General features: G+C 40.9%; 179 protein-coding genes, 3 tRNA genes, 2 pseudogenes, 1 CRISPR repeat array and 1 other annotated feature. Of the genes and pseudogenes, 95 read left to right on the top strand and 89 right to left on the bottom strand.

What is annotated here, in order from left to right:
• Positions 1 to 364: 364 nt before the first annotated feature.
• The 5 genes from H6G79_RS10565 to H6G79_RS10545 form a co-directional block, all read right to left on the bottom strand.
• A complete protein-coding gene (locus tag H6G79_RS10565) occupies positions 365 to 691 on the bottom strand; it encodes a hypothetical protein (protein WP_190588950.1) in 327 nt (108 codons plus the stop codon).
• 127 nt (positions 692 to 818) lie between these two features.
• A complete protein-coding gene (locus H6G79_RS10560; protein WP_190588952.1) occupies positions 819 to 1,778 on the bottom strand; it encodes an orange carotenoid-binding protein in 960 nt (319 codons plus the stop codon).
• A gap of 779 nt (positions 1,779 to 2,557) precedes the next feature.
• A CRISPR array of direct repeats spans positions 2,558 to 3,243; the repeat unit is 37 nt; unit sequence ATTGAAATTTCACTTAATCCCTATCAGGGATTGAAAC.
• Between the two features lie 110 nt (positions 3,244 to 3,353).
• The gene (locus H6G79_RS10555) at positions 3,354 to 5,078 is read right to left on the bottom strand and encodes an ATP-binding protein (protein ID WP_190588954.1); all 1,725 of its coding nucleotides are present in this window, start codon (positions 5,076 to 5,078) and stop codon (positions 3,354 to 3,356) included.
• A 226-nt stretch (positions 5,079 to 5,304) separates the two neighbouring features.
• On the bottom strand, positions 5,305 to 5,754 hold the full coding sequence (locus H6G79_RS10550; protein ID WP_190588956.1) for a response regulator: 450 nt from the start codon (positions 5,752 to 5,754) through the stop codon (positions 5,305 to 5,307).
• A 44-nt stretch (positions 5,755 to 5,798) separates the two neighbouring features.
• The gene (locus H6G79_RS10545; RefSeq protein ID WP_190588958.1) at positions 5,799 to 8,054 is read right to left on the bottom strand and encodes an ATP-binding protein; all 2,256 of its coding nucleotides are present in this window, start codon (positions 8,052 to 8,054) and stop codon (positions 5,799 to 5,801) included.
• A 560-nt stretch (positions 8,055 to 8,614) separates the two neighbouring features.
• Here H6G79_RS10545 and H6G79_RS10540 point away from each other — a divergent pair.
• The gene (locus H6G79_RS10540) at positions 8,615 to 8,980 is read left to right on the top strand and encodes a DUF6636 domain-containing protein (protein WP_190588960.1); all 366 of its coding nucleotides are present in this window, start codon (positions 8,615 to 8,617) and stop codon (positions 8,978 to 8,980) included.
• 206 nt (positions 8,981 to 9,186) lie between these two features.
• On the opposite strand, the gene H6G79_RS10535 is transcribed toward H6G79_RS10540, so the two are convergent.
• A complete protein-coding gene (locus tag H6G79_RS10535) occupies positions 9,187 to 10,062 on the bottom strand; it encodes a DUF4231 domain-containing protein (RefSeq protein WP_190588962.1) in 876 nt (291 codons plus the stop codon).
• A gap of 254 nt (positions 10,063 to 10,316) precedes the next feature.
• On the opposite strand from H6G79_RS10535, the gene bamE reads away from it, so the two are divergent.
• The 4 genes from bamE to H6G79_RS10515 all read left to right on the top strand — a co-directional run bounded on the left by bamE (position 10,317) and on the right by H6G79_RS10515 (position 13,520).
• Positions 10,317 to 10,862, top strand: a complete 546-nt coding sequence (bamE, locus tag H6G79_RS10530) for an outer membrane protein assembly factor BamE (RefSeq protein ID WP_190588964.1) — start codon at positions 10,317 to 10,319, stop codon at positions 10,860 to 10,862.
• Positions 10,863 to 11,028: 166 nt separating this feature from the next.
• A complete protein-coding gene (locus H6G79_RS10525) occupies positions 11,029 to 11,568 on the top strand; it encodes an SH3 domain-containing protein (RefSeq protein ID WP_190588966.1) in 540 nt (179 codons plus the stop codon).
• Between the two features lie 204 nt (positions 11,569 to 11,772).
• Positions 11,773 to 12,594 (top strand): DUF4058 family protein, encoded by an 822-nt coding sequence (locus H6G79_RS10520; protein WP_190588968.1) that lies wholly within the window; start codon positions 11,773 to 11,775, stop codon positions 12,592 to 12,594.
• Positions 12,595 to 12,629: 35 nt separating this feature from the next.
• On the top strand, positions 12,630 to 13,520 hold the full coding sequence (locus tag H6G79_RS10515) for a M23 family metallopeptidase (RefSeq protein ID WP_190588971.1): 891 nt from the start codon (positions 12,630 to 12,632) through the stop codon (positions 13,518 to 13,520).
• Between the two features lie 10 nt (positions 13,521 to 13,530).
• Here H6G79_RS10515 and H6G79_RS10510 read toward each other — a convergent pair whose 3' ends face one another.
• The 3 genes from H6G79_RS10510 to H6G79_RS10500 all read right to left on the bottom strand — a co-directional run bounded on the left by H6G79_RS10510 (position 13,531) and on the right by H6G79_RS10500 (position 17,110).
• Positions 13,531 to 14,565 carry an isochorismatase gene (locus tag H6G79_RS10510; protein ID WP_190588973.1) on the bottom strand — a complete coding sequence of 345 codons (1,035 nt, stop codon included), beginning with the start codon at positions 14,563 to 14,565 and terminating at the stop codon, positions 13,531 to 13,533.
• Positions 14,566 to 14,721: 156 nt separating this feature from the next.
• Positions 14,722 to 16,782, bottom strand: a complete 2,061-nt coding sequence (locus H6G79_RS10505; RefSeq protein WP_190588974.1) for an ATP-binding protein — start codon at positions 16,780 to 16,782, stop codon at positions 14,722 to 14,724.
• Between the two features lie 163 nt (positions 16,783 to 16,945).
• On the bottom strand, positions 16,946 to 17,110 hold the full coding sequence (locus H6G79_RS10500; RefSeq protein WP_190588976.1) for a hypothetical protein: 165 nt from the start codon (positions 17,108 to 17,110) through the stop codon (positions 16,946 to 16,948).
• Between the two features lie 90 nt (positions 17,111 to 17,200).
• Between H6G79_RS10500 and H6G79_RS10495 the strand changes: the two genes are divergently transcribed.
• Entirely contained in the window at positions 17,201 to 18,028 is an 828-nt protein-coding gene (locus H6G79_RS10495; protein WP_190588978.1) for a hypothetical protein, read from the top strand.
• A gap of 106 nt (positions 18,029 to 18,134) precedes the next feature.
• Here H6G79_RS10495 and H6G79_RS10490 read toward each other — a convergent pair whose 3' ends face one another.
• The 4 genes from H6G79_RS10490 to H6G79_RS10475 all read right to left on the bottom strand — a co-directional run bounded on the left by H6G79_RS10490 (position 18,135) and on the right by H6G79_RS10475 (position 24,296).
• Positions 18,135 to 19,973, bottom strand: coding sequence for a bifunctional serine/threonine-protein kinase/formylglycine-generating enzyme family protein (locus tag H6G79_RS10490; protein WP_190588980.1), 1,839 nt, complete (start codon positions 19,971 to 19,973; stop codon positions 18,135 to 18,137).
• A gap of 562 nt (positions 19,974 to 20,535) precedes the next feature.
• On the bottom strand, positions 20,536 to 21,339 hold the full coding sequence (locus H6G79_RS10485; protein WP_190588982.1) for an ABC transporter permease: 804 nt from the start codon (positions 21,337 to 21,339) through the stop codon (positions 20,536 to 20,538).
• A gap of 224 nt (positions 21,340 to 21,563) precedes the next feature.
• Positions 21,564 to 22,706, bottom strand: a complete 1,143-nt coding sequence (locus tag H6G79_RS10480; RefSeq protein ID WP_190588984.1) for a beta-ketoacyl-ACP synthase — start codon at positions 22,704 to 22,706, stop codon at positions 21,564 to 21,566.
• 279 nt (positions 22,707 to 22,985) lie between these two features.
• Entirely contained in the window at positions 22,986 to 24,296 is a 1,311-nt protein-coding gene (locus H6G79_RS10475) for a hypothetical protein (RefSeq protein WP_190588985.1), read from the bottom strand.
• Positions 24,297 to 25,019: 723 nt separating this feature from the next.
• On the opposite strand from H6G79_RS10475, the gene H6G79_RS10470 reads away from it, so the two are divergent.
• Positions 25,020 to 26,591 (top strand): hypothetical protein, encoded by a 1,572-nt coding sequence (locus H6G79_RS10470; RefSeq protein ID WP_190588987.1) that lies wholly within the window; start codon positions 25,020 to 25,022, stop codon positions 26,589 to 26,591.
• A 201-nt stretch (positions 26,592 to 26,792) separates the two neighbouring features.
• Here the strand turns inward: H6G79_RS10470 and H6G79_RS10465 are convergent, their stop codons facing one another.
• Positions 26,793 to 28,880 (bottom strand): flavin-dependent dehydrogenase, encoded by a 2,088-nt coding sequence (locus H6G79_RS10465; RefSeq protein WP_190588989.1) that lies wholly within the window; start codon positions 28,878 to 28,880, stop codon positions 26,793 to 26,795.
• A gap of 160 nt (positions 28,881 to 29,040) precedes the next feature.
• Here H6G79_RS10465 and H6G79_RS10460 point away from each other — a divergent pair, with 160 nt between their 5' ends.
• Positions 29,041 to 29,274, top strand: a complete 234-nt coding sequence (locus H6G79_RS10460; RefSeq protein ID WP_190588991.1) for a hypothetical protein — start codon at positions 29,041 to 29,043, stop codon at positions 29,272 to 29,274.
• A gap of 231 nt (positions 29,275 to 29,505) precedes the next feature.
• On the opposite strand, the gene H6G79_RS10455 is transcribed toward H6G79_RS10460, so the two are convergent.
• The 5 genes from H6G79_RS10455 to H6G79_RS10435 all read right to left on the bottom strand — a co-directional run bounded on the left by H6G79_RS10455 (position 29,506) and on the right by H6G79_RS10435 (position 37,672).
• Entirely contained in the window at positions 29,506 to 32,463 is a 2,958-nt protein-coding gene (locus H6G79_RS10455; RefSeq protein WP_313933905.1) for a tetratricopeptide repeat protein, read from the bottom strand.
• Between the two features lie 468 nt (positions 32,464 to 32,931).
• Complete coding sequence (locus H6G79_RS10450) at positions 32,932 to 33,363, bottom strand: DUF6006 family protein (protein ID WP_190588993.1); 432 nt, start codon at positions 33,361 to 33,363, stop codon at positions 32,932 to 32,934.
• A 284-nt stretch (positions 33,364 to 33,647) separates the two neighbouring features.
• A complete protein-coding gene (gene tkt, locus H6G79_RS10445) occupies positions 33,648 to 35,660 on the bottom strand; it encodes a transketolase (RefSeq protein WP_190588996.1) in 2,013 nt (670 codons plus the stop codon).
• A gap of 365 nt (positions 35,661 to 36,025) precedes the next feature.
• A complete protein-coding gene (gene fabF, locus H6G79_RS10440) occupies positions 36,026 to 37,273 on the bottom strand; it encodes a beta-ketoacyl-ACP synthase II (protein WP_190588998.1) in 1,248 nt (415 codons plus the stop codon).
• 147 nt (positions 37,274 to 37,420) lie between these two features.
• Complete coding sequence (locus H6G79_RS10435) at positions 37,421 to 37,672, bottom strand: acyl carrier protein (protein ID WP_190589000.1); 252 nt, start codon at positions 37,670 to 37,672, stop codon at positions 37,421 to 37,423.
• A 316-nt stretch (positions 37,673 to 37,988) separates the two neighbouring features.
• Between H6G79_RS10435 and H6G79_RS10430 the strand changes: the two genes are divergently transcribed.
• Positions 37,989 to 38,894: a CoB--CoM heterodisulfide reductase iron-sulfur subunit B family protein gene (locus tag H6G79_RS10430; protein WP_190589002.1), complete on the top strand. Its 906-nt coding sequence runs from the start codon at positions 37,989 to 37,991 to the stop codon at positions 38,892 to 38,894.
• A 213-nt stretch (positions 38,895 to 39,107) separates the two neighbouring features.
• On the opposite strand, the gene lpxD is transcribed toward H6G79_RS10430, so the two are convergent.
• From lpxD to H6G79_RS10405, 5 genes are all read right to left on the bottom strand, one after another.
• Complete coding sequence (gene lpxD, locus H6G79_RS10425) at positions 39,108 to 40,154, bottom strand: UDP-3-O-(3-hydroxymyristoyl)glucosamine N-acyltransferase (protein ID WP_190589004.1); 1,047 nt, start codon at positions 40,152 to 40,154, stop codon at positions 39,108 to 39,110.
• Between the two features lie 143 nt (positions 40,155 to 40,297).
• Complete coding sequence (locus H6G79_RS10420; RefSeq protein WP_190589006.1) at positions 40,298 to 41,371, bottom strand: hypothetical protein; 1,074 nt, start codon at positions 41,369 to 41,371, stop codon at positions 40,298 to 40,300.
• Between the two features lie 203 nt (positions 41,372 to 41,574).
• A complete protein-coding gene (locus H6G79_RS10415) occupies positions 41,575 to 42,873 on the bottom strand; it encodes an NAD(P)/FAD-dependent oxidoreductase (RefSeq protein ID WP_190589332.1) in 1,299 nt (432 codons plus the stop codon).
• Between the two features lie 226 nt (positions 42,874 to 43,099).
• Positions 43,100 to 43,264 (bottom strand): rubredoxin, encoded by a 165-nt coding sequence (gene rd / locus H6G79_RS10410; protein WP_190589008.1) that lies wholly within the window; start codon positions 43,262 to 43,264, stop codon positions 43,100 to 43,102.
• Between the two features lie 204 nt (positions 43,265 to 43,468).
• The gene (locus H6G79_RS10405) at positions 43,469 to 43,663 is read right to left on the bottom strand and encodes a hypothetical protein (protein ID WP_190589010.1); all 195 of its coding nucleotides are present in this window, start codon (positions 43,661 to 43,663) and stop codon (positions 43,469 to 43,471) included.
• 391 nt (positions 43,664 to 44,054) lie between these two features.
• Here H6G79_RS10405 and H6G79_RS10400 point away from each other — a divergent pair, with 391 nt between their 5' ends.
• Both H6G79_RS10400 and H6G79_RS10395 read left to right on the top strand, forming a co-directional pair.
• Positions 44,055 to 44,609: an SRPBCC family protein gene (locus H6G79_RS10400; protein WP_190589012.1), complete on the top strand. Its 555-nt coding sequence runs from the start codon at positions 44,055 to 44,057 to the stop codon at positions 44,607 to 44,609.
• Positions 44,610 to 45,065: 456 nt separating this feature from the next.
• Complete coding sequence (locus H6G79_RS10395; protein ID WP_190589013.1) at positions 45,066 to 45,764, top strand: hypothetical protein; 699 nt, start codon at positions 45,066 to 45,068, stop codon at positions 45,762 to 45,764.
• Positions 45,765 to 46,007: 243 nt separating this feature from the next.
• On the opposite strand, the gene crtO is transcribed toward H6G79_RS10395, so the two are convergent.
• Both crtO and H6G79_RS10385 read right to left on the bottom strand, forming a co-directional pair.
• Positions 46,008 to 47,702 carry a beta-carotene ketolase CrtO gene (crtO, locus tag H6G79_RS10390; protein WP_190589015.1) on the bottom strand — a complete coding sequence of 565 codons (1,695 nt, stop codon included), beginning with the start codon at positions 47,700 to 47,702 and terminating at the stop codon, positions 46,008 to 46,010.
• A gap of 104 nt (positions 47,703 to 47,806) precedes the next feature.
• Positions 47,807 to 48,565 (bottom strand): DUF2993 domain-containing protein, encoded by a 759-nt coding sequence (locus tag H6G79_RS10385; RefSeq protein WP_190589017.1) that lies wholly within the window; start codon positions 48,563 to 48,565, stop codon positions 47,807 to 47,809.
• Between the two features lie 759 nt (positions 48,566 to 49,324).
• On the opposite strand from H6G79_RS10385, the gene H6G79_RS10380 reads away from it, so the two are divergent.
• From H6G79_RS10380 to H6G79_RS10360, 5 genes are all read left to right on the top strand, one after another.
• Positions 49,325 to 51,538, top strand: a complete 2,214-nt coding sequence (locus H6G79_RS10380; protein WP_190589019.1) for a phosphoketolase — start codon at positions 49,325 to 49,327, stop codon at positions 51,536 to 51,538.
• A 91-nt stretch (positions 51,539 to 51,629) separates the two neighbouring features.
• On the top strand, positions 51,630 to 52,514 hold the full coding sequence (locus H6G79_RS10375; RefSeq protein ID WP_190589021.1) for a protein kinase family protein: 885 nt from the start codon (positions 51,630 to 51,632) through the stop codon (positions 52,512 to 52,514).
• A gap of 261 nt (positions 52,515 to 52,775) precedes the next feature.
• Entirely contained in the window at positions 52,776 to 53,006 is a 231-nt protein-coding gene (locus tag H6G79_RS10370; protein ID WP_190589023.1) for a hypothetical protein, read from the top strand.
• Positions 52,996 to 53,136, top strand: a complete 141-nt coding sequence (locus H6G79_RS10365) for a hypothetical protein (protein WP_190589026.1) — start codon at positions 52,996 to 52,998, stop codon at positions 53,134 to 53,136. Before H6G79_RS10370 ends, H6G79_RS10365 begins: the two co-directional genes overlap by 11 nt.
• Positions 53,137 to 53,417: 281 nt before the next feature.
• Positions 53,418 to 53,969 carry a hypothetical protein gene (locus tag H6G79_RS10360; RefSeq protein WP_190589027.1) on the top strand — a complete coding sequence of 184 codons (552 nt, stop codon included), beginning with the start codon at positions 53,418 to 53,420 and terminating at the stop codon, positions 53,967 to 53,969.
• A gap of 470 nt (positions 53,970 to 54,439) precedes the next feature.
• Here the strand turns inward: H6G79_RS10360 and H6G79_RS10355 are convergent, their stop codons facing one another.
• A complete protein-coding gene (locus H6G79_RS10355) occupies positions 54,440 to 55,387 on the bottom strand; it encodes an NAD-dependent epimerase/dehydratase family protein (protein WP_190589029.1) in 948 nt (315 codons plus the stop codon).
• Positions 55,388 to 55,892: 505 nt separating this feature from the next.
• On the opposite strand from H6G79_RS10355, the gene purD reads away from it, so the two are divergent.
• The 3 genes from purD to nblS are packed head-to-tail and all read left to right on the top strand — an operon-like array spanning position 55,893 to position 59,231.
• The gene (purD, locus tag H6G79_RS10350; protein WP_190589031.1) at positions 55,893 to 57,173 is read left to right on the top strand and encodes a phosphoribosylamine--glycine ligase; all 1,281 of its coding nucleotides are present in this window, start codon (positions 55,893 to 55,895) and stop codon (positions 57,171 to 57,173) included.
• A 10-nt stretch (positions 57,174 to 57,183) separates the two neighbouring features.
• Entirely contained in the window at positions 57,184 to 57,324 is a 141-nt protein-coding gene (locus H6G79_RS10345; protein WP_190672794.1) for a hypothetical protein, read from the top strand.
• 14 nt (positions 57,325 to 57,338) lie between these two features.
• Positions 57,339 to 59,231: a two-component system sensor histidine kinase NblS gene (gene nblS, locus H6G79_RS10340; protein ID WP_190589033.1), complete on the top strand. Its 1,893-nt coding sequence runs from the start codon at positions 57,339 to 57,341 to the stop codon at positions 59,229 to 59,231.
• A 94-nt stretch (positions 59,232 to 59,325) separates the two neighbouring features.
• On the opposite strand, the gene H6G79_RS10335 is transcribed toward nblS, so the two are convergent.
• The 4 genes from H6G79_RS10335 to H6G79_RS10320 all read right to left on the bottom strand — a co-directional run bounded on the left by H6G79_RS10335 (position 59,326) and on the right by H6G79_RS10320 (position 61,869).
• Positions 59,326 to 59,712: a COG3650 family protein gene (locus H6G79_RS10335; protein WP_190589035.1), complete on the bottom strand. Its 387-nt coding sequence runs from the start codon at positions 59,710 to 59,712 to the stop codon at positions 59,326 to 59,328.
• 113 nt (positions 59,713 to 59,825) lie between these two features.
• On the bottom strand, positions 59,826 to 60,638 hold the full coding sequence (locus H6G79_RS10330; protein WP_190589037.1) for an inositol monophosphatase family protein: 813 nt from the start codon (positions 60,636 to 60,638) through the stop codon (positions 59,826 to 59,828).
• A gap of 104 nt (positions 60,639 to 60,742) precedes the next feature.
• The gene (locus H6G79_RS10325) at positions 60,743 to 61,303 is read right to left on the bottom strand and encodes a thermonuclease family protein (RefSeq protein ID WP_190589040.1); all 561 of its coding nucleotides are present in this window, start codon (positions 61,301 to 61,303) and stop codon (positions 60,743 to 60,745) included.
• Positions 61,304 to 61,500: 197 nt separating this feature from the next.
• Positions 61,501 to 61,869 carry a 2Fe-2S iron-sulfur cluster-binding protein gene (locus H6G79_RS10320; protein WP_190589042.1) on the bottom strand — a complete coding sequence of 123 codons (369 nt, stop codon included), beginning with the start codon at positions 61,867 to 61,869 and terminating at the stop codon, positions 61,501 to 61,503.
• Between the two features lie 96 nt (positions 61,870 to 61,965).
• Between H6G79_RS10320 and H6G79_RS10315 the strand changes: the two genes are divergently transcribed.
• Positions 61,966 to 62,052, top strand: a tRNA-Ser gene (locus H6G79_RS10315).
• 322 nt (positions 62,053 to 62,374) lie between these two features.
• Here H6G79_RS10315 and H6G79_RS10310 read toward each other — a convergent pair.
• The 6 genes from H6G79_RS10310 to H6G79_RS10285 form a co-directional block, all read right to left on the bottom strand.
• On the bottom strand, positions 62,375 to 63,010 hold the full coding sequence (locus H6G79_RS10310) for an SMI1/KNR4 family protein (RefSeq protein ID WP_190589044.1): 636 nt from the start codon (positions 63,008 to 63,010) through the stop codon (positions 62,375 to 62,377).
• 6 nt (positions 63,011 to 63,016) lie between these two features.
• Positions 63,017 to 63,928: an ABC transporter substrate-binding protein gene (locus H6G79_RS10305; protein WP_190589046.1), complete on the bottom strand. Its 912-nt coding sequence runs from the start codon at positions 63,926 to 63,928 to the stop codon at positions 63,017 to 63,019.
• Positions 63,929 to 64,203: 275 nt separating this feature from the next.
• Positions 64,204 to 64,812 carry a molybdenum cofactor guanylyltransferase gene (locus tag H6G79_RS10300; protein WP_190589047.1) on the bottom strand — a complete coding sequence of 203 codons (609 nt, stop codon included), beginning with the start codon at positions 64,810 to 64,812 and terminating at the stop codon, positions 64,204 to 64,206.
• Positions 64,813 to 65,144: 332 nt separating this feature from the next.
• Positions 65,145 to 65,369, bottom strand: a complete 225-nt coding sequence (locus H6G79_RS10295; protein ID WP_190589049.1) for a hypothetical protein — start codon at positions 65,367 to 65,369, stop codon at positions 65,145 to 65,147.
• 59 nt (positions 65,370 to 65,428) lie between these two features.
• Positions 65,429 to 67,486 (bottom strand): thioredoxin domain-containing protein, encoded by a 2,058-nt coding sequence (locus tag H6G79_RS10290; protein ID WP_190589051.1) that lies wholly within the window; start codon positions 67,484 to 67,486, stop codon positions 65,429 to 65,431.
• A gap of 185 nt (positions 67,487 to 67,671) precedes the next feature.
• Entirely contained in the window at positions 67,672 to 67,827 is a 156-nt protein-coding gene (locus H6G79_RS10285) for a hypothetical protein (RefSeq protein WP_190589053.1), read from the bottom strand.
• A gap of 375 nt (positions 67,828 to 68,202) precedes the next feature.
• Here H6G79_RS10285 and clpP point away from each other — a divergent pair, with 375 nt between their 5' ends.
• The 3 genes from clpP to H6G79_RS10270 all read left to right on the top strand — a co-directional run bounded on the left by clpP (position 68,203) and on the right by H6G79_RS10270 (position 72,372).
• A complete protein-coding gene (clpP, locus tag H6G79_RS10280; RefSeq protein ID WP_190589055.1) occupies positions 68,203 to 68,808 on the top strand; it encodes an ATP-dependent Clp endopeptidase proteolytic subunit ClpP in 606 nt (201 codons plus the stop codon).
• 76 nt (positions 68,809 to 68,884) lie between these two features.
• Positions 68,885 to 71,308, top strand: coding sequence for a tetratricopeptide repeat protein (locus H6G79_RS10275; RefSeq protein ID WP_191049353.1), 2,424 nt, complete (start codon positions 68,885 to 68,887; stop codon positions 71,306 to 71,308).
• 5 nt (positions 71,309 to 71,313) lie between these two features.
• Positions 71,314 to 72,372 (top strand): RNA-binding domain-containing protein, encoded by a 1,059-nt coding sequence (locus H6G79_RS10270; RefSeq protein ID WP_190589059.1) that lies wholly within the window; start codon positions 71,314 to 71,316, stop codon positions 72,370 to 72,372.
• A 296-nt stretch (positions 72,373 to 72,668) separates the two neighbouring features.
• Here H6G79_RS10270 and H6G79_RS10265 read toward each other — a convergent pair.
• The 4 genes and pseudogenes from H6G79_RS10265 to H6G79_RS10250 form a co-directional block, all read right to left on the bottom strand.
• Positions 72,669 to 72,854, bottom strand: a pseudogene (locus H6G79_RS10265) (hypothetical protein); the annotation flags it as partial.
• 12 nt (positions 72,855 to 72,866) lie between these two features.
• Positions 72,867 to 73,712 (bottom strand): uroporphyrinogen-III synthase, encoded by an 846-nt coding sequence (locus H6G79_RS10260; RefSeq protein WP_190589061.1) that lies wholly within the window; start codon positions 73,710 to 73,712, stop codon positions 72,867 to 72,869.
• Between the two features lie 131 nt (positions 73,713 to 73,843).
• Positions 73,844 to 75,775 (bottom strand): MFS transporter, encoded by a 1,932-nt coding sequence (locus H6G79_RS10255; protein ID WP_190589063.1) that lies wholly within the window; start codon positions 75,773 to 75,775, stop codon positions 73,844 to 73,846.
• Between the two features lie 51 nt (positions 75,776 to 75,826).
• On the bottom strand, positions 75,827 to 76,417 hold the full coding sequence (locus tag H6G79_RS10250; RefSeq protein ID WP_190589065.1) for a Crp/Fnr family transcriptional regulator: 591 nt from the start codon (positions 76,415 to 76,417) through the stop codon (positions 75,827 to 75,829).
• Between the two features lie 445 nt (positions 76,418 to 76,862).
• Here H6G79_RS10250 and H6G79_RS10245 point away from each other — a divergent pair, with 445 nt between their 5' ends.
• Positions 76,863 to 77,936, top strand: a complete 1,074-nt coding sequence (locus H6G79_RS10245) for a tetratricopeptide repeat protein (protein WP_190589067.1) — start codon at positions 76,863 to 76,865, stop codon at positions 77,934 to 77,936.
• A 292-nt stretch (positions 77,937 to 78,228) separates the two neighbouring features.
• On the opposite strand, the gene H6G79_RS10240 is transcribed toward H6G79_RS10245, so the two are convergent.
• Both H6G79_RS10240 and H6G79_RS10235 read right to left on the bottom strand, forming a co-directional pair.
• Positions 78,229 to 78,654: a hypothetical protein gene (locus H6G79_RS10240; protein WP_190589069.1), complete on the bottom strand. Its 426-nt coding sequence runs from the start codon at positions 78,652 to 78,654 to the stop codon at positions 78,229 to 78,231.
• A gap of 648 nt (positions 78,655 to 79,302) precedes the next feature.
• A complete protein-coding gene (locus H6G79_RS10235) occupies positions 79,303 to 80,265 on the bottom strand; it encodes a M48 family metallopeptidase (RefSeq protein WP_190589071.1) in 963 nt (320 codons plus the stop codon).
• Between the two features lie 125 nt (positions 80,266 to 80,390).
• On the opposite strand from H6G79_RS10235, the gene H6G79_RS10230 reads away from it, so the two are divergent.
• Together H6G79_RS10230 and H6G79_RS10225 are read left to right on the top strand one after the other, a co-directional pair.
• On the top strand, positions 80,391 to 81,947 hold the full coding sequence (locus H6G79_RS10230; RefSeq protein ID WP_190589072.1) for a helicase C-terminal domain-containing protein: 1,557 nt from the start codon (positions 80,391 to 80,393) through the stop codon (positions 81,945 to 81,947).
• 135 nt (positions 81,948 to 82,082) lie between these two features.
• A complete protein-coding gene (locus H6G79_RS10225) occupies positions 82,083 to 82,298 on the top strand; it encodes a DUF2839 domain-containing protein (RefSeq protein WP_190589074.1) in 216 nt (71 codons plus the stop codon).
• A 134-nt stretch (positions 82,299 to 82,432) separates the two neighbouring features.
• Here the strand turns inward: H6G79_RS10225 and H6G79_RS10220 are convergent, their stop codons facing one another.
• The 3 genes from H6G79_RS10220 to H6G79_RS10210 all read right to left on the bottom strand — a co-directional run bounded on the left by H6G79_RS10220 (position 82,433) and on the right by H6G79_RS10210 (position 84,357).
• A complete protein-coding gene (locus tag H6G79_RS10220; protein WP_190589334.1) occupies positions 82,433 to 82,885 on the bottom strand; it encodes a PIN domain-containing protein in 453 nt (150 codons plus the stop codon).
• Positions 82,886 to 82,892: 7 nt separating this feature from the next.
• Entirely contained in the window at positions 82,893 to 83,672 is a 780-nt protein-coding gene (locus H6G79_RS10215) for a hypothetical protein (protein WP_190589076.1), read from the bottom strand.
• A gap of 133 nt (positions 83,673 to 83,805) precedes the next feature.
• Positions 83,806 to 84,357 (bottom strand): phycobiliprotein lyase, encoded by a 552-nt coding sequence (locus H6G79_RS10210; RefSeq protein ID WP_190589078.1) that lies wholly within the window; start codon positions 84,355 to 84,357, stop codon positions 83,806 to 83,808.
• A 632-nt stretch (positions 84,358 to 84,989) separates the two neighbouring features.
• Between H6G79_RS10210 and H6G79_RS10205 the strand changes: the two genes are divergently transcribed.
• Together H6G79_RS10205 and H6G79_RS10200 are read left to right on the top strand one after the other, a co-directional pair.
• Positions 84,990 to 86,324, top strand: a complete 1,335-nt coding sequence (locus H6G79_RS10205) for an efflux RND transporter periplasmic adaptor subunit (protein ID WP_396019792.1) — start codon at positions 84,990 to 84,992, stop codon at positions 86,322 to 86,324.
• 27 nt (positions 86,325 to 86,351) lie between these two features.
• Entirely contained in the window at positions 86,352 to 89,585 is a 3,234-nt protein-coding gene (locus tag H6G79_RS10200) for an efflux RND transporter permease subunit (protein WP_190589082.1), read from the top strand.
• Between the two features lie 104 nt (positions 89,586 to 89,689).
• Here the strand turns inward: H6G79_RS10200 and H6G79_RS10195 are convergent, their stop codons facing one another.
• Complete coding sequence (locus tag H6G79_RS10195) at positions 89,690 to 90,631, bottom strand: glycosyltransferase family 2 protein (protein ID WP_190589084.1); 942 nt, start codon at positions 90,629 to 90,631, stop codon at positions 89,690 to 89,692.
• A gap of 151 nt (positions 90,632 to 90,782) precedes the next feature.
• Here H6G79_RS10195 and rplS point away from each other — a divergent pair, with 151 nt between their 5' ends.
• The 8 genes from rplS (at position 90,783) to rplL (ending at position 95,076) form a co-directional block, all read left to right on the top strand.
• The gene (gene rplS, locus H6G79_RS10190) at positions 90,783 to 91,145 is read left to right on the top strand and encodes a 50S ribosomal protein L19 (protein WP_190589086.1); all 363 of its coding nucleotides are present in this window, start codon (positions 90,783 to 90,785) and stop codon (positions 91,143 to 91,145) included.
• A gap of 150 nt (positions 91,146 to 91,295) precedes the next feature.
• Positions 91,296 to 91,368 (top strand) — tRNA-Trp (locus tag H6G79_RS10185).
• 193 nt (positions 91,369 to 91,561) lie between these two features.
• Positions 91,562 to 91,783 (top strand): preprotein translocase subunit SecE, encoded by a 222-nt coding sequence (gene secE / locus H6G79_RS10180; protein ID WP_190589088.1) that lies wholly within the window; start codon positions 91,562 to 91,564, stop codon positions 91,781 to 91,783.
• Entirely contained in the window at positions 91,783 to 92,415 is a 633-nt protein-coding gene (nusG, locus tag H6G79_RS10175) for a transcription termination/antitermination protein NusG (protein ID WP_190589090.1), read from the top strand. Before secE ends, nusG begins: the two co-directional genes overlap by 1 nt.
• 6 nt (positions 92,416 to 92,421) lie before the next feature.
• Entirely contained in the window at positions 92,422 to 92,847 is a 426-nt protein-coding gene (gene rplK, locus H6G79_RS10170) for a 50S ribosomal protein L11 (protein ID WP_190589092.1), read from the top strand.
• A 112-nt stretch (positions 92,848 to 92,959) separates the two neighbouring features.
• A complete protein-coding gene (gene rplA / locus H6G79_RS10165) occupies positions 92,960 to 93,676 on the top strand; it encodes a 50S ribosomal protein L1 (protein ID WP_190589094.1) in 717 nt (238 codons plus the stop codon).
• A gap of 70 nt (positions 93,677 to 93,746) precedes the next feature.
• Positions 93,747 to 93,913, top strand: a sequence feature (ribosomal protein L10 leader region).
• 62 nt (positions 93,914 to 93,975) lie between these two features.
• On the top strand, positions 93,976 to 94,515 hold the full coding sequence (gene rplJ, locus H6G79_RS10160) for a 50S ribosomal protein L10 (RefSeq protein WP_190589097.1): 540 nt from the start codon (positions 93,976 to 93,978) through the stop codon (positions 94,513 to 94,515).
• Between the two features lie 174 nt (positions 94,516 to 94,689).
• On the top strand, positions 94,690 to 95,076 hold the full coding sequence (rplL, locus tag H6G79_RS10155) for a 50S ribosomal protein L7/L12 (protein WP_190589099.1): 387 nt from the start codon (positions 94,690 to 94,692) through the stop codon (positions 95,074 to 95,076).
• Positions 95,077 to 95,256: 180 nt separating this feature from the next.
• Here rplL and H6G79_RS10150 read toward each other — a convergent pair whose 3' ends face one another.
• Positions 95,257 to 96,279, bottom strand: coding sequence for a PleD family two-component system response regulator (locus tag H6G79_RS10150; protein WP_190589101.1), 1,023 nt, complete (start codon positions 96,277 to 96,279; stop codon positions 95,257 to 95,259).
• A gap of 923 nt (positions 96,280 to 97,202) precedes the next feature.
• Between H6G79_RS10150 and H6G79_RS10145 the strand changes: the two genes are divergently transcribed.
• Positions 97,203 to 97,463 (top strand): chlororespiratory reduction protein 7, encoded by a 261-nt coding sequence (locus H6G79_RS10145; RefSeq protein ID WP_190589103.1) that lies wholly within the window; start codon positions 97,203 to 97,205, stop codon positions 97,461 to 97,463.
• An 81-nt stretch (positions 97,464 to 97,544) separates the two neighbouring features.
• On the opposite strand, the gene H6G79_RS10140 is transcribed toward H6G79_RS10145, so the two are convergent.
• Positions 97,545 to 98,090, bottom strand: coding sequence for a DUF2854 domain-containing protein (locus tag H6G79_RS10140; RefSeq protein ID WP_190589105.1), 546 nt, complete (start codon positions 98,088 to 98,090; stop codon positions 97,545 to 97,547).
• A gap of 157 nt (positions 98,091 to 98,247) precedes the next feature.
• On the opposite strand from H6G79_RS10140, the gene H6G79_RS10135 reads away from it, so the two are divergent.
• Positions 98,248 to 98,430, top strand: a complete 183-nt coding sequence (locus H6G79_RS10135; protein ID WP_190589107.1) for a hypothetical protein — start codon at positions 98,248 to 98,250, stop codon at positions 98,428 to 98,430.
• A gap of 130 nt (positions 98,431 to 98,560) precedes the next feature.
• Here H6G79_RS10135 and H6G79_RS10130 read toward each other — a convergent pair whose 3' ends face one another.
• From H6G79_RS10130 to H6G79_RS10105, 6 genes are all read right to left on the bottom strand, one after another.
• Positions 98,561 to 98,977 (bottom strand): response regulator transcription factor, encoded by a 417-nt coding sequence (locus H6G79_RS10130; RefSeq protein WP_190589109.1) that lies wholly within the window; start codon positions 98,975 to 98,977, stop codon positions 98,561 to 98,563.
• A 156-nt stretch (positions 98,978 to 99,133) separates the two neighbouring features.
• Positions 99,134 to 101,344 (bottom strand): polyphosphate kinase 1, encoded by a 2,211-nt coding sequence (gene ppk1 / locus H6G79_RS10125; RefSeq protein WP_190589111.1) that lies wholly within the window; start codon positions 101,342 to 101,344, stop codon positions 99,134 to 99,136.
• A gap of 162 nt (positions 101,345 to 101,506) precedes the next feature.
• The gene (locus H6G79_RS10120) at positions 101,507 to 105,997 is read right to left on the bottom strand and encodes a carboxypeptidase regulatory-like domain-containing protein (RefSeq protein ID WP_191049352.1); all 4,491 of its coding nucleotides are present in this window, start codon (positions 105,995 to 105,997) and stop codon (positions 101,507 to 101,509) included.
• A 186-nt stretch (positions 105,998 to 106,183) separates the two neighbouring features.
• Positions 106,184 to 107,074, bottom strand: a complete 891-nt coding sequence (locus H6G79_RS10115; protein WP_190589116.1) for a molecular chaperone — start codon at positions 107,072 to 107,074, stop codon at positions 106,184 to 106,186.
• Between the two features lie 19 nt (positions 107,075 to 107,093).
• Positions 107,094 to 107,558: a hypothetical protein gene (locus H6G79_RS10110; RefSeq protein WP_190589118.1), complete on the bottom strand. Its 465-nt coding sequence runs from the start codon at positions 107,556 to 107,558 to the stop codon at positions 107,094 to 107,096.
• A 196-nt stretch (positions 107,559 to 107,754) separates the two neighbouring features.
• Positions 107,755 to 108,351, bottom strand: coding sequence for a hypothetical protein (locus H6G79_RS10105; RefSeq protein WP_190589119.1), 597 nt, complete (start codon positions 108,349 to 108,351; stop codon positions 107,755 to 107,757).
• Between the two features lie 505 nt (positions 108,352 to 108,856).
• Here H6G79_RS10105 and H6G79_RS10100 point away from each other — a divergent pair.
• From H6G79_RS10100 to H6G79_RS10090, 3 genes are all read left to right on the top strand, one after another.
• A complete protein-coding gene (locus tag H6G79_RS10100) occupies positions 108,857 to 110,269 on the top strand; it encodes a cell wall metabolism sensor histidine kinase WalK (protein WP_190589121.1) in 1,413 nt (470 codons plus the stop codon).
• 196 nt (positions 110,270 to 110,465) lie between these two features.
• Positions 110,466 to 110,945, top strand: a complete 480-nt coding sequence (locus H6G79_RS10095; RefSeq protein WP_190589123.1) for a DUF2267 domain-containing protein — start codon at positions 110,466 to 110,468, stop codon at positions 110,943 to 110,945.
• Positions 110,946 to 111,089: 144 nt separating this feature from the next.
• Positions 111,090 to 111,944 carry a hypothetical protein gene (locus H6G79_RS10090; protein WP_190589125.1) on the top strand — a complete coding sequence of 285 codons (855 nt, stop codon included), beginning with the start codon at positions 111,090 to 111,092 and terminating at the stop codon, positions 111,942 to 111,944.
• 250 nt (positions 111,945 to 112,194) lie between these two features.
• Here H6G79_RS10090 and H6G79_RS10085 read toward each other — a convergent pair whose 3' ends face one another.
• On the bottom strand, positions 112,195 to 114,252 hold the full coding sequence (locus H6G79_RS10085; protein WP_190589127.1) for a chromosome segregation ATPase: 2,058 nt from the start codon (positions 114,250 to 114,252) through the stop codon (positions 112,195 to 112,197).
• A 312-nt stretch (positions 114,253 to 114,564) separates the two neighbouring features.
• Positions 114,565 to 115,464 carry an Hsp33 family molecular chaperone HslO gene (hslO, locus tag H6G79_RS10080; protein WP_190589129.1) on the bottom strand — a complete coding sequence of 300 codons (900 nt, stop codon included), beginning with the start codon at positions 115,462 to 115,464 and terminating at the stop codon, positions 114,565 to 114,567.
• A 213-nt stretch (positions 115,465 to 115,677) separates the two neighbouring features.
• Between hslO and H6G79_RS10075 the strand changes: the two genes are divergently transcribed.
• Both H6G79_RS10075 and H6G79_RS10070 read left to right on the top strand, forming a co-directional pair.
• Positions 115,678 to 116,067 (top strand): hypothetical protein, encoded by a 390-nt coding sequence (locus tag H6G79_RS10075; protein ID WP_190589131.1) that lies wholly within the window; start codon positions 115,678 to 115,680, stop codon positions 116,065 to 116,067.
• Positions 116,068 to 116,077: 10 nt separating this feature from the next.
• Entirely contained in the window at positions 116,078 to 116,611 is a 534-nt protein-coding gene (locus H6G79_RS10070) for a hypothetical protein (RefSeq protein ID WP_190589133.1), read from the top strand.
• 322 nt (positions 116,612 to 116,933) lie between these two features.
• Here the strand turns inward: H6G79_RS10070 and H6G79_RS10065 are convergent, their stop codons facing one another.
• The 3 genes from H6G79_RS10065 to hisD all read right to left on the bottom strand — a co-directional run bounded on the left by H6G79_RS10065 (position 116,934) and on the right by hisD (position 119,473).
• Complete coding sequence (locus H6G79_RS10065) at positions 116,934 to 117,521, bottom strand: Uma2 family endonuclease (protein ID WP_190589135.1); 588 nt, start codon at positions 117,519 to 117,521, stop codon at positions 116,934 to 116,936.
• A 19-nt stretch (positions 117,522 to 117,540) separates the two neighbouring features.
• A complete protein-coding gene (locus tag H6G79_RS10060; RefSeq protein ID WP_062290373.1) occupies positions 117,541 to 117,972 on the bottom strand; it encodes a universal stress protein in 432 nt (143 codons plus the stop codon).
• Positions 117,973 to 118,171: 199 nt separating this feature from the next.
• Complete coding sequence (gene hisD, locus H6G79_RS10055) at positions 118,172 to 119,473, bottom strand: histidinol dehydrogenase (RefSeq protein ID WP_190589137.1); 1,302 nt, start codon at positions 119,471 to 119,473, stop codon at positions 118,172 to 118,174.
• A gap of 632 nt (positions 119,474 to 120,105) precedes the next feature.
• Between hisD and rpsT the strand changes: the two genes are divergently transcribed.
• The 6 genes from rpsT to H6G79_RS10025 all read left to right on the top strand — a co-directional run bounded on the left by rpsT (position 120,106) and on the right by H6G79_RS10025 (position 132,224).
• Positions 120,106 to 120,399: a 30S ribosomal protein S20 gene (gene rpsT / locus H6G79_RS10050; protein WP_062297364.1), complete on the top strand. Its 294-nt coding sequence runs from the start codon at positions 120,106 to 120,108 to the stop codon at positions 120,397 to 120,399.
• A gap of 69 nt (positions 120,400 to 120,468) precedes the next feature.
• On the top strand, positions 120,469 to 121,254 hold the full coding sequence (locus H6G79_RS10045) for a TatD family hydrolase (RefSeq protein ID WP_190589336.1): 786 nt from the start codon (positions 120,469 to 120,471) through the stop codon (positions 121,252 to 121,254).
• 737 nt (positions 121,255 to 121,991) lie between these two features.
• Entirely contained in the window at positions 121,992 to 125,291 is a 3,300-nt protein-coding gene (rpoB, locus tag H6G79_RS10040; RefSeq protein ID WP_190589139.1) for a DNA-directed RNA polymerase subunit beta, read from the top strand.
• Positions 125,292 to 125,409: 118 nt separating this feature from the next.
• Positions 125,410 to 127,287 (top strand): DNA-directed RNA polymerase subunit gamma, encoded by a 1,878-nt coding sequence (locus H6G79_RS37300; RefSeq protein WP_190589141.1) that lies wholly within the window; start codon positions 125,410 to 125,412, stop codon positions 127,285 to 127,287.
• 100 nt (positions 127,288 to 127,387) lie between these two features.
• Positions 127,388 to 131,449 (top strand): DNA-directed RNA polymerase subunit beta'', encoded by a 4,062-nt coding sequence (locus H6G79_RS37295; protein ID WP_190589143.1) that lies wholly within the window; start codon positions 127,388 to 127,390, stop codon positions 131,447 to 131,449.
• Between the two features lie 226 nt (positions 131,450 to 131,675).
• Positions 131,676 to 132,224 carry a GIY-YIG nuclease family protein gene (locus H6G79_RS10025; RefSeq protein ID WP_190589145.1) on the top strand — a complete coding sequence of 183 codons (549 nt, stop codon included), beginning with the start codon at positions 131,676 to 131,678 and terminating at the stop codon, positions 132,222 to 132,224.
• 218 nt (positions 132,225 to 132,442) lie between these two features.
• On the opposite strand, the gene H6G79_RS10020 is transcribed toward H6G79_RS10025, so the two are convergent.
• Both H6G79_RS10020 and H6G79_RS10015 read right to left on the bottom strand, forming a co-directional pair.
• Positions 132,443 to 133,717: a hypothetical protein gene (locus H6G79_RS10020; RefSeq protein WP_190589147.1), complete on the bottom strand. Its 1,275-nt coding sequence runs from the start codon at positions 133,715 to 133,717 to the stop codon at positions 132,443 to 132,445.
• A gap of 272 nt (positions 133,718 to 133,989) precedes the next feature.
• Entirely contained in the window at positions 133,990 to 137,463 is a 3,474-nt protein-coding gene (locus H6G79_RS10015; RefSeq protein ID WP_190589149.1) for a CHAT domain-containing tetratricopeptide repeat protein, read from the bottom strand.
• Between the two features lie 978 nt (positions 137,464 to 138,441).
• Between H6G79_RS10015 and H6G79_RS10010 the strand changes: the two genes are divergently transcribed.
• Together H6G79_RS10010 and H6G79_RS10005 are read left to right on the top strand one after the other, a co-directional pair.
• Positions 138,442 to 138,645, top strand: coding sequence for a hypothetical protein (locus H6G79_RS10010; protein WP_190589151.1), 204 nt, complete (start codon positions 138,442 to 138,444; stop codon positions 138,643 to 138,645).
• Positions 138,646 to 138,762: 117 nt separating this feature from the next.
• Positions 138,763 to 139,188: a hypothetical protein gene (locus tag H6G79_RS10005; protein ID WP_190589153.1), complete on the top strand. Its 426-nt coding sequence runs from the start codon at positions 138,763 to 138,765 to the stop codon at positions 139,186 to 139,188.
• Positions 139,189 to 139,300: 112 nt separating this feature from the next.
• On the opposite strand, the gene H6G79_RS10000 is transcribed toward H6G79_RS10005, so the two are convergent.
• Both H6G79_RS10000 and H6G79_RS09995 read right to left on the bottom strand, forming a co-directional pair.
• Positions 139,301 to 139,648 (bottom strand): XisI protein, encoded by a 348-nt coding sequence (locus H6G79_RS10000; RefSeq protein WP_190589155.1) that lies wholly within the window; start codon positions 139,646 to 139,648, stop codon positions 139,301 to 139,303.
• Positions 139,639 to 140,049, bottom strand: a complete 411-nt coding sequence (locus H6G79_RS09995) for a XisH family protein (protein WP_190589157.1) — start codon at positions 140,047 to 140,049, stop codon at positions 139,639 to 139,641. The genes H6G79_RS10000 and H6G79_RS09995 overlap by 10 nt, the downstream gene beginning before the upstream one ends.
• A 175-nt stretch (positions 140,050 to 140,224) precedes the next feature.
• Here H6G79_RS09995 and H6G79_RS09990 point away from each other — a divergent pair, with 175 nt between their 5' ends.
• The gene (locus tag H6G79_RS09990) at positions 140,225 to 142,027 is read left to right on the top strand and encodes a serine/threonine-protein kinase (RefSeq protein WP_190589159.1); all 1,803 of its coding nucleotides are present in this window, start codon (positions 140,225 to 140,227) and stop codon (positions 142,025 to 142,027) included.
• Positions 142,028 to 142,168: 141 nt separating this feature from the next.
• On the opposite strand, the gene H6G79_RS09985 is transcribed toward H6G79_RS09990, so the two are convergent.
• Positions 142,169 to 143,374, bottom strand: coding sequence for a histidine kinase (locus H6G79_RS09985; RefSeq protein ID WP_190589161.1), 1,206 nt, complete (start codon positions 143,372 to 143,374; stop codon positions 142,169 to 142,171).
• A gap of 337 nt (positions 143,375 to 143,711) precedes the next feature.
• Between H6G79_RS09985 and H6G79_RS09980 the strand changes: the two genes are divergently transcribed.
• Positions 143,712 to 143,849, top strand: a complete 138-nt coding sequence (locus H6G79_RS09980; protein ID WP_190589163.1) for a hypothetical protein — start codon at positions 143,712 to 143,714, stop codon at positions 143,847 to 143,849.
• A 259-nt stretch (positions 143,850 to 144,108) separates the two neighbouring features.
• On the opposite strand, the gene H6G79_RS09975 is transcribed toward H6G79_RS09980, so the two are convergent.
• Positions 144,109 to 144,249, bottom strand: coding sequence for a hypothetical protein (locus H6G79_RS09975; RefSeq protein WP_190589165.1), 141 nt, complete (start codon positions 144,247 to 144,249; stop codon positions 144,109 to 144,111).
• A 342-nt stretch (positions 144,250 to 144,591) separates the two neighbouring features.
• Here H6G79_RS09975 and H6G79_RS09970 point away from each other — a divergent pair, with 342 nt between their 5' ends.
• Together H6G79_RS09970 and H6G79_RS09960 are read left to right on the top strand one after the other, a co-directional pair.
• Positions 144,592 to 146,268: a DUF1565 domain-containing protein gene (locus tag H6G79_RS09970; RefSeq protein WP_190589167.1), complete on the top strand. Its 1,677-nt coding sequence runs from the start codon at positions 144,592 to 144,594 to the stop codon at positions 146,266 to 146,268.
• Between the two features lie 955 nt (positions 146,269 to 147,223).
• Entirely contained in the window at positions 147,224 to 147,829 is a 606-nt protein-coding gene (locus H6G79_RS09960) for a DUF4360 domain-containing protein (protein WP_190589169.1), read from the top strand.
• A 607-nt stretch (positions 147,830 to 148,436) separates the two neighbouring features.
• On the opposite strand, the gene H6G79_RS09955 is transcribed toward H6G79_RS09960, so the two are convergent.
• Positions 148,437 to 148,736 carry a 30S ribosomal protein PSRP-3 gene (locus tag H6G79_RS09955; protein ID WP_015113334.1) on the bottom strand — a complete coding sequence of 100 codons (300 nt, stop codon included), beginning with the start codon at positions 148,734 to 148,736 and terminating at the stop codon, positions 148,437 to 148,439.
• A gap of 247 nt (positions 148,737 to 148,983) precedes the next feature.
• On the opposite strand from H6G79_RS09955, the gene H6G79_RS09950 reads away from it, so the two are divergent.
• Both H6G79_RS09950 and H6G79_RS09945 read left to right on the top strand, forming a co-directional pair.
• Complete coding sequence (locus H6G79_RS09950; protein ID WP_190589171.1) at positions 148,984 to 149,775, top strand: TIGR01548 family HAD-type hydrolase; 792 nt, start codon at positions 148,984 to 148,986, stop codon at positions 149,773 to 149,775.
• Positions 149,776 to 149,869: 94 nt separating this feature from the next.
• A complete protein-coding gene (locus H6G79_RS09945; RefSeq protein WP_190589173.1) occupies positions 149,870 to 151,174 on the top strand; it encodes a phthiocerol/phthiodiolone dimycocerosyl transferase family protein in 1,305 nt (434 codons plus the stop codon).
• A gap of 10 nt (positions 151,175 to 151,184) precedes the next feature.
• Here the strand turns inward: H6G79_RS09945 and H6G79_RS09940 are convergent, their stop codons facing one another.
• The 3 genes from H6G79_RS09940 to ruvB form a co-directional block, all read right to left on the bottom strand.
• Positions 151,185 to 151,991, bottom strand: a complete 807-nt coding sequence (locus H6G79_RS09940) for a tetratricopeptide repeat protein (RefSeq protein WP_190589175.1) — start codon at positions 151,989 to 151,991, stop codon at positions 151,185 to 151,187.
• 412 nt (positions 151,992 to 152,403) lie between these two features.
• The gene (locus H6G79_RS09935) at positions 152,404 to 153,258 is read right to left on the bottom strand and encodes an Rpn family recombination-promoting nuclease/putative transposase (RefSeq protein WP_190589176.1); all 855 of its coding nucleotides are present in this window, start codon (positions 153,256 to 153,258) and stop codon (positions 152,404 to 152,406) included.
• Between the two features lie 83 nt (positions 153,259 to 153,341).
• Positions 153,342 to 154,442 carry a Holliday junction branch migration DNA helicase RuvB gene (gene ruvB / locus H6G79_RS09930; RefSeq protein ID WP_190589178.1) on the bottom strand — a complete coding sequence of 367 codons (1,101 nt, stop codon included), beginning with the start codon at positions 154,440 to 154,442 and terminating at the stop codon, positions 153,342 to 153,344.
• Positions 154,443 to 154,599: 157 nt separating this feature from the next.
• On the opposite strand from ruvB, the gene hisF reads away from it, so the two are divergent.
• The 3 genes from hisF to H6G79_RS09915 all read left to right on the top strand — a co-directional run bounded on the left by hisF (position 154,600) and on the right by H6G79_RS09915 (position 155,847).
• On the top strand, positions 154,600 to 155,373 hold the full coding sequence (gene hisF, locus H6G79_RS09925) for an imidazole glycerol phosphate synthase subunit HisF (RefSeq protein ID WP_190589180.1): 774 nt from the start codon (positions 154,600 to 154,602) through the stop codon (positions 155,371 to 155,373).
• A 105-nt stretch (positions 155,374 to 155,478) separates the two neighbouring features.
• Complete coding sequence (locus H6G79_RS09920; RefSeq protein ID WP_015113328.1) at positions 155,479 to 155,670, top strand: hypothetical protein; 192 nt, start codon at positions 155,479 to 155,481, stop codon at positions 155,668 to 155,670.
• 104 nt (positions 155,671 to 155,774) lie between these two features.
• Positions 155,775 to 155,847 (top strand) — tRNA-Ala (locus H6G79_RS09915).
• On the opposite strand, the gene H6G79_RS09910 is transcribed toward H6G79_RS09915, so the two are convergent.
• Complete coding sequence (locus H6G79_RS09910; RefSeq protein ID WP_190589182.1) at positions 155,839 to 156,012, bottom strand: hypothetical protein; 174 nt, start codon at positions 156,010 to 156,012, stop codon at positions 155,839 to 155,841. The two genes, H6G79_RS09915 and H6G79_RS09910, sit on opposite strands and share 9 nt — an antisense overlap.
• 57 nt (positions 156,013 to 156,069) lie before the next feature.
• Between H6G79_RS09910 and H6G79_RS09905 the strand changes: the two genes are divergently transcribed.
• Positions 156,070 to 156,495, top strand: a complete 426-nt coding sequence (locus H6G79_RS09905) for a VOC family protein (protein ID WP_190589184.1) — start codon at positions 156,070 to 156,072, stop codon at positions 156,493 to 156,495.
• Positions 156,496 to 156,635: 140 nt separating this feature from the next.
• Here H6G79_RS09905 and H6G79_RS09900 read toward each other — a convergent pair whose 3' ends face one another.
• Positions 156,636 to 158,429, bottom strand: coding sequence for an ATP-binding protein (locus H6G79_RS09900; protein ID WP_313933904.1), 1,794 nt, complete (start codon positions 158,427 to 158,429; stop codon positions 156,636 to 156,638).
• A gap of 1,037 nt (positions 158,430 to 159,466) precedes the next feature.
• Here H6G79_RS09900 and H6G79_RS09895 point away from each other — a divergent pair.
• The 3 genes from H6G79_RS09895 (at position 159,467) to H6G79_RS09885 (ending at position 166,790) form a co-directional block, all read left to right on the top strand.
• Positions 159,467 to 162,022 carry a proteasome protein gene (locus H6G79_RS09895; RefSeq protein WP_190589185.1) on the top strand — a complete coding sequence of 852 codons (2,556 nt, stop codon included), beginning with the start codon at positions 159,467 to 159,469 and terminating at the stop codon, positions 162,020 to 162,022.
• 195 nt (positions 162,023 to 162,217) lie between these two features.
• Positions 162,218 to 165,601 carry a virulence factor SrfB gene (locus tag H6G79_RS09890; protein WP_190589187.1) on the top strand — a complete coding sequence of 1,128 codons (3,384 nt, stop codon included), beginning with the start codon at positions 162,218 to 162,220 and terminating at the stop codon, positions 165,599 to 165,601.
• A gap of 91 nt (positions 165,602 to 165,692) precedes the next feature.
• On the top strand, positions 165,693 to 166,790 hold the full coding sequence (locus H6G79_RS09885; protein WP_190589189.1) for a hypothetical protein: 1,098 nt from the start codon (positions 165,693 to 165,695) through the stop codon (positions 166,788 to 166,790).
• 312 nt (positions 166,791 to 167,102) lie between these two features.
• On the opposite strand, the gene H6G79_RS09880 is transcribed toward H6G79_RS09885, so the two are convergent.
• A complete protein-coding gene (locus tag H6G79_RS09880) occupies positions 167,103 to 167,822 on the bottom strand; it encodes a cytochrome b/b6 domain-containing protein (RefSeq protein ID WP_190589190.1) in 720 nt (239 codons plus the stop codon).
• Positions 167,823 to 168,020: 198 nt separating this feature from the next.
• On the opposite strand from H6G79_RS09880, the gene H6G79_RS09875 reads away from it, so the two are divergent.
• From H6G79_RS09875 to trpD, 3 genes are all read left to right on the top strand, one after another.
• A complete protein-coding gene (locus H6G79_RS09875) occupies positions 168,021 to 169,157 on the top strand; it encodes a hypothetical protein (RefSeq protein WP_190589192.1) in 1,137 nt (378 codons plus the stop codon).
• A gap of 13 nt (positions 169,158 to 169,170) precedes the next feature.
• On the top strand, positions 169,171 to 170,058 hold the full coding sequence (locus tag H6G79_RS09870) for a DNA adenine methylase (RefSeq protein WP_190589194.1): 888 nt from the start codon (positions 169,171 to 169,173) through the stop codon (positions 170,056 to 170,058).
• A 104-nt stretch (positions 170,059 to 170,162) separates the two neighbouring features.
• Positions 170,163 to 171,218 carry an anthranilate phosphoribosyltransferase gene (gene trpD, locus H6G79_RS09865; protein ID WP_190589196.1) on the top strand — a complete coding sequence of 352 codons (1,056 nt, stop codon included), beginning with the start codon at positions 170,163 to 170,165 and terminating at the stop codon, positions 171,216 to 171,218.
• Here trpD and H6G79_RS09860 read toward each other — a convergent pair.
• Positions 171,148 to 172,191, bottom strand: a complete 1,044-nt coding sequence (locus H6G79_RS09860) for a TIGR02281 family clan AA aspartic protease (RefSeq protein WP_190589198.1) — start codon at positions 172,189 to 172,191, stop codon at positions 171,148 to 171,150. The two genes, trpD and H6G79_RS09860, sit on opposite strands and share 71 nt — an antisense overlap.
• Positions 172,192 to 172,438: 247 nt before the next feature.
• Between H6G79_RS09860 and carA the strand changes: the two genes are divergently transcribed.
• From carA to H6G79_RS09835, 5 genes are all read left to right on the top strand, one after another.
• Positions 172,439 to 173,587, top strand: a complete 1,149-nt coding sequence (carA, locus tag H6G79_RS09855) for a glutamine-hydrolyzing carbamoyl-phosphate synthase small subunit (protein WP_190589200.1) — start codon at positions 172,439 to 172,441, stop codon at positions 173,585 to 173,587.
• Positions 173,588 to 173,740: 153 nt separating this feature from the next.
• On the top strand, positions 173,741 to 174,142 hold the full coding sequence (locus tag H6G79_RS09850) for an STAS domain-containing protein (protein ID WP_190589202.1): 402 nt from the start codon (positions 173,741 to 173,743) through the stop codon (positions 174,140 to 174,142).
• Between the two features lie 401 nt (positions 174,143 to 174,543).
• Positions 174,544 to 175,029: a ribonuclease III domain-containing protein gene (locus H6G79_RS09845; RefSeq protein WP_190589204.1), complete on the top strand. Its 486-nt coding sequence runs from the start codon at positions 174,544 to 174,546 to the stop codon at positions 175,027 to 175,029.
• Positions 175,030 to 175,125: 96 nt separating this feature from the next.
• Positions 175,126 to 176,103 carry a 23S rRNA (guanosine(2251)-2'-O)-methyltransferase RlmB gene (rlmB, locus tag H6G79_RS09840; RefSeq protein WP_190589206.1) on the top strand — a complete coding sequence of 326 codons (978 nt, stop codon included), beginning with the start codon at positions 175,126 to 175,128 and terminating at the stop codon, positions 176,101 to 176,103.
• A 96-nt stretch (positions 176,104 to 176,199) separates the two neighbouring features.
• Positions 176,200 to 176,502: a DUF1816 domain-containing protein gene (locus H6G79_RS09835; RefSeq protein WP_190589209.1), complete on the top strand. Its 303-nt coding sequence runs from the start codon at positions 176,200 to 176,202 to the stop codon at positions 176,500 to 176,502.
• Between the two features lie 60 nt (positions 176,503 to 176,562).
• On the opposite strand, the gene H6G79_RS09830 is transcribed toward H6G79_RS09835, so the two are convergent.
• The 4 genes from H6G79_RS09830 to sat all read right to left on the bottom strand — a co-directional run bounded on the left by H6G79_RS09830 (position 176,563) and on the right by sat (position 181,927).
• On the bottom strand, positions 176,563 to 177,402 hold the full coding sequence (locus H6G79_RS09830; RefSeq protein ID WP_190589211.1) for an alpha/beta fold hydrolase: 840 nt from the start codon (positions 177,400 to 177,402) through the stop codon (positions 176,563 to 176,565).
• Positions 177,403 to 177,593: 191 nt separating this feature from the next.
• The gene (locus H6G79_RS09825; RefSeq protein ID WP_190589213.1) at positions 177,594 to 178,109 is read right to left on the bottom strand and encodes a DUF2059 domain-containing protein; all 516 of its coding nucleotides are present in this window, start codon (positions 178,107 to 178,109) and stop codon (positions 177,594 to 177,596) included.
• A 199-nt stretch (positions 178,110 to 178,308) separates the two neighbouring features.
• Positions 178,309 to 180,417, bottom strand: coding sequence for a caspase family protein (locus tag H6G79_RS09820; protein WP_190589215.1), 2,109 nt, complete (start codon positions 180,415 to 180,417; stop codon positions 178,309 to 178,311).
• Between the two features lie 319 nt (positions 180,418 to 180,736).
• Positions 180,737 to 181,927, bottom strand: a complete 1,191-nt coding sequence (gene sat / locus H6G79_RS09815; RefSeq protein WP_190589217.1) for a sulfate adenylyltransferase — start codon at positions 181,925 to 181,927, stop codon at positions 180,737 to 180,739.
• A 140-nt stretch (positions 181,928 to 182,067) separates the two neighbouring features.
• On the opposite strand from sat, the gene H6G79_RS09810 reads away from it, so the two are divergent.
• Entirely contained in the window at positions 182,068 to 182,532 is a 465-nt protein-coding gene (locus H6G79_RS09810) for a hypothetical protein (protein WP_190589218.1), read from the top strand.
• Positions 182,533 to 182,589: 57 nt separating this feature from the next.
• Here the strand turns inward: H6G79_RS09810 and mnmA are convergent, their stop codons facing one another.
• A complete protein-coding gene (gene mnmA / locus H6G79_RS09805; RefSeq protein ID WP_190589219.1) occupies positions 182,590 to 183,645 on the bottom strand; it encodes a tRNA 2-thiouridine(34) synthase MnmA in 1,056 nt (351 codons plus the stop codon).
• A 299-nt stretch (positions 183,646 to 183,944) separates the two neighbouring features.
• On the opposite strand from mnmA, the pseudogene H6G79_RS36660 reads away from it, so the two are divergent.
• From H6G79_RS36660 to H6G79_RS09790, 3 genes and pseudogenes are all read left to right on the top strand, one after another.
• Positions 183,945 to 184,112: pseudogene (locus tag H6G79_RS36660) on the top strand (IS701 family transposase); the annotation flags it as partial.
• A 20-nt stretch (positions 184,113 to 184,132) separates the two neighbouring features.
• Entirely contained in the window at positions 184,133 to 184,675 is a 543-nt protein-coding gene (locus H6G79_RS09795) for an REP-associated tyrosine transposase (protein ID WP_190589221.1), read from the top strand.
• Positions 184,676 to 184,999: 324 nt separating this feature from the next.
• Positions 185,000 to 185,281 carry a hypothetical protein gene (locus H6G79_RS09790; RefSeq protein ID WP_190589222.1) on the top strand — a complete coding sequence of 94 codons (282 nt, stop codon included), beginning with the start codon at positions 185,000 to 185,002 and terminating at the stop codon, positions 185,279 to 185,281.
• A gap of 106 nt (positions 185,282 to 185,387) precedes the next feature.
• On the opposite strand, the gene H6G79_RS09785 is transcribed toward H6G79_RS09790, so the two are convergent.
• Entirely contained in the window at positions 185,388 to 185,663 is a 276-nt protein-coding gene (locus H6G79_RS09785; RefSeq protein WP_190589223.1) for a hypothetical protein, read from the bottom strand.
• Positions 185,664 to 185,732: 69 nt separating this feature from the next.
• On the opposite strand from H6G79_RS09785, the gene dnaB reads away from it, so the two are divergent.
• Entirely contained in the window at positions 185,733 to 187,109 is a 1,377-nt protein-coding gene (gene dnaB, locus H6G79_RS09780; protein WP_190589224.1) for a replicative DNA helicase, read from the top strand.
• 52 nt (positions 187,110 to 187,161) lie between these two features.
• Here the strand turns inward: dnaB and H6G79_RS09775 are convergent, their stop codons facing one another.
• A complete protein-coding gene (locus H6G79_RS09775; RefSeq protein ID WP_190589225.1) occupies positions 187,162 to 187,683 on the bottom strand; it encodes an FKBP-type peptidyl-prolyl cis-trans isomerase in 522 nt (173 codons plus the stop codon).
• Positions 187,684 to 187,763: 80 nt separating this feature from the next.
• Positions 187,764 to 188,087, bottom strand: coding sequence for a phasin family protein (locus tag H6G79_RS09770; protein ID WP_190589226.1), 324 nt, complete (start codon positions 188,085 to 188,087; stop codon positions 187,764 to 187,766).
• A gap of 135 nt (positions 188,088 to 188,222) precedes the next feature.
• Here H6G79_RS09770 and H6G79_RS09765 point away from each other — a divergent pair, with 135 nt between their 5' ends.
• Complete coding sequence (locus H6G79_RS09765) at positions 188,223 to 188,531, top strand: TIGR03792 family protein (protein ID WP_190589340.1); 309 nt, start codon at positions 188,223 to 188,225, stop codon at positions 188,529 to 188,531.
• 109 nt (positions 188,532 to 188,640) lie between these two features.
• Here the strand turns inward: H6G79_RS09765 and H6G79_RS09760 are convergent, their stop codons facing one another.
• The gene (locus tag H6G79_RS09760) at positions 188,641 to 189,537 is read right to left on the bottom strand and encodes a DUF4351 domain-containing protein (protein ID WP_190589227.1); all 897 of its coding nucleotides are present in this window, start codon (positions 189,535 to 189,537) and stop codon (positions 188,641 to 188,643) included.
• Positions 189,538 to 189,778: 241 nt separating this feature from the next.
• Between H6G79_RS09760 and H6G79_RS09755 the strand changes: the two genes are divergently transcribed.
• Both H6G79_RS09755 and H6G79_RS09750 read left to right on the top strand, forming a co-directional pair.
• Positions 189,779 to 189,976 carry a hypothetical protein gene (locus H6G79_RS09755; protein ID WP_190589236.1) on the top strand — a complete coding sequence of 66 codons (198 nt, stop codon included), beginning with the start codon at positions 189,779 to 189,781 and terminating at the stop codon, positions 189,974 to 189,976.
• Between the two features lie 142 nt (positions 189,977 to 190,118).
• A complete protein-coding gene (locus H6G79_RS09750; RefSeq protein ID WP_190589238.1) occupies positions 190,119 to 190,715 on the top strand; it encodes a hypothetical protein in 597 nt (198 codons plus the stop codon).
• Between the two features lie 183 nt (positions 190,716 to 190,898).
• Here H6G79_RS09750 and H6G79_RS09745 read toward each other — a convergent pair whose 3' ends face one another.
• From H6G79_RS09745 to H6G79_RS09735, 3 genes are all read right to left on the bottom strand, one after another.
• Entirely contained in the window at positions 190,899 to 192,302 is a 1,404-nt protein-coding gene (locus H6G79_RS09745; protein ID WP_190589240.1) for an NAD(P)(+) transhydrogenase (Re/Si-specific) subunit beta, read from the bottom strand.
• Positions 192,299 to 192,592 (bottom strand): NAD(P) transhydrogenase subunit alpha, encoded by a 294-nt coding sequence (locus tag H6G79_RS09740; RefSeq protein ID WP_190589243.1) that lies wholly within the window; start codon positions 192,590 to 192,592, stop codon positions 192,299 to 192,301. The genes H6G79_RS09745 and H6G79_RS09740 overlap by 4 nt, the downstream gene beginning before the upstream one ends.
• 70 nt (positions 192,593 to 192,662) lie before the next feature.
• Entirely contained in the window at positions 192,663 to 193,838 is a 1,176-nt protein-coding gene (locus tag H6G79_RS09735) for a Re/Si-specific NAD(P)(+) transhydrogenase subunit alpha (RefSeq protein WP_190589246.1), read from the bottom strand.
• 700 nt (positions 193,839 to 194,538) lie between these two features.
• Here H6G79_RS09735 and H6G79_RS09730 point away from each other — a divergent pair.
• The 10 genes from H6G79_RS09730 (at position 194,539) to H6G79_RS09685 (ending at position 201,809) form a co-directional block, all read left to right on the top strand.
• Positions 194,539 to 195,093 (top strand): DUF2808 domain-containing protein, encoded by a 555-nt coding sequence (locus tag H6G79_RS09730; protein ID WP_190589248.1) that lies wholly within the window; start codon positions 194,539 to 194,541, stop codon positions 195,091 to 195,093.
• Between the two features lie 200 nt (positions 195,094 to 195,293).
• The gene (rpmH, locus tag H6G79_RS09725; protein ID WP_190589250.1) at positions 195,294 to 195,428 is read left to right on the top strand and encodes a 50S ribosomal protein L34; all 135 of its coding nucleotides are present in this window, start codon (positions 195,294 to 195,296) and stop codon (positions 195,426 to 195,428) included.
• A 25-nt stretch (positions 195,429 to 195,453) separates the two neighbouring features.
• Entirely contained in the window at positions 195,454 to 195,876 is a 423-nt protein-coding gene (gene rnpA, locus H6G79_RS09720) for a ribonuclease P protein component (protein ID WP_190589252.1), read from the top strand.
• Positions 195,863 to 196,246 (top strand): PH domain-containing protein, encoded by a 384-nt coding sequence (locus H6G79_RS09715; RefSeq protein WP_190589254.1) that lies wholly within the window; start codon positions 195,863 to 195,865, stop codon positions 196,244 to 196,246. Before rnpA ends, H6G79_RS09715 begins: the two co-directional genes overlap by 14 nt.
• Positions 196,247 to 196,472: 226 nt before the next feature.
• Positions 196,473 to 197,618, top strand: coding sequence for a membrane protein insertase YidC (gene yidC / locus H6G79_RS09710; RefSeq protein ID WP_190589256.1), 1,146 nt, complete (start codon positions 196,473 to 196,475; stop codon positions 197,616 to 197,618).
• A gap of 3 nt (positions 197,619 to 197,621) precedes the next feature.
• Positions 197,622 to 198,137, top strand: coding sequence for a R3H domain-containing nucleic acid-binding protein (locus tag H6G79_RS09705; RefSeq protein ID WP_190589257.1), 516 nt, complete (start codon positions 197,622 to 197,624; stop codon positions 198,135 to 198,137).
• Positions 198,138 to 198,249: 112 nt separating this feature from the next.
• Positions 198,250 to 198,756, top strand: coding sequence for a DUF177 domain-containing protein (locus H6G79_RS09700; RefSeq protein WP_190589259.1), 507 nt, complete (start codon positions 198,250 to 198,252; stop codon positions 198,754 to 198,756).
• Between the two features lie 46 nt (positions 198,757 to 198,802).
• Positions 198,803 to 199,408 (top strand): Uma2 family endonuclease, encoded by a 606-nt coding sequence (locus tag H6G79_RS09695; RefSeq protein ID WP_190589261.1) that lies wholly within the window; start codon positions 198,803 to 198,805, stop codon positions 199,406 to 199,408.
• Between the two features lie 1,072 nt (positions 199,409 to 200,480).
• Complete coding sequence (locus H6G79_RS09690; RefSeq protein WP_190589263.1) at positions 200,481 to 200,825, top strand: DUF1815 family protein; 345 nt, start codon at positions 200,481 to 200,483, stop codon at positions 200,823 to 200,825.
• A gap of 486 nt (positions 200,826 to 201,311) precedes the next feature.
• Positions 201,312 to 201,809 carry a thioesterase family protein gene (locus H6G79_RS09685; RefSeq protein WP_062297527.1) on the top strand — a complete coding sequence of 166 codons (498 nt, stop codon included), beginning with the start codon at positions 201,312 to 201,314 and terminating at the stop codon, positions 201,807 to 201,809.
• A 149-nt stretch (positions 201,810 to 201,958) separates the two neighbouring features.
• Here the strand turns inward: H6G79_RS09685 and H6G79_RS09680 are convergent, their stop codons facing one another.
• On the bottom strand, positions 201,959 to 202,156 hold the full coding sequence (locus tag H6G79_RS09680) for a hypothetical protein (RefSeq protein ID WP_190589265.1): 198 nt from the start codon (positions 202,154 to 202,156) through the stop codon (positions 201,959 to 201,961).
• Positions 202,157 to 202,368: 212 nt separating this feature from the next.
• The gene (dxr, locus tag H6G79_RS09675; protein WP_190589267.1) at positions 202,369 to 203,565 is read right to left on the bottom strand and encodes a 1-deoxy-D-xylulose-5-phosphate reductoisomerase; all 1,197 of its coding nucleotides are present in this window, start codon (positions 203,563 to 203,565) and stop codon (positions 202,369 to 202,371) included.
• Between the two features lie 166 nt (positions 203,566 to 203,731).
• Between dxr and H6G79_RS09670 the strand changes: the two genes are divergently transcribed.
• Both H6G79_RS09670 and H6G79_RS09665 read left to right on the top strand, forming a co-directional pair.
• The gene (locus H6G79_RS09670; protein ID WP_190589269.1) at positions 203,732 to 204,469 is read left to right on the top strand and encodes a bifunctional 2-polyprenyl-6-hydroxyphenol methylase/3-demethylubiquinol 3-O-methyltransferase UbiG; all 738 of its coding nucleotides are present in this window, start codon (positions 203,732 to 203,734) and stop codon (positions 204,467 to 204,469) included.
• A 30-nt stretch (positions 204,470 to 204,499) separates the two neighbouring features.
• Positions 204,500 to 205,888 (top strand): DUF2079 domain-containing protein, encoded by a 1,389-nt coding sequence (locus H6G79_RS09665; protein WP_190589271.1) that lies wholly within the window; start codon positions 204,500 to 204,502, stop codon positions 205,886 to 205,888.
• 50 nt (positions 205,889 to 205,938) lie between these two features.
• Here H6G79_RS09665 and H6G79_RS09660 read toward each other — a convergent pair whose 3' ends face one another.
• Positions 205,939 to 207,489, bottom strand: coding sequence for a glycosyltransferase family 39 protein (locus tag H6G79_RS09660; protein ID WP_190589273.1), 1,551 nt, complete (start codon positions 207,487 to 207,489; stop codon positions 205,939 to 205,941).
• A 398-nt stretch (positions 207,490 to 207,887) separates the two neighbouring features.
• Here H6G79_RS09660 and H6G79_RS09655 point away from each other — a divergent pair, with 398 nt between their 5' ends.
• From H6G79_RS09655 to H6G79_RS09645, 3 genes are all read left to right on the top strand, one after another.
• Complete coding sequence (locus tag H6G79_RS09655) at positions 207,888 to 208,850, top strand: glycosyltransferase (protein WP_190589275.1); 963 nt, start codon at positions 207,888 to 207,890, stop codon at positions 208,848 to 208,850.
• Positions 208,851 to 208,985: 135 nt separating this feature from the next.
• Positions 208,986 to 209,354 carry an EamA family transporter gene (locus H6G79_RS09650; RefSeq protein ID WP_190589277.1) on the top strand — a complete coding sequence of 123 codons (369 nt, stop codon included), beginning with the start codon at positions 208,986 to 208,988 and terminating at the stop codon, positions 209,352 to 209,354.
• Positions 209,355 to 210,353: 999 nt separating this feature from the next.
• Entirely contained in the window at positions 210,354 to 211,265 is a 912-nt protein-coding gene (locus H6G79_RS09645) for a polysaccharide deacetylase family protein (protein ID WP_190589279.1), read from the top strand.
• Positions 211,266 to 211,308 lie beyond the last annotated feature (43 nt).

Here is a 211,308-nt window from a genome sequence, read left to right as displayed (position 1 = left end):
GATATAACCTAAAAGTCGCTCTACGCAATGCCACTAATTACCACCCCCTTACAGTAATTGAGACTCATGGTATAGTACCATTAGCAAAATTCAGTTTTCAAGATGAAGACTCATCTGCCCACCATACCTGTTTCACCTGCTGTAAAAATTGGTATGATGGGCGTTGACGCTCGAAGACTCGCTACCGCTTCGCTAACGTTTTTGACCCGCTTACATCCCCTCCCTGCTTCGCTGAGGAAGGGGAATTACGCGAAACTTGTTAAAAGCTGCGGTGAGGATGTCAACAAAGTGTTGTTACAAAAGAAATGCAGCAGAAAACATCTCTGTCTATCTGCTGCTATCAAGTGTGAAGCTGGTTCACTTTTTACATACGAGTCATAACGGCTACTTTGGTCAACTTATCTTTTTCCAGTCCCTGTAGTTCATCAAGATGTAGCCAGCCCTCTTTGATCAACCTAGCAAAGACAAAGATCAGAACTGAATATCTGTAGTCATATTTACCATCTATTTCATGCCTTCTAGCACTTAAGAAATCATGTAACTGCCACATCTCATCAGCCTGTGTCATCATACTGGATCTTTGCTGAACTTCTTGGATCACAGCCTCAATTTCGCGTTTATATGCTTTTTCAAAAGCTTGTTTAGCTATTTCTTCCTCGGTCTTAGACCATTCAATCTCACTCACTTGCATTCCGAACCTTAAAGTTTATGCGTTAATTATTTTATCAATGGGTCATTTGCTGCCAAAAATATGAGCGCCCTTGACTAGAGAGCGCCCACACAATCATTCAAGGTATAGTTATTAGCTGGTAATTCTTCTAGCGAACTAAATTTAATAGTTCTTTAGGAGATGCCAGCAAATCAATTGCTACAAAGAAAATTTTACCTTTAGGATTAATTAAAAATCTCCAAGCCATATTCATCCCGACACTAGCACCAAACCAAGGAGTTTGGACTTTACCTGTAACTTTGATTTGGGTGTAACCTTCTTCTGCTGGTTCAGAAACGCCTCTTTCTGGAAGCAATCTGAGGTTTTGACATTCTTCGTTGAAAAATCGCAGAATCGCATCTCTACCAACAATTGGTCTTTGGAAAGGAGGTTGCAAAGCTGCATCAGGCGCGAACAAATCAATTAATGCCCCAAAATCATTGGCATTAAGATTGTCCATATAACTCAGCACTGTTTCATTTGTAATGCCTTCAATAGTGACTTTAGTACGTTGCGACACATCCTTTGGTGCAACAACAGGTTCAGAAACTCTTGTATAGTCACCCAACTTGTTGGGGTCAAATCCCATATCAACTACAGAGTTGCGTAAAACAGTAATTTGTTGTCCCTGATCTAGTTCTCTAACTGCTTGCAGTACTGCTGAAGCATTGGCAGAAAGCTGATAACCAGCAGGAATTGGCGCAACAATACCTTGATCCATCCATACCCCAAGTTGATACCAGAACCCTAGTTTGATGTTTGCTGACCAAGTAGCATAGGTACGACAAATAGGTGTATCAGCATTGTTGGCGAGATCGCACATTACCTGACTTTGCTCAGTAAAAGTCATTTTCCGAATTTGATCGAGAGTTGCTTCAGCAAACTGCATCCGAGCAGCGCCTGGAGCAGCAACCGTAATTGTTTTACCCATTTCTAAATAAGCAAACCAAGTCCAAGCCAGCTGATCTTCCGCACTGAGTTGCTTAAATCTAGCAATGGTCGCTGGTACTGCATCAGCAGATAAGGTTTCTGGGAAAATACCGCGAGCCGAGTCAATTGTAATTGCCATATTTACACACTTAACCTTAATCGTATTTACAACTAAAGGACGCAGGCAAGAGCGTTTGAACGTTCAAGTTTTAGCGACCTGTTACAAAAATATCACAAAAGTTAATAAATATTCACAAATTTTAATGGCATTGCAAAATACACCTCCAGTCTGGTGGAGAAAGGCAAAAGAGCTAAACCCGAATTTCTCACGGATGGGTGGGGAGTGTGGGGGAAAGATTTCTTCACTATCCTCCTACTCCTTGCACACCCCTGGATTTCTATCTTGTGAGAAATTCAGGTAAATCCCGCCTAGAATTAAAATCCCAGGCTCATAGCTATGGAATACATAGAAAAATTAACCGCAGATGGACGCAGATAAACGCTGATAAAATAGGTGTTTCTGAGGCAAGATTTAAAGCTATTAAAAATAAAAGTAGGTTGGGTGTAACGAAGTGAAACCCAACATGGATAAGCAATACAGCAATCCTACATAAATTACAAACATCGCGCTACCTTGTCTACCCTGTCCTCCTTGTCTACCTTGTCTCTGTTATGTTCCTAGCACCTAAAAATGCGCGGATGGGTGGGTGTAGAAAATCAAGCTTGAGACAAAATCCTTGTATGGTTTTCCACATAAGCTTTTCGAGAAAAATTAAATTAAAATCATCCGCGCACCTTACGCTGTCCAGGTTTCAGCGATTCACTATAAATCAACTGACATTTACTAGTGTTATAATCAACTCATCCGCGAAACTGAACATTGAAAACCAAATACAGACTGATTTTCCAGCCCCCGCCATTGAAATTTCACTTAATCCCTATCAGGGATTGAAACCTGTAATGTGGTGTTTTGCTCTGAGTATGATTATTGAAATTTCACTTAATCCCTATCAGGGATTGAAACATTTTTATTTATTACGAAATGACGAATGGATAAAATTATTGAAATTTCACTTAATCCCTATCAGGGATTGAAACTTTTTACCAATGATTCACCAACAATAGCAAATCCATATTGAAATTTCACTTAATCCCTATCAGGGATTGAAACTGGTTTCTACCGCAGGCTTGACCCTGCATTGCTTATTGAAATTTCACTTAATCCCTATCAGGGATTGAAACTTCCTTAATAGTTCTATTGTTGTATAAACAATGGATTGAAATTTCACTTAATCCCTATCAGGGATTGAAACGATTATTTGTGCAATTTTGGCATACACAAGCTATCATTGAAATTTCACTTAATCCCTATCAGGGATTGAAACTGGGTGTTTAGCAGTCACCCACCATTTTTTGTGCATTGAAATTTCACTTAATCCCTATCAGGGATTGAAACAGATTAAAACAAGAACCTGACGCTAAATACAATACTGTATTGAAATTTCACTTAATCCCTATCAGGGATTGAAACGTGTTGACTAAGCTTTTTTAGCCTTTGCCCGTTTAAGTTGAAATTTCACTTAATCCCTGTCCTAAATCATTGGTAAAATTTCTATATCTTTTTCTTCTTTCTTACCTTTGCGTCCTTTGCGTTCTTGGCGGTTCGTTTCCATATCTATGTTTTTCACGACTTATTTAGGATTGCTATAGGTGTTTAATGAGTGTATCTTTTTGGCAATCTAATTGTAACTTTAGTTCCCTTTTCTTCTTGACTAGATAAACTAATATTCCCACCATGTAACTCTACACAAGCTTTAGTAATTACTAAACCCAAACCTGTTCCTTGTATGGTGTCAACATTACTACCCCGACTAAAAGATTTAAACAGATTTTCTTGATCTACGAGAGGAATACCAATGCCTTCGTCTTGAATTTCGATAAATATTTCTGATTCTTTACCATTGAGATAAACGATAACATTACCACCATCAGGAGAATACTTGATGGCATTAGATAATAAGTTTAAAAATATTTGGCGCAAAAGTCCGCGATCGCCCCAAAAGTTTTGATAATTGCCTGTCACTTGTAAAATGATTTCATGGCGATTATCTAATATTTCTTGTTGTTCAGCAATTAACTCAGAAATAAACTGGAATATATCTAAAGGCTGTGGTTTAAATTTAGTTTTATCCAATTCTAATTGATGAACCAAAAGCATATCATCCACAAGTTTAGACATGTGTCTTGCTTTCTGCTCAATAATCTGCAAAAAGCGATTTTTTTTCGCATCACCTAACTGTTCGCCGTGCTGTTTAATTGTTGATGCAGCCGCCAAAATTGAAGCTAAAGGTGTGCGGTATTCGTGAGAAACTGTAGTGACAATTTGCGATTTAAAATTATTGAGTTCCTTTTCTTTGACAAGTGCAGATTGAGTCATTTCTAATAGTTCTGCTTGTTGAATTGCTATTGCCAACTGCACCGATACTTGGTTGAGAATTTCCACTTCATCAGCAGGCCATAGCTTATCTTCCGAACTGGGTTGAGCAATTAAAAAACCCCAAAGTTTCGGATTGGGGTGGCTATTATGACTAACATTAATTGGAACTACTAAATTAGCCTGAGTATTTAATTGCTCTTTTTTGTGAAAGCAAAAATGACTCAAACTTGCTTCATAAACACGAGAAATTCTGCGTCTGTGTCGCCATTGATGATTTTCACCGAGGTTACTGTAGGCAACAACTAAACTTTTTTGCCTGCGTACATTTGTACTATGTGCTTCTTGTGTGGTGACAAAGTGAGTTTCTGGTTGATGGTAAACATCGGAAATCTGATCATATACTTGTTCAATTTCCCCAGAAGAGGCAACTATCTTACCACCCATATCAGAGGTAAACTGATAAATAATCACGCGATCGCACTTCAAAAGTTGCTGTACTTCCACTACAGCCGTATGCAAAATTTCTTCGACATTTAAAGACTGACGAATCCTCAGTGCTGTCGTCGCAATTAAACGCTGTCTTTCTTGCGTTTGACTGAGTTTAACTTTCAGACAAGATTGCTTAATAGCATTACGCACTGCTAATTGTAAAACATCTAACTGGAGGTGCTTTTTCACTAAATAATCATCAGCACCACGCTTCATTGCCTGCACCGCAACCGCTTCATCACCACGCCCAGTCAACATAATAATAGAAGCAGGTGTTTCACTTCGACACTTTTGCAAGCGTTCTAACAAATCTAAGCCACTCATATCGGGCAAGCAAAAATCCAGCAAAATCACATCACAGTGAATTGCTTGGCATAACGCCAACCCTTCTTCCGCAGAGTCAGCCTCGAATATCTGATATGAATTTTGGGGATCTTTTAATAAGTACCGACGATAAACTTTCCGATCCTCGGCACAATCATCAATGATGAGTAGCGTCCAGGTGTCCGGCATATTAAGAATTAGGGAGAATATTTACACTCCTTGACTTAGCATCCCACAAATGACAGCAATATTAACTAACTATTACAAAAATATAAATTAAATCTTAAGTTTAAGGGGTTAGGGGCTAGAAATAAACTCCTGCCTTCTGCCCCAACCACGTAGCGGTAAGTCAAAAGGCAAAAGTAAAAGTCAAAAATCAAGAATACTTTTGACTTCTCCGGCTTTGCCGGAGCCTCTAATCCGCAGGCGGTACTGTATTCCTCTCCAACCAATACTCAACAAATGCTTGGACTGTCTTTTGCAGTTCTTGAGCATCCATCGGCTTGACTAGATAGCCATTGGCACCTTTTTGGTAGCAAAATTCAATGTCTTTGGGGTTAGATGACGTGGTGAATACCACAATGGGGATTTTCTTTAAACTGATATCTTGCTTGAGCCGTTCTAGGATGTCACGGCCATCAATCCCAGGTAAATTCAGGTCAAGCAAAATCACCGAAGGCTTCGGTATGGTGTTCGGGTTTTGGGAATCCTCTTCTTGATAAAGGAAGTCCAAAACCTCATCCCCGTTTGTACATCTATATATAGGGTTCTGGACAGCCAACCGCCGCATTAGGCGTTGCAACATTTTAAAGTCTTCATTGCTATCCTCAACAACCAACAGAGGTTTGTTAAGTTTTTTTGTCATCAGAGATTTTAAAAAATGTAACAAAATTTTTCAAATATCTTAAACTATTGCCGCAACGTGAAATAAAACGTGGAACCATTGCCCATACTAGATTCCACCCAAATCTGACCGCCGTGTAACTCAACAATTTTTTTAGAAATGGCGAGTCCTGCACCTGTACCGCCGCCATACTTTTCTTGCGAGTGCAGCCGCTTAAATAGACGAAAGATGGTTTGGTAATGATGGGGTTGAATACCAATTCCGTTATCTTTGACGTAAAAAACGGGAAATAAAGTGAATTTTTGGAGTTTATCTGATTCTTGCTGAGTAATAAAGCCAATTTCAATCAATGGTTCTGGTTTATCGTTATATTTCAAAGCATTAATTATTAAATTAGTAAAAACTTCATGGACTAATACCGGGTCACACTGAACTGCTGGTAAAGGTCGAGGAATGTCAATATTCAGTTGTGCTTCTTGACGGCTGGCTTGAATGACATCAATTACTTGGTTTAGCAGTTCATTAAAATCAGTTAGTTGGAGATGTAATTCTGTTTGCCCTAATTGCGAGAGGCGCAGCAGCGAATTAATCAGCGTTTCCATCCGCACAGACAAAGCAAGGACAGTCTGTAAGTAGTCAATGCCATCTGCATCTAAGATGTCGGCATAATCTTCGATTAAAATTGTCGAGAAATTATAAATCCCGCGCAAAGGTTCTTTCAAATCATGAGACGCTGCATAAGCAAAAGAAGCAAGTTCGCGGTTACTGCGTTCTAACTCTTGGTTGATTTTGGCTAATTCTTCCGCTTTAGAAAGAACAATACCAACAATTGCCCCCTTCAAAGCCCAAGCATTATCAATCTCACACTGTTTCCAAGGTAGAGATGTTAACTGGACGATTTCTTGCCACTTTTCAAAAGATGTGCGCGGACACAGAGTAATACTACCATCTGTATTTGTCTGGATTGATTCATTGGGATTGCCTGCCCAATTAATAGTCTGCACGACTTCGGGACGAAACCACAAAATATAGTAACGCTGGACTTGAGAAATACGTAACAACAGCAACCCACTGGCAGTATTTTTAAATTGAATCGCTTCTGGGTAAAGTTTCGGCAGAGAATTAGTAGCAAATATGCGTTCACTAACGTGATTATCTACCCAAGTAATTAATTTCCGTACCTTTTCTATTTCTGGCGTTGCACCCACCAGTGTAATTTCATTGTCTAAACATACAGCTGCTCCGGTGGCACTAACAAGGGCAAGTAAACTTGGTTGCGGTTTAATTAAAGCATCAATAAAATTATCGGCTTGGGAAATTAACTCAACAAATTCAGCTTGGAGGGATTTCAACTTCACTTCGTAGTCTAATTCAGAGTGAATAACTTTATGTCCTAACTCTGAGGAGACAATTTGACCGAGAAATTCGCAGATTTTCCGCACTTCGTAAGTGAGATATTTTGGTGTTTGATGATGACAGGAAATTAACCCCCACAACTGTTGATTTTTAATTAAAGCAATCACCAAAATAGTAGATACGCCCATATTTTGATGATAGGTAATACAGCATGGATCTACACTCCGCAATACCGACCAAGTTAAATCAAGGGGTGTAGCTGCATCTTGGGAAATTAACTGTACAGATTGGGCGGTAAAATCGGGGATAAATCGCTGTAGACATTGGGTGTATAGCTGTCTGACTGGTGTGGGAATATCTGTAGCGGGAAAGTGAAGTCCCAAATAAGGTGATAAATCTTCTCGTTTAGCTTCTGCAACTACTGAACCTGCGCCTTGTTCATCAAATTGATAGATCATCACGCGGTCAAAAGCGGTGATTTGGCGATATTCGGTGGCGACTAAATGCAGAAATTCTGCTAAATTTGTGGTGTGTTGCAAATGTGCGATCGCTTCACTCACCAAAGTATGAAAACCTAAAAAACTGATATCTTCATCACTGTTTTTTGGTTCTAGTTCCAAAATTACTGCATTGGTTGTTCGGTGAGCAATCCCATCAAAGTAGCGTACTTGATTACCAGTGGTAATTGGTATTTTCAAAATCGTAAAAGTCCCAATTTTTTTCTCTAAGCATTGTTTAATGGCTGTTATCTGGGGAGTCGCCAGTAAACAACTCAGTGGTTGACCGAGTAAATCTTGGGGTTGTTTGTCTAGATAAGTGGCGGTGTTGTTGCTGACTTGCCAAATTGCTAATTCAGTATTCAAAGCCAATAGTAAACCATGCGGCTGTATCGACCCAGAAAGATGAATCGGTTGGTCATGGCTGTTCTCAGAAGCAGGTTGAGTAGTGATGTCTTCAGGACTCATGGTGTGGATAGATAAAGTTTAACTGATGACAATGCACTAAATCGCAGATAGGAATTATTCTGCCTTGCTCTTGCTCCAGATTGATAGAAACTTATGAATTGCTAACATCTATAGGAATCCGGTTTGATTTCTGAATTTATTTGTGTAGGTAGGGAATGGGGAGTAGGAAAGAAGCCTGATCTGAGTGTACTGATTTTTTTCCCAAATCAAATATGAGTCCTATAGATGATTTTTAGTCACTAAAAATTTAGGACATAAAAGTTACACTTGTTTTTAATCTCGCTGGAACTTGAATTTTTGTCAAACCGTCAAAGCAAGTATTAGTAGTAATTATAAAGTTTATTTATTTTATTTGTACTGTAGTTGCTTAAGTAGTTGCTTGTATTAATATTGACGCTATAATTGATGCGGCAAATCAAAAAAAGGGATGTGTGCATTTAGAAAAAGTTGCACCAGCCTGAAAAAGACAAATTTGCTATCAAAAACTTTTTATTTCCGACAAGGTATTTTGTATGAAGTGCAAGAATTTTTTGACTATTTTGACAACCAGTTTAGTTTCTATGATATCTTTGCCGGCGATCGCCCAAGCAGAATCATCATTTCAAACACCTACTGGAAATATTCACTGTTATATTGCAGATCAAAACATTCGTTGCGATATTATAAAAATTACTGCAAAAATTCCACCTAGACCAAGAAACTGTGAATTAGACTGGGGTCATGCCTTTATTCTCGATGCACAGGGTCGTGGTTATCGGGGTTGTTATGGTGATACAACAGTAAATCCCCAAAACCCTGTTTTGCAATATGGTAAGACATTACGTTATGAAGGTATTGTCTGCACATCCAGAAGAACAGGCTTAACTTGCACTAACCGCGATCAAAGAGGCTGGGAACTGAGCCGAGAGAAACAAAGATTCTTTTAAAATATCAGCATTAAGTTGAGTGCGATCGCTTCATCATCAACTACTCTTAAAACAAGCCCCGACAACTAGAAGCCGGGGCTTAATGCTGAATAAATGCGATTCGCAACTTATTTCTAAAATCCATCTCCTCAAAGAAGATTGGCGATAATTCTTGTTAACCTTACCTTATATATAAGGTAAGGTTAACAAGTTAAACAAAATATGAATTAACCATCCTCCCGTGATTCAGAATTATTTGTATTATTTTGTTCGGTCTCTTTTTTCTCCTGCTGGACTTCACTAGCTTGTTGTACTTGTTGAAGATGAATATTATTCACCTGCACAATAAATTGTTCAATTGCTTGGCTGGCTTTTTGTTGCTGCTGACTGCTATCAGATGCGTCATAACAGCGATAAGCTGGGGTTACACCCAAAATAAATTTTTCTTGTTCAGCCTCTAATAATTCTAAGGTTGTGTTAGCTGCAACCCAATTTTTTTGAAAAGGAAATGAGGTGACAATACTAGCTACTATTGAGGCAACTGCTGGACAAATTACAGGGAGCCATTTCAGCCAATTTTGACCAACTTCGAGTTTATCCACCAAAACTAAAATTGGAGTCACACCTGATAAAATAACCGTAGATATTTGCAGAACATAGTAAAGATTTCTCGAAAGATTTCGAGCTTTTTTATAATCATCAATTAAATCCTGGCAATACTGTAAAGCTTTTTCTCTGGCCGGAACAATTGGATTATTTTCCAACAACAAATTATTGTTGTTTAGCATATAACTATAAATTTCGGCTTTTTTTGTCAAATAACTACGGTTGGCAACATTTTGTGAATCTTGAAATAACTGCCTGTTAAATAAAAATAAGAAAGTCAAAATTGTTAAAGCGATCGCTCCTACAATGACCAAATTTTCGTTATTGGCATAAACAGTTAGTAAAATACCACAGCAGACAAAAGCAGCAGCCAATAAATATTCCAAAAGTTTTAAGATAAATAAACTTTTCCTGTTGGCTGTGAGAGATAAATCTAAACTGCGGGAACTTTCTCTTTGTGGTTGCTGTTCAAAGCTAGAAATGTCGGAAGTAATCATGATTGTGTATGCGCTGGATTAACCTGTAAAATCAAATACTGTTATATCAGCTAGAGAAATCCTCGTACAGCCGAAAATACTTGTAAATTTTGACTTTCAGCGAAAATCTTTCTCTAGACTGGATACAAACAAAGTGCTTAAAAACACTTTCTGCGGCAGAATTTAGTATGTTATAACACAGCCGTTATCCCTGCTGACAAACAGTACAATTACACTTGTCAAATCTGGCTGAGAGATGTAAGTGGAATACTCAAATGAAAAAAATTATTTTAATCACCGCATTAACTGGCTTATTTTCGCTGGCGTTGACAGCTAACCAAGGCTTGATTTCGGCACAGTCTCCACAAATAGCACAATCTCAAGGTGTAATCATCCCTGTGGAGAAAGCTGGACTGGGAAAAATTCGTCCGGGAATGTCGGAACAACAAGTACGCCGCATTTTAGGAAAACCCACCAGCACTAAAACCGAATTTAGTCCTGGAGTTGGTGACAATATTCGCACCCTGCAATATCCTAATATTTCTTTATATTTAGTCCCCTATGTCAACAAACCGAAAAACTTATTCTTTGTTTATTACTTTGTTACCCGTAGTTCTAAATTTCTCACTCCTACGGGTGTAAAAGTTGGTGATACCCAATCTCAGGTAATCAAGGCTTACGGAAAGCCATATATATCGAAAGAAGGCAACGTCACTTTTTTAGTATATGGGGTTGGTAGTCCAGATAGCGCCGCCGCATTGACGTTTAGTATAGAAGCTGGCAAAGTCACAGAAATTCAGTATAGTGAACAGCTACTCTAACTTTTACCTGTGGAGATAGAGGTTTGCTATAAATAATGCAGGCTTTTGAGCCAATATCCAATCAGCTAATCACGGAAAAATCCCACAACCAAAAAAGAAATCAGGACTCTTGACTAGCTCATAGGATTTTTACTCAGCACTCAGCACTCAGCACTTTCAAGTCAGTATGAATAAAAATATCAATCACTCCCTCACAAAGCTAGTAATTACATTAGGACTCACAAGTATAAGTATATTGGTCAATACTGGTATATCCGAGCAAATTGTTCTCGCAAAATCACTTAATGTTAAAAAATGTGATATTTACGCTTATGTGACTGATCCAGATCCGCAAGGCTTAAATGTGCGGAGTGGTATAAGTCTGCGTCACAAAATTTTAGGACAAGTACCAATTAACGAAACAGTCCAGATTGTTGCAGCTACTAAAAACTGGGTACAGATTACAAATGCTAGTGCTGGTTTTACAGGTAAAGGTTGGGTATCTGTAGGAAAATTGGGTTTATCTACTCGTGGTTATGGTACTAGTGGGGTGAATATTTACGCTAATGCTAATCAACAAAGCCGAAAAATCGGCAAAATCCCGGCTGAGACGGCGGTGAAATTATTAGGCTGTCAAGGAGATTGGGCGCAAGTAGAATATCAAGGTATCAAGGGTTGGTTAACGAGAGAAGATCAGTGTGGTGCAGCCTTAACAACTTGTTCGTAATATTCAGGACTTACGTAAGTGTCACAATTGCTGGTTGGTGCGTGACGCTATAAATCTGATGACTACGTTCAAATCTTCTCGTTGCGTCACACACCCTACAGAAAAAATATGCCAGTTGCATAAGTCCTAATATTGTCGGGAGTGGAGCAGTTACCATAAAAGTTAGTACTCATAGTCTAATAAAATTGAGCTTGAGGTAAATAAATGCCTTCTCCATTCCCAGGAATGAACCCGTATTTAGAGCATCCGCGTATATGGCCTAGTGTACATCACTTATTAATTAGTGAAATTGCCAGGTTTTTATCTCCGCAACTGCGTCCTAAATATCGAGTTGTTGTAGAAGTCAGGATGTATGAATCTAGTATGGAGAACGCATCACTAGTTGGCATACCAGATGTGTCAATTCAAGGCTCGCCAGGGGTAATTAATCGTAATAATAGTAATGTTAATCTTGCAGTTGCAGAACCAGTTGCCAAACCCATAAAAGTTAAAATTCCTACACCAGAAATTATCAAAGAAGGTTATTTAGAAGTAAGAGAAGTTGGTACAGAAAATGTAGTGACTATCATAGAAATTTTATCGCCAACTAACAAACGTCGTGGTAAAGGTAGGCAAATCTATGAGGAAAAACGGCAAGAAATACTAGGAAGTCAAACTCATCTACTAGAAATAGATTTACTCCGAAATGGTGAAAAGATGCCATTTTTTGATACTGACATTGAAAGTCATTACCGAATTTTAATTTGTCGTGGCGATCGCCGCCCTTATGCTGATTTATATGCCTTTAATATCCAAGATGTCATTCCGTCTTTTTCCTTACCCCTACGTGCAGGAGATAACGAGCCAATTCTTAATTTGCAGACATTATTAAACGAGGTGTATGAAATATCAGCTTATGATTTAGTCATAGATTACAACCAAGCGCCCTTCCCAGCGTTGTCAGAAGCAGATGCAGCCTGGGCAAATGAAATGTTACAAACCAAAGGATTGCGCTCAATCGCCCACAGTCCAGAAATCCCCAATTAAAATTTAAAGTTAGGGTTTCTCTGAAATTAAGACTCATGACATTTTCTGCTCGTTTGCTTTTGCTTTGTAGCTTAGTTAGTACGTTGGGACTAGCATCAGCACTGCCAAACTTAGAAATAGCTAATGCACAAACCGCCAACTGTCCAACTCCGGCTTTAAATCGCTTTCAACGTCATAAAGTGGCGCGTGGCGAAACTTTAGAAAGCATCGCCCAAAGCTACAATCTCGCGCCTGAAACACTGATTGTCATGAACCCAAATGTGAACAATGGCCGTGTGAGTGTGGGTAGTGAACTGCAAATACCACCTTATAACGGAATTGTGGTGGAAGTTCCGACTGGACAAAGTTGGCGAGAGGTAGCAGCAAAATATAAAGTTCGGCCTGATGCGCTGTTTGAAATTAATGGTTGTCAAGCAAATCCAAAAATTGTTTTTGTTCCTGGGTTAAATTGGTTGCCAAATCCACCGCAAACTACATCGCTGATCCCAACAAATTCTAATACACCAACTCGTGCAGCTATTAGCGGCTATCCTTTAGAGCAGGCTACAACGCTGGGGTTGGGTTATGGTTGGCAAATTAATCCTCGCAACAAGGAAGTATTTTTTCACAGTGGTGTAGATTTGTTAGCGGCTGTGGGTACTCCGGTAGAGGCGATCGCTCCTGGTACTGTAGTATTTGCTCAAGAGCAAGGTAGTTATGGTCAATTGGTGATTATTAACCACAGTGGTGGATTGCAAAGCCGCTATGCTCATCTTGCTAGTATCAAGGTTAAGGTCAATCAGCAAGTTAAAACAGGTGATGTATTAGGTACGGTGGGAACGACTGGCGAACCGACAACTCAACAACCACACCTTCATTTTGAAATGCGTTCTAGTTCATCCCAAGGATGGGTGGCGCAAGATCCCAAAAGTTATTTGAAGAAGTGAAGATTCTGAGTTAGATGAAATTGGCAATCAGTTCGGTTGTTTTCACAATGTGCATTCCAGCCTCAGCAAATCTCGCAAAAGCTGCATCTGCTTGTTCGGTATAGTCTACAACACCAGGAACGACAACCGGAGAAGAGGAATCTTCTAAGAGATAAACTTTTTTCGCCAGGGTAGCATCTACCTGTTTAATTTCTGTTAATAAATCATCAATTGTCCAAGCCACACAATGGCTTTTGGCTTGACCACCAATAATCACAGCATCAAATTCTAAAAGTTGCTTGATGAGTTTAGTATTTTTGTGAGCAAGGGGAGATTGATCAAAGCCAATCAAAACTTCTGGACGTAATATAGAATAATTTTCTGTTAAAGCATTCTCACCTTTAAGTTCAAATTGAGTCTGACTTTGCCGCGCCATACAATGGAAAAATATTGCTTCTTCCACAGCCGAAACTAAAGCATGACCAATGCCACCCAAAATAGAATGGTAAGGCCAAACAATCAGGGGATATTTACCATCTTGACTGAGTTGTTTAACGTAGTGATAGGCTTGTTTTTCTAATAATTTATAGTTGCCATGAGTAATGCTATGGGCAACTGCGGGGTTAACTTGCCAAACACCTTGTTCAATATCTGCGGGAGTGATATTAGTGGCGGCTGGTATCGGGTGTTGCCCTTGAGAATTCACCCAAAAAATCGGGTGAAAAATTTGCATTGCTGTATGTGTATCGAGGGTAGGAATAATTGTGGTAATTGTGCCTAAATTACGATAAATAAATTCACATAATCTTTGATTATCTTCTACGGCTGCATTACCAGATTTACCACCGACAAATAATTCAAATCCGGGAATACAAAAGGTATTTTGAACATCAATTAATAGTAGGCAAATGCGAGTTTTGTCGTCAGTTGATGGTGGAATATTATATTGCTTTGCCCAAGTTTCGGCGGCGCTTGCACATTCTTGGTAAGGGACGCGCCAGACTTCGCCGACTTTATCAGGGTGGAAGTGCGGGGGAATTGGTAGTGTATGTGGAATTGTATTCATATTTGAGCCTGTGGTAGTTGCTGGCGATCGCATTTCTGCTGCTGTGATAGCCGAATCTTGTTAGAAAGTCAACCAAGACAAATGCTGATTGAGTATGTATCTAAAACCCTTACACCCCTACACCCAGTCTCCACAGAAAATCTTGGTGCGTAAGTTTTATGAATATGAAATAGGCAAGGTGAAATAAAACGTACTACCTTCACCAAGAACACTGCTTGCCCAAATACTACCACCATGTTGTTTGACAATACTTTGACAAATTGCCAAACCGAGGCCTGTTCCGCCTTTAGCACGCGCATCCGAGACATCAACTTGTTCAAAACGTTCAAATATTGTTTCTAGTTTATCGGCGGGAATACCTCTACCTTGGTCTTGGACTTGAAATAGTACCCAATCGGCTTGGGGTTGGGCTGATAAAGTAATGACTGAGTTGAGGGGAGAAAATTTGATGGCGTTACTCAATAAATTCGTCAGGGTTTGGATAATCAAATCAGGATCAGCCCAGACGCAAGCAGTGGTGGGTTGAACAGTAATTGTAACGGCTGCTGCTAGGGCGATAGGTTGTACTTCACCGACGGCGCGTTGCATCAAATCAGCCGCATTGCAGACTTGTTTGATTAGTTGGACTCGCCCAGAAGATAAACGCTCCAAGTCTAAAATATCATTGACCAAACGCACCAGGCGATCGCTATTTGTTGCAGCTTGCTGAATCATCCGTTTGGCTTTTTCTGGTTTATCATCATAAATCCCCGTATTCAACAGCCCTAAAAATCCTTGAATAGCTGTGAGTGGAGTCCGCAGTTCATGACTCACAACCGAAATGAACTCATTTTTTATCTGTTCAATAGCTTGCTGTTCAGTCACATCTTGAATTTGTAGAACATAGTAGAGTGGTTGATTTTGGAAATCTTGTACCAACGATAAACTCGTTAGCCCCCAAGCAATACGTCCGCCATAACACAAGTAACGTAACTGCGCTTGAAAACTGCGATTTTCATTACTCAAAACTTGCTCTATACCTTGTCTTAACTGATGTGCATCTTCTGGGTGAATTGAGTCAAACACACTCAAACTAAAAAACTCAAACTCAGCGTAGCCCAGCATTTCACCTAACATCGGATTAATTTGCAACCAGCGTTGATCTAATCCCAACAGCGCCATCCCAATGGGAGCATTATAAAATGCCAAACGAAATCGCTCTTCACTCTCACGCAAAGCCAACTCGGCTTGTTTGAGGTCAGTGATATCTAGTAACACTCCATACCAGCAAATTTCACCATTTTCCCGGCGTTCTGGGCGGGAGTTGGCACGTACCCATTTTATCTTGCCAGAAGGAGTAATAATCCGCCATTCATGGGCAAACGGTTCTAGGGTTTTAAGACTTTGAATAGTTAGCTGATTATAAAGTAGCAAATCATCAGGATGCACTTGCTGATATGTCAATAAAGCATCTGCTAAAACTGTTTGGGGTGCTAATTCCTGAATTTCTGCCACCCCGGAACTGATATATTCATAACGCATTTCATTCGTAGCTGGATAATAAGCCAAGATATAAATCTGTGCAGGTGAAGCAGCTGCAATTTTTTGAAACCTTGCTTCACTTTTGACTAAGGCTGCTTCTGCAAGTTTACGCTCATCAATTTCTTGTTGTAATTTTTGGTTAACTGTTACTAATTGGGCAGTTCTTTTTTGAACACGCTGTTCTAGTTCCTCTTGTAGTCGCCTGAGTTGATTTTCCACTTCTAAGCGTTCGGCAATTTGCGCTTGTAATGCCTTGTTTGCTTCGCTTAATTGCATCGGACTAGGTAGAGCCAGTGCTTTTGGTACTAACGGTACAAGTTCTATGGCGGTAAATAATGAAACCAAAGCCGTTGCTGCTTTGATAATACCTGATAGCCAATAGGTAGGATGCCACAATGTCCAAATTTCGGCGATATGAGTTGTACCGCAAAAAATAATAAAAGCCGCAAATAACAAGAATATCCAATAAAAAGGCAAATCTTGTCGCTTGCGAACAAAGTAGAACAAAGTCAAAGGAATCGAATAGTAAGCTAGGGCAATGATGGTATCAGAAATAATATGCAGCCAGACTAAACCCGGTTGCCATAAGTAACAGTGACCATGAGGAATAAATGAACCGTTGCTAAATAAATTTATGATCAAGTCGTGCATATCACACAAACATAATGCTCGTACTTGGAAAAAAGGTGATCCCATTGTCGAACCACAAGGTGTGTATTGACTAGCGAATGGGGATTTAGTGATGAGTCGTGAGTGTCGTTGAAGAAGGCAGTGGTTCGACTACGCGGTAATCGAGCGAAGCGATACACTGAGTTTATCGTTCGCGTAGCGTCTGCGGTAGGAGAAGTGTCGAGATTCACTAACCGGAGACAGGCTGGGGCTTTGCTGGAGTATAGTAGGCACTAGATGTAAGATGTGTGTTTAATTGCTTACCGATGTCTTCACTACCTTGACTACAGCTATGATGAGTGGGTGATTCCGAGCTTGCATCTGTACAATTCATCTCAGATTGATACAACGCCATAGTTCTTCAAGAAATCTTTGCAATTCCATAGGTAAAACCCCATAGTCAAGATGTATCCATAATTAATATCAACCTTTGCCACCAAGCCAAATGTATAACAATAATCTGCCTTTTTCTTCTACCCCTGGCTCACTGGAAATTCGCTATGGAAATTACTTTAACTATGCAATGCCGAGTGGCTGGCGAGTGGTTGAGGATGGTCAGTTTGCTGTTGTCTTGGTTTCTCCAGACAATGCAGCTTTGACAATTATGGTAGGAAATTCTGGATTGCCTGTAAACTACAATCCGGGGCAGTTTGTGTATGAGAAACTTATGGCAATGCAGCCTTATGACCTCAGAATCAGTCAACCCCGCCCAGCGCAACCAATTGCTGGCTGTTCCGTTGCTTATGAGTTTGACTGCACATACATACACAATGGTATTTTTTGCCAAGGTATAGCTAAGTGTAGTGTGGCTTATAGCTACAATATCTGTACAATGGTCATGACTTGTGCCGCCTCCCATCAACCACAGTGGCCTCATTATGCTTCATGGTTGCCCCAAGTCGCTTCTCAAGTTTCCGCCACCAACGGATCTGCGTTTGGAATGCAAGGAATTATGGCGCAGAATCTCCAAATTTCCCAAGTTGAAGGACAAAGATATCGAGAATACCGCGAATGGTCTCAAAATACCTGGGATGAAGTCACCCGTCAACGCCATGAGTCGATAGACCGTCAAAATTTCCAGTTCCGCGAGAACTTAGGTAATGTAACAACTTGGACAAATCCTTATGGTTATCCCATTGTGGAGTTACCCACAAACCACAATTACTATTGGATTAATCGTCAAGGACAGATATACGGTACGAATGACTATGGTGAAAATCCCAATGTTGGCTCAACGCAAGATTGGGTAAGGATGAATCGATATCAACCATGAAGAGGGTGCTGATACCGTTTCACTTTAAGTAGTCGCAGGTGAGCAGGGGAAAAGAATTAAAAACCAATGAATTTGTGTCAGCACTCAGGATTTTGGGATAACACGCTTATCCTAAAGACAAGACGACGCGAAAACCGCAAATTCTTAAACCACCGTCTGATTCATTCCAACTGCGGCTGGCGCTACGACACAGTTCTGCGCCAAAGTTCCAAGAACCACCACGCAACACCCGCCGATTGCTATCACCGCCATCTTCCCAAACTTTTCCGTCTGTGGGTGCGCCTTGGTAGTTGTTGTGCCAAGGATCAGCGCACCATTCCCAAACTAACCCGTGCATATCATACAATCCAAAGGCGTTGGCGACTTGAAAACTACCGACATCGGTGGTTTCTTTGCGATACCTGGTTTTGGTTTCCATGATGTAGGTATTGCTGTCGCTGTAGTTGACTAATTCGGTGGTAATTGTTTCGCCAAAGTGAAAGGATGTGGTAGTGCCGGCGCGACAAGCATATTCCCATTCGGCTTCGCTGGGGAGGCGGTATTCCCGTCCGGTTTTTTGTGAGAGTCTAACGCAAAATTCTACAGCTTCGTGCCATGAAACGTTTTCGACTGGGCGATATAGTCCTTTAAATTTGGAAGGGTAGGGGTTGAGGGTTTGTTTGACTTTGGGTAAGCCTGCAACAGCACGCCATTGTGCTTGGGTTATGGGATATTTACCCATAAAAAAGGGTGCGATCGCAACTCGATGTTGGGGGCGTTCGTCAGCATCGCCTTCAAAGTTGGGCGAACCCATGAGATATGTCCCACCGGGAATGGCTAACATTTCTAAGGTGATGCCTTTACTTAATTCTTCCACAAAAAACTCAGATGTAGCGCGATCGCGGTTAACTTCTCTACCGCCTGTGTCTATCGTGACTACCTCAAATTCACAGGTTTGTAACGGCGGTAATGGTCGAATTATTTTTGGTTCTGTGGGTAATTTGAGCAATGTTGGTTGCGTGATTGGTGATTCAATAATTACTGTTTTGGCAGATTTTAAATCATTGAGAACTTCGGCTGCTGATTGATATCTGTCACTTGCTAAATGTTGCAGTAATTTATTGAGAATTTGCCTTAAGTCTTCGCTAATATAAATACCTTGTTTGTCTATATATTCTTGCCATAACCACTGACCATTCATGGCATCATATAAAGGGTCTTTAATCTGCCCGTAAACATCTTGAATGGGTAAACATTGAGTTAGTAACCGCACACAAGTTACACCCAAAGCATATAAATCACTGGCAGGACAAGCAAAACCAGCCATCTGCTCACTTGGGGCATAACCCATTGTATAAATCACTGTTGCTTGTCTGGCTATACTGGTTTGTGTAACTTGTTTAGCACCACCAAAATCAATTAATACTAATTTGCTATCGTGATCACGGCGAATAATGTTTTCTGGTTTGATATCTCGATGAACAACATTACAATTATGAATAAATTCTAATACTGGCAATAAATCAGTTAAGATTTGCCGGATTTTTTCTTCGTTAAACTGCTGTTCTTTAACTTCTTCTACAAGTGTTCTACCTTGAATAAATTCTTGGACTAAATATAAACTGGAACCTTGGGCAAAGTAAGCCAATAATCGCGGAATTTGGCTGTGATTTTCTCCTAGTTCATACAGCCGGAATGCTTCTTCTTTGAAGAATTCTGCGGCTTTTGTACGTTGTCCGGTTCCTTGAATTTGCGGAAAGAACTGTTTAATGACGCAAGGTGCATCTAGTCTATCTGCATCTTCGGCTGCGTAGGTTTTGCTAAATCCGCCTTCGCCTAATAGTCTAATGACACGGTAACGGTTTCGCAGCAGTTTACCAAAACTGCTTTGTCCACAACTTATGCAAAATCTATTGCCGTCAGCATTGAATGGATTTGAACAATTGGGATTTTGGCAGATTTGCATAACGAGGAGGAGGTAGCATCTTGTCCAAAGTTAGCCCCAATATTATCGAATTCAGGACTTACGCACCAGGATTGTTTATGAAGATTGGGTGTAAGGGTGTAAGGGTTTTAGATATATACACACGCCACTTGGCTCAAGTCGGGAAACCCGCCCACTCCAGTCCCTGCACCCCTACACCCTCGCCAAAACCCTTGATTTTTCGTTTTTATGCGTAAGTCCTAGAATTGAAAACCGATTTCTAGACAAATAAATATTAACTCAATTTCATCTGCATATATACTTGCACCAAAAAATACAAATGAGAAGAGTTTATTTATTTGTCGCTTTGTGTTGGGTACTTTTGAATTTTGAGAATGAATGATAGCACTAATTCCCATTCCAAGAGGAATGATAATGCGGGAATATTGCGATTGTCAAGGGTATTTAATGTTAGATGTAAGTACAAATTGAACTTGTGGGGATTTTGTAATAATTGATATATTTGGCTGAATTTTTAAAGTTAACTTTGGATACATTTTGCTATACCTGATTTCTTAAAAGAATCGGGTATATTCTTGTACATTCACTGCTTTCTTTCTCCCAAAATCCGCATAAATTCAGCTATAAAAGCAACAATAGCTGATATGGTAATTAACAACATACTGAGAGCATTTATATCAGGTTTAACACCAGTTCTAATCCGGCTAAAAATTTCCATTGGTAAAGTGTTATAACCACTACCAGCCGTAAAACTGGCAATTAAAAAATCATCTAAACTCAGTACAAAAGCCAGCAAACAACCTGCGATAATTCCGGGCATTAATTGTGGGACTAAAACTTTAATAAATGCTTGTACTGGTGTAGCGCCTAAATCTAAGGCGGCTTCTTCTAAGTGGGGATCTAAGTTATTCAGCCGTGAACCCACAACTAACCCGATATATGCTAAACAAAAGACAATATGCGCGGCGACAATTGTCCATAAACTCAAAGGAATAGCAAAGGCAGCAAGAAATACGAGAGTGGCAACAGCGATCGCAATATCAGGAATAATTAAGGGTAAGTAAGCTACACCACGATACAAACTCTTCCCAGGAAATTTATACCGCGCTAATCCTACCGCCATCAAGGTTCCCAACACGGCGGAAATTCCCACCGCACAAAAGGCAACGATCAAGCTATTGTTCAAGGCTGATAAAATGCGATCGTCACTGAACAGTTTACGATACCAATCCAGAGTAAATCCTTGCCAGGTAGCACTATACGGTGACTGATTGAAACTATAAAAGCCTAATACTAGTATAGGCAAGTACATAAAAATATACATGATTACTGACAAAACCGCCTGCCATACGACACGCGGTTTTTTTTGTGTGGAAGAAATATTCATCTTCAGATTTTAGTGATTTTCTATATTTTCATAGTGTATTCGATTTAACCCAAAAGTCAAAAAATTAGGGTGTAAGAGGAGTAAGGCGTTCAATCTACCATATTCATTGGGAGGCCTCAAGCTTTGGTGTCGTTACCTTTATCTTGTGGTTTCCCCTTCTTTTTTTCTACCCCATCTCACATAAGACGTATAATATAACCTTTATATAATATTTTTTTCATCAATCAAATATTATTACTCAAGGCTATGACTGCATTTTGACCGCCGAAACCAAAGCTAAAACACAAGATATTTTGAATTGAGCTTTGTTGAGCAGTCATCACAAAATTTAAATCAAATTCTGGTTGCTGCAAGCCAACACAAGGTGGTAAAACTTTCTGCTGCAAAGCTTTGAAAGCAAAAGCAATTCCTAAAGCACCAGAAGCGCCGAGAGTGTGTCCTGTCGCACCTTTGGTGGAACTGATTGCTACTGTTTTAGGAAATAACTGTTGGATGATTTTGCTTTCAATTTTGTCGTTTAACTGCGTAGCTGTACCGTGGGCGTGAATGTAATTTATATCATTTGGTGTGAGATAACTGCGTTCTAGACATTGTTTAATTGCTGCGATCGCACTTGTTCCACTTGGTTCAGGTTGATTGGTATGATAAGCATCGGCTGTTAAACCAAAACCCAAAATTTCACCATAAACTCTCGCTTGGCGTTGCTTGGCTAACTCTGCTGATTCTAAAACCAACACCGCCCCACCTTCACCCAAAACTAAACCTTCGCGCTGCACATCAAAAGGATAAGCACCAGTTTTGGCTAAAGCATTCATCTGCTGAAACCCGCAAATAGTTAGCGGTGTAATTGGTGCTTCAACTGCGCCAGCAATTACTCGTTCACATTGGCCAGTTTGAATTAACAAAGCAGCTTGGGAAATCGACCAAATCCCCGTAGCACAAGCCGCCATTGGTGCAGCAACTATCCCAGTAGCCCCAATTTGTCTAGCAGATGCGATCGCATTCATCTGAGGTAAAATATCTAACCAATCTTCTAATGCGTAATTGCTATCTTTGCCATTCATACCCCTAGCTAGAGATTCCCACGCACCTTGATAACTGCGACTCGAACCAATCACTACAGCACAGTCAGGTAATGGAGGATTCAACCCAGCATCTCGTAACGCCGAAGCAACAATTATCTGAGTCAGGATTTTTAACTCAGATGGTTGTTTACCAATTAAGCCGAGAGGAACTGATTCAAGTTCTGCAAACGGTTGCTGATATTGAATTCCTGACTTACCTGCTAACAAATTTTGCCAGCTATCTTCCAAGTTTGTGCCTAAAGCAGAGACTAAACCAATACCAGTGACAACAACCTTAACCAATTTTCTGAGTCAGAAGCGGGATGATGAAAGTATAAAGTGTGTAGTCTGAAGTCTGAAGTGTGACGTAATACATTTTTGAACAAGATAACTCAGAGGTACAGCAGGGGACAGGTGAGAGGTGACAGGTGACAGGGTTAGAAGTCTTTTATTGTCTATAGTTTATCGCTTACCGATGCCCTAACTACCTTGGCTACAGCTATAAAAGTGCGACTAAATAATTGATAAACATATCTCTCCCTTGTCTTCCTTGTCTCCCTTGTCCCCCTAATCCCCATACTTCTATCGGCTAATATCTGGGTCTAAAACGATATACGAACCAGACTCATCAACGTGATAAGTCCAAGACTGACGACGCACTCGCACAATTACTTCCCAACCTTCGATGGGGTCAAATTGCTGGGTACAAACTTCGCCAAAGTTGAACACACAACGATTACTAAAGGTTCTGCGGGTGGCTTGAGTAATTCTTAAATCACTCACATCTTCACCAGAACGCCGCGCTGCATCTCGTAAAATTTTATCTGCGATCGCTCTTGGTAATTCATAGTTGTTATCTGAACCAGAATTGGTAATATCTGGATCTAAAACGATTTGAGAACCAGATTCATTACTGTGATAAGTCCAAGACTGACGACGCACTTGCACAATTACTTCCCAACCATTGATGGGGTTATATTCTTCGGTACAGACTTCGCCAAAGTTGAACACACAACGATTACTAAAGGTTTTGCGCGTGGCTTGAGTAATTCTTAAATCATCCACATCTTCACCAGAACGCCGCGCCGCATCTCTTAATATATTATTGGCGATCGCTCTGGGTAATTGATAACTGTTATCTGAATTTGAGTCGTCAATTTGCGGATCTAAAACAATCCGTGAACCCGATTCATCAACATGATAAGTCCAAGACTGTCTCTCAACTCTAACCACCACTTCCCATCCTTGAATCGGGTTATATTCTCTAGTACAAACTTCCCCAAAATTAAATATGCAAGGATTACTAAAAGTTTTACGGGTAGCTTGAGTAATTCGTAAATTGTTAATGCTGACACCAGAACGACGGGAAGCATCGCGTAAAATATTGTTAGCGATCGCTCTGGGTAATTGATAGCTGTTATCTGAACCTGAATCAGTACTATTGGGGTCTAAAACAATTTGAGAACCAGACTCATTGCTGTGGTAAATCCAAGACTGTCCCTCAACACTGACAATCACTTCCCAACCTTGAATCGGGTTGTATTCCCTAGTACAAACTTCCCCAAAATTAAATATGCAGGGATTTCCAAAAGTTTTGCGCGTAGCTTGAGTAATTCTCACCTGATTAGTTGCGACTCTAGCACGCCGAGCCGCATCACGAATGATGATATTAGCAACTCCCCTTGGTAAACGATTGGTACGATTGCGAAAATGGTCTGGTAAGCGTTGCGAAAGTTGTACCGACTCACCAAGTGGCGCAGCTTCCGCCAAATAATTACCCGTAAATCCCTGTCCAAAAGATAGCAAACTAGTTAAAGCCAAAGTCAAAGCAACACCTCTGGGAAACTGACTGGCGCTGCTGATTATGGCAAATAACTTTATATTTGATTTCATACCGTCATACCTGCATAAGTAAAAATACTTTTTTCAAAAGTCAAATTTTGCGACGTTTGACTTTTGTGTAGCTATTCTCAGTGGGTTGACGGATGACAAAGGTTGATTGTTGCTGATTCTTGGCAATCTTCCGGGGCGCTTTATTTTCTCAGATACGAAGATATTTTTTGTAGATAGATTCAAACCAAGTGATTTTCAGCCGAAAACATTATGATTCAGGTTTAGGAAAAATCCAGGGTTTGAAGAAGAATTTCGGGTTCTCAATCTTCCAAAACCTGGAAATTCCTACAACATAAGCCCTCACACCCCTAATTCCCCTGTAGTCTCACACCCCTGTTCCCTGATCACCAAGGTGTTTGGTAAATTATATACAGCGCAGATATTTATCTAGCGCCTGAATTTTTGCCAGGCAGCTGTTACTACCAAAAATTGTTCACCCAAACCAACCTAAATACCACCTTTGTCCAGCATCTATGCTGAAGTCCGTACACAGTAACATTTGGCATCAAAACCTCATCCAGTCTCAGGTTGACGGTTTATCGGGTCAAAATGTTATAACGTCTTCAATTCTAGATGCAAAATGGGAACACTAGCTCATAACTAGTGACTCATGCTTGGGAAAAATTCAACTTGGTTTCTAAATTCAAAGCCGAGCGAACAAAGTTGATAAGCAATGCTGAACTGAGCATCGCTGAGTATCTTTAGGTGGATGGGTCAAGAGTGATGAATGAAGCGGACACCTCAAACAACAGGGCTGTGATGGAATCTCTCAATTCTGCTAACTCGCTACAACCAGAGCCAACAAGCTGTCCTTTTTATGCAGTTGTGCCTTCTGAAAATCTGGCTATTAGGCAATTGCCACTCCTAAAACCAGCAGAAGAAACACCACAAGAGCAGCTAAATTCTGAATCTGTGGAAAATGTTACCCCAGCAGACTGGGTAGCAGAACCGAACAGTGAACAACAAGCAGTCATTGATGAGGAATTCCAGAAACTGCTGTTGTTAAATGAAGAACTGCGTACAGCTAATAATGAATTGTACGAACAAGTCGAGCATTTTAAAGATGAATTAGCTGAGTCAGAAAAAGCTTTGCAATGGCAAAAGAGGCGCTCTAGCGTCACTGAATCAATGCTGAATCAGCAAGCTCAAGAACTAATTGCAGCCCAAGAACAAATTCAGTCACTCTTTCAACAGTTAGACGCTACAGCACAAACCGTTCAACGCCAAGAAACTCTGATTGAAACTTACAAAGCACAGCTGCAAATTAGTCAGCAACGTCTCGCCCAGTTAGAACGAGAATGTGCTTTATTGCAAACTAACTATCATGACCAGTCTCAACAAGTGTTGCAGTCAGAAACTACCTGTCGAGAGTTGCGGACTCGCCTGATGCGCCAACAGCGCCAAACCCTGCAATTTAAAGCAGCTTTAGAAAAATGTCTCGAACCACCCACTCCTAACGACGACTCAGCCGACGAAACCACAAATCATACTTACAACAGCACTACTAAGCAAAGCCGATTTTCCAGAAAAGCTCGGTCTTTATTTCCTAACGTACAACCGATTAGACCTTGGTCAGCAGAACCAGAATCGCCGGCGGAAAATGTCGCTCATCCTTGGGGTGAATCTTCTGTACCACCCGCATCCAGCTATAGTCACCCCACTCCCCAACCTGCATCGCCTTGGAACTGGCCGACTAAGGAAGAAACACCTGCAACTACTGAACCTGATACTTCCACAGAACCCGATGATGAGCCAATTACCTCCGAAACTGTTTCATCAGGAGATTCATCAGCCAAGCTAGATGAGCAAATAGATAGTCTCATCCAAATGTTTTTTGCTTCCCAGACGGGAACAACACCACCTACTAGTAGTGAAACGAATGTTACTAGTAATCAAGCTGAAAAACCTCTGTGGGAAGGCTGGGCAACAGATGAAGTATCGCCAGAAACTACCCTAGAGCAGCAATTGGCAGCATTAGAAACAGAAAATCATCCACCGATTACTGTACCTAGTTCAGTAATTGAAGAGTCAACAATTTTACCAGATAAAAATTCACCAATTTCTTTCACTGTACCGTTGACGAAAAAGACAACAGAAGAAGCAGAAAATTTGTGGTCAGAAACTACACCACAAAATACTGAGGAACTATCAGAGACAGAATTACCGCCAGAAACTTTGGTTGATTACAGCAATGATGCTCAATCACCCTCACCTGTGGTGTATCCCCAGCGTCCACCCAAGGGACGTAAATCGTTAGCATCTGTAGAATTGCCAAATTTTCGTCCTAATAGCTAAATGTAGTAGGTGACAGGTTTTGTGGTGTCTTAGTTTGATTGTTTAGATGACAGTTAAGATATTAAGTAGGGTGTTGCGATCGCACACCCTACTTATTTTTCTTGAGGCTAAACACATTCTAGATTTGCCATCTCAAGTACAAATATCCCAAGAATTATTGAAACAATTACGATAAAACCATCCTGCGGCCTCCTGCCTTTGTTAAGAATTACGAATTGGAATTACCGCTTCTGGGTTGATGGTGGATGTTTGATTGGGCGATCGCGGTTTACTTGTAGTAATTACGTAGCGTAGTGCTAATAATTGTAACCACAATCCTGGGTTTCGAGGTTCGAGCCAAGGTTGAATTTGTTCCAGGAAGCGTGGAAACCAAGAACTCAACACCGCACTAACTAAAGCATATTTACTAAAGTTAAAATAACTACCCAGCCATCTGAATAAATCTTTAGGGCCAGCTAGTTCCCAAATCCACAACAGCAAGGCGGGGTTTTTACGGGCGGCTTTGAGTGCGAGGCGGTTAAAGGTGAACCAATCACATCTATCTTTGATGAAATTATCCGCAACCTCTGGCGGTTCACTGGCTAATAACCCAAAGAAAGTATTCAGCATCGAGTTAATGCGCTGGGGTGAAATGAATTTCCCTGTCGGAACCATCATCCCTTTAGAAAATAGCCAAGTAATTGAGACATTGCTTTGATAAGCGCGAATTTGGTTGAGGTGACGAAAACTTAATAAGTCATGCTTGAGGGCGGTATCTAATAAAGTTGTCAACCGTTCTAAGTTCCGCACCAAAGAACCAAAACCTGTAAATACCAAGGGAGATTGTAAAGAAGCTGCATCACCGATCGCAATTAATCTATCAAAGGCAACTTTGCGATCGCTACCACTCACACTAAAATGCCCTGGAATATAGCCAAATGTCGGCTTTTTCCACACCAATTTATCCAGATCGCAACGCCGATACTCTGGCAAAATTGTGAAAAAGTCCTCATACATCTCCAACAGAGAACCGGGATTGTCGGGGTTGACTTCGTGGTAGTGAAACAAATAAATGGTTAGTTCCTCACCCGCGCCAGGAAACAATTCCCAAATCAACTGTCTCCCCCGCGAAATATCGCCGTGACTGTACAGCACATCACCATATTGAGAATCCCAAACTTGTGGTTCAAATCCGCCATCAACCACTGCACCCACAGTTGGACAAACACTATCAAAAGCCCTACCACCATTTAATTGCCATGCAATTGGTGAAGCGGTTCCCATTGCATCAACTAACAACCGCCCAGTGGCTTGCTTTTCGGTTTGGCTGGGTAAATGCTGAACTGTAGCGACAACTTGAGAATTATCAATATCGGCGCGGAGAAATTCGGTTTCGTCCCAAATCTCACCGCCAGCCGCCCGTAGCTTCTGTCCGCACAGTTGCAGCCATTTTTCAGAATCTAGGGCAATATTCAAGACTGTGGGCGTGTGGAGAATTGGCGATCGCAATTTTGGCGGATTATTCCCATCAAAAAATTTATTAAATCCGTCTTTATATTCCCTGACAATAATGCTTTCTAACTCGCTGCTTGTCACCAAACCCAGATTTAATAAGCTTTGCAATTCATCACGCGAAATATTCCATTCGCGGTTCATCTTGCCAAAAGGCAAACGTTCCACCAACAGCACTTTATATCCCAATTTAGCCATCACTGCCGCATGGACAACCCCTAATGCGCCACCGATGTAAATCAAATCGTAATCTAATTTGGGATTTTGGCTTTGAGATTTTGGATTGGTAAACACTACCTGACGCGGCGCTTGGGGATGACGCACACCTTCACGCCAGCGTTGTTCCCACCAATAGGCGCGTGTGAGGTCGTATTCCCCATTCGGCATTTTCTGAAAATATTTAACCGTGAGTGGGTAATCAGATGCTAACGCTTCAAAAATTGATTGTTGGGATAAATCAATCACCGGTGGCTTGGGGTACTGATGGGGAAAACGCTGTCTAATTTCTTTCTTTAGGCGGAGTAAAATCTCCTTCTCTTGAGGGAAAGGCTGATCTGACCAACGGAAGACCTTTAAATAAGTAGTTCTCTGGACTGACCACACAAAAATTGATAGTTCTGTCGGTAATTTTTCGGAAATAGTCTGGTCAGATGCTGTATAGTCTGTAGGTAATTTCAGGCAAAAGCCATCTGGAGTCAGTGATTTTTCGCCAAATCCTGGTTGAAAATCCACTTGTAGCCATTGACGTACTGCTGTTGTGTCTGGAATTGGCACTTCTAAATAAAGGACTTCTTTCATGTTTCGTTGACATCTCCGCTTAAAATACTCATTTCGGCAGATTTATTAACTGCGAAAATTCCTGTAGACTCCGCCCTATTACTCAAATAAAGATTCTGTAAAGAACTTTTAATAATTTGTCAATTTTTTTTTCCATTTTGTAACTTTGTAAACCCACGCCATGAATTATCCCATTCCAGATAGCCCCCAAGATATTCTTGCGTTACAACAAAAGCCCATTGATGAAGAACTTGTAGCTTCCGCGATCGCAGGAGTAATTAAAATTGTCCGTTCTCAAGGTAAATCTTTAGAAGACTTAACCGCACAAGTCCTCGAAGATGATCCATTGCTAGATAGACAGCAACGCCGTTGGCTAAGTCAACTGCTCGCTCAAGCCTGGGAGAGTTTTACTTAAGGCGGTAGGCTACGCCCACCAACCAAGTCAGGGGGAAGATTTTTACTCAGCACTCTAACCTTGCACTCCTGATAACTAAATTAATACTATTTCGGCATAGGTTGGGGAAGCACTTACGTGGGCGGGTTCCCCAACTTGAGGCGACTGTCGTTAAAGTGGCGTTAAAGCGTAGCGAAACTCAATATTCTTGCCTAACTTGCTATTAACTGAACTGTATTGATTGAAAGCCCACTATTTGCCTAAAGCAGTCCAATTACCAGAAGGAACAAACGCCGCCCAAAATTGTGGTTCGCTATACTCTTGACTATTGAGCAAATCCAACTGTGCAGACCGTAAAGCCTCATGTCTCCCCTTTCCGGCTTGCAAATTTTGGTAATACTTCACCATCAATTCCTTTGTCGCCGTATCATCCACCAGCCACAGACTTAAAACTTGAGTTTGCGAACCCGCAATTACCAAAGCCCGACGCAAACCATAAACACCATCGCCAACTTTCACATCACCATTACCAGTGTCGCAAGCAGAAAGTACAACTAATTGATTAGAACGCAAATCTAAACCCGCCACCTCCAACGCCGTTAGCACACCATCATCATTGTTATTTGTCGCTTGCTTGCGTTGATTAAACCCAGCCAACGCCAACCCAGAACGCAACAGTGGATTTTCCACTTCTAAAATCTTCGGTTGACTTGGTGTTAATTCCAAATCTGCTGAGGCGTTGAGATTTTGTTCCACATCAGCAATAAAGAAACCGTGAGTTGCCAAGTGTAAAATGCTAGGGTTTTGTAATTGTTTAACAGCCGTTTCTGTGGCATCTTTACCTAACAGTAACTTGGCATTTGGTAAAATCTTTTTAATCGCTGCGGCTTCCTCCTTAGTTGCAGGTAATGATTCAAATTCTAGGTTAGCTAACTCACCAGAACGGCGATTTTGGGAACCGCGTACACCAGATGGTTTGGCTGAGGCGACAGTTTGGGTTTGGTTGTAGTCAATATCTGCCAATACCACAGGTGCAGAAGCATTTTTAACATTTGAGTTGAAACGCAACAAATCCCTTCCACTGGTGAGGTAAGAAAAAGCATAATTTTGAATTAAAAATTTATCTTGCTCATCTCTGAGAGCTTCAAAGGGAATTAATGTTAATTGCCCATCAGGCGAAATTAAAATATGACTGGCATCACCCAATAAAGGACGAATGGGTGCAATTAATTTTGCATCTAAAGTGCGGGCGAGTTTTTTAAATATTTTACCTGTGGCTAACGCTGCACGAAAATCTATGGCTAACTTATCAATTTCTGCGGCTTCACCTAAATCAACCCACTTCGGTTCACCAGAAGAACGCAACACCGCCGCCGCATAACGCGGTTTACCGTATCTTTGAGCATCTGTTTTAGCTTTGATATTATATGGTTGATATTGGACAATTTCTACCAAGGCTGCATCTTTAGGCATCTTGGCTTGAATTGCACTGAGTTCTACTGGTTGGGTTTGCTGGCGAAATTCGGCACTTTTAACACTGATAGCTGCTTCTAACTTTTCTTTTTCGGCTTCCAGTTTTTCTAGTTGAGTTTTTAGGTTAGCGGTTTGTTTTTCTGGCTGAGAGTAGATTAAGGCTGAGAGTTGCTGTTGTATTTGCAGCCATTGAGCGAATAACTTTTGAGTTTCGGGGTTTTTATCAAGTTTAGAGCGTAAGATTTGGATACTGTCAGCTACGGCATCTAACACCAGCCCTTTGCGACGGAGTACAGTAGTTAGGGCGAGAGATGCGGCTGTTGAATTATTGCGAAATTCTTGTACAGATAGGGAAACAGCAGAATCAGTTGTTCCTAGAAAATTCCGAATGTAATCCTGTTTGCTTTTTTCTGAGCCGACAGCAAAAATTAGATTGAGATTTTGTGTTTGAATTTCTAACCCACGCTGAAAGTAATCGGTAGCACGAGCAATATCACCATCTAAATAATATAGTGCTGCCAAATTAATCAAGATAGTAGCGACATTAGGATGTTTTTTACCCTGTACCTTCTCCACGAGAGCGAGGGAACGCAGGTACAAAGGTTTTGCTTGTTGATATTTTCCCTGGGAGGAATATATTAGAGCCAAACCATTCAAGCTATTAGCAATAGAAGGATTTTCCTTACCCAGCACCTTTTCCAAGAGAGTGAGGGAACGCAGGTACAAAGGTTCTGCTTGTTGATATTTCCCCTGGGAGTAATATATTAGAGCCAAACCATTCAAACTAGTGGCGACAGTGATATAACTCAAGTTATTGACAGAGCGATTTTCCCGACCAAGTACTTTCTCTAAGAGGGCGAGGGAACGCAGGTACAAAGGTTCTGCCTGTGAATATTTCTTCTGTGCTTGATACAATGCTGCCAAACTATTCAAGCTAGTAGCGACATCAGGATGCTCCTGACCCAATACCTTCTGTCTAATAGCTAGTGCGCGTTGTAGAAGAGGTTCTGCCTGTGCATAGTTCCCCTGTGCTTGATATACTGCTGCCAAATTATCCAAACTAGTGGCGATATCAGGATGTTCCTGACCCAATACCTTCTGTCTAATAGCTAGTGCGCGTTGTAGAAGAGGTTCCGCTTGTGCATAATTCCCCTGCAATTGATATAGTTGTGCAAAATTAATCAAGCTGGTGGCGACATTGGGATGTTCCTGACCTAGCACCTTTTCTTGGATAGCCAAAGCGCGGAGATACAGAGGTTCGGCTTGTGTATGTTTACCTTGTAAAACGTATAGTGCTGCTAAATTCATCACACTAGTAACGAGATCGGGATGTTCTTGACCCAGCACCTTCTCTTGCATAGCTAGAATACGGAGATATAGAGGTTCAGCTGGTTCATATTTTCCCTGGACAATATAAAGTCCTGCCAAAACATACAAGCTAGTAGCGACACTGGGATGTTCTTGACCTAACACCTTTTCTTGGATAGCCAATGCACGTTTTATTAGAGGAACGGCGGTACTGTATTTACCTTCTTGGTATAACTTTAATGTTCGTTTATAAAGTTCTTCCGCCTCCTTTAAAGCGGCTTGTTGCTCGGCTGAATATGTGGGGGTTTGTTGTTGTCCTATTCCTATGACGGGTGTACTCAAAACTAACCCTGTTGTTATTACACCTGCTACCATCCAAGGTGCAAGACAAATACCCGCAGTATTAATCGCACTGAATAACTTTTTCACGGTCAACCTACAAGCTTGTATAAGTCAGTTATCAGTTAACAGTTAACAGTTATCAGGGTTTTAGTTGGAGATTTGACTGTTGTTAACTACCACTTTTTAGAAGTAAGGGACTTCAAAATATATTGCTGATTACTGTTCACTGTTCACTGATGACTGTTAAGTAAATCATGCCGGACTCAGCAATTTTCGCAAAGCAATTGTCAAAAAAATCAAAAACTCTCCTATTCCTCTCTGCGCCTTTGCGCGGCAGTCGCTTCAAGTCGGCAGAGCCGCCCAACGCGCTGCCTTGCCTCTGCGTGAAAAAATCTCACATCTCAAAACACCCAACACAGAAAATTTCCTGACACTTCCACCTCAAAGCCTCAACGTTAACCCTCAGAACCTCAACGTTCGAGTCAAAAGGCTGAAACTTTGCCTTCAGAACTCGAACGTTCATTCTTTGAACAGCAAATGTTAGGTTACTACCACTTATCTGCGCTTACGACATTGTAATGGATAGCGATTACCGCGCCAGGTTGTCCAACCCTCTGCGCGTCGAGTTTGACTGTTGTATTTCAGATACCAATCATCTTGTTCTGCGCCTAAATAACGAATACCTAAATCTTGTCTGCGGTTGCTAGAAAAACGTTTTGCTAAAGGAACCCACGCGCTACCGTTATCACTGAACCGCCCAATTAAACGCACACCAGAAGTAGTAGAGCAAATATTCCCATTGCAACTAGTTTGGGGGTCATCTACTACTTTCCATTCCATTCGGGCTGATCTACCGTCAATGTTACAATCCCAAAAACCAAAGAACCACTCACCTGCAACTTGACTAGCTTGAGTGTGACTAGATAATAACAATAAACCAGCAGGTGCGATCGCCAAGCCTAAAAGCCACTTTGTAATGTTTTTCATGATGCTTCACCAATACGGAAATTTAATCTGTACTTTTCATTTAATCTATATGTATCGGTCTTAGCGTTTATGCAACATAATTAGGACTTACGCACAAAAATCTTCTGTGGAGGCTGGGTGCAAGGGTGAAAGGGCATGGGGTGTAAGGGTTTTAGATAAACACACCCCTAAACCCTCTCTCCAAACCTGGATTTTTCGTTTGTATACGAGTCCTATGAACAACAAAAAAAGGGCAGGTAAATTACCCACCCTGGCAAATTAAGAGAATATGTTGGCTGTTGCGATTAACCCAACAATTGTTTAGCTTTAGCTAATACGTTATCAACGCTAAAGCCAAATTTTTCTAAACAAACGCCACCAGGCGCAGAAGCACCAAAGCGGTCAATGGTAACAGTATCGCCGTCAGTACCAATGTACTTGTGCCAGCCAAAACTAGAAGCAGCTTCTACAGCTAAACGCTTGGTGACAGCTTTTGGCAGAACAGATTCTTTATAAGCTGCGTCTTGTGCTTCAAATAAATCCCAAGCTGGTAAGGAGACAACACGTACTTTCTTACCTTCGGCTGTGAGTTTCTCAGCAGCAGTAACAGCAAGATTCAATTCTGAACCAGTACCAATGATGATTAATTCTGGTGTACCTTCAGAATCAACAACAGTGTATCCACCCTTAGCTACACCTTCAATAGATGTACCTGCTAAGTTAGGAACGTTTTGCCGAGTTAACGCCAACAAAGTAGGATCATTTTGTTTTGCTCTTTCAATCGCTACTTTGTATGCACCAGAGGTTTCGTTACCATCGGCGGGACGAATCACTGTCAAGTTAGGAATAGCACGCAAGGAAGCGAGGGTTTCGATTGGTTGGTGGGTGGGGCCGTCTTCACCTTGACCGATGGAGTCATGAGTCATTACCCAAATCGATCCTGCTAAAGACAAGGCAGATAAGCGAATAGCCGCCCGCATATAGTCGGTGAAGATCAGGAAGGTAGCACCGTAAGGAATCAACCCTGAATCATGCAAGGCAATACCGTTACAAATTGCGCCCATTGCATGTTCCCGCACACCAAAGTGAATGTTGGGGTTTTGGTATTGTCCTTTTTGGAAGTCGCCTTTACCCTTGATTTCGGTCAAGTTGGAGTGGGTTAAGTCGGCGGAACCACCAATCAATTCAGGTAAAACCGCAGCCAATTTGTTGAGGCAGGTTTCGGAATGTTTACGTGTGGGTAAGCCTTTATCTTCAGGGGTGTAGGTGGGGAGTACTTTATCCCAACCATCAGCTAGTTTGCCACTGATATAACGCTCAAATTCAGCCGCTTCTTGAGGATACTTAGCTTTGTAGTCAGCAAATGCTTTGTTCCAGTCAGCTTCGTAACCTGCACCGCGTTCTACTGCTTTGCGGGTATGGTTGAGAACATCTTGCGGAATCACAAATGGCTCGTTTTCCCAACCCAGATTTTTCCGGGTTAATTCTACTTCATCTCCACCTAAAGCTGCACCGTGAATCCCAGCAGTGTTGGCTTTGTTAGGAGAACCATAACCAATGGTGGTTGTCACCTTAATCATTGATGGTTTGTCGGTGACAGCTTTTGCTGCTTCAATGGCTTTGTGGATGGCTGCTAAATCGGTGTTACCATCTTCCACATGAAGCACATGCCAGCCATAAGCTTCAAAACGCTTAGAAACATCCTCTGTAAATGCCACATCTGTAGAACCATCAATAGAGATGTGGTTGTCATCATAAAGGGCGATGAGTTTACCTAAGCCCAAGTGTCCAGCCAGGGAAGCTGCTTCACCAGAAACACCTTCCATGTTGCAACCATCACCGAGAATGACATAAGTATAATGGTCAACAATTTTGGCATCGGGTTTGTTGAATTTAGCTGCCAGATGTGCTTCAGCGATGGCTAAACCAACTCCGTTGGCAATACCTTGTCCTAAAGGGCCAGTGGTAACTTCTACCCCTGGGGTAACAAAGTTTTCTGGGTGTCCAGGGGTTTTAGATTCCCACTGACGAAATTGCTTGATATCTTCGATACTTACACTGTCATAACCTGCTAAGTACAGCAGTGCATACTGTAACATCGAGCCATGACCAGCCGACAAGACAAAGCGATCGCGGTTAAACCACTTGGGATTTTTGGGGTTATACCGCATGAAGCGATCCCATAGCACAAATGCCATTGGAGCAGCGCCCATCGGCAGCCCTGGGTGTCCCGATTTTGCCTTTTCTATAGCATCGACAGCCAAGAAGCGGATTGAGTTAATACACAGTTCTTCGAGGGATTGGGTTGCAACAGCCATAATAAGATTGTTTTTAACGACGGGTTAGCACTCTGCGATCTTCTCATTTACCGGGGTTGTTAGAACAGTTAACAGTTAACAGTTATCAAAATAGAATTTACTACTGCTCTGAACTGATTACTGATAACTGATAGGTATTCCCCTACCGTATCCTCATCATCCCATTCCCGATTGGCGATGGACAAGCGGGATCTCCTGAGTTTATGGTAATTAATCGACCTGAGAATATTGGTTATGCTGAACCCTTGGTTCAGCTGGGAATGATATCTATGATACTTTTGTCTGGCAAATCTGAGGAGAAGTACGAAGTGTGAAGTATTAATCCTACACTTATTACTCATTACTCATCACTCATTACTCATCACTCAGTACTTTTTGAAGACTAAGGTAACATTATGACCACCAAAGCCAAAGGAATTAGATAGCGCCACTTCAATGGTTTGGGCGCGGCTGGTGTGAGGCACATAATCCAAGTCACACTCAGCGTCAGGATTTTCGAGATTAATGGTTGGGGGAATTTTTTCGTTGGCGATCGCCAATACAGTTGCAACGGCTTCAATACCACCAGAACCACCCAACAAATGACCTGTCATTGATTTTGTAGAGCTAACCGCTATTTTATAAGCATGTTCGCCCAAGGCTTTTTTGATGGCTTTGGTTTCGTTGGCATCGTTGGCTGGAGTACTTGTGCCATGCGCGTTGATGTAGGTTACTTGTTCTGGGGTAATACCTGCATCTTTGAGTGCTAGTTGAATGGCTCTAGCTGCACCTTCACCACCGGGAACCGGGGAGGTCATGTGATAAGCATCACAAGTCATCGCATAACCAATCATTTCCCCATAAATGCGTGCGCCACGACTGAGAGCGTGTTGCAGTTCTTCTAAAATTAAAATTCCCGCACCTTCACCCATGACAAATCCATCGCGATCGCGATCAAAGGGACGGCAAGCATGAGTCGGATCATCATTGCGGAAAGACAAGGCTTTACAGGCAGCAAATCCAGCTAAAGATAAGGGTGTAATTGCTGCTTCACAGCCACCACAAATCATAGCTTGAGCGTATCCTCCTTGAATCAGGCGAAAAGCATCCCCGATGGCGTTGGAACCAGCAGCACAAGCAGTCACGGTACAGTTGTTTGGCCCTTTTGCACCAGTGTGAATGGCTGTCAATCCAGCTGCCATGTTAGCAATCATCATTGGGATCATGAAGGGACTACAGCGATCGGGGCCACGGTTCAGGTAGACTGTTTGCTGGTCTTCTAATACCTTAATCCCACCTACGCCAGAACCAATGACCACCCCTATCTGTTCTGCGTTTAGCTCGTTAATTACCAGATTTGCATCCGCTAATGCCTGTTTTGCTGCTGAAACCCCAAACTGTGAAAATCGATCCATCCGCTTGACTTCTTTGCGCTCTAGATAAGCATGTGGATCGAAGTTTTTGACTTCACCAGCAATGCGACAATCATGGCTGGACGCATCAAAATGGGTGATGTAGTCTATACCATTGCGTCCACTGACTAATCCTTCCCAATATTCAGTCGGTGTGTTGCCAATAGGTGTAATCGCGCCAACACCAGTTACCACAACACGTTTACGTATATAATCTGTCATGACTCAGTTAAAGGTAGCGAGAAAGCTGCAAATGAGAGTGCTGAGTGCTGAGTGCTGAGTTTTTAAGTAGGAAGACTAAGTGAGAAAGATAAAATAATTCTTAACTCTTGACTACTCAGCACTCAGCACTTTTGACTCAGCACTTTCTTAAGCGGATGTGGCAACTTGATTGTTAATGTAATCAACCGCATCTTGGACTGTCAAAATCTTTTCGGCGGCTTCATCAGGAATTTCAATCTCGAATTCTTCTTCAAAAGCCATAACTAGCTCGACGAGATCCAGGGAATCAGCACCTAGATCATCGATAAAATTAGATTTGGGAGTAATCTTTTCCTCGTCAACACTTAGTTGATCAGCGACGCTTTTCTTGACCTTTTCAAAAGTATCTTTTTGGCTCATACAATAAAATTCCTTGACCAGTTGCTATTAGCCGCTCTTGATGAGTGACATGGTTTTTGAGCATATACATCTTATCGGAAAGCGCGATCGCCCGTATACTACCGAAGTATTTTCTTCTCGAAAACTTTTTCCCTAGCCCCCCAGGGTTAGATAAGGTAGTATGACAATTTTGGCGATCGCCTACACTGTATAAATGCTTCTACTTACTAATTGTTACTATTTTTTTGACTAATGTCCAAATAAATTCCTAGTGCCGAGTGTTGTGTAACAAACAAGACTAGCCTCTAGTCCCTAACCCCTAGTCCCTTTTATTTTTATGATTACTTCAACGCTGAAATACGCTTACTTTCCAGGTTGTGTCGCCCAAGGTGCTTGTCGAGAACTGTATCAATCTACCCAAGCCCTCACGCAAGCTTTAGGAATTGAATTGATTGAACTCAAAAAAGCTGCTTGCTGTGGTTCCGGCACATTTAAAGAAGATTCTCAATTGTTGGAAGATACTGTCAACGCCAGAAATATTGCTTTAGCAGAATCCTTAAATCTTCCACTACTCACTCATTGTAGTACCTGTCAAGGTGTCATTGGTCATGTTAATGAACGCCTAAAAGATTGCCAAAATAGCAATCCGACTTATGTTGAGCAAGTAAATGGCTTACTCAAAAAAGAAGGTTGTTCGCCTTATCAGGGCAGTACAGAAGTAACACATTTGCTTTATGCTTTGGTCAAAGATTATGGCTTGGAGGAAATTAGCCAGCGCGTCACCCGCAAGTTAACCAATTTAAAATGTGCTGCTTTTTACGGTTGCTATCTGTTGCGTGGACAAAAAACCATGCTATTAGATGATCCTTTCCAACCAGAAGCAATGGAAAATGTGTTTCGGGCTGTGGGTGCAACACCAATTTATTATCGTGGTCGCACCCAATGTTGTGGCTGGCCATTGGCTAGTTACGCCACCAATGAATCTTTTAAAATGGCAGGAATGCACATTCAAGAAGCCATAGCAAATGGGGCTGATTGTTTAGTGACACCTTGTCCGTTGTGCCATTTAAATTTAGATTCCCGTCAACCAGAAGTAGAAAAAGTCATTGGCAAAAAGTTAGGTTTGCCAGTATTACATTTACCGCAGTTAATTGCTTTAGCACTAGGAGTTAAACCTGAAGAACTTGGGTTAGACAGACATATTGTTTCGACAAAACCAGTTTTAGAAAAATTGGGATATTGATCATTGATCAAGGTAAAAGTAAAAATTATTTTCTTTTTCTTTTTGACCTTTTACTTTTGCCTTGTTGTACTACCACACCTATTTTCTGGTACAAGAGTCAATGGTCAAAAATCAAGGTTTTTTTCGACTATTGACCATTGACTATTGACAGGCTCAACGAAAAAAATCTGACAATTGCGTCAGTCCTATTACTTTTGCCTTTCTAATTACCACTTATTTTTGCCCTAATTGACGTTGTAGTTGTCTAAAAAACTGATACATCTCTGGAAAACGGCTGTAAATACTAGCTACTTTAAGATATACCTTATGAGGAACCGCAGGAGTGCCAGAGACAATATCTCCTGGGTCAACATTGTGCAGAACGCCACTTTGAGCCGAGATGGTTGCTCTATCACCAATTTTAGCTTGATTGGCAACTCCCACTTGTCCTGCTAAAATCACGCGATTACCCAATGTTACACCGCCAGCCATCCCGGCTTGACCGGCGATCGCGCAAGCCACACCAATTTGGCAACCATGCCCGATTTGTACTAAGTTGTCAATTTTGGTATCTTTACCAATTCTCGTCTCACCGACTGCTGGACGGTCAACAGCACTGTTACAGCCAATTTCTACACCATCTTCTAGTACTGTGTAGCCTGATTGTTCCATTTTGAACCAACCAGTGCGGGTAGGTACAAAGCCAAAACCTTCTGCACCAATCACAGCGCCACTGTGAACTACGCAATCTGCACCGATTTGGCTGCGTTCGTGAATTGTACAGTTAGCGTGTAAGGTAGTGCGATCGCCAATTTTGACATCTGGATAAATTACAACATTCGGATGAATAATCGCATAATTGCCAATTTCCACCCGTTCTTGTACTACTGCGTGGGGGCCGATGTAAACATCATTACCAATCTTTGCGGTGGGATGAATCACCGCCGTCGGATGAATTTCTGGACTGGGGCGATATGGTTGATAAAACAGAGTCAAAACCTTGGCAAATAAGAGTCTTGGTTCTTTTGTACTTACCCAAGGAATCCCACGTTCTTGGGCTTGAGTTTGCAAAGTTGGATCTTCGGGCAGAATTAAGGCACTTGCGTTTGTCTTATTAATTAAAGACGCAAATTTACTGCCTTCGACATAACTAATAGTCCCAGTGATGGCTTCATCAATCGCTGCTATCCCGGTGATGTCTATATCTTGGTCTGGGTAAGTTATCAGACTGTTATTAGTGGTAATTTCCCTGAATTGGCTGATGATTTCGCTGAATTTCATTTTTTAGGTTGATTGAAAACTTGTCGCAAGCAAGATTATTGTCTCTACAGACTATCTTGGTGCGTAAGTCCTGTAAACAAGAAAATAGGGGATTTGCATCCCCCATTAATAAATTCTGAATTCTAATTCTAAATAGTGTATTTTTAATGGCATTCTTCGGCTGATGGCACTTTAGGTTGGAGATTCTGCCGCAACAGGACTTTTAATCGTTGATTATCTTCAGCCGTGATCGTTTCACCGTAGTGATGCAGCTGAAACAGTTGGCAATAACGGTTTTGTTTAGCACACATCAAACAACCGTAAGCATGATTACCATTTGTACCACAGAGTCGATGTCCCATGACTGGGCCAAGGGAAATATTGTGTTCACTGGCTACTGTGCTGAGAATAGAACGCAATTGCGACTCAAATTTTGCTGATAAAAGTTGTTTGCGCCCTGGTTGTGTACGATCCCATTGGGGTACTATCAAGCCTTGTTTTAATAAACTCTCTTCAATTTCTTCCGACATGACAATCCCAGACAAAATTACATGATGGGCGACGTAGGGTAAAAGTGTACGTGCTAATTGCCACATCAACGCTTCATCAAACCACTGTTCTACTAAAGGACGCAGATACCAGCAGCAAGGAATACCCAGTTGGACTAAATCTTGTAACAGCCTGACTCTTCCTGGAATCGAGGCTTGTTCATAACCAGGTTTCAAAGGTGGTAAACTCACAAAAACTGTGACTCGCAGCGCATTTGGCCTGGCTAAGGTAGCTTTTAAACGTTCGAGAAATGCTTGACCTGGATGAACTTTGGTGGTGATGTAGACCATGTTGGCGGCTTGACGGTCAATCAGTGCATCGAGGATTGACAATACACGTTCCCGATGGGCTGGAATGAACGGATCAGAATAGTCACATAAGGAAATGGGATAGCCTTTTTGTCCTTCTGGGGTGGCAAAAATCCGGTCTAATAAACGATCAATTAGGTCAGCCGGGGTGACATTATTCTCAAAGCTTTCTGGATGATGATGCCATTCCCGGTCTTGGTGACAGACACAATAAGCACATTCAACCGGACAACGATTCTGGGCATCTGGGAGAAATGGATTCAGACTGAAGTATTTAACGGCACGTTCTTGAGATGGCATTCCTAATACGGGAAAGCCATGCAGCATATATTGACTGCCCTGCAATGTAATTTCAGACAGAGTAGATTGGTAGTTTGACATACACCCTTCAACAAAAAATGCGAAAAATCGCTTACTCTAGGGTGGCTGCTGCAAATGTGGAGTGACAATGAGAGAAATGCTTGAAAACAAGTATTATTTGTTACGGTTGATGTAGCATTACTGAAGTATTATTCCCACTTCTTCACAGTAAAACAAAGGATACAGTACTTAGATAGCTCACATTCGGGATTCTGTAGTTTTTATTAATTTTCTGCCATTGCTAAACCTGCTAAATAAGCCGTTGTCCAGGCACTTTGGAAGTTAAATCCACCTGTAATCCCATCAATATCTAAAATCTCACCGGCAAAGTAAAGGTCAGTAGTTAATTTACTCTCCATTGTTTTAAAATTTACTTCTTTAAGGCTAACCCCACCACAGGTAACAAATTCTTCTTTGAAAGCACCTTTGCCATTAATTAAGTATTTACCCTGGGAAATTTCTTGCACTAATTGATTTAGGGTTTTGTTAGGGATTTCTGCCCAACGAAGTTCCGTATTAATATCGACTCGGTTGATCAAGTATTGCCAAAGACGATGGGGTAAATCAATTCCTCGATGTAAGGCGATCGCTTTTCTTCCCCATTCATTTTTAACTGCTACAATTTTCTCCCGGACTTCTTCTTGTGATAAATCAGGTAGCCAGTTAATTGTTAAAGTGGCTTGATAACGATTGTCATACAACATTCTCGCCCCCCAAGCCGAAAGTTTCAACACCGCCGGGCCACTCACACCCCAATGGGTAATCAGCAACGGGCCTATTTGTTCTAAGGCTGGTTGTTGGGGAACAGACAGCCGCAAACGCACTGGATTCATACTCACACCGCTTAAAGCCCGCAAACTAGGGTCAGGAATGTTAAAGGTAAATAATGAAGGCGCGGGTGGTTCAATTTGATGACCAAATTCTTGGGCGATTTTATAGCCGATGGGGTTACTACCAGTGGCTAATAGTAGGCGATCGCATTTTAAAGTTTCACCTGATTTCAAATAAACTTCAAACTGAGTGCTGAGTGCTGAGTTTTGAGTTTCAAGTGTTGTACACTGAGCGGAGTCGAAGTGTGAGTGCTGAGTGTTGGGTAATCGTTTCACTGAGACAACTGGTGTACCAGTCCGCAGTTCTACCCCATTGTCTTCAGCCGCATTCATCAAACACTGCACAATTGTTTCCGAACTGTCTGTCACCGGAAACATTCGTCCATCAGCTTCTTTTTTCAGTGGTACTCCGTGGTTAGCAAACCAAGAAATCGTATCTTTAGCTTGAAAGCGACTAAAAGCACCCCGCAAAGCTTTTCCACCTCTGGGGTAATTCGCCACTAAGGCGGCTGGTTCAAAACAAGCATGAGTGACATTGCAGCGTCCACCACCAGAAATTCTGACTTTGGCTAATGGTTGACGGCTGGCTTCGAGTAAAATAACACGGGCGTAAGGGTTGGCATTAGCACAAGCGATCGCACCAAAAAATCCCGCAGCCCCACCCCCAATAACGACAATTTGTAACGGTTGCAATTTTAAAGAATCTCGTTGATTAGTCAATGGTCAATAGTCATTTGTTCTTTTATCTTAGGGCTTACGCACAAATATTTTCTGTGGAGACTCGGTGTCAGGGTTTGAAATCACAACACAGTTCGGCTGAATTTCACCGCGTGATTTTTTGTTTTTATCCGTCATTTCTATACCTTGTCTCCCTTGTCCCCCTTGTCTCCCCTGTCTCTCCCACTCCCTACTCCCCAAATTACACTTCTACTGGTTCAAATTGGTCTTTTGTCGCCCCGCAAACGGGACACACCCAATCTTCCGGGATATCTTCAAATGGTGTTCCTGGGGCAATTCCCCCATCAGGATCACCCACTTCTGGATCATACACGTAGCCACAAACAGTGCATTCGTAAGTTTCCATTGTTTTCTCCCTGAATTTATTAAATGATTTTTGCAGGATGATTGAGGTTTTGCTTTAGCACTCAGTACTCAAACCTCCGCATTTTCTCTATATGGTGTTTATTTCTTAAAAAACTAAAATCAAATAAGTTGAAAAAGTTGTATTTCTACCAGCTTCGACAACCTTATTTCAGTAAAATCACATAATTTGCTGATTAGTTCTAGATTAGAAACGCCACCATGTTCTTTGGGCGAAATTGATGATTGCCACAGCGATCGCACCTAAAATAAACAACCAAATGATTCCACCTGGGAGAAAGGTCAGAAGCCCAAAACCCCTAAGAATCCAAATGGTAATGCCAATGCCTAGTAGCATTCCAAAAACTTGAGTTAGCCAACGATTTAAGGAAGATTGATTCATGGAATGTGCCTTTGATTCAAAATTTATTACACTTCTATAGTAATGCGGTTTGATTTTGGGAATTATCTTTATTAAGTAGCGAGTGGGGAGTGGGGAGTAGGAAATAAGCTTGATCTAGGTGTACTATATTTTTTCATAAATCAAATATGAATCCTATATATTTAAAAGTAGTGTTATTGTTATAGTTGCCGAAATTTAGATTTGATTAAATGTAATCAGCAATACGATTTTATAAGTGATTTCACAGAAAAATATCAGGAGATGATATTAGTTCCGGAAAATGGTGTTTGAAAAGTGGAACTAAATTTGAGTGGGTTGATCTTAAAGTCTAATAGACGTTGATTAACTTTAACTCTGGAAGTGTGGCAAAGTGAGGAGTGAGTAATTTAATATGGCTGCGTCTCATATTTCCGACCCAATTATTGCAGGTTTAGATATGCCTTGGAGCGATGACAAGCGAAGATTGTTAATGCAGGGCGAAATTTTGGTAGAAGCGCGATCGCATACGGCGTGGGGCGGTGCAGTTACTGCATGGATGTATTTACCGATGATGCGATCGCACGTATGGCAGCAACTCACTGACTACCCTCGTTGGGTGCAATATTTTCCTGATATCACCAGAAGCGAAGTTATGCACAGAGGTGAAGCAAAACGCCTGTACCAAGCAGCACAAAAAGCCTTTTTATTTTTCACAGCCCAAGTCGAAATTTATCTCAGCGTTGCGGAAGTCATTGGACAACAAATTCACTTCCGTATGGAAAAAGGCACTTTTGAAGACTTTAGCGCCTGCGTAGATTTAAAAGATTTTGGTAACGGCACTTTGCTGGCTTATAATGTCCAAGCCACACCCAATATTCCCATCCCTTCAATTTTTATTCAGCAAGCTATGAACTTTGAACTACCTGCAAATATGCGGAAAATGCGTCAGGTTATGTGTAAGCAGTAATCGCAATATTGACAACAGAATTAATTTAGGCTTCTGCATATAGCCCAGACCATATAAACGTCTGGGCTATATTTTTTATCAGTAGAATTTATTGCATAATAGCAAGCCTTAATTATTTTACAACAGAGACAGGGAATAGAGGTGTGTGAGTCATTGGAGATGAGTATATATGCTTTCTCTGTATTTCTCACATAGATTCATATATCTGATAATCCTTACGCTGCAAGACTTTAATCAATTTTCTGGATATACCTCAGCCAAGACAATTGTAAAGAAATATTAAAGAGTCAGAAGTTTTGCGTAAATACAAAGTTTAAGCCTGTGGAATAATTAGCGGACAAAAAAACATTCCTCAGTCTGCAATCCCACTCTAATTTTGTGATTTTGCCATTTATAAATCTGGCAATAATCATCACAAGCTTAGAGAAATAAACTAAATCACATGGAGAATTAATTATGCCATTAGTTTCAACTTTTGAATTACTTGTTAACCCCATTGCTCCTACAGATAATTTAGGTAATTTACCACCCGATGTTGTTCAAAAGCTAGGAAAAGTTGCTCGTAGAGTTGTGCAAGGTTACTTTTTAACTATTGCTAATACTACTGATGCACCTGCACGCTTGAGACTAGAATTTACAGCGACGACACCTGAATTAAATCTAGTAGATACAGTCACAATCCGTGATGTTTTAGGAAATAATGATTTTTCTGAATTAATTCCAGTTCCAGGTAATCCTAAACGCTTTACTTTTAATGTTGGTATTCCTGCGAATGATACCGCACTAGTTACTTTACTACCTGATCTGCAAAATGTAGACCTGTTTACAGGAGCTAAAAATTTAGAGATTCGTGGGTATGTGAGCATCTCTAGAGCGACAATCGGTGGGCCATCTTATGAACTGCTAGTAACTCCAGAACATCGCGGAACTTTCCTACCCAAAAATATCGATGATTCTGTTCCTGACTTTGATCAAATTGCCTACGCTCTGCCTACAGCAAGCGGTGGTAGCTTAGTCAGATTACCATCTCTAGTGCGTCCGCCTGTTGTGACATCTCAACCCGGCGAACCTAATGGGGTAGACGATAGCCAAGAAGTAATCAGCTTAATGGCTCAACGCCTGGAAGAGTTGGAACAACGCCTCGCAAATGTTTAGTTTTTGTAACATAAAATAACCTGAACTGAACAAATTTGATGTGTTTTAGATAACTAGAGTCACCGTAATTCACAAAATAACCCCACAAATTTCTGTGGGGTTTTTATTTTAGGACTTACGCATAAAAACGAAAAATCAAGGGTTTTGGCAAGGGTGTAGGGAAGGGTGTATGTATCTAAAACCCTTATGTCACACACCCTTACACCCAATCTCCACAGATAATCTTTGTGCGTAAGTTATAGGCTAAACAATCCCAAACACAGAACCGACAGTCGATTTAATCGAATCCCTAGCATCTTTCAAAGTCTGAGTAATGGGATGCTTCGATTGTAAAAATACCCGCGCACAATTGCGTCCTGGCATTCCCGAAATTGAACCACCGGGATGAGTACCCGCGCCAGTTAAGAATAAATTGTCAATGGGGGTTTTATAGTTGGCGATTTCTGGTAGAGGGCGGAAAAATACCATCTGATCTAAAGTCATATCGACGTGATAGTAGTTTCCTTTGTATGCGCCTAATCTTTCTCCTAACTCTGCGGGACTTTCTACCCGTCGGGCAATAGTCGCTGTTTTGACATTAGGTGCGTAAGTAGCTAACTTATCAACTACCTTGTCAGCAACTTGATTTTTCAATTCATCAGTCCAACCAGTACCTTTTAAGCCTGTACCTTCTGCACCTGCAATTTGATAGGGGGCGAAAAATTCAATCCAAACAGTATGTTTTCCTGGTGGTGCTAAGGTGGGGTCAAGGTAACTGGGCATCACTACATACATTGATGGATCAGAGTCTGGGATTTCGCCCAAGGTACACTTACTGTGAGCCTGTTCCACATGCGCCACAGAATCAGCAATTAAAATAGAACCCACAAGATACTCATCTTTGTGCGCGTGGAAAGGAAAACGCAGAGGTTCATCTAAAGCCAAATCGATTTTGAGGATGGTTTCGTTATTGTTAACAATGCGGCGTTCTAATCTTTCCCACAAATCAGGATCGGCTGAGTCAATATCGCTTTTATCGGTCATTTGCAAAAACAACCGCTTGGCATCAATATTAGAAATTACACCATATTTCGCTCGATATTCTGTACCACCAGCAACGCGTACACCAGCAGCTTTACCATCATCAATCAACACTTTTTCTACGTGCTGATCTGTGAGAATTGTGCCACCTTTACTAGTAACTAAATTCACCAAAGCTTTGACTAATGCACCAGTGCCACCACGCGGTCTAGCCATACCAGGATCATGACGCATTGCCATCATAATTGCACCAATACCAAGGGTTTTTTGTGATGGGGGCGCACCTAATTCTGATGCTAATCTGGCTAGTGGCGCTTTTAAAAATTCCGAATCAAACCACTCATTGAGTAAATCCTCCGCACTGGTTAGCATTGTGCGAATAAAATCCAGTGTTTTATTTGGTGAACCAATCACTGAGAATAAATCTTTGAGTTTTGTAATGTCGTAGTTACCAACAATATCTATAATTGACTTAGGTGGTGCATTAAACATGGGAATCATTGCGCCTAATGCCCGTTGCCAATAGTCAGTGAACTCGGCATATTTCTTAGCATCACGTTCACTATAACGAGCAATTTCTGTACAAGTTTTTTCTAAAGATTTATGTGCTAAGAAATATTTGCCATCGGGATGGGGACAGAAAACCACTGGGTCACATTCTAAATATTCTAAGCCATATTTTTTCAGTTCTAATTCTTCAACTACTGGCCCCAAGTGAATAAATTCATGGTCAATTGCACACAAATTAAATTTAAATCCTGGTGCTTCTTTGGGTAAACATTCTTCAGTTGTTGCGGCACCACCAGGAACAGAACGTTTTTCTAAAAGTAGGACACTATAGCCAGCTTTGAGCAAATATGCTGCACAAACTAGTCCGTTATGTCCTGCACCGATAATCACAACATCATATTCTTGCATATTTATAGTTTATAATAGAGTGGCTTGTTAATCTTACAAAGACTCAAAAAAAATTACAAGATTAAGTAGATTTAGTTAAATCAACTAATACTATAATGATTTTCCTAATTAGTCATTTCTGAGATAGAAGCTGGGATATGCTGCATTTGAGTTTCAACTAAGAGTATTAAATGCTGCTGCTTGACATCCAGATTGATAATTTTAAATTTTGTCCCTTCCCAGGTAAAATATTGCAGATTAAGTAGTTCTTTGACTTTCTGTATGATTGCTAAAACTAATTCAAAAGTTATCCCTTCACCCTGATGGCAATTAAAACTTTCTAAAATGATAGGATTAGTGTAAGTTTTGGGTTGGAATTGGGCAGTAAAACCAAGCGGGCGATTTTTACCTTTTTCTGTAATGCCTATTAATCCTTGGCATTGAATTTTATTATTACCAGGGAAAGCTAATTGTATATTTTGCATTTCCAACCTGACATTTTCACCCTCAACATTTAATTCATAATTTTTTTGCGAATTCTGTACAAATTCGGAATTTAAGGCTTGATTAATATCTGATTCTGTCATGATAATGCGAGCGATCGCATTTACTGGCGCATTTAATTCAATCTGTCCAAAAATCGCGCTTACAGGATTGACGGCAATTTTATCTGTTTGCAGTTTGATGTCTTGAACCCGGATATTTTCTTTAAAAACCAATCCTTTGGCACTCAAAGAAACACCATCCGCTTGTCCTTGAACTATCTTGAACAAATCAGTCTGCACATCGACATCAATTTGTTCAGCTTCATCCAGTTGGTTGGATAACTGGCGTTCGGCTTCCTGGGAGATGAATTTTTCTTCCAACCTGCGTTCTTCTGGCATGGATTTTTATCTCATAGCGTCCCATAATGCTTACTTTAGACCTTACATACCCAAAAAAGGATCTACAGGATGGTATATACAGATGGTTAGAAGGGAAAAGGTGACAGGTGACAGGTAAATTCTGATACTGAATGAAAGGTATTGGGAAGATGAGATGAAATTAATACCAATTCTGCATGAAGATGCACTGAATTAAAGAACGAACCACAAAGGGCGCAAAGAACACAAAGAAAGAAGAGATATGAAGATTAAATGCAGACTCACATAGAATTGGTATAAGAAAGCAAATATTAACTCCACTAAGGGAATTGCATGAAAATAAAGTACCAGTAAACCGAGTTTCGACTCCGCTCAACTCTCGATCTTTGAGGGTTGAGCGAAGCGATGCACTGAGCTTGTCGTTCGCGTAGCGTCTCCGGTAGGAGAAGTGTCGAAACCTGGCTGGTTGGGACACTATTAACCCGCAGATCCCTAAGCGAAAAATATAGGGTTTCTATTTGATTTTTGAATAAATATGGGCGGGTTGAAAAAAATCATCATTAGTAAGTGATGATTTTTGTGAGGTCTTCTCTACATCTTGCTTTACTGTTACCTATCACCTCTCACCTGTCCTATATAAGTTTTTCTCTAACAATCATTTAAACTGCTTATCCTTTGGTTGTAAAAATGCAATAAACTGTTACAGCCCTGAAGATGTAAAATTTTTGTTAAATTCCACGGGCATCTACAGTTTCCCTTCATTGTTATAAGGTACTCAGCATGACAGCAATTACACCAAAGGCAGCTTCCGCGCTTCCTGATTTTTGTGAAGGAATTCAATATTTTGGCGAAGCGTTACCAGATTTTGCCACTTATGGTGCTACACCTGCGATAGATTCAGATAAAGTAGCGATCGCATCTCCTTCAGATACCACAGCCGTATATCAAACTTTACTTGCTGCTGATGCCTTGCGTTACCTGACATTGCAAATCACTGGGAGTAAAGCATCAGGACACCCAGGCGGGTTTGCCAGCCAAGCGGAAGCGTATGCAGCGTTAGTCATGCTGGGCTACAAAAATATTATTACCGAAGTGGGACACCACGCCCCTGGATTTTATAGTGCCATGTTTTTGGATCGCTCTTTAGAAGACATGGGCATTTTTACAGTACAACAATTGCGCGATCGCTTCCGCGAAAAACACGGACTTTTAGGACACCTTTCCGGTTACATCCCCGGTATTCTCGCACCCGCCGGGCCTTTGGGACAAGGGCAACACTTTGCAATGGCGGCTGCACTCCTCCACCGTGACCAACTTTTCCCCTTCACCCTCGGCGACGGTGGACTAGGTGAACCCTACATCATGAGTTCAATGGCACACTTCAACACCGCCTATCCCAGCGTTACCAACTTCTTACCCGTGCTGGTGTGGAACGGTTACAGCCAAGAACATCACAGTATGGTTTCCCTCAAAACCAATGATGAGATGAAAGCCTACTGGCAAGGTAACGGTTTTGCAGAAGTCATTCTCGTTGATGCCAAAGAATTTGACGACCAAAATCAACCAGGCGACTACGTTGATAGTACCGCCTTTTCCTTCCAGCAACGCCTCGCCTTTACCCAAGCCGTATTAGTCGCCGTTGATAAAGCCGCCCGTTCTGCCCTCAGTGGTAAACTCACCGTATTTATTATCAAACAACTCAAAGGCGCAGGTGTTCACGCCAGAGGTGCAAAATCGCACAACTTATATCCCAAAGACACCCTAGATGCACCGCACATTATCAGCGCATTGCAAACACGCGCCTTATCACAAGAAGCTTGGCAAACAGTTAGAACTAACGCCGAACGCGCTGGTGGTGGCCCGGCTGCGAAAACTGTAGTGACAGAATTTGAATTACCATTGGCAGATTTAGGTGAATTGCCATTAGAAGAATATGCAGTTGGTGGCGAACCCAAAGTTTCCACAACCGCAATGGGACGGTTAGTTGGTATCGTCGGACAAAAGGATAAAAATTTCCTCGTTACCAACGCCGACGGTAACGAAGCATCAGGAATTGGCAACATCAACCAAGCATTAAAAATTATTCACCCCACAACTGACGACTTATATAACCAAGCACCAAACGGTCAAGTTTATGAACCATTAAGTGAAGATGCTTGTGCAGGTTTAGCTGTTGGTTTATCACTCATAGGTGCGAGAACTTTGTGGTGTTCTTACGAATCTTTTGCCATCAATGGTTTACCAATTTGGCAAACAGTCATCCAAGCAATGGCAGAATTACGCCGTCAAACACCCTCAACAATTACTCTATTCACAGCAGGCGCATTAGAACAAGGACGTAACGGTTGGACTCACCAACGTCCCGAAATTGAAGCTTACTTTGCATCAATGATGCGAAATGGAAATGTCTTCCCCTTATTCCCACCTGATGCTAATAGTATCCAAGCTTGTTATGACTGGGCATTGACAACAAAAAATAAAGGAATTGTCATCACTGCCAGTAAGTCACCCTTGCCAATTCATACAACATTAAAACAGACCCAGCAAGGCTTAGAAGATGGTGCAATAGTATTACATGAAATTGCTGGCGGAAAGCAAGTTGTCTTTGCAGTTATCGGTGATATGACATTAATTCCTGTATTTGAAGCCGCCGCTTTCTTAGAAACAGAAGGTATTGGGGTGAAGATAGTTTCTGTTATTAATCCTCGGCGTTTATATCGTCCTAGTGATGTGGCTTGGGATACTTGTTCTGAAGCCGATGGTGGTTTTATTGATGATGTAAAATTTACTGAATTATTTGGCGGTGATGCGTTAATTGGTGTAACTGGTGGTGCTGCGGCAATGCTAGAACCAATTATGTTGAGAAGTAACAGCAAGCGTGATACTTTTGCCTGGAAACGTGGCGAAACTACAGCTAGTGCTGGTGAGTTGATGGCGTTTAATGGTTTGACTGCTGAAGCGTTGACGAAGCGGGCTATTGAGTTAGTACATTAAGCTGAGTTTTAGTTTAATCTTATATCCTCATCTAAGTGTTATCTTGGATGAGGTTTACTATTATTAGCCTTTTAATAATCAAAAAAACTTAATGATTAATTTTCAAAATTTAAACAGACAAAAGCTTTTCTGCCCACCTATGTACGGTGAATTTATTACTAATGGACAAGGACGTTCATACTCTATTGGTAAAACTATTGGACAAGGGTACTTTGGCTGTGTTTATGAATGTACAGATGAATGGGGAAATGAACTTGTCGCTAAGATAATTGTTCCTAAAAATCGTACTTATGAGCAAGTTAGACAAGAGTGGATAGAAGAGTTAAATAAGTTAGAGTATCTTCGCCATCCCAATATTACTTATATCTATGATGCCTTTGAGTATCAAGATACTTTCTACCTAATTATTGAACGTTGTTATTGTACACTCAAAGATTTGCTTGTGCTGCCTGATGACCAAAGAGAAAGACTTTTGCCGTGTATTGCAAGAGATTTACTACAAGGAATTGATTTTATTCATAGTTGTGGCTACGTTCATAAAGATATTCATCATGGCAATGTATTTGTTTCATTGATAAACAATCCTATGCTACCAAATCAAGATCCAGTTCTAAAATTCAAGATTGGTGATTTAGGAATAAGCAGGCTAGAAAATGACATTAATACTTTTAATACAATACTTGCTAACTGGATGCTACCTCCAGAATTTCTTAACCCAACAATATATGGACAAATTGGAAGAAAAGTAGATATATATCATACAGGATTATTACTATTAAGCTTACTTGTTGGATATGTTACTGAATTCACTCAGGAGGAAATTTTAAATGGCACACCACGCCAAATGGCAGAGAAAATTCCTTCACCTTATAGTTATGCAATAGCAAAAGCATTACGCAGACACGTTGCTCATAGAACTGAAACAGCGTTAGATTTTTGGCGTGAAATATTAGAAGCCAGTAAGAGTTATGAGTAGTTGGGGTGGAGACGCAAGCTTGCATCTTCGCAGAAAAACAAATTAATATTTGCGCCGTAATCCAACACCAAATAACCTTGATTTCCAGCTAATAGATTTTTGTTATGAGCATTGATATCATTTGTTGGGTTACACTTCGTTCCACCCAATCTACATGGGAGTGTTTTTTATCTGAAAAAAGAGGAAGTGATGCTGTGAATTGCATAATTTATAATGGAATTATAGCTATACTCATCAATTTAGGATTTAAAGTTATTCATAATGCTGCAAATCATCAAAGCAACCTGTACCAACGGTGAACTTGTTTTAAGCGAAAAACTCAGTTCTGAATTAGAAGGTAAAACCCTACAAATTATGATTATTGAACCCAGTGAGCCTAATCAAGATCATCAAGTATCAAAAATTCAGCAATTTCTAGCACGAGTTAATAACTACTCTTTCCAACTCCCCGCAGATTATAAATTTAATCGAGACGAAATTTATGAAAGATAAAATTTTTCTCGATACTAACCTCTGGATTTATCTCTATGCTAAAAATCCGCCTGAAAAATCCCAACAAGTTGCAGAAATCATTAAACATAATTATTCATCTTTGCTAGTTAGCACTCAAGTATTAGGTTAATTATTTCATGTTTTAACTAGAAAAAATTCACATCTACAACAGATGCCACCACTATTATATCAGATATAGTTAATACCTTTCCAATTCTGGCAATTAACACAACAGAGGTTATACAAGCATTAGAAATCAACAATAAATATAGCTACTCTTATTGGGATAGTTTGATTATATCTACAGCTTTATTAAGTGAATGTTTCATCATTTACTCAGAAGATATGCAACATAATCAGTTAATAGAAAATAAATTAAGAATCATAAATCCATTTGTTTGAGATTTTTATATGACATTGGTATACATAATTACGGTAGGCAATAAAGATAAAGAAATTTTACAAAAATTACTGCCAAAAAATCTGACTCAAGATATTCAATTTATAGCGGGTGAAAGCTCTTATGGTGCGCGTTCTTTAGCTAGTTCATTGCTTGCGACTCGAAACACACCTGTTGCTCTTGTCTTAGATGCAGATACAGATAACGAATCTCAAATATGGGAAAGACATGATTTAATTAACTATGCACTAAATCAAGCATCACCAGGGATTCCCTATCAAATCTTTTTTGCAGTTCCCGAAATAGAAATTGTATTTTTACAAGATAAATCATTAATTGAAAAAATAGCACAACGCAAATTTAATGATTTAGAATGGCAATTAGCCCAAAGTAAACCTAAAGAGTTTTTAGAGATAGTATTTGGAAAAGGTGAACAAATAAATGCAAAAATATTTGACAACATCACAAATACAGAAATAAAAATATTACAACGACATCCATTAATAGAATCAATAATGGCTTTTATCGCATCTCTGCTTCCATCTTCTGTAGTAATTAATTAATCACCCGTTTTGAACAAAAAATATTCTGGAAAACCCAGATTTATGTGTTGGGTTTCACTTCGTTTCACCCAACCTACAGTGGAGTATTTTTTATCTGGAAAAAGAGGAAGTGATGCTTTGACTTTTACTAGAGGACGTGAAGCAGCATTTTGATGAAATTTGCAATTCGTGATTCTTCGACTTTGCTCAATCCCGCCTCGGAATCAATTCCGAGTCTCATAGCGCAAGTCCTCTCAAGAGGACTCAAGAATAAATTTATTCCAGTCCACTGAAGTGGACTTTGGCTATTAGCCTGGAACTTTAGTTCTCGGCGGGAATGGCTTCAATATAAAAATCATCGCAAAAGCTGTTTCGGCGACAGTAATGATTGCCTTTACGAATCTACACCAAAAAAGCGATCGCGGGAGTTTTCCGAAATTTGTGACTTTCACTCCTAAAATGCGATCGCATTACATCCAAATCTTACTCATTTAATATAATCCCTTCACCCACTGCCATTCTTGTGTTAACCCCTCCCGCAGCGACACTTGTGGCTGATACCCTAAAATTTTCTGCGCTTGGGATATATCCGCCGCCGTGTGGCGTGCATCTCCCATTGCTTTTTCTATGTAGTTTTTCTTAATTGGTTGACCAACAATTTCCGCCATTGTATCTAACACTTCAGTTAACACAACTCGGCTACCACCACCAATATTAAAAATTTTCCCTACAGCTTCTGCTGCACTCGCCGCCGCCAAATTTGCCGCCACAACATCACTCACAAATGTAAAGTCCCGTGTTTGCTGTCCATCCCCATAAATCGGAATTGCTTCATTTTGCAAAATAGCCTTGAAAAACTTATGAAATGCCATATCTGGGCGTTGTCTCGGCCCATAAACTGTAAAATAGCGCAATGCCACAATCGGCACATTAAAATTCTTCTGATATAGTCCACACAACCTTTCTGCGGCTAACTTGGTAATGCCATAAGGCGAAACCGGATGGGGACAGATACTTTCGTGGGTGGGTAAAGTTTCCGCATCACCGTAAACGCTAGATGTAGAAGCAAAAACTAATCTTTTCAGATGTTTTGCATCCTTAGCTGCTTCTAATAAAACTTGTGTCGAATTGATATTCCGTTCAGTATAAGCACGGAAACCATCACCCCAACTCGCCCTAACTCCGGCTTGGGCTGCTTGATGATAAATAATTTCTACATCTTGGAGTAAATTTTGCCAATCTAAAAACTGAATATTTCCTTCAATTAATTTAAAGTTAGACCAGCAGTTTAAAAGAGCAATGTTCTTACGTTTTAATATCGGATCGTAGTAATCATTAAACTCATCAATCCCAATTACTTCTTCTCCTTGTTTTAGCAGTACTTCTGCAACATGAGAACCAATAAAACCTGCTGCTCCCGTCACAATAATTTTAGCCATGTTCCCTCTTTAACCGTTTTTTGATATTTCCCTGATTGCAATATTCACAGGTTAATACTTATCTTGTATAAACGTCATCATTTAGCAGTAATGTTTAAATTAATCATGGAAATATCGCAGAATTACTTAGGTATATTTATTGAGATTTTCTGATAAAAATTTAATTTTCAACTTTGATTGGTGAAAATCAAGAAGCTCAGATCCCCGATTTCTTGAAGAAATCGGGGATCTTTTGGTTCACGAATGATTTAGGACTGCTATATGCCATATTTTTTTCAATATTTCTTGTGCGCCTGCACCCAACCTACTAGCCTCTAACCCCCAGCCTCTAGACTCTCAACCCAGGACTTGCATCAGTACCTAAATTAGTGAAAAATTGATCCGCGAGTAGTTTTAGTACAGCATGGTGGCAATCTGGCTACCACTGTCAATGGTGCAAGAGTTAAAAATTGACTTTTGACTGCCTAGACTGTTCTCGTGTCACAAGGCACGCAAGAGGAAATCAGTGAAAGTTTTAGTTGTAGGTAACGGCGGGCGTGAACATGCTCTAGCATGGAAATTATTGCAATCCCCGCAAGTTGAGCAAGTCGTCTGTGTGCCGGGAAATGGCGGTACAGCTAATCTGGCAGGTTGTCAGAATTTGCCCTTGGCTGTAGATGATTTTGCGGGAATTAGCCAATACGCCTTAGCAAATCATATTTCTTTGGTAGTAGTGGGGCCAGAAGTTCCACTGGCGAAGGGAATTACAGACTATTTGCAAGCTCAGGGACTAATGGTATTTGGCCCTGTTAGAGCAGGGGCGCAAATTGAAGCCAGTAAGGCTTGGGCAAAAGCACTGATGCAAGAAGCTGGTATTCCTACAGCTAAGGCTGCGGTATTTACGGAAGCAACAGCAGCTAAATCATATATCAAAGCTCAAGGTGCGCCGATAGTTGTGAAAGCTGACGGATTGGCGGCAGGGAAGGGTGTAATAGTTGCTACTAACATAGAACAAGCTGAGAGTGCCATTGATGCGATTTTTCAAGGGCAGTTTGGCAGTGCGGGTGAGTTTGTTGTGATTGAAGAGTGTTTATTTGGGCAAGAAGTATCAGTGTTGGCTTTGACCGATGGGTTAACCATTCGTCCCCTACTGCCAGCACAAGACCATAAGCGAGTCGGTGAAGGTGATACAGGTGACAACACTGGCGGGATGGGTGCATACTGTCCAGCGCCCATTGCCACAGCAGAGTTAATGGCTAGGGTGCAAACAGATGTTTTAGAAAAAGCGATCGCCACTCTCCGCAGCAAAGGCATAGACTACAGGGGTGTACTTTATGCCGGGTTGATGATTACACCAGAAGGCGACTTTAAAGTGTTGGAATTTAACTGTCGCTTTGGTGATCCCGAAACTCAGGTAATTTTGCCATTGTTAGCCACACCCTTATTAGATTTAATTCTGGCTTGTGTCGAACAGCGTTTAGGCGAAGTCCCCATTGCTTGGCACAGTGGCGCAGCCGCTACCGTCGTGGCAGCTTCTGGTGGTTATCCAGGAGATTATCAAAAAGGCAAAGTCATTACAGGCATTGACGCAGCCGAAACCGCTACAGTCACCGTATTTCATGCCGGGACAAAATTGAACGACCAACAGCAAGTAGTAACTGATGGGGGAAGGGTATTAAATGTCACAGGCACAGGGGAAAACTTTCAACAAGCGATCGCCCAAGCTTACACAGGTCTGAAATCTATCCAGTTTGAAGGAATATATTATAGGAGAGACATTGGTTATAGAGTGCTGAATCAAGTATGAAGTGTGAAGTGTGAAGTATGAAATTTATTTTGCCTTAGCCTACGGTAACGGCATTGCTAACCAACCTTCAGACTTCAGACTTCTCTCTACCCCATTAGTCAAATTAACTGTTAATTTTTTAGTTGTTGGGGTTTATTCCAAAAACTACTAACAACTTGATTGAAAATGTTAGCTCTGTTAAAAACAATCCGAGAAGCGATCGCCAATTGGTGGTCAGATTTCACCCTCCAAACTAAGCTGTTAGCTGTTGCCACTTTGGTGGTTTCTTTGGTGATGAGTGGTCTGACCTTTTGGGCTGTAAACACAATTCAGCAAGATGCGCGTTTGAATGACACCCGATTCGGCCGCGACTTGGGACTGCTGCTTGCTGCTAACGTTACCCCCCTCATTGCAGAAAATAATCTCACTGAGATTGCCCAATTTTCCCAAAGATTTTATAGCAGTACTTCCAGCGTGAGGTATATGCTTTACGCTGACGAAGGCGGCAAAATCTTTTTCGGGATTCCCTTTTGGGAACCAGAGGTGGAAAACTCTTTATTGACAATTGAGCGAAGAATACAATTACCAGAAGATTACCCTGGTGATAACGATAAGCCAATGGTGCGGCAACATAACACCCCCGATGGCATTGTCACCGATGTATTTGTTCCCCTCATTGTTGAGAAAAAATACTTGGGTGTCTTGGCGATTGGGATTAACCCCAACCAAACAGCCGTAATTTCTACTAATTTCACCCGTGATGTTACCATCGCGGTTTTTATCACAATTTGGGTAATGGTGATTTTAGCCGGGGTGATTAATGCTTTAACCATCACCAAGCCGATTAAAGAACTGCTAGTCGGGGTCAAACAAATCGCCACCGGGAATTTTAAGCAGCGCATCGATTTACCTCTAGGCGGCGAACTCGGAGAATTAATTCTCAGTTTTAATGATATGGCAGAGCGTCTAGAACGCTATGAAGAACAAAATATTGAAGAACTAACCGCCGAAAAAGCCAAACTCGAAACTTTGGTTTCGACGATCGCCGATGGTGCTGTGTTGATTGACAACAACATGCAGGTGATTTTGGTCAACCCCACAGCCAGAAGAATTTTTGGCTGGGAAGGTAATGATGTCGTCGGTAGTAATGTCCTGCATCAATTACCCCCCGCCATTCAGATGGAAATCACCCGTCCCTTGTACGAAATGGCTGCGGGTGAATGCGATAGTGCTGAGTTCCGCATTCATCTTAATCAACCAACTAAGCGCACTATTCGGATTTTATTAACCACAGTGCTGAATTTACAACGGGAAAGTATTAAAGGAATTGCGATTACTGTACAAGATATTACACGGGAAGTAGAACTCAACGAAGCCAAGGGCCAATTTATCAGCAACGTGTCTCATGAACTGCGGACACCGTTATTCAATATCAAATCTTTTATTGAAACGCTGCACGACTACGGCGAAGATTTGAGTGTAGAACAGCGTCAAGATTTTCTCAAAACAGTCAACCATGAAACCGATCGCCTGACTCGTTTAGTTAACGATGTTTTAGACTTATCTAAGTTAGAATCTGGTCGTAGTTATAACTTTGATGGTGTAGACCTCTCCCAAGCCATCGAACAAACCCTGCGGACTTATCAACTCAACGCCAAAGATAAAGGCATTGAACTCCTTCAAGAAGTTGCCCCCAGTTTACCCCTAGTCATGGGTAACTATGATTTATTACTCCAAGTCTTAGCCAATTTGGTCGGTAATGCCCTGAAATTTACAAAAGCCGGCGGTAAAGTAGCAATCCGCGCCTACCAATTAGATCCCAAACCCAACTCCCAAAATCAATCTCCCTGTGTGCGCGTGGAAGTATCTGATACTGGAATTGGTATTGCTTCCGAAGACCAACAAGCCATTTTTGACCGCTTCTTCCGCGTTGAAAACCGAGTCCACACCTTAGAAGGTACTGGTTTGGGTTTATCAATTGTCAGAAATATTGTTGAAAGACATGGTAGTAAAGTTAACTTGGTTAGTGAAGTTGGCATAGGGACAACTTTTTGGTTTGACTTAACTTTATGTGACTAGTACAACAAGGCAAAAGTAAAAAGAAAGAATAACGATACTACAAGCCTTTTAGCAATTTCTTATGGTCTATTTATTTACGCCGACCTGTACTAGATTACTGTTTCTGGGCGCAACCTTCTAACACTTTATTACCCAATATCAAAACAGCCGAATAAGGGTAGTTTTTATCTGACATTCCATCACTACAAGCACTCACTTTTTGCAAAATCAATGTATTGTTACCCCTGAGTCGGTAAACTCTGACCAAATCAGCAGGACGGGCTTGGGCTGCTAGAGGTTTTACATAAGGGAAGGTTTGTTTTTTCACCTCTGGCGAAGAGTAAACAATGCCATTTTTACTAACAGTTACACTCCAAAAAGGTTCTGTACCTAAAGCGATAAATTTTTCATTACTAGGAGTGACTGCTTGCAAACTAGAACTGTATGCCAGTAAACTAGCACTCATTCCCACAAAAGCGATGTAAGAGATAAAAGCTTTCATTGCTCAAGATTTTGAAATGATGAATATCTAATAGATACACATTCAATATTCCAATTCCGCTTGGCAATCAAAAGTCACTCTCACGGTTAATAATATGAGTATATTTTTGTTGACTATTTCCAAGAAGATAGAGGTGGAACTTGTGTTAATTCATGGCTGAGAAGTTCATGAATGTAACCGTTAGTGGCAAGAATGCGACCTGAGTTGATTTGTAAAGGGCTACCATCATAAGCGGTGACTTTACCGCCTGCTTCTTGTAATAAAATGATGCCAGCGACAATATCCCAAGGTGATAGTCCGCGTTCCCAGTAACCATCAACACGACCACAGGCAACATAAGCTAAATCAATGGATGCTGAACCGCTACGTCTAACTCCTTGGGTGAGGTGAGTCAAGTGACAAAATTCGGCATAATTGTTATCTGAGGTTTCGCGGCGATCATAAGCAAAACCAGTTACTAATAAGCTTTTACGTAATTCATTGGTTTGAGAAACTTTGATGGGGCGACGGTTACGAGTTGCACCTAAACCAGCCGCCGCCTGAAATAACTCATTATGTAATGGGTCATAAATTACGCCTACCTGCGGCGTACCATTAATTAACAATCCAATAGAAACGGCGAAAAAAGGATATTGGTGGGCGTAGTTTGTCGTACCATCGAGGGGATCGATCGCCCACAAAAATTCATTATCTTGATTGCCTATCTTACCTGATTCTTCCGCCAAAATAGAATGCTGCGGCAAGTGACGGTGGATAACTTCTAACACCACTGCTTCTGAGGCTTTATCCGCCGCCGTTACCAAATCACCGGGGCGGCCTTTTTCAGTTACTGCGTCTTCTAATTTGCCTAAATAACCTTGTAAAACTGCACCTGCTGTTAACGCCGCCTCGGTAGCAATATCGAGAAAAATTTGTAGTTGAGTCATAGGTGAGTTAATTGTCAATAGTCAAGAGTCAATAGTCCCACACTCAGCACTCACGACTCAACACTGAATCATACATTCAAAGGCGCGATCGCTGATCCCTCAATTCATCGATTCAAAAACCGGAACTCAGCCGGAGTTTGGCGCATAGGATTTTTTGGGTTCCAAATTCCCTCTCCCATAATTCTTGCCCATTGCTGGGCGCGTTCTAGACGTTGATCGTATTTGTGATTAGGCGATCGCCCCACAAACAGCGCATATCCTTGTTTGACGATTTGTTCATTTAATAACTGCTTATCTTTCCAGACATAAGCTAATGTCCGCCCCAGTTTATCTTTATTTTCAATATCAAACTCTAGCTTGATTGATTGTTCTACACCACCAATTAACTTTTCTAAGCTTTGTCTCGCTTCATCACCCCAAGGATTTTGCCGCAAATCTGGCGCATCAATGCCAATTAAACGCACTGGCGAAGCAAAATTAGGTTGTTCACCCATACCCAGCACTTCTAAACTTTGCCCACTTACTACACGCGCCACTTTCACCAATACTTGATTATCTGTGGGCTGATTTTTGGCTTGACAACTTACCAATAGTAATAAGCAAGCTAATATAGCTATTTTTCGCGTCCACCACCCAAAACCCCCTGAAATAGTAGATATTCGCATTTTGACTCCTTTGCACCCTTTGAGAAGCCGAGGGAGTTGGGGAGAGGGTAGACAAGGGAGAGGAGTAGACAAGGGAGAGGGGGTAGACAGGGGAGAAGAAATATAGTTTCCACCTTGTCCCCCTTATCCCCCTTGTCCATCTTGTCCCCCTTGTCTCCCTTGTCCACCTTGTCCCCCTTGTCCCCCTTGTCCCAGTATTAATCTTCGTCTAACGGTAAACCCGCTTTTACTCTACCTTTAGCAAAGTAACGCCCAAATTGGAGTTCATAGACTTCATCTTCGTCTTGTGTTTCTACATCCAAGTCGGAACGGGCGTAACTCACACACAGCAAGGCGTAACCTTGTCGGCGTAACTCTAAGGACAAGCCAACCGCCTCTGGTTGATCAATTTCTCCCGACAAAACCCTAACAGCGCAAGCTGTACAAGCCCCATTACGGCAAGAAAAAGGCAATTCCACGCCTTGTTGTTCGGCAGAGTGTAGGATGTAGCGGTCATCTGGAACTTGAAGAGTGTGTTCTTTACCAGTGGCGCGATCGCGGATTTTAATTTTGTATGTACGGGACATCGTGATTTTGAATTTGGCTTTTCTCTACTCTAAAATGTCTTGCTAGATATTTGCATTTTCTATAAGTTTATATTACAATAAAAAATTGTGACACCTGGAGAGGTGGCCGAGTGGTTGAAGGCGCAGCACTGGAAATGCTGTTTGGGGGCAACTTCAACGAGGGTTCGAATCCCTCCCTCTCCGTTTTTACAAAGCCTTTAGGGCATTAGAGAAAAGCTTGAAGAAACTTCTTCAAGCTTTTTTCTGTTATTTTGTTTACGTATTCTCAATTAACCAGTACAGTACGTAGGATGCGTTACGACTTGGTGAAATTCTTTCAAATATAGGACTTACGCATAAAAACGAAAAATCAAGGGTTTTGGCGAGGGTGTAGGGGTTCAGGTGTATAGGGGAGCCACTGGCGTGGGCGGGTTTCCCGACTTGAGCCAAGTGGCGTGTGTACTGATTCAAAATCCTTACACCCAATCTCTACAGATAATCTTTGTGCGTAAGTCCTGAAATAGTTTCAGTACTTGCTTTTGACAATCGCTTTTAAAGCATCTGATAGATGTGTGTTATTAAGTGAAAAAATTTCGATGCCATCATCATCCAATTCAGTGGTTACTTGAAGATTCTCCGCCAATTTTGTATCTAGCAGCTGTAACAATTCTGCCAAATTAGGAGCCAAAACACATTTTTCATCTTCATCTCTGCCAAAGTTGATAATTTGCCCAATACATCCATTAACATCAGGCGCTAAATCAATACCGATGTGATTTCCTCCTCCATCGTGCATCAGAGGTATCCATTTTTTATGTGCATAGACGCTTTGGATAACGCCTTCTGGATAAGATGTGCAGAAATCATTTAAATCTTCTAAACCATCTTCAATGATTTCCTTCCAACTTAACCAATTTCGCTCCACTTCAGACAGCGAGAGAAATTGTAACCCATAAAAAATGCCCCGTCCTTCTCTAGACTCTCCATTATTGAGTCGATATAAAGTTTGCATCTCTGCGGGAATTTCATAACCAAGTACCGTTTGCAAATGTAAAATTTCATCTTCACTTGCTGGTGGGTTGAGATACTTGTAATATTTAGGAAACCTATTGTGAATCTTTTCTCGATAGCTTAACCAGGATGCACTAACAAGATTATTCATTTTAGATTAATTTGCTGCAAATAACTCTTTTTTAAGCTGCTGAGAGGTTTTCTCAATTGCATTGATGCTACCTGGATTTACTAATCCATAATAGTCAAAAATATAAACTCGATTATTTTGTGTGGCTTTGAGTTTTTGCCAAAAAGGTTCTTTACTAAATGATTCCAAAATCTCCTTATTTGAGGTTGCTTGCGGAGGGTTGATGACAATTATTGTGTCTGGATTAACTTCTAAAACTTTTTCTGCTGATAAAGTGACATAACCACCAAACGGACTTTTACCTTGTAATTCGGCGGCGACATTCTTGAGTTGAAATTTTTCTAGCAAGTTTCCCGCCCAACTGCTTTTATTTGGGGTGAGAATTGGTTGATTACTCACTAACACTAAAGTAGAAATATTTTGCTCTTGTTTTTCTGGTAAAAAACTTTTGTAGCGAGTTAACAAAGGTTCGGGGTTTGCACCAATTAAATCACCCAGTTTTTGAGTCAGACTTTCTAAAGAATCCCATGTTTTAAGTTGAGTCAATACAGTCGGAATTTTTAATTCTTGTAATCTTTGAATTACTTGGGTAGAAAAACCTTCGATACCAATGACTAAATCTGGTTTGAGAGCCACAATTTTTTCTAAATTAGGAGGAGTTTGACCTTCACTCACACGAGGAATATCCTTCAAACCAAGTTCGTTTTTAAATAATGAATTTCCCGCGATACCTACTAGTTTAGTTTTATCGAGTTGATAAATAATATCTGTGGCTAGGGATGAAAGACTAACTACTCTTTTGGCTGTTGGTTGATTATTAGGGGTTGCTGTAATAGCAGATGTTTGTGGTTGTGGCTGTTGAGTTGTAGCAGTGCTACAAGCCATTAAAAATATACTGATGAGAATTGCTAATGCCGATAATATTAAACGATGATACATATAAGAATAAACCTATGGTAACTATGAAATTTACTGACAAAAATGGCGAGTGTAGACATAGTAAAAATTCCCCCAAGAATTTATAGCTATGCTACCTCGCCATTAAGTATACAAGGTTTATTGAGAAAAGCTTTAAATACTATACATTAGTATGTTGTCAAACTATTGTTAATTAAATAACATTTGTTTGTTTTTGTAAAAAATTTATAGTAAAACTTTTTACTTGTGAGAAATATTTATAAATAATGGTTTAATAGCTGGCTGAAATGTTGTTTTTACTGCATCAATGCCCAATCTTCAGGAGTATTACAGTTAAGTAACATCTTGGTATCAGGCACAGCTAAAACTTGTACCGAATATTGCTGAAGCCACTGCTGAAACGATCGCCCGCCTTGGTTGATAAAATCTAGTAGTTGCGGTAAACATCGCCGGCGATAAAAACCACACAGAGGTTCCCAGCCTTTAGGATGATGCGCCAAAGCGGCGATCGCATCTTCCCCCACATTATCAAGTTGCGCCACCCATCCTTGCAATACCTCAACCTGCAACTTTGGTAAATCGCAAGCAAGTAACAACACCCAATCAGTTTGTACCTGTGTAAGTCCTTGAGCAAACCCCACCAACGGCCCGTGATTTAAAGGTGCTTCTAAAATAAAATTACCACGAGGTAAATGTAAGTGTTGATAACGTTCCAGCCAAGGAGTGACAATATAAACAGTCTCAGCACAAGCCGCCGCAATCTGACAAGCTCGCTGTAATAAAGGTACACCATCAACAGTCAGCAAAGCCTTATCCTGTCCCATCCGCGAACTTTTACCGCCAGCCAATACAATGGCTGATAAAAGTGCTGAGTGCTGAGTGCTGAGTGCTGAGTTATTTGTCATTGGTCATTAGTCGTTAGTCATTAGTCATTTGTTCTTTTATGTTCTTTTCTTCACCTTTACCCTGATGTCGTCACTAGCCCTGAGATATTCTTATTTATCAAGTTTCATCTTTATAAATATAGGACTTACGCAAACTCTACTATTTCTTGGCGTTCTTGGCGGCTTGGCGGTACCCTGCGGGAAGCCGCTTCGCGTCTACGATAAATTAAGCTTGTGGGCAATTGCGTAAGTTCTGAAATAATCTAGAATTTTGGCATCGATACGTTCTTTAATATTATTGGGTAGTTTATTTAGTTGTTTTATCGCACCCTTGGTTAATTCAACTTGATACATTAAGCCGTTTCTTTGTTATATCCTTGATATTCATACCAAGAAACAGTACCATTAATGCGTCTATCTTCTCTAGCTTCCTTAATAGCTTGTAAATCTTCCTCATTTTCTATATCATCGATTCTTTGTAAATACGTGAGTATTTCATCTAACACACTGTCATAAGCTTGATTTAACAACACATTGATAGATTCAATTATTGCTTTTCTTTCTTGTTCAGTTTTCATTGCTATTTTGCTTGATTTATTAGATAGACTTGATCAGTTTTCTGCTTCCTAAAAAGGAATCATCCTCTCGTTTGACTTTGCTGCACTTGCTGTAACATTTGCTCAACACTGGTTGCTGGTGCAAGACACTTTAAACCTTGGCAAACTAAGGCAATACTTCCTTCTGGGAGGTTAGATACTACCGAAAACGCGGCTACTGGCAAATATTGAGGAATGAGAGATTGGATTTGCTCACTGGTACTGCGAATTAGGGTAGAGTTACGATACCAATCTAAAGCGGTGAATAAGCTGGGGCAAGCTTGAGGATGACTAGCCATGATGCTTCGGAAGGCTTTTAAACCTTGCTCTGATAAATCGAGATAATGCAGATTATCGGTGAGTAGAGATAACCTGACAAGATTTGCGATCGCTACTCCGTTAGCAGAAGGTGTAGCATTATCCGCATAGCTGCGTTCGCGGATAATTAATTCCTGACTAGCATCGCTAGATGTGTTAAAATATCCTCCTAGTTCTACACTCCAGAGAAATTCGTCGAATTCTTCTTGGATAGCGATCGCTTTTTCCAACCATTGTTGATCATCTGGGCTACAAGCTTGTAAGTCTAATAACGCTTTAATAAAAAAGGCGTAGTCTTCAGACTGCGCTAAAAATGTCGCTTCACCTTGATAATTGAGTCGGTGGAAACGTCCATTGACAAACTGATTTTCCCAAATAAAATTAGCGGCTTGTGCGGCTAATTCCAAATACAAAGGTGATTGAAAGACCCCACCTGCTCTAGCTAACCCAGAAATCATCAAACTATTCCAAGCCACAATCATTTTTGTATCCGTCACCGAGGGAATACGCCCCGGCCAATTATGGGTTTTGGCTTCTTGATTATTCCGGGCTGGGGGAAAAGTCTTTAATGATTCTGGTGCATCACCATAACGCGCTGTAAATAATTTCCCTAATGCCGTTTCTATTTCTGGACTCAATTCCCCAGGGTTACGCCTTTGCAATACATTCAACCCTTCAAAGTTGCCTTGAGGACTAACTGTAAACTCTTGTTGTAATAGGTTTAATTCTTCTGGTGTTAATAACTGTGCGAGTTCGCTGTAACTCCACACATAAAAAGCCCCTTCTTCTGGCTCGACTGCATCAGAATTAATGAAACTATCTGCATCTTGAGCCGCGTAAAAATACCCTTCTGGGGCAATCATTTCGCGTTGCAGCCATTGTACAGTTCCCGCCACAGCCCTAGCAAAAGATGGTTCTTGAATACCCGCACTCCATAAATTTGCTAGATACTCGACAATTTGCCCATTGTCATAAAGCATCTTTTCAAAGTGAGGGACTGTCCAGGTGGGATCAACTGTATAGCGATGAAAGCCACCACCTACATGGTCATAAATACCACCCAGGGCTAAATCTAGTCCGCGCTGAGTACAAATTTGCTGACCATCATAGCGAGATGGCAAATTAAACCGATTTCCCCGCAGTGCTAACTCGGCATAAGGCATCATCGGGAAACTGTTACCGTATTGATTAGCAGTAATGATCCCCGTGCTAGTTTCCCAACCTTTGCCTAGTAATTCATTTTCTGCAACTAGTTGGGGATCATCATTTTGCAAGACCGCAGAGGTGAGGAGCGAGTCTAAAATTACTGCTTTGCGTTGGCGTAAATCTTCTTTTTCGTTGTCGTAGTAATGGCGGAGAGCTTGCAGCACCTGTAAAAAACCAGGACGACCATAGCGGGGATCAACCGGAAAATAAGTCCCAGCGTAAAAAGGAACCAAATCTTCCGGAGAAAGAAAGGCATTTAACGGCCAACCACCTTGACCAGTCATCATCTGTAACGCCTGCATATAAATGCTATCGATGTCTGGGCGTTCTTCTCTATCTACCTTGATAGGCAGAAAATTGGCATTCATGTAATCTGCGATCGCAGCATCAGAAAAAGCCTCACCTTCCATCACAGTACACCAGTGGCAACTAGAGTAACCAATGGAAAGAAAGATAGGTTTATTTTCTGCCTTAGCAGTGGCGAGAGCTTCATCACACCAAGGCCACCAATCAATCGGATTTTCGGCGTGTTTACGCAGGTAGAGACTCTTAGCTTGGGCAAGGCGATTAGTCATGATCTTGTTGTGTGAGGATAGATGCCTTATTTGCCCAGTCTACATTCTGAACGTGGGAGTAGAACTACTCCTTACATAAAAAAACAAAACTTACACCACAGGTTTTCAACAGTCAGGTTAGTAAAGCTTGTGAGAACAGTTGAACAGTTAATCAAACAAACATTTTTTACTTTTGCCTTGTTGTACTAGGGCAAAGAGCGCCACAGAAAGCTGATGATAGTTGTTGACATCTCTGGTGCGGGTGGTTTAACCTGGGCTTGAATTTTGGTATTGTAATTAATTCCTGCTATCAGATGGAGCAAGAAAGTAATGATGGCGGCTTGCACAAGTTTTTCGAGCATGGCAGGTCTCCCTCAGTTGATAGCACTGCAAGTAAAATCTTTTTTCTAAATACACCCCGTACTCATAAATTTCGTAATTTGCCGGGATTTTCTGGAAAATTGCCTTAATTTTTGGTAAATAAATCTTGACAAAATCCAAATTTATAGATAATGGTATGACAGTTTCATTGTCAGAGCGATCGCAGTTGTGGTTTGTCATTGCTCCTCTCTGGCACGAACCGACTCAAATTCCTAGACGCTTTCCCCTATAAAAAGTGCCTGAGTTATGATTTACATCTGCCAGATAGAAGAGAAAATTAGCTCTCTTGCAGGTGATGACAGCCATTCGCCGTTCTCATCGATAAAATAGATGTAAATTAGCTACAGGAACGCTGCATGATTCCTATCGTTATTGAACAATCGGGTCGGGGCGAACGCGCCTTTGATATCTACTCACGACTGTTGCGTGAGCGAATCATCTTCTTGGGACAACAGATTGACAGCAACTTAGCTAACTTAATAGTTGCCCAAATGCTGTTCTTGGATGCAGAAGACCCAGAAAAAGACATTTATATGTACATTAATTCCCCTGGCGGTTCGGTAACTGCTGGTATGGGTATTTTTGACACTATGAAGCATATCCGCCCCGATGTCTGTACCATTTGTACCGGATTAGCGGCAAGTATGGGAGCTTTTCTCCTGAGTGCGGGTGCTAAAGGTAAGCGGATGAGTCTACCCCATTCCCGCATTATGATTCACCAACCTTTAGGCGGCGCACAAGGCCAAGCCACCGACATTGAAATTCAAGCGCGGGAAATTTTGTATCACAAAAAGCGACTCAACGACTTTCTTGCTGAACACACAGGTCAGCCAATTGAGCGCATTGCAGAAGATACCGAACGCGACTTTTTCATGTCACCCGATGAAGCCAGAGAATACGGTTTGATTGACCAAGTAATTGACCGTCACGCTGCGGGTAGTCGTCCGATGACTGTGGTGTAGTTATTTGTAATTGACTATTAAAGCTCCCATCAACACCTGAAAATTTTTACTTTTAAACCAGTATATTGCAGGGGTTATGGGAGCTTTAAAGTATTACTGCTACCTGAGACAAGATATTATGGATAGCGATCGCATCTACCAGTTAATAAATCAAGCAGAAGAACTTGTACAGGCAGGTGAATACAAGCTGGCAATTAGTGTTTTTCAACAAGTCTTACAAATTGATCCACATAATATTGAAGCTTTAAGGCAGTATGGTAAATATTTGACACAAATTCGAGAATTTGAACAGGCTTTTAAAGCTTTTAAACAAGCTATAGAAATAGCCCCAACAAATGTTAAACTTTTGTCTTCATATAGTACATTTTTAAAGAAATTAGGAAAAAACGCTCAGTTGATTGACATAATAAATACATTAATAGAAATTGAACCTCAAAATTGTATAACATTAGCTAAGTCCGCAAACACTTTGGCTTCAATTGGTGAATATGACAATGCCTTTCAATTGTTTGAACAATCATTACAAATTGAACCTAATAATCCAAAAACATTGGCTAGTTATGCCAATGCTTTGGCTTCAATTGGTGAATATGACAATGCCTTTCAATTGTTTGAACAATCATTACAAATTGAACCTAATAATCCAAAAACATTGGCTAGTTATGCCAATGCTTTGGCTTCAATTGGTGAATATGACAATGCCTTTCAATTGTTTGAACAATCATTACAAATTGAACCTAATAATCCAAAAACATTGGCTAGTTATGCCAATGCTTTGGCTTCAATTGGTGAATATGACAATGCCTTTCAATTGTTTGAACAATCATTACAAATTGAACCTAATAATCCCATAAGATTAAGTAGATATGCAATTGCTTTGGCTGCGATTGGTGAGTATGAGCAGGCTTTTGAGTTGTTTGAGCTATCACTGGAAATTGAGCCTCAGAATCCAATAACATTAAGCAAATATGCAAATATTTTGGCTGAAATTGGTAAGTATGAGCAGGCTTTTGAGTTGTTTGAGCTATCACTGGAAATTGAGCCTCAGAATCTAATAACATTAAGTAGGTATGCAATTGCTTTGACTGCAATTGGTAAGTATGAGAAAGCTGTTCAATTGTTTGAGCAATGTTTACAGATTAAGTTCCAAAATTCTGATGCACTAAACAGTTATATTTATCTTCAATACGCTCTCGCATTAGAAGGACTAGGTAAGTACAAAGATGCAATAGAGCAATTGCTAACTATCAAAGTAGAGACTCAGACTCAATATCAAGCTAATTTAATTCGAGTCAAACTAGGTAGGTTATACTATCGCATTAAACAACCAGAGAAAGGTAGCGAATATTTCGAGGCAGCAATAGCTAATTCTGATGACAAGGATAAAACTGTCATCTACAGTGCTAGAAGCATCCTCTCCAGTGATCCCCATAGTGAAACAGCAATCGAACTGTTACAGCAAATTGCAAAAAACTCGCCACGCTATGCTCAAGCATTTGAGATGCTAACTCTCAATCTGAGTGAGGAAGACTACTTTGATATGGTTAAAACTGATGCCCAGACTGGCTTAATTGATACAACAGAAATGCTAAACAGGGCAATGTATCACAAAATTGCCAATGAGATTGGTATACTGAAAGGAATTGCATATCGAATTTTACGCTACTCCGAACAGGAAGATCCTCTGTTAAGGGGAATTATTCAAGATATTGAAGATGTATTTGAAGAGGTAAACAGACGACGGGCAGCACAAAAGTCTGCAATTGAAACTATCCCTCACGATGACTATGGAAAAATTCTGGCGGTGATTTCTAAAACAGCTCATGACATCTCAGATTTTGTCAATAATCAGCTTGCTGTCATTGAGTCCAAAACTCGACGCGCAATACGGAAATTGAAACCAAGTGATGCTCACTATGCTCAGTTTGAGAAATTGCTGGCACAGCTAGAACTAACCCAGACTGCTCTTAGTGATTTAAAAGCGATTAACGAAGGGATTACTATTAAGAATCATCGCTTTAAGGTGAAAAAGCTATTTGAAAAGTGGGAAACTACTCCTCGAATTGACCAAGCTCAAATTATACTAGATATTCAAAACGGCGATTCTGAATTCAATGGCGATGAAGAAAAAATTAAAAGCACGCTAAATGAATTGGTGGAGAATTCACTTAAACACAATTACGATCAGCAAGATTTAAGAATATGTATATCTTCCCAAGATGTTATCAATCCATCCGTAATCTGGGAAAGAACAATTCCTGGGGAGCAGAAATACTTATTCATAGAATTTGCTGATAATGGTAAAGGAATTCCCAAAGACAAAAAGCATTGGATTTTTCAACCACTAAAAACAACCTCGCAAGAAGGTAAAGGTAGCGGTTTAGGATTGTTTATTATTCGTAAAACATTAACCAAGATGAATGGTTATATCCGAGAAACAGGATATAACGGAGCTAGGTTTGAAATTTATATTCCCTATACAAAAGGAGAGTTACATTAGACAAGATGCAAACGGAAAATGTTCATTTATTGGTGGTGGAAGATAACCCTCGTTATTTGAGCGAGTTGCTGGAGTGGTTAGGAGACTATGGTTATCAGCACATAGAAACTGCAACAAGTTCTACCCAAGCACAGGAAAAATTACAAACTCCCTTCGATGTAATAATTTCTGATATGCGGATGGAACAAGATGACAGTGGCTTTGTAATTTTGAATGAAGTGAAGGAAAGAAACCTTTCTTCTGTAGTAATAATTCTGACAGCTAACGATACAGTCGGTGATTGCCGTACAGCATTTAAATCAGGAGTATGGGACTACATTTCCAAAAATATGCGCGGCAATGTTTATGATGTTCTGCATGAATCAATTCAAGATGCGATCGCTTACTTTAACCTTTGGGGTAATGCTCAAAATGAGCAATGGATTACCGAAAATCTAGAAACTTTAGAACAAAATTATTTTGGTCAATATATTGCTGTGATCAACAAAACAGTCATTGATGCAGCAGATACAGAAGAAGCTTTAAAGCAACGTATTGAAGAACGACAACTACGCCGCTTTTTAACCACAATTCGCAAAATTGGCGATTTACGTCCCATCTCTGAGTTGATCCAACTGCCAGAAAGCGATCGCCTAGAATACAAAAGTACCTTTCAGTGGGATGTTAAGCGTAATTGTGAGAACAAAGATTTAAGATTTAGCAGCCTCAAGACAATTGTGGCTTTTCTCAACTCTGAAGGTGGCACTCTGATTATTGGAGTTGAAGATAATGGTAATGTTTTCGGACTTGAACAAGATTTGTCTTTACTGTCAAATGGAAATCTTGACAAATTAGAGCGAACAATTATTGATACAATTTGTAACCATATTGGAAAAAGTTTTATTCAGCAAATCAAAATTAGGTTTGAAAATATTGATGATAAATGTGTTTGTGCAATTGATGTTAAAAAATCTCATAAAAAAGCTTGGTTACAGAAGACTAAAGAAAAGAAACTAGAATTTTATATCCGAATGTCAAACAAGTCTGAACCTCTAGATATTCCAGATATATATGATCACCTCTAAGGGCAAGTATATCTGTATATTTATACTAAACCAGGAGGTATTGCCTTCATATAATGATTTTAGTAAATAAATTTAGGTATTTAAATTTCACCCTACAAATTCTATTTGGATTAATCTAGAGGTGTGGCTAGAGATTCCAAATATTTGAGAAAATCTAGTAGTTCTTCTTCAGTTAATAAATGGCGCGATCGCTTACCATAAGTTTTCATCAGATAATCTCTGCCCCACTCTACACTGACATCTAATCGCTGCATTTCTTGATCAGTTTTAGCTATAACTTGAACAAAAAAATCTTCTCCTGATGATGGCGTAGGTTGAGCTTCCAAGTATCTCAGAAAATCCAGTAATTCTGATTCGGTTAATAAAGTCCGCCCTCTCTTGCCATAAGTTTTAATAAGATAATTTCTTCCTTGTTCTGGTGTCCAGCCTAAACGGTGCAATTCAATATCAGTTTTGGCTAATACTTCTGCTAAATTCACTGGTTTCATAAATGCCTATCTGCGGTTAATTTTATCCAAATTCTCTTGACTATTAACTATAGCTGCTATTAATCCTTCAAGGGAATAAGGATTTGCTTCAACATCAACTCTGTTTAAAATACTGCGGCAAGCATTTGAAGTCACTGGGCCAATGGAAGCAATGCAAATATTTTCTAAAACAGATTCGGTATGAATAGATTTAATTAATTGATAGAAACATCCCACTGTTTTCGGACTAGCAAATGTGACCACATCAATTTTACCTGCTTGAAAAGCAGTAGCAATTACAGGTGGTATTTCAGTTGTACAATTTGATTGATAAGTCGGAACAGCTTGGACTTCTGCGCCTAATAAAGTCAGTTCCTCGACAATATTTTCTCGCCCACCTGCTTCTAATTGGGGATAAAGAATTTTAGTACCTTTGAGGTGATCTCTGTTAGGAAAAGACGTAATCAGAGAATCTGAAACAAATTCTGGGGGTAAAAAATCTGCTGTTAAATTATATGCTTGCAACCGTGCTGCTGTTTTTTGCCCGACTACGGCTATTTTGATGTTAGCGAGTGTGCTTGTATTGAAACCAAAGTGAGTTAATCGCTCTAGAAAGTAATCTATGCCATTAGTTGAGGTAAAAATCAACCAATCAAATTGATTAAGGTTTGCGATCGCATCATCTAGTTTGGCATAACTTGTAGGCGGAGCAATACACAAGCAAGACATCGATAATGCAGTTGCACCCATTTGTTCGAGAAGCGCGACAAACTGATCAGACTGTTCAGCCGCGCGGGTGACAACAACTGTCACGCTACTCAAAGGTAATTTTGCAGTTTGGTTTTGCTTGGATGAATGTTGATAGTCAGCCATAAATTACAAACTAAAACCTACACTAACCTCTTAAACTTGAGATTATTTAATGCTACCAAAGACAAGGTATGATGAGCAGCGTTAATAACTCAAGCAGAAAAGTTTGTATAGGCAGGTAAGTTATCCGATATCTAAATTCCAGGGCGGAGAATTTTCTCGGCGACTTGGGGAAACCAACGTTGGAGGAAAAACAGCAGTTTGGTTTTACCGATTCGCATTTCATAGCGATCGCACCTAAAATTATGCCAGAATTCATCCGCCAATGCTGCCGGTGAAATTTTCCCTTTACCCCTACCGTGAGTCATTGGTGTATCAACTAAAGGCGCGATAATTTCAAATACTTTAATTGATGTGGTTTCCAGTTGCCAGCGCAGGGCTTTAGTGGCAATATGTAATCCGGCTTTACTACCGCAATAAACAGGCGCAGTTTGTTTCGGTACTAATCCCAAACCAGAAGAAACATTCACAATAGCCGCGTTTGGCTTAGTTAACAAATGGGGTAACATCAGTTTAATTAATTGCAATGGTGCAATTAAATTGGTGCGTAATTCTTCTTCAATTAACTCAGGGTCAATCTCTGGATTGATAAATTCATAGTTGTATTGAATCCCGGCATTGTTAATCAAGATGTTGACATTTGGATAGCGATTAACCAGATTTCGTAAAGTATTAAAATCTTGTAAATCAGCAACTTCAGTTATAATTTCCGGCAAGATTTTCTTGACTTCAGCGAGTTTCTTAGCATCACGTCCAGTAATAATCACTGTATTGTTAGCTTGAAGAAATTTTCTAGCCAATGCCAAGCCAATTCCTGATGAACCTCCAGTAATTAACACTGTATTGTTTTGAGTTGAAATAGAGGATTTCTGCACTGATAATTTAACAGCAATTGCCGCCACGAGAATTTGAGCAGCACTAAACCAATAGGGTGTAGCTGGGCTAATGTTTTGATATAACCAACCTGCTAACAAGGGGGCAATCATTCTCGCTAATGCTTGTACTGTTTGAATGTTGCTGTTGATGCGTCCTTGAATTTTTTCACCAACAGTTTTGGACATCAAGCCTATTAAAGAAGTTTCGGCTAGGGGCTGTCCAATGCCAACCAATACAATACTTGTATAGAGAACTATAACCGAGCCTGTTATGGCGAATATACCAGATAAACTAAAAGCTAATCCGGTAATTAATGCCCCAGAAAATGCCATACGGATTTCGCCCCATCGAGGCAATAACCAGGGAATAATTATTACTTGATCAATAACACTAATTACACCAAATAAGGCAAATAACGGGGCAATTTGTGGGGCTGGCCAGTTAAATTGCTCATTTGCTAAAGCAGGTAAATTAGAAATGAGGGCAAACATCGCCATATTCACCATCAAAAAGCTCAACATCAGCCAGCGCAGTTGGGGTAGTACCAAACAGGCTTGCAATTGAGTGAAGGGATTCAATTGAGCAAAATCAGGTTGAGGGGAACGCTGGTTTGGTGGTAAAGTTTCCGGCATGGCATAATATCCCCACACCAATGCAACCACAAAAACGATCGCCACAACATACACAGGCAAAGTCGGATAAATACCCGACAATACACCACTCATAACCGGGCCGATAATTAGCCCCAAAGCCATCATCCCACTCACCCAGGAAAAAGCACGAGTCCGTTGTTGAGGTGTGGTAGTATCGGCGATCGCTGCAAATGTCATACTAGCTGTACCATCGGTTAGCCCCACAATCAGCCAGCCTGCAAATAGTACAGCTAATGCGCCCCCACTGCCAAAGATAAAATATCCCAAACTAGCCCCTAAAAGGCTAATCAGCATCATCCATCGCCGCCCATAGGCATCGCTAAGATAACCAATTCCTGGCAGTGTCAAAAATTGGGCAAGTGAAAATGTAGCATATAGTAGCCCAACTTCCCACGCTGTACCGCCGTAAAGCCCCACCAATGTCGGCATAATTGGATTTAGGACTCCGAAACCCAAAAATGCCAGAAAGCCTGTGTAGAGGATAAAAGGATGTAGTTTTTTCTTCACCATTGCCCGGTTTGAGCGATCGCATTTCATAACATCTTTTTTAGATGTAATCTCAAATCATGGTGAAGTCATTAACCTATGTTAATTCGGCTGGAGAATTTTCCGAATCCGACTGAGGGACACAGGCGAAATACCCAGATAAGAGGCAATGTGATATTGCTTAACTCTGTGTTCTAAATTAGGATACTCTTGCAAAAACTTTTGATATCTGGTTGTGGCATCATCTAAAAGTAATTCTGCCTCTCGCCTCTCTTTTTTAATAAATAATGCCTCAACTAACTTATGATTCACCGCCTGCCAACATGGATGTTCTGCACATAGTTGGACATACTGGCTATAATCCGCAACTAACAATAATGAATCTTCTAAAGCGGTAATAAAAAATTGAGCAGGTTGTTTTAAAATCAGCGCACTATAGGCAGTCAAAAAATGATTTTCTGGACAAAATGATTTAGTAAATTCAGTCCCCGCCGCATCCACATAATAAAGACGAAATATCCCCGCCACCACAAATCCAATTTGACTAGGAACGTCACCCGCACGGATGAAAAACTCTCCAGTTTTGCAACTGACTGGTTGAAAGACTTGGGGTAATTTTGCCAGTTCATCCTCTGGCATCTCAACCAGAGTGCGTAAAACATAACTCAGTTGCAGATAGGGTGGAGAAAGCATGACTAATGCTGGAAGTTGTGAGAGATAATCACTCTAGCAGATGCAGGCGCAGATATAAGTAACTCGGTGGAAATAAACAAAACTATGTTATGCCAATTTAATGTGAAGTTGCACATATTTCGATCCCCCTAAATCCACGCCACTTGCTACAACGGAGGGAACCTCCGCAACGCAGTGGCTCCCCTTAAAAAGGGGGACTTTGATATATGTTTTTCCGGTTCCCCCCTTTTTAAGGGGATGCTCAAGGGGATCTGATTCTATGCAGCTTCATAAAAAATTGGTATTAGACACCACAAAACTTTTACCCCTGTGACCTGTCACCTATTACCTGTCCCCTGCTATGTGAGACAATCAAACCACAAAATATTTATGCAAAAATTCTAGTGTATGCAATGGCTCTAGGAGAAATTGCTGGGTGTAAAAATTGTGGTGGGAGTTGTTGAGAATGTCCAAGCAATTTCATGTTTTTCTGGCTCATCACAGCGCAGATAAGCCACTGGTGCGGGAAATTGCCACTAAACTCAAACAGCGTGGGTTCAAACCCTGGATTGACGAAGAACAAATTCCCCCAGGACGCTCTTTTCAGCAGGCAATTCAACAGGCAATTGACACGGTAGAAACTGCCGCCATCATTCTTGGTAAAGATGGTGTCGGACGTTGGCAAGAGTGGGAAATTGAGACATTCTTTTCTAGGTGTGTGGAAAACAAGATGATTGTCATTCCTGTTTTGCTTCCCGGTGTTGATGAAGTGCCGGAAAAGCTGCCATTTTTACGCAACCTGAGATGGATCAATTTTGATAGTCTAGATGACATAAATGCTCTGGGATTACTGATTTGGGGAATTACAGGCGAGAAACCCGAAGAAGAACTGAAGGAAAGTTCGCCATCTGAAACTAGTACTGAGAAAATTCAACCAAGTTCTTTCGATGCCGATACTTACTTTAACCAAGGGTTAGCCAAGTACAACTTAAGAGACAAGCAAGGGGCAATCTCTGACTTCAATCAAGCCATTCAAATCAAACCTGACTTTGCTCTTGCTTACATCGGTCGCGGGGTAGCCAAGTCAGACTTAGGAGACAAGCAAGGGGCGATATCTGACTACAATCAAGCCATTCATATCAAATCTGACTTTGCTGCTGCCTACTACCTTCGGGGGATAGCCAAGTCAGACCTAGGAGACAATCAAGGGGCGATATCCGACTACAATCAAGCCATTCAAATCCAACCCGACGATGCTGATGCCTACAACAATCGCGGGTTAGCCAAGTCTGAATTAGGAGACAAGCAAGGGGCGATATCCGACTACAATCAAGCCATTCAAATCAAACTTGACTTTGCTCAAGCCTACATCAATCGAGGGGTGGCCAAGTATCTTTTAGGAGACAAGCAAGGAGCAATTGCTGACTTCAATCAAGCAGCACAACTTTACTCGCAGCAGAACAAGATGAGTGATTATCAAGATGCTCTTGATCGAGTGAAAAAACTGGAAAAATCATTTTGGGAAAGGTTGTTTTCATGAAAAGAGATTTATTTTGAACTTATAGGCGTAGGTTGGGTGAAATGAAATGGAACCCAACATTTAAATAACTCAATATTGTTGGGTTTCCCTATGGCTCCACCCAACCTACTGGCGTGTCAAGGCTAAAATGTTGCAGTTTTCTTCATAGCATTTGTTGGGTTACGCTGTCTGTCGCTTCACCCAACCTACGGACTAGCATTACCAATTGGTTAAACTACTCAGACAAAAAGCGATCGCCTGCATAACACCGAGAGCGATCGCTTTTGATTTAAATAGCAATTAACACAATCTCTTACTTTTCCATTGCTAAGGAATACCGGGATAAAATTGCCTTCATTTTCAAGTTAGTCAACTGAATCACAGCTTTAATCATACTTTGCTGATCAGGCAGTAAATCTAAACTCTCTAGAGCTTGATACAAAGTATTACCAGCTTGCAATTTTTCTTTCAACTTTTCGCGTTGCGATAAATTTAAGATAGTATTAATTTCCTTATTGCGGCGTTGACGTAAAGCTTGCAATTGTTGACGTTCTTGGGGTGTAAAATCTGCTTCCGAATATGCAATCAAGTTGCTTTTTATTGGGGAAGATTGGGCGATAACTACGCCAGAGTTAGCATGAGTTTGTAGAGGTGTAGCTAACGCCATCCCAGGTATCAAGATGACAAGGACAAGAATATTAGCTAACAAAGACAGCCATTTGGGAAAGTTAATTACCATTGTGCGAAACACATAAACGAAATTTCATACTCTGCCTGTTTTAGATGATGGAATTGGAACTCAGATACCAGCATCGTCTGGAAAAATTTTAGATTCTACTTCTTTGTAAATCTAAAATTACCAATCTCAAATCCAAAACTGTTGGAACATTCACAACCAGATGGTAGCTTAGATGATTTTGCTACCTCTGTCTAGAAGGCGCACAGTAAGATACAGAACATACAGCAGATTCGATGTTTATGAGGTACAGCAACTGATCGCAAAAAGTAATGAGTAATGAATAATGAGTAATGAGTCAACAACTTACTTATTACTCACTACTTATTACTCATGGTGTACCTCAATTACTTCAAAAGTGCTGTAAGTATTTACTGAATATCTATCTCTGCCAAGCATCCCTTAAAACTATTATCGGAGATTAGGGAAACTGAAAAGATAAATCACGCTACAGAAAATAATTTCTCAAATTTACATTGAAAAATCAGATACACAATTGTTCAAAAAAGTCGAGGTTCTGAACCAGGATAATGTTGACAAATCAAACAAACTTAACATAAGAGATTTTTATGTATTTTATGCAACTAAGCTATTGACAATCAAGCAAAATAAACCATTGTTTGGTGAGCATAATTATGCCCACCGTATAAACTACTGAGACCTTTTCATTCTGTTAATTTCTTGTTGTAATTCTTCAATTTGTCGGCGTAAGTTTTCGGCTTCGCTTGCGGAAGTTTCTGAGGCAACATTTACAGCGCCTTCCGAGGGCGATCGCTGATAATTACCTCGGCGGATTTGCTGATATTCTTCTGATACTGCCCACTCCCGTAAGTAATGTATCCGTTCCACAGCAAAGGGATGGCTTAACATCATGCCCTGAGCGCCATTGTAATTCAAGAATTTATAAATTTGATTCAGTCCATCTTCATCCAATGCTTGATAATTTTCTGACTGCCGGATAAACTCTTGTAAACTACATTCATGGGCATATTTGTTACTACCGCCAGATATCTTCATCATCGAAGACATAACTGGATTTAAGTCATCAAGCACTAACAATGCCGCCCGATCTGCTGTTAATTCCGCTTTTCGCCGCCACTCAAAAAAAGCATAGATTAAAGCTTGGGTAACGAAATTACCAATACCAAAGGTCAATTCACCCAGGGCAGAAGCAGCACTCATCGCCCACATCGCCATTTGAATTAAAATAGTATGACCACATTTAATATGTCCCAGTTCATGGGCTAATACTGCCCTAATTTCGACTTCTTCCAGCAAGTCTAGTATGCCTGTGTTTATGACAATGAAAGGATTTTCTTGCCCTAAAGCATAGCTATTTGCTTGAGGATCTTGTGAGACAAACAGTGTCGGTTCTGGGTAAACGTCCAAATCCCGCACACATTCCCGAAATATCTGGTAAATAGTGGAATATTGCCTAGGCCCTACTTGGATGGTGTTACCCATTAGATAGACTAACTGCGGGCGTTCATAGACAAATTCCATGAATTTACGGGCAACTAACTCAAATCCCGGTAAATTTCGTAAAGCTTGTTCAGCTTGGCGATCAAGTGGATGCCGGAAAGCATCGCTGGAAATTCCTGTGTACGTTGGCATAATTTAATTCAGTGAACAGTTATCAGTGAACAGTGAACAGTCTAAGTTATCAGTCTAAATAACTGATAAATGAATCAGAGAAATGGGGCTAATGGAAAAATCACTTTGTATGGGATTAAAAGCGTGTGATTGAGGCAGAAGTTCATTTATCACTACATAACTTCCTGCGATCGCAGGCGGGGTTCCCTTCCTGGCCTCATCATTTGACGATGGCAAGGTTGGTAGCCCGCGCCTTGCGTCTAGGACGTAGTGCTTTAATTCAAGTCGGGGCGGCTTGTGGTTATCAAGGAAGATATCGCACCAGCTTTGTCGCATCAGCATTAATGTGGCACGGCCCTGTTATTATTGTTGCGCCAGAAACAGTGCAGCAGCGTCTGTTGCAAGTAGAAATTCCTCGCTTACAACAGTGGTTACAAGTGCAGAAGCCCATCCGCACAGGTAATACTTGGCCGAATTCTGAGTTTCAAGGGCTACTCCTAACGACTCCAGAAGCTTGGTTAAAAGGGCAATTAACTTCTGCTGATGCTTTTTTGCCAGGTGTTCCCACAATTATTGATGGTGTTGATGATTTAGAAGATTGGGTACGTCATCAACTCATTCAAGATGTGCAACCCCAAGACTGGGAAGAATTGATGTTAGCTTGTCCGCAGCAAAGGGAAGTTATTCTTTCTGCAAGAACACAACTCACCAAAGAAGTATTTCAACACCCAGCCAACCCTTATGAGTGTTATCTGATTTCCCAGCCAGAAGCAGAAATTCTGCATAATTTGTTTGCAGAATTAGAATTAGCAACTATTCCTGATGTCTGGCAAAATTTCTGGCAACAATTTCAATACATCCATGAAAATACACCACTAAATCAGCCACCCTATCTTTTTTGGACAACTATCGCCCGTCGCCAAGGTTTATTTTCTTTGCATTACACACCGATAGAATTAGCTGAAATACTGTCGCCGATTTGGCAAAGACAGCCAGTGGTGTTAATTGGTAGTGCTTTAGAACCAGAAACCGAAGCGCCTGTATTTCGCCAGCGTTTGGGTTTGGATGATGTTACTTGTCTCAAGTTCTCCTCTGATAGTCAAGCCCAAGCCATTCAACTGTATGTCCCCCATCAGTTACCTTTACCGAATACACCAGAATTTCAGCCAGCCTTTATTCACAAAGTCCGTACCTTGTTGTGTTTAAGTGCAACAGCACCAGGGTTGACTGTTGTGTTGGTGGGAGATGTCCCTCTCAAGGCGCAAGTCGGCGCAATTTTAGCTTCAGAGTTTGGTTCGCGGGTGCAGGTAGAAAAAACCTGTTTAGATGAAAATGGTATTTTAATTAGTGGTTGGGAATATTGGCGAGAACATCAACAAGTTTTACCAGCGCCACATTTGTTAATTATTGCGACTTTACCGCTACCATCTCTAGAAAATCCCCTGGTGGCTGGGAGGGTAGCTTATTACAAGCGATCGCACCAAGACTGGTTTCGAGTATACTTACTCCCGGCAGCATTGAATGAACTACAACGCGCGATCGCTCCAGTACGCGAGAATCAAGGTGTAGTAGCATTGCTCGACAGTCGAGTGATTAACCGTAGCTATGGTTCTCAAATCCTCGCAGCACTTAGCCCTCTAGCACGCATCAACTATCTTGACCCTAGTTTATTTTCTAACCCAGATGAAGAAGATTCAGCTTAAATGACAAGTGCTTAAATGACAAGTAACTATTTACATTTTGTCAACGGATAGCGATCGCATCTGAGCAAACGCTATTATCAGCTTATTCGCAGATTTTCAATAACACACACTAATTGAAATTTTGAATTACTGATTATGGGTGAAGCAAAACGTCGCAAAGAAACACTGGGAGAACAATACGGTCAAGATGAGCGTATATTGTCTTGGGTTCCCATCACCAAAAAACAATCCGAATTATTTGTGGCTTGGACGACTCGCGGAGCCTGGATTGGTATTGGTACAATGGTTGCTGCTTGGGTAACTATCCGTTTTATCGGCCCCGCCTTCGGTTGGTGGCAAGTTCTAGATTAATCCAGTTCAGCATAGTAGGTTGGGTTGACGTAAGGAAACCCAACTATGATCATTTTTTGATATAAATTATCTTTATAAAAGCACTTCTTTATCTGGAATATAATTAGCAATTATTAATCAAGCTAACTTTTATTTTATTTCCAACATTCTACTTTTAAATTTCTCACTAGATTCATTTGCCTAAAATCACTATCTTGTGAAACTATAATTGCATTATGTTGAATTGCCGTACAAGCAATCCATAAATCGTTATCATATATTCCTGCTTCCGATAGTTTATATTTTCTGCGCTTATTTTTTTCTTTTGGTGCAAACTTGTCAAATAATTCTGCTTTAAATTCTCCGTAAATTTCCCCAGTAGTTTTGTCTAAAGGATAAATCTCTGCTATTAGAGCTGCAATAAATTTTTCTATTTCTTTTAAATTTTCTTCTTTTCTCTGAGAATTTTTCGCCATCATGATCAATTCTCCGTAAATAGTTGTGTTGATGGCTAATTTGTCTGATTCGTTGAGGCTAGAAATTTTTTGTATGACTTGCTCATCTCTATTAATTATGTAGCTACAATGATTCGTATCTATTAAATACACCACACCCTCAATTTCGTCTCATCTCATTGATCAATTCTAAACACTCCTCAAAATCATCACCTTGCCAACCCGATGAACTTTCAAGATATTTTTGTAAATTGGCAACGGTTGGCTTAGATTCAGAAAATTTTGTGTCTTTAATTCTGTTAATATCCCATAATATAGCCTTAGTTGTGACAATTATTTTTTTGACAAGTGGTTTGTATTGAGCTTCTATTTCCTGTTCTAGATTCTCAAACACTTGAAGTAAGGATAATATAGGTCTGAAAAACCTATATATTTCTTTTTCTTCCAAATAGATATAACATTCTTCTATTGCTTTAAGAAATATTTTTACGGCTTTCAGATGGTTAGTGAAAAATTTTTGAAAGTCTCTTATTTCTTTTGTTTCATGGTTAAGATATTTATCTGCACCTTCTATTAGATATCCAACCTCGCAAAGGTAATATTTCCATTTACAGCTATTTTGAAGTCTTAAAAGTTCTTGAAATAAGGAGTGTTCATTATTTAAAACTTCCCCTAATAAAATTATTATGTTGTGTAGAATATTATAAAGATTTTCATAAAATTCGCTATATTCGCTATTTTTCTTGACTTTTTTGGTTTTTACTTTTTCTTTTATCAAGTTTTCTATACAGAAAAAATTTCTTTTAATTTCTTCTAAAATTCTGACATTACTCTTTATTTGAAAATCAGATTCTAATTTATGTATAATTTGATTTAAAGCATAATCATCTGCTGTATCTTCAGCTATTTGAGTCAAAATATTTTGGATTGCCTTTGACATAATTACCTTCCTCACAAGGTAGGTGATTGCTGAAAAAATAATTGTAGGATGGATTAACCACCCTACCTCAATTTTATAACAAGACTTTCATCAGCATTGTCTTGTCTATACCTATTCACATTGGGATAGCAAACTAGATATCTAGATTGTCAATTCGCTTTTCTAAATATTGACCTATCATTAACTGCTCACCAGAGCGAGAGATAATTGTTTGTCTGGTGCGATATTTATTCCCAATTAACTTTAATTCTTCCTCAAACACTGAGCCATTATACTCAGTTCGCAAGCACAGAGTTTCCGAATTAGGAAAATGATATTCGGCGGTGATGGGTTTGGATGTGGCAAAACCGCGATCGCGGTACAAAATATTTCCTAATACACCAAATAATGTCGAACCTTGAGATTCTTGTCTACCCTTTAGTTTATCTGTACTATTCCAAATTACTTCTGCACCACAAATCAAACTAACCATATCAGGTAACTCATGCAGTTGTGCCAGCTTTTGTAATTCAGCGCATCCTTGGTCTAAAAACCGAATGGTAATCATACTCACCATTTCTTTGGTTTCACCTTCTGGCAAAGTATAGTAGCGTCTTTCTGATCGCCACTGACCGGCTGATTTTTGGAAAAATTCTGTAATTTCGGCTTCGTTAGCGGTTTGAGTCAGTCTTAGCGGTGATGTCACTCGTTATTGTCCTCGTCTATCCTAAAAAATAGCGTTTGTTCATATACTACATGGTGACAAAAGACAATTACAGTTTAGATTTTTTAATCTATCTCATAAATACTCAGACTTGCCGATTGCTTTTTTAGCAGCTTTGTTAGTATATATTAGGTATACTTAGTAAAACTAAATATAGTTATTTCACCATTGCTAATGCCAAAATTCTGGCAAGAACTAGCACAAAATTTGATTTGTCAAAATCTTCATATCTAAGGCTTATGGTCAAGATATGAGGAAAACATAGCTTTATCTGAATTCTATTGCAGATAAAACCGTTATACATCTGCACAAGCAGGGAGGATATTTTTGTGAAACTTTTATTTAGTAAAAGTAGTAAAAATTGACACAAAAAGATATGTCTCAACATTAATTTATTATCAATGCTTCTATCTAGAGACATATATTCAGAATGGCTTGAGTATAAAAGGCTGCTATTTTCGGAAAAACTTTATATATAAGCAAAATCAATCATTTGCCACCCACAACCGCAAAAATCGATGAAACAGCAAACCTACATAGCTCAAATCCCAGTGATGAATAGCCAGTTAGATTTAACCGCCAATATTTACGCAGAAAACCCAATCAACAAACGGATGTTTCCTGACAGTAAAACCAAGAAATTCATATCATTGTTTGCTTGTTTATTCACCACAGGATTACTTTCAGCTAGTTGTGCATCCCTACCGAAAGAAGCAGCCGAAGCACAGTCACAACAACGTCGAGGCGGACAACAAGGTGGTGCGACACCTGTAGATGTAGCGATCGCCCGGACAGATACACTGGAAAAACAGCCAGAATATACAGGTACAACCATTCCCTTTCGGATAGTATCGCTGCGATCGCAAGTAGAAGCGCGGCTATTATCCTTAAATGTAGATGTTGGCGATCGGGTTAGCAAGGGGCAGAACATCGGCCAGTTAGATGATGCCTTGCTGTTAACAGATTTAAAACAAGCCGAAGCCGAACTCGCCGCCCAAAAATCAGATGTAGCCAGAGCCGAAACCCAGGTAAGTAACGCCCGTGCAGAAGTAGAAAGACTGCGGTTACAAATGGTGCAGGCACAAGCCGACTCCGAAAGACAACAAAAATTATACAGAGAAGGTGCGATCGCCGAGCAAACTGCCGAACAAGCAGGTACTCAAGCCCAAACCGCCGCCCAAGCTTTACGAGCTGCTACTGAGCAAGTCCGCACAGAACAACAAGCCGTCGCCGCAGCCCAAGGCAGAGTCTTGGCACAACAAGCAGTGGTGGCTCAAGCCAAAGAACGCCGTTCTTACTCCCGACTAGTTTCCCCCATCAGTGGCGTAGTCACAAGCAAAGTTACAGAACCGGGCAACCTGTTGCAAGCAGGCGGTGAAGTGATCCAAATTGGTGACTTTAGCCGCGTCAAAGTCGTCGTCCAAGTTTCCGAATTAGAACTCGCAAAAATTAGACCAGGGCAATCAGTACAAGTACGGTTAGATGCCTTTCCCCAACGAAGCTTAACAGGTAGAGTCATCCGCATATCTCCCACCGCCGATGCCACAGCAAGGCTCATCCCCGTAGAAGTAGAAGTTCCCAACAGTAACGGCAATATTGGTAGCGGACTGTTAGCCAGAGTTAACTTTGAAAACCAAACCCAACCGCGAGTTGTCGTTTCGCAAACCGCCATTCAAAAACCAGCCACAGACAAACAACCTGCTGAAAACCAAACAGATGGCACTATATTTGTCCTGACAGACACCCCAGGACAACCAAAAGTAACAGCGCGTACCGTCACCTTGGGGAAAAAAGCTGATGGCAAAGTAGAAATTTTATCAGGTTTAAAACCAGGAGAACGCTACGTAGTTCGCAGTGGTAGACCTTTAAAACCAGGAAACCCTGTCCGTCTTTCAATTCTCTCCGAAACAGACGAATCAAATTCTACACAACCCAGAACTAGAAATTAAGAATTTAGATTTGGAGTGCAATCATTCATGCAGCAAGTCCAGAAAAGTGGCGGGTTTAGTATCAGCGCCATCTCAATACGTCAACACATTGGTACGCTCATGCTTACCTTGGCAGTAATTATTATGGGTGTCTTTTTTATCGTTAAGCTGCCCGTAGATTTACTCCCATCAATTACCTATCCCCGGATTGGGGTGCGGATACAAGCACCAGGAATTTCCCCAGAAGTAGCAATTGATGAAGTCACCAAGCCTTTAGAAGAAGCTTTTTCTGCAACTGAAGGTGTATTGCAAGTATTTTCCCAAACCCGTGAAGGGCAAATCAGTTTAGATTTATACTTTCAACCGGGAGGCAATATTGACCAAGCCTTAAACGATGCGACAGCAGCCTTTAACCGCGCCAGAGGGACTTTACCAGATACCTTAGAATCACCACGCATATTCAAAGTAGATCCTTCCCAGTTACCTGTTTATGAAATGGCACTAACTTCACCTGCTTTACAAGGTGTAGATTTACGTGTTTTTGCCGAAGAAGAACTCGCCCGTGAACTGGGTGTTGTTCCTGGGGTAGCTGGGGTAGATGTTTCGGGAGGAGTCCCGGAAGAAGTCAGAGTCAACATTGATTTAGACCGCCTACAAGCCTTGGGTGTAGGTTTAACGGATGTTTTAGATGAATTAAGAGACCGTAACCAAGATATTTCCGGCGGTCGTATTTTAGGGCAGAATTCTGAACCATTAACTCGGACTGTCGGGAGGTTTCGCAGTGCAGAAGAATTGCGAAATTTATCCTTTGAAGTATCTGCCGCTAACACGAGTAATACTCAATCAACAGTTCCGACTCGCCGTGTTTATCTGCGAGACTTTGCCGAAGTGATAGACGGCTCAGAATTGCAAAGGGTTTTCGTTTCTTTGAATGGTGAACCAGCCGTCAGAATTAGTGTTCAAAAACAACCAGATGCTAATACCATCAACGTGGTTGATAATGTGAAAAAACGCCTAGAAGAACTGCGCCAGTCTGGCGTGATTCCTGAAGGAACAGTAATTACCGCAACTTTGGACGAATCAAAGTTTATTCGTAATTCTATTTCTAATGTTACAAGTTCGGGGTTAATTGGGACAGGGCTGGCAGCGATCGCAGTTCTCCTGTTTTTAGGTTCTCTACGGCAAACCTTTATCATTGTCCTGGCTATCCCTCTAGCCACCCTCGCCGCAATTATCTTGATGGGGTTGTTTGGCTTATCCATCAACGTTTTTAGTTTGGGTGGTTTAGCCTTGGGTGTGGGTATTGTGGTGGATAATTCCATCGTGATGTTAGAGAATATTGCCGAAGGTGCGGGTATGACACCAGGCAAAAGTAACCGAAGCAAATTAAACCAGCAACAATTAATTAATCAATCAGAACAAAGTAGCCGCGAAGTCGAATCAGCCTTAATCGCTTCTACTAGTACCAACTTAGTCGCAGTATTACCATTTCTGCTGATTGGTGGATTTATCGCCCTGCTATTTAATGAATTAATTTTGACAATTAGCTTTTCCGTCGCAGCTTCGATTTTAATTGCCGTTACCGTTGTGCCGATGATGGCATCTCGAATGCTGGGATGGAAATTTTCGAGCCGTTTGAGTGAATTTTGGCTGCTCAAAGAATTTAATCGCCGCTTTGATGCTGCCACCAGAGGATATGGCGGCTTTTTAAGTATGATATTACGCTGGCGGATAGTTACAGTTGCGATCGCCCTCCTCTTATTCGGTGGCGGTAGTTTGTGGATGGCTCCCCAAATTCCCCAAGAAATCCTCCCCAGAATTAATACCGGACAAGCTAACTTAAACGCTCAGTTTCCTCCGGGTACACCCTTGGAAACTAACATCAAAGTCATGAATGCGGTAGATGAACTTCTTCGCAACCAACCAGAAACAGAATATATCTTTTCCACATCTGGCGGAGCCTTATTTGGCAACACCACCAACGCCAACCCTTTACGCGGTACTAGCAACATTACCCTCAAACCTGGTACAAATGTCGAAGCTTATGTGGAACGAGTCACCCAAGAACTTGACAAACTAAACTTAGCCGGAATTCGCCTGCGCCTTTCACCCGGACAAGTGCGGGGTTTGATTCTCAATAACTCCCCTGTGCGTGGTGCAGACGTTGACGTAATTTTGCAAGGAAACGACCCAGAAACCTTACAACAAGCCGGTCGTCAAGTCTTAGCCGCCTTAGAAGAACAAGCTACCCTCGCCAGATTTCGTCCCGATGCCGATGAACGCCAGCCAGAAATTCAAATTCTGCCAGACTGGGAGCGCGTTTCTGCCTTGGGTTTAACCACTACAGATATTGGCGATACAATTCAAACTGCCCTAGAAGGTAGCGTTCCTACCCAATTACAACGCGGCAACCGCTTAGTTGATGTCCGCGTCAAGTTAAATGAAACAGATGTGCAAGCCCCATCTCAATTAGAAAGATTACCGTTATTTGTTGATAATAATCACCAAGTCCGCTTAAGTGATGTTGCCAAAATTGTGGAAGGGCAAGCACCCGGAGAAATTCAGCGTATCAACCAGCGTCAAGTTGTTATCTTTGCTGGTAATTTAACCGAAGGTGCGAGTTTAAGCCAAGCCATAGAACAGGTGAGAAACGTAATTAATAATCTTGATTTACCAGAAGGTGTAAGTGTCTTACCTAGCGCCGCCGCCGAATCAAATCAACAACTCCAAAGTTCACTGCAACTATTAGGTGGATTAGCAACATTTCTAGTATTTGTAGTCATGGCAGTGCAGTACAATTCCCTCATCGACCCTTTGGTAATTATGTTTACCATTCCGTTAGCATTAGCTGGGGGAATTTTCGGTCTGTATATCACTCAAACTGCTATTGGTGCCACAGTGATAGTTGGTGCTGTGTTACTGGTCGGTATTGTAGTGAACAATGCCATCATCATGGTTGAGTTAGCTAACCAACTTCGAGAAAAAGACAACATCGACCGCAAAACAGCAATTTTACAAGCTGCACCTCAACGTTTACGTCCTGTACTCATGACCACCATTACCACCGTGTTAGGGATGTTTCCCTTAGCATTGGGAATTGGTGAAGGCGCAGAATTTTTACAACCCTTGGGCGTAGTTGTGTTTTCTGGCTTATCCTTAGCGACTGTATTAACGCTGTTTATTATTCCGTGTTTTTACACGCTGCTGCACGATATCTTAGATTTCGGATGGCTCAAGACAATACTCATCAAGTTTGATAAGTTGAAGAACAGGTATTACTAATTTTGCCATCAATCAAAGTTCGTTAATCTTCAGCTAGAGACGTTGTATACAACGTCTCTATAAAAGTTGATAAATCGTATTTATATCCAGAAATTATCTAGTATTTAATAATATAGAACAGATTTTGTGATCAGGTTATTTTGAAAATGTAAATTGCGAAAGCAAATAATAGTTAAGAGAATTTTCCAGACCATCAGCGAGAAAGCAGATTGATAAAACATCCTCAGAAAGACTACAAAATTTTTCTGCTTGAGTGCAACAAACGCCCAATGTAATATGAGATATTTTTTGATATCCTCCATCTTAGGAAGATGATTATGATGATTTTTATCAACTAAATTATAAATTTTCTCCTTGATTAAAATATTTGTCTCTAATCTTTTCGATACGGCGAATTTATGATTATAAGCACCCGGCCAAATGGTGCGATAAGCTAGACATTGATTCAGAAAAATAGCATCACCAAATTGGACAATTCTCAGCCAAGAATCTATATCATCACAATTCGCATCAAGTTGGGAATCCCAACCACCTGTTTTACAAAAAGCATCACGGCTACAAGCAACTTGCACAGGTGTACCAAAAGGCAATAATTCCAACAGCATTCCGTAGTGAATATCCGCTTGAGGAACAGAAAAAGCCAACCCATGTCCAAGCTGAGGAGTGCGACTGAGTTCTACTTCATGTTCATTCACCTGAGCCGCCACACAAGAGCAAATCACCGCACTTGGACAAAGAGCGATCGCCTTTGCCATCTCTTCGATACAATTATCAGCTAGATAATCATCATCATCTAAAAACTTAATCCAGTCACCACTGGCTTGTTTCACTCCTGCGTTTACCGTCGCTGCATGACCTTGATTTACCTGATTACGATGGTAAATTACTCTATCACCTAAGCTTTCTACGTAGACTTGTGTGTCATCAGTGGAACAATCATCAGCTACAATTACTTCGCAAGGAATTGTCTGGTTGATGGCAGAATCAACGGCTCGACGCAGTAAGCTGACGCGGTTATAGGTAGTGATCACAATGCTAAATTTCATAAACATCACACCTGTAGCAAAGCTTTATGCAATATAGCCTTCATTTTGGGATATGTCGGATCGGGTAAAATTTTAAATCTTAAATATTACTAGACTGAAAGTCGATTTTCGATTTATTATTGATGATTGTGGGTTTTTCAGCAGATAAGCTATGAACGCTCAAGAGATTATCCGCTCCATAGAAGCGGAACAATTAAAATCTAACTTGCCCGACATTTATGTGGGCGATACAGTCAAAGTCGGTGTGAAAATCAAAGAAGGCGACAAATACCGCGTCCAACCCTACGAAGGCGTTGTGATTGCTAAACGCAATGGCGGTATTAACGAAACTATTACAGTTCGTCGTGTGTTTCAAGGAGTAGGTGTAGAGCGCGTATTTTTATTACATTCTCCACGCATTGACAGCATTAAAGTTGTCCGCCGTGGTAAAGTACGCCGTGCTAAACTTTACTACCTGCGCGATCGCGTTGGTAAAGCAACTCGGATCAAGCAACGCTTCGACCGTCCTTTGTAATTTTTTGCTCAGGGTATGAGAGAAATCTCAATTAACAAGCGGCTTTTGCCGCTAAGTTGCTTCCCCGACAAAAATCATGTACAATCAGAATCGCAATTGCGTTAAACTAAATAAAAGTTCAGCGCAATCACCGAATCAAAACCAACCTGTGCGCTCTTAGTTCAGTTGGTAGAACGCAGGTCTCCAAAACCTGATGTCGGGGGTTCAAGTCCTCCAGGGCGCGCTCGCAAGCAAAAACAAAACCCGAAACAGTAGCACTTCTACCAGCAACGTAGTTAGTGTTTACCATTTCGGGTATAATTGTTTTATACTTTAGAGAATTTTTGCTGCAAGTCAGCAGGCTGGAATCAAAGCTGTAAACCTGAGATAAAACTAAGCAGGATATAGCTGTACAAGAAACGGGGGGATAAACAACAGTGGCGAAAAAAAATGAAGCTGAAATGCCGGAAAACACTGGCGGTCTAAACATCCAAAACTTTGTTCAAGGCACAAAAGAAGAACTTGAAAAAGTAGTTTGGCCAAGTCGCAGACAGCTAGTGAGCGAATCAGCAGCCGTGCTGTTAATGGTGACACTCTCCGCATCTTTGATTTATTTGGTGGATGGATTGTTTGCTTGGGCCGCAAAACAGGTGTTCTGATGACTTTTGCAACAGACGACCCACTTAACTCAAATTTGCAGTCAGAGGAAACAGCAGAAGCGGCGCTTAAAGAAGCGCGGTGGTATGCAGTACAAGTAGCCTCCGGCTGTGAAAAGCGCGTCAAAACCAACTTGGAACAACGCATCCAAACCTTTGACGTTGCCGACAAAATCATTCAAGTCGAAATTCCGCATACGCCAGCAGTCAAAATTCGGAAAGATGGCAGTCGCCAGCATACAGAAGAAAAAGTCTTTCCTGGCTATGTGCTAGTCAGAATGGTGCTGAATGATGATACATGGCAGGTAGTACGTAACACCTCTCATGTGATCAACTTTGTCGGCGCAGAACAAAAACGTGGCAGTGCCAAAGGTCGTGGCCACGTTAAACCAGTACCTCTGAGTTACTCAGAAGTCGAGCGGATATTTAAACAAACCACCGAACAAGAGCCAGTCCTCAAAATTGACATGGCTACAGGTGATAAAATTGTCGTGCTTTCTGGCCCATTTAAGGACTTTGAAGGCGAGGTGATTGAAGTCAGTCCAGAGCGTAGTAAACTCAAAGCCTTGCTCTCGATTTTTGGCAGAGATACACCCGTTGAATTGGAATTCAATCAGGTAGAAAAACAGAGCTAAATACAAATGGCGAAAAAAGTAGTAGCGGTCATTAAACTGGCCCTGAATGCTGGAAAAGCCAACCCAGCACCACCAGTTGGCCCCGCATTGGGTCAACATGGTGTGAACATCATGATGTTCTGCAAAGAGTACAACGCCAAAACAGCCGATCAAGCTGGTATGGTTATCCCTGTAGAAATCTCCGTTTATGAAGACCGGAGTTTTACATTTGTACTCAAAACCCCACCAGCATCAGTATTGATTCGCAAAGCAGCGAAAATCGAAAGAGGTTCCAACGAACCTAACAAAAAGAAAGTTGGTTCCATTACCAAAGCGCAATTGCGGGAAATTGCTCAAACCAAGTTACCCGACCTCAACGCCAACGACATCGACGCGGCAATGAACATTGTGGCCGGAACCGCTAAAAACATGGGCGTAACTATCACTGAATAGTACAAGAAGGCAGGAGGCAGAAGGAAAGAATATAACTTCGCACTCAGCACTCAGCACTTAAAAAACTATCGGGGGAGAAGCCAAGCTTCGCCATTGACCCCAGGAGAAAAAAATGACAAAAAAAATATCACGTCGCTTGCGAGAACTGCAAGCAAAAGTAGAGGATAGGGACTACGCGCCCATAGAAGCTTTAACACTACTCAAAGAAACAGCAACAGCAAAATTCCCCGAAGCCGCCGAAGCGCATATCCGGCTGGGAATTGATCCCAAGTATACAGACCAACAGTTGCGGACAACGGTAGCACTACCCAAAGGCACAGGGCAAATTGTCAGGGTAGCAGTTATCGCTAGAGGTGAAAAAGTCACAGAAGCAACCAACGCTGGTGCTGATATTGTTGGTTCGGAAGAATTGATTGACGAAATCCAAAAAGGGATGATGGATTTCGATAAACTCATTGCTACACCAGATGTCATGCCACAGGTAGCGAAACTAGGTAAATTACTAGGCCCCCGTGGTTTGATGCCATCCCCCAAAGGTGGTACAGTAACATTTGACATTGCAAGTGCGATCGCTGAATTCAAAGCTGGTAAATTAGAATTCCGGGCTGACCGTACAGGTATTGTTCATGTTATGTTTGGTAAGGCAGGTTTCTCCCCAGAAGATTTGTTAGTAAACTTGAAGGCGTTACAAGAAACAATTGACCGTAACCGTCCTTCGGGAGCAAAAGGCCGCTATTGGCGAACCTTCTATGTATCTGCTACGATGGGGCCTGCAATTAAAGTTGACATCACCGCTTTACGGGATTTAAAACTGACCGAAGCTGCATAAGAAATGGGAATAGGGTTGAGGGAGTAGGAGAGCAAAACCCTACTCACTACTCCCAACTCACCACTCCCCTAAAACTAAATAGTTCAAACCGGAGACAGCAGGTGCGAATAGCTTAATATCCTGCCGAGGTGAAAACTCTCACTGCCTGAAGTACTACCTACAAGGCGTAGACACTACAGCGTCAAGAGTTTTGCTGCGAAACCCCGGTTCAAAAAACTGGGGTTTATTGTTTTTGGTTGTTCAGAACTACAACACACAAGCAGGGAAATCGCTGATTTTGCCCTTGGAGGTGAAACAAGATGGGTAGAACGTTAGAAAACAAACAAGAAATAGTAGCTGACCTCAAACAATCTTTGAGTGAGTCAACTTTAGCACTGGTAATTGAATACCAAGGGCTAACAGTTGCCGAAATCACAGATTTACGGCGGCGGCTGCGTCCTACAGGCACTACTTGTAAGGTAACAAAAAATACCTTAATGGGTATTGCCATTCAAGAAGACGAAAAATGGCAACCACTGTCTGAGTTGCTGAAAGGTTCTTCTGCCTTTTTATTAGTCAAAGAAGATTTCTCTTCAGCAATTAAGGCTTACCAAGACTTCCAAAAAGCCACCAAGAAAACCGAAATGCGTGGCGGTGTCATGGAAGGCCGTCTGCTGAAAGAAGCTGATGTCAAGGCTTTAGGAGACTTGCCATCCAAAGAACAACTCATGGGTCAAATTGCTGGAGCTATCAACGCATTGGCTACCAAAATTGCTGTTGGTATCAACGAAGTTCCTGGTGGCTTGGCTCGTGCTTTGCAAGCTGTGGCTGAACAAGAACAAGGAAGCGCGGCTGAATAAAGTATGAAGTATGAAGTATGAAGTGTGAAATAAGCCGATTATTCAAAAATGGCTTATTTACTGATTTTTTTCATTCTTTAGACTTCTTTAGTCAAGAGTCAATAGTCAGTGGTAATCACAAATGACAAATGACAAATGACAAATTAACTAATCAAACATTACGGAGTTACATCAATGTCTGCAACAACCGATAACATTTTAGAACAGTTGAAATCCTTGACCTTACTAGAAGCTGCTGAATTAGTTAAGCAAATTGAAGAAGCTTTTGGTGTAAGTGCTGCTGCTCCCGTTGGTGTAGCTGTTGCGGCTCCTACTGGTGCTGTTGCTGCTGAACCTGTTGAAGAAAAAACAGAGTTCGACGTAATTCTGGAATCTGTTCCTGCTGATAAGAAGATTGCCGTACTGAAGATTGTACGTGAGTTGACTGGTCTAGGCTTGAAAGAAGCTAAAGACTTGGTAGAAGCTGCTCCTAAGCCAATCAAAGAAGCGATCACTAAAGAAGCTGCTGAAGATGCTAAGAAACGGATTGAAGAAGCTGGCGGTAAAGTTACCGTTAAATAGTTCCAGTTTCAATACTTGTTTTTAACTAAGAAGCCTATTTAGGCTTCTTTTTTGTATTGTTATTCATTATTTTTCTAGCCATAGCCACAGCAGTTATACCAATTTTATGAGAGGCTGCACTATAGAAATCCTGTAGAGATGTTGTATACAACGTCTCTACTTTTAATTCTTTCCCCTACTTTATCTGAGAATAATCCGATTACGCCCTTCAGCCTTGGCGGTGTAAAGTGCTTTATCTGCGGCCACAATCAAATCAGAAGGTGAAGATTCCCATGTAGGAGTTAGGGTAGCTACGCCGATACTCAGCGTGACATACTCATTTACCGCAGACGCATCGTGAACAATTTGTAAGTTGTTAACACCGGCTTGCATTGCCGTGGCTACATGAAATGCACCAGCAGCAGGAGTATTTGGCATAACTACAGCAAATTCTTCGCCACCATAACGAGCTACTAAATCATGATGTTTTTGTGCATTTTTGCTCAAAACAGCACCCACTCTCTGCAAACAAACATCCCCGGCTGGATGACCATATTGATCGTTATAAAATTTGAAATAATCGATATCACATAAGATTAATGACAGAGGAGATTCTTCCTGTGCTAAATTTATCCATTGAGTATTCAGATATTCATCAAAACGACGGCGATTAGCCAGACCTGTTAAGCCATCAACATTAGCAAGTTGTTGTAAAGCTAGGTTGGCTGCTTCTAATTGTTTATATACTTGCGCTTGTTGTAGTAGACGACGTAAACGCTGGCGCAAAACTGCCCAATGAATTGGCTTGGTAACATAATCAGAGGCTCCTGCTTCAAAAGCACGGTCTACAGATTCTGCATCATTCAAACTCGTAATCATTAATATAGGTGTGCGTTCCCATAATTTGGAAATCACGGTGTTGCCTGTAGCAGAGTCAGTATCAAGATTTGCCAATGCTGACATCAGGTTATTTCTGGCAATTTGGAGCAGGTTTTTACAACAAGTAAAGCCATCCATAACAGGCATGATTGCATCTAGCAATACTATGTCGGGTTTGACAGTCTCATAGGCATCTAAACACTGCTTGCCATCTGCAACCTCAACAACTCGATAGCCTTCTTGTTCCATAGCTTCACGCAACAGCAAGCGGATGGTCTTATCATCATCAGCCACCAGAATTACTGGAGGTTGTTTAGGTAGAGAAAATGAGCTTAAGCCTGACATGAATTGCGTTCCACAGAAAATGAAAGTATCGACGAAGAGTAAGCTGGAAAACCTGCATAACACAAAAAGATAGCCATTGAGTAAGATTTTGTGACAGTCAATCTTACTGGAAGGCAACTAGCTGAAAGTTCATGACCGCAGTAAAGCTTGGTCGTACTGCAATGGTCTATGTTTTGTAAGATGTTTGAACTTCCTCGTCAAGTGAGTGCTTGTTAGCACTACTGACTGATCATGGAGGGTGCGATCGCACAATTTTGCCATCATGGCTAGAAATTTTCTACCCAACCTGTCCGACTGCACAATCAATTTTTTTAGGCAAAGAGAATATTTAATCAGCTTTAGTAAAGAAAAATTTAGATAAATTGGTTTCATAGACAATTTACTGACAAGGGAAAAGCAATTTTTACTTGGGTTGCTCTAGCTTTGCAAAGAAGGCTTATGATTATATTTCCCCAGTGACGTGACTCAGTTACTATCCAGATAAAACTTTAACTCTATAAGAATTTTCATTAGATTCTCAACTGACTTTAGGCAAATACTCAGCAGATTCTTAGCTATGACAAGGTATAGCTGAGAAAACAACTAAACTAAGTCTGAAAAACGCTAGAACGTCCTTGATTACTACCTTTAGGGAAATCTCAGACCTTTAAATTGATGAGCAATTACCCAGATTAAACAGTGTTAATATCAAGCTGTACAAAAAACTTTATTTTTTAAAGGTCAACTTACTTTCGAGTTAAGTAAAATTGCTGATTTCAATCTGCATAATTGGGAGGTAACAAAAAATCATAGATAAGCTTTTAAATAATCTTTATTTAAATACTAGAATATACGAAGTCACACTTACAGAAAAATTGTTTAAATAATCTTATTACCGCTAAAATATTTAATAAAAATAAATTTAAATTAACTCAATTACTGCTATGCCAGACTCTTTAATGTATCAACAAGATAACTTTGTGGTGTTAGAAACTAACCAACCAGAACAATTTCTCACAGCATCAGAGTTATTTGACAAGCTGAAAACAGTTTTACAGACCATCAATTCTCAAGATTTACCACCAGATTTACAAAATATTGAGTCTTTAGAAGCTAGAGTTCAATATCTCATCGATACTAGTTGCGAATTGGATGTTGGTGCGGGTCAATATTTGCAGTGGTATGCAGTTCGGTTAGAAAAGTGATTGTCGGTCAATCGTCATTAGGCGATCGCACAGTCAATAGCTAATAATTAATATTTATTGCTATTGACCATTGACCGTTGACTATTGACTAGTAAGCAACGCTAACTCTATTTTATCTGCATCGGGCTGAGTGATTTTGATCTCTACTCCAGGGCCAAAGTAACTGGTCATTTTTTCTTGTTTTTGTTGCCAAACATGAATGGGTATATCAGGAGAATCAAATTCTAAAATTAAGGTGTAAGCACCATTAGTTTCCTCTTCCCTTAAACCTGTAACAATTGGTCTTTCTTCGTCGGTGGGGCTGAGACCTAAGTAAGAAAGTGCTGCATCCAAGTGAGCATCTTGACCATAACAATACCGAGTGATGTCTTTGCGGATTTTATTTTGCGTGACAGTTGCTTGCTGCTCACGCAGAGATAATACCGATGGTGCTGTGACTTGGCTGAAGGGTATTGGTTTAAGTTCATTGGCTTTGAGTGCTAGTCCCCCCAATAACAAGGGAAAACCATAAAAAAACCCCACAAGATTGAGAGTGGCATTATTCGCAGCATAGGCAATGAAGCCAACAAGGGTTAATATGCTACCAACTGTTAAACCTAGAGTTCCCAAAGAGATTTGGCGTAACATGAGCAGAAGATAATATTTATTAAGACATTAGTTTTATTATCATCGGCTATGTGTCACAGATGATGACAGCCGTATAACTTTCGTCGAGTTGTTCAAGCTTTGCCTGATTTTGCGCTAACTTTAAACTGGACTGTAGTTAATCAAAGGCAGATAAACAATGGATTTACAAACTATAAAAGAACGAGTTGCAGCAGTTCAAAGCAAACGCGACTATCTTTTGAGTCTCTTAGAACAGCCAAATTTAGGAACTTTGAGAATAGATGTCAATCAAGCTTTAGAAGAACTAGATGACTTACTTGATGAATATAAACGTACTATCCCAGAAACGGGAAATAATTAATTTGTACTAAAAATTGCGTCGGTATCTCTGATAATACAAAAGTGATGCCGACGCTTCTCAATAACAAAACATTACTAGCTCTCCACCCATGAGCCAAGGCTAAGTCAACATAGCATTTGCGCCAAATTATTTATCGCATAATTTCACTGTCGCCTCTACGTTTGCCTAATTGTCTGACTAAAGCGATGAGTTCAGAGGTTGAGACATCTTTTTTACAAAAATCATCGAAATTAGCCATTCCTGTGGCGCGAGGAGATTTAGCCTCTTCTACTGAAGAGTAAGCAAGTATTTGAGTCTGGGGAGAAATGGCTTTAATTTGACTCGAAGCACTCCACCCGTCCATGATGGGCATTTGTAAATCTAAAACAATCACATCAGGACGACAGCATTTTACCATTTCGATCGCTTCTTGACCGTTACTCGCTAACCCCACAACTTGAATATTCTCTTGACAAGAAAAAGCCAATTGTAGGGTTAGACGAGTTAGTTCATGGTCATCAACCACGAGAACACGTAACACAGAAGACTCACAGGAGAGCATTAACATTCAAGGGTAAAAAATTAGTGACAACAATGTTTATAGTTTATGAGAGCTAGTCCCGATAATTACTCTATCTTATGGTTGATAACTCCTGTTTTATCAACCAATTTACATAGAGAAAATACGGAAAAATTAAACTTTACTAAAAAAATCAAATTTTTACTAGTTATCAGTGTAGGAAAAACTCTTTTGAGCATCTAGTAAATTCGGTGTTCCGCCTGTAGAACGGAGTGCCATATTCATCAGAGTTATTTGTGAATGTGTTTCGGGACAATCATCTCCGGGACGGCGTTGGATATAAGTACCATCAGCTTGTAATTCCCAAGCTTGGCGGTTATCTGCCAGCATAATTCCTAAGATTTCTTGCAAATCTTTAGCAATATCTTGATCTTTGATTGGGGTAATCACTTCCACTCGCCGATCTAAGTTGCGGCGCATCCAGTCGGCACTACCAATATAGATTTCTTCTTGACCATTGTTGTAGAAATAATAGACGCGGGAATGTTCTAAAAAGCGACCGACAATGCTGATTATGCGAATGTTTTCACTGATGTCCTTGATTCCTGGACGTAAACAGCAAATGCCCCTAATAATCAAATCGATTTGTACACCAGCGCGGGAAGCTTCGTATAAAGTGGCGATGATTTGTGGGTCAACAAGGGAGTTCATTTTGGCAACAATGCGCCCAGAAAAACCATTTTTGACATTTTCGATTTCGCGCTGAATTAAAGACAAAAAGCGATCGCGCATATTCACAGGTGCAACTAATAATTCTCGATAGGATTTTTGCCGGGAATAGCCAGTTAAAAAATTAAACAAATCTGTAATATCAGCGCCTAATTCTTCACGACAACTAAACAATCCTAAATCGGTATATAGTCTTGCAGTTTTGGGGTTATAATTTCCTGTGCCGATATGCACATAACGACGCATTCTGTCTTTTTCGCGCCGCACTACCATCACGGTTTTGCAATGGGTTTTTAAACCAACTAACCCATAAACAACGTGTACTCCCACCCGTTCTAAACGCCTAGCCCAGTAAATATTATTTTCTTCATCAAATCGGGCTTTTAATTCTACTAAGACTGATACTTGCTTGCCATTTTCAGCCGCAGCAATTAAAGCGTTAACGATTGGCGAATCACCGGAAGTCCGGTAAAGGGTCATTTTGATGGCCAGTACATTCGGGTCATGGGCTGCATGGGTGATAAACCGCACCACTGTTGCGGAAAAAGATTGATAAGGATGGTGGACGAAAAGATCCTTTTCCCTAATCACCGAAAAAAAATCTTTGCCTTCTTCCATTTCCAACACATCTTCATCTACATTCGGTTCGCGCAACCTTTGTAGACGAGAAGGAACAACAGATTGACGGGGAGGATCTTTCAGTTCTGGCAAAGGTAAAGCCAGAAAATACATCAAATCGCGTAAACCCAATAAACCATCGACCTCATAAACATCGCTGTCGGTTAAATCTAAATCTTGTAATAACCTTGTGCGGATTGGTTCTGGGGTTTGGGATTGAATTTCGATTCTGACGGGACTACCACCAATCCGGCGTTTGCGTAATTCTTGTTCAATGGCTAACAACAAATCATCGGCTTCATCTTCTTCCAATGCTAAATCAGCATCACGGGTAATGCGGAAGGGATGGTATTCTTGGATATTCATCCCTGGAAACAGAGTGTGTAGGTTATGAGCGATCGCTTGTTCTAAAGGTACACCTGTCCAGTTGGCTGTATGGCCATTTTCTTGAATACCCAACTCTGGCGGTAAAGGCAAAAATCTGGGTAACACACTTGGGACTTTGACTCTGGCGAAAAATTCTTCTTCGGTATCTGGGTTTTTGACCACCACTGCCAAATTTAAACTGAGATTGGAAATGTAGGGGAAAGGATGGCTAGGGTCAACGGCCAAAGGAGTCAAAACGGGAAAGATTTGTTCTTCAAAATAATTATCTAAATAAGTCCGTTGTTTTTGGTTTAAATTAATGTAATCCAGGATATGAATGCCGTGGTTGGCTAGTAGCGGACGCAAGACTTCTTCAAAATGCTGATGCTGTTTAACTACTTGCGGGCTAAGGTGCAACCGAATATCATCTAACTGTTGTTGCGGGGTACGGCCATCGGGTGTTAACTGAGTTACCTTTGCTTCTACTTGTTGCTTTAAAGCAGCAATTCGCACCATGAAAAACTCATCTAAATTAGAACTGAAGATAGCTAAAAACTTCAGTCTTTCTAAAAGTGGTGTGCGTGAGTCAAAGGCTTCATGCAACACTCTGTTATTAAATTCCAGCCAGCTTAACTCTCGGTTGATATAGTATTGTGGATCATTGAGATTGATGGGATTGGCAATCTTTTTGGATTTCGGCATGACGATCTGCGGGTAGCCAGAAGTAGCCCACAAGGCTGAAGAACAATAAACATAGTAGTGGAAATTTGTAATTGCCGAGAAGTTGCTTTTTTACAAAAGTCAGATAATTGGGATTTTAAATTTGGGATTTTGAATTAATTTGCTAGTAAAACACAAAAAACGTTACTTTTCTTTAGTTTCCTTTGCGGCTGTAGAAATTGGTAATTGTAGATTTTGGTCGTAGACAAACTCGTTGTGAATAGTGACATCGCGTTTGGGGAAAGTCTCACTATTGGCGATCGCTTCTTGGGGTGGAATTCGCAATGTATACTTACCAACAGGCACACCATCTACACGATACAATCCAAATTCGTCAGTCATCGCTGCTAAAACTTCTGTACCATCAAGATTGACAAGTTCTACCCGGACATCAGACATGGGTTGACCTGCAACATCAGTAATTCGGCCTGCTAAACCATATTCTAATCTGGCAGTAAAATCTACATTCGTTACACCTGCCATTCCCACCTCAGCTACGCGGCTGGTTTTTTGTACGGTGAGTTCTACAGGTAATTGTTCTGGGTCAACTTCGACGCGATAGACACCTTCTGGTAAACCGCCAACAAAGAAGTTACCACTAGAGTCTGTTTTTGCACCACCCACGGGTTTGTTGCGGTTATTGATAACTCGGACACTAGCGCCTTGTAAATCATAACCTTGATTTTCGCCTGAGACAGCAATGCGTCCCGCGATCGCACCACGGTCTTTACCAAGAGAACTAAAGCTACTAGGAACAGCCCGACCACCAGCAAATGACAAGTCTGAGACTAATGATACCGTCAGGCGATCGTCATTAAATCCGCCAAAAGCATTTCTTCTCCCAGCAAAGGGAATTCCTTGATATTCAACCCTGGCGAATAATCCCGGTAGTACTTGCATACTCGCACCAACAATCGGGCCAAAATTACCCTCACGGTAAGCCAACCCCATTCGCCAACTCAGTTGTCTAATACTTGCAGGACTATAGTTCAACGTCGCTGTATAGCGAGTAGCATAATTACCACCAAAATCAGTACCTAAAGAAACTTGATAGTTACGATTAAAGTTATAACTTAAATCACTAGCATATCTATCTCCATAAGTATTAAAAGATAGTCGTGCCGCATGATTTACTTGATAATAAGCATTGAATAAATACTGCCCAGTAATATCAGGTCTACCACTTAAAGATAAACGAGTAAAAGGTTGTAGAAAGAAAGTTGGTGATATATATTCATTTGTATCCGTACCGCTTTTACGACTACGTGCTAGAAACCCTAACTGAAACTTATTATTAAATCGATAACTTACTTCTGCACTATGGTTAAAGAACTCACCAGAGTTTTTTCCATTCCGATATCCGTTGGGATAAGACTGGGAATTAGCCGTAATATCTAACTGTCCTAATTGAATATCTAAATCTGTGTTATAAGCTAACTTGCCAAAAGAATTACCCACACTAGCAGATAAAACCACAGGATTAGCTACCCGCCAAACTAATCCAGCTTGGCTTTGAATTGTATCAGGGATCGCTTGTACAGAACCTTCAAAAGTTAAATTATTAGAAATACCTTGGCGAATTTGGTAAAATCCAGCAAATTGCCCAGCATCAGTACCATTGTTATTATCAAACAAAGAATTTTGGACTAAATTTCCAGTTAAACCCACCCCAGCTAATTGAACATTACCACCTGCTGGTAATAATAAATCAGAAGCATTAATTCTCACAGAACGGATTTCACTAGGAACATTTAAATTATTCCGGTCAAAAACTAAAATTTCAATTTGATTATTTTGTCCAACAGGTAAATTAACATCAACAAACTCATATCTACCATCAAACCCTACCTGTTGCTGTGCTACAACAACTCCAGAAACCCTCAGTTGTACAAAACTTGCGGCTGGAACTACACCTTGGAAAGTTTGTAAAGGTCGAGAACGTCTTGGTAATAACTCATTCGCATTGTTAGTTTGATTAAAGCGATTTGTTGGTATATTTGTATAACCGAATTGCGCTCCGGTCAAATTCAGACTATTTACTAATGGGTTAATACCAATTTGTTGCCGACCGACTTGATAAAGAAATCTACCATTGCGTTTATAGTAAAAATATTCTGATACATCAGGAGAGTTTTCAAAATTATTATTTACCCTTACACGCCATAAACCACCTGCTAATCTGCCACCCAGTAATGTAGAACTGCGTAAGTTGACATCGCCAGCATTATTAACAATATTTAACTCTTGCCTTAAATTAGAAAAACCATTGAGTGGTGCAAATACATCTGGTTGTAAGTTAACTGCTTGGTTTGTATATGCTGTGCCATCACCCCGCCAAGGTAAGTCAATAATTAAAGCCAGATCCAAAGAATTAAATTCAATATTTGTCGAGAGTTTTTCTCTAACAAAGGCATCACTAATATAGTTGATACCTTTAAAATTTTGAATATCACTCTCTGCAAGATTAATTGTACCTAAAGGCGTATTTAAATATGTATTGTTATCTTTTGTCTCTACTGTAAAACCAGCAAGTTTAGCAAAGTCATCCAAAGGTAGAAGCAAGGTATTTCCTTGGCGGATAACATCTAAGCTTCCTACTTCTTTTCGATTAATAATTACTCCTAGCAATAAATTCTCTAAATTTGAGCTTGCTGTTTGGGTAAAAGTGATACGTGAGTTGTCATCTATATTTAAGATATTTTTACTAACATCTACTCCTTGTTTTGGCGGTTGTACTTCAGCAGGTTTAGTGTTGGGTTGTGGAGTTGATTCTGTGGCTGAACTTGGTGCAGGAGTAGTGTTAGTAGCTGTTTTTTGCGGAACCTGTGGATGAGCTGGTTGTTTTGTTAAAAATGCTGATAAATCTTCTGATTTTTTAGATGTCTGGCTGTTAGTAGGAACTTCAGACGGTACATTGGCAACTTTATATTGAAGTGATGAATTAGATGGTTGTTTTGTTAAAAATGCTGCTAAGTCATGCGAATTTATCGAAGTTTCGCTAGTTGCGGCGGTAGATTCTGTTGTTGTGACATCAGGAAACTGTGATTGAGGTGTTTGTTTTGCTAAAAAAGTACCAAAATTATCAACATTTGTATCAGTTTCGTTGGTAGCTACTTCAGAGAGTGCTGTAATTGTTTGCGATCTTTGTTTATTAACAAAAGTTGCCAAGTCTTCTGGTGCTTTAGCGGCAATTGTCGCTGAAGCTGAGGCTGTTGTATTTTGACGCTGTTGCGGTTGTTTAGTTAAAAAACCAGTTAATTCTTCCGGTGTTTTGGCTGCATCCGCATTACTAGCAACTTCAACTTTAGTATTTTGTGGTTGTGGTGGTTGTTTTAATTTTGTGGAGTCATTCTCACTATTAGCAACTTTGACCGGTGCTGTAGTTCTTCGACGTTGAACTGATGTTTTTGGTTTGGTTTTGTTATCAAAAGTTGTCGTCGCAACTTGAGTCGGTGTTTTGACTTTGCGTTGAACAGAAGTTTGTGCTGGTTTTTTGGTGGTTGATGCTGAGTTGTCAGATGTTGTCGTAGCAACTTGAGTTGGTGCTTTGACTTTCTGTTGTACAGAAGCTTGTGCTGGTTTTTTTGTAGTTGCTGCTGAGTTGTCAGATGTTGTCGTAGCAACTTGAGTTGGTGCTTTGACTTTCTGTTGTACAGAAGCTTGTGCTGGTTTTTTTGTAGTTGCTGCTGAGTTGTCAGATGTTGTCGTAGCAACTTGAGTTGGTGCTTTGACTTTCTGTTGTACAGAAGCTTGTGCTGGTTTTTTTGTAGTTGCTGCTGAGTTGTCAGATGTTGTCGTAGCAACTTGAGTTGGTGCTTTGACTTTCTGTTGTACAGAAGCTTGTGCTGGTTTTTTTGTAGTTGCTGCTGAGTTGTCAGATGTTGTCGTAGCGACTTGAGTCGGTGCTTTGACTTTACGTTGTACAGAAGCTTGTGCTGGTTTTTCTGTAGTTGCTGCTGAGTTCTCAGGTGTTGTTGTAGCGAATTGAGTCGGTGCTTTGACTTTCTGTTGTACCGAAGCTTGTACTGGTTGTTCTGTAGTTGCTGCTGAGTTCTCAGGTGTTGTTGTAGCGAATTGAGTGGGTGCTTTGACTTGCTGTTGCGGTGAAGGCTGTGCTGGTTGTTCCGTAGACAAAGCCACCAAGTTACTCGGTTTTTTTGGAGTTTCGCTGGTAGTAGTAACTTTAGAAGGTGCTTTGACTGGTTTGCATTTAACTAATTGCTTAGTTAATAAATCTGGAGACTCTTCTGATATTGCTGAACTTGCACTAATTGAAACTGTTGGTGCAGAATTTGTTGCTGTTGTGCATTTATCAAGTTCTTGGGTTGATGTGTTCGATACTTCGGGAATTCCGCTTGTAAACGAAATATCAGAAAGTATTGTACCTTTCGTACTGCGTTGAACTGGTACTTCACCAGAATTACTTTCAGCAGATGATTCTTGTTCCTCTACGCCATTGGTAGAAAATTCTGCTTCTGGTGTAGTTTCTGGTGGAAGTGGAGTCGCTACTGTATGTCGCGCAGTTTTATAAGCTGGGTTTGCACTATTTTTATCTGGCGCTGTAATAGGAGCATCTTGCGCGGGTAGAGTAGTAACTTCTGCTGGTGGTAAAGGTGGTGAAGCTTGGTAGATCATACTTGTATACACATGCTGGTATGACAGCCTAAAAAAGTTATAGGCTGGAAGTTGATTGCAGAGACAGACAAGGTAACTAATTTAAAAAACTAGAGAATTTTGGTTAGATAACTGGCAAAATCTAGATAATGTGAGGAGAGATTAGAAGATTACCAGAAGTGAGAAAATCAATTCTTAAACAGTATATTATTTACTTCTGGCTGTAACTGTAAAAGGAATACCCTTATCAATTGCACTGCCATTTAAATCACCATTCACATCTAAAACATATTGCCCAGGAGGCAGTTTTTTGGTGATATTTAGTATTAATTGACGGCGCGTACCTGGCAAAACAGGTGTTGAAGGTAGCATTCCAGCATCCAATACACCATCTGGCTTCTTATTTTTTTCTGCTTGCAAGTTAGCTATTTGCTTAGTACCACTTGCACCAGGATATTTATTAGCAGACCAAACAGCATATTGACCATTCATTCGCACATAAGCATTACCTTGGCTAGAAATGTCAAATGCAGCTTTTAAATTATTAGATTTACTATCAACCGAAATTGAATTCAGAACACCTACTTTTTTGATACTGCCAACATAACCATAGACAGCAACACCAAAACGTCCTAAAACTTTAACGCCAGAACTGGGTTTTTTCTCCTGGTTAGACTTGACTTCTTCGACAAAGATTAAAGCACGGTGTTCTCCAGCTTGAGGTTTAACACGAGGACGAACTGAAAAACGCACGGTTTGGGTTTTGCCAGGAGGAAGAGTAAAGCTGACAGGGTTGACAGTAATCCAGTTATCTAGAGATTGCTCGGTTGATTTTACAGGCTGAATTTCATTTTCTTCGTTAAGCATCCAACCTTGGATATAAATCCTAAATGTTGCAGGTTGATTATCAATATTCACGACACGAAAAACCTGAGTTTTAGGTTTTTTATCATCAAGTTTTAATTCAAACCTGGGCGGGCTAACTCCAATTGCTATTGCCAGGACATGGTTGCAATTAAAAGCAAATGTGCTTAGAGTTAATAGCGCGGTAGCCCCAATTTTATAAAGTCTATTCACTAATTCTTGCTGCTGATTCATTGGTTAATTGCGTTAATATTTAAATCCCAGTAAATGTCATCTTTAATATTCCTGAATAGGAGCCAGAAGTCTTAATATCGGAAAAATCTAATTTAAAAGTGGCTCCTCCTTCTAGAATCCTCTTCGCAGAATTAGGATCTAAAGTTGGGTTAATGGGAATAATAGAAACTTTGATTTCTTCACTAATACCTTCTTTACTTAGACTATTCTCACTTCCATTAGCTGAAGTCAAATCATAACTAACAGATATTTGATTTTCATCTTGACTTGCTGTAAGTTCTAATTGCCAGAGTTTTTGGATTGTACGATCCACTGTTGTAGTCAGTGTAGGTGTTGGTAACGATGGGTTGATTAAGTTGGTTTCTATTTTGCCATTGCCTACTTGATTAGACCCTTCAGTGAAAACTTCATTGACTTTGATTGGATCTAGAGTAATTTTACTACCGGGCAAACTAAATTGCCCCCAAGTTTTGGGCTGATACAAGAGAAATACAGACAAAAATGTGCTAATAAATAGTAGGCGTTTCATCAGATGCTTACCTGACTAAATCAAAGAATGACCTTGAGATATTAAGTTCTGGGAAGAGCATTTAACCTAATGTCATAATTTTGCTCTGAGCCAGAACTTGCCATTTTTACCTATTGGTTTAGATGCAACTCAAGGCCAAAATTTACTATGTCTAAATACCTGTAGCTGTGATTCTCAAAGCTTCTCCTGCTGGTGGAGAGTATGTACCAGATGCTAAGGCGTTTGCGAAGTTAAATCCAAACTGTACATTTCCCAGAATGGGATCTTCGCTTGTATCAAGACCCGGAGCAGCAGCTGATTGAGCTGAGGTAGGTGAGATTACAGAAATGGTTATCTGATTGCTAGATGAGGTATCACCATTCAGATAAAGTATTCCAGAACCGTTATATGCAACGCTATGTTCAATCTGATTATTTGTACCAGTACTTGTACCCCAAATTTTATAAACTAAAACGTCCCCTGTTTGTATCGTTCCTGAAGTAGCAGTTAAGGTACCAGGATCAGGAAGAGGTGTATCAACGCTACCATCAGAGGTAAAGTTTCCAACGGTGTTTTGAGGAACTCCAAAAAACTCTGAGCTATTTGGTTTAAAAGTCAGGCTTTGGTAAGTTTGGATGTAAATAATCTCTGGTACTTCGACTTGGATTGGTACATCAACAAATGCTGCTTTAACAGGTGCAGATAGTAAAGTATTTGCCAGAGAGGCTGCACCGAGAGTAACTGCTGCTAATAAGAAGTTCTTTTTCATGGGGGCTAAATAATTACTCTTTAGAAAAAGATGACAAAATCAATGTAGCCGTTGTAGCAAAAATAGCACCTCAGAGAATTTACCAAAGTCTACGCATTTTACATATATTTCCCTTGTTGATAATTCTCTATAAAGTTACTGTAAAAGCATATTTTTTTATGCCTAATTACTTCTTAAGTATTTTGATATAAGCTGAGTTAATATTTTTCTGTCTACAGTGAAAATACTATTCTTGCGCTAGGTAAAATATGATTTTATCAAGCAGTTTATAAGTTAAATTTAGGATGCGGTTGTAAAGTTTTTACTAAATTAACTGCTACGTTGATAAATTTAGAATCAAGATATTTGGTTTTGGTTTAACTAGGACTTAAGCAGTAAGACGAAAAATTAAGGATTTGGGATAGTTTCAAGGGGTATGGGAGTGTAAGACCTTGTAATCTAATATATTCTTAGCTATTAGTGACTGTTATCAATAAATCTACTTAAGTAGATTTGGGTTGCAAGTATGTTTCAAGCTACTCGTCGTCGGTTGGCTATTTGGTACACTGCGGTAACTGCTGTGTTGTTATTGCTGTTTGCTAGTGGTGTGTACTTATATGTTCGGAGTACGTTGGTGGAGCGAATTGACGATACTTTAAATCATGTGGTGGAAATTGTCGAGCGATCGCTTGTCATTGAGCCAGTAAATCACGAAACTGATAAACTCCGTATTAATGTAGAAGCCAGTTTTCGCAACAATGCCAATAATGTCGATGATGACCACATTGACTTGGAATGGTTTAGTCCTACCGGGAAATTACTTTGGTCAACTTTCTCAGAACCTTTAAATATTCCGATTCACGGTAATCATACTGGTGAAACAGTCCGTATCCCCAAATCAGACCAGTGGGGAGACTCGGAACTATCTTTGCGTCAAGTCACCCAGCGCGTAGAATTTGGCAGACAAGTATTAGGATATCTGCGTGTTAGTCATCCGTGGTTTGAAGTTACTAAACCCAGCCGTCAGCTAATTTTAGATTTAGCATTGGGAATTTGGTTAATGTTACTGTCTGTCGCCGCAAGTGGCTGGTTTCTGTCGGGGAAAGCAATGGAACCTGTGGGTGATTCTTATCAAAGACTCAAGCAATTCACGGCTGATGCTTCCCATGAATTGAGAAGTCCCATTACTTTGATTCAAACTAATGTACAAGTCGCCTTAAGTGAATTGGAGTTAGTTGAAACAGAGGTGAGTAGTTCTACTAACTATCGTCAACAATTAAAGGTAGTGGAACGACTGACCCAACGCTTAGGTAAGTTGGTAAATGATTTATTATTTTTAGCAAGACAAGATAGCGGCATCAGTAAGGATACATTTTCACCTTGTCCTTTGGATGCTTTACTGATGGAAGTGATTGAAGAACAACAACTTCTCGCTAGTGAAAAAGACATTGCTTTAAATTTACACTTAGTTGATCCGCCACTGGCGGAAACGAGTCCCGAATTACTAGAAAATTGGTTCACTCTCTTAGGTGATTGGGATCAACTAGTCAGACTATTGACAAATTTAATTAGTAATGCTTTGCGCTATACCCCGGCGGGTGGTAAGGTAAATGTCGAGTTAACACGCCAAGAAGGAATCAGTCGGGTATCGAGGATGCGTGTCAGCACGGCTCAGTTACAAATTAAAGTGGGTGATACTGGCGTTGGTATTCCTACAGAAGCATTACCCAGGTTGTTTGACCGTTTTTATCGGGTAGATCCGGCGCGTACTCATAAAAAAAGTGAAAGCACAGCTACAGATAGTGCTACAGGTTCAGGATTAGGACTAGCGATCGCTCAAGCTATTGTCGAACATCACCAAGGTCAAATTCAAGTTGAAAGTAGCCTTGGTAAAGGTACAACTTTTATTGTCACTCTACCCGTAACTCTAGAGTCTTAAATTTTTGTTTATTGTTTTGTTTCCTGTGACAGATGAATAGATTTGGCATTATTTACTAACTTAAATAGTAAAGCTTGCATTTTTAAATCATAACTTTGAGCGAACACAGTTTACTGTTTACTCTGATGAGTATTCCATAAACTGCTGATTTGTTTTGCCCAAATGCAGCTAAAAATAGGTTATTGGAGCAGATGAGATGCCAACTCCCATTGCAGACAAAAATTTACCTTTTTTAGAAAAGGTAAAACAAAATAGTGGTTTAGCTGACCTTTACGATGCTAGAGATATTACAGAAGTAGTATTTCGCGTGATGCGTGACTTGATGACTACAGAAGCGGCTGACAGAGTTGAAGGTGAACTACACAAACCAGTCGAAGAAACTGAAGACAAATCTCTGCAAATGGAAATTGCCGAACTGTGGCATGATACTAATCCGATTGTGAGCTTTTTGAGTCGGGTACGTCCACCCTGGCAAGGCCCTGGCATTTTTAAAATTGATAGCGATCGCTTTTTATTCCGTGTCGCCAATGAAGGCACTATGCCACCAAATGTAGACCGTGAACAAGTTGTCAAAGCCATTTTTTCTGCGACAAAAGATGAACTTTCCCAAGAAAGAATTCAAGAAATTGCTAGTTGGCTTCCAGGTAGAGTTCGTCAAATTTGGGAAGAAGCTTAGATTTTCCAATCTGCTTGACTGAAAGATGTGAACTATGAATTTTTATTAGTTATTTGTTCTTGATAAACACAAATGACTAATGACAAATGAAGGACTTTTCAGAAAATTATTAATCCCCGATTTACTCAGGAGTAAAAGCTAAATATGAACTCTCAAAAATTACAGAAATTTACTGGCATATTCAGTGCTGTTTGCGGTGGTTTATTAATTAGTTTACCTGCAATTTCGCAAACAGCAGTAGCCCAACAATCACCTACTGTCACACCACAACAATCTACTTCTAAGGTGAACCCTTGCCCTCGTATTTTTTATGAAGAGCCACACAATAGCCGAGTTGTAGTACCGCAAGGATGTCCACCGAATGCCCTCACTCAAAGATTAGCTAATCAAGGACTGTTACCTGAAAATAGCAGCACAACCACCACCTCTACATATCAAACAGGATTAGGTGTGGGTGGTGAAACACCACAAGTTGGTGCGAGTAAAATCAATCCTTGTCCTCGGATTTACTATGAAGAACCTTTCAACAGCAGAAATGTTGTACCTCAAGGTTGTCCACCTAATGCTTTCTCTCAAGGACAAGGAAACATTTCTAGCCAAGGTGTACCAGTAAGTCCCCAGGTGTCTACCGGTGAAACTAGTACCACTCAAACCCCTTTGCCATCTCAACAACAAACACCTAGTGCAACGATCGCCCTGGCTAATGGTAAAGTTGATGTGAGATTGATTAACGATACTGGCGCTAAAGTTACTTACCAAGTTATTGGCGATACAGAAGCGCGATCGCTCGAAGGTAAGTCAAATGTAATGTTACAAGGTATCAGCGCCCCAGTTACAGTCACATTCCAACGCGAAGACGGTGGACTACTGTTAGTCACACCCCAAGCTTCTACTACACAACCAGGAATGTTAGAAGTAACTTTAAATGAAGCAACTGACTTAAGCCAAGACACTAAGGCTATGCGAATTCAACAAAACGGTTCAGTATTCTTGAATTAGTTTTGATTGGGAGTTGGGAGTTTTGATTGGGAATAGGGTGAGGCTCCCCAAAACGGAGAAAGGCTTTGAATCTTGCTCCCCTTCCCTGTCTTCGACACGCTGCGCGAACGTAGGGAAGGGGTTGGGGGTTAGGTTTGAGAGAAAGTTGTACACAGCATTAACTAAAAAAGTTCTCAGTATTGTATTTCCCACTCCCAACTCCCAACTCCCAACTCCCAACTCCCAACTCCCAACTCCCAACTCCCTCACGTCACAAATTAGTCCCCTCGGTAGTTGATGACGGTAACAACGGTTCTGGTTGTGGTACTGGTTGAGGATTTAACAATTGCTGCCAATTTTTAATTTGTTCTTGTGCTGTACTGTAAGCACTCGTACCTCTAGGAACCAACTGAGCAGTTTCAATGGCTTTGCTGAGATTAGAACTACTCTGAGAGCGAGCCAAGTCTAATAACTGTTGACTCCATTGGTCAATAGCGACATTTGCATCCAAGCGCAGGATATTACTGCTGGGGACTTTATTCGCTAACCGAATTGCCTCAACTAAGGCATCTGGTGTACCCACAGCCGCGACTTGTCTGGCTCTGTTCCAGTTATCTTTGGCGCGAATTTGTCCTCGCCAATCATCAATAGCTGCTTGAGCTTCCCCAGAAAGCGCCCTTCCTGAAGATGCAATTGTCTGTGCGGCGTTAATTGCGGCGTTTAAATCTCCAGTTTGAGCCAAGTCTCGTGCTTGGTCTAAGTATGGTTGGTCTTGGATGCGTTCGATTTTCGCAGTCCAACTGTTAATTCTTCTGCGTGCTTCTGGATATAATGCCCGACCTTTACGGATTTGTCCCGCTTCTGCGATCGCAGCTTGTAAAGAGTTGATATCCTCTAATAAGGCTATTTGTTCGGCACGTTCTAAGTAGGGACGGTCTTCAATGGTTTCCACTTGAGATTGCCAACGTCCGACTTCTTGCCTAGCTTCGGAAGAACGCGGATTATTAGAGGGAATTTGTTGTGCTTCAATAATTGCGGCGGCTAAGTCGTTAATTGTACCTTGGCTGGCTAATGTGCGTGCTTTTTCTAGGCGGGAGACATCTTCAATTTCCAATTGCCAACGGGCAATCAATTGTTGGGCTTTATTATAGTTGGCGCGGGAAGGGTCAATTTCTTGTGCTTGGGCGATCGCAGTTTCTAAACTAGAAACCGTACCTAGCCACGCACTGCGTTGGGCATCTGCTAAAGCAATAAAGTCTTCGACATCTGCTTGTAATTTAGTAATATCAGGAATTTGTCGCGCAATTTCTAAAGCTGCATCTGCATCTTTGGCATCCATCTTAGCTTGCGCCAATTCCAGCATTTTGCGTCCATATAAAGGAATCGACTCTTGGGCTTTATCATAAAAATAACTGTCTTTGCCAATCGATTCCGCAACTTTGATTGCTTCTAATAAGTTATCTACTACTTTGGTTTTGGCTAAACTATCAGCTTTATCTAACTTATCGCCATCTTCCCGCACCGATACAATCAAGCGGTTGATTTGATCGTATTTAGTACTTGACCAATATTTATTATCTACCCGCAGTAATTTCGCTGCCAACATTGAGGCTGATTGCCAGCGTCTTTGGTTGAGTTCTTCTTGTATTGCTTGATAAATTTCGTCAGCTTTAGCCCAAATCGATTCCCACTTTGCAATTTTCTCGTCTACTAACTTATATACAGGCAAGTCTTGGGGAATTTTTTGGGCGGTGGTAATTGCTGCTTCTAAATCTCCGGCTTGAAAACTTTGATCCGCTAACTGTAAAATATCCCGCGACCACTCTTCAATAAACCGATCAATTTCTCCCCGCAGTGGGTGATTTTGTGGTAATTGTCGAACTAAGGCGATCGCTTGTAATAAATCATTTACTGTCTGCTTAGAAGCTGCCAACTGAGCGCAGTGCAGCCGCACCGAAGCACTCGCCAACGGCCAAAAAATCGCCGGACAGTTAGGAGCCGCAGGCAATTTTAACAGCATTGCCATTGCGATAAACCCGATACTGCCAGGAATCAATGCTAACATTGTTGCCCATAACACCCAGCTTTTCATCCAGCGTGGCAAAGGTCTGGAACGTTTACTAGGTGGAATGGTTTCGGCGGAATGATGATCTATTATTGGTAATCCTTCTGGATTATTTTCTGTTTGTTGTTTCACTGACTTAGAGTTAGAACCAGTAGCTGGGATGCCAAATGTTTGCGCTTCACCGAAGTGTGGTGTTCGGTTTGTGTGATCTGGCTCTCTAGCTCTAGCTGGAGACCAATCTTCTGGAATATCCCGCTCTGTCATCTCTCACACCAAAAATTTATTAAATAGTAATTGGCTCTAGGTCAAACAATTTTGGATTTTGGATTTTAGATTTACCTTACCCACAAGAGGGATATAGTTTAAAAATTTTATATAGGTTCTGCCCTAACGTAGCGGGGCTGGAACCAAAAAACCAATCTAAAATCCAAAATTCCAAACCTCAAATTCGCAGGGTCAACAATTCAGTTGTTGCCATAGTAACTTTCTCATTGTGAAAAAGCTACTGTTTTTCCGAACTTTCTCCTGGTATACCTTTAACCTTGGCTAAAATCAGTGTTATTTTATACTTAATTTTCAACCAGAAGATTCTGCTTGTAAATCAACAATTAATTGTGCTAAGTGATCACTACTTGCTTGATAAACTCTGCTACAAAAATCGCAAGTAGCCTCAGCACCATTATCTTTCGCAATCATGTCTTGTAATTCCGCTTCTCCTAAAATCTTAAGTGCGCTCAATACCCGGTCAAAAGAACAACTGCAATGAAAACGCAACATCTGAGTTTCGGGAAATATTGACAAACCCATATCTCCCAACAAATCAGTAAAAATTTCTGGCAGGGTCTTACCTGCTTGTAACAATGGGGTAAATCCTGATAAGGCAGCCACCCGTGATTCTAAAGTTTCTACTAATGCTTCATCTCTAGCTGCTTTTGGTAAAACTTGGACTAACAATCCTCCAGCCGCAGTTACTCCAGTCGCACCCACAAACACACCTAATACTAAAGCTGATGGTGTTTGTTCTGAATTTACGAGGTAATGCGCCACATCATCGCCAATTTCTCCAGATACTAGTTCAACAGTACTAGAGTAAGGATAGCCATAACCAATATCCCGAACTACATAGAGGTAGCCACTACCGACTGCACCGCCAACATCAAGTTTACCTTTAGTATTAGGTGGCAGTTCTACAGACGGGTTGCTGACATAACCCCGCACTGTTCCATCCAAGCCCGCATCTACCAATATACCACCCAAAGGGCCATCGCCTTTCACCCGGATATTAATCCTCGAACCAGCACGCTTCATATTAGAAGCCATTAATAAACCTGCTGCCATAGTCCGTCCCAGTGCGGCTGTTGCCACATAAGAAAGTTGATGGCGCTGCCGAGCCTCTTCTGTCAAGCGTGTAGTGATGACACCCACTGCACGAATCCCACCTTCGGCTGCTGTTGCGCGAATTAACTGATCCGCCATGAAAAAACCTTACATTTCTTAACAACTTCACTGTTTCTATTCTAAGTTCTCAGTTACCATCCAGGTGGGTGGATGCTCAGTGGCGATCGCATTTGCAATACTAGAAATACAATTCATTCAAGAATCTAGAAGTCAGGATTCAGAATGCAGAATTTTATGGCTTCTCGCTTTTGAATACTTTTTTGTCGTCCTCACCTTTACAATTCGCAAAAAATGCTAGGTAATTTTCAACAAAGTCAACTACGGATAGAAATCGCAGCATCAGCCAGCGCCATTGGTGATAGCTTGCTACGTCCAGCACAATTAGAAAAATGGCTCTTAGGGCAACGTTTTAACCCCGGAATGCCCGAAGAAATTTATCCAGGATTCCAGTTTACAAGCTGGACTGGCCCTGTCTCCATTCATCATCAAGTGGATGTAGTGCAGTCCAATTGTCTGCGGTTGCTACTCAGTGGCGGTATTGACGGTTTTCATGAATGGTACTGGGGCGAAGGTTGGGTACAGTCCCGCTTGGAAGGCATTTCAATGTTACCTATAAATTTAGGTCAAACCTTGAGTTTATTGAGTCTACGGCAGTTTTTAGCTCAGGCAGAAAAGAGGTAAATAGTGAGATATGCGTCAAATTCTAGTAGTTTCAACCACAGCAGCAATCTTACTATCGTTAATGGCTGTTTCTTCTGCCAATGCCAATAACCAAGAAGAGATAGATATTAACAGAGTGGTAGAACATGAACCAGTAGGACAAATAAAACCCAACTACTCATACCCTGATAATTCCAATAAGGATAAAAAAGAGTTTGATAAAGTCAAACAAATATTAGAGCAAATGAAAGTTAAGGACGGTTTGAAGTTAAAATCAATCAAACTTGTGTCCTACAGTGATTATATTAATTTAATCAGCAATTCTAATTCTGGCAAAATTGAAAATTACCAAGTACATCCAAACAGACAGATGTTTTTAGTGGAAATACATGCACCTAATGGCTACAAACTACCCAAACGAAGAGAATCAAAAATTTATGGTATCACTAAAAATAATCCCCCACTTGAATTTAAAAAAGCAATACTTTACCAAGTATTTGATGCTGAAACTGGCAATTTATGGAGTACGAATGTAAGAGACGTGCAAAACCTAGAAGATTATTAACTCATTTCTGCTAAATTTTTGTAGACTCATAATATAGAGATTGAACATTAGACAGGTTCTATCCATTCATCTGTTTATTATGTAATGCCCTTTAATCTTCCGCAGATAACAATTGCTCAACTGTTAATTGTAATTCGGGAAAAGTTGTCGATAAAATTCTTTCTGAACCGACAAATTCTGTAGGTTAGTATAATTCATCAATTAATGTAAAAACAGGTGTAGGTTGGGTGGAGGAACGGAACCCAACAGAGTCTTGAGAATGTTGGGTTCCGTTCCTCCACCCAACCTACTATTCTCTTAACTGTTTATTATGCAATACCCTTTAATCTTCTACAGATAACACTTGCTCAACTGTTAATTTTAATTCGGGAAAGGTTATCGATAAAATTCTTTCTGAACCGACAAATTCTGTGGGTTCATATAATTCATCAATCAATGTGAAAATGGTCACTTTATTGATTAATGGATCAACAATCCAATATTCTGGAATATTCAGAGCATTATATTCAACTCGCTTGGCTCGATCATCTACAGTTTTGGTTGATTCGCTGACAACTTCTACTACTAACAATGGCGGTGGTTCATTAATTTCAATCACTGCTTCTCGGTTTCTTAATTCTCGCCATTGAGGTAAGGGAATAATCACGACATCAGGAATTCTGGAAGTCTCCCATTTACCCGCACGGGGAGAACGCACACCAATCATCATTTGTTTGGTAGTCCAATCAAGATTTAGTCTCATAATTTCATTTTGAAAACATTGAGTAATAAATCCGATAACTGCCCCGTGTTGCCCACTTCCCAAACTTATATGACTTAATTCTCCATTGACTAGTTCGTAACGAGTATCAGTGCCATCATTGTATTTTAGATATTCGGCAAAAGAGAGTTTTGGGGTAGTTGTAGTCATATTGCTGTTACTACCATTGTTAATTTTTACTGGGCTTCACCACTAATACAGAACAATTAGCTTCTTCTACTACTTGACTACTCACAGAACCCTGGACAATGCGTTTCATTCCAGTTAATCCGCGACTCCCAATAATAATTAAATCCGCTTTATAAATATTAGCTAGGCGAATAATTTCATCGGCAGGTTCGCCAGTGACTAATTCTACTGCACTGTGAATCGATATTTTTTCTTTGTAAGATTGCAGTTGTTTTTCGATTTGGAAATAAGATAATGCTGGAGATTCTGGATGAGGACGATCTGCGGGTAGTTCCATCTCTGAATCTGGTGTCGGAAATACGTGACACAAAACGACTTTAGTTTCTGGTGATAATACCAAATCATCCAAAACCTGAATGACACGTTCTGCAATATCCGAACCATCCAGAGCTACCAATATATTATTCAGCACTGCCCTCGTCTCCTCAAAAGTAGACCCCTGAAACTCTATTACTTACACCAATAATATTACTGATGGAAGCTCAGGTTTATCTTATTTTATGTATGCTGGGCGATCGCCAATCGCTTTGCCGCCATACAGTTTAATTTTCTAGTGTGCAGCCCCAGGTTAGTTTTTACTAAAAGTGTTGGAAAAAATTAAGCATTCCTCATTACTCATCTTTTTGAATCCGCCGCCGGACTGAATCAGCGTGGGAAGGTAGTCCTTCTGCTGTTGCTAGTGCATCAATTGCCCCAGCCATTTTTTGCAGGGCTGTGGGTGAGTATTGAATAATACTAGAGTGTTTGAGAAAGGTTTCTACACTTAAAGCTGAAGTATAACGAGCTGCGCCAGAGGTAGGTAAGGTATGGTTTGGCCCTGCTAAATAGTCACCAACAGCTTCTGGTGTGGAGTAGCCTAAAAATATCGCGCCAGCATGGCGGATTTGCGGCAAAATAGCCCAAGGATCTTTGACTTCCAATTCTAAATGTTCCGGCGCAAATTCATTGGAGAGTTCTGCTGCGGCTGCTAAAGATTCTACCAGCACAATTAAGCCGTAGTGAGCGATCGCTTTTTCTGTATCAATCCGCCTGGGGTGATCAACTAATTGTCTTTCCACCGCGACTTGGACATTTTTTGCCAAAGCCGGATCTGTAGTTAATAAAATTGCTGCTGCCATTGGATCATGTTCGGCTTGGGCTAACATATCAGCAGCCACATGCACCGGATTGGCAAATTCATCAGCAATAATTAACACTTCGCTCGGCCCTGCCAGCATATCAATGCCCACAGTACCATAGACGAGTTTTTTGGCTAAGGTGACGTAAATATTGCCTGGCCCGGTAATCACATTAACTTTCGGAATTGTTTCTGTCCCATAGGCTAAAGCGGCGATCGCTTGCGCCCCGCCAACGCGGTAAATTTCTTCTATTCCGGTTTCTTGGGCCGCCACTAGCACGGCTGGGCTAATTACTTTCCCCGCCCCTGGTGGTGTCACCATCACAATTCGGGGTACACCAGCCACCTTTGCTGGAATAGCATTCATTAACACCGTACTGGGATAAGCCGCACGACCACCAGGAACATATATCCCGGCTCGGTCTACTGGGGTGTAGCGTTTACCCAAGACTACATCATCTTCCCCAAAGTTTACCCAACTTTTGGGGACACGTTGACGGTGAAATGCTTCAATTTGCCGAGCCGCTAACTGAATCGCTTGGAGCAATTCTTTAGAGACTTGCTGATACGCCGTATCTAGTTCCGAACCCGTAACGCGCAGTTCTTCCAGCTTCAAGGTTTGGTGGTCAAATTCAGCCGTATAGTGCAGCACAGCTTTGTCGCCTTGGCGCTTCACCGTTTGCAACACTTCCCGCACCGTTGCTTCTTTATGAACCACTTGTTCGTCATGGGTGCGATCGCAGATACGTTGTAGTTCTGCTTTAACATCTGCCTGCTGAGTAATGATTCGCAGCATGGAGTAAGGAAAATGCCAAAATTTTAGATTATTCCCGCTTGAGAATTAGTCTGGCTCTTGACCCCCAAGAGGGACAAGTTTCGCTTTAATTCTCATCTCTAGCTTAACCTGGATTTTTTTGATACTCCCCAGGATGCCAGCACATGGATGAGTTAATTTATATGATCTAATTGCCTCAGTTCGACTTGCCTAGTGGGCTTTTGGATAGAAAGCAGGAGTGTAATTCTACCTATCTTTTCCCTCTATGCCTTACTTGCGGTGGTTTTCTTATGTCGATACATCCTGATTTGCCAATCCAAAAGTCAGTATAGGGTCTGAGTATAGTTATTACTAATTTGATAATTTATTCAGGTACTTTATTCTAGCTTATTTCCAGGGTTCGGCACAGAATTTCACTGACCTACCAGATTGGTTCAAATATACTATAGGACTTACGCAATCAAACGAAAAATCAAGGATGTAGGTGTTCAAAATCCTTCCACCCACTCTTCACAGACAACCTTTGAGCATCATTCCGCCCCTTCAAACCAAAGCAAGATTTTTTTGATAAATTCTGATATTGGCAAGATGAATGCTATATTAGTAAATCTAGTAGTGTGTGTACATATTAAATAGTCTTTTTGGAATCGACTGTGGCGAATACAAAGTCTGCTCTTAAACGCGCCAGTATCGCAGAACGCAATCGGCTGCGGAATAAAACCTACAAGTCAGCTGTTAAGACGCTGATGAAGAAATACTTAACTGTGGTAGAAACCTACGCAGCTAATCCTACGCCCGAACTCAAACAAGAAGTTGAATTACGGCTGGCTGAGGCTTACAGCAAAATCGATAAAGCTGTAAAGCGTGGCATTCTGCATCCTAACAACGGTGCTAGGAAAAAATCGAGATTGGCTCATAAACTCAAGCCAGTCGCAACCGCACAGTAGTAGTCACTTGTCATTAGTCATGCGTTGCAGCAAAAACTAATGACAAATGACAAAGAACAAAAGACAAAAATGCAGCTGATTGACACCCACGTTCATCTTAACTTTGATAACTTCCAGCCAGATTTAGCAGCAGTGCGATCGCGGTGGCAAGCAGCAGGGGTAGTACGTTTAGTACATTCCTGTGTAGAACCATCAGAGTTTTCCAGCATTCAAGCAATTGCCCAGCAATTTCCTGAACTAAGTTTTGCTGTAGGGTTACATCCTTTGGATGCCGAAAAATGGCAAAGTGACACAGCCGAGAAAATTCAATACTTGGCAAGTTCCGACGCAAAAGTGGTGGCAATTGGGGAAATGGGGCTGGATTACTACAAAGCCGAAAACTATGAGCAGCAGCGCATAGTATTTTCCGAGCAATTAGCGATCGCATCAGCACTGAATCTGCCCGTGATTATTCACTGTCGAGATGCGGCCAGTGATGTCAGGGAAATTTTGCAAAAATGGCAGGAAATTACAGGCGGAAGAATGCGGGGTGTAATGCACTGCTGGGGTGGAACACCAGAGGAAACCCAATGGTTTTTGGATCTGGGTTTTTACATTAGCTTTAGCGGGACTGTAACATTCAAAAACGCTAAAGAAATTCACGCCTCAGCCGCGATGGTAAGTAGCGATCGCCTATTAATAGAAACAGACTGTCCCTTTTTGGCTCCTGTTCCCAAACGGGGTGAAAAACGCAATGAACCAGCTTATGTCCGCTATGTGGCGGAAAAATTAGCCGAGTTGCGGGGAGAGACTGTAGAAGCGATCGCCCACCAAACCACGCAAAATGCTTGTAAACTATTTGGATTGGCTCTTTAAGTAACTAACTGTTGCAATTGTCGGGTGTGTACTCAGAATGAAAAACTCAGGAGGATAAAAATATGCTAATATTAATGCCTCCAAAACATTTTGCTTGCGTCATAATGATAAAGGAAGAAACCACAAACTTTTAAGCTTAATATATTGTTATCAACTTGACCATCCTCCACTCTCCACACACGGATGCTCGGAATCAATGAATCACCATAGCAACCGACATTGAGATAAAATTTGGCAAAATATACCCTGCTTTGTATCTAAAACTATAGAAAATTGTTAAAAGTACTTGTCTTGTGAGTAAAACCCACCAAAATAAAGCCATTTTGATTCAAAGCCAGCATCACGCGGCCGATTATCATGATCTTTTGATATTGCCGTGAAGATCAGCGTGCTTAATTTAAAGATTTAAGATGCAAAAATTTTGAGATGCGTAAGCTACTTACGCGCTTGGGAGGGGAAGTGAGGAAAATAAATCAAAGGCAGAACTCTCTCAACCTGTCGTTGAGAAATCAAGTTAATAGCTGGTTTATAACCGCTATTTATAGCTTGCAAGGGCGTTTACCCCCCTTGTCAAAATCACCCTGTCCAGATTAAAAAAATGCTGCGGTTATCAGCATGAATTAATAACAGGTGGCACAAGGAGAAGTTCCCCAATGGCTACGGACACTGAAGCGGATCAAGAACCATCCCCCAACAGTGTCCTCTAAAAGTTTAACCAGGTTGACAAAGGTAGAGGCATGAATAAAGACAAATATCTGGAACCCGCCTTTTTGTTGCCCGACTTGATTGAAATTCAGCGAGCAAGCTTTCGCTGGTTTTTAGAAGAAGGGTTAATAGAAGAACTAAATTCCTTTAGTCCTATTACAGACTATACAGGCAAATTAGAACTGCATTTTTTAGGACATAACTATAAACTTAAGGAGCCAAAGTACAGCGTAGAAGAAGCAAAACGGCGGGATAGCACCTACGCAGTACAAATGTATGTCCCCACACGCCTGTTGAACAAAGAAACAGGGGACATTAAAGAACAAGAAGTATTTATTGGTGATTTGCCGTTAATGACCGATCGCGGCACGTTCATTATTAACGGAGCCGAGCGGGTAATTGTCAACCAAATTGTGCGATCGCCTGGAGTTTACTACAAATCTGAAATTGATAAAAACGGTCGGCGGACATATTCTGCCAGCCTCATCCCCAACCGGGGTGCATGGCTGAAATTTGAAACAGACCGGAACGATTTGGTGTGGGTACGGATTGATAAAACCCGGAAACTCTCAGCGCAAGTACTTCTCAAAGCCTTGGGTTTATCAGATAACGAAATTTTTGATGCCCTACGTCACCCAGAATATTTCCAAAAAACCATCGAAAAAGAAGGGCAATTCTCAGAAGAAGAAGCCCTGATGGAGTTGTATCGCAAACTCCGTCCTGGTGAACCACCAACCGTATTAGGTGGACAACAACTATTAGACTCTCGCTTCTTCGACCCCAAACGCTATGACTTGGGTCGAGTTGGTCGTTATAAACTCAACAAAAAACTCCGGTTGTCAGTTCCCGATACCATGCGTGTCCTGACCCCTGGTGATATTTTGTCAGCCGTCGATTACCTGATTAATCTGGAATACGACATCGGTAGTATAGACGACATCGACCACTTAGGCAATCGCCGAGTCAGAAGTGTGGGCGAATTGCTGCAAAACCAAGTCAGGGTAGGTTTGAACCGTTTAGAACGGATTATTCGGGAACGGATGACCGTATCTGATGCCGAAGTTTTGACACCAGCATCCTTGGTCAACCCCAAACCTCTAGTAGCAGCCATTAAAGAATTCTTTGGTTCCAGCCAATTAAGCCAGTTCATGGATCAAACCAATCCCCTGGCAGAACTGACACACAAACGCCGACTTTCAGCTTTAGGCCCTGGTGGTTTGACCAGAGAACGGGCGGGTTTTGCGGTGCGGGATATTCACCCCTCCCACTACGGACGGATTTGTCCCATCGAAACTCCTGAAGGCCCCAACGCGGGTTTGATTGGTTCCTTGGCTACCCATGCCCGTGTTAACCAGTATGGCTTTTTAGAAACACCATTCCGCCCTGTAGAAAATGCACGAGTCAGATTTGATCTAGCACCCGTGTATATGACCGCCGATGAAGAAGACGATCTGCGGGTCGCACCAGGAGACATCCCCGTTGATGAAAATGGCTACATTATTGGGCCACAAGTGCCAGTCCGTTACCGCCAAGAATTCTCTACCACCACACCAGAACAGGTAGACTACGTAGCGGTTTCCCCTGTGCAGATTGTCTCGGTAGCGACTAGTATGATTCCCTTCTTGGAGCATGACGACGCGAACCGGGCGCTGATGGGTTCTAACATGCAACGTCAAGCCGTACCTTTGCTGAAACCAGAACGTCCCTTAGTCGGAACTGGTTTGGAAGCCCAAGGTGCGAGAGACTCCGGGATGGTGATTGTTTCCCGGACAGACGGAGATGTTACCTACGTAGACGCGACAGAAATTCGTGTACGTCCCAAACCAAATTCACCAGAAATTAGATACACCGTTTCTAAATACCAACGCTCTAACCAAGACACCTGTTTAAACCAAAAACCCTTAGTCAGAATGGGTGAGAGGGTAGTAGCTGGACAAGTACTAGCCGATGGTTCCTCCACAGAAGGTGGGGAATTGGCGCTGGGACAAAACATTGTTGTCGCTTATATGCCGTGGGAAGGCTATAACTACGAAGACGCAATTTTGATTTCTGAACGCTTGGTACAAGATGACGTTTACACCTCAATTCACATTGAAAAATATGAAATTGAGGCTCGGCAAACCAAACTAGGCCCAGAAGAAATCACCAGAGAAATTCCCAACGTTGGGGAAGATGCTTTACGCCAGTTAGACGAACAAGGCATTATCCGCATTGGGGCTTGGGTAGAATCAGGCGATATCTTAGTCGGTAAAGTTACACCCAAAGGTGAATCCGACCAACCACCAGAAGAAAAACTCTTACGTGCCATCTTCGGGGAAAAAGCGCGGGATGTGCGGGATAACTCCTTGCGTGTACCAAACGGTGAAAAAGGTCGCGTAGTTGACGTGCGCTTGTTCACTCGTGAACAAGGGGATGAACTACCACCGGGAGCCAACATGGTAGTGCGGGTGTATGTCGCCCAGAAGCGGAAAATCCAAGTCGGAGATAAAATGGCGGGTCGCCACGGTAATAAAGGGATTATTTCGCGGATTTTGCCACTGGAAGACATGCCTTACTTACCAGATGGTTCCCCAGTAGACATCGTACTCAACCCCTTGGGCGTACCCAGCCGGATGAACGTCGGACAAGTATTTGAATGTCTGTTGGGTTGGGCTGGTCATACCTTGGGTGTGCGCTTTAAGATAGTTCCCTTTGATGAAATGTATGGGGAAGAATCATCGCGCCGCATTGTGCATGGCAAATTGCAAGAAGCGCGGGACGAAACAGGCAAAGATTGGGTATATAACCCCGATGACCCCGGCAAAATCATGGTGTTTGATGGCCGTACCGGCGAACCCTTTGATCGACCTGTAACCGTTGGTGTAGCTTATATGCTGAAACTGGTGCATTTGGTCGATGACAAGATTCACGCTCGTTCCACAGGTCCCTACTCCTTGGTTACACAGCAACCCCTGGGTGGAAAAGCTCAACAAGGTGGTCAGAGGTTTGGGGAAATGGAAGTGTGGGCGTTGGAAGCCTTTGGTGCAGCTTATACCTTACAGGAATTGCTGACAGTGAAATCCGACGATATGCAGGGACGAAATGAAGCCTTAAATGCGATCGTTAAAGGTAAGGCAATTCCCCGACCAGGTACACCAGAATCCTTTAAGGTGTTGATGCGAGAATTGCAATCCTTGGGGTTAGATATTGCGGTTCATAAAGTAGAAACCCAAGCTGATGGTAGTTCTTTAGACGTGGAAGTTGATTTAATGGCAGACCAGTCAGCCAGACGTACACCACCACGTCCAACGTACGAATCGCTTTCCCGTGAATCGTTAGACGACGACGAGTAAAGAGTAATGAGTGCTGAGTGCTGAGTATTTAATACCTCAGTATTCGCACTCACAGCTTAGAAATCTCTTGATGGATTACTTTTAACTGAATACTTGACTTATAACTCAACACTTAAGTATGAGAGCAGCCCAAACTAATCAGTTTGACTACGTAAAAATCGGTTTGGCATCGCCAGAACGCATTCGGCAATGGGGCGAACGCACCCTACCCAATGGTCAATTAGTAGGTGAAGTCACCAAACCAGAAACGATTAACTACCGGACTTTAAAGCCAGAGATGGATGGCTTATTTTGTGAGCGCATCTTTGGCCCGGCAAAAGATTGGGAATGTCACTGTGGTAAGTACAAGAGAGTCCGCCACAGAGGAATTGTTTGTGAACGTTGTGGCGTAGAAGTTACCGAATCTAGGGTGCGCCGCCACCGCATGGGGTATATCAAACTGGCTGCACCTGTAGCTCACGTTTGGTATCTCAAAGGCATCCCCAGTTATATTGCCATCCTGTTGGATATGCCTTTGCGGGATGTAGAACAAATAGTGTATTTCAACTCTTATGTTGTTCTCAGCCCTGGTAATGCCGAAACTTTAACTTATAAGCAACTACTGAGTGAAGACCAGTGGTTGGAAATTGAAGACCAAATTTATAGCGAAGATTCTACCTTACAAGGGGTAGAGGTGGGCATTGGTGCGGAAGCACTGCTGCGCTTGTTAGCGGATATTAATTTAGAGCAAGAAGCAGAAAGCCTGCGGGAAGAAATTAGCACAGCTAAAGGTCAAAAACGCGCCAAGCTGATTAAGCGGCTGCGGGTAATTGATAACTTCATTGCGACTGGTTCTAAACCAGAGTGGATGGTGATGACCGTCATCCCCGTGATTCCGCCAGACTTGCGCCCAATGGTGCAACTTGATGGTGGACGGTTTGCAACCAGCGACTTGAATGATTTATACAGGCGTGTAATCAACCGCAACAACCGTCTGGCACGCCTACAGGAGATTTTGGCACCAGAAATTATTGTGCGGAACGAAAAGCGGATGCTGCAAGAAGCGGTAGACGCGCTGATTGATAACGGTCGTCGGGGTCGGACGGTAGTTGGTGCTAATAACAGACCACTAAAATCTTTATCTGACATTATTGAAGGTAAGCAAGGACGTTTCCGGCAAAACTTGTTGGGTAAACGGGTTGACTACTCTGGACGTTCGGTAATTGTGGTGGGGCCGAAACTGAATATACACCAGTGCGGCTTACCGAGAGAAATGGCGATCGAGTTATTTCAACCGTTTGTCATTAACCGCTTAATTCGTAGCGGCATGGTGAATAACATTAAAGCGGCGAAAAAGCTGATTTCCCGTTCTGACCCAAGTGTTTGGGATGTGTTGGAAGAGGTGATCGAAGGACACCCAGTGATGCTCAACCGCGCACCCACACTACACCGTCTGGGGATTCAAGCTTTTGAACCAATTTTGGTGGAAGGGCGAGCCATTCAATTACATCCTTTGGTGTGTCCGGCGTTTAACGCTGACTTCGATGGCGACCAAATGGCGGTACACGTACCACTGTCTTTAGAAAGTCAGGCGGAAGCAAGGTTGTTGATGTTGGCTTCTAATAATATTTTGTCGCCAGCTACAGGTAAACCAATCATTACACCTAGCCAAGATATGGTTTTGGGGGCTTACTACCTGACCGCAGAAAATCCCCATGCTACCAAAGGTGCTGGTAAGTACTTTGCTTCCCTCGAAGATGTGATTATGGCCTTTGAGCAACAGCAAGTAGACTTACACGCCTATATCTACGTGCGGTTTGATGGTGAGCTTGAATCAGACCAACCTGATACAGAACCTTTGGAAGTGACAAATAACGATGACGGTACTCGGACGTTACTGTATAAGTTCCGCCGAGTTCGAGAAGACTCCCAAGGAAATTTGATTTCTCAGTACATACGCACAACACCTGGCCGCGTCATTTACAACAAGGCAATTCAGGAAGCACTAGTAAGTTAGGGGATTAGGCAATAGGGAGTAGGGAGTAGGAAATTTCACCACTCACTACTCCCCACTCCCCACTCCCCACTCCCTGCCAATGACTAAGGACGAATGACTAATGACTAACGAAAAAAAAGTTTTTCGCAATCGCGTAGTTGATAAAGGTCAACTGAGAAATTTGATTTCTTGGGCGTTTACCAACTACGGTACGGCGCGAACCGCAGTGATGGCGGACAAACTCAAAGATTTAGGGTTCCGCTACGCTACTAGGGCTGGGGTTTCCATCAGTGTGGATGATTTGATGGTACCACCAAGCAAGCGCAGTCTTTTGGAAGCCGCCGAAGAAGAAATTCGGGCGACAGAAGCTCGTTATCAACGGGGCGAAATCACAGAAGTAGAACGTTTCCAAAAAGTAATTGACACTTGGAACGGTACGAGTGAAGCTCTCAAAGATGAGGTAGTGGTTCACTTCAAGAAAACCAATCCCCTCAATTCTGTGTACATGATGGCGTTTTCGGGAGCGCGGGGTAATATTTCCCAAGTCCGTCAGTTGGTAGGGATGCGGGGACTGATGGCAGATCCCCAAGGGGAAATTATTGACTTACCAATTAAAACCAACTTCCGGGAAGGTTTAACTGTTACAGAATATATTATTTCTTCTTACGGTGCGCGGAAAGGCTTGGTAGATACGGCGCTGCGGACGGCTGACTCTGGGTATTTGACTCGCCGTCTTGTGGACGTGTCCCAGGATGTGATTATTCGGGAATTTGATTGTGGTACTACCAGAGGTATTCCGATCAAAGCCATGACTGAAGGTAGCAAAACCTTGATTCCTCTGGCAACTCGCTTGATGGGAAGGGTAATTGGCGAAGATGTTGTACATCCAACCACTGGTGAAATTATCGCACCCCGGAATACTCCAGTTTCTGATGACTTGGCGAAAGACATTCAAAAAGCTGGGGTAACACAAGTGGTGGTGCGATCGCCTCTTACCTGTGAAGCCGCCCGTTCTGTATGTCAACATTGCTACGGCTGGAGTTTGGCGCACGCCAAAATGGTAGACCTGGGCGAAGCTGTGGGCATCATTGCGGCACAAAGTATCGGTGAACCCGGTACTCAGCTGACCATGCGGACATTCCACACCGGGGGGGTATTCACTGGGGAAGTTGCTCAACAAGTACGCTCCAAAATGGCTGGGACAGTCAAGATTCCTCGCAAGTTGCGGACAAGACCCTACCGTACACGCCACGGTGAAGATGCTTTGTATGTGGAAGCAAACGGCATCTTAATTTTAGAACCCAAAAAAGAAGGTAGCGAAACCCCTGTTAACCAAGAAATTCAAGTTACCCAAGGTTCCACACTATACATCACCGATGGTCAACAGGTAAAACAAGGTCAGTTATTGGCAGAAGTCGCCATTGGGGGACGGACAACTCGCGCCAACACTGAAAAAGCGGTGAAAGATGTGGCCTCGGACTTGGCTGGGGAAGTGAAATTTGCCGATGTGGTAGCGGAACAAAAAACCGACCGTCAAGGTAACACCACAACCACAGCCGCTAGAGGTGGTTTGATTTGGATTTTATCTGGGGAAGTTTATAACTTGCCTCCTGGTGCAGAATTGGTCGTGAATAATGGCGATCGCATCGATACCAACGGTGTGTTAGCGGAAACCAAACTCACCAGTCAGCATGGTGGTGTAGTGCGTTTACCCGAAGCTACCCCCGGCAAGAGTACCAGAGAAATTGAAATCATCACCGCTTCGGTAATTCTAGACCAAGCCGCCGTTACTGTTAACAGTTCTCAAGGACGCAACAACTACTTAATTACCACTGGAAACAACCAGGAATTTAACCTGCGGGCTACCCCAGGCACAAAAGTGCAGAATGGTCAAGTAGTTGCAGAATTAATTGATGACCGCTATCGCACAACCACTGGTGGCTTTTTGAAATTCGCTGGGCTAGAAGTCCAGAAGAAAGGCAAAGCCAAACAAGGTTATGAAGTCGTACAAGGCGGTACAATCCTGTGGATTCCCGAAGAAACCCACGAAGTTAACAAAGATATCTCGCTGCTGTTGGTAGAAGATGGTCAGTTTGTCGAAGCAGGTTCTGAGGTCGTCAAAGATATCTTCTGTCAAAACAGTGGTGTTGTAGAAGTCACCCAGAAAAACGACATTCTGCGGGAAGTGGTAATTAAACCCGGCGAACTGCTGATGGTGGATGATCCAGAAGCGGTGATTGGGCGAGATAACACCTTTGTCCAACCAGGGGAAGAACTATTGGGACAAACCGTTACCGAGTTGCGCTACATCCAGTATGTCGAATCCCCCGAAGGCCCAGCATTGTTAAGCCGTCCTGTAGTGGAATTTGCTGTACCTAATACCCCAGATGTACCTTCAACAACATCTGTAAGTCAGCAAACCGGACGTTCCATTCAATTACGTGCCGTACAACGCCTACCTTACAAAGATTCTGAGCGGGTCAAATCTGTGGAAGGTGTGGAACTACTGCGGACTCAGTTAGTGTTGGAAATTGAGCAAGAAGGCGAACAAGACCACAATGCTTCGCCCTTAGCAGCCGATATTGAATTGATTCCTGATGCTGAAGATTCAGAAATCCAACGCTTGCAGTTAGTGATTTTGGAATCATTAGTAATTCGCCGTGATATTGTAGCTGATGCTACCCAAGGTAGTACCCAAACTAGTTTGGAAGTCAAAGACGGCGACACGATCGCCCCTGGGGCTGTAGTTGCACGTACCCAAATCTTGTGTAAAGAAGGCGGGATTGTGCGCGGTGTCCAAAAAGGCACAGAAGCAGTACGCCGTTGCTTAGTATTGCGTCACAGCGATATGAACACCGTGACAACGGCTGCACAACCGAAAGTGAAAGTCGGTAATTTGCTGGTAGAAGGTGCAGAAATCGCCCCCGGTGTATTTGCGGAAGAATCTGGGGAAGTTGTAGAGGTGAAGAATGCGCCTCCCGCAGCTGCTGGTGATGAATCAGCCCTCAGTACCCATAATTATCGGGTGACGATTCGCTCTGGTCGTCCTTACCGAGTCAGTCCTGGCGCGGTGTTGCAAATAGAAGATGGCGATTTGGTACAGCGCGGCGATAACTTAGTGCTGTTGGTCTTTGAACGCGCTAAAACCGGAGACATCATTCAAGGTTTACCACGGATTGAAGAACTTCTGGAAGCTCGGAAACCAAAAGAAGCATGTATTTTGGTACGCCGTGGTGGAGAAGTCAAGGTGGTTTATGGTGATGGCGATGAAGCGATCGCAGTGAAAATTGTCGAATCCAATGGTGTAGTCACCGACTATCCCCTTGGCCCTGGACAAAACCTGATTGTTCCTGATGGTTATCATGTCACCGCCGGACAACCAATCACCGATGGCCCATCTAACCCCCACGAAATTCTGGAAATCTTCTTCAGCTTGGGTTCTGAGGATGGAGTCTACGCTTGCGCCAGCCATGCACTACAGAAAGTGCAAACATTCTTGGTGAACGAAGTGCAGTTAGTGTATCAGTCCCAAGGGATTGATATTGCCGACAAACACATTGAAGTAATTGTCCGCCAGATGACCAACAAAGTGCGGATTGATGATGGTGGCGATACTACCATGCTTCCTGGTGAGTTGGTGGAACTGCGCCAAGTTGAACAAGTCAACGAAGCAATGGCCATTACTGGTGGTGCAAGAGCGCAATATACACCAGTATTGTTAGGTATTACCAAAGCATCCTTGAATACAGACAGCTTTATCTCGGCTGCATCCTTCCAAGAAACAACCAGGGTATTGACGGAAGCCGCAATTGAAGGTAAATCTGACTGGCTGCGGGGTCTGAAAGAGAACGTAATTATCGGACGCTTGATTCCGGCAGGTACTGGTTACAATACTTATGACGAACCGGGTGCGATCGATGATTACTCAACTTTGGATACTTCCAGTGTCTTGGATGAAGTTGATGATCCTCTGGATATGGTGTTAGACGATCGCACTGCCCGCGCCTACAATTTAGATGCGCCTTCCCTGACTGAAGGTACTTATGGTAGCCGACGCACAGGATCAATTTTGGATGAAGATGATTTAATTATCGATGGAGTTCATGAAGTCCACGACCTCATACCTGATGACGAAGAGGATGAATACGAGGAAGTTGACGAAGATGATGATTTCGATATGTAAATCATCAGTGAATAATTAGTTAGGAAAGGCAAGAGAAAAGTTTCTTTTGCCTTTTTCTTTTGACTATTTTGAGAAAATTATGTTTTATCCACAAACATAGTCTTAAACTATGCTTCGACTGTTATATAGTAATTTTCATGGGAATGAATTACAAGAGAAAATAATTAACCGCCGATAAATACCGATGATTTTTTTGTAGAAAATTTAAATTAACAATATTTTATATATGACTAACGAAATAAATAATCCGTCTTTAGCAAATCTAGAATATTTTCCTTACATTGATGCAGAGGGAAAACTCCCGGAAATATTTCAAGGAAAAATAGGTGTGTATGCAATTTTTAATCATGATCAATTGCTCCAGTTTGTCGGATATTCTCGTGATGTTTATTCTAGTTTGCAACAACATTTAGTGCGTCAACCAGAACAATGTTATTGGGTGAAAGTACAAACTATTGAACGTCCTAGTCGGACAGTTTTAGAAAATATTGAAAATGCTTGGATTGCTGAAAATGGCACAATACCTCCAGGTAATGGTGAAAATAAAGAAAAATGGACACAACCAATTAACGTCAAAAATTTGATGACAGCAGAAGAACAAGCAAGTTATCACAATCCTGCTAATGATGAGTTAGCACAAATCAAAGTTGTCAAAAATGTGGCACGAAGGGTAGAAGCGGAAATTTTCAAAGTTTTAGAATCTCGTGGGTTGCAATTACAACTGCGGTTTAATCCTAAATTGAAGGAAGAAGGATTACTCGATTTGAAGTCTTGATACCAAGTTGTAGAGACGTTATATGTCAATACAGTTCAGTTAAGACTAAAACTCTTTGTTAAAGTCATTTTTTTGAACGAACCGCAAAGAGCGCAAAGAGCGCGAAGAGAAGAAAAAATGACTAACTGAACCGTATTGCTTTGGATGTAACGTCTCTACAAGATTCTGAGAATATGCAAACTGTTATTTTTTTGAAAAAAATCAACTAAATTTCGAGCTTACTGGAATTGCTTGAATTTATTATTGGCAGATAATAGCAACTCTTGTGCTTTTAAATAAACAGTTGTGCCTTTTTCGACTTTTTCTAATTGATTGATAATACTGTGTAATTGACTAATGACGCGATTGCGATCGACATTTTTGGGGTCATTAGGCAAAGAGGCGACTAAGTTTTCTATTTCTTGTTGCGCCCTGGCTAATGCTTGTACAGAATCAGCTTCAGCTTGTCGTCTGATTTTGACTTGACCTAGATTAGTCTCATAAGTTGCTAATAGCTTTTGAGCTTCAGCATAACCTAATAAATCTGAGGAAGGAACTTGTTTTAAGCGTTCAATAGCTTCTGACCACAAATTTTCTATTTGTTGCCATTCGGTGACTGTATGTGGTGGATTTTGTCCGGCTTTTGCGGCTTGCCAAGAAAATTGTTGGGCGGCGGTAATTAAAGTACTGATGCGTTCATTACCGGCGGCTAATCCTACAACTTCCTGAAATTCTCGCTTGTAGCCATCTAGTTGAGTTTGAGCAGTTTTTCCGGCTAAGGTTTGACCGGGGATTTCTTCTAGTTTATCTAGTGCAGCACGCCAAGCTGCGATCGCTGATTTTTTGTCGGTGATTGTAGTAGCCTGTTGATACTGCTGTTTTGCGTTCAATAATGCCTGATTATTCTCAGTCAGCAAGGTTTGAGCATTTTTTTCTTGAAAAACCTTGGCTTCTAATTGCCCTACTTGACGACGTGCTGCATTCAAACCATAAACGCTGAACCGCCAGTCATACCACCAATATTTATATTCTGGCCAATCGTTACCAAATACAGTTGGCAAGTTATTCAGATGGGTTTTTGTCTGTTGCAGTTGTTGTTCACCCAAGGCCAAATCTGCGGCGCTGGTGGGTTTTTCAATCAAATATTCAGCTTGCTCAAGAGATGTCAAGGCTTGGCGATAATGTTGTTCTATATTGATGTAACTAGGAAGCAACAACAACGGTGCTTTCTGCACTACAGTCCGGCGAATTGTGGGTTCTGGCTGATTTGCCACCCAAACTATCCCGGCGGGAATGCCAATTAGTATGGTGAGCCAAATTAGCTTGCTACCAATACCTTTTTTGCTTTTGCGCGGTTGTTGTGGAGAGGATATCTTACTAATTTGCCCTTGTTTTGCTATTTCCTGTTCTAACTCCGCCAGCGTTTTTAGTTTTGCTGGTTGTGGGTTGACAGATGAATTAATGCCTGAGTTATTACGGAGAAAAATTTTGGTAATTCCGTGTAAAAAAGCCATAAGTATATTCAATGCTGAATTTAGTATTCCCAAACTCAGTAGAAAATAATACTAAAATTACCATTTCACTCCTACACCCTTATACCCTCACACCCTACTCTCAAACTTGGCTGCTTACGTTCGTCCTAACATTATCAGGACTTACGCACAAAGATTATCTGTGGAGATTGGGTGTAAGGGTGAAAGGGTTTGGGGTGTAAGGATTTTGAACCCCTACACCCTCGCCACAACCCTTGATTTTTCGTTTTGATGTGTAAATTCTAATTTAATTATTATCTCCACTCACCTTGTAAGGTAAAACCAGCCCAGTAATAAGGTGCAGAATAGTTTTCATCTCGCCACAGTTCTAACCTTGCTTCTCGCAGTGCCGCCGCCGGGGTTAATTCTTGTTTGAGAACTTTGGTATAAAATGTCTTCATTAATTGGGATGTTGCTTCATCATCCACATTCCATAAACTGACTAACACACGCGGACTACCAGCGTACATAAATCCTCTGGCTAATCCAACTAATCCTTCGCCTTTGATTTGTTGGCTTATACCAGTTTCGCAAGCACTAAGGACAATCAAATCTGCGGGTAGTTTGAGATTAAAAATATCTTGCAGTCGCAAAAAGCCATTTTGCAACATCCCTTTTTCGTCAAATAGTGACAGTACTACACCAGATAAGGACGGATTTTTGGTATCTAAAATGCCGTGGGTAGCAAAATGAATGATGCGGTATTCACTCAGTTGAGAACTAGTGACAAAATTTCGGTTAGCAGCAAAGTCTAATGCTTGCAGAGTCAGGGATTTTGGCACTAAAGCTAAAATTCCCTCGGCTTCTTGGCGAGTGAAAGATAAACGCTCAAAAGAAAAATTAGGGTTGATGAAGGGAATGTTTGGCTTGGGTATGGGTTTATGGAGAATTCTAGTCAGGCGTTCATCATCATAGCTAAATACAGCATCTGCAATCACGGCTAGGGTTTTGGGGGGTGTTTTGCGTTCTTTGTGTTCGCGCCTAATGACGGCTAAAGTAGAAGCGGATGGTATATAAAGAACTTCGTTGCTTTCTAGCAGAGGTCTGATGTTTTTACCGGATGTTCCGGGTTGAGCTAAGGCCGAAAATGGCAGATATTGTAATGCACCATCACCAACTATTACCAGGCGCTTGTTTTTGATTTTTTCGGCGACTGGTTCTAACAACATTTGATTGAGTTTTTCGAGTACTTCGTAACTACTAAAAGCACCTAAACCAGAACTTGCATCTATTTTGATGTTGGCTGTCAGGTTGTAGTAACGTATTTTCAATAAATAGTTAAATTGCTTAACGACTTTTTCAATCTCTGAGCGTTTAGGTAACTCATAACTACTAATACTATTTTTACTAACTGCCCATAAATAACTGCGTTCTTCACCCAGGGCGTATTCTAATAACAGCGTTTCGTCATCTAGTACTTGCTGTTGAATTTCTTTAAGAGAGAGGGGTTGGGGTTGAGTGAGTGCAGCATATTTGGGACTGGTAAATCTGATTTTGGCTTGGACTTCTTGATATTCTTTGAGAAGTGAGGTTAATTCGTTTTCTAAGGCTTGGGCTTGTTCTGGGGTGTATTGACCACTGTTGTAGAGTTCTAAACGCAGTTTCTCTGTTGCATTTAGTCGTTGTTGCAAGTTTTGTTCTGCTTCTAGTAATTTAGGTTCTACACCTTGGCGAATATCAGCATTAGCTTCTGTGAGTAGTTCCAACAAACTGCGAGAACGATATTTTTCACTGTTTTGTAATGCTAAAGCATCGTAGCCTTGCTGGGGATATTTTTTGTGCAACTGCATTAATAAGTCATTGGCAAACTCGTAAATAGTTTGTTGGGAAGCAAAATAAGATGTACGTAGTTGTTCGTTGGTAATTTTAGTCCGGAGATTTTCGATAATTTTAATAGCTGCTTCAACTTTAACTAGAGATTCTTTGAGGTTGTCCCTGTTACGTTCTAAATAAGCAATGTTATAGAGAGTGATGGCTTCCCCGGCTTTATCTTTCATTTGCCGTCTGAGGGGGAGCGACTGGTTGTAATATGCTAAGGCTTGTTGTGTGTCTCCCAGAACAGTGTAAACACCACCAATGTTATTTAGGGTTGTTGCTTCTCCGGCTTTGTCTCTGACTTGCCGTGATAAAAATAAAGATTGGTTGTAATATTGAAGTGCTTCTTGTCTTTCGCCTAATGAGTCATAAACACGGCCGATATTATTCAAGGTAACAGCTTCGCCTGTTCTATCCCCGACTTGCCGTCTTAAAGGCATAGATTGATTGTAGTGTTTGAGTGCTTGTTGTTTGTCTCCTAATAAGTCGTAGACACGGCCGATATTATTCAGGGTAACAGCTTCGCCTGTTTTATCGCCAATTTGCCGCCTTAAAGGCAAAGATTGATTGTAGTATTTTAAAGCTTGTTGTTTATCTCCCAAAGCAGAATAAATACCGCCAAGGTTATTTAGGGTTGTAGCTTCCCCGGCTTTATCCTCTACTTTTCGTGATAAATTTAGGGATTGGTTATAAAATTCTAGAGCCTTTTGTTTGTCTCCTAAAGCGTCGTAGACACCACCAATATTGTTGAGAGTAGTAGCTTCGCCTGTTTTATCTCCAACTTCTCGTCTTAAGGGCAAAGATTGATTGTAGTATTTGAGTGCTTGCTGTTTGTCTGCTAAGGAATCGTAGACACGGCCAATATTATTAAGAGTGACTGCTTGTCCGGTTTTATCTTCGACTTTTCTAGATAAGTTGAGGGACTGATTGTAATAGTTGAGTGCTTGCTGTTTGTCTCCTAACGCATCATAAATCCCAGCGATATTGTTGAGAGTGATTGCCTCGCCTGTTGGATCTCCAATTTGCTGTCTTAAGGACATAGATTGGTGATAGTACATTAATGCTTGGTGTTTATCTCCTAAAGCATCGTAGACACCGCCAATGTTATTCAGAGTTGTTGCTTGACCGTTTTTATCGTTGACTTGTTGTGATAAAAGTAGAGATTTGCTGTAGTATGTCAAAGCTTGCTGTTTGTCTCCCAAGGCATCATAAACACCACCAATGTTATTAAGGGTGATTGCTTCTTGAGCTTTATCGCCCATTTTGCGTGAAATGGGTAGGGATTGATTGTAGTATTTTAGTGCTTGCTGTTTTTCTCCCAAGGCGTTGTAGACACTACCGATGTTATTGAGAGTGATTGCTTGCCAGATTAAATCTCCTAGTTGTTCTGATAAAGAGAGAGATTGGTTATAGCAATCCAATGCTTTTTTTTTGTCTCCCAAGGCATCATAAACACCACCAATATTATTAAGAGTAACTGCTTGACCGGCTATATCTCTAATTTGTTGTGTCAAAGATAAGGACTGGTTAAAAAATATTAAGGCTTGCTGTTTATCGCCTAAAGCATTATAAATAAAACCAAGCTCGTTGAGTGTAGTGGCTTGTTGTTTGATATTTCCAGTTTGTTGCCAAAGTTTTAAGGCGGTTTCAAATTTAGCGATCGCTTGCTTGAAAGATGTTGCTGTTCCTAGCTTGAGTAACTCTTCTCCTTCTTGAAATATTTGCTCGGCGCTAGAATTATTAACTACTGATGAATCTATTTGTGCTTGTAGGGTAATATTGGGGGCATAATCTCTAGCAGCTACACCTGATTCAGCAAACATTGTAATGCTGACTAAGAGAAGGGAAAGGTGGCTAGTAAACGCTACTAAAAATCTTCTTGGTTTCTGGTGACGTTTGATTCTCTTAGTCATAACAGCATTTTTTCACAAGAAGTTGTATCTGCTTCACTATACTTTTAGGCATTGGCAAGCTTGTAATTTTTAAGAAAAAAAACCGACTATAGATATAAAAATCTGATTTTATTTCTGAATTTACTTGTGTTATCAGGCAGTAAGGAATATGTAGGAGTGGGTTGACTCAATGAATCTGTGGGTAAACAAAATTTTTCCTCAACCCGCACGTACAGGAGTAAAAAATAAGCTTTATTTTAGGTTTATTGATTTTTTCCCAAATTAAATATTAGTTTTATGGATAGCATTACTATTTCTCTTAACTTCAATAGAGACAATCACTTTTAATTCAAAAACTCAAATATACTATCACCTATCTCTAAAAAATCCTTGTATTAGATATCACTTCCACTCAGCTTGTAAAATCCATGACTTACGCAAAAATTCCCAAAAAGCTTAATTTATCGTAGACGCGCAAACGGCTTCCCGCAGGGTAGAACGCCAAGAAATCGTAGAGTCTGCGTAAGTCTTAAAATCAAAGCTGCTCAATCATTAGGAATAGAATAATTTCTTGTCAGAGTTTTAATTGAGCTTTTCGTATAGCTGCCGCAGGTGTTACTTTTTGTTTTAATATTTCGGTATAAAATCTTTGCAATCAATTTTGCTGTGTCCTCATTATCTACGCTCCACAAACTCAATAAGACTTTAAAGCTACACTCATACATCAATTTTCTTGTTAAGCATACCAATCTGCGTTTTGACGCAGTAGGATTTGCTTGTTGTGTTTCTGTATGTGTTTGTTGGGCAATGTTTACTGGATAACGCCAGCCGTTGCTGTACTTGATTTAGCAAATATCAAATCCTCATGTTTTTTTAATATACTTCTATGTACTGTGATGACTGGTGTTTTTAATAAAATTTTTTACTCTCACGCACAGACACGGAGGTGCTGAGAGTAAAAGTTGACAAAAAGGCATATTGCTTTCTGATTTTGGCAAAATGTTGACTGAGAATGTCAAATTACTTACTCATCTTGGTGTTTTCCGCAAGCAAAATGCCAAAATACTTGCTCAAAATGCCAAAGTGTTTTCTCATTTCAGTAAATTGTGTACTCATTTTGGTGTTTTCCGCAAACAAAATGCCAAAATACTTGCTCAAAACTTCAAATTGCTGACTAATTTTCGTAAATCACGCAAGCATTAAAGACATTGCAGTGTAACAAAAGCCGTTGTAAATTTGCTGGAATTTTCTCAGGCTGAAGATTATAAATATTTTTTAAGGTAAAGAATATTTGCCGTACTGTATTTCAAGGTGTATATTATGGCTCGAAAAAAAAGAAGTTCAAAGATATTAGAAAAAGCTGTGCGTCGCGCCGCTAGTATCAATTCTATTGATCCCTATTTAGATTTAGGTAATGGTCTTTCTTTACCAGCTTTTTCAAATTTGATAGAGCAAATGCGAACTAAAGAAAATTTATATAATACGGCTCTTTCTAATTTAGATAAGTTATATCGGGAAATGCTAGAAACTGAGGGCGAGTTGGCAGATATGACAGAACACATGCTACTTGGTGTTGCAACTCGATACGGCAAAAGCAGTGTAGAGTATGGGATGGCAGGCGGAGTTCCAAAAAGTCAGCGTTACAAAAAACGTCGCGGCGAGTCATTAACTGCTAATTCTAATCAACCTACAATTGTTACCAGTCTCAACAATCAAAACGGCAATAAACCAACAGTGATTAGTTAGGGAAATTTTAGCAAGAAAAATTAGGGCGATCGCATAGACAATTCCAGGAAGAGAAATATCCCATTGTTCTAAGACAGGAGATTATCCTGATTTTAAATGCGATCGCTCTAATTTAAGTTGTACCAAACTCAGTAAACTGACGAATGTATGGCTCATGAAAAGCCAAAATAATATCTTGCTTTGGTACTCCCATTTCTACCAATCGATTGGCAATTCCTTCTTCAGTGCCATCATGTTGAATCCAAATTTTGCCATCTTTAATATCAAGATGTAAAATACAGCCAAAATCGCGTTGATTACCTCGCCAACCAACATACAGTAATTGATAATGGTCTTGCCGTTCGTCAAAAATTGTTTGCACTTCATACTCTTCGGCAGTCAATTTTTGTTGAATTGCGGCTCGTTGTTGTCTTTCAGAAAGAAGATGTTCGATGTATTGGCGATATTGTTCTACAGCCATTGAGAAATCACCTCAGCTTGTACATCATAAATAATCAGTCGTAACTGATATTTTTTAACAGATACAGCAATAAACCTTCGTTGAAAAAAACTTTCATAAATTGGTAAACGAACTGCCAAATATAGTTGGCGTTCTGGTTCAATTTTATCTAAAGCATCTCGATAGTTTAAAAACTGCCCCAACGCAGTATGAAAATCAGAGACATTCGAGGGACTCAGAAAACTTTTAATCTCCACTGCTATTTTTCTGCCCTCTTGTTCTGCTGCTAAAAGCTGTTCTGCTGCTAAATCAATCTCAAAATCTACATCATCTACATTAATTTCATAAGGGTCAGCAGTAATCTTCCAACCGTCTTTTTCTAAAGCGTTTCTGACAATATAATGAAATCTATCTTTTGCCATAGCAGTTAAAAGCACCTAGCACAGCACCATCAAAAATAATTTGTGGCTGCTGTAAAGCCATAATTCATCCCAGCCCAGGTTTATTTTACATACACTCTCACAATCCCACAAGGGAACATTATTTGTTTTGGCATCGTGATGTACATTTAAATATGGCGGACATATTGAACTGTTCATGACATCTATTCTGCTGAATAATCGCTATCAAGTTATCCAGGTACTCGGTGCTGGTGGATTTGGGGAAACCTTTTTGGCAGAAGATACCCACATGCCTTCTCGCCGTCGCTGTGTGATTAAGCAATTAAAACCAATTGCCAATGATCCCCAAACCTACGCCTTGATTCAGCAACGTTTTGAAAGGGAAGCAGCCACCTTAGAGTATCTGGGCGAAAGTAGTGACCAAATTCCTCGACTCCATGCTTATTTTTCGGAAAATGGGCTGTTTTATCTGGTACAAGAATGGATTCACGGTGCAACGTTAACTCATGTTGTCGAAACAAAAGGATGCCAAAGTGAAACTATAGTCCGAGAAATTCTGTTGAGTCTGCTATCGGTGTTGGATTATGTGCATAGCAAGGGCATCATTCACCGAGACATCAAACCAGATAATATTATTCTGCGCTCTGTTGATAGCAAGCCTGTGTTGATTGATTTTGGTGCAGTCAAAGAAACCATCCGCACAGTAGCAGTTAGACCAGGATATCCAACACAATCAATGGTGATTGGTACACCAGGATACATGCCGAGTGAACAAGCAATTGGGCGGCCTGTTTACGCTACAGATATTTACAGTTTGGGTTTAACAGCGATTTATCTTTTGACTGGGAAACAGCCTTCAGAATTACCCACACATCAACAAACCGGGGAAATTCTCTGGCAAAATTATGCGCCGCCAGTGTCACCCCAACTAGCAATGGTACTGAATCAGGCAATTAAACCGCAGGCGAGCGATCGCTACAGTACGGCTAGTAAAATGCTTTATGCTTTAAACTCTACAGCTAATCTGCCTCCATCCCCTACTATCAATCCTCGTCCAACCGAACTCCCATCAACTCAACAAACCCAAGCTGTTTCTCCTCCCCCAAAAATTTCACCGCAAAATTCTCAAAAACCAATTTGGATATTTGGTGGTTTAATCGCCTTTGGTTTAATGACTGGGATAGGACTAGCTCGCTTAACCCGTCCCCAACAGTCGCAAGCACCCATCACCAACAATTCCGACTCTCCATCATCTCCAATTTCATCTTCAGAACCCCAAGAGCCACCAGCCACCCCATTTTTGTCTACACCTAGCACTTCCCCACAGCCACCAATCAATTCAGATACTTTATCCGCCAACAATGGCACAACAGATTCTAACTCTCCAAATGAATCTCCAGAATCTCCAGTCATCACCAATGAGCAACCTGTAAATTCAGAACCTGACAATTCCCCAACCACAACTGATTCTCAACCCACAGCCAGTCCCACACCAGAAGCACCCCCGGTAGAGCCAGAAAAACCAAATAAATCAAAAAAAGTTAGTACCACTAGCCGTCAAAGCGTTCCCGCATTCCCTACAGGGACAGACAGAAGCACCGTAGAAGCAACTCTCGGCAGACCCAAAAGGGATTTCAGAGGTTTGTGGGGTGATACTCGCGCTGTCACTTACAAAGTCGTCCCAAATCAAATCGACTTGGGCTATTTATTCGACCGTAATTCTGGCAGGTTGGTGCAAACTGAAGCCGCATTTGCTCAATCTGTAGACCCACAAGTGATGCAAAATACTTTAAGTGGAATGCTAAACGGTCGAGTCACTCCCGAAATTCAGCAAAAACTCACACAACTCCAGCAGCGTCAAAAAGATGATTTCAGTTTTAATTTAGGTTCTGTGAAAGGACAAGTTGTCCGCCAGAATTGTGATTTTATTTATATCAGCATCTGGGAAGCTGACTTACATCCCATTGGCGACCCATCGTCTGCTAAACAATGTTCGTAAAATCCGGGAAGGGGACAAGGGAGACAAGGGAGACAAGGGGGATAAGGTGGACAAGGTGGACAAGGTGGACAAGGGGGAAACTATATTTCTTCTCCCTTGTCTCCCCCCTCTCCCTTGTCTAATACCACTCAACACTCAGCCCTAAAACGGATAAACAGGCAATGTAAAGTGAAACCATGCTCCACCGTTAGGTGTAGAATCTACCCAAATTTGACCGTAATGCGCCCGAATAATTCGCTGGCACAAACACAAACCAATGCCATATCCGTCAGTACCTTCATCTCTTTGCAGGCGGAAGTGGTTCTCAAAAATTAATTCACGACTTTCGGCGGGAATACCAGGGCCAGTATCGCCCACGCTAAACTGCACTTTTTGGGTGGTGCGGTGCAAGCCAGCAACAGTAATTTTACCGCCTACTGGTGTATATTTGATAGCATTATCCAAGAGGTTGACGACGACTTGGCGAATGCGTTCTGGATCGGCATAGACGCAAGGCAGGTCTGAGGGAATATCTGTTTCTAGGGTTTGGGATTTGGCGGTGTAGCGATCGCCTAATTCCTCTAACACTTCTAAACAAAGTTGTCCAAGTTCAATTTTTTGCGGTATAATTGGAAACTCTTTATCACTGCCTCTGCCTACCTGCAACAAATCAGCAATTAAGCGGTCAATTAACTTGGTTTGAGTCCGAGCTTGTTTTAACAAATGGGCGGCCATTGCTGGCTTGAGACGTTGAAAGCTTCCTGATTCTATATTGTAATTAGATTGCAGTGTTTCAATAGCGATCGCTGCCGCCGTTAAAGGATTCCGCAAGTCATGAGCCAACATCGCTATGACTCGGTCTTTGAACTGTAATTGCTCCTGAAGTTTTTCCTTTTCTTGTTTCAAATGAAAGATTTCATCAGAAAGTTTAATCAGTTCGGCGGAAACAGCAACAGAATTAATTGTTGATTTGGGTGGTGATACCCGACTATTTTCATCGATACGTTCTTGAAAATCTTCTTGCAATTTTAAATAAGCGTCTACAGCAGTTTGCCAACGCGGCCACCAGTTTTTTAATTGAGCAATAATATTACTTCCAGCCAGAACTTGCCTTGGTTCTGGATGAATTTTAATCAACGCTGGCGTAGCTACTAACTTAAAATGTTCGGCTAGATACGGTTGTTGACCGACATCAATAATTTGGACTTCAAAGTGATACTCTGCCTGCAACTCTTTTAAGTAAGAGCGTATTCGCTGTACCTGTTGTCGAGACTGGGGTCTGCCATCGACAAACAGCAACAACTGTAGAGGAGCCTCAAAATAATTAGGCTGATCCTGGGAAACTTGCATGTAATCGTGTTTCAGCACTGGTAACAACCTGGCAACGCTTTGCAGAAGATGAAATTGACTAACGGTTGTCGATGGTCGTTGTTTTTATCAATTTAATATCTATTTTAGATTTTTCATACTCCTACCCGCCCTAAGTTTTGGATGTAAGATACACCTTTTTTTCAATTTTTGCTTTCTTTTTAACTAACTTGCTGCTCAATCAACAACCTACCTGTTATACCATTTTGGATTTTGGATTGGGGAAGATTTGATTGGTAAGCTGTTCAGCAATCTATCTGTCACAATCATTTTGCCACTTGGTATAAGTATAAGTGCGTATACAAGTCTTACCACAATGTAGGAGCAGAGTTAATTGGTGAAAACTTTTATACAACTCAAGTTAGCTTTGGTGGTTTGCACTCAGGCGGCTCTCAATGAACTAGATATGTTCATACCTAGCTATTTATCTGGGAATGATGAATTTTCCCAGCCAAACTTTAGCAGTTTTGCTTAACTATCAGCACTCAAGCCGATTTTTCAGAACAGCTTCCCCTTAACTTAAGCAATTTACTAAGCTACAGAAACCAATTTACTGCTTTTTGTCAACTTTTAGTCAGGATTTATGCAAAATTCTCGATGACTAAACTAATTGCATTCTCAACAGTGTGAATGGATATCATTTAAAATGCAATTTTTATGCTGTTCTTAACCCTTGTATAAAGTTGCGGTCTTACACAAAGCAGCAACCGTGATGTAGAGTCGGGAACTTTGATTTAGTAAGCAGCACCACAAAACATCAGCACTTGTAACAACAGCATTTGCTTCGCTTCTAATACCCAGTTATTCTCTAGAATGCTGCCACCAGAATAAATGAATGCGATCGCACTCCTCAAGGCAGTTATTTTTACTTGCACAAATAGGAAGAGGTTGTTGATAGTAGTGCTAAGAAACTTTTTCTGCTCTTTCACTGATAGAACCAGAGAAAATTTCTACCTGACTTAACATTCTTGTTTTTTGGTGATCCCTAGTGGGGATATACTCCTTAGTCTAGCACTGTACCGCCAAGAGGACTAACTTTCTTTGGCAAATCTGGAATTTTCACGATTTTACAATTGTTTATTTACGTGTCTGATTGCGAAACATAGGGGATTATTTGCTAGTCATCCGTTATAGTTTTGCTGGGGATGGACAGCTAGATAGCTGTCACATCTAACCCTTCTTAGCCAACTATAATTCAGCACATTACAGACACAAAAATGAAATATCAAGGTTTTCATTTTTCTTCCATCAAAAGTATTTACTCGTTTTCTGGAAGAAACCTGAAATTGAATTTATCCTTAAAAGCCGGACTGACAGCTTTATTATTAGCTGCAACTGGTTCGACATTATTGATAGGGACAGCAAATGGCGGTGCTTCGCCCAGTGTGATAGCGCAAGCACCAGCAGCAGCAAAAGTAATTTATGTCAACCCAGCAACAGGTCAAGACAATGCAAGTGCAGGTGCAACAGCAGCCGCACCATACAAAACTATTAGCTTTGCACTCACCCAAGCTCAACCAAGTACAATTATTCGACTTGCGCCAGGAAACTATAACCAAGAAACTGGAGAAACATTTCCACTGTTAATCAAATCAGGGGTGACGTTACAAGGTGACGAAGCCAGCAAAGGTCAAGGGATAATTATTACTGGAGCAGGCTATTACACCAGCCGCACATTTGCGAGACAAGAAATTACCATTTTAGCTGACAACAACAGCGCGATCGCAGGTGTCACCGTGACTAACCCGACTCAACGCGGTACAGGTATTTGGGTAGAATCTACTAACCCCACGATCCAAAACAGCACTTTTACCGCTAATGGTCGAGAAGGCGTATTTGTCACGGGTACAGGAAATCCCAGAATTGAAGGCAATATCTTTGTGCAGAACAAAGGTAATGGGGTTTCTATTGCCAGAGCCGCTCAGGGTGTAGTCAGAAATAACTTATTTCAGGATACAGGTTTTGGTTTAGCGATCGGTGGAACTTCCACAACTTTAGTAGAAGGAAACCAAATCATTCAAAACCAAGATGGTCTATTTATCTCCGACTCCGCTAAACCCGTACTCCGCAAGAATGTCATTCAAAGTAATAAGCGAGATGGTGTAGTCGCCATTACCACTGCTCAACCAGACTTGGGTACAAACGAAAATCCTGGTGGTAATCTGATTCGTGGTAATACTCGTTATGACGTAAACAACGCCACAAAAACTAACACCATTGTGGCTGTTGGTAATGATGTTGATCAGAAAAAAATCTTTGGTCAAGTAGACTTTGTAGCAGCTACAGTCGAACCATCAACAGGCGGCGCTGTGGCCTTTAAAGATGTACCGAGCAATTTTTGGGCAAAAAGCTACATTGAAGCTTTAGCCGCACAAAATATTATTGCTGGGTTCCCAGATGGCACATTTAAACCCAATGACCCTGTAACTCGCGCCCAGTTTGCCACAATTATTACTAAAGCTTTAAATCCCACCGCTAAACGTAGCGCCATCACCTTTCAAGACGTTCCTAGCAATTTTTGGGCTTTCGCTGCAATTAGATCCGCTTATCAAAGCCAATTTGTTTCAGGCTACCCTGATGGTACATTTAAACCACAGCAACAAATTCCCAGAGTACAAGCACTAGTAGCCCTAGCCAATGGTTTAGGCTTAACCGCCAATAATCAAAACGTGCTGAATTTCTACAATGATGCGGCGCAAATTCCTAATTATGCAACCGGCCCAGTTGCAGCAGCCACTGTCCGCCAATTAGTAATTAACTATCCTACCGTTAAACAGCTTGAGCCTAATCGGCAAGCAACCAGAGCCGAAGTAGCAGCTTTTGTCTACCAAGCCCTCGTTAATGCTGGACGCGCTCAACCAATAACCTCGCCTTACTTGGTGACAGCTCAGTAAAATGCTCTGTTGAAACTGGGTGTAAGGGTGTAAGGGTTTTGAACACCTACACCCTTTTATTACGTAATTTATCAATAAAAATAGCAATTTTTATGACTACATTATTAACAGTAATCATTTCTAAGGCATGATTTTAATGAAGTGAGTTATACAACAATCAGTGTATATTTAGTAAATTAATTTACATACTATCATTTTTTTCTATAAGTTTAGGACTTACGCAACTAGCATATTTTTTCTGTAGGGTGTGTGACGCAACGAGAAGATTTTAACGTAGTCATCAGATTTATAGCGTCACGCACTAACCACCAATTGCGACACTTACGTAAGTCCTGAAGTTATATAGAACTAATATTTGATTTGGGAAAAATCAGTGAACTTAGATAAGGCTTTTTTCCTACTCTCTAACTACACAAGTAAATTTAGAAAGCAAACCGAACTCATCCATATTCCAAATTATTAAGTAATGAAAATTGTTGCCTGACGATGAAAATTGTTGGGAACTAACAGTAAAGAAATATAGTCGATGTATATAAGCCAAGCAAGATACCAATTGATAAATATTAGGGTTTTGGTATCACCACAGATAAATGGAACTCTGAAATTCAATTGACAGTCTTCTGCGGAGACAGCAGATATGAGGCTAGAAGTAAAACTCATAGTCTTAAATTACTGCTTTTAGATTTGCAGATGATGTCTCATAAGTATTGCAATTCAAGCAATACAGCTATTCACACTGCTAATAAATAGTAGCTTGTGAGTACTCACGAAAGTATTTTTATAAATACTTTTGGCAATTTTTTGTGGCATTTTTTTCAAAATCTGCCATGAATTTTGTATTGCAATTTTTCAGGAATAGAGATGGTGATCACAGATTTTATGGAAAATATTTACCGAAAATTACAATCACAAATCTAGTTCCTAATAATTTCTAATTACTCAACTGAGGTGAGTTATGAACATTCAAAATATCAGGAAAACATCTATCAACTTGGCAAAATCTTTTTTTGCAGGTGCAGTACTAATTACAGCTTCTGTTGGCCCTGCTTTTGCTGCTGAGAAAGTTGAGATTCTGGGTGCAGAATATGGTGGTAATGGTTGTCCTGAAGGTTCTGCTAGTGTAAATGTGAGTCCTGATGGTCAAGAGTTAAGTATTCTCTTCGATCAGTTTATTGCTTTAGGAAATCAATCATCAGAAAGGCGTAAAAGTTGTAATTTGAGCATTCCAATTAAAGTGCCTCAAGGATTCCAAATTTCTCTCTATGATGCTGATTACCGTGGCTATGTTGCTCCTAGTACCACTGGGAGACTTAGAGCCGAATACTTTTTTGCTGGTCAACGTGGCCCTGTTTTATCTCGGACATTTCGTGGCGAAACTGACTACAACGTTCGAGATCAGTTAGTGACTGTTGCTGATGTGTGGTCACGCTGTGGCGATAGTGTAAATATGCGTGTCAATGCAGCGATGACTGCTAATGGAGCAGGTATGGCGACTGTTGACTCCTTCGACTTGGCTCACCGGGGATTGGTGTATCACATCAAATATCGTCAGTGTCGTTAGATAGGCTGAAAGCGAGGATAGGGGAAAATCAAGTCAAAAATTCTCTGACTTTTGAATTTTGACTTCTCTGTAAGGGTGTAGGTTTTCAAAATCCTCACACCCTTATAGCTCAATGGTGATGAGGGTTGATTGCTTAATTTCTGCTCTAGCTACCAGACAAGGAGTAAGATTTGGGGGATTCTCCCCCAAGCCCCCGATTGGGGGACGGTTGCGTCCCCCAAACCCCCTCCAAAATCATTCTTTCGTTTTTTGTAGAGTCATTATTTGTTGGTTTGGTGGTGATTTAGTTTTCTGATTTTAAAGGTATTGTCTTATACCTTAATATATTTCAGTTAAGACTTTGTTGGGTGGAGCGATAGCTTAACCAAAACGTATTTCTTTATACTGAAGTCATAATGTCGTCAGGAATGCAGTGGACTTGATATGAGTTCTGGTTAAATACAAATGACAAAACCGCCCACACATTACCTGAAAGAATAGCTAACAAGGTATGGTTGTGGCGGTTTTAAAAATCGCTGTTGGGTAACTGGTAGCGATGCTAACCTATAAAAATTTTGGAAGATTGGCACTGTTCGGGTAAAACAGCAAAGGAGTTAAATGTGCAGTATCAAGCACTACCTGTAAAAGCAACTTCTGGGAACTTCAACTGAGCTTCTGCCATTGGACGGTTTCGACCTTCCTCTTGCCAGTAGTTGATCACTTCTGTTGCTTTGTTAAGCAATTCTACGCGATCTAGCTCAGTAATCCAGTGTTTGGATTCGAGTTCCTTTTTTAACTCTTCCCAAGCATCATTTCTGGGCCAGAAAAAGTACTTTGTTAAGGGACTGGTACCTTTACCTACAACTTGGTCAACTGCTAGGGCAACGTTATCTTCCAACCAAAGAATTTTTAGAATGAACTTGGTCAATCACACCTCCGGGATACATCCGGGCATAGCTTACTAAGTTTGCGATTGCTTATTGTAACTTAATATCTAGCCGAATGACCAAACTTTTCAGGGAGTAGGGAATGGGGAGTGGGGAATTATCGCAAGAATTCAGGACTCAGAAGCCAGAATTCTCCAATTAAATTCTATGCGGCTGATTCTGAATTCTTCTTCAAGGATGCTTATCCAATTTAAAATCGGAAAAGTTTAAATTGTGATCCACGCAACCATGACTGCACAAGCTTCAGCACGAGCAATTGTCGTTTTTGATATTGATGGCGTTGTGCGCGATGTCGGCGGTTCTTATCGCCGCGCGATCGCTGATACTGTAGAGTATTTTACTAACGCTGCATATCGTCCCACACCGTTAGATATTGACCAACTCAAGTCTGAAGGCGTTTGGAATAACGATTGGGAAGCATCGCAAGAATTAATTTACCGTTACTTTGAGTCTCAAGGAAAGACAAGAGAACAACAACAGCTAGACTACAACTCTATTGTGACTTTTTTTCAAGCCCGTTATCGTGGCTCAGACCCGAATAATTTCACGGGATATATTTGTGATGAACCTTTATTATTAAGTTCAGATTATTTACAGCAGTTGACTGAAGCTAATATTGCTTGGGGATTTTTTAGTGGTGCTACCCGTGGTTCTGCTAATTTCATTTTAGAAAAACGCTTGGGTTTGCGATCGCCAGTGTTGATTGCAATGGAAGATGCACCCGGTAAACCCGATCCGACAGGGTTGTTTGCCACTGTTGAGAAGTTGGAGCATGAACCCAGCAACACCACCGTTATTTATGTGGGTGATACTGTGGCTGATATGTATACAGTCACGAAAGCGCGAGAATTGCAGCCGCATCGTCCTTGGGTTGGTGTTGGAGTGTTACCGCCTCACGTCCAAGAAACAGCCGCACGCGCTCAAGCATACAGTGAAAATCTGCAAAAAGCTGGAGCCGCGATAGTTGTGAGTAATGTTGAAGAGTTAAATCCAGCCAAAATAGCAGAACTATTGTTGTGATGAAATACTAACTCGTTGGTATTGGGAATACTTAAACTGAGAAAGCGATCGCTTTTTTACTGCATACTGCTTTTTATTCCCAATAGTTCAATTTATGACAGTCAATCGTCTACTTACTCCCATTGAGGAGGCTTTGGAAATAGTTAATCAGACTGGTGGTTCGTTTAATGTAGTGACAATTAGCCGAATTATTGGGTGTTTAGATGAAGAAATCCTGAGAAAAGCTCTTGATATTGTTCAGTTACGTCATCCTCTGTTGAATGCGCGAATTGTTAATTCTCTAAATCGTCTGTGCTTTGAAACAGGAGCAATTCAAATTCCTCTGCGTAGCATTAATAGCCTCAATAGTCAGTCTTGGCAAGAGGTTGTGATTGCAGAAATGAACGAAAAAATAGCGAGTGATGCAGGTTTAGGAAGATGTGTGTTAGTTAAATCGCCGAGTGAGAATCATGTAAATTATCTAATTACAATCTTGCACCACGCTATCTCAGACGGTTTATCTAGCATCCAACTGCACTCAGAAATATTAACTTATTGTCAAAAAATCGCAGATGGAGAGTTAATCAATTCTGTTGAAAGTTTACCTGTATTACCACCTATTCAAGAACTGCTACCAGAATCAATGCAGGGATGGTGGGGTAAAATCAAAGGCATTTTCTTGTTATTAAATTTGCAATTTAAGCAGTTATGGTATCAACCAAAAGCTCTAGATTTTGAGCAATGTGTCCCGATAGAATCTCGTTGTTGTGGGTTGGTTCACCGACAACTAGACAAAGAACTAACAGAAAAGTTAGTGAATTTTTGCAGACAGGAAAAAACTACAGTACAAGGCGCGTTATGTGCAGCGTTAATGTTTGCAGTCGCTAATCAAATTTATGGTTACGAGAGGAAAGATATTTGGTTAAATTGTTGGTCTCATGTTGATTTGCGCCAAAGGTTGCGATCGCTTGTGAGTGAAAATAATCTAGGTGTGTTGTTTTCGTCCATCACTTCATTTCATCCCCTCACAACCAAAACAACCTTCTGGGATTTAGCACGGGAAGTCAGACAAACTATCATCGCAGGGTTAAATTCTGATCATCTCTTCAGCATCATTATGATGTACAAGCAGGTACTCAAATTCTTACTGAAAAAACCTAATCAAGCACCTGCAAGTGTCTCTGTAACTAATATTGGCAAAGTCAAAATTCCTAAATTTTACGGTCAATTGGAATTAGAACAAATCAGCTTTTTGCCAGTACAGGGTGTTTTTGGTGGTGTTGTGACTTTGGCTGTGGCAACTTTTGACAGCAAAATGAATTTAAACTTTGCATTTTCTCTACCTGCAATTAGCCAAAATGCGATGGAAGAATTGGCAGACAATTTAGTTGTCTGCCTGAAGAATGCTTGTGATTTTTAGACTTCCCTGATTATTCCAGTTTCAAGAACTTATCTAAAGCAGCGACCATACTAGGGGGCCATCGGCGGATATTTTTCACCCAGTTGATATCTTTGTAACGGTTATCCAAGCCATAAGCGGCTACCCAGTTGCTTTCGGCTTCACCTTTTTGTCCGTTTACCCAGTAAGCGGCGGTTAAAGCGGCACGCACATCAGCAAATTTGGGATATTTCCGGGCAATATTTCGCATTTCGCGGATTGCTTGCTCTATTTGACCAGTTTCATATAAAGCGATCGCATAGTTAGCACGAGCAAAGGCAAAATTCGGGGCGACTTCGGTAGACTTTTTATAATCTGCGATCGCATCGTCCCATTTTCCTAAACCTGCTTTGGCATTGCCGCGATTGTTATAGGCCATTGCATCTTTAGGATCTAATTCTAAAACGTGGTTGTAATCTGCGATCGCCTGATCCCATTTTCCCAAACCTTCTAAAGCTGTACCCCGATTTAAATAAGGATCTGTCACATTCGGAGCCAATTCTACAGCTTTGTTGTAGTCTGCTAATGCCTCTTGCAGCTTATTTTGACTCACCCGCGAATTTCCGCGATTACTCCACGCACCCGCATTGGTGGGAAATTTCTCAATAATCTTTGTCCAGTATTTTTCAGCCGTGGCAAAGTCACCCTTATTTGTCGCTGCAAACGCTTGATTTGCCCACTCATCTCCTTGTTGTAGTTCTTCTGGTGTGAAGTTGGGTTGTTGGGATTGTGCCATGACTGGTTGACCCCAGCCAAACACAAGTAACACACAAAGAACAACACTAATTAACTTAATCATCTGGGTTTACCTGTGTCTATCTGCGGTGGAGATTCCACAATTTATCATGGCGAAAACTGTCTTAGACAGCAAGCTAGTAAAACAAGGCAAAAGTAAAAGGTCAAAAGGCAAAAGAAAGAATATTTATACCACGAGCTTTTTAGCAATTACAGATGGTCACTGAGTTTCGGCTTCGCGGTAATCGAGCGAAGCGATGCACTGAACTTGTCGTTCGCGTAGCGTCTCCGGTAGGAGAAGTGTCGAGATTCAACTACCGCGCAGTCGAAGTGTGGTCTTTTTATTTACGTCGACTTGTAAGCATAAAAACAAAAAATTAAGGGTGTACACAAGGGTTGATGTATCCAACACCCTTACACCCTCACACCCCTAAACCCAATTTCTACATACAATCTTAGTGCGTAAGTCCTTTAGTTTATTTTCCCACCGCTTCTAACCAAACCTGCACATCCGCAAGGCTACCAAAATCTAACAGTGCTTCGCTCAAATCTTCCAGAACAGGTAAAGGTAAAGAAGAAATTGACAAACACATTTCCTCTGATAACTCGCCAAACCGCTTAGTTAAAATTCGGATAATCAAGCTAACAGCTTCTTCTGTTCGTCCTTCCTCACGTCCTTCTTCTTTGATTTCACGGTAAACTCTTGTTTCTTGGAGCGTTATTCCTAACATCGACTCTACCTCGGCTCGACTTAAGATTTCAAATTTGTACACCATGATCGTCGTTATCATCTCTATTATGGCGCGGCTTGCCCTTTCGGATGTTTCTTGACTAGCTCTGGTTAACAAATACCTGGCTTCTGTTGGTGCTTGTTCTGGTTCTACTGTGGTCAGTACCATCAACGCTACCCATAAAGGTAATTGACGAATGTCGCCTAACTCGTCTAAATACACCCGATGAACTTGTTCTCCATTTAGCAGGGTACGATGAGGATAAATATCACTCTGTTCAATACTGCGCGATGGATAGATAATTACAGCCTGCCAATCGCTGAACCTGGGACGATTGCGGTAGAAATATAACGAGGATTCTGCAAATACCCTTTCATAAAGCTGTTCGTCTCTTTGAAATTGTACTTCACAGAAATATACAACCCCAGCACCTTCATTGTCTGGAGGCAGAAATACGCCATCGATGTCAAATTTCGGTTCTTTGACAGCTACCGAATCAAACCGATACGCTCCTGCATTGTTTGGGATATTTGTCAATAGTTCAAATAATAAACTAGGGGATTGTTGAAATAGTTTGTAAAAGATTGAGTCTCGGCGCATGAACCATTCTATGTGTTTGTTTTAGTCTGCGATCGCATCATCCCACATCCCCCACAGCGTAATGGCGATCGCACTTTCTCCCTTCACAAAAGAGATAACTGCTCATTCGGTGGCGTAAAATTCATGTGCTTATATGCAGCTTTAGTTGCAATCCGACCGCGTGGTGTGCGGCTTAAATAACCAATCTGCATCAGATAAGGTTCGTAAACTTCTTCAATGGTTTGCGGATCTTCACCTGTGGCGGCGGCGATAGTTTCTAAACCCACTGGGCCACCATTAAACTGCTCAATAATCACACTGAGCATTTTCCTGTCTGTCCAATCTAAGCCGCATGGGTCTACTTGGAATAGATGTAGTGCTTCTGCGGCGACACTTTCGGTAATTTCTGGCTGTTTTTTCACTTCCGCGAAATCACGTACTCGCTTGAGTAATCTATTCGCAATACGCGGTGTACCTCGTGAACGACGGGCAATTTCTGTTGCACCATCAGGTGTAACGTTGGTTTGTAGTAGCTGCGAACTGCGGAGAACGATTTGGCTCAGTTCCTCTACTTCATAAAAGCGTAACTTCTGCACCAAGCCAAAGCGATCGCGTAATGGTGAAGTCAAAGCACCCACGCGGGTTGTCGCTCCCACCAAGGTAAACTTCGCCAAAGGCAAACTTCTAATCCGGGCGCTGGTACCCTTGCCAATGGTAATATCTAAGCGATAATCCTCCATAGCTGGATAGAGAATTTCCTCAGTCATCCGCGAAAGACGATGAATTTCGTCGATGAAGATGATATCGCCGGGTTTTAGGTTAACTAATAACCCAACAATATCTCTAGGGCGTTCTAACGCTGGCGCACTCGTAATTTTATAGTTGACCCCCATTTCTGATGCTAAAATCATTGCCATTGTCGTTTTACCCAAACCTGGTGGGCCGTATAACAACAAGTGATCCAGCACTTCCCCTCGTGATTTTGCGGCTTTGATGGCAATTTCTAGCACATCCTTTAAATCTTTCTGCCCAATATAATCGGCAAATCGCTGCGGCCTGATACTCTCTTCTTGCTTACCTTGCTCGTCCAACACGGCTTCGGGTTGCAAAATTTTTTCTTCGGCAGATGCTTTGACTGATTCTTGTTGCTCCTTGGGTTTTTTATTGGGTTCTGGAGGCTGTTTTTTTGAGGAGATTATCGCCATAATTCAGCTATTAATTTTGACTTGAGGAATGATTGAGTGCCATCAATATCGCAATCCTTGAGAATAAACCTCAGATGCGAAAATTTTGGTTTGGGAATACACGTACCAATTTAAAATTTAAATTCCGGGCAATGAAAGAAGGAGTTAAGAATTTACTATGTTGTCTAAAAGAATCTTACCTTGCTTGGATGTGAAGGCGGGACGGGTTGTAAAAGGAGTTAACTTTGTTGATCTCAAAGATGCCGGTGATCCTGTGGAGTTGGCGAAGGTTTACAACGATGCTGGGGCAGATGAGTTAGTGTTTCTGGATATTACAGCGACTCATGAAGACCGAGGCATAATTCTGGATGTTGTTTACCGGACTGCTGAACAGGTCTTTATTCCACTCACTGTAGGCGGTGGCATTCAAACCTTAGAAAATGTTAAAGCTTTGTTACGAGCCGGAGCAGACAAGGTTAGTATTAACTCTGCGGCAGTACGTGACCCAGACTTGATCAATCGGGCAAGCGATCGCTTTGGTAATCAGTGCATAGTTGTTGCCATTGATGCCAGACGCAGAGTAGACCCCCAAAATCCCGGCTGGGATGTGTATGTGCGTGGCGGCAGGGAAAACACGGGTTTAGATGCCCTTAAATGGGCGGTCGAAGTTGAACAACGTGGTGCAGGAGAACTGTTAGTTACAAGTATGGACGCAGATGGGACTCAAGCCGGTTACGACTTAGAGTTAACCAAAGCGATCGCTCAATTAGTACAAATTCCAGTTATTGCCTCCGGTGGAGCAGGCAATTGTGAACATATCTATCAAGCTGTAACTGAAGGCAAAGCCGAAGCTGCATTGTTAGCTTCGTTACTACACTATGGGCAATTAAGCGTTTCAGAAATTAAACATTATTTGCGCGATCGCTCCATACCAGTACGTTTGTACTCTTAACGCCAAAGATAACATTAAAATCCCACTACCTGCCACCGAAATTAACTACACTTCTGAAAATCGATGTTAATATTGATTTATAAGTATTAATAAATATTAAGAAATATGTTGATTCCTATTTTATTATTTGATGTAGCACTGGTGGCATGGTCACTACATTTAATGGAAAAAGCCTATGAAAACAAAGAATTCTCGCTCATGCTGGCTGGTACATTAGTAGCTCTAGCTGCGGCGGCGATGTTAGTAGTTTACTTTCTTATGGGTCACTGTATGACCTACTTGTTACAAGTCTCGTAGAAATTACGATGTATTAGATTAGGTTTTTACAACCATTTAATATAGATAATTCATCAGACTTGACAAAAGATAAATTATTCAGCCATAATAAAAAATGGCTTTACGGGGTTATAGCTCAGTTGGTAGAGCGCTGCAATGGCATTGCAGAGGTCAGCGGTTCGAACCCGCTTAGCTCCATGTGTACATTAAATTATTATTGTCAGTTTTAAAGAATTCTTGTCCAGAGTTGAAACCAGTTTTAAACTGCAAGAAGAAATGAATCCAATTATCTGGTGTCGCTACATTCGCATCTCTACGAGCCACCTTGTTAGGTGCTTGACGAATAGCGTCTATCCAGTCCACCTTTTTTAGATATTCTGGAGAATCAAAGAGATTTTTGATGCGTTCAGGGAATCACTTATGGCAGATATTGGCTTGACTCATATTGCACTGGGAGTAACCGACATCAATCAAAGCATTGCTTTTTATCAGAAGTATGCTGGTATGAAAGTGGTGCATCGCCGCACTGATGAAACTAATAATTTTGAAGTTGCTTGGATTAGTGATTTAACTCGACCATTTGTAATTGTGCTACTGCAATTAGATAAGTCACAATGCCAACCATCATCGGGCTTTCATATTGGCGTAGCTTGTAAAAGCCGTGAGGAAGTAGATTATCTGTGTCAGCAAGCAAAATCAGAAGGTTTATTGCAAGAAGGGCCGCATGATTATGGTGCGCCTGTGGGTTACTGGGCGTTTATTTGTGATCCTGATGGTTATCAACTTGAGGTTGCTTATGGTCAGGAAGTTAATTTTACAATTACCCAAGCACAACAACAAGAATAAGGATGAGCGATCGCTATGATAAATCCTGGGAGTTAATTGCGACCCATCACCTAAACCTTAGTTATATTCTTCTCAAGAAATAGATTAATTATGCGCTCATTACTCTTAAATTCTGACTACTGAGTTCTGAATGCTTACATTTAAGCTTCTTCTATTACTTTTGTGGGTATGCTAATGACAAACTCAGTTCCTCCGCCTGGTGTGGAAACACAATATAATTCCCCACGGTGTTTTTTCACGATAATTTGGTAGCTAATAGATAAACCCATCCCGGTACCTTTCCCTACAGGTTTAGTGGTAAAGAAGGGGTCAAAGATGCGATCGCGGATTTTGGCATTGATTCCGGGGCCATTATCGGTAATACTAATTTTGATGCGATCGCTTGCTTGCAATTGGGTACGAATTTGAATTTGTGGGTGAGTTATGGCAACTTCTGCTAAAGCATCAATGGCATTGGTTAACAGGCTCATAAATACCTGATTCATCTGTCCAGGATGACACATGACCTGTGGCAAATCACCATACTCTTTAATCACTTCAATTCCCGTAGATTCTGGTTGGGATTTCAAGCGATTTTGCAACAGTAACAAGGCATTATCAATCCCTTCGTGAATATTCACCAATTTCATGCCTTCTTCGTCAACTCTTGAGAAGTTGCGTAAAGATAAAACAATCTGGCGAATACGCTCGGCTCCAATATTCATCGAGTCGAGAACTTTAGGCAAATCATAGCGAATAAAATCTAAATCAATGGTATTAATTTCTTGGTGAGCTTCTGGTGTCCGGGGGACAAAGTGCTGTTGATAAAGTTCAATTAAATGAAATAAATCCTGTACATAATCATTGGCATATTTCACATTGCCATAAATAAAATTCACCGGGTTATTGATTTCATGGGCAATACCCGCCACCAATTGTCCCAAACTCGACATTTTTTCTGATTGAATGAGTTGAGACTGGGCTTGTTTTAGTTCTTGCAGTGTCTCTTCTAACTGCTGAGTTTTAGTGCGAAACTTGGCTTCTGATTTTCTTAAAGCTTTTTCTATCCTCTGTCTGCGAATTTCTTCATGTTTGCGGACTGTGATATCGTGACAAATACCAACAAAGTAAATAATACTACCAGTAGTATCTTTGATGGCTGATAAGTAGCAACTGTGCCACCGCCATGTGCCATTTTTATGTTTGACGCGATATTCAATCGTATCTTGCTGTTCACCTGTGATTAAAGCTTTGGTGAAATAATCTGTACAAGTTGATAAATCTTCGAGATGTACAAAAGAGGCAAAGGGCTGACCTTCAACTTCTGACACCTCATGCCCTAAAATTTCACTCCAGTTAGGCGACACATAAGAAAATAAACCATCAGGGGTAACCGCAGAAATAATGTTGTTGGCATTTTCTACAATAGTCTGAAAATGATCACCACACTCTAAAAAAGCTTCTTGGACTATGTGAGTAATATCGCGCAACAACACAATAATTTCGGTTGATTCTACTGGCAACAATTGAGCTTCACAATGAGCTTTATTGTTGCCTACATGCAAACTATATGCAAAACTAACTACCGATTGAGTTTGCCGGACTTGATTGATGGCTTGATGAAAACGAATAGCAATAGATGTTGGGATGCACTCGAATAATTGCTTACCTGGAGCTATATTAGTTTGATTGAGAAAATTATAAGGTTTATTTGCTTGATATTCTAAGATAATGCCTTGGGGATCAATACGAAAGTAGACATCCGCCAGCTTTGGCAAAATTGCCTGCATTTGGTAAGTTGGCTGACTTACCATTGTCCCTTCTAGCTCATGATTAGCGGCTGGGCGTGCTATATTAATTAACTTGCGATCGCTTGCATTTTTTTGACTGCGCTTCTGCACGACTTTCGCGCTTTCATCTTTATTATTTAACTTCTGCACCCTTTCAGAGAACACTTTTACCTGCCTAGTTATGAGGAGACTTATATTATAGGAAACTTGTCAAAAAATATATTTAGTTTTCGAGAAAATAATGATTTTATAATTTTATAGACTGCACTGAAACCATCAACTCTAGCCGATATTTATGTTATTAACTATCACCCCAGTAAAACATCTATCTGAAGAATGGTCATCAAGTGGATTAAATAGTATTTTGAGTAAATAAAATCTATCATAATTTTTGGGCTGCAAAATCAATTATGCTTAAACTTTTAAGTATTAAAATTGAAATTTGTATGAAAATAAGCCAAAAGTCACAATACCTGATACTTGATGCCAGAGATTTACAGAAATTAAAGTTTTTTGATATTGATAATTACAATGGGTGACTTTTAACTACATCAATATACAAGTTTCCTATAATACATGGATTTTTCTCCGCAGTCACATCAAAATCACCTGCTATGAAACTGCCGTTAATTTAGTCTATATCTTAACCCCACTCCCTAAATTTAATTTTTAGAAATAATATTTTTATCCACTTACTGAAAGTATTTTATACCAAAAATTGCTAATTTATCAGTAGTGCTTAATCCCTCCTTGATTTTTGCCATAATTCTTTAAAACACAAAAATTATCAAAAAGTGATTTTACTAGAGTGCAAAGTTGTGCATCCAGACTCATACATTTGAGAATCTAGGTCAAAAAGTTAAATTTTGGTTAAAAATTACTGGAATTGAATTTTTACATAGAATAAATATCTATTTGCTTGAGAAACCTTAGAGCGTTTTTTATTCCAATGAGGTACATCAATCAATCTAGCCTCTAGCCTCTATCCCCTATCAACTTGTACCGCACTCAATCGGAAAACGCCATATACCTAAATGCTACCCAATTCCCAATCAATAATCAGCATCCCGTTTGATTTCCAAATTTACTTGTGTTGACATCAATCAGATATGACTAACTAAAATCCGAGACAACATAACATCTGCTATCAACTTTTATGTTATAAAACTCACATAAATTTTATTTTTAACGGTAACTATTCTATGGAACTAGAAAGACTTGCATATTTTAAAGAATACGGTGAATTTATACTGCAAAAAATTAACTCTGTCCCGCAGTATCCTTCTCAACAAGAAGACTGGGTTCCCGCGAGTTTGGATGAATGTCTGGCGCGTCTCAGAGAAACTGCGGAAAAAACCATAGAACTGGCCACCTCACCAGTCAAAATTGGCGTGATGGGAGAATTTAGTAGTGGTAAAACCTTACTTTTGGGCAGTTTAATTGGCTATGCCGATGCTTTACCAGTCAACGAAAACCCAACTACGGGGAATGTTACAGCCATTCACCTCGTCGCCCAAGATGAATTTGCGACCACCCAAGTCGGGAATTTTACGGTGGAGTATCTTTCTCATGAAGGGGTGAAAGAGTGTTTGCGGTTTATGTTAGCAGAAGCGAGTCGCCGTTCCGCCGCCGCCGGACTTGTACCTGTACAACTGGCGCAGTTAAATTCTGGTAAAGAAATTCTGGCTTGGTGTGAGCAAGCGTGGAACCAAAGTAATAATTTAGAGTTGCGCTATTTGCTGCGGGAGTTGGTGTTATTTGTGCGTGCTTACGCTTCCTATGGTGAGGCGATGTGTGGTGGACGCTATCAAATTGATCATGCCACAGCCCAGGAAGGTTTACAGCTGCCAGAACAGCCAATGGCTATCCAAACTTTCCGGTTTACAGACTTACCGCCAGCGCATATCCGCTTACCCAGTCCACCGCATAAATTAGCATCAAAGTTATTACAAAATAGCTTCCCCTTAATTCGCCGCGTTGATATTGAAGTGAAAATTTCGCGGGAAATTTGGGATGTGACAGACGCTTCCGAATTTATTTTGTTAGATTTTCCGGGTTTGGGTGCGGCGAACTCCGGCGCGAGGGATACATTTTTATCGCTGCGGGAGTTGGCGGAAGTCCAGACAATTTTAATCTTGCTCAATGGTAAATCGCCGGGGAGCGATCGCGCTCACAAAATTTTCACCATGATGCAGCAACAGCGTCCAGGACAAGACCTGAAAGATTTGATTTTGGTTGGTGTCGGTCGTTTTGACCAACTACCCCTAGAAAGTGAAGGCGGCGAACGAGAACTCGACCAATTCATTGCTGAGAACACCGCCAACACACCTTTATCTGAGGATGCTGTTCTCAAAAAACTCAGAGTTCTGCAAACAACCATTGATGGCGCGAGTGCATTCACCACTCAAAAAGACCGCATTGTGTTGTTATCGCCCTTATTGGGACTAGCGGAATTAGCCAAACGTTCCAGTAGTGTCAAAGCTGGTTCGCCAGAATTTTTATCTAACTTAGATTATCCCAATTACCTGGAAACCTCGAAACGGTTGCAGCAAAAATGGACTCGCCTCAGCGAGAGACTACTAGAGTCGGATGCACGTAGTCAACTGGGGAGACAATTAGGTTACTTTGCTCAAGATGGGGGTATTGCCAAACTGCGAGAGTTAATTCAAAATCACGTTGCTATGCACGGACTCAAGCAACTGTATGAAGACACCCGTCGCGCGGCTGAAAGTCTCCGTCAACAACAAGAAAACCTGAAAAATATCATCGCCGAAATTCACGAACAAGGCATACCAACACTCGATAGTCCCACATTAATTGATTTGCGTCATGCCATTGATAGTTTAGATAAAACCTATCGGAATTTCCAAAAAGAATTAGGCAAAGAACCACTCAAAGACCGTCGCGGAACTGTCGTGAGTGAAGTAGTGAAAGACGAACTCACCTTTAAAATTGTCAACTGGAACCAGTGGACTTTGTTATTTAACAAAGCCAACAACGGTGCTATTACTATCGCCGAAAGCAAAGGTGCAGCCGGTAAGTTATTTGAAAGAGGAAATAGAACTAATCATGCTTTGCCAACTAAAAGCGATGATTTCTACCCCACCTTTGAAAAAACTGTGCAGGAAGTCGAGATATTTGCCCGCGATCGCATTCGGCAAGCAGTGGTAGATTTATTAAATAAACTCTCCAATCAAGTAGCCGAAGCACGGGACTATCTCAAATCTCTTCTCTCACCAGAAATGGAACAAGAAATCGAAATTGGTTTTGGAGGAGAAGAAGCCGACTTATTTTATAAATTACTGTTAGGCTGCGACCCCAACCAATGGAAAGAAGCTATTCTCGCAGAACTGAATAGTAAAGACAAAGAAATTGCCCCCGAATTGATATTTCCTCTTGCACGCCAAGACGAAAAACACAATATTGGTCAAATATTTGATTGGTCTCCCGAACGAAATCAAAATTCACCCAGAGCCAGCCATCATCAAATGTTAGTATTACGTTTGCGTGATGAAATTACTGCCAGTGCCAGTTTACATTTAGTGCAGTATGTCAGTGAAGTCAACCAACAAGTCAACTCAGAAATCGAAGGCATTTTAGACCAAATTATTCCCACACTGCAAAATATTTCCAAAAAGGAAGCATTGCTGAGATACCTTGCTGCTGGCGACTCACCACCAAAACTTGCTATTCCCACTTGGTTAAATATTCTCGCAGAAATCGCCACCACTTCTGATTTAGATATTCCTGGTTACTAGATAATTTATTTCCTAGTTCATATCTTCTTTTCCTTCTTTCCTTCCTTCCTTCCTTCCTTCCTTCCTTCCTTCCTTCGTGTCCTTTGCGATCTTTGCGGTTCGTTTAAAAAATGCAGGTAGTTTAATGGTGAGATAGTAAATTTATTTATTCGAGAAATTATACCTTCGCGCGAAATAAAAGAAAGGAACTAAAAAATGCCAGTAGAAATTCGCCTCCCTCCACGCTTTCAAGTTCAAGTTAACGACAACGAATATTTAGAACTTCCCACCATTCAACTAGTCGCTATTGGTAATAATGTACCCCACATTGCCCGAATTAACTTCTCCGTTAAAGGCACACCCAGCGAACTAATCACCCAAATTCAAAAAGCATATAAACCCTTTGATGCTGTCACCCCAAAAATTTCCCAAATCGGACAACTAGAACAATATCCTTGTAAATTAGACAAACCTTTAACAGAACCAATCAACTGTAACTTACAAGTCATTGTTGAATATTTTGATTCCGATTTTTCAGGGGAACCAGTATTATCTGAACCGCGACAAGTTCAGGCTGTTTGTTATTTATGGACACCATCTACTGCTGAAGCGCAAATTATGAATTCTGAGTCACTACCAAACCCGCCGGAAGAACCAGTTAACTATCAACAAGTCAAAAGATTTCCGGGATGGTTTGCTTTAGATTTTGGTACGTCGAACTCTACCGTGACTTTGTTCGACCCGATAGAAATTCCCATTGCCGAAATTTTACCACGGGAACAGGAATTAAGATTGCGCGATCGCCTGTCGCAATGGCTCAATTCTCCCGCTTCCGAAGCACTACCAGAAATCAGCGAAGTTGAGTGGCAAAAATTTATTATTGATATTAGTAAAAACTTAGAAACCGAACCCAGCCGTTTAAGCGAAATCTTTGAAAGTGATAACAGAGAAAGATTTTTAGAAGCAATTCGCCAAATCGAATTATCTTTAGGTAATAGCGAAAAATTTCAACGCACCGCTAGTAAAAAATTATATCAAATATATCATGAAGTTTTTCGCGTTCCCACCTTAGAATCGCAAAATTTAATTCCCGTAGTTCTGGATATTGACCGCCGTGATAGCGAAATCCCCAGCGAGTTAGAAATTGCCAACTTAGAAGTATTAAAACTGAAAATGGGGCGAGAAGCAAGAGATAATCGCAAAAAAGCGATCGCCCAAGGTACTAGCAGTTCTTTAAAAGAAATTATCAGTCGGTTTCATCATTCACCAAAGCGATATTTTGGACAGAATAAAACATTCCCTGTAATGTTAAATGATACTGAAATTAATATTAATGTTAACCAATTAATTCAAGCAGCTTGGGCGCATTTAATTGATTTAACTGAAGATTACCGCCAACGTGCTAGACGTAGATTTTCTGAAGGTGAACTGTTAACAGCAGTTGTTACTTACCCCACTGTTGCACCGCCAGTAGTTCGTAAAGAAGTTAAGCAATTAGTTGAACAATTAGGTATTGATGATGTGCAAACAGCTTATGATGAAGCTGTTTCGGTAGCGATATTTTTCTTGTGGCGAGAATTTGGCGGTAATTTAAATATTGGCATTGAATCTTTTAAAACTCGTTGTCGACGCGATGGCAATAAATGGTCACAAAATGTATTAGTTTTAGATATTGGTGGCGGTACAACAGACTTAGCATTAATTGAATTAACCTTAGAAGATAAAACCCCATTCTTTGCCACTAATGAAGACCGAGGCTTAGGTGGCAGGTATTATAAACTAACGCCAAAACTATTAGGTTCATCAGGACATTTACAACTCGGTGGCGAATTAATTACACTGCGAGTATTTAGGTTATTAAAAGTTGCGATCGCAGATTTTCTCTTAACAGCAGTTACCCGTGGTGATATCGATAGCGAAAAACTCGAAGACTTAATTAGTTCCGAATTAAACGAGCGTTTTATCGACCAAGGAAAATTCAAAACAGGCAGCTTATTAAAATGCCTAGATAGAGAAAATCCCGAAGGCGACGCAGCTTATAAAGATGCCTTAGATACAGCCGAAAAAGTCTTACCAACCCGTTGGCAACAAGCACCTCAACGTCTACAAACCTTCTACACATTGTGGGATTATGCAGAAGCCGCCAAACTCAAACTCGGACAAAAATTACCAGCAGATAATTCACTTGTAACCTTTACAATCTCTGAACAACAAATTGCTGAACTTCTCACCCAAAGCGCCATTAAATATCAAATTCACAACCCCGATAATATTGCCGTCACCCTAGATAATCAACAATTTGAACGTGTTGCCACTTCTGCTATTAAAGAAGCCATTGGTATTGCTAAAGGCTTAATGGAAAGCCGCTTACGTTCAGACGATAACACCATCGACGCTTGGAACACCCACAAAGTTGACTGGTTAATTCTCTCAGGAAAAACTTGCAATCTCGACTTAGTACAACGCCATATTTATCAAGAATTTAGCAAGTCTCCCTACTTCGTTTGGAACCCAGAACGCATCACCTTCGTTTTAGAATTTACTAAACTCGCCACCTCCGCAGGTGCGTGTTACGCCGAAAAATTACGCCGACTCAGATTTGACCCTGAAGAATCAAAAGCACTGCTACAAAAAGGTGCAAATCAATTAGAAATTGACGTTAAAAATCTATTTTATTACTTACCTTGCAACTTCAAACGCAAAACCCAAAGCAACGAACTACTACCAATCTTTAAAGCCGGACAAGAACTCCATCAAATTGCACCTTGGGAAACAGTCGCCAAAGTGCGTACAGCTTGGCAAGGTATACAGTTAACTAATATTATTTATCGCCAAGACTACGAAGACGGTGATTTAAGATTGTGGGGAAGCTTCGACGGTAAACATCTCATGGAAAAATTAGGGATGGAAGAAGCGGAGTTTCTCAAAAAAATCAAAGTGCAATTTGAAATTGACCAGACATTACAATTTAGTGTTTTATTATGTCAAGGAAATCCCCATTATTTAATCGATGTTCCCGGTATTGATGTCGGTTCGGCAATCTTAGCAGCTTCCGAAACCTCATTATTTGCCGATGGTAAACTAAAATGGAACATCGCCGTAGAACGACCAAATAAAGACTTAACCGATGGCGATATCGCAGTTAACGTCATCGAGTCAGCAACCGTAGATCAACCAAACGCCTATCATTTAGTCTTTGAAATCGACTCAAATGATAACCAATCTCTACACGAATTTCATTACCTCCGCGATGGTTCACCCCAACCAAGTAAAGGTTTAATTAGTAATCCCTTACCACCCTTTCCTTACACTGGACAACACACATTTTACGTCTATCAAACCGACACCGAAACTAACAGAAAAAAATGGATACGTATCGGTTCACTCAGTAAACCATCCGTCACCACAGACTACCCTTGCCAATATCGCGTCACCCTCGACAACAAAGGCATTTTGCGGATGCACCCCGGCGAAGTTCCCTACTGGACATCCACCAGTCAAGAATGTTTAAAACAAGAAGGTTGTGTTTATCGTGCGGAATTAGAATTGCAACCTAACGAAGTCGATAAAGAACGAGATCCCTTCTGTGGAATACATTAATAATGAATTGTTTCGCGCATAGACGCTGTAGCGGCTTCCCGCAGGGTAGGCGCAAAGGCGCAGTTTAAAATAATGCAAACCCCCACTCATCATGCAGCATCTACGTCAACTATTAGAAACAGAAAACTCCGAATTAGCCAGGTTATTACGGTGTAGCCTGTATGGACTAGAAGCTGCATTAAACCAAGCCTATACAGAATTACCCGATGATCCTGGCGCTGAAATTTGTGCAGAATTGCTGCAAGAAATCCAAGATTTGTTGCAGCCTCCACATCAAGAAGAAACGACTATTATCCAATTTTCAGATGAGTTAAAACTAAATCATTTGCGTGATGCTTGGAATGCTGACTCAGAACTCAGCTTATATTTAGGTGATGCAACCTTACAAAGCCAAAGTGATGCTGATTTATGGCATAAAATTCACCGTAAATTGCTACGAATACCTGATGATTTAGCTGTATTTTGGCAACAACGCACCTTAGATTTAGCTCAAGAAATTGGTGCAGTAGAAGATGATTCTAATTTCTACCAACTTCCCTTTATCAGAGATGAAATCATTTACCCTGGACTCAAAGGTAGTGTGAATATTCAGGGATTATGTTTGTCCCAAAAAGCACTTTTAAAATCAAAAATTTTTCCCCTTCCCGAATCGGAAGATTTACAATTACTCGCAGGTTTTTTAAATTTATATCTCAAATTTATAGAAATAGAACCAGATTTACATCATGCCTTAAAAAGTATTTTTAGCTTTGATATTATTCCTTTCAATTCTAAACCAGAACAGCAACAACAATATATAGAAGCTTTAACAGACCGCTTTCACCGCACCCAAAAAGCTGAAGAAAATAACGATATTTTAGCCATTGTACGTGCATGGATTGATATAGATGAAGCCATACATTCTTTAGTATTCATTCCACCAGTTGAACGTTATTCATGGTGGGGAAAATTACAACAAGAATCACGGCGAACCTTAAAAAAAATTGCAGACAAAGCCAATAAATCAGGACACAATGTCAGAATTCGTCAACTGTCAGGACTTTATGCTGATATATGTGCTTTTTCCAAAGATGATTTACAGCTAAATTGTGGCGGTATTCCTGGAGAAGTTTTAACTTGTTTGCGAGTCTATACACGCATTAATCAAGAAGAATTTCCAGGACGGGTAATATTTCGTTCATTACGCTAATAGAATTATTTTAACGAGCCACAGAGAACACAGAGAGTAAGGAAATACTCTTTGCGTCTTTGCGCCTCTGCGTGAGAATTAAAAGTTTTATTATCCAGAACCTATTAATAATAGTAGGTTGGGTTTCGCTATCGCTACACCCAACAAAGTATGCGTGAATGTTGGGTTCCGTTCCTCCACCCAACCTACGCCTACGCCTAAGATTTTTAATCAAAATTAGAGCGATTTTTACTTGCTTAGAAGACAAATTCATCCGCGTTTATCTGCGTCCATCTGCGGTTAATTATTTTTTTGGTGTTAGAAATAATATTACTATTCCGAAAAAAATACAGGTAGGAGAAATGCAACAACAACTCCAATCAATACAAATGCCTCAATAATTCTCAAACTTAAATTATTATCTAACAATTGATTAGCTCTTTCACCAAAGTTAGTTTGCAAGCTACTCCACCAAGTATGGTAACGAGTCGCCCATTGATTTGGACTATCTTCGGGGCGAACTTGCCAAGAAAACATAGACAATAATAATGGCACACCACCCACTTTAATAGACATTAAAAGATGAATAGCTAAACAGCCGACTATCACACACCAAGCGATAAGATGTAACGTATACCAAATCTGATTAATTTCTCCAGCAGGAAGCCATTCTTCTTTCATCATCCTGCCAGAAACTACAGAAAAAACTGAAGCAATTAGCATGAGAGTGTTAGCTAGTCTTTGCAAACTCACCCACCAAATTGGTTTACCAACTTGGCGCAGTTGTTCCCATGAATTAGCTTGGATAAGTCGCCTATTCCCAGCATGAAAGCTGTAAAGTGCAAATGCTGGCAGTATAATCAAGAAAAATAAGGCAAAAGTGCCATGAATCCCTTGAATATCGCCAAGTTGCGGAAATGGAATTTTACCAAATCTACCATCGTAAGTATTGTAAACTAGAAATCCAGTAATGATGGCGGCGATCGCAAAAATTCCACTCACGCCATGCAGTAGTCGCAACCACAACGGTTGATAGGGAACAGAACGAGACATAAAAACATTTATTCTCTACAACAAATATAAAGATATTTTAAGATAAAGAGTCACTTCATAACTATGCTTAGAAGGAAATTAGGGAAAATTGAATTGTGCCTTGTATAGTTTTAATATCTCATTTATATTCTTAAGATAAGAATTAACTCGCATATAATTTTATATGGCTTTGAAAAAATCATCTTAAAGTTTTAAATTATGTCTAACATTTTGCATTTTACTGGTTTTATTAAGGGTGTAACTTATAGAACATTCTTAAATGATAAACTAATTGAAACTAATTTTGATGATTTTGATATTAATAAAGTAGGTGGATATGGTTTAATCAGAACACCTAAAACAGAAATAGCATATTCAAAATGGGTATCACCTAAAAGAACTAGAAGCTATCCTTTTGCAAGGATTTACAATACATATAATTCATCCAAAATAATAACAATTATCCCTGTACTTAAAGATGAAGGTAAAGATGGTGATAGAGATGCAATTCAATATTCTACAGTATCTTGGATGAACTTGCTAAATATTTATATTGTTCTGGCTTACTATAAAACAGCAGAGAAAAGCAATAAAAAAGGACAAATAGACAGAAATAAACTTACTAACCAAAAATTTGATAATTTATTTATTAAAGAGCAAATAGATGAAATACTGGCATATCGTCAAAGCGCACTGCATTGGAATAAAAGTTTATTTGAATCTAGGTTTGTTAATATTTTTGAAACTGCATTGGATTCGTATGAAAGTATCTCTCGTCAAAGTGGAGTTCAAATTCACTCACGAGCAGGTATAGATAAATATCTCAGAAAAATCACAGATGAGTTTGATGAATTTAAAAATATCTCTCTTAAAGGTTCTCAAAGTGCTAGTAAAAGAGAAGCCCTTACTTCTCATAAACTAGAATATTTAGTAGATGGATTAAAATCTACTTTTAGTATTGAAAACTATTTAGGAGGGATTTATTATTTAACTCCTGATGAGATTATCTTTGATAAAGATATATGTGTCATACAAGAATCAAAAAATACATCACAAGCATCTTTTCCGAAACTCCCAGATATTCAAGATGGTTTATTTAAGCTAATTTTATTTTCTAATTTAGATTCTTTGATGCTCAATAATCAACAAGTTTTATTTAATACTAAGTTAAAGCTGACTGGCAATAAAGTTAAAGATTGCTTAATATTACCAGACGCTTCATTAGAAGAAATTGAAAATTTTCTCAACATCAATAGCAAAGTATTTAATAATCCTCAAAAACAAATTATTAGGAAACTGGGTTTAGAAGCAGTAAATAATGATAAATTGAAAATAGAAGTGTCTGGAAATTCATAAAAGATTTATAATTATGCTCAAAAGTCCCCTCCGCTATCCTGGAGGCAAATCCAAAGCGATAAAACAGATTATTGAATACTTACCAGATAATTTTTCAGAATTTCGAGAACCTTTTGTTGGCGGTGGTTCTGTATTTATTTATTTAAAGCAAATATATCCTAATTTAAAAATTTGGATTAATGATTTAAATCCAGAACTATTCTTATTTTGGAAAATCGCGCAATCTGATATATTTCTATTAGTTCAAGAAATACGCAGGATAAAAAATCAATATACAGATGGTAAGTTATTATTCACAGAACTAACTACTGTAGACGTAAAAAGTTTGTCTGATTTAGAAAGAGCAGTACGTTTCTTTATCCTTAACAGAATTACTTTTTCAGGAACTATAGAATCTGGTGGTTTTTCTCAGGAATCTTTTCATAAAAGATTTACGCATTCTTCAATTGATCGTTTAGAAAAGCTAGAGTCTATTTTAACAGCAGACATAAAAATAACTAACTTAGATTATAGTTGCCTGTTAAATGAAAAAGGTGAAAATGTATTTTTATTTTTAGACCCGCCATATTTTAGTGCTACTAAATCTAGACTCTATGGTAAGGATGGAGACTTACACACCTCTTTTGAACATCAAAGATTTGCTGAAAGCTTAAAACAATGCCATCATCCTTGGCTGATTACTTACGATAATTCTCCACAAATTCGTGATAATTTTAAATGTGATAATATTTATATTTTTGAGTGGGAATTACAGTATGGAATGAATAATTATAAACAGAATAGTGCGGCTAAAGGTAACGAGCTATTTATTACTAATTACCAAGTTGTCAAGCATTTATCAAACGAAATGCAAAGTCAAAATGATATGAACCAGTTTATTCAATTAAGCCTTGATATTTGAACTCAACTAACTTTGATAGCTGCTCATTTTCCGGTACGATAGCTGCCATGTCCGCTTTTTAGAAAGCCTTAGCGATCGCATTTTCATCACTTAAAACCCTAGCTATGACAAGTTCCTCAGAAATTTCTACAAGCTGGTATATTCTGCTACAGCAATTAATAGACGGTCAATCTTTGACACGCCCCCAAGCTGCGGAATTAATGCAAGGGTGGCTGAGTGAAGCTGTTCCCCCAGAATTATCAGGAGCAATTTTAACCGCCCTCAATTTTAAAGGCGTTTCCGCCGAAGAATTAACAGGTATGGCTGAAGTCTTACAATCTCAGAGTAGACCACTCAGCACTCAGCACTCAGCACTCAGCACTATCATAGACACTTGCGGAACTGGCGGTGATGGTTCATCGACTTTCAACATTTCCACGGCGGTGGCTTTTGTTGTCGCGGCTTATGGTGTCCCTGTAGCCAAACATGGCAATCGTTCCGCCTCTAGTCTGACGGGTAGCGCGGATGTTTTAGAAGCATTGGGTGTCAACTTAAGCGCACCTAGTGAAAAAGTCCAAGCCGCCTTGCAAGAAGTCGGGATCACCTTTTTATTTGCCCCCGGTTGGCATCCAGCCTTAAAGGCGGTGGCTCAATTGCGGCGCAATTTGAGGATTCGCACTGTTTTCAACTTACTGGGGCCGTTAGTTAATCCCTTGCGTCCGACTGGGCAAGTGGTGGGGTTATTTACACCCAAACTTTTAGAAACTGTGGCTCAAGCCTTACATAATCTGGGCAAACAAAAAGCGATCGTTTTACACGGGCGGGAAAGAATTGATGAAGCCAGCCTGGGGGATTTAACTGATTTAGCTGTGTTATCTGATGGCAAAGTGCAGTTAACAACTCTCAATCCTCAAGAGGTGGGTGTAACACCTGTGTCTATCAATGCCCTTAAGGGTGGTGATGTCCAGGAAAATGCGGAAATTCTCAAAGCTGTACTGCAAGGCAAAGGAACCACAGCACAACAAGATGCTGTAGCCTTAAATGCTTCCTTAGCTCTACAGGTTGCAGGTGCGATCCCGTTGTTAGATCATGCTCAAGGCGTGAGTGTGGCTAGGGAAATTCTACAGAGCGGGAGTCCGTGGCAGAAGTTGGAGGATCTAGTTCAATTTCTATCGAATTAGCTTCAGAATGCGATTGGGGACGGAATTCTACAACATTGCGCTTAATGGTGACATCGTAATTACCAAAAAAGTCATGTCCCAATAAGCCAGTTTCTAAATCTGTCCCAGCGATCGCCACTGGCACTCGATTCACCCTCACCCCGCTAACTGCCATCGAATCAACATAACCCACCGGAAATTCTACGGCTCTAGAACTCGCAGTATTCGCCTTGGCTTTGCCCACAGGTATAATACCTAACACATTCGCCATCTCCTGGGTAATCACAGTGCCACTGGCTCCTGTATCTACGATCATGTCGAATTTCTGCTGACCATTAAAAGTGACTTCCACAATCGGCGTACCACCCACGCGGCGTTTAATCGGCGCAACAAACACATTTTTTTCCCGTGGCAGAATTTCTGTTGAGGAAAAAACGCGCTGTTCTGGCTGTTGTCTGGTTGGGACAGTTTGTTGTGGCACAAATTTAGCCACAGTTTTTGGCGAGGGAACTGCCACGACTACGTTTTGATTGTCAGCTGATGGCTGTGGCAAATTCGGATTCGCCTTTTGCCGCGCATACGTTACCTTACGCTGGTATTCGACAATTTTGCCTTGAGCCGACACATAATCAGGACTTTGGCGGCTGACTTGTTCCATGAGAGCGATCGCCTCTTGAAACTGATGTACCACCAAATTCCAATCTTGAATTGATTGAGCCGATTGGCTGATAGCTACAGCTCCTGCGGCTTTGTCTAGTCCCAACTGAAAAGTATCGGGTTTAAGCGCCGACGGCGGCAATGCTGCTGATTTTGGGCTGGTGACTGGGGCTGTTGATGCAACAGGTGGTGTCACTGATGAATTGTCAGTGACCACAGATTGTTGATTACTAACAGTCTCAGTAGTCTGTTGGTCTTCACTACAGGCAACGCCCAACACAGCTAAAGCACTTGCGAGAAAAATCGGGGCTGTACGAGATAAAAAAGACTGAAGCATAATTGATATCTATTTTACCTAGCCAAACAACTGCAAAACTACTCCTGCCACCGAATCACCCTGGGAAAATAATTCAGAATTATGAAGTATGAATTATGAAGTATGAAGTGTCAGACTTTGCATTTGATGATTTACACTTTTTTAGGATGAAGACGCAGTGTCGAAGTAAAAATCTCAAATTTCAGACTTAATACTTCAGACTTCTTACTTCAAACTTCTTACTTACCCCATCCCTAATCTATCGCCTATGTCCCTGTCTGACGCAATACCCGCTTTACTTGTCTTGGCAGATGGCACTGCTTACCGTGGTTGGTCTTTCGGTGCGACGGGAACCACAATCGGGGAAGTGGTGTTTAACACTGGCATGACTGGCTATCAAGAAGTTTTGACTGACCCTAGTTACTGCGGTCAAATTGTCATTTTTACCTATCCTGAATTGGGCAACACAGGCGTTAATCCTGAAGATGAAGAATCATTGCGGCCGCAAGTGCAAGGTGCGATCGCTCGCAATATTTGTCATAAACCGAGTAACTGGCGATCGACCCAATCTTTACCCGACTACCTCAAACAAAATCAAATTCCCGGTATCTACGGCATTGATACCCGCGCTCTCACCCGCAAAATTCGGATGTTCGGCGCAATGAATGGTGGAATTTCTACAGAAATTTTGGATGAAGCCGAACTGCTAGAACAAGTCCAAGCATTTCCCAATATGGCTGGCTTGAATCTCGTCAAGGAAGTCAGCACACCCCAAGTTTATGAATGGTCAGAACCCACTATTCCCGAATGGGAATTTAATCCCGAAAACATTACTAATGGCGAAGAAACATTTACAGTTGTCGCCATTGACTTTGGGGTGAAGCGCAATATCTTGCGGCGATTGGCTAGTTATGGTTGTCGCGTGATTGTTGTCCCAGTCAACACACCCGCCGCAGAAATTCTCAGCTACAACCCAGATGGCATCTTTCTTTCCAACGGCCCTGGCGATCCCTCTGCCGTTACAGAAGGGATTGAAACCGTCAAAACCCTATTAGAAAGCCAAAAACCCATGTTTGGTATTTGTATGGGACACCAAATTTTAGGTCACGCCCTGGGTGCAGAAACCTTTAAACTTAAATTTGGCCATCGGGGGTTAAATCAGCCTGCGGGTTTACAACGGCGGATCGAAATCACCAGCCAAAATCACAGTTTTGCCATTAACCCAGATACTTTACCTCAAACATTGGTTGAGATCAGCCACCTCAACTTAAACGATCGCACTGTTGCTGGTGTCCGCCATAAATCTTTGCCCATCTTCTCGGTACAGTATCACCCCGAAGCCAGCCCTGGCCCCCATGATGCTGATTATCTATTTGAGCAATTTGTCCAAGCAATGCGATCACTACGCACAGTTTAATGGTGAGGTTAAGTAAAAATATAAAAAGTGCTAGATGGGATCTGTAAAAATTAAAAGTTAAAAGGCAAAAGTCAAAAAACTTTTACTTTTTACGTTGCCTAAACTCTGCTATCTCAGCAGGTTGTAGACAATGTGCATAAAAACCATCTATACTTGAGCGTTCACTTTAATTATCAGGAGGGAATTATTGCTGAGCCACTTAATCTAACCGTAAGCCTCAGAGGCACTCGTGAAATCCGGGATAACTGTCAGCTATTCCGCCTCACAGGTTTGTTAGATGCCTTTTCTGAACCGACATTTCGCAAGGTACTAGGCGGCAAAATTGACGAGGGGCCAAAGCACATTATTCTGGATCTCTCTCAAATTGACTTCGTTGATAGCTCTGGCTTGGGAGCCTTGGTACAGCTAGCCAAGCAGGCTCAAAACGCTGAAGGCACCTTGCAAATTGTTACAAATGCCCGTGTCACCCAAACAGTCAAACTTGTTCGCTTAGAGAAGTTCCTCTCTCTGCAAGCCACAGTGGACGCGGCTCTCGAAAATATCAAAGGGTCTTGATAGTTTGACTGGGGGTGAAATTCAGCTATCCGATAGTTTATCTGGATAGCTTAATTTTTATCAAAACTGGACGCTAACCTCTCTCCTCGTGAGAGAGGTATCAAAGCCAGCCATTTTGATTGAAATCTACAAAACTGACATATTTCATAAATCCTTTTATCGCAAAAAGGGTGTAGGTTGTATTTGTGCAAAACCCTTATACCCTTACACCCCCACACCCCTACACCCAGCCTCAACCATTCCTCTTCTTAAGAAATTCCAACTCCAGTAGAAAATCTCCCCTAAAAAGATAGAATTAATTGGGTAATCCTGATAGTATAGATTGTGCTACGTAAGATATTTTAAATATATTCAAGAAAAATTAATCGTCTAAAAGTATTCTGTTAAGGAATGATAAATTTGTGGACTCCGAGGAGGAAGAACCAATAGATAGACAAGATGAACCTCCTACATCTGATGATTTATCTTGGGTGCAAGCCTGTCTAGCCAGCAATGTACAACTACACCAAACAATTTCCCCAAGCCAAGTGCAGCAAATTTCTCCGGCTGCTCTTGCTTATGTAGGAGATGCAATCTATGAGCTTTATGCTAGAATGTTCTATCTATTGCCATTACAACGGCTAGAAACTTATCACCGTTTGGTAGTGGCTCAGGTGAGAGCAGAAACACAAGCCCTACATTTGCGATCGCTGATTCCTCATCTGAGGGAAGCCGAACTAGAAATTGTCCGCAGAGGACGTAACGCCTCGACCGGACGGCCTAAACGCCTTGCTCCCGAAATTTATCAACAAGCAACTAGCTTAGAAACTTTGATTGGTTACTTGTATCTTACCGATATCCCACGCTTAACCGAATTGTTGCAAAAACTTCATCTCGAACAAGAGTGAGACATTTCACCTGAGCATTCAAAAATTGGTGTGTTCGGTTCAGCACCTTTAAATATTCAGGATGCCTACTTATAAGCTCATACATAGAAACTCATTATGACTAGCAAACCCAAAAAGCTCCAGACATCTGGTGAACCCAATCGTGGGCGGACTGTGAAAATTAAAGGCAAGCGTTTTAGTGGTAGTCCGATTCGGAAAGCCAAACCAGGAGAGCGTGAAAACCACGCCACACCAAGCAATTCCTCGGCAAATCATCAGTTTTCTTATCAATCTCCCATTCTCAAGAAAACAGAAGATAACGAAAATGATTTAATCTACGGTCGTCATCCAGTTTTGAGTGCTTTAGAAAGTCAACGGGAACTCAATCGTGTGTGGGTAACAGCGCGGTTACGCTACGATCCCCGATTTCACAACTTGCTACTACAAGCAAAAGAAAATGGCACAGTTATCGATGAAGTAGAACCCAAGCGTCTTGACCAAATTACCGAAGGCGCTAATCACCAAGGAATAGCAGCCCAAATCGCCCCCTATTCCTACCTAGAATTACCAGACTTAGTTGCTCAAGCTAAATCTGCTGTCAATGATCCCGTGATTGTTGTCGCGGAGGGGATCACCGACCCACATAACTTAGGAGCAATTATCCGCACTGCGGAAGCAATTGGCGCTCAAGGTTTGGTTATCCCCCAAAGACGAGCTGTAGGGATCACTTCAACAGTCGTCAAAGTTGCCGCCGGCGCTTTAGAAAACTTTGCAGTATCAAGAGTAATTAACCTCAGCCGCGCTTTAGAAGAACTCAAAGAAGCTGGTTTTTGGATTTATGGTACCGCCGCTACAGGAAGCGAACCCATACATACAATACGTTTTAGCGGGCCTATAGTTTTAGTCATCGGCTCCGAAGGCGAAGGCTTAAGCATGTTAACTCAACGTGCATGTGATGTTTTGGTGTCAATTCCCTTACAAGGAAAAACCCCTAGTTTAAATGCCTCTGTTGCTGCTGGGATGGCACTTTACGAGGTTTATCGCCAACGTTCTTTGAACACTTTGTATCTAAATAAGTTACCAAAACCTCTTTGAAAAAAAAGAGCAAAAGAGTATAAAGAAATGTAAAGCAACCACAATCACAACGTAGTATCTAACAACTACTACCAGATTGATCAATCAGCAACTACCATGAAAACCATCGGGTACGACATGAAAGAAGCTTTAATCAACACATTTAATAGTCTCGGATTAGCGTGGTGGGTAGAAATACTAACACAAAACCCCCGTTGCACTTACTACTTTGGGCCATTTCTCACTTCTGCTGATGCCAAATTAGCCTTAAAAGGCTATGTGGAAGATTTAGAACTGGAAGGGGCGCAAGGAATACAAGTGAATGTCAAACGCTGCAAGCCAGATAATTTGACAATTGCCGACGACTTGGGGGAACGGATTGACCGCAAAGTAAAGCCTGCCTTTAGCGGTCAGATTTAATTCAGGCAATTAATTTGGGATTTTGGATGTTAGATTAACTTGCAATCCAAAATCGCAAATCTAAAATCTAAAATTTTCTTGGTGCGCTTCTAACCAGTGGTCGATGTCGCTCAGTACTTGATGCGGAATTTCCCACGGGAAAAGATGTGCGGTGTCGGGGTAACATTGCCACTGACTATCTTTGAGATGTCTAGCGGTTTCTAAACTAGATTCGGCTGTGATGTGGCGGTCTTGAGCGCCTGCTAGTACTAGGCTAGGGCAATTAACTTGCTCTAGTTCTGCTAGACGATTGTATCGAGAGCGCAAAGCATTGGATAAAGCACGAGTCGCAGCAGGTGAGGTTTGTAAATAAGCTGGGACTGCTGCTTGGGCAATGTATTTATAGGCAGTGGCATTATGCTGTTGAATCAAGTAACGAAACAGCGATCGCTTACCAAATGTATCAATATTCCATTGCCAACTAGGCTTAATTAAATTTAACAAAGCTGCAATGCCTGTATACAAGTTATCCTGCCAAGTAATCGGCGGATGACTACCGTAAGGTCTAGCGGCTGTGGCTATCAAAATTAGCCCCGTGACACGCTCTGGCATCTTAAAAGCTAATTCCATCGCTAAAATTCCACCTAGTGACCAACCCAATATCAAGCATTTTTCAATGGCAAAGCGGTCTAAAAGGGCTTCTAGGTCGGTTAAATGGTCTGTCATGGCAAAATTACCTTGATAGCGGCTTTTGCCATAACCACGCAAATCTGGAGCGAAAGTTTGAAAGCGTTGAGATAAGTGATTAGTAAATACAGAAAGACTACGACCAGAACCAGGATGACCATGTATCGCTAAAATTGGAAATCCTTGACCTTGAACGTAGGTGTTAAGGCTGACAGTACCCACAGTTGGAACCATGTAATTTGAGAGTAAAAATTCAGAAGTCAGAATCTAGAATGATTAATATATATTGAAGGAAGAAATCAATCTTCGCCTACCTTTGTATATTGATCAACGGCTTAATTGAGCAGCAATTGAACGACTCCAAATCAACACAGAAACATCAGTTCCAATGATTTGTTATAGCCCTTCTGAATGCGGCTGGAAATCTAGTCTGGTGGTAAACTGATTTTGCCGTTATTATAGTTCTCCCACAATTCAAATCCCATTTTGAACCTTTGTTTAGACGTATCCATATATGCTTTAACTTCAGACTGCAACAACTTTTTCATCACAGGTTGCTTTGATAAATTTAACAATTTCTTTAATTCATCTTCCGAAAAATCAGCTTCCAATCTTGCTGCATAGGCATCTTTGAAGTATCTCCAACCGATTTCTCGTACAAACATCTTCCTAAACCTGGTATAAAGCTTAAAATCGTCGCCCTTACCTATTAACGTGCCAATCAAGTGGTCGAAATGCAGATCGTATCTTTGTGCAATTCCTATCTCTAGTAGTACCTCAGTTGCTAATTTATACTTGGAGGTTGCTTTGGGAGGTGTTTTTGATTGGTATTCAACTAAAGGGAGTTGTTGAGAATTCGCTACATATACCGTGAAGAACGTAAAGCAGACGATAAGCAACAATCCGAGAAACCTTGAAAATTTTAACTTTACTTTGAACATAGGAATTGAAGTACCTGAAATTCGATATAAAATTACGCCAAAAGTCTAATCCATACTGCGGCTCAATTATCCTGTTATATTATGTTTTTTGTACATGAACCTGACCACTTGTGGTTGCCTAATTTTGGCTAAAAACTGACAATTTTAATGGATGTATCGGTTTGGCATAAATATTTATTCTACTGTCAGACTTCAGATTTCAATTGACGTGAAAACTAAAGTTAAAACTAGCCCAATGATTCACATTTAATGTATAAAAATCATTCGCTGTTGCATTGGTTTCGGCGGTGGTAAGGCTGGCGTTATGTAAATCTTGTAAGATGGCTTGGGCGATTTCCCAAGGATTGACTAATGCACCGATTGGTTGTTGGTCGCCTGTGGGATATTTAGCAGTTTCTAAAGCTTTGAGGGTGGTGGTGAAGGGTGCAAGACTCAAAATTAATTGGTGTTCACATTCGTAAGCTGGCCCTGAAATCGGCCATCCAGATGTAGCTGTATTGTTTGGCAGAGTTATGGTTTCGCCAGCCGGGATGACTACTTGTTGGAGTACGGGTTTTGTTTCGGAAGTGTTGGGTTCTTCCACGGTTTGCCAAGGGTAAAAAGCGATCGCAGTTCTATGATTTTTCAATCCTATTAGCATTAAATATACTGTGCGATCGCCTTTATTGTGGATGCGGTATTGAATCCGACTACCAATCGGCACAATGGAAGTGCTGAGTGATTTTTTGGGTAATGTTTTTGTGTCAAGAGTGCGTAAGGTTTCTCTTTGTAAAATGACCTTTGGTGATATCCCATTCACTATTTCTAAACTGCCTTTGATTGGTAGGCGGGAAGAACCTTCATTTTCTGTGAGTCGCCATAACTTGGCTGCTAGTAAATGTGGCAATTTTGTAGCTAACCTTGTAACTGCTACCTTCACAGCTTCCCCAACTTCCCCTGCGTCATTGGCAATTAATTGTCCAGCCGGAGCTAATAAACCATAACGGCTGGGAGTTTGGGAAAGTTTACCAAATATATAATCGGGTGGTTGTTCTCCAGTGACGACACTAACCATAGATGCCATTGCGGCAAAGGCGCTAGTAGCATCAACTCTTTCAATTCTTTCCAACCCAGAATCTAAACCGATATTTAAACTAACATTGCGTGGTAAAATTCTCACTGCTTCTTGAATTAGTTGCCCAACTTGCAGAGGAGTGGCTAATTCTAAACCAGAAATTTGCGCTTTGGCTGTTAACCCTGTACGCGATCGCAATATTAGCTGTTCTCCATTTGCAGAAGTCAAGCGAGAATTGACACCGTAGTTTTCTAATACTTGTGGTGGGAGTCCTCCTAGCCAAATTTGGACGGTTTTTCCATCTTCTTCTATGTTTAAAATTGCTCCCTCAGCACCAAGATTTTGGTCTAACAGCAAGCTTTCGCTGGTTACGGCCTTTTTGCTATTGACTAAACTCGGATGCTGTTTACTACCCCATTTAGACATTGCACTGTCTACATGAGCAAGGCTAAATTGCAGTGTGGTAGTGGGAGTGGTTTCCCAGAGGTACTGAGTTAAAGCATAGGTAAATAAGCCAGCACTAAACCCCGAAAATAGTCCTTCTTGGGCTACTTGTTTGGGATCAGTAGTGGCAGATAAGATAACTGCATTGGTCAATGAAGCTTTCGTTTTGAGTTGTTCGAGAAATTCAATTTCTGCGGTGGCTAACTTGGCGGCTAACTCTTGACGGGCGCGAATTCGCCAATTTGTGGGTTGAATTGTACTAGGCAGATCATAACTAGTATCTAATATTGCTGTGACCTTTTCTGTAGGGAGCGATCGCAGCAACAATAACAGAGTCTCTTCTAAAATATAAGTAGCTATCTTCTCATCTTGAATTTCTAAATTTTCGTTGGTTGGCACTAAAGCATTTTGTAGTGTTTCATCAGACTCGTTTATCCTGATGCGCGTACCATAGCCGCTAAAGTGAAAAACAACTACATCATCAGATTTGACTTGTTTACCAAGATGATCTAAACAAGCCGCCTCAATAAATTCCCGACTCGCTTGTTCATCAGTTAACGTCAAAATATTGGCAGGTACAAAGCCGAACCGATGAATCAACAGTTCTTTCTGCAATTCCACATCGGTAAGACAGCCACTCAGCGAAGGACTTTTGCGGTATTGATTAATGCCGACTAATAAAGCTAGTTTTCGGGGCGTGGGTTGTGCTAAAGCTTGGTAGTGCTGACTCCAAGTAAACAATTCCGCTTCCGTGACACCCAACACCGCCAGTATTGAGCCAATCCGTTTTAAAAAAGTCCGACGCTGCATAAAGTTAGCTATCAGTCCTCAGCCTGTCAGCTAACAGCTTAAAGGGCTGAAGTCGTGACTGTAAAGTTAAAGTTTTTACTATTTACATCTTGACAAGTTTAAAACTTATGGCAATTCGATGAGCAGCTATCCCTAATAAATCTTGTAGAGTCTTGCATTAGGCGACTGGAAGTCGCGGCTACACGGGCAAAACCCGCCTATGCGGGTTAAGAACCTTGATTTTCTCTCAGTCCGCGCAGGCGGACTTTGTTTGTATAGCCCCGATTTCTAATCGCTAGGGCTAGATGCAAGATGAGAGTCTCTACGCCTCATCTATTGATTAAGTCAAGGCTGGAACAGGAATGGGAACTCGCATCGCCCGCGCCAATTCGGCTGCAACTTCTGGGCGGGAGAATTCTGGTGGGGGTAATTCACCGCGACGCAGCATTTCTCTGACTTTTGTACCTGAAAGGTGAATACGTTCTTCTGGTTTGCTGGGACTGGTTTTAGTCGTCGCCATTTGCTTGGTACGTGTGCAGTAGAAAGCGTGTTCAAACTTCATCGGTACAATTCCGATTTCACTTGGCTCAAATTCATCAAAGATGTATTGAGCGTCATAAGTGCCATAATAATCGCCAACGCCAGCATGATCCCGCCCGACAATGAAGTGAGTACAGCCGTAGTTTTTGCGAACTAAAGCATGGAAGATAGCCTCACGGGGGCCAGCGTAACGCATTGCGGCTGGGTTAATTGCTAAAACTACGCGATCGTGGGGATAATAATGCTCCAGCAAAATTTCATAGCAGCGCATCCGCACATCAGCAGCAATGTCATCATCTTTAGTTGCGCCTACCAATGGGTGCAAAAATAGAGCGTCTACAGTTTCCAAGGCGCACTTTTGGATATATTCATGAGCGCGGTGGATGGGGTTGCGGGTTTGGAAACCCACAACAGTTTTCCAACCATTTTCCCGAAACATTTGCCGTGAAGCAGAGGGGTCAATTTGATAAGTGGGAAACTGAGGATGGGGATCTCGTTGCAACAGCCAGATATCACCAGCAAGATGTACAGAACCTTGGTTATAAACTACCTGCACACCAGGATGATTTGCGTCATCTGTGCGGTAGACATTGACAGCTTCGCGGATTTTGTCGTAAGTATATTTTTGTGTGAGTTGTAAAACCCCAATAAACCGACCTGCGGGGTTATCTAAGCGAATTAAATCACCTTCTTTTAGGGGAGAAGCAACTTCTTCTGCTACCGAAAGTGTAATTGGAATTGACCATACCAGACCGTTAGCCAGACGCATTTCAGTGACAACGCGATCGTAGTCCGACTGGTTCATAAAACCAGTGAGTGGACTAAAAGCACCGATCGCAATCATTTCTAAATCAGAAACCGCACGCTCGTCTAGTTGCACACGAGGCAAAAATTCCGCCTGAGACAGAAACTCTTCTCTTTGTTCCGGTGTGGCGATGCGATTAACTAACTCTCCACCGTGCGGCGCAATAGCATCTTGATGGTGACTCAACGTAATCCCCTCTTAGCGATAACTGTAATTGTTGCAAACTATGTATTAACTAACTTATCAAATGCTGGTACAGAGAGTAAAAATACTTCTGTAAAATTAGTCAAAAGAAGATTGAAAAAAGTAGTTATTGCCCATCAAGTATGTTTGACCCTCTCAAGTACGCTGATGAACTCATTGATTCAAAACAGGAAAATGAGTTATTGAAGTGGCTGCGACAACTTAATGATGAGGAAAAATTTACCTTTGTTTGGCGCGTATTAAACGCAAATCCTGGGCAGGGTTGTAAATTAGCCAAGCGATCGCAACTCAAACCTATTTTTTTAGAAGTGATTCTCGCAAATGGTTTAGTCTATGGTGACGCAAGCACGGTGGAATGGTATATCAAAGCTGTTCTGCCCAATTTAGGTTACAAGCGAGTACTTGAGATTATCAAAGCTCAGATAGATATTGCGCCATTATGTGTGTATAAAACTCTCTACTGGCTACCTTCGTTATACCGTAATCAATCAACACAACTAAAAAATGAGATATGCACACTTATTGAAGAATTCAATCAAAAGTATCCCAATTATGAACCACGTAGAAGCACGGGTACTCATGCTTAACAGCTAAATACTGACGATGAGTAGAGACATTGAATTTTAACGTCTCTACACAAGCATTTAACTAAACTGCTCAATAATTCCGCCGCCTAACACTTTTACCCCGTTGTACCAAACTGCTGCTTGTCCTGGGGTAATGCTGAACTGGGGTTCATCAAATACCAAGCGGACACGGGAATTTTCCAGAGGAATTACCGTCACTGGTACAGGCTGAGAACGATAGCGGACTTGAACTTCAGCTTGAATTGGTGTGGAGGGTTCAGCGATGGAAACCCAATTTACTCGCCCGACTGTACATTCTGGCTGAGTTACTTTGGTGCGATCGCCTACCACAACCCGATTATTCACAGCATCCAATTCCACCACGTATAATGGTTCAGCCGCCGCAATGCCTAAACCTTTGCGCTGACCAATGGTGTAATGATGGACACCATCATGTTGTCCCAAAACTTTACCTGTGGTATCCACAATATCCCCTTTTTTGGGAGCAAGATATTTATCTAAAAATGCCCGCATGGAACCATTGCTTTCCACTAAGCACAAGTCTTGACTTTCTGGTTTGTCGGCAGTTTTCAAATTATATTCCGCAGCAATCCGGCGCGTATCTGTTTTTTCTAGTTCACCCAGAGGAAATACGGAAGCTGCGAGTAAATCTTGAGACAAATCATACAAAAAGTAAGACTGGTCTTTGTTACGGTCAACTGCTCTTAGTAACTGATAACGCCCACTTGCATCATCATAATTAATCTGGGCATAATGACCAGTGGCAATGCGATCGCATCCCAATTGTTCACGAGCATATTCCACCATCGGGCCAAACTTCACCGTTTTATTGCACTGGGAACAAGGTAACGGCGTAATTCCCGCACTATAACCAGACACTAAATAATCAACAATATTGCTCTGAAAGACATCCCGAATATCCACAACTTGATGGGGAATACCTAGTTGTTCGCAAATATCAGCCGCGTCGATCATTCCTTCAGAGCAACATTGCCCTTTGCCTTTCATCAGCCAAAGGGTCAAACCAATTACTTCATAGCCCTGATTATGTAAGATAGCAGCAGCAACAGAACTGTCAACGCCACCGGAAAGACCAACGACAACTTTTTTCATATCTTTAATGTTTTTAGACTAGCAGCTGCTGACGACAGAAATTAGAACTGTTTCCATTAATTCTGATGGGCTGTAAGATATCCGACTAGCGGATCTAAATACCCTGACTGAGCGATCGGCTTTTTTAAAGACAGCTGCGCGACTGCTCAATTGTAGCATACATATCTCAAACCCTTGCTAGTCAAGCACTTGGGTGACTAATAAATATTGCTAGTCATAAATTGTGGCTATACATCAATACATTTCAGTTAAGGCTAAAAACTTATACTGGTGTAGCGACTGTCTTGAATGTCAAAATATTTGCGGAGCATCCCTTGTGGGATGAAAATTATGGTTGGAAGAATATTTTAAAAAATTTACGTCTGATTGTTCAACCTTTAATCTTTTTCAATTTGATTAAACCTTGGCTCAAGGTATTTCCTATTCCTCAACTTTCTACAGGATTTTCTTACTTGATTAGCATCATGAATACCTTGTAAATTATGTCATGGAATACCGCAGAGCAAAAGTAGAAGGAGGTACTTTTTTCTTCACTGTGGTTACTCACAAGCGCCAGGAATTTCTCTGCGAACCAGAGAATATTATTTTATTGCGACAAGCATTCAAAAAAGTGATTGCACAACATCCATTGATTGTAGATGCGATCGCTATTTTACCAAACCATATCCATTGTCTTTGGAGTTTACCACCAGGAGATAGTGATTTTTCCAATCGTTGGCGATTAATTAAAAACTATTTTAGTCATCGTTGCGATGTTAAATATCATGGAAAAATATCAGCATCGCGTCAAAATAAAGGCGAATTAGCAGTTTGGCAACGCCGATTTTGGGAACATCAAATTAAAGATGAAGTTGATTTTATTCGCCATTGTGATTACATCCATTACAACCCCGTTAAACATGGCTATGTCAAAGCACCTAAAGATTGGCAATATTCCAGTTTTATGTTGTATGTACAGCGAGGAATATATCATATTGATTGGGGTGCAGAAGAAGATATAGAATTTCCCCAAGATATAGGAAATGAATAATATTCGTAGGTTGGGTGAAGGCGCACAAGAGATATTGAAAAGAACACGGTAAATCTATATTGCGCCGTAACCCAACACCAAATTATAATATTTTGAGAAAATATTGTGACAGGTAAAATAATTGCAGCGTGAATTTTACCGTTTGAATTAAAATATTTTGGTAGTTGAAAGTTTTGCGGTTTTCTTCGTGGCATTTGTTGGGTTCCACTTCGTTCCACCCAACCTACAAGATCAGGCGATCGTACTGGATCATGTACCCAAACGGCAGCAATTTAAATTTACAACCAAAAATGATGGTTCTTCAATTAAATTAAGGAATAAACCATGAAGAATATATTTACGGGTGACGAATTAGTTGAATATGCTAGAACTATTAGTTCAAAGGAAGAATTCGAGCATTTTTTAAAATGCCTTATCCAAGATTACAAGGAAAATAAAAATGAGTGGGAAAATGCCGATTTATCTCTTTATTTAGATGGTCTTGCTAAGTTTACAGTTGATATGTCTGGCTATTATTCAAATTTGAATGAGGACATTAACGTCAATGATATAACTTGGCGTATTGTAGCAGAAATGCTTTTAGCTGCCTCTGTCTATGGAAACTAGTCAAAAATCCTAAATTCAGCAGTTATTGTAGGTTGGGTGCAGGCGCACAAGGATATTTGTAGAGACACACTAAATCTATGTTGCGCCGTCACCCAACATCAAATCATCATATTTTGAGAAGATATTGCAACAGGTAAAATATTGCAGCGTAAATTTTACCGTTGGAATTGAGATATTTTGGTAGTTGAAAGTTTTGCGGTTTTCTTAGTGGCATTTGTTGGGTTCCACTTCGTTCCACCCAACCTACAAGATCAGGCGATCGTACTCTAACCATCAAAACCAACCCCAGCAACGGTGCGATCGCCATCAACACAGATGGTACAGTTATATAACTCCAAACCTCACCTTTGTCAGCACAGACACCTTCAGAAACAGAATACAAAGGCAATTCGCTATGTTTTAGCTAAGGTTAACGTAAGTGATATCCTAAATTACTCATCCAAAATCGTATATGGCGGAAGAATTAAGTTTTCAAGGCGATGGTAGCGATGCCTACGGCAACCTCTCCGGGCAACGCCTACCACCCCAAAATATTGAAGCAGAAGAAGCGATTTTGGGGGGAATTTTACTAGATCCAGAAGCGATTGGTCGAGTTAGCGATCGCTTAGTTCCTGAAGCATTTTACATTAGCGCCCATAAAGATATTTATCAAGCCGCCCTGCGTCTCCACGCCCAAAGTAAACCCACAGATTTACTATCTATTACCAGTTGGTTAACTGATAATGATTTACTAGCGAAGATTGGTGGGAGAAATAAACTAGCCACCCTCGTAGACAGGACAGTTTCTGCTGTTAACATCGACGCTTTAGCAGGCTTAGTCATGGAAAAATACCTGCGGCGACAGTTAATTAAAGCTGGTAACGAAATTGTCCATCTTGGTTACGAGACAGAAACCGAATTACCCATAGTTTTAGACAAAGCAGAACAAAAAGTTTTTGGTGTCACCCAAGAACGACCCCAATCAGGTTTAGTGCATATTTCTGATACTTTAGTCAATACTTTTCAAGATATTGAAACACGCCATCAAGGTGTCGCTTTACCTGGGATTCCTTGTGGCTTTTATGATTTAGATGCTATGACTAGCGGTTTTCAGCGTTCTGATTTGATTATCGTTGCTGGCAGGCCGTCAATGGGAAAAACCGCATTCTGCTTGAATTTAGGTCATAATATCGCTGCTTTATATAAATTACCAGTTGCTGTTTTTAGCTTAGAAATGTCCAAAGAACAGCTAGTACAGCGACTATTAGCCAGTGAAGCGGGAATTGAATCTGGTTATCTCCGGAGTGGACGTATTAGCCAAACCCAGTGGGAACCGTTAAGTCGGGCAATTGGTATGCTTTCCGAGATTCCACTTTACATTGATGATACGCCGAATATAACAGTCAACGAGATGCGATCGCAAGCCAGAAGATTACAAGCTGAACAAGGAACTGATTTAGGCTTGATTATCATAGATTACCTGCAATTAATGGAAGGCGCAGGCGATAACCGCGTACAAGAATTATCTCGCATTACGCGCAGTCTTAAAGGTTTAGCCCGTGAGTTATCTGTACCTATAATTGCATTATCACAGTTAAGTCGCGGTGTAGAAGCACGTACCAACAAGCGCCCAATGTTATCTGATTTGAGAGAAAGCGGCAGTATTGAACAAGATGCGGATTTGGTTATTATGTTATACCGCGATGAATATTATTCACCAGATACCCCCGATCGCGGCATTGCTGAAGTCATAGTAGCAAAACACCGCAACGGCCCAACAGGTACAGTAAAACTTTTATTCGACCCGCAATATACCAAATTTAAAAACCTAGCCAGACCAAATTATTAACTATGAAGTGTGAAGTATGAAATTTCATACTTCACACTTCACACTTCAGACTTTATTTAACACCAAGCAATTCCACATCAAAAATTAGGGTAGCGTTAGGTGGAATTACACCACCAGCGCCACGAGAACCATAGCCCAACTCAGAAGGGATAATCAACTCACGCCGACCGCCAACTTTCATTGTGCTGAGTCCTTCGTCCCAACCTTTGATTACCTGTCCAATGCCGATTTTAAACTGGAAAGGTTGACCGCGATCGCGGGAACTATCAAACTGAGTTCCATCTTCTAAAGTGCCAGTGTAGTGAACTACAACTATTTGGCCAGGTTCAGGAGTCGCCCCAGTTCCCTCTGTGATTTCAACGTATTTTAGTCCAGAAGGAGTTGTGACAACATTTTTATCAGACATAGTGTTATTCGCTATCAGAGTATCGTTTTTTGTAATGGTAGTGGGGGATGATTGCGCTTGGGTCAAATTAGCCGCAACAGCAGTCTCAGGTTTACCGCCTAATTGTGCTAACACTAAAACCACCACACAAGCCAGCATGACACCCACGCTGAGTAAAATTGCTTTCAAAATTAGTCCTCCATACTGAGGTCGTTTGGTAAAAGCAATACCAACAGGACACATTTTAGTTTAAATCAGAAAGCACATTATTAACGCCAAAGCTTATTTTCTAAATCCCTTACTTGACGTTCTAAACGGTCAATTCTCCCCCGGAGTTCATCTACCTCAGACTGACGCGCCACTCCTAAATCTTGCAACATATTCCGCATTTGTCGTTGCATTTGAGCATCCCAATTACCTTGCTCTGACTTTAGCTGCTGTACAATATCGTCCATTACCGCCTTAGCTTGCTCAGGATTCAGCTTACCGTCTTTGACTAATTCATCACTCACCTCACGCAGCTTTTCTGCTACCAAAGACGTTGTACCAATTCCCACCATCATTAGCTGTTGCAACCAGTTGTTGCTATCCATACGTCCTTCCTGTTATTTATTTCAAACCAGCCTCCTTGCTCTTGAGTGTATGCAATCAAGCTATGCTGGAAGCGGAGTTAATTCTAGCCTACATCTCTATTTTGGCAAATTCGCAAACATCAGGAATCAATGAGTGTGGTTATAGAACTGCTAAAATTTCAAGTTGACCCAAATCTGCGGGAAACTTTTATCCAAAAGGATGCAGAAATTTGGACAACAGCATTAGCAAAGTATCCAGGCTTCCTCAGCAAAGAAGTCTGGATTAACCCAAACAAGCCCTCAGAAGTAACTTTTATGATTCGTTGGGCAACAAGAGAACAATGGCAAGCTATTTCTGAAGCAGATTTAGCAGCGATTGATAGTCAATTCGCACAAGTAATGGGAGATAATTTTCAGATGATTGAGTCGGCAGAATATCAAGTCAGAAAATTTCCTCATAAGTGAGATTTTATCTGTAGATCACAAAATACTCATAGTTTGTAGGAGTCAGCTTATTTGCCTACAATTCACACTAATAATTAGGCTTATTTCGGAAAATAGATTTTGGTGTATTTTATTCCTGTTGCAGCCAAGCTACTAAATCAGCTTCATTAGAGAAATCTAGTAAAGCTTCTGCTAAATTCTCTAACTGAGTTACAGATAATCCCCGCAGTTGTTCTTGTAATTCAGGAGTAATTGTACCAATGCGTCTTGTTAATAGACGCTCAATTATTTTCAATTCTCCTTGTTGTATCCCTTCCTCCATCCAACTGGTGACAATTTGCATAACTACCTCTTGTTGAGTTGGTTCAAATTGGGCAATTTCCGCCTGGAATATTTGATTTTCTTGGGCATTTAGCCGTAGGTAACTGTCAATAAACCCTGAAATTAACTGCATCCGTGCTGGATCTAACTGCAATGTCGCTAATAGGCGCAGACACTCCGATTTTACTCTAGGACGGTCTTGTGGCGCTATGTTCATCTTCGCCATCAGCGCACTAGCCACAGGATTTTGCTGTTGTAGATACTCTCGCCAATTCAAGCGATTTAACTGAATCACATCATAGTTGAATTGCAAGACGACTTTATTGGGAAATGCAACTTGATGAAAATCTTGTTCGACTTTTTTGGGGCGATCGTAAGAAAATAAGGCAATGGGATAAACTGGCAAGCCGTATTTCTCATACAATCTGGCAAAGTAGCGATACATCCGCAAATCAAATGCTTCTTGATAATAAGCTTGATGTTCCAGATGTATTAAGAAACAGGATTCCTGTCCTCTAAATTTTGCTTTGACTACTATGTCAGTTTCATATTTTTCGCCAGCAGTAACATCAGTAAATATTTCTTTATCAAGAAAGGTGATGCTGTCTCTTTCCAGGTAAGTAGTAATTTCTGGGAAGAATAACTCGATGAATTCCCAGAAGAAGGTAGTGAGTAGTTCTTTGAACAGGCGATCGTGGTCTATCATGATTAGATTTATATCATGTTACTGATGAGCGATCGCTTTTTTAACTAACCACAAAGAGCGCAAAGGGGGCGAAGTAAGAGGAGCGATCACTCAATGAGTTTTGGAAGTGAAATCACCTTTAGTTTTCGGAATGATAATCCAGCGATTAAGTATCTGTTTGTCTATTACACTACTTGACAAATTAATTTTTCTTGTGCAATATTTATAGTACAGGCTTACTATAAATTCAATTTCAATACAAATGAACGCAAATCAAAATGATATTCCTGACTGGATTTTAGAAGGACAAAGGATAAATGCAACTCATTTAATAGTGGTTTATAACGCTAGTACCGGGAAAGATTTTCCAGTTTACGTTATGCCAGGAGAAAAATTTCAACAGAAGTTGCAATCATGTAATACAGGTAGCTGCACTTACGTAACATACTTTAGTCTGTAATAAAACTAAAAATTGCTGTATTTCTGAAAAATGGGTCTTGTTGGCTTATGCTCTTGGTTTGAAACAAATTTCAAAATTTTCTTTAAACATCTAATTTGTTTATTTGATAATTGGGAATTGAGAAACTATATTTGTACAGAAAATGCTAGATATTTTAACAGTCAAGCAACTCACAACAGATATAAAATTTTTTTCTAATTTTTTTAACTCTGGAAAAGCTTATTATCTCAATGAACTTGAATCATTACCTGATTCACCAGGTATTTATGTTGTAGCACTAACAAAGGAAAAGGAACTAGAGGAGTTTAGTCAAATTCTTTATATAGGAGTCGCAGCCCAGCAAAGTGTTCAAAAACGTTGGCAAAGTCATCATAAAATAAGGGCTTTCACATTTATTCAAAAGTTAGTTGAAAGTTCAGATCAGAATGCTTGTATAGTAATTTACGCTAGTTCATTTATGAATTTACCAGAGGATTCACTTAAGGCTCTAGAAGAAAAATTAATTTATGATTTACAACCTCCTTTCAATGAAGTTAAAACGTATCCTGCAAAATACTATTGCCTCCAATGTTCACAAACTTTTAAAAGATTAGCACGTACAATGGAAATTGTTGACAAAAATCATGAATATATGAGAATAGCTATACCCGCAGATGTATACCATGATCTTAAAGAAATAATAGTTTCGTATGAACTAAATAAACTAATAAATTATACGGAAAAACAGAGCCAATATTAGAGATAAAGATTAATATAATTAATTATTTTTGTAAAATTTATTTTGAATGAGAGAAATTTTGCAAAGAACCAAATAAACTCTGTAATTAAACATAAAAGACTTGCCCTAGAAATATTACATTTCCAAGGCAAGCTTAAAACTCTAAATTCTTTCCTCTGCGTCCTCCGCGTCTTGGCGGTTCGTTTAAAGTTGCTTCACTTCCGAAACCAACTTCGCCACCATATCTTTCGCGCTACCAAACAACATTGTGGTTTTATCTTTGTAGAACAACTCATTATCTACACCAGCAAAACCAGCACTCATCCCGCGCTTGATGACAATTGTTTGTTTTGCCCGATCTACTTCCAAAATTGGCATTCCGTAAATTGGGCTATTGGTATCGCTACGCGCCGCCGGATTTACCACATCATTCGCGCCAATGACTAAAGCTACATCAGCTTGTTCAAATTGGGGATTGATATCATCCATATCGTACAACTGGGTGTAAGGCACATTCGCCTCTGCCAATAATACGTTCATGTGTCCGGGCATTCTCCCCGCTACAGGGTGAATGGCATACTTCACATCTACACCCATACGTTCTAGTTGATCTGCCAACTCTCGCACGCTGTGTTGCGCTTGGGCAACTGCCATACCGTAACCAGGAACAATGACGACGTTCCGGGCATAACCCAACATCATCGCACCTTCTTCGGGATCAATACTGCGGACGGTTTGATCTGCTGCACCAGCCGCCGCCGCACCAGCAGCACCGCCACCTGAACCAAAAGCACTGAACAGCACGCTGAACAGAGAACGGTTCATGGCTTTACACATGATTTCCGTCAGGATGAGGCCAGAAGCTCCCACCAATGCGCCGGCGATGATTAACATATTGTTCATCACCACAAACCCCGCCGCCGATGCAGCGACACCCGATAAGGAGTTTAACAGCGAAATTACCACAGGCATATCGCCGCCACCAATGGGGATGACGAACATTACACCCAATACCAAAGAAACCCCAACTACTGCCAAAAATATGGGTAGGCTATCTGGTGTGACAATTAAGTAAGCACTACCAGCTAGATAAGCACCTAACAGCAACAAGTTAAATGGTTGTTGGAAGGGAAATGTAATGGGGGAACCGCTAATTAAACCTTGTAATTTGGCGAAGGCGAGAAAACTGCCCGTGAAGGTAACACCACCAATTAACACATCCAACAACATGGAAATGTTGACATCTAAAGGGATGGGTTGGGAGTGTTCTAGTAAACGCCAAAATTCTGCCACAGCGACTAGGGCGGAAGCTGCACCACCTAAGCCATTGAGTAAACCCACCATTTGGGGCATTTCAGTCATTTGGACTTTGTAGGCTGCGATCGCACCAATGCCTGAACCTATCGCCAAGCCTAACAAAATCATTTCATAATTCAACACATGCTGATCTAGCATGGTCGCCACAATTGCCAGCAGCATTCCCACCGCCGCAATCACATTTCCATTCCGGGCTGTGGCAGGCGATCCCAGTTTTTTCAAACCAAAGATGAATAAGGATGCAGCGACTAAATACGTCAGCTGAATTCCAGTCGGTAAAAAGTCACTCACGCCTTAATCTCCTTTTTCTTGAACATTTGTAGCATTCTGTCGGTGACGAGAAAACCACCCACAACGTTGACTGTGGCGAGTACCACAGCAATCAAACCCAAAATTACCGAAACACTTGTTTCCTTAGCACCAGACGCTACTATCGCCCCCAGTACCGCAATGCCAGAAATCGCATTGGAACCAGACATTAAGGGCGTGTGTAGAGTTGGTGGGACTTTGTTAATCACTTCAAAGCCAATAAATGATGCCAACACAAAGACAAATAATGCCGCAAGTAACGCATCTGTCATGTTTAAATCTCCTTATATGAGGGGTTAGGGGCTAGAGGTTAGGAACTTCCCATTCCCTACTCCCCATTCCCTAATTAACAGCAGGTTGTTGAGTATTGATAGTTTGCAGCCCATCCTTGACACGTTGATTGCGGATTTCGCCTGCGTGGGTAATGCAAGCCGCATCAATGATGTCGTCGGCAAAGTTAATCTGCAAAGCTTTTTCTTTGTTGATTAATAGTTGCAATAAAGATGTGAGATTCTTGGAATACAGTTGGCTGGCGTGAACTGGCATAGATGAGGGGAGATTAATCGGCCCAATAATGGTTACGCCATTCCAGACAATATCTTTACCGGGATCAGTGCAGGCGCAGTTACCACCTTGTTCTGCGGCTAAATCGACAATGACTGAACCTGGTTTCATCTGTGCCACCATTTCTTCTGTGACAAGCAGTGGCGCTTTTCTCCCAGGGACTTGGGCGGTAGTAATCACGACATCAGAGTTTTTGATATGTTCTGCTAAAACTTCTTGAGTTCGTTGTTTGCTGGCTTCGGAAATTTCTTTGGCGTAACCACCTGCGGCGGTGGTTTCTTCGTCGAGTTTGACTTCCACAAATTTTGCGCCTAAGCTTTGGACTTCTTCTTTGACGGCGGGACGAATATCAAAGGCTTCCACAACAGCACCCAAACGTCTGGCGGTGGCGATCGCTTGTAATCCCGCGACACCTGCACCCATAATCAATACTTTAGCTGGGGCAATTGTCCCTGCTGCTGTTGTCAGCATCGGGAAATATTTAGGTAAGGCGGCAGCAGCGATTAATACAGATTTGTAACCGGCGAGTGAAGCTTGGGAAGACAAAGCATCCATACTTTGCGCCCTGGTAGTTCTGGGGATCAATTCCATACTCAAGGCTGTAACTTTGCGATTAGCTAACTGTTGGGCAACTACCGGATTTCCTAAAGGATTGAGAAAGCTAATTAAAACCGATCCTTCCCGCAGTAAATCAATTTCTGATCGTCCATCTTCTCGCTCTTGGGGTGGACTAACTTTTAATAAAATATCTGCTTGGTTCCATAATTGATCAGTATCACTAATAATTTCTGCACCTGCGGCTTGATATGCAGCATCACTAAAAAATGAACGCTCTCCTGCACCTTTTTCTACCCATACTTCTAAACCTTGTTTGACAAGTCGCGCCACAGTTTCAGGATTTAAAGCCACACGACGTTCGCAAACTTCTATTTCTTTAGCAACTGCTATTCTCATGAAATCTCCTAGAGATAAATACTCACATCTCTGCAAAACCTTCAAATATCCCGATTTCGGGACATTGTGTACTCATAGTGAAGCTGCAATTATTACCAGCGATCGCTTGATTTTGTAGATTGAACCTTGAACTTTATCTTTCCTACTGTTAGTTCTCAGGCTAAAGCCGGATTTTGCTTTTATACAGGTCAAACTTGCCGATATTGACCTATAGGTTTACATATTGCTAATGCTATGTTGATTCCCAAGTTTACATCTTTAGTCTTTAGGTTATTTTCCAGATTGCAAGATTTTGCCTTAATTACATAGTGGAATCTACTTGAAATTTTTAAAGCTTAATAATTTGATGTATTTTTAAAGATTACTCTTTAGATTGCTGCTGACTTATTTTTATTAATCTAGCCCAATCTTCATGGCGATCGCTAATTTTATAGCTCAATTTTTATAACAAAACCCGCAAAAGTTATATACAGTTGTACATATTTAGCAACATCCACACATTTTCCAGTTCTGAGTACTGAGTTGAAAATGTTGAGTCACAATACTAATCATGAGGTTCTAGCCTCTCTAACTCCTCAGCTATGGCACTTTTTATTTTCCCTAATCGTCCATAGTCAAGAATTCGGTAGTAAAGTTTAGTTAAGAATACTCAACAAGAGTATTTACATAAACAGGTTATATCTGCTAGAGGAGCCTAACTATGCAACGTCCACTGTTCAGTCATTGGCTGATACGCAAGCCACAATTCGCAATTCTTTCTGCTTTAGCTGTAACTAGCTGTCTTTTAACAGGATTGACTACTCAAGTCTCTGCACAAAGCTTACCTGGATTCACATTATTTAGCGGTATCAAAGCCGAAAATCAGCTACCTTTCCGCTTGGATTTTGGCGGACAAACAAACAGTAGAGATAGATATATTCTGAGGATTCCTCAACAAAAAATGAAATTGGCGGTGGCGCAATTTGCCATCACTTACCCCAACTACTACAAAGGCAGTTTTGATCCCAAGAGAGTAGAAGTCAGATTTAGAGGGAAAAAAGTACCGATTTCGGAAGTGAAATGGGATAAAGAAGCCCGCATCATCGAAATATTTCCCGAAGAACCAGTCCCCGCAGGCGGCCCTGTGGAGTTAGTTTTATCTAATGTAGAGAATCCTTCATTTGGGGGAGTTTTCTATTTCAACTGTCAAATTCTCTCACCAGGTGATACTCCATTACTACGCTACATAGGAACTTGGATTTTGAGTATCAGCTAAATCTCAAGTCGATCAATTTTAGATTTTGGATTTTAGATTCAACCCAGCAATCCAAAATCCAAAACTTAAAATCTCAAATTCGGTGAATCAAGGCTCAACAGTCAAGGGTTTTAGACGATAGACTTTTGACTCTTGACTACAAGCAGTGGTAAGATTATAGATTGTGACTTTTTATAAGAATCGCCTTAGAGGACAGCAGTATGAAAAGAACCCTGCGTGGTACTTGCCGTAAGAGAAAAAGAACCTCCGGTTTTCGTGCCAGAATGAGAACACCAGACGGCAGAAACGTCATCAAAGCTAGGAGAAAAAGAGGACGTTATCGTCTGAGCGTATAGAGCATTTTCAGCAACTAGAGGGGCTGTGGCTTTGCCCAAGGCGAATCGACTAAAATCTCGCAAAGATTTTCAGGCAGTTTTCCGCGAAGGAATTCGGCGACAAAGCTCTCATTTCACTTTGAGAGCTTTAAAACCAAAAGCTACTCCAGAATCTGTTGGAGATACTGCCGCTACCACTAAACTAGCAACTGATACCAAAAAAGTTGATAGTACAAAAATTGGCATATCGATCAGCACGAAAGTCAGTAAAAAGGCTGTCGTGCGTAACCGCATTAAACGACAAATGGCAGCAGCCTTGCATCAGTTGTTGCCAAAATTATCTCCTGGATGGCGATTGGTATTTGTGGTAAAACCAACAACAGCAGAATCTAAGTGCGGAAGCCAACAATTTCTGCAAGAATTAGAGCAGTTGTTGGCACAAGCTGAGGTATTAAATGGGCATTCGTGAAGAAATTTATTATGAAGGCGGGCCTCACGTTGGGGACTTAATTCTCAACTTGCTGATTGGACTGACTGTTGTTGGTATTCCTTTAACAGTTGGAGCGATTGTCAGAGCATTGTGGCTGCGCTATCGCATTACCGACCGACGGATTTCAGTAACTGGCGGTTGGATGGGACGCGATCGCACTGACATTATTTACTCAGAAATTGTCAAAATCGTCAAAGTTCCCCGTGGTGTTGGCATTTGGGGAGATATGGTAGTCACCCTCAGAAATGGCAGTCGCCTAGAAATGCGGGCAGTTCCCAATTTCCGCGAAGTATATGACTACATCAATGAAAAAATTGCTGCCAAAAATCCCACTTATAGCGCGGCTTAATAACAGGTAGGGAGTAGGGAGTAGGGAATAGGGAGTGGGGAATTCTGTATAAAATAAAAAATTCAAAACTTCCCACATATTAAGAACTGCACACCACTCCCAACTCCCCACTCCCAAATTTTGCCCTAGTGCGGCTATCCGTAGCGAGAGATAGTCGCAGCCGAATCACGATTTAGATAAATTAGATTCAGTTAAATTTACAGTACCTCAGGTTGAATTCAGAATAATGGACTTTGGTATCGGCTTCCTCTCAAACAACGTCATGTTGCCAATCATAGACTTTTTCTACGGCATTTTGCCGAGCTATGGATTGGCGATCGTGGCCTTGACATTGATAGTCCGCTTTGCGCTTTACCCCCTGAGTGCTGGTTCAATCCGCAATATGCGGCGGATGCGAATTGTGCAGCCTCTCATGCAAAAGCGGATGCAAGAAATCAAAGAACGCTATAAAGACGATCCGCAAAAGCAACAAGAAGAAATGATGAACGTCCAAAAGGAGTTCGGCAACCCCTTGGCAGGATGTTTACCATTACTGTTGCAAATGCCTGTATTGTTAGCTTTGTTTGCTACTTTACGGGGATCACCGTTTGCCGGCGTAAATTACTCCGTCAACCTGCAAATCTTGCCATCTGAACAAATCGAACGAATTCAACCACAAGCCTTTGCGACTTCCCCACAAAACATCTACGTTGCTGATGGGGAACATCATAAAGTAACTGCTATTCTCCCTGGCGGTAGCAAACTAGCAGTCGGGGAAAAAACCAAGATCCAATATCAGACATTAGAAGGTAAGCCTTTTGATGTCTTATTAACAGAACACCCAGAAACCAAACTCACGCCCGAATGGAAAATCACCAAAGGCGAAGAAAGAATCAAAATCGATGCTGAAGGTAATATTGAAGCCTTACAACCTGGAGATGTGACACTGCAAGGCACAATTCCTGGACTAGCAGCCGACAAAGGATTTTTATTCATCGATGCCTTGGGTAGAGTTGGTGCAGTTGATCCCGACGGTACCATCCACTGGGATATTGTAGCGATGGTCATTTTCTTTGGGATCAGTCTCTACGTCAGCCAAATCCTTTCCGGGCAGAACTCCAGTGGCGGCAACCCCCAACAGGATACAGTCAACAAAATCACCCCAGTCATCTTTTCTGGGATGTTCTTATTCTTCCCCTTACCTGCTGGGGTGTTGATGTATATGGTAATTGGTAATATTTTCCAAACTCTGCAAACTTACATTCTCTCTCGTGAACCCTTACCAGAGGAACTGCAAAAAATTGTAGCCATCCAAGAGAAAGAAGCAGCAGTGGCAGAACAAAAAGCATTACCTTTTGAACCAAAAAGTTCTAAGAAAAAGCCTACAGGTTGATAGATGACTAACAGTTCCATGCAGCGAGGTCAGCAGTGGTTAAAATCACTGCTGGAACTCACTGGGGTCTCTGCGGAGATTCGAGGCAATATAGAAGTAGCCCCGCCTCAAGATGATGATGCCCCAGAACCGGATAATTACTGGTTGACAATTGACGAAACCAACTTAACTCCAACGCAAATCAAAGTTCTGATTGGTGCTGATGGTTCGGTTTTGGACGCAATTCAGTATTTAGCTAATTCCGTCCTTAACTTGAACCAAGCACAAGCAGAACAAGCATCCTATACCATTGAGTTAAATGGTTATCGGGTGAAAAGACAAGCGGAAATTCGCGCTTTAGCGGAAGCCGCAGCTGATGAAGTGCGGAGTTTTGGTCGAGAAGTGGAAATTAAATCTCTCAGTTCAGCTGAACGGCGGCAAATCCACACGTTTTTGAAGGAATTTGCTGATTTAGAAACCTTCAGCCGTGGCAAAGAACCACATCGGAATTTGGTTGTGCGTCCGGCTATGGAGTTATGAAAGCTCTCTCAGTTAACAATTGCGACTGTGCTAAGAGCTAAAATCAAAATGTAGTATCAGCAAAATCGCTGATTAGTAACACAAATTTGAGTGAGGGTATCTCACAAATCCTATGGACGCAATTTTTATTCCGCAGCTCACTAAAGCCCCGGAGCGGACAGAGGAAATTCAGGTTCAAGAGTTTCTGCCTGGGCTAGAAACGTTAACACCAATTCGAGGTCGTATTCGTGTACAGCATCACGGTAATTACCTAGAAGTGTCCGGTCAGGCAGAAACAATTATTACCTGTACATGTAACCGATGTTTGCAGCAGTATAATCACCGTTTAGCGGTAAAAACTAAAGAAGTTATTTGGTTGGATGAGGTAGCTAATCAACCACAAGACTTGCCTCTAGAACGAGAAGTAGCTATGGAAGACTTGGTAGAAACCTTGTCGCCCAATGGATATTTTTTTCCTAGTGAATGGCTGTATGAGCAGATATGCTTAGAAATGCCTCAACGTCAGTTGTGTGACTTAAATTGTCCAGGTATTTTGGCTAGTGTGGATGAGAAGCCAGAACAGCCTGTTGATAGCCGTTGGGCTGGCTTAGAAGCTTTGAAAAAGCAACTCCCTGGATAGTGCGGAACTTTTGTAGCCAAGGGTGGAAAGAAAATCAATTAGCACTATGACATATATCTCACCGCAAACCCTGACTGTTGAAGATTTTCTCTCGCAATACCGAGACAATCCTCGCTATGAATTGGCCAATGGAGAACTAATTGATATGGAACCCACTGGCCCACACGAAACGGTAAGTGGCAAACTTGCAACCCAAATTGGCAGTCACTTAGTTACAGAAAAACTGCCTTGGTTTATTCCTCGCACTTGTCTAATTTACCCTTTTGCTGAGGCTGCTACAGTTCGTCGTCCTGATGTTGTGGTGCTGGATGAAACGGTTCTTGACCGTGAACCTTTATGGGAGCGAGAACCAGTAATTACCTTGGGGCGCTCGATTAAATTAGTGGTGGAAGTTGTCAATACTAATTGGGAAACTGACTATGCACGCAAAGTTGAGGAGTATGCACTCTTAGGCATTCCAGAATATTGGATTGTTGATTATCGAGGATTAGGTGGTGTTGCATTTATTGGGAAACCGAAACAACCCACCTTTACAGTCTGTACACTGGTTGATGATACTTATAGCCAACAACAGTACCGTCTGAGTCAAGCAATTAATTCTGTGCTTTTACCCCGTATCCAACTCCGGCTGGATGATGTGCTACCTCGTTAAACTTGTTAATTATTTATAAAAATATACAAATAGGTTGTTAGAAAAAAGTTTGGGCGATCGCACCCTAAAATAAATATTTGCTCAAGTTATACATCTGTTTGTTGCATTAATCTCTAACTATCGTTAGAGTGACAAACCCTAGCTCTAAAATATGATGAATTAACAGCAATTTCTGGAAAAATCAGCACTCCTTATTTTAGGAGTATAAGTATACTTAATCATTTATTGCATCTTATCTCAGTTTAGGTTTTAGATTGGAAATTGCGATCTCAGTCTTGCCAAACCTGTTGTCTGTTATCTGCCATCAAAGTTGTAGCAGTCAAAGTATAAGTTAAGACTTCAAAAAGCACGAATGCTAGTTATAGTAAGACTTTTACCTCCTGCCTCCTACCTCCTCCTATAACTGGCGAATTGGCAACATACTTATTCTCGGTTTGGTTATTCTCTGGTTTGTGTCTAGAGATAGTTGGGTAAAAAATTATCTTAGTGACTCAGAACACTTTTTGTATCAAAATTTTCTGCCAAGCTATTAATATTCCTGCTACACAGCATCTCACCTCTGCAAGTTTTTCTACCAAACTCCATATATTTATTTAGGAGGTCTCAAAATTTATTACCTAACCCTTGAGTCATACCAAACTTAGAGTTAAAGATACTCTCAGTTGACTAGCCAAGCAAAGGCGTAAAGAACATTAAAGGAGATTCAAGCTTCTGCACATCATAGGTTAGGCTACACATAGCTAGTAAACGCGATATCCGTAGCTTTTCTGTGGTTGACTAGTACCAAATTTGGGTTACTCTTAAAACGGATCGCCGTAAGCTATCATCTTTAATGACAGAAGTATATGAAGAAACAATAATTTTTAAAGTTCTGTCTGAAAGATTAAACTTGCAAACTGAATAGTTTGATACGGCAAACTGAACAGTTATCTCATACCCTAAGCTAGGTAGTTAATTAACTACTGCAAATATAACCGGGAATTGTAATGGATAGTTTACAATACCAGTGGGTAAGAAAATCTAAAAAAAATATAAAAGTGACTAAAATGACTGTGGTGTCTGGAGGACAAACGTGTTTCTGAGATTAGCACATCAACATCGGCAATTTGTTCAAGACTTGGTAATGAACCTACAAGCCTTGGCAATTGTACTAGAACGGCGTGGTTATCCTGCGTCTTGTTATACCTGTGGCGACCAGATGAACAGTGCTTCGTTTATGGTGAGCCTGGGAAATAACCATCTGATTCGATTTTTGGTATCAGATTATGGAATTACTTGGACAGAAATGCGGGATGACCGCGAATTAATGAAATTAGAAGGAGCGGAAGCAATTAACCAGTTACAGGAACTGGCAAATCTTGTGAAGCAATCTGTACCAGCTTATACAAGTGGTAAGACCTTAGCCAAGAAGAGTTAAGGGTTTCGGGATCTGATGGGTTATTTTCAAACAAACTCCGAGAATAAGTTGCTCATTAACAATGGCTCACTGGTAATTGGTAATTGGTAATTGTGGTAGGGTTTTTCATCCTCCATTACCTATTAACCATTACCTTCAATAAGATTGGCAAAGGGCTAGGTTGTGAAATGTTTTGTTTCTGTGAACTGAAGATAGAAACAATTTTGCGAATTTTGTGCATCTGCGACATTGATTGAAAAAAAATTGGGAATTGACCAAGCAAGAAACACTTGGTGATGTCATTGTTCTGTGTGACATTTAAAATCATTAAATTGTTGGTTGCTACATCTGTGATATGAGGGTCAGGCAACTGAGAGATATTTTGGCTGATGGTGATTTAAATTATGACATGCGATCGCAGGGTGATTTTGGCAGTCCTGTGGCATAGATGTCTCATTTTTGTGATATTCCAGAGGTGGAAAACCATAGTTAGTCACAAACTGGAAAATGTCTGAATCACAACCAAACCCAGCACTACCACCAACCGATGCTATTGAAGTTACAGAGAGTCGTGCGTTTGAGAGTTGGTTTGAATATCCGATTAGAGTACAACCCCATCATACTGACTATGCAGGTATTGTCTGGCATGGTACTTATTTAACTTGGATGGAAGAAGCAAGGGTAGAGTGTTTGCGCTCTATCGGGATTGAATTTGCTGATTTAGTAGCACTAGGCTGTGATTTACCAGTGGTAGAAATTTCAATACGCTATCACCGTTCCATTCAATTGGGTATGCAGGCTATTGTCAAAACTCGGATGACGGAAGTCACTGGTGTGCGGATTAATTGGGATTATGCAATTGTTTCTGTTGATGGACAGCAATTGTATGTCACCGCTAAAGTCACCTTAGTCGCACTAGATAGAGAAAGAGGTAAGATTATGCGCCAGCTACCTGCAAATGTTAAGGATGCGCTGGCGAAGATTGCGGGATTACATGGTAATTAATCAGGACTGAGGCGCAAATATAATCTGTGGAAACTGGGTTTAGGGTGTAAGGGTTTTGAATAAGTAAACCTCACACCTACACCCTTATACCCAAACTGTTTGGACAATCTTGGCGCGTAAGTCCTGAGATAATTGCGCCTGTATTCTGATTATTTATTCAGGCGAATTTGCAAAAGATTTTGAGTAAACTGAGTGATCTGATGCCAAATATCCATCGGTGTAATGCCAAAACCTACCTGTAATAAAATAATAATTGCCGCAATAGTCAGGGCATTACTCACAGTGGTTTTGATAACTTTCCATAATATTGTAAATACAATCCAAGCAATAATTAAAGTTGGGATCATAGTAATTATTTAAGAAGAATTCAGAATAAATTAGGGGATAAAATTAGGTAAAAACTATTGTGGTAATGATAGCGGAAATTACCGAGTAAATTTCTGTTTACGGCTATTCTTTAGAAAAAATTTATAAAAAACAAGATACCAGACTTATCAAAGAAGCCAGGTATCTGAATTACAGAATTGTTACAAATCAAAGGATTGTTATATCTGAGTTTTTAGTGCAGAGAAATCATCTGCGGGGAAGTTACTAAATTTTTAGTTGCGGTTAAAACTTCTTGTCTTGCCCATTGATCTGCTGCCAAAATGTCATCTAAAGAAGGATTTGTACAGTTATCATTTTGATGGCGATCGCATACCCATTCAATACACCGGGGAATATCTAAAAAGCTAATTTTCTCTGCTAAAAATAAAGCTACAGCTTGCTCATTAGCTGCATTCAACACGGCTGGCATCGAACCACCTGCTTTACCTGCGGCATAAGCTAACTGCATACAAGGATATTTTTGATGATCTGGCTCACGGAAGGTAAAACTACCAGCTTTGACTAAATCGAGACGTTCCCAGTCTGTGTAAATGCGATCAGGCCAAGATAACGCATATAACAGGGGTAAACGCATATCTGGCCAGCCAAGTTGGGCTAATACAGAGGTGTCTTGTAGCTCAATTAACGAGTGAATAATGCTTTGAGGATGGATGACGATTTCGATATTGTCGTAGTCTAAGCCAAACAAAAAGTGAGCTTCAATAACTTCCAACCCTTTATTCATCAAAGTCGCTGAGTCTACCGTAATTTTTCTGCCCATCGACCAGTTAGGATGTTTGAGGGCATCGGCGACGGTGACTTCTGGCAACTTTTCTACAGGCCAATCACGGAAAGCACCACCGGAGGCTGTCAGCAAAATCTTCCGCAGTCCGCCTGTGGGAACACCTTGCAAGCATTGAAATATGGCTGAGTGTTCCGAATCGGCAGGTAAGAGTTTTACCCCATGTTTTTCCACCAAGGGGAGAACTACAGGGCCGCCGGCAATTAAAGTTTCTTTGTTGGCGAGGGCAATATCTTTACCTGCTTCAATGGCAGCGATGGTGGGTAATAAACCAGCACAACCAACAATCCCGGTAACAACAGTCTCGGCATCGCCATAGCGGGCAACTTCAATCACTCCGGCGGTACCAGCCACTAAAATGGGTTGGGGATTGAGGTCTTGGATGGCGGCTTGGAGTGCAGGTAATTTATCTTCAGCTGCGATCGCTGCTATACTTGGTCGAAACTGCCGAATTTGATCCGCCAACATCTCGACATTATTACCTGCTGCCAATCCAACAATCCGAAATTTATCTGGGTACTGAGCGACAATATCTAAAGTCTGAGTACCGATGGAGCCAGTGGAACCAAGAAGAGTAATAGCTTTCACAATTGCTTAATAATTTAGAGATAACTCCCACTATAAATTGCTTGGGACTGATTTATAACAGCGATCGCCACAATTAATCATGAAAAATGCTGAGTTATGAAACTGCATTTGCAGTACAAAAAAGTGTGAAAATATTGGCATTGTTACTCAAACACCAAATTTTGGTATGGATAAAAATTTTTATCTCAAGTATGCGGCTGTTGAGGATCAACATTGGTGGTTTGTCGGTCGTCGCCAAATTGTAGAAAAATTGATTCGTCAACTCAAACTGCCAAACAATGCCAAAATTCTAGAGGCTGGCTGTGGTACTGGTGGCAATTTAAGGATGTTGGCGCGTTATGGTGAAGTTGCAGCGATGGAGTTTGATGAAACAGCTTGTCAGTTAGCGAATGAAAGGCAAGTTACTACAGTCCAACAAGGTAGTTTACCTGATCAAATTCCCTTTAACGACCAATATGACTTAATTATCATCTTAGATGTTTTAGAGCATATTGATGATGATTTAGCTGCTTTAGAAGCATTGTCTAGCAGATTAAAACCAAATAGTTGGTTATTAATTACAGTGCCGGCTTATCAATTTTTATGGAGTTACCATGATGAAATTAACTATCATAAACGTCGCTATACATTGAAAAGATTAAAAAGAGTTGTGAGACTAGCTGGTTATCATATCCGCTATGGTAGCTATTTTAATACTTGGTTATTTCCCTTGGTAGCTGGAGTACGTTTATTAAAAAATCTGCTCAAACTTGATAAAAAATCAGATGCCAGTGGTGATTTAAATTTACCCGCAAAACCCATCAATAAATTTTTAACTTTTTTATTTGCTAGTGAACGTTATTTTATGAATTCGTTCAGTTTACCTTTTGGAGTCTCTGTTGTCCTAATGGTACAGAAAAATTAGTCAAAACTATAAATTTAGCTAAACATTTTTATGCGATCACCAGCAATTAATTCTGTATCTTGGATGATAGGTGTAAGTGCATTAATTTTATTTTTATGTAGCAGTCTTAGACACGCTTTGTTTCAATCCACAGCACTTGATTTAGCAGTTTTTGACCAATGGGTGTATTTAGCCAGTCAAGGTCTACCGCCAATTTCATCATTCTTTGGGTTTCACTTGCTGGGAGATCATGCTGCTTTTATTCTGTATGTGATCGCCCTACTATACAAAATTTATCCTGATGTACACTGGCTATTTGCTATACAAGCGATTGCTTTAGCAGTAGGCGCTGTACCAATATATGCCTTAAGCTTACAAAGTGGTTTATCTATTAGTTATGCGCGAACTATAGCACTTTCATACTTGCTGTATCCTGCCTTATTTAATATTAACTTTTTCACTGACTTCCGCCCAGAAGCGATCGCTGTGCCAGCATTACTGTGGGCCATGTGGGCAGGAATGACTCACCGAACTTTGCAGTTAATTCTAGCTGTTGCTTTAACCTTAAGTTGTAAAGAAATTTTGAGTTTAACTGTAATTGCTTTAGGAATTTGGCTGTGGCTAATTCAACATCGTCGTCTGTATGGTCTAGGATGTATTTTTATAGGCACAGTTTGGTATTTAATAACAATTGGATATCTTGTTCCCATGCTCCGCAATGGTCAAGCTGGTGGGGTTGTATTTTTCCGTTCTCTTGGAGATTCACCTACACAAATTCTCTGGAATATCATTACTAATCCTGCTTTAATTTTAGGAAAATTCTTTGCACCAGAGACATTATTTTATTATTTACTTTTACTCTTACCAGTCCTTATTGGATTACATTGGCGAACCATAATGGTGATTTTGCCAGGCTTACCAATGTTATTACTCAACATTCTTTCTGATTATTCGGCACAGCGAGATTTAGTCCACCATTATTCATTGCCAATATTCCCGTTTATTATTGTATGGTTAGTGCATTCAATTAGTCATTACCAAAAACACCAAAAAAGAAGCTGGTTAAAGCCTCATATTTTATTAGCTTGGTCTATAGCTGCATTTTTATTACTGGCTAAGTATGAGTTTTTTGTGACTCGTTATCTTTCAAATTTACCAAACCTAAACTCTCTTTATACTGCTGTTAATTTGGTTCAAACTCATGGAAGCGTTTTGACAACATCAAGAATAGCCCCCCATTTGAGCCAGCGTCCAGTTATTAAATTAACTAACATGAATTTAGTACCAGACGGCGTTAATAATTTTGAGTATATACTAATAAACTCAAATACAACAAATAAACCTGAATTTTCTTCTAGCTTGATTACTCAATTACAAAGTAACAAAGCATTTCATTTAATTTATCAGCAAGATAATATATATTTATTTACTAAAAATTAGTTTTATAGTTTAGGGTTTGTATAGGAGCAAAATCAAAACACTATACATAGTTAGTTCACTGGTGGCGCAATTAAACTAAAATTTTCAGCAGTATCTAAAACTTTACTAACAGGTAAATCTAGGCGGGATAATGTGACATTATCTAAGAGTAAATAAGACTTATTAGCCAACATTTGTTTGAAGACTGGGGCATTTACTGGAATTACTTGGCAATCACAATAAAAATTTAAACTAGGGCGGCTATAAGCAAATGAGGTGTAGATTTTTGTACCTGGGGAGGTATGGGTGCGAATTAAGGCGGCGACGGGTTTAACCGGGAATGCCTCATTTAATTCCCAAATCCAAGATTGGGAACTCATCAATAGTAATAGTACTAAATACATCCCAGAAAATAACACAGGAATAAATCTGCGATCGCATTTATAAATCAACCATGCTGCTAAACTCAGACTCATCGTTAAAATTATAGCCATTGCAATTAATACAGGCTCTTCCTGGGCAATAATAAAGTAAACACAACCTCCTAAACCAGCCAGCGCCATTATAACTATAAATATTGCCCAAACTCGCCTATTAATTACTTGATTTCGCCAAACTTCACTCAGTTCTAACCCAATTGCCAAGGCTAAAAATGGATATATAGGCATAACATACCAAGGCAATTTTGTAGTTATCAAAGAGATAGCGACAAAGTAAACAATCGTACCAATTAAAATTAAGCGACTCCAACTAGCATCGCGTTTCTTCCAAGCTAGATAAAATCCGGCTGGCCAAAATAACAACCAGGGAAAAGCATACTTTAATAACTCAATTAAATAATACCAAGGAGCGCCTGTATTACCCTCAACAGGTTGGGATATGCGGTCAAATGTTTGCGCTTGTAAATTTATCTGGAAGAAATTACTACCATAATGCTGCCATTGGGCAATATACCACGCGATCGCCGGCGCAATTCCCAACACAATTCCAGCCCATAAGTAAGGGTTGTTTAACACAATTAACGGTGATGAAGCCAAGATAAATAATCCAGCAATACCTCCCAGCAACAAAACCAGCATTCCTTTAGTCAGGGTAATTAACCCTAGACAAAATCCCACACCTAAAGCCCAAGGTTTTTGCTGACGTGATTTTAATAAACAAAATAATAATAGTAAGAAAAATGTAATACTGGCACCATCTAGCATTGCCAAGCGTCCATGACGCACGACAGGTAAAGTTGTTAAATAAACGAAAGCCGCAAACAACGCAGGTAAACTATCGTTAAACAACAAAATCCCTACTAAATACAATAACGGCACTCCCAAGGCAGTTAATAAAGCACCCGGTAGGCGTGTTGTCCATTCATTTACACCGCCTAGAGAGTAACACCAAGCAATTAACAAGTGCATCAGAGGTGGCTTATTATGATAAGGTTCACCGCCTAAAGTTGGATACAGCCAATGCAGAGAACCAAAAGCAGCACGCCAAATTTCCCTGGCGACTTGTGCTACTGTACCTTCATCCCAGTCCCGTAAGGGGGAATTTCCTAAACACAGCAACCACAGCAGTAAAGCACCTATTAGCAAGGTTAATAGCCATTCAGTTTCTCGGAATGGGCGCATAAATAAATTTAGTTTAATTATTTTATTGATTGTTTATTGATTACGATCACTAGTACAACAAGGCAAAAGTAAAAGGTTAAAAGGAAAAAGAAAGAATAGTGTTCCCACAAGCCTTTTAACAGTTTCTTCTGGTCGGTTTATTTACGCCGATTTGTAATAGATATACGACTCATATTTGATTTATGAAAAAAATCCATACACTCAGATAATGCTTCTTTCCTACTCTCCACTCCCTATTCCCCATTCCCTGTCTACACAACTAGATTCGGAAATCAAACCAGATTCCTATATAATTTTAAGGAATTTTATATCAGGAACGACATCACCAAGTTTATAGTATATATCTATTTGAATCTGTCCTTTTCTTGCTGTCTTGATGAAATAATCTGATAAAAACTGTGATTCAACCAATATACTCTTTGGTCATTCCTATTTATAACGAAGAAGAGAATATCACGGAAATGTACCGTCGGCTGCATCATGTAGCAGAACAGTTAGATGGTGAGGTGGAATTTATTTTAGTCGATGATGGTAGCCGCGATCGCTCTTTGAGTATGATTCGAGAACTCCGCCATCGTGATAGTCGAGTTCGTTACCTCAGTTTTGCGCGAAACTTCGGCCATCAAACTGCTGTTACGGCTGGGCTAAATTTCGTCCAAGGCAGATGTGCAGTTATTCTGGATGCGGATTTGCAAGATCCCCCAGAACTAATTTTTCAGATGGTGGAAAAATGGCAACAAGGCTACGAAGTAGTGTACGCTCAACGTTTAGCTCGTAAACAAGAAAGTTGGCTCAAACGTTTTACAGCCTATGCCTTTTACCGCATTCTCCGACGTTTATCTCATGTGGATATCCCCACAGACACCGGAGATTTTTGTTTACTAGATAGGCAAGTTGTCGATATTCTCAATGCTATGCCCGAACGTAACCGTTACATTCGGGGTTTACGCGCTTGGGCGGGTTTTCGCCAAACTGCTGTACTGTTTGAACGAGAACCGCGTTTTGCAGGCAAAGTTAAGTATACTTTCGGTAAATCTTGGGCTTTGGCTGTGGATGGAATTATTTCCTTTTCTACAGTGCCATTAAAACTCGCAACCTACTTAGGTATGGTAGCAGCTGCGATCGCTCTATTGATGATCATCCTCGTCCTATATTGGCGTTTATTTGACCATGCTAGTCCTTTAATTGGTTACAGTTTAATTACAATTGCCATCTTTTTTCTCGGTTCTGTGCAGTTGATTTGTATAGGAATTTTAGGCGAGTATATCGGCCGAATTTATGAAGAAGTCAAAGCCCGCCCCATATATACTGTCAAAGAAACCGGCGGTTTAATTAAAGTCTCAGAAATGCAGTCTAAATAATGGCTGTTATATCAAGTTAAGCAACAGTCATCAAAATACATAACTGTTCCACATTTAACTTGCATATTTTTGATTGAGGAGTAAAACATCAGACTCTCTCCAGTCTGAATGTATAATTTAGGTGTGTAACAGCTTATGACCCCCCAAGAATTTAGTTTATTAATTGTATCCATTCTCATCAGCACAGCCGGACAATTTTTTCTGAAAATAGGCGCAAATAAATTAGGCAGGGTGAATTTAGGCAACGCCATCACTCATATTCTGGGTATTATCACAATCCCAGAACTATTAATTGGATTAACTTGCTACGGTTTTGGGGCGATGTTTTATATCCTGCTACTGTCTAGAGTTAACCTGAGCGTTGCTGGCCCATCTGTATCTATCGGTTACATTTTTTCTGTGTTGCTTGGCTATTGGATATTGAAAGAGCCTATACCTTTCATTCGCCTAGTTGGTTTAAGCTTTATTGTTGTGGGTGTCATCTTAGTAGTTTGGCGCAAATAATCAACTGTCTATGTCGTTGATATTTGATGTCTCAAACAAGTATGTATCGGGAAAACGAAATTTTTACGAAAATAGACAAGAGACTAAATAGTTGCAAGATATAGGAATCTGCTTTGATTATTGAAATTATCTGTAAAGGCTGGGGGTAGGGAGTAGGGAGTAGAGAGTAGCGAGTAGGGAGTAGGAAGTAGAAAAGAGCATTTTGTGGATGTACTGATTTTTTCCAGACATCAAATATGATTCCTATAGTTAGCAAGAATTATTATAGTTTTTTCTAACTATATACATAGAATACAACAATATTAAATTTTATTTAAATTTTTGACAAAAGTTATCTTCGACCCGTAGTATTGTTGTACAAAAATGTAGTTAAAATCATGGATTAATCATATCATTGCCAATGAATGATTAAAGAGTATAGAAATTAACGGCTTAATATTGCTTGATAATGAGAAACTAGCTTTTGTTGATGACCACTATATCAATCAAAAGCTAGGAGAAACTATTGTGTATGGAAAAACTTAATTTTTTATTCAAACAGAAAGAATATTTTTTAGCAGTAAAATATACAATATTAAATGCAACTTGCAGGGAACAAATAATCTATGCAAGTAGTTATTAACTGTATGTGGAATTGTATAAATTATGAATTTTATTGTTTGTATAAATCTTACAGGAGGCTTCTTGAAGGTTAAGAAAATGATTAGTAAACTAATACAAGCAGACTGTGATTACTATCAGTATGAGCAGTATTAATATAACGATAAAGAGTGAAAATACTTAAGTAGTCCGAGTGGCTCTGGGCGATCGCTTTCAGAGATATTACTGATACCATAACCCGCCTCATACGAAGGAAAATTCCAGATAAAATTCTGTAAAACTGAGGCAAATTTTCAGGATTAGTAGAAAGTAATTGGGAATCTAAATTTTAGAGAAAAGTGTGCTATAAATTACCGTCAGAACCATACATAATGGTTCGACCCTTGAAGGAGCTATGAAGTGGAAAACAATAAATCTTTACTTTGGCCGCAAGGTATATTAATTGCGTTGCTTGCCCTAGGTGCTACATTAAGCATTGCTATGATGATGCTTTTGAGGCCAAATGCTTCTGAAGCCCAAAGCAGTCAGAATATAAATATCAATAATAATTTAGTTGCCAAAGTAGGTACGCAAAAGCGCATTGAAGGATTAAAAGCAGCAATGCTGACAACTTGGCAACAAGAAGCACAAGCTAAAGGTCTTGGTTATGCTTTAGCGAAACGCTTTCAAGGAGCAGTTATTAAAGAGGCTAAACTTAGTCCTAATCAAAAAGTCATTGCACTCACTTTTGATGATGGCCCTTGGCCTGAAAGTACTGCTCAAGTTCTAGACATTCTCAAGCAGAATAATGTCAAAGCCACATTTTTTGTTGTTGGTCAAAACGTCAAAAATTACCCCGACTTACTCAAGCGGGTAAGTGCAGAAGGTCATGTTGTTGCTAACCACACTTGGCATCACTGGTATCATGTCATGAATCAACAGGCAGCAGCCTATGAAATTGAGCATACAACCGAGTTGATTTATAAAATTACAGGTGTCAAAACAAATTTGTTTCGCCCACCTGGAGGAATCATGCACAATGGCGTAGCCGCATACGCTAAAAACGCCAAATATGCAATTGTGATGTGGTCAACTGATTCTGTAGACTATTCTCAGCCTGCTGTACCCAAATTGATTAATAATGTCTTTCAACTAGCTAAACCAGGTGGGATTGTTCTGATGCACGATGGTGGTGGAAATCGCTCCCGCACTGTGCAGGCTTTACCAGAAATTATTAATAGATTTCGGAAACAAGGATACAGCTTTGTGACTGTTCCAGAACTTTTAGAAATGGAAGATAAAGCACAAAGTGTAGTTGCCCAGAAAAAGTAATAGTTAAATTACTAATTACCGATTATTAATATAGTAATCAGCT

It is taken from the genome of Anabaena sp. FACHB-83 (assembly GCF_014697485.1).
GTDB lineage: Bacteria > Cyanobacteriota > Cyanobacteriia > Cyanobacteriales > Nostocaceae > Nostoc_B.
The sequence above is the reverse complement of the archived record's forward strand: the minus strand, read 5'-3'. Positions and strand labels throughout refer to the sequence as shown.

Bases quoted from the DNA above. Each gene is read 5' to 3' on its own strand.
- H6G79_RS10565 (WP_190588950.1), bottom strand. From the start codon at position 691: ATGCAAGTGAGTGAGATTGAATGGTCTAAGACCGAGGAAGAAATAGCT.
- H6G79_RS10560 (WP_190588952.1), bottom strand. From the start codon at position 1,778: ATGGCAATTACAATTGACTCGGCTCGCGGTATTTTCCCAGAAACCTTA.
- H6G79_RS10555 (WP_190588954.1), bottom strand. From the start codon at position 5,078: ATGCCGGACACCTGGACGCTACTCATCATTGATGATTGTGCCGAGGAT.
- H6G79_RS10550 (WP_190588956.1), bottom strand. From the start codon at position 5,754: ATGACAAAAAAACTTAACAAACCTCTGTTGGTTGTTGAGGATAGCAAT.
- H6G79_RS10545 (WP_190588958.1), bottom strand. From the start codon at position 8,054: ATGAGTCCTGAAGACATCACTACTCAACCTGCTTCTGAGAACAGCCAT.
- H6G79_RS10540 (WP_190588960.1), top strand. From the start codon at position 8,615: ATGATATCTTTGCCGGCGATCGCCCAAGCAGAATCATCATTTCAAACA.
- H6G79_RS10535 (WP_190588962.1), bottom strand. From the start codon at position 10,062: ATGATTACTTCCGACATTTCTAGCTTTGAACAGCAACCACAAAGAGAA.
- bamE (WP_190588964.1), top strand. From the start codon at position 10,317: ATGAAAAAAATTATTTTAATCACCGCATTAACTGGCTTATTTTCGCTG.
- H6G79_RS10525 (WP_190588966.1), top strand. From the start codon at position 11,029: ATGAATAAAAATATCAATCACTCCCTCACAAAGCTAGTAATTACATTA.
- H6G79_RS10520 (WP_190588968.1), top strand. From the start codon at position 11,773: ATGCCTTCTCCATTCCCAGGAATGAACCCGTATTTAGAGCATCCGCGT.
- H6G79_RS10515 (WP_190588971.1), top strand. From the start codon at position 12,630: ATGACATTTTCTGCTCGTTTGCTTTTGCTTTGTAGCTTAGTTAGTACG.
- H6G79_RS10510 (WP_190588973.1), bottom strand. From the start codon at position 14,565: ATGAATACAATTCCACATACACTACCAATTCCCCCGCACTTCCACCCT.
- H6G79_RS10505 (WP_190588974.1), bottom strand. From the start codon at position 16,782: ATGGGATCACCTTTTTTCCAAGTACGAGCATTATGTTTGTGTGATATG.
- H6G79_RS10500 (WP_190588976.1), bottom strand. From the start codon at position 17,110: ATGGCGTTGTATCAATCTGAGATGAATTGTACAGATGCAAGCTCGGAA.
- H6G79_RS10495 (WP_190588978.1), top strand. From the start codon at position 17,201: ATGTATAACAATAATCTGCCTTTTTCTTCTACCCCTGGCTCACTGGAA.
- H6G79_RS10490 (WP_190588980.1), bottom strand. From the start codon at position 19,973: ATGCAAATCTGCCAAAATCCCAATTGTTCAAATCCATTCAATGCTGAC.
- H6G79_RS10485 (WP_190588982.1), bottom strand. From the start codon at position 21,339: ATGAATATTTCTTCCACACAAAAAAAACCGCGTGTCGTATGGCAGGCG.
- H6G79_RS10475 (WP_190588985.1), bottom strand. From the start codon at position 24,296: ATGAAATCAAATATAAAGTTATTTGCCATAATCAGCAGCGCCAGTCAG.
- H6G79_RS10470 (WP_190588987.1), top strand. From the start codon at position 25,020: ATGAATGAAGCGGACACCTCAAACAACAGGGCTGTGATGGAATCTCTC.
- H6G79_RS10465 (WP_190588989.1), bottom strand. From the start codon at position 28,880: ATGAAAGAAGTCCTTTATTTAGAAGTGCCAATTCCAGACACAACAGCA.
- H6G79_RS10460 (WP_190588991.1), top strand. From the start codon at position 29,041: ATGAATTATCCCATTCCAGATAGCCCCCAAGATATTCTTGCGTTACAA.
- H6G79_RS10450 (WP_190588993.1), bottom strand. From the start codon at position 33,363: ATGAAAAACATTACAAAGTGGCTTTTAGGCTTGGCGATCGCACCTGCT.
- tkt (WP_190588996.1), bottom strand. From the start codon at position 35,660: ATGGCTGTTGCAACCCAATCCCTCGAAGAACTGTGTATTAACTCAATC.
- fabF (WP_190588998.1), bottom strand. From the start codon at position 37,273: ATGACAGATTATATACGTAAACGTGTTGTGGTAACTGGTGTTGGCGCG.
- H6G79_RS10435 (WP_190589000.1), bottom strand. From the start codon at position 37,672: ATGAGCCAAAAAGATACTTTTGAAAAGGTCAAGAAAAGCGTCGCTGAT.
- H6G79_RS10430 (WP_190589002.1), top strand. From the start codon at position 37,989: ATGATTACTTCAACGCTGAAATACGCTTACTTTCCAGGTTGTGTCGCC.
- lpxD (WP_190589004.1), bottom strand. From the start codon at position 40,154: ATGAAATTCAGCGAAATCATCAGCCAATTCAGGGAAATTACCACTAAT.
- H6G79_RS10420 (WP_190589006.1), bottom strand. From the start codon at position 41,371: ATGTCAAACTACCAATCTACTCTGTCTGAAATTACATTGCAGGGCAGT.
- rd (WP_190589008.1), bottom strand. From the start codon at position 43,264: ATGGAAACTTACGAATGCACTGTTTGTGGCTACGTGTATGATCCAGAA.
- H6G79_RS10405 (WP_190589010.1), bottom strand. From the start codon at position 43,663: ATGAATCAATCTTCCTTAAATCGTTGGCTAACTCAAGTTTTTGGAATG.
- H6G79_RS10400 (WP_190589012.1), top strand. From the start codon at position 44,055: ATGGCTGCGTCTCATATTTCCGACCCAATTATTGCAGGTTTAGATATG.
- H6G79_RS10395 (WP_190589013.1), top strand. From the start codon at position 45,066: ATGCCATTAGTTTCAACTTTTGAATTACTTGTTAACCCCATTGCTCCT.
- crtO (WP_190589015.1), bottom strand. From the start codon at position 47,702: ATGCAAGAATATGATGTTGTGATTATCGGTGCAGGACATAACGGACTA.
- H6G79_RS10385 (WP_190589017.1), bottom strand. From the start codon at position 48,565: ATGCCAGAAGAACGCAGGTTGGAAGAAAAATTCATCTCCCAGGAAGCC.
- H6G79_RS10380 (WP_190589019.1), top strand. From the start codon at position 49,325: ATGACAGCAATTACACCAAAGGCAGCTTCCGCGCTTCCTGATTTTTGT.
- H6G79_RS10375 (WP_190589021.1), top strand. From the start codon at position 51,630: ATGATTAATTTTCAAAATTTAAACAGACAAAAGCTTTTCTGCCCACCT.
- H6G79_RS10370 (WP_190589023.1), top strand. From the start codon at position 52,776: ATGCTGCAAATCATCAAAGCAACCTGTACCAACGGTGAACTTGTTTTA.
- H6G79_RS10365 (WP_190589026.1), top strand. From the start codon at position 52,996: ATGAAAGATAAAATTTTTCTCGATACTAACCTCTGGATTTATCTCTAT.
- H6G79_RS10360 (WP_190589027.1), top strand. From the start codon at position 53,418: ATGACATTGGTATACATAATTACGGTAGGCAATAAAGATAAAGAAATT.
- H6G79_RS10355 (WP_190589029.1), bottom strand. From the start codon at position 55,387: ATGGCTAAAATTATTGTGACGGGAGCAGCAGGTTTTATTGGTTCTCAT.
- nblS (WP_190589033.1), top strand. From the start codon at position 57,339: ATGTTAGCTCTGTTAAAAACAATCCGAGAAGCGATCGCCAATTGGTGG.
- H6G79_RS10335 (WP_190589035.1), bottom strand. From the start codon at position 59,712: ATGAAAGCTTTTATCTCTTACATCGCTTTTGTGGGAATGAGTGCTAGT.
- H6G79_RS10330 (WP_190589037.1), bottom strand. From the start codon at position 60,638: ATGACTCAACTACAAATTTTTCTCGATATTGCTACCGAGGCGGCGTTA.
- H6G79_RS10325 (WP_190589040.1), bottom strand. From the start codon at position 61,303: ATGCGAATATCTACTATTTCAGGGGGTTTTGGGTGGTGGACGCGAAAA.
- H6G79_RS10320 (WP_190589042.1), bottom strand. From the start codon at position 61,869: ATGTCCCGTACATACAAAATTAAAATCCGCGATCGCGCCACTGGTAAA.
- H6G79_RS10310 (WP_190589044.1), bottom strand. From the start codon at position 63,010: ATGAATAATCTTGTTAGTGCATCCTGGTTAAGCTATCGAGAAAAGATT.
- H6G79_RS10305 (WP_190589046.1), bottom strand. From the start codon at position 63,928: ATGTATCATCGTTTAATATTATCGGCATTAGCAATTCTCATCAGTATA.
- H6G79_RS10300 (WP_190589047.1), bottom strand. From the start codon at position 64,812: ATGACAAATAACTCAGCACTCAGCACTCAGCACTCAGCACTTTTATCA.
- H6G79_RS10295 (WP_190589049.1), bottom strand. From the start codon at position 65,369: ATGAAAACTGAACAAGAAAGAAAAGCAATAATTGAATCTATCAATGTG.
- H6G79_RS10290 (WP_190589051.1), bottom strand. From the start codon at position 67,486: ATGACTAATCGCCTTGCCCAAGCTAAGAGTCTCTACCTGCGTAAACAC.
- H6G79_RS10285 (WP_190589053.1), bottom strand. From the start codon at position 67,827: ATGCTCGAAAAACTTGTGCAAGCCGCCATCATTACTTTCTTGCTCCAT.
- clpP (WP_190589055.1), top strand. From the start codon at position 68,203: ATGATTCCTATCGTTATTGAACAATCGGGTCGGGGCGAACGCGCCTTT.
- H6G79_RS10275 (WP_191049353.1), top strand. From the start codon at position 68,885: ATGGGAGCTTTAAAGTATTACTGCTACCTGAGACAAGATATTATGGAT.
- H6G79_RS10270 (WP_190589059.1), top strand. From the start codon at position 71,314: ATGCAAACGGAAAATGTTCATTTATTGGTGGTGGAAGATAACCCTCGT.
- H6G79_RS10260 (WP_190589061.1), bottom strand. From the start codon at position 73,712: ATGGCTGACTATCAACATTCATCCAAGCAAAACCAAACTGCAAAATTA.
- H6G79_RS10255 (WP_190589063.1), bottom strand. From the start codon at position 75,775: ATGAAATGCGATCGCTCAAACCGGGCAATGGTGAAGAAAAAACTACAT.
- H6G79_RS10250 (WP_190589065.1), bottom strand. From the start codon at position 76,417: ATGCTTTCTCCACCCTATCTGCAACTGAGTTATGTTTTACGCACTCTG.
- H6G79_RS10245 (WP_190589067.1), top strand. From the start codon at position 76,863: ATGTCCAAGCAATTTCATGTTTTTCTGGCTCATCACAGCGCAGATAAG.
- H6G79_RS10240 (WP_190589069.1), bottom strand. From the start codon at position 78,654: ATGGTAATTAACTTTCCCAAATGGCTGTCTTTGTTAGCTAATATTCTT.
- H6G79_RS10235 (WP_190589071.1), bottom strand. From the start codon at position 80,265: ATGCCAACGTACACAGGAATTTCCAGCGATGCTTTCCGGCATCCACTT.
- H6G79_RS10225 (WP_190589074.1), top strand. From the start codon at position 82,083: ATGGGTGAAGCAAAACGTCGCAAAGAAACACTGGGAGAACAATACGGT.
- H6G79_RS10215 (WP_190589076.1), bottom strand. From the start codon at position 83,672: ATGTCAAAGGCAATCCAAAATATTTTGACTCAAATAGCTGAAGATACA.
- H6G79_RS10205 (WP_396019792.1), top strand. From the start codon at position 84,990: ATGTTTCCTGACAGTAAAACCAAGAAATTCATATCATTGTTTGCTTGT.
- H6G79_RS10200 (WP_190589082.1), top strand. From the start codon at position 86,352: ATGCAGCAAGTCCAGAAAAGTGGCGGGTTTAGTATCAGCGCCATCTCA.
- H6G79_RS10195 (WP_190589084.1), bottom strand. From the start codon at position 90,631: ATGAAATTTAGCATTGTGATCACTACCTATAACCGCGTCAGCTTACTG.
- rplS (WP_190589086.1), top strand. From the start codon at position 90,783: ATGAACGCTCAAGAGATTATCCGCTCCATAGAAGCGGAACAATTAAAA.
- nusG (WP_190589090.1), top strand. From the start codon at position 91,783: ATGACTTTTGCAACAGACGACCCACTTAACTCAAATTTGCAGTCAGAG.
- rplK (WP_190589092.1), top strand. From the start codon at position 92,422: ATGGCGAAAAAAGTAGTAGCGGTCATTAAACTGGCCCTGAATGCTGGA.
- rplA (WP_190589094.1), top strand. From the start codon at position 92,960: ATGACAAAAAAAATATCACGTCGCTTGCGAGAACTGCAAGCAAAAGTA.
- rplJ (WP_190589097.1), top strand. From the start codon at position 93,976: ATGGGTAGAACGTTAGAAAACAAACAAGAAATAGTAGCTGACCTCAAA.
- rplL (WP_190589099.1), top strand. From the start codon at position 94,690: ATGTCTGCAACAACCGATAACATTTTAGAACAGTTGAAATCCTTGACC.
- H6G79_RS10150 (WP_190589101.1), bottom strand. From the start codon at position 96,279: ATGTCAGGCTTAAGCTCATTTTCTCTACCTAAACAACCTCCAGTAATT.
- H6G79_RS10145 (WP_190589103.1), top strand. From the start codon at position 97,203: ATGCCAGACTCTTTAATGTATCAACAAGATAACTTTGTGGTGTTAGAA.
- H6G79_RS10140 (WP_190589105.1), bottom strand. From the start codon at position 98,090: ATGTTACGCCAAATCTCTTTGGGAACTCTAGGTTTAACAGTTGGTAGC.
- H6G79_RS10135 (WP_190589107.1), top strand. From the start codon at position 98,248: ATGGATTTACAAACTATAAAAGAACGAGTTGCAGCAGTTCAAAGCAAA.
- H6G79_RS10130 (WP_190589109.1), bottom strand. From the start codon at position 98,977: ATGTTAATGCTCTCCTGTGAGTCTTCTGTGTTACGTGTTCTCGTGGTT.
- ppk1 (WP_190589111.1), bottom strand. From the start codon at position 101,344: ATGCCGAAATCCAAAAAGATTGCCAATCCCATCAATCTCAATGATCCA.
- H6G79_RS10120 (WP_191049352.1), bottom strand. From the start codon at position 105,997: ATGATCTACCAAGCTTCACCACCTTTACCACCAGCAGAAGTTACTACT.
- H6G79_RS10115 (WP_190589116.1), bottom strand. From the start codon at position 107,074: ATGAATCAGCAGCAAGAATTAGTGAATAGACTTTATAAAATTGGGGCT.
- H6G79_RS10105 (WP_190589119.1), bottom strand. From the start codon at position 108,351: ATGAAAAAGAACTTCTTATTAGCAGCAGTTACTCTCGGTGCAGCCTCT.
- H6G79_RS10100 (WP_190589121.1), top strand. From the start codon at position 108,857: ATGTTTCAAGCTACTCGTCGTCGGTTGGCTATTTGGTACACTGCGGTA.
- H6G79_RS10095 (WP_190589123.1), top strand. From the start codon at position 110,466: ATGCCAACTCCCATTGCAGACAAAAATTTACCTTTTTTAGAAAAGGTA.
- H6G79_RS10090 (WP_190589125.1), top strand. From the start codon at position 111,090: ATGAACTCTCAAAAATTACAGAAATTTACTGGCATATTCAGTGCTGTT.
- H6G79_RS10085 (WP_190589127.1), bottom strand. From the start codon at position 114,252: ATGACAGAGCGGGATATTCCAGAAGATTGGTCTCCAGCTAGAGCTAGA.
- hslO (WP_190589129.1), bottom strand. From the start codon at position 115,464: ATGGCGGATCAGTTAATTCGCGCAACAGCAGCCGAAGGTGGGATTCGT.
- H6G79_RS10075 (WP_190589131.1), top strand. From the start codon at position 115,678: ATGCTAGGTAATTTTCAACAAAGTCAACTACGGATAGAAATCGCAGCA.
- H6G79_RS10070 (WP_190589133.1), top strand. From the start codon at position 116,078: ATGCGTCAAATTCTAGTAGTTTCAACCACAGCAGCAATCTTACTATCG.
- H6G79_RS10065 (WP_190589135.1), bottom strand. From the start codon at position 117,521: ATGACTACAACTACCCCAAAACTCTCTTTTGCCGAATATCTAAAATAC.
- hisD (WP_190589137.1), bottom strand. From the start codon at position 119,473: ATGCTGCGAATCATTACTCAGCAGGCAGATGTTAAAGCAGAACTACAA.
- H6G79_RS10045 (WP_190589336.1), top strand. From the start codon at position 120,469: ATGCAGCTGATTGACACCCACGTTCATCTTAACTTTGATAACTTCCAG.
- rpoB (WP_190589139.1), top strand. From the start codon at position 121,992: ATGAATAAAGACAAATATCTGGAACCCGCCTTTTTGTTGCCCGACTTG.
- H6G79_RS37300 (WP_190589141.1), top strand. From the start codon at position 125,410: ATGAGAGCAGCCCAAACTAATCAGTTTGACTACGTAAAAATCGGTTTG.
- H6G79_RS37295 (WP_190589143.1), top strand. From the start codon at position 127,388: ATGACTAACGAAAAAAAAGTTTTTCGCAATCGCGTAGTTGATAAAGGT.
- H6G79_RS10025 (WP_190589145.1), top strand. From the start codon at position 131,676: ATGACTAACGAAATAAATAATCCGTCTTTAGCAAATCTAGAATATTTT.
- H6G79_RS10020 (WP_190589147.1), bottom strand. From the start codon at position 133,717: ATGGCTTTTTTACACGGAATTACCAAAATTTTTCTCCGTAATAACTCA.
- H6G79_RS10015 (WP_190589149.1), bottom strand. From the start codon at position 137,463: ATGACTAAGAGAATCAAACGTCACCAGAAACCAAGAAGATTTTTAGTA.
- H6G79_RS10010 (WP_190589151.1), top strand. From the start codon at position 138,442: ATGTTGACTGAGAATGTCAAATTACTTACTCATCTTGGTGTTTTCCGC.
- H6G79_RS10005 (WP_190589153.1), top strand. From the start codon at position 138,763: ATGGCTCGAAAAAAAAGAAGTTCAAAGATATTAGAAAAAGCTGTGCGT.
- H6G79_RS10000 (WP_190589155.1), bottom strand. From the start codon at position 139,648: ATGGCTGTAGAACAATATCGCCAATACATCGAACATCTTCTTTCTGAA.
- H6G79_RS09995 (WP_190589157.1), bottom strand. From the start codon at position 140,049: ATGGCAAAAGATAGATTTCATTATATTGTCAGAAACGCTTTAGAAAAA.
- H6G79_RS09990 (WP_190589159.1), top strand. From the start codon at position 140,225: ATGACATCTATTCTGCTGAATAATCGCTATCAAGTTATCCAGGTACTC.
- H6G79_RS09970 (WP_190589167.1), top strand. From the start codon at position 144,592: ATGAAATATCAAGGTTTTCATTTTTCTTCCATCAAAAGTATTTACTCG.
- H6G79_RS09960 (WP_190589169.1), top strand. From the start codon at position 147,224: ATGAACATTCAAAATATCAGGAAAACATCTATCAACTTGGCAAAATCT.
- H6G79_RS09950 (WP_190589171.1), top strand. From the start codon at position 148,984: ATGACTGCACAAGCTTCAGCACGAGCAATTGTCGTTTTTGATATTGAT.
- H6G79_RS09945 (WP_190589173.1), top strand. From the start codon at position 149,870: ATGACAGTCAATCGTCTACTTACTCCCATTGAGGAGGCTTTGGAAATA.
- H6G79_RS09940 (WP_190589175.1), bottom strand. From the start codon at position 151,991: ATGATTAAGTTAATTAGTGTTGTTCTTTGTGTGTTACTTGTGTTTGGC.
- H6G79_RS09935 (WP_190589176.1), bottom strand. From the start codon at position 153,258: ATGCGCCGAGACTCAATCTTTTACAAACTATTTCAACAATCCCCTAGT.
- ruvB (WP_190589178.1), bottom strand. From the start codon at position 154,442: ATGGCGATAATCTCCTCAAAAAAACAGCCTCCAGAACCCAATAAAAAA.
- hisF (WP_190589180.1), top strand. From the start codon at position 154,600: ATGTTGTCTAAAAGAATCTTACCTTGCTTGGATGTGAAGGCGGGACGG.
- H6G79_RS09920 (WP_015113328.1), top strand. From the start codon at position 155,479: ATGTTGATTCCTATTTTATTATTTGATGTAGCACTGGTGGCATGGTCA.
- H6G79_RS09905 (WP_190589184.1), top strand. From the start codon at position 156,070: ATGGCAGATATTGGCTTGACTCATATTGCACTGGGAGTAACCGACATC.
- H6G79_RS09895 (WP_190589185.1), top strand. From the start codon at position 159,467: ATGGAACTAGAAAGACTTGCATATTTTAAAGAATACGGTGAATTTATA.
- H6G79_RS09890 (WP_190589187.1), top strand. From the start codon at position 162,218: ATGCCAGTAGAAATTCGCCTCCCTCCACGCTTTCAAGTTCAAGTTAAC.
- H6G79_RS09885 (WP_190589189.1), top strand. From the start codon at position 165,693: ATGCAGCATCTACGTCAACTATTAGAAACAGAAAACTCCGAATTAGCC.
- H6G79_RS09880 (WP_190589190.1), bottom strand. From the start codon at position 167,822: ATGTCTCGTTCTGTTCCCTATCAACCGTTGTGGTTGCGACTACTGCAT.
- H6G79_RS09875 (WP_190589192.1), top strand. From the start codon at position 168,021: ATGTCTAACATTTTGCATTTTACTGGTTTTATTAAGGGTGTAACTTAT.
- H6G79_RS09870 (WP_190589194.1), top strand. From the start codon at position 169,171: ATGCTCAAAAGTCCCCTCCGCTATCCTGGAGGCAAATCCAAAGCGATA.
- trpD (WP_190589196.1), top strand. From the start codon at position 170,163: ATGACAAGTTCCTCAGAAATTTCTACAAGCTGGTATATTCTGCTACAG.
- H6G79_RS09860 (WP_190589198.1), bottom strand. From the start codon at position 172,191: ATGCTTCAGTCTTTTTTATCTCGTACAGCCCCGATTTTTCTCGCAAGT.
- carA (WP_190589200.1), top strand. From the start codon at position 172,439: ATGTCCCTGTCTGACGCAATACCCGCTTTACTTGTCTTGGCAGATGGC.
- rlmB (WP_190589206.1), top strand. From the start codon at position 175,126: ATGACTAGCAAACCCAAAAAGCTCCAGACATCTGGTGAACCCAATCGT.
- H6G79_RS09835 (WP_190589209.1), top strand. From the start codon at position 176,200: ATGAAAACCATCGGGTACGACATGAAAGAAGCTTTAATCAACACATTT.
- H6G79_RS09830 (WP_190589211.1), bottom strand. From the start codon at position 177,402: ATGGTTCCAACTGTGGGTACTGTCAGCCTTAACACCTACGTTCAAGGT.
- H6G79_RS09825 (WP_190589213.1), bottom strand. From the start codon at position 178,109: ATGTTCAAAGTAAAGTTAAAATTTTCAAGGTTTCTCGGATTGTTGCTT.
- H6G79_RS09820 (WP_190589215.1), bottom strand. From the start codon at position 180,417: ATGCAGCGTCGGACTTTTTTAAAACGGATTGGCTCAATACTGGCGGTG.
- H6G79_RS09810 (WP_190589218.1), top strand. From the start codon at position 182,068: ATGTTTGACCCTCTCAAGTACGCTGATGAACTCATTGATTCAAAACAG.
- mnmA (WP_190589219.1), bottom strand. From the start codon at position 183,645: ATGAAAAAAGTTGTCGTTGGTCTTTCCGGTGGCGTTGACAGTTCTGTT.
- H6G79_RS09795 (WP_190589221.1), top strand. From the start codon at position 184,133: ATGGAATACCGCAGAGCAAAAGTAGAAGGAGGTACTTTTTTCTTCACT.
- H6G79_RS09790 (WP_190589222.1), top strand. From the start codon at position 185,000: ATGAAGAATATATTTACGGGTGACGAATTAGTTGAATATGCTAGAACT.
- dnaB (WP_190589224.1), top strand. From the start codon at position 185,733: ATGGCGGAAGAATTAAGTTTTCAAGGCGATGGTAGCGATGCCTACGGC.
- H6G79_RS09770 (WP_190589226.1), bottom strand. From the start codon at position 188,087: ATGGATAGCAACAACTGGTTGCAACAGCTAATGATGGTGGGAATTGGT.
- H6G79_RS09760 (WP_190589227.1), bottom strand. From the start codon at position 189,537: ATGATAGACCACGATCGCCTGTTCAAAGAACTACTCACTACCTTCTTC.
- H6G79_RS09755 (WP_190589236.1), top strand. From the start codon at position 189,779: ATGAACGCAAATCAAAATGATATTCCTGACTGGATTTTAGAAGGACAA.
- H6G79_RS09750 (WP_190589238.1), top strand. From the start codon at position 190,119: ATGCTAGATATTTTAACAGTCAAGCAACTCACAACAGATATAAAATTT.
- H6G79_RS09740 (WP_190589243.1), bottom strand. From the start codon at position 192,592: ATGACAGATGCGTTACTTGCGGCATTATTTGTCTTTGTGTTGGCATCA.
- H6G79_RS09735 (WP_190589246.1), bottom strand. From the start codon at position 193,838: ATGAGAATAGCAGTTGCTAAAGAAATAGAAGTTTGCGAACGTCGTGTG.
- H6G79_RS09730 (WP_190589248.1), top strand. From the start codon at position 194,539: ATGCAACGTCCACTGTTCAGTCATTGGCTGATACGCAAGCCACAATTC.
- rpmH (WP_190589250.1), top strand. From the start codon at position 195,294: ATGAAAAGAACCCTGCGTGGTACTTGCCGTAAGAGAAAAAGAACCTCC.
- H6G79_RS09715 (WP_190589254.1), top strand. From the start codon at position 195,863: ATGGGCATTCGTGAAGAAATTTATTATGAAGGCGGGCCTCACGTTGGG.
- yidC (WP_190589256.1), top strand. From the start codon at position 196,473: ATGGACTTTGGTATCGGCTTCCTCTCAAACAACGTCATGTTGCCAATC.
- H6G79_RS09705 (WP_190589257.1), top strand. From the start codon at position 197,622: ATGACTAACAGTTCCATGCAGCGAGGTCAGCAGTGGTTAAAATCACTG.
- H6G79_RS09700 (WP_190589259.1), top strand. From the start codon at position 198,250: ATGGACGCAATTTTTATTCCGCAGCTCACTAAAGCCCCGGAGCGGACA.
- H6G79_RS09695 (WP_190589261.1), top strand. From the start codon at position 198,803: ATGACATATATCTCACCGCAAACCCTGACTGTTGAAGATTTTCTCTCG.
- H6G79_RS09685 (WP_062297527.1), top strand. From the start codon at position 201,312: ATGTCTGAATCACAACCAAACCCAGCACTACCACCAACCGATGCTATT.
- H6G79_RS09680 (WP_190589265.1), bottom strand. From the start codon at position 202,156: ATGATCCCAACTTTAATTATTGCTTGGATTGTATTTACAATATTATGG.
- H6G79_RS09670 (WP_190589269.1), top strand. From the start codon at position 203,732: ATGGATAAAAATTTTTATCTCAAGTATGCGGCTGTTGAGGATCAACAT.
- H6G79_RS09665 (WP_190589271.1), top strand. From the start codon at position 204,500: ATGCGATCACCAGCAATTAATTCTGTATCTTGGATGATAGGTGTAAGT.
- H6G79_RS09660 (WP_190589273.1), bottom strand. From the start codon at position 207,489: ATGCGCCCATTCCGAGAAACTGAATGGCTATTAACCTTGCTAATAGGT.
- H6G79_RS09650 (WP_190589277.1), top strand. From the start codon at position 208,986: ATGACCCCCCAAGAATTTAGTTTATTAATTGTATCCATTCTCATCAGC.